The following is a 230,686-nucleotide window of genomic DNA, read 5'->3' as shown; positions in this document are numbered from 1 at the left end:
CGCGACTGGATCGACGCCAATGCCAGGCCCCAGCGTGTCAGCGACGACGTGCTGCGCAACATCCTCGAAGGCCTTGGCCACCCGGCCGGCGATGACGCGGCCGTTGCCGCCAGCCTGCGTGCGGTGGAAACCGCCGAAGACAGCGAACACCTGCCGCCCTTGCTGACCGCCGACGTAGGCCAGCCGTTAGCGCTGTCGCGCTACTTCAGTGCCGCCAGCGTGGCCCACTGCACCCTGGAAGATCACACCTCTGTCACCCTCAGCCTCGATGACCAGGCGCGCCTGCCCGGCGAGCTGCCCATCGGCTATCACCAGGTGGAAATCGACAGCCGCCGCTTCACCGTGGCAGTGGCGCCAACACGCTGTCACAGCCTGGAAGAAAAGGTGCAACAGCCGCCACCACGCTGCTGGGGCCTGGCAGTGCAGCTGTACAGCCTGCGCCGCCCCGGCGATGGGGGCTTCGGCGACTGCCTGGCGCTGGAGCAGTTGGCCCGCTCGGCCGCCGAGCGCGGCGCCGATGCCTTGGCTATCAGCCCGATTCACGCCCTGTCGGCCATCGACCAGGAACACTACAGCCCCTACTCACCTTCCAGTCGCCTGCTGCTCAACACCCTGTATACCAGCCCCGCGGCCCTGCTGGGTGAACGGGAAGTGCGCATGGCCATCGAAGCCTGCGGGCTGGAGCAACAACTCGAAGAGCTGGAGCAGCGCCCTCTGGTCGACTGGCCACGCGCCGCCAGCGCCCGGCTGCGTTTGCTTGAAGCGCTTTACCAAGGCTTCAGCCACGGCGACCACCCGCTACGCACAGATTTTGACAGCTTCCGCGAAGCCGGCGGCCAGACCCTGGAGCACCACTGCCGCTTCGAGGTTCTGCAGGCCCAGGCGGTGGAGCACGGCCTCGGGGCCGACTGGCGCAACTGGCCCAAAGCCTGGCATGACCCCTACCACCCGGAAGTGGAGGCTTTAGCCAATGCCTACCCGGCCAAGGTCGAGTTCCGCGCCTTCTGCCAGTGGCTGACTGAACGTGGCCTGCAACGTGCCCACGAAGCGGCCCGCAGCAACGGCATGGCCGTGGGCCTGATCGCCGACCTGGCGGTGGGCGCCGATGGTGCCGGCAGCCAGGCCTGGAGCCGCCAGGACGAACTGCTGGCCGGCCTGAGCGTGGGTGCGCCGCCCGACATCCTCAACCACGTAGGGCAGGATTGGGGCATTTGCGCCTTCTCGCCCGACGGCCTCAAGCGCAATGGCTATCGCGCCTTCATCGAGATGCTGCGGGCCAACCTCGCCCACGCTGGCGGCCTGCGCATCGACCATGTGATGGGCCTGCGCCGGCTATGGCTGATCCCGCAGGGGGCCAAACCCAGCGAGGGCGCCTACCTCGACTACCCGCTAGACGACCTGTTGCGCCTGCTGGCGCTGGAGTCGGTGCGTCACCAGGCGATCATCCTGGGTGAAGACCTGGGCACCGTGCCCGACAGCCTGCGCGAAAAGCTGGCCGAGAAAGCGGTGCTGGGCATGCGCGTGCTGCCGTTCGAGCAGACCCAGCCGGGCCAGTTCAAGCCCATTCTCGACTGGCCGGACAATGCCCTGGCCACAACCGGCACCCACGACCTGGCGCCACTGGCCGGCTGGCTGGCAAACCGCGACATCGACTGGAGACACCGTTTGCAACTGATCGACGCCGCTACCGAATTGCACTGGCGACACGAGCGTCAGAAAGAACGCGAAGGCCTGCGCCGCATCCTGGAGGCCAACTACGGCGAACTGAAGGACAACGACGCGCTGATCGATGCGGCCATCCGCTTCGTTGGCCATACCCGTGCGCCGCTGGTGCTGGTACCGCTGGAAGACCTGCTGGGCTGCGACGAGCAACCCAACCTGCCGGGCACCACCAATGGCCATCCCAACTGGCGGCGGCGCTTTTCCCGCCCAGTACGCGAACTACTCGACGACGAGGATGCCGCACGGCGCCTGGAGCTGCTGGCCCAGGCCCGCGAACAGGCGTGGGAGCGTGACCGATGAAGCCACTGACCGCGACCCTGCGCCTGCAATTCCACAGCGACTTCACCCTCGACCACGCTGTACCGCTGGTGCCGTATTTCGCCCAGCTGGGCATCAGCCACCTGTATGCCTCGCCCATCCTCAAGGCCCGCGCGGGCTCGCGCCATGGCTACGACGTGGTCGATCCTACCTGCGTCAACCCGGAGCTGGGCGGCGAGGCCGCGCTGGAGCGCCTGGTTGCCGCCCTGCGCCAGCATGGCATGGGGCTGATCCTCGACACGGTGTCCAACCACATGGCCGTAGGCGGTGCCGACAACCCCTGGTGGCAAAGCCTGCTGGCCTGGGGACGGCGCAGTCCGTATGCAGAGTTCTTCGACATCCAGTGGCACTCCAGCGACCCACTGCTGGCCGGGCAACTGCTGTTGCCGTTCCTCGGCAGCGACTACGGCGTGGCGCTCAGGAATGGCGAGATACCACTGCAGTTCGACAAACAGCAGGGGCTGCTGCAAGTGGCCCATTACGCGCATCGTTTCCCGATCTGCCCGGTCGATTACGGCTGGATTCTCGCGCTCAGCCCGGAACCTGCACTCAAGGTGCTGGCCGAGCGCTTCACGGCATTGGGCGACTCGGCCACCCCGCTGGCCGATAGCCTGCCGCTCCAAGCCGAACTGGCCCGCCTGGTGCGAGAAGGTGCCGACCTCGAATCGGCCCTGGTGGCCTTCGACAGCCGCAGCGAGGCCGGTTTCAAGCGCCTGCACCTGCTGCTGGAACGCCAGACCTACCGCCTGGCCAGCTGGCGTACCGCTGCCGACGACATCAACTGGCGGCGCTTCTTCGACATCAACGAGCTGGGCGGCCTGCGCGTGGAGCGCGCCGTGGTGTTCGAAGCCACCCATGCCAAGCTGTTCGAACTGATCGAACGCGGCCTGGTGGACGGCCTGCGCATCGACCATATCGACGGCCTTGCAGACCCGCGTGGCTACTGCCGCAAACTGCGCCGAAGGGTTGATAGCCTGCTGGCGCGGCGGCCGCTGAATGCAGGGCTGGAGCACTTCCCTCTGTACGTGGAAAAGATCCTGGGTGCCGACGAGCACCTGCACCGCGACTGGCTTACCGACGGCACCACCGGCTACGAGTTCATGAACCAGGTGTCGCTGCTGCAGCATGATCCGGCCGGCGAAGCGCCGCTGAGCGAACTGTGGAGCAACGTCAGCGAGCGCCCGGACTTCCCTGAAGAAGTGCGCCAGGCCCGTCACCTGGTGCTCAACGCCAGCCTGGCCGGTGACTGCGAGTCGGTGGCCCAGGCACTGTTGCAGGTGGCGCGCAACGACCTGATGACCCGTGACCTGACCCTGGGCGCGATTCGCCGGGCCTTGCAGGCGTTGGTGGCGCATTACCCGGTTTACCGAACCTACTTCAATGCCTGCGGGCGCCCGGCGCAGGACGAAACGTTCTTCCAGCAGGCCCTGACCAATGCCCGGCAAGACCTTGCCGAAGCTGACTGGCCGCTACTGGACCAACTTGAACGGTGGCTGGGCGGGCAAGCCTGGCGGCATCTGCCACCGGGGCGCGCCCGCAAGCAACTGCGCCACGCCTGCGTGCGCTTCCAGCAACTGACTGCGCCCAGCGCCGCCAAAGCCGTGGAAGACACCGCCTTCTACCGCAGCGCGCGGCTGCTGTCGCGTAACGACGTGGGTTTCGAGGCCGAGCGCTTCAGCGCCCCCCCCATGCATTTCCACAACGAGGCCCAGCGGCGCCTGCGCGATTTCCCCGACAACCTGCTGACCACCGCCACCCACGACCACAAGCGCGGCGAAGACACGCGTGCACGCCTGGCCGTACTCAGCGAGCGCGGCACGTGGCTGGCCAGCCGGGTAGAGCATTGGCGTGAGCTGGCCGCCCCCCTGCGCGCGCAGTTGGACGACGGGCTGGCACCCAGCCCCGGCGACGAGTTGATGCTGCTGCAGACCCTGCTCGGCAGTTGGCCCTTGGACCTCGACCTGAACGACGACAATGCCCTGCGTCAATACGCCGAGCGTGTTCGCCAGTGGCAGCAGAAGGCCCTGCGCGAGGCCAAGCTGCGCAGTAGCTGGAGCGCGCCGAACGAGGCCTACGAAGGCGCCTGCGCTCATTACCTCGACGGCCTGCTGCTGGACAGCGAGAACCAGCAACTGCGCAAGTCGCTGGCCGACGCGGCGCAGCTGCTGGCCTGCCCCGGCGCTCTCAATGGCCTGGTCCAGGCCCTGTTGCGCATGACCACACCCGGTGTGCCCGACCTGTACCAGGGTAACGAATACTGGGACTTCAGCCTGGTCGACCCGGACAACCGCCGCGCCGTGGACTACGCTTCGAGGCGTCGCACGCTGGACGATGCCACGCCGGCCGCCGAGCTGCTGGCGCACTGGCGCGACGGCCGTGTCAAACAGGCCTTGATCGCCCGCGTGCTGGACTGCCGCCAGGCCCATGCCGAGCTGTTCCGCCGCGGTGCCTACCTGCCACTGACCGTACAGGGCCGGCACGCTGACAAGGTCATTGCCTTTGCTCGCCTGGGGGAAGGCGAGCACGCCATCGTCGTCGCCCCGCGCCTGGCCAGCAGCCTGCTCGGAGGTGCCGCTACACCGTTGATCCCGGCGCAGAACTGGGACGACACCCGGCTGGTATTGCCGTTTGCCTTGTCACCTGCCAACTCGACGGGACTTTTCGCCTGTGCGGCGGTCAGCTCTTCAAAGGAGTTGCCGTTGAGCGCCGTGCTGGCGGAATTTCCGGTCAACGTGTTGATACAACAATCTTGAGCATCAGGAGCGTCATGATGAGTGTCGATGAAAAGCGTATTCGCGAATTTGCCTACCAGATCTGGGAATCCGAAGGTAAGCCCGTAGGGGAAGAAGAACGCCACTGGGAAATGGCCCGCAAGCTGGCCGAGGCCGAAGCGCTGGCGCCCAAGGCAGCCCCGCGCAAGAAGGCAGCGGCCAAGCCGAAGGCGCCTGCCGAACCCAAGGCGGCTGCCCTGCCGGGGGTTAAACCCACTGCGGTGAAAAAGCCCCGGGCGGTGAAAAAGCCTACTGCCGGTTAAGCCTGTCCGGGCCTCTTCGCGGGTAAACCCGCTCCTACAGGTTCATCACAGGCGCATGTAGGAGCGGGTTTACCCGCGAAGTGGCCAATGCAGGACAGCACAATTCCCCTTCCATCACGGCCACTCGAGGATCGTCATGAGCCCCCGCACCCCAAAGAAAACCCGCTCGGTCGCACCATCGCGCATTCGCGAAGGCATGCCCTTCCCCCTCGGCGCCACCTGGGATGGCCTTGGGGTCAACTTCGCTCTCTTCTCGGCCAACGCCACCAAGGTCGAGCTGTGCCTGTTCGACTCCACCGGCGAGCAGGAACTCGAGCGCATAGAGCTGCCCGAATACACCGATGAGATCTACCATGGCTACCTCTCGGACGCTCACCCCGGCCTGGTCTATGGCTACCGGGTGTATGGCCCCTACGAGCCGGAAAACGGCCACCGCTTCAACCCCAACAAACTGCTGATCGACCCGTATGCCAAGCAACTGGTCGGCAGCCTGAAATGGTCCGAGGCACTGTTCGGCTACACCATCGGCCACCCCGATGGTGACCTGTCGTTCGACGAGCGCGACAGCGCGCCTTTCGTGCCCAAATGCAAGGTTATCGACCCGGCGTTCACCTGGGGCCGCGACCAGCGCGTGCAGATCCCATGGGAGCGCACGATCATCTATGAAGCGCATGCCCGCGGCATCAGCATGCGCCACCCGGCTGTGCCTGAAGAACTGCGCGGCACCTTCGCCGGCCTGGCCAACGACGAGTTGCTCAAACACATCAAGGACCTTGGTGTGTCGAGCATCGAGCTGTTGCCGATTCACGCCTTCGTCAACGACCAGCACCTGCTGGACAAGGGCCTGAACAACTACTGGGGCTACAACAGCATCGCCTTTTTCGCCCCGCACCCGCGCTACCTGGCCAGCGGCAAGATCGCCGAGTTCAAGGAGATGGTCGCGCACCTGCACGACGCGGGGCTTGAGGTGATCCTGGACGTGGTCTACAACCACACCGCCGAAGGCAACGAGCGCGGCCCGACCCTGTCGATGCGCGGCATCGACAACGCCTCGTACTACCGCCTGATGCCGGACGACAAGCGCTACTACATCAACGACTCCGGCACCGGCAACACCCTGGACCTGAGCCACCCCTGCGTGCTGCAGTTGGTCACCGACTCGCTTCGCTACTGGGCCGGCGAAATGCACGTGGACGGTTTTCGCTTCGACCTGGCGACCATCCTTGGCCGTTACCACGATGGCTACAGCGAGCGTCATGGCTTCCTGGTCGCCTGCCGCCAGGACCCGATGCTGAGCCAGGTCAAGCTGATTGCCGAACCGTGGGATTGCGGCCCCGGCGGCTACCAGGTGGGCAACTTCGCCCCGGGCTGGGCGGAATGGAACGACCGCTTCCGCGATACCGCACGCGCCTTCTGGAAAGGCGACGAAGGCCAGCTGGCCGATTTTGCCGCGCGCTTGACCGCCTCGGGCGACATGTTCAACAACCGCGGGCGCCGGCCCTATTCCTCGGTCAACTTCATCACCGCCCACGACGGTTTCACCCTGCGCGACCTGGTGTCCTACAACCACAAGCACAACGAAGACAACGACGAAAACAACCAGGACGGCACCGACAACAACCTGTCGTGGAACTGCGGCGTCGAAGGGCCGACCGACGACCCGGCGATCAATGCCCTGCGCATGCGCCAGATGCGCAACTACTTCGCCACCTTGCTGCTGGCCCAGGGCACGCCAATGATCGTTGCCGGCGACGAGTTCAGCCGCACCCAGCACGGCAACAACAACGCTTACTGCCAGGACAGCGAGATCGGCTGGGTGAACTGGGACCTGGACGAGGAAGGCCAAGAGCTGCTGGCCTTCGTCAAGCGCCTGACGCGCCTGCGCCTGGCCTACCCGGTGCTGCGCCGCTCGCGCTTTCTGGTGGGTGACTACAATGAGGCAATTGGGGTCAAGGACGTGACCTGGCTGGCACCCGATGGCAGCGAGATGAGCGTTGAGCAATGGGAAGACCCACACGGGCGTTGCCTGGGCATGCTGATAGATGGCCGGGCGCAGGTCAGCGGTATCGCCCGGCCAGGTGCCGAGGCCACCGTGTTGCTGATCGTCAATGCCCACCATGACATCGTGCCATTCAAGCTACCGGCCGTGCCCGAAGGCGATTACTGGAGCTGCCTGGTCGATACCGACCGGCCGGAGTTGCGCAAGGGGCAGCACCTGCAATTCGATAGTACGTTCGAGGTGAAGGGTCGGTCGATGCTGCTGATGGTGTTGCAGTACGACGAGGAGTGAACGGTGATAGCCCAGGCAGGTCCTACGTTGTGATCGCCACGCCAAACCCGGTGGGAACGGTGTACCGGCCCCCACAGGGTTTGGCGGCGACAGTGAGGCAGGGTTAACTTCAGGAGGAATCGTGAGCCTCGAAGCCGGCAGTAATGGTTTCGCCAGCGTCAGCCAGGCCCCGGCCGTGAAACGCCTGCGGGTACTGACGGTGAATACCCACAAGGGCTTCACCGCCTTCAACCGGCGCTTTATCTTGCCGGAGCTGCGCGAGGCGGTGCGCAGTACACAGGCCGACATTGTCTTCCTTCAGGAAGTGCTCGGCAGCCACGATCGCCACGCCGCGCGCTACCCCGGCTGGCCGCAGACCTCGCAGTACGAATTCCTCGCCGACAGCATGTGGAGCGACTTTGCCTATGGCCGCAACGCGGTCTACCCTGACGGCCACCACGGCAATGCGTTGCTGTCCAAATACCCGATCATCGAGCACCGCAACCTGGACGTGTCGATCACCGGCCCCGAACGCCGCGGCCTGTTGCACTGTGTGCTGGAGGTGCCGGGGCAAGGCCAGGTGCATGCGGTCTGCGTGCACCTGTCGTTGCTGGAAAGCCACCGGCAAAAGCAGCTGCAGTTGCTGCGTAAACTGCTGGACGCCCTGCCGGCCAACGCCCCGGTGATCATCGCCGGCGACTTCAACGACTGGAAAAGCCATGGCAACCGCACCCTTGGCCTGCAACGCGACTTGCACGAAGCCTTCGAGCGCCACCACGGCCACCTCGCGCGCACCTACCCGGCCCGCCTGCCGCTGCTACGCCTGGACCGCATATACCTGCGTAACGCCGAAAGCCATGGGCCGCGGATTCTGGGGCACAAACCTTGGTCGCACCTGTCAGATCACCTGCCGCTGGCCGTTGAAGTGCGACTTTAGCAATCATTCTTCATAGCCACGGCACGGCAAATAGCGATCCCCGCTATACCCTGCTGTTTTTACCTATAAAACAACAGGTTGAGCGTTACGACGCACCCTCAACACTTCCTTCACGCTTTCTTGACGCAAGCCGCGACCTCTCCTTAGCTGAACAGTACCAAGCTGTAAAAAACTTGCGCCGGGCCTCTAGCTCGCGCCTTCGTGCGCGTTTGCGATAACTGGCGTGCTGGTTTGGGTCGCCCACTGTTTTTGCCGTACAGCTCGTGACAACAGGCCAGGTTCTCGGGCTGCACCACAAAAACAAAGGAGATCCGCCATGAAAAGCACCTCGAACCCCTTGCGCTTCGACAGCATTTTCTACGCGGTTTCCACGTCGCTGCTTCTGGCAACCCCGGTGGAAACGATCGCGTACGAACTGCAGGGTGACCCCACCTCCCCCGGCTTTCTGCAGCAACCCGTGGCGGCGCAACTGTCGCTCGACCCGCTCAGTGCCAGTGGGTTGAGTCTCGGCACCCTCAATGCGTTTTCGCAGCAGATGAGCGAACGCCACCAGCAGCCGGCACCGGACCTGATTGCCAGTCAGTGGGCGCAGTTCTTCCCCACCAGTGCGCGTGGCCGCGCGCTGCCCCCGGCACAGCTGGAGGCGCCCAGCCAGCAACTGATGATCGGCCCGGACCTGTTCGTGCGTGAAACTGCAGCGGGCGATGTGCACCGCGCAGGGATTTTCGTGGGGCACAACAACCTGCAAAGCAGCTTCAGAGGCGCGCGCCCTCTGCTGGGCGACAAGCAGCGCAAAGCGGTGAACTTGAGCGGGGAAAGCCTGGGGGTGTACTGGAGCATGACCCATGAACAGGGTTGGCACCTGGATGCCGTAGCCATGGGCTCGCGGATCGACGTGATGGGCCGTGGCGAAAACGGCCAGCGCCTGGACGACAGTGGCCACGCAATGACCTTCTCGGTAGAGGGCGGTTACCCGATCCGCCTGGGGGGCAACTGGGTCATCGAGCCCCAGGCACAGTTGATCAACCAGCAATTCTTCCCTGGCAACCAGGTGCAGGAAGAGACCTTGCAAGCCTTCGACAGCCAGCCGAGCTGGAGCGGCCGGGTCGGTGCCAAGTTGTCCGGGCGCTACGAAGTGCGCGGCATGCCCATCGAACCCTATGTGCGTACCAACGTGTGGTATGACTTCAGCAATGCCGATGAGGTGAAGCTGGACCAGGTCGACAAGATCTCCAGCTCGCGCTATTCGACCACAGTGGAGTTGGGATTGGGGCTGGTGGCGCGGGTGACGCCTTCGGTGGCGTTGTTCGTCAGCGCCGATTACAGCAGTGATGTGGATGACAATGACCTGAACGGGTTGATTGGCAGCCTTGGGGTGCGGATGCGGTGGTAGGCAGGGCCGGCCCCTTCGCGGGTAAACCCGCTCCTACACGGGTCACCGCCGGGTGCGGTGCCTGCGTAGGAACGGGTCTCCCGCGAAAGGGCCAGTACAGCCAACCGATCAGGCGGGCTTCATGATCAACACCCCCAACGGCGGCAGGTTCAGGGCCAGCGATAATGGCTGCCCGTGGCTGGCCACTTCGTCACTGGCCACCGCCCCGAGATTGCCGACATTCGACCCGGCATACAGCTCGGCATCACTGTTCAGAAGCTCCTGCCAACGCTCGCCGAACGGCACGCCAATGCGGTAACCCTCACGGGGTACCGGGGTGAAGTTGGCCACCACCAGCACCGGCTCGCCGCTGCTGCTCCAGCGCAGCCAGGCGTACACGCTGTTCTGCGCGTCGTCACCGATCAACCACTGGAAACCCTGCGGCTGGCAATCCTGCTCGTGCAACGCCGGCTCTTCGCGGTACAGGCGGTTGAGGTCGCCCACCAGGCGCTGCACGCCCTGGTGCTCGGGATACTGCAGCAGGTACCAGTCCAGTTCGGCGTCGTGGTTCCACTCACGCCACTGGCCGAACTCGCAGCCCATGAACAGCAGCTTCTTGCCCGGGTGTGCCCACATGAAGGTGAGGTAGGCACGCAGGTTGGCGAACTTCTGCCAGCGGTCGCCGGGCATCTTGTCGATCAGCGAATGCTTGCCGTGCACCACCTCATCATGGGAAATGGGCAGGATGAAGTGCTCGGAATAGGCATAGATCAGCCCGAAGCTCATCTCGTTGTGGTGGTAGGTGCGGTGCACCGGGTCGTTCTGGATGTAGTGCAGGGTGTCGTGCATCCAGCCCATGTTCCACTTGTAGGCAAAACCCAGGCCGCCCTGTTGGGTAGGTTGGCTGACCCCAGGCCAGGCGGTGGACTCCTCGGCGATGATCAGCGCACCCGGGGCCTCGTGGGCAGCCACGCCGTTGAGGTGGCGGATGAAGTCGATGGCCTCCAGGTTCTCACGCCCGCCGTGGCGGTTGGGTACCCATTCGCCGGCCTTGCGCGAGTAGTCGCGGTACAGCATCGAGGCCACCGCATCGACGCGCAGGCCGTCGATGTGGAAATGCTTCAACCAGTGCAGCGCCGAGGCCATCATGAAGCCGCGCACTTCATTGCGGCCGAGGTTGTAGATCAGCGTGTTCCAGTCCTGGTGGTAGCCTTCCAGTGGGTTGTCGTATTCGTACAGGGCCGTGCCGTCGAAGCGCGCCAGGCCGTGTTCGTCAGTGGGGAAATGCGCCGGCACCCAGTCCAGCAGCACACCGATACCCCCTTGGTGGCAGGCGTCGATGAACGCGGCGAAATCTTCGGCACTGCCGTAGCGCGAGGTGGGTGCGAACATCGACAGTGGTTGATAGCCCCAGGAGCCGCCGAACGGGTGCTCCATGATCGGCAGCAGTTCGATGTGGGTAAAGCCCAGCTCCTGCACATAGGGCACCAGCCGCTCGGCCAGTTCCCGCCAATTGTAGAAACGCCCGATTTCCCCCGCTTCGTCCAGCTCGCAGCGCCATGATCCTGGGTGCAGCTCGTAGATCGACAACGGCGCGTTGTAGGCATGGCGCTGGGCGCGTTGCGCCATCCAGTCATGGTCCTGCCAGGCGTGGCTGAGTTCACCGGCTACCTTGGATGCCGTGCTCGGCGGCAGCTCGGTGGCACGGGCCAGCGGGTCGGCCTTCAGCGGCAGTATGCCGTCCTTGCCGAGTACTTCGAACTTGTAGGTTTCGCCCACGCCCAGACGCGGAATGAACAGCTCCCACACCCCCGCACCGTGGCGCAGGCGCATGGGGTGACGGCGACCATCCCAGTTGTTGAAATCACCCACCACCGACACTCGCCGGGCATTCGGCGCCCAGACCGAGAAACACACGCCGTCGATGCCATCGACCTGAGTCGGCTGGGCACCGAAGCGCCCGGACAAATCGCGGTGATTGCCTTCCGCGAACAAGTGAAGGTCCATGTCTCCCAATTGCGGGCCGAAGCTGTAGGGGTCTTCGGTAACTTGCTCGCCACCGGCCCAGACGATGTGAAGCTGATAGGGCTGTGCCTTATCGAGGTGCGCGCTGAACAACCCGGGCAGGCTGCCCTGCTCCATTTCGGCAAGCACCCGCCCGTCATCCCGGGCCTGAATGCGCACTTTCAGGGCATTGGGCAGAAAGGCGCGGACCACCTGCCCGCCTGCGCCGTCGCCGTGGGGGCCGAGTACCGCAAAAGGATCGGCGTGTTCGGCGCGGGCCAGGGCGTCGAGGTCCCGTTGCCGAAGGCCACCGTTTTCACGCGTTGTAACGTTCATTCTGACTCTCCCCAGGTACTGATCAGTCCATGCAGACCATGCAAAGGCACGGCCAGCCAGCTCGGACGGTTTTCGGCTTCGTATGTAATCTCGTAGGCGGCTTTTTCCAGGCAGAACAGCTCCAGCGCCGCGCGCTCGCCCTCGGCGTGCTGCCAGGCATGGGGCATGGCGGCAGTGGCCAGGCCATAGGCTTCGACAAAGGCATGCCGGGACTGGTGCAGGTACTGCCGGGCAACCCGCTGCCGGGCTTGCCGCGCCGGCTCGGAAAGGTCCACCGCAGACGCGCTGCGCAAGATCATCGCAGCAGCATAGTCGAAGGATCGCAGCACGCCGCTGACATCCTTGTAAGGGCTGTGTTTTGCCCGGCGCTCTTCAAGGGGCCGGGCGGGTTCACCTTCAAAATCGATGAGGTAGGCATCACCCTGCACCACGAGCACCTGGCCCAGGTGCAGGTCGCCGTGTACACGCATAAGCAGGCCACCCTGAGCCTGCTTGCTCAGGGTGTCGATGTGCTGGGCCAGGCCGTCACGCTGTTGCTGCAGGTCGTCGACCAAGGACTGGCTATCGCTGTCCAGTGTGTCGCGATGCTGGGCCAGCAGGTCGAGGGCGTGGGTCAGTTCAGTGCTGATCTGTGCACACCAGCGCTCGCTGTCCTGCGCATCGCTGGGGCGCGGCTGGAAGGCCGGGTCTTCGGTGGGTGCGGCCAGCAGCAGGTGCATCTCGCCCAGGCGCTGGCCAAGCAAGGCGGCAAAGCCGCTGAGTTCGGCCAATGCGTCAGTGTGCGCTTCGGCGTCGTTGCGGGTGGGCTCCATCTGGTCGCGGATGGCCCTTTCCAGCGTGTTCTGGGTCCAACCCCAGGCATCGCCCTGGTTGCTCAGGTAACCCTGGGCAATCATCAGCAGGTGCGGCGCGTGTTGTTCGTCCACCCGGCTGACCCAGGCCAGCAGCGGCGAGATGTTGGCAAAGCCGGCGGCGGTCAGGTAGGCACTCATTTCCAGCTCTGGATGGATGCCCGGGTTGACCCGGCGGATCAGCTTGAGCACCACGCGGTCGCCGATGACCACCGAACTGTTGGACTGCTCGGCGCTGAGGTAGCGCACTTCGCTCTCCTCGTCGAGCGCCAGGCCGGCCAGCTGTTCTGTGCATTCGAAGCGCAATTCACCCTCAGCGTCGCCACACGGCAGACGCAGGCCATCCTGGCAGGCTTGCATCACGGCGTGAATGAACGGCTCGAGGACGAAGGCGTCTGTGATCAAGCCAACCTGGTGGGCACGGCGCACCCGCGACAACGCCAGCTGCTGCGGCAGCGCGGTATGGATCTGTTCCTCACGCAGCAGGCCGAACGGCAGCTGGTAGCGGGTGGCCGTGCCGTCGCTGAGCACCTCGATTTCGCTGAGCAACACCGGCGTGGTGGCGGTGCCGAAACGCACGCCGTAGCACAGGCGCACGGCATCGATCGGCCCTTCCTTGCCGGCGAACCAGCGGCGCTTGGGCAGGTACTGCGGCAGGATGGTGCTTTGCAGCGTATCGCTTGCGGGGGCTTGCAGCAGTTCTTCCATGCGCTTGCGCAGTACCAATGTGGTCAATTCGGGTAACCCCTCGGTGGGCTGGATGTGCCAGCTGGGCATGCGATCGCGGCTGGCCAGCAGGAACCAGTAGAACGCATAAGGTGGCAAGGTCAGCAGAAACGGCAGTTGGCCTATTGGCGGGAACGCGCTGCCACCCAGCATCTCCACCGGTACTTTGTCGGCGTATTGTGACAATTCGAGTTCGGCAGCCTGGGCGGCACGGGACACGTTGGCCACGCAGAGGATGACCTCGGTATTGCCGTCGGCGTCGGTATACTCGCGGATATAGGCAAGGATGCGGCGGTTGCTGGGCGTGAGGGTACGCAGGCTGCCGCGGCCAAAGGCCTTTTGCTGCTTGCGCACCGCCAGCATGCGCCGGGTCCAGTTCAGCAGTGAATGCGGGTCGTGGCTTTGCGCCTCGACGTTGACAGTCTGGTAACCGTAGAGCGGGTCCATGATCGGCGGCAGCACCAGGCGCTGCGGGTCGGCGCGGGAAAAACCGCCGTTGCGGTCTGGCGACCACTGCATGGGTGTGCGAACGCCATCGCGGTCACCCAGATAGATATTGTCGCCCATGCCTAGTTCGTCGCCGTAATACAGGGTTGGCGTGCCGGGCATCGACAACAGCAGGCTGGTCAGCAGCTCTATGCGCCGACGGTCACGCTGCAGCAGGGGCGCCAGGCGCCGGCGAATGCCCAGGTTGATGCGCGCGCGGCGGTCTTCGGCGTAGTAGTTCCACAGGTAGTCGCGCTCGCGGTCGGTGACCATTTCCAGGGTCAGTTCATCATGGTTGCGCAAAAAGATCGCCCACTGGCAGTTGGCCGGGATTTCCGGGGTCTGGCGCAGGATGTCGGTGATAGGGAAGCGGTCTTCCATGGCCAAGGCCATGTACATGCGCGGCATCAACGGAAAGTGGAAAGCCATATGGCATTCGTCGCCGTCGCCTTCGCCGAAGTACGGGCGCGTGTCTTCAGGCCACTGGTTGGCTTCGGCCAGCAGCATGCGATCGGGGTAGTTGGCGTCGATCTCGGCGCGGATCGCCTTGAGCACATCGTGGGTTTCGGCGAGGTTTTCGTTGTTGGTGCCGTCGCGCTCGATCAGGTAAGGGATCGCGTCCAGCCGCAAGCCATCTACACCCAGGTCCAGCCAGAAGCGCATGACGCCGATCACCGCCTTGAGCACCTGCGGGTTGTCGAAGTTGAGGTCCGGCTGGTGGGAGTAGAACCGGTGCCAGAAGTACTGGCCGGCGACCGGGTCCCAGGTCCAGTTGGACTTCTCGGTGTCGAGGAAGATGATGCGCGTGCCGTCGTACTTCTGGTCGTCGTCCGACCACACGTAGAACTCGCGCGCCTTGCTGCCGCGCTTGGCGTGGCGGGCGCGCTGGAACCACGGGTGCTGGTCGCTGGTGTGGTTGATGACCAGCTCGGTGATCACCCGCAGGCCGCGCTTGTGGGCCTCGGCGATGAAACGGCGGGCGTCGGCCATGCTGCCGTAGTCAGGGTGCACGGCCTTGTATTCGGCGATGTCGTAGCCGTCGTCACGGCGTGGCGAGGGATAGAACGGCAGCAGCCACAAGGTGTTGACACCCAGCTCGGCGATATAGTCGAGCTTGCTGATCAGCCCGGCGAAATCGCCGATGCCGTCATTGTTCGAGTCGAAGAACGACTTGATGTGCAGCTGGTAGATGACGGCGTCCTTGTACCACAGCGGGTCGTCGATGAAGGCTGCCGGGCGGGAACGCTTGGCCATGTGCGACTCCTTTCAATTGCATGCACAGACATCCGAGCTTGCTCGATCCCCCGTAGGAGCGGGTTTACCCGCGAAGATGACACCGCGGTGCCGAGGTGCATGGCACCGGCTTCGCCGGTGTTCGCGGATAAACCCGCTCCTACGGGGGGGGGGGGCACAGTCTGAACCTTGTTAACGGGCTTTTTCGATGCGCCAGATGCCGAACGGCAGGTGCCAGGGCTCTATGCGCATCCATTGGGTCTTGCCGTACCACGACCAGCGGTGGCCGTTCATCAGGTCTTCACCCTGGGTTTCGGCGTTGTCGTCCAGCCCCAACTCCCACAGGGGCAACTCGAAGTGCGCCTCCTGGGCGTTGTGCGGGTCGAGGCTGACGGCCACCAGGATGTAGTTGTCCCGCTCGGGCGTACGCTTGGCGAAGTACAGGATGTTGTCGTTCCAGCAATTGAAGAAGGCCACGCCCAGGTGGGTTTGCAAGGCGCGGTTCTGCCGGCGAATACGGTTGAGCTGGGCGATCTCGGCGATGATGTTGCCGGGCTGGGTGAAATCGCGTGGGCGGATTTCGTACTTCTCCGAATCCAGGTACTCCTCCTTGCCCGGCAACGGCGTGCCCTCGCACAGCTCGAAGCCCGAATACATGCCCCACAAGCCTGAGCCCATGGTCGCCAGCGCGGCACGGATCAGGAAACCTGCGCGGCCTGAGGTGTGCAGGAAAAACGGGTTGATGTCCGGTGTATTGACGAAGAAGTTGGGCCGGTAGCACTGGCTCCACGGCGGCTGATTGAGCTGCTCGAAATATTCGCGCAGCTCCTGCTTGTGGTTGCGCCAGGTGAAATAGGTATAGCTCTGTGCGTAGCCGACCTTGCCCAGGCGCGCCATCATCGCCGGCTTGGTAAAGGCTTCGGCGAGGAAGATGACGTCGGGGTGCTGGCTGCGCACATTGGCGATCAGCCATTGCCAGAACGGCAACGGCTTGGTGTGCGGGTTGTCGACACGGAAGGTCTTGACGCCCTCCTCGACCCAGCCGACCACCACATCGCGCAGGGCGAGCCACAGCGAAGGCACGGCCTCTGGCGCATAGAAATCGACGTTGACGATGTCCTGGTACTTTTTCGGCGGGTTTTCGGCGTAGCGGATGGTGCCGTCCGGGCGCCAGCTGAACCAGCCCGGGTGCTCCTTGAGCCAGGGGTGGTCCTGAGAGCACTGGATGGCGAAATCGAGGGCGATTTCCAGGCCGTGTTCCGCCGCCGCAGCCACCAGTCGACGGAAGTCATCGCGGCTGCCCAGTTGCGGGTGAATCGCCTCGTGGCCGCCCTCCGGGCTGCCAATGGCATACGGGCTACCCGGGTCGCCCGGCTCGGCCTTGAGGGCGTTGTTGCGGCCCTTGCGATGCTGCATGCCGATGGGGTGGATGGGCGGGAAGTACAGGACGTCGAAGCCCATGTCGCGGATCATCGGCAGCCGTTCGTGCACGTCGTTGAAGGTGCCGTGACGCTGCGGGTCGTCGGTAATCGAGCGCGGGAACAGCTCGTACCAGCTGGCGAACAATGCGGCCGGGCGGTCGACATCAAGGGGGAAATCAGGACTGCGGGTCAGGTAGCTACGGTGTTCGGCTTCACCCATGAGGCGGGCGGTGGTCGGGTCGAGAAACACGGCCACCTGATCATCGGTACTGAGCGTGGCCAGGCGGCTCTGCACAGCCTCGAGCGCCTCGCGCAGGGCGCCGCTGCACAGCTCGATGCCTTTGCCCAGCATCAAGCGGCCTTCTTCCAGTTCCAGTTTTACCTCGACGCCGGCGTGGTACTTCTTCTCCAGATCGTGGCAATAGGTGGCAAACGGGTCGATCCAGGCCTCGATACTGAACCGGTGCGGGCCCAGCTCGGTGGGGGTGAATTCGGCCTGCCACAGGTCGTTGCCCGCCGACTGCATCGGCACGCAATGCCAGCGCCGGCTGTGGGCCTGGCGCCAGTTGAGCATCACCGCCAGGCGGTCGTGGCCGTCGCTGTAGGCCTTGGTGCTGACGGCCACAGGCTGGCCGCTGACGGCCTTGGCGGCGAAGCTGCCGGCGTCGAGCACGGGTTGGGTGTCTTCGATCACGATGCGTGGCGCCAACAGCGCCTGGGCCAGGCTAATGGCCTGGTCCGGGTGATCGTTCGCCATGGGCACGCTTTCAAAGGGCTCGTTTCGTGACATCGACCTTGCTCCCTCAGGCTGGTGGCGGTAAGGGTTCAGAGCCGGGCACAGGCGGGGGGTTCAAAATAATTGAGCGAACGGCAGCTGCCAGCGGTCAGAGCCTACAGCACCTCTTCACCCACCCACGCGAGGTCAGGCCATGAACATTCCCATTCCACCGGAGACACCCGATCCCAATATCGACGACCCGAGCTTGCCGCCACCCGTACCGGAAGAAGACCCGGACGAGCTGCCGATCAAGCCGACCGTGCCGCCGACAGTGGGCGACCCGCCGAGCCAGGAGCCACCGGTGAAGGCTTAAGGGTAGACCACGGCACCGGCGTGAACAGCTGATCTGCGCTGCTCCATTGAAAGGTTGAGGATGACCGGGTGCTTGGCAAGGTGAAGATCTTGCATTGATCGGGCCGGCCTCTTCGCGGGTAAACCCGCTCCTACCAGGGACCGTGCCGGCCTTGAATGCGGCGCTGCCCCTGGTAGGAGCGGGTTTACCCGCGAAGAGGCCGGCCGCGCCAGCACATCAACCCGCAGATGCAGCCGCAATCTCCGCCACACTGATCTCACGCATGCGGAACTTCTGCACCTTGCCGGTCACGGTCATCGGGTACTCGTCGACAAAACGTATATACCGCGGCACCTTGAAGTGTGCGATGCGTGCCTTGCACCAGCCCTGCAGCTCCTCGACCGTGGCGCTGTGCCCCGGGTGCAGCTTGATCCAGGCGACGATCTCTTCGCCATAGCGGCTGCACGGAATGCCGATCACCTGCGCATCGGCCACCGCCGGGTGGGTGTAGAAAAACTCCTCCAGCTCACGCGGGTAAATGTTCTCGCCGCCGCGAATGATCATGTCCTTGTTGCGCCCGACGATGCGCACACAGCCCTGCTCGTCCATCACCGCCAGGTCACCCGAATGCATCCAGCCGGCCGGGTCGATGGCATCCGCCGTGGCCTGGGGGTTGTCCCAGTAGCCAAGCATCACGCTGTAGCCGCGGGTGCACAGTTCGCCAATCTCTCCGCGAGGGACGATGCAGCCATCGGCGTCCACCAGCTTGTTCTCCAGCTGCGGCTGGGTGCGGCCGACGGTGGTCACGCGCAGCTCCAGATCGTCGTCCGGGCCGGTCTGCAGCGACACGGGGCTGGTTTCGGTCATGCCGTAGGCGATCTGCACTTCTGCCATGTGCATCTGGTCGATGACCCGGCGCATCACCTCGATCGGGCAGGTAGCGCCGGCCATGATGCCGCTGCGCAGGGTCGACAGGTCCATGTGGGCACGGGACGGGTGGTCGAGCATGGCGATGAACATGGTCGGTACGCCGTAGAGGATGGTGGCGCGCTCCTCGGCCACGGCGCGCAAGGTAAGTTCGGCGTCGAAAGCATCGTTGGGGTAGATCATGGTGCTGCCGTGGGTGATGCAGCCGAGGTTTGCCATGACCATGCCGAAGCAATGGTACAGCGGCACCGGGATCACCATACGGTCGCGGGCCGTCAGGCCAAGGCTTTCACCCACCATGAAACCGTTGTTGAGGATGTTGTAGTGACTGAGCGTGGCACCTTTGGGTGCACCGGTGGTGCCGGAGGTGTACTGGATGTTTACCGGCTGGTCGAATTGCAGGCTTTGCTGACGGGCTGTGCAGGCCTCGACAGACGTCTGCCCTGCCCGCTCGGCAAATGCGTGCCAGGGCAGGAAGCCGGCAGGCGGGTTGGCGGCCAGGCTGATGACGCCACGCAACTCGGGCAGGCATTCACTGGCCAGCTCACCAGGCGCGGCACTGGCCAGTTCAGGCACCAGCTCCTGCACCATGGTGTGGTAATCAGACGTCTTGAAGGCTTCAGCGCAGACCAGCCAGCGGCAGCCGGACTGGCGCAACACGTATTCCAGTTCGCCCACACGGTAGGCCGGGTTGATGTTGACCAGAATGGCACCGACCTTGGCACTGGCCAGCTGCAAGATGCACCACTGGGCGCAGTTGGGCGACCAGATGCCAACACGGTCGCCGGTGTTCACGCCCAGTGCGATCAGGGCGCGGGCGTATATTTCGACCTGTTCGGCCAACTGCCGCCAGCTGTAACGCAGGCCCTGGTGGCGGGACACCAGGGCCTCGCTGTCGCAACAGCGGGCCACGGTGGCATCGAAGGCCTGGCCGATGGTCTGGGTCAGCAAGGGTCGGTCCTGGCGACCGCGGGTATAGCTCGGTTGACTCATGGGTGTCCCTTCTTGTGGTTGTTTTGGGCACGGCTGAAGCAAGCGGGAATACTCTGGCGCAGATTTACGTTTACGTAAAGGTGACGAGTGGATTGACAGTGACCCTCATGCAGGTTTACGTTAACGTAAAGGTGATGAACGACACCCACTTGAGGCGCCACGCCGCCCTCTGTGGGAGCGGGCTTGCCCGCGAATGCGACCAATCAGGTAATGACGGTGACCCTGCTGACGTATTCGCGGGCATGCCCGCTCCCACAGGGGGCGGGGCCGGATCCCAAGCTATGGTGTAACCCAATTTCAAGAACAAGAAGGTGCCCCAGCATGCATTACCCCTCCCTGAACTTCGCCCTGGGCGAGACCATCGACATGCTCCGCGACCAGGTGCGCACCTTCGTCGCCGCTGAACTGGCCCCAAGGGCCGCGCAGATCGACCACGACAACCTGTTCCCCGCCGACATGTGGCGCAAGTTCGGTGACATGGGCCTGCTGGGCATCACCGTACCGGAAGAGTACGGCGGCGCTGGCCTGGGCTACCTGGCCCATGTGGTGTCGATGGAAGAGATCAGCCGTGGCTCCGCCTCGGTGGCGCTGTCCTACGGCGCCCATTCCAACCTGTGCGTCAACCAGATCAACCGCAACGGCACCCACGAGCAGAAGCTCAAGTACCTGCCCAAGCTGATCAGCGGCGAGCACATCGGCGCCTTGGCCATGAGCGAGCCCAATGCCGGTTCCGACGTGGTGTCGATGAAGCTGCGCGCAGAAAAACGCGGCGATCACTACGTGCTCAACGGCAGCAAGACCTGGATCACCAACGGTCCCGACGCCAACACCTACGTGATTTACGCCAAGACCGACCTGGACAAGGGTGCGCACGGCATCACCGCGTTCATCGTCGAGCGCGACTGGAAAGGCTTCAGCCGCAGCAACAAGTTCGACAAGCTGGGCATGCGCGGGTCCAACACCTGCGAGTTGTTCTTCGATGGCGTGGAAGTGCCGGCAGAGAACATTCTGGGCCAGCTCAACGGCGGCGTGCGCGTCCTTATGAGCGGCCTGGACTACGAACGTGTGGTGCTGTCCGGCGGCCCGACCGGCATCATGCAAAGCTGCATGGACCTGGTGGTGCCGTATATCCACGACCGCAAGCAATTCGGCCAGAGCATCGGCGAGTTCCAGCTGATCCAGGGCAAGATTGCCGACATGTACACCCAGCTCAATGCCAGCCGCGCCTACCTGTATGCCGTGGCTCAGGCGTGCGACCGTGGCGAAACCACCCGCAAGGACGCTGCCGGCGTGATCCTGTACACCGCCGAGCGTGCCACGCAAATGGCCCTGGAGGCGATCCAGATTCTTGGCGGCAACGGCTATATCAACGAATTCCCGGCTGGCCGCCTGTTGCGCGACGCCAAGCTGTACGAAATCGGTGCCGGCACCAGTGAAATCCGCCGGATGCTGATCGGCCGCGAACTGTTCAACGAAACCCGCTGAACATAAGGGACGGGCGCACATGGCTACCTTGCACACCCAGATCAACCCGCGTTCGGCAGAATTTGCCGTCAACAGCGCGGCCATGCTCGAACAGGTCCAGGCCCTGCGCGGCCTGCTCGCCCAGGTTGCCCAGGGCGGCGGGCCCAAGGCCCAGGAACGGCATACCTCGCGTGGCAAACTGCTGCCGCGCGAGCGTATCGACCGCCTGCTGGACCCGGGCTCGCCGTTCCTCGAGATCGGCCAGCTGGCCGCCCATGAGGTGTACGGCGAAGACGTGCCAGCGGCGGGCGTGATTGCCGGCATCGGCCGCGTGGAAGGCGTGGAATGCATGATCGTGGCCAACGACGCCACGGTAAAAGGCGGTTCGTACTACCCGCTGACGGTGAAGAAGCACCTGCGTGCACAAACCATCGCCCTGCAGAACCGCCTGCCGTGCATCTATCTGGTGGACTCCGGCGGCGCCAACTTGCCCCGCCAGGACGAAGTGTTCCCCGACCGCGAGCATTTCGGGCGCATTTTCTTCAACCAGGCCAACATGAGCGCGCAAGGCATCCCGCAGATCGCCGTGGTGATGGGCTCGTGCACCGCTGGCGGCGCGTACGTGCCGGCCATGGCCGACGAAGCGATCATGGTGCGCCAGCAGGCGACCATCTTCCTCGCCGGCCCGCCGCTGGTGAAAGCCGCCACCGGCGAAGTGGTGAGCGCCGAAGACCTCGGCGGCGCCGATGTGCATTGCCGCACCAGCGGCGTCGCCGACCATTATGCCGACAACGACGAACACGCCCTGGCCATCGCGCGACGCAGTGTGGCCAACCTCAACTGGCACAAGCTCGGCAAGCTGCAGCGGTTGGCACCAGTGGCACCGCTTTATGCGGCCGATGAGCTGTACGGCGTGGTTCCGGCCGATGCCAAGCAACCGTTCGACGTGCGCGAGGTGATCGCCCGCCTGGTCGATGGCTCGGTGTTCGATGAATTCAAGGCGCTGTTCGGCACCACCCTGGTGTGCGGCTTCGCCCACCTGCACGGCTACCCGGTGGCGATCCTGGCCAACAACGGCATCCTGTTCGCCGAAGCCGCGCAAAAAGGCGCGCACTTCATCGAACTGGCCTGCCAGCGCGGCATCCCTTTGCTGTTCCTGCAGAACATCACCGGTTTCATGGTCGGCAAGAAATACGAAGAAGGCGGCATCGCCAAGCACGGTGCCAAGCTGGTCACCGCCGTTGCCTGCGCCCAGGTGCCGAAGTTCACGGTGATCATCGGCGGCAGCTTTGGCGCCGGCAACTACGGCATGTGCGGCCGCGCCTACGACCCGCGCTTCCTGTGGATGTGGCCCAACGCGCGGATTGGCGTGATGGGCGCCGAACAGGCCGCCGGCGTGCTGGCCCAGGTCAAGCGCGAGCAGAGCGAACGCAGCGGCCAGCCATTCAGTGCCGAAGACGAAGCCAGGCTCAAGCAACCGATCCTCGACCAGTACGAGCGTCAGGGCCACCCCTATTATTCCAGCGCCCGCCTGTGGGACGACGGCGTCATCGACCCGGCACAGACCCGCGACGTCCTCGGGCTGGCGTTGTCTGCCGCGCTGAACGCGCCGATCGAACAGAGCCGCTTCGGCATTTTCCGGATGTGACCCATGAGCGATTTCAGCACCCTCGAAGTGATCCGCGACCCGCGCGGCTTCGCCACCCTGTGGTTAAGCCGTGAGGACAAGAACAACGCCTTCAATGCGCAGATGATCCGCGAGCTGATCGTGGCCATCGACCAGTTGGCCGAAGACGCCAGCCTGCGCTTTGTGCTGCTGCGCGGCCGTGGCCGGCACTTCAGCGCCGGTGCCGACCTGGCCTGGATGCAGCAGTCGGCGCAACTGGACTTCAACACCAACCTGGATGATGCCCACGAACTGGGCGAGCTGATGTACGCCCTGCATCGCCTCAAGGCCCCGACCCTGGCCGTGGTGCAAGGTGCAGCCTTTGGCGGCGCGCTGGGCCTGATCAGCTGCTGCGACATGGCCATCGGCGCCGAAGACGCCCAACTGTGCCTGTCGGAAGTACGCATCGGCCTGGCCCCGGCGGTCATCAGCCCGTTCGTGGTCAAGGCCATTGGCGAACGCGCCGCGCGCCGCTACGCCCTCACCGCCGAGCGTTTCACTGGCGTGCGCGCACGCGAGCTGGGCCTGCTGGCCGAGGTGTACCCGGCCAGCGAACTGGACGACCACGTCGAAGCCTGGGTAAGCAACCTGCTGCAGAACAGCCCGCAAGCATTGCGCGCCACCAAGGACTTGCTGCGCGAAGTGGACGACGGCGAACTCAGCCCGGCCCTGCGCCGTTACTGCGAAAACACCATCGCCCGTATCCGCGTCAGCGCCGAAGGCCAGGAGGGCCTGCGCGCTTTCCTGGAAAAACGCCGCCCTGCCTGGCAAACCGTTGACAAGAAGGAGCCGCGCCCATGAGCCGCCCCGCTTTGACCACCCTGCTGGTCGCCAACCGCGGCGAAATCGCCTGCCGGGTGATGCGCACCGCCAAGGCCATGGGCCTGACCACTGTCGCCGTGCACAGCGCCACCGACCGTGACGCCCGTCACAGCCGCGAAGCCGACATCCGCGTCGACCTGGGCGGCACCAAGGCTGCCGAAAGCTACCTGCTGGTCGACAAGCTGCTGGCCGCAGCCAAGGCCAGCGGCGCCCAGGCCATTCACCCAGGTTATGGCTTTCTGTCTGAGAACGCAGGTTTCGCCCGCGCCATCGAGCAGGCCGGGCTGATCTTCCTCGGCCCACCGGCCAGCGCCATCGACGCCATGGGCAGCAAATCGGCAGCCAAGGCGCTGATGGAAGCGGCCGGCGTGCCGTTGGTGCCGGGCTACCACGGCGAGGCCCAGGACCTGGACACCTTCCGCGCTGCGGCCGAACGCATCGGCTACCCGGTGCTGCTCAAGGCCAGCGCGGGAGGCGGTGGCAAGGGCATGAAAGTGGTCGAGGAAGAAAGCCAACTGGCCGACGCCCTGGCCTCGGCCCAGCGTGAGGCACAGTCGTCGTTCGGCGATGCGCGCATGCTGGTGGAAAAGTACGTGCTCAAGCCACGCCACGTGGAGATTCAGGTGTTCGCCGATCAGCACGGCAACTGCCTGTACCTCAACGAACGCGACTGTTCCATTCAGCGCCGCCATCAGAAGGTGGTGGAAGAGGCCCCTGCCCCCGGCCTGTCGCCCGAACTGCGCCGGGCCATGGGCGAAGCGGCGGTGCGTGCCGCCCAGGCTATCGGTTACGTGGGTGCCGGCACGGTGGAGTTTCTGCTTGATGCCCGCGGCGAATTCTTCTTCATGGAGATGAACACTCGCCTGCAAGTGGAACACCCGGTCACCGAGGCCATAACCGGCCTGGACCTTGTTGCCTGGCAAATTCGCGTGGCCTGCGGCGAAGCCCTGCCGATCACACAGGAACAGGTACCGCTGATCGGCCATGCCATCGAAGTACGCCTGTATGCCGAAGACCCGGCCAACGATTTTTTACCCGCGACCGGCAAATTAGCGCTGTACCGTGAATCGGCACCTGGCGAAGGCCGGCGGGTGGACAGTGGGGTCAGCGAAGGCGATGTGGTGTCGCCGTTCTACGACCCGATGCTGGGCAAGCTGATCGCCTGGGGCGAAGACCGCGAGCAGGCGCGTTTGCGCTTGCTGGCCATGCTCGATGAGTTCGCCATTGGCGGGCTGAAAACCAACATTGCCTTCCTGCGGCGCATTCTCGCCCACCCGGCATTTGCTGCAGCGGAGTTGGATACTGGCTTCATTCCCCGCCACCAGGATGTGCTGCTGCCGGCGCCACGTGCGCTGCCGGCTGCCTTTTGGGAGGCGGCAGCCGAAGCCTGGCTGCAGGGCCAGGCGGGGCATCAGCGCGAAGACGATCGCCATTCGCCGTGGAGCGGGAGTAATGGCCTGCGCTTGGGCCTACCGGCACGCAGCAGCTTGCATCTGGTGAGCGCTGGGCAAGATCAGGCAGTGGCCCTGGAACGCAGCGCTGCTTCTACCTGGCAGCTGCAAGGTGAGCAGTTGGTGCATGACCAGAACGGCGTGCGTCGCCAGCATCTGGCAATCCGTCGCGGTGGCACGCTGTACCTGCACTGGGAGGGCGAAATGCATGCCATCGAAGCTTTCGACCCGATTGCCGAGGCCGAAGCCAGCCACAGCCATCAGGGTGGGCTGGGTGCGCCCATGAACGGCAGTATCGTGCGGGTGCTGGTCGAACCTGGCCAGGTGGTGGAAGCCGGTACTGCGCTGTTGGTACTGGAGGCCATGAAGATGGAGCACAGCATTCGTGCGCCGCATGCCGGCACGGTGAAGGCGCTGTTTTGCCTGGAGGGGGATATGGTCAGCGAAGGGACTGTGCTGGTCGAACTGGTGGAATAACGGTGCCGGAGGGCCGCTTTGCGGCCCTAACGCAACACAAGGCCGCCCCTGCAACAGCCCGTAGGAGCGGGTTTACCCGCGAAAGGGCCGGGCCTGCTGGCCAATCTCTACCCGTCGCTCACCGTTGCCGCCGCTACCGTATTCGCGGGTAAACCCGCTCCTACATCCGATCGGGGGTGGACACATGTTGGTGATTAGGCGCAGGCCGCGTGTAGGAGCGGGTTTACCCGCGAAAGGGCCGGCCCTGCTGGCCAACTTCCACCCGCCGTTCACCGTTGCCGCCACTACTCAAACCCTTTCAAAAAGCCCCATGCACCCGCACGACCACCCCAAGAAATTCGCAACCCTCTTCGCACAACAGCGCCGGGTAGTTACTGTTCAATGCCTTCAGATAACGCTGCCCACCTTCCTCGGCCAGCTCGCGGAAAATCGCCGGCTTGCCCGGCTGACGAGCGATAACCAAACGCCCCGCCTCAGCCTCTACACCTGGGTCCACCAGCATTCGCATGCCCTGCGGCACACTGCGGCCACTGACAGCGCTCATGGCATCGTTTTCCACGGTTAGCCAGAACGCCTTGCCCTGTGCCAGGTAGTCAGTCTGCTCGAAAACAGCAGGCTCTACAGCCGTCGCAGCCTCTAACTCACTCCAACCCAGCACCGGGTAACGGAAGCAAACGATGTACCGCATGAGGTCGAGTTCATCATCGTCTGCTATCTCGTAAACACTACGCTCCTCGCCAACCTGCCCCTGGATACGCAGCTGCAGGCTGACGTTGTAATGAGGCATTCCAAGCTCGACGAACGTGCGGTTCATCGATTCGATTTTCGGCTGACGCCGCTTGTTCACCCAATGACCGACACTGCCTTGAGACACACCAACGCGCTCGGCAAGCTGCTCTTGAGTGAGCCCTAGCTCCTCCATCCGGTCACGGACGAGGGCAATCCATTTATCCATATTCATCGCTGGCACGATACGGACTGCCTTCAAGCGCTCAATAAACATTCAGTATTATTTATCGGGAAGAATAAAAATACTGTAGGTATTACCATCGACCTGACCCCTTCCCTACTGGCTCCGGCAGGTATCAGGATGAAACTACCGAAAAACGACGAAACAGATCTCGACAGCGAAGCCGCCCGCCGCGCGCTCGACTATTACCTCAACCCCAACCCACCGCGGCCCACCCTGGACAACAGGATCTGGACCCTGCACGAAGGCGTAACCGGCGAACAGGCCAAGGAACACGCCATCGCCCTGCTGCGCTGCGCTGCGGCCACCGCCCAGGAAACCGCCACCCACCAGCACGGCAGCCAGCGCGAACTGACGTTCGCGTTGATGCACATGATGGACATGGCTCGCGCACTGCTGGAGCACAAACACACCGAGTGACCGGGTTTATAGACAAGAAAGGAGGGAGAGTACGTGATGGCCGCGTAACGGCAAAAGCCCCGATTGCCGGGACAAGGAAGCGCGCCGGTAAAACTTTTTTACCGGATTAGCGAAAATTCATTTGACTGCCAAATGATAACGATTATTATTGCACTCAGCTGATCGCGAGATCCGCTGGATAACCTGAAAGCTTAGGTCGCTCTCAGATTATCTCCTCATCAGGCTAATCACGGTTTTTGACCCGGCTTTTTTGCCGGGTCTTTTTTTTGGCTCTTCAGGCTAATGAAGATCGTGATGGCGCGCATGATAGCAAAGGTGTTTCAGGGCGTGAACGCTCGTTACAAAACTTTGCGGAATCAGCACTTGAGAATCAATATCGTTTCGACTACGCTGTTTCCGCATCAAGGAAGATGCCCCCTCCTCCCCTTTATAGAGCAAGGAGCTGTCCATGACCCGTCTGCTGCTGCCCCTTGAGCACCCCACTCCTGCTGCCGAGCATGATGCCGACGATGCCCTGCTGCATGCACTGAGGCGGCTACCACGGCGCGTACAGCAAGTATTCCTGCTTAACCGCCTCGATCAGCTGGACTTCGCCAGCATCGCTGTGCGCCTTGACCTGCCACTGGCGAGTATCGAGCGCAACATGGGCCAGGCACTGCAGGCTGGCCGCTCGCGCCGGGATGTGCTGACGAGCGTGGCCGGGCAATGGTATGTGCGCTTGCAGAGCCCGCAGGTGACGGCGTGCGAGCGTATCGACTTCCGCCGCTGGCTGGATGCCGATACGGCGAACTTGCAGGCGTTTCACGATACGGAACTGCGGTGGCGCAGCCTGCTGGCGCCGGCACGGCAATTGGGCCATGACGGCTGGTATCGGCAAGGCCGGGCGGCGCTGTCGCTGGGCGGCTGCTCGGTTGCGGTCGGGCTGGGCGTGGCGGCGTTGGTGCTGGTTGGGTTCTGGGCTTGATCAGCGCTTCAGCATGCCTGTACGTCCCTGCCGCTGAGCATGCACCGTGCGCATGCCCGACTTCAGTTGCTCGATAGCTTGGGTACAGACATGCCGTGCCTGGGCTCGCTCTTCGTTTTGCACCGCCTCCTGCCTACATGACAGGCACATCCGCCTGTTCGGCCAACGCCACCCTGACTGGCTGTTGCAACAACCCTCGGGGCAACCGAAAACCTTTGAACGGTTGTTGAGTAATAGGATTGAAGGCCTTTTCCGCGTTCAGCCGGTAGCGCATCACACCATCACCTGTTTTGAAGCTCAGGTCCACGCTGGTTGCCGTACGCCCATTGAGCGCACCGCGGCTCAGCAGGCGAAACATCGACCAAGGCCCTCGATACTCCAGGCTGCTGCTATTGCCGTTCTGCCTGAGCAGGGTCAGGTTGCTGCGCACGTGTTGCCCCAAGGTATTGGGCCAGACAATACCGGTGATCTGGCTTGGGCCGTGGGTGTAGGAAATCAGCTGGCCATCCAGATCCAGCAGGCTGGTGCGTTGATTTGCACTAAGCCCCAACGGCTCGATACTGAACTGCACGCTGAGGTTACCGCGCTGATCAAAGAACGTTTCGCGGATGCGATCGGCCCGTTCCAGCTGCTCGATCACATCGGTACGGATCAGGGATCGCCCCTGCAAACCATTCTGCAAGGCTTCCAGATTGTCCTTGAGGAAAAGCTTCAGATATTGATCCTGGAACTGCTGCAGTCGCCCATTCGGCCCGAAGAACGCTTCAAAGTCTTCCAGCGAAGCGTCGGGTGCCCTGACTACGAAAGGGTAGCGCTCTGCCAGGCGCTGCTGGAAGAAGCTGTAGACTTCAGCATCCCATCGCCGCTCCAACTCGCGCAGCGCTTCAACGTTCAGCACCTGTGCCGTTTGATGTGCCACCTTTCTAACGTGGTGATTGATTGGCTCCGGCAAGCCAGTGGCAACGCGTTGCAAGGTGCCGATGGGGTCGTGCCCGGTCATTGAAAAGCGTTGATGCACTGCGTGCAGCGCAGCCTTGCCTCGGTCTGGGCTACCCTGTACCGCCTTGGCATAGTCGTGGACGGCGACTATGGCTGCGTGGGTTTCATCGTAGTAGCTCGGTTTTTCGCCTGCAGCGTGCAACATGGCGCTCAAGCCTGCAAACGCCCGCTGAATGACCAGCGCCTGTTGTTGCTCAGGCTTGCTGTTGATCGAAACGGGCGAAGGGGCCTCATCCGCCACGCCAACATTAACCGGTGATAACAGCGAACTGTTGTCGCGAACCGTCTCCAGCAATCGGTGCAACGGCGCCGCTGGCCCGGCCAACTGTTCAAGGATCGTGACGCCATGATCCAGGTCTCGAAAATCCGCCACGGAGAATGCGTTCAAGGCGCGGCGCCAGCTGTCGATGTAGTCGGCGCTGTACAGGTTGCGCAGGCGCTCGTTCAGCGCAGCCTGGTCGGCATCGGAGTAATCCAGTTGAGCACGTTCCCCCAGTGCCCACTGGTCGATCATGGCCATTTCCGTAAAGCGCTGACTACGCGGTTCAAAGTACTCCTTGAAGCCTTTGGCAGTGAGCATTGGCGCCAGCAAAACACCATTGTCGCCCTGGCTCGAGCCGGAAGACAGCTGGTAAACGACATCGAACGCAGGCCCCACCTGATGACGCAGGTCCAGACCGGTATGCAACTGCTCCTGGGCCTGCTGCTTCAGGCCCGCATACACGCGTTGTGGCAACGGCACCTTACGCAATGTCTGCTGCACGTGGCTGACACGCTGGCGATACTGCGGCAGGTCGGTATCCGCGTAGGTCAGCGCATACTTCAGGTGCCGCATGAGGTCTCGTTGCAGCTGCCCCTGGCCGGGGAACGCCTGTTGCCACTGTCGCGCCATCCAGTCCTCGACCCATTCCGCTCGACGGTTCCGGCGATCCTCAAGCATCCGGTAAACCCGGAGCGCGGCCATTTGCTGCTCGCTGCCGGGGGGCGCCGCATCCATGGCCTCGATCACGCCGCTGGCCAACGCAGGCAAGAAGCGCCTGGACAACAAGCTGAGGTACGCCTCATCCACGGTCGGCCCGATGGTACGGCCCTGGTACAGCCCCAGATCAGCAACACCCGGCCACGCAGCGCGGTAGTCGCCAAACACTGCTACCGCATCGCGGATCTGGTCCAGCGGCTCCAGCAAGTTGCGCCCGGTCGGGTCCAGACGCTGATCCACTTCGTGATGGCTGTACTCCCGGCTCTTGGCCAGCACGCTGGCGGCCTTGACGCCATTGATGTCGAAGTAACGATGCCAGCTGGCGATGGCGACGCAGAAGGCCAGAACGCCTACAGAAGAACCCACCCACAGCAGTTGGCGCTTGCGCCGAGCCACCCTGACGTTATCGCCGGCAAGGCCGGCCTCTTTGTAGATGACCCGCCCAAAGGCCTGTTGAATGAAGTAGGCCAACGCCTTGGCCTGCGGCTTGCCCTCAAGCAACGGGAGGCTGGTCTTGTAAGGCTGCGCCGCCTCACGGACAAAGGCGTTGCGCACGTCACCGTGCTGTACGACTGACGACCAATACACACCGCGCACCAGCGCCGGGGTGGTGAAACGGTCACTTGCCAAGGTCTCGCGCAGAAAACTCAACAGCATTGGACGCAACCCGAGCAACTGCCTATGCAGTGAGTAGAGACGTGAACGCAACGCAGGGCTACCCTGCACGTCCAGACGATCGATCACCTGCTCGAACAGCTGCTCCAGCAACCGATCGTAGTGTTCGCCATACTCGCCCAGCCAAGCGTCGAAGGTGTCGACAGCATCCAGCTTGAACGTGAATCCAAACAGGCTATTGCGCTTGGCGGCCGAAAGCTTGCTGTAGAATTGGTCGAAGCCGTCCAGCAGATCGAACTTGCTCAACACGACATACAGCGGCAAGCGCGAGCCCAACTGGCTGCTCACCTCGTAAAGACGTGTGCGCAGCAGGTGGGCAAGGGCCGTGCGTTGCTCGACGGTACCGTGCAGTAGCGCAGGCAGGTCGACAACCAGCACCAGGCCGTTGAGGGCTCTCTGGCTTCGATTGCGCTGCAGCCAATCCAACAGATGCTGCCACAGTTTGGCTTGGGTTCCAGACGGTACCGAAGACTCAACGTCAGTGGAGTCACTGCCCAGCGAATCTGCGGGGCCGTTCTGGCTGATAAAGGCACCGGGCGGGTCGATGATCACCGCATCATTGCTGATCCACCACCCCACGGGGTAGGCGAGCGCCTGCGCTGGCCGGCCCCGTGCCTGCGCCTTGTCGATGCGGGTCAACGAGAAACTTTGATCGGTGCAGTCAATAAAGCTGCTCTTGCCGGCCTGCCTGGCGCCCAGCACGAGGTACCACGGCAATCGGTACAGCGCGCGACGCCCACCGGCATTGTCCAGGTAGCGTGCGAGCCCTTGGCTCAACGCCTTCTCTTGTGCATGAACGAACGGTTGCGTCGGATCCACCTCGGCAGCCATCGCCTGCTGACGTTCTGCTTGCAAGCGACGAAAGCGCGTTCTCAAGACAACCAGCCAGCTCAACAGCGCCACCAACACGAACACCAGGCTGGCCATACTACGATGCGCCACACTGGCCAACGGCTGCTGATCGCGCCACGTCCATTGCGGGCCGAGCCACCAGATGGCGACCAGCATCAGCACAGCGCCAAGCCCAAGTAGCAGCGGCATTGCCAGACCGATACGGGTCATCAGCGGCCAGCCCCAACGTTTGAGGTACTTCCAGAGTTGATTCATCGAGGCTCCTGCTCCTTGTTCCGATCGGCCAGCACGTGGGAGGACGCGTATTGTTGAAGCCGCTGGAATACCTCGGGCTCCCAGTCGCTGGCGGTGGTTTGCTGCATCGTGCGCGCTACCCCGGCGCACAGGTCCTGGGCTAACCAGGACACGCCTCGTGCGGCCAACAGGTCCGCTGCGATGAGGGTGGTATGGCAGCGCTCGCGAGGGGCTCGAAAATCTGCCTGCATCCCCTGCAGCCTTAGCAACACCGGTTCTACGCCGCCGCTTTCCAGCTGGCTGACCAGTTCTTCGCGAAGGCTGGTGAACTCTTGGGAAGCTTCGGCTTGCTCGGATTGCCCGTCTGCCCCTTTGAGCCAGGCCAGGCATTGGTCGTCGACAAACACCCGACCGTCGCTGAAGCACAGCTGCTGCAGCGCTGGCATGCGCAGCACGAAACGAGCGGTCGCCGCACGGATGGCCTCAGCCACTTCGCCCATCGCCAGCCGCGACGCGGCGGTTGCGGCAAGAAAGCTGCCGCGAATCCAGAAGGGCGAAGCCGACACACTTTTTTCGACCCGCTGGAGCAACGCTGCGTCGATTACAGTGCCGGCGATGGCCTCCTCATAGTCGCTGGCAATATCCCGCGGCACTGCCATCAACTCTGTACGGTTGCACTGCCGGGTTTGCGGTGCGGCCTGAATGTGGGCCCACAGACCGAAGCGCCGCAGTTGATAGCCGGTCGGGTCGTAAGGGTCCTGCTGATTGATCAGCTCGGCCATGCTCAAGATGGCTCGGCGCGTCTCGCGCTCGTTACCGCCCGACAAGCAGGGTTTCGGCGTGGCGATGACATCCGCCAGCGGCGCAGGTTGCGGGCTCTCCACCGGAGCCTTGGGCGCATCGCGCTCGCCAATACCGTTGGCAAGCGCCGTGTGTTTGTGCAACAGGCGCTCCAGCTCAACCAGAACAGCCGGGGCAAGCTGGGCGGCTTCCTGCTGACGTAGCAAACGGGCCAATGCACCCTTCGCCGCTGCGGCGTGAGCCGGGGTGTACGTGAAACGATCAAGGCGCGGCAGCGCATCGATCAAGCGATTGAACAACAGGCCAACGATCTTGCGCTTGGTCAGGAAGCCTTTCGGGCCAGGCGTTGGATGAGCGGTTTCCCAATAGTTGTCGATCATTCCGCCCAGCAACGCCAAGGTGAACCCCCAGCGCTCCCAACAGCCACTGCGCAGCCACGCAACGCTCAAGTGCGCGACGATCCGCAGATGCTTGCACTGTCGCTCCAGGTACTGAGCAGAGGCCTCCTCGATGTAGTCCCAGTCGATAGACGCTTCCTGCAGCCCACCCAGCTTGACCATCTCCTGGTCAATGGCCTGGTAGGTTTCGTCTTCCCCATCGAACAGCCCCGCCGGCACCTGGGCATCGATGGGTGCGAGCAACCGTGTGATTTCTTGCGCCTCGACATCAGCTACCAGCGACATGTCTTGCGAGCCTCGTCGATAAGCGGGTCCAGCCCCTGAGCGTCAAAAACGAGTCCATCAACGGCAGGGTTGTCGCTCTCTACGTGAATGCGATGGGCCCCGATCAATTGCTTGATCTGCTCGATACCCGGCAGGCCTCTGCCGGCGTCGAGCACTTGGCCGTTTTCCATCACTTGCCACGGTGTGGGTACAGTAGCGCCCCGCTCCCCTCTCAACCGCACCTGCACTCGGCTGGCATCGACGGGTTGGGCGGTGACCAGTTGCAACCTCGAGATGTTCTGCACGCAGCTGATGATCAGGTAGGGGTGCGGTGCAACTGAAGCAATCGCAGGTGCAGAGATCAGGAGCCCGCCTTCTTCAGAGCGGAGGCGAAACCTCAAGTCCTCGGGCGCCCGCCCCGTCTCATGGATCAATACGCGACGCACCGTGGGTGCCTCCAGCTCCTGCGCTGACCACTGTCGCTGCGGCGTGAATCCCGGCGTACCCGCCGCCTGATCGAAACACGCCAGGCGCTCGATATTGGACACGATCCGTGGGCAGTCCGGCGATGCACGGGTCAAGGCAGGCATTAACAAGAAAAGTAATGAAAGTCCCACGCCACCTGTATAACGAATAATCATCTCACCTTAACTCTCCCACTCAATCGTACACATGCCCCTGCGTTAACCCAGCCCTCGCAACAGCGGAAAAGAGGCTAGTACATAAACTCAATTCTATTCAATAATTTATTTTGTTACATATTTGAACTCGACGCTCAACGATTATCCAGCGCATGGTTTTTACGCAACGAATAACTCAAATCCCAAGAATCATGCTTATTAAACGTTTAACGCGCAAGCTTACTTGTAGGAAGCGTCCTACATATAAAACCCACACTAAAAAAGATATATAACCATGACTAAACGCTCCGATTCCGTTGCACCCAAAGAACGCATCAACATCAAATATGTGCCCGCCACCGGTGACGAGCAGGCCGAGGTAGAGCTGCCGCACAAGATGATGGTGCTGGGCGACTTCGGCCTCGATGACAGCCGCTCCCTCGAAGACCGCCAGGTCATGCGCATCGATAAACACACCTTCAACAACGTGTTGAATGACGCCGATGTGAGCCTGGCCATGTCGGTGCCCTCCGCGCTTGACGCAACTCCGAATGCAGAGCTGGCAGTCAACCTGCAATTCAAGTCCATCCAGGACTTCGGCCCAGATCGCATCGCACGCCAGGTGCCCGAGCTGAACAAGCTGCTGCAGTTGCGTGAAGCGCTGGTTGCCCTGAAAGGCCCGCTGGGCAACGTGCCCACCTTCCGCAAACAGCTGCAGCAGCTTCTGAACGACGCGCATGCCCGCAAGCAACTCGCGCAAGAACTCGACCTGGTGCTTGAAGCGCCAAAAGCAGACTGAGACAACGGAGCGTCCCCATGCCAAAGCCAAGCACAACTGTCACTGTTGAAACACAGGCCGAAACACTGAGCAATGCCACCTTGCTCGACCAGATCATGGCAGAGACCAAGTTGGTTCCCACACAAGAGGGTTACCAAGTGGCCAGGCAGGGTGTATCCGCCTTCATTGCCGAAATTCTAAAAAACAATGACCCAGATCAATTGATCAACAAACACCGCGTCGACCAGATGATTGCCGAGCTGGATCGGGTCCTCAGCAAGCAGATGGATGCCATTCTGCATGAACCCGCGTTCCAGCAACTTGAATCCGCGTGGCGAAGCCTCAAACTTCTGGTCGACCGTACGGACTTTCGCGAGAACATCAAGCTCGAAGTCTTGCACGTCAGCAAGGAAGACCTGCTCGATGACTTCGAGAACGCCGCCGACATTACCTGCAGTGGTATTTATAAACACGTCTATACCGCCGGCTACGGCCAGTTCGGTGGCGAGCCGGTCGCGGCAATGGTTGGCAACTACAACTTCGGCCCCTCTTCGCCTGATATCAAACTGTTGAGCTACATAGCGTCAGTCGGTGCCATGTCGCATGCGCCCTTCATTGCGGCACCCTCCCCAGAGTTTTTCAACCTGAGCAGCTTCGAAGCGCTACCCAACCTGAAAGAAATCAAAGACATCTTCGCCGGCCCACGGCATGCCAAGTGGCGCGCGTTCCGCGAGAGCGAAGATGCCCGCCACATCGCGCTGACCGGGCCGCGCTTCATGCTGCGCTCCGCCTACCATCACCAGGACCAGCCGATCAGCAGCTTCAATTACGATGAGAACATCAACGGTCGGCACGACAATTACCTGTGGGGCAGCTCAGCCTTCCTGTTGGCCAGCTGCATTAACGACAGCTTTGCCCGCTACCGCTGGTGCCCCAACATCATCGGCCCGCAATCGGGAGGTGCCGTCGAAGGCCTGCCGGTGCATCTGTACGAATCGCTGGGCCAGCTGCAGGCCAAGATCCCTACCGAGGTACTGATTTCCGACCGCAAGGAGTTCGAGCTGGCCGAAGAGGGCTTTATCGCCCTGACCATGCGCAAGGACAGCGACAACGCCGCGTTCTTCTCAGCCAACTCGGTGCAGAAGCCGAAAAACTTCCCCAAGACACCCGAAGGCCTGCAGGCACAGACCAACTACAAGCTCGGCACCCAACTGCCCTACCTGTTCATCGTCAATCGCCTGGCCCACTACATCAAGGTGCTGCAGCGCGAGCAGATCGGCAGCTGGAAGGAGCGACGGGACCTTGAGTCCGAACTCAACAAATAGATCAAGCAATACGTCGCCGACCAGGAAAACCCTTCGGCCGATGTGCGCAGCCGTCGGCCGCTGCGTGCTGCCAGGGTCGAGGTCTCGGACGTGGCGGGTGATCCGGGCTGGTACCAGGTCTCGCTCGCCGTGCGCCCGCACTTCAAGTACATGGGCGCGAACTTCGAAATTTCCCTGGTAGGCCGGCTCGACACGCAATGAGTGGTTTCTTCGATCGCTTGATGGCGGACCCGTCCGCCATCCGGGAGGCGTCTCGCCAGGAAAGCGCTTCGCACAAGTTCGCGGCCATCAAGTGCCACCTCGAAACGTTGCTGAACGCTCGCCAAGGTTGCTCCCAGAGCAGCCCCGAGCTGGGCCTGCGCGACTTCAACGGGCATGACGTCAGCAGCGGCGACCTGCTGCAGCAAGTGAGCGCCGATATCCGCCGTACCCTCCAGCGCTTTGAACCGCGCATCCACGTGCGCGCGCTCAAAGCGGTACCGGATTGTCACGCCCCGTTGGAACTGCATTTCAGGCTCGACTGCCAGGTGCAGGTCAACAACCAGGCAGAGCAGTTGCAGCTTGAGCTGCTGGTAAACGGACACAACCGCTACACCCGAGTGAGGTGACCCATGTCACTGAAGGACAGATTCAGCGAAGAACTGCGTTACCTGCACGAGTTGGGAAACGACTTCGCCAAGGACAACCCCCAGCTTGCCCGGCTGCTAGGCAAGGCGGGCAGCGACCCCGATGTCGAGCGGTTGATGGAAGCCTTTGCGTTTCTAACGGCCAAGCTTCGGCTGAAGCTGGAAGATGACCTGCCAGAACTCACCCACCCCATGCTGCAGATACTGTGGCCCAACTACCTGCGCCCATTGCCCAGCGCCACGATTATCCGATTCTCGCCACGCAAACAATCGCTCAGCCAGTCACAGCACATTCCCAAAGGTGCAAGGTTGTTCTCGAAACCCGTGGACGCCGTGCCCTGCGAGTTTCGTACCTGCACGGGAGTGAGCCTTCATCCGTTTGAAATCAGCGCCGTCAGCGCAACCCAGACACTCGACAGCTCTGTGGTTCGCATCGGCCTGCAAACCTTGGTCGAACGGCCCCTGAATACGTTGGGCTGCGCCCGTCTGGATTTCCACCTCAGCGGCGACAACCGCACCGCTCTGACGCTTTATCTATGGATTTCTCAATACCTCAAACACGTCAGCGTGATCATGAACGGCGAGGTGCGCCGGCTACCGGCCAACAGCATCGGGTTCCCAGGTTTCAGCCCTGAGGAGGCCTTGCTGCCCTACCCGCAGAACGTGTTCGATGGCTACCGTATTCTGCAGGAATACTTCGTGTTCCCGAAGCGCTTCCACTTCTTCAGCATTACCGGCCTGGAAAAGCTGTGGCCGGCACAAGCCTGCCCACAGGTGGGCATCGAGTTCCATTTCACGCGTCAACTGCCAGACACCCTTCGCGTTGGCACAGAAGATTTCAGCCTGTTCTGCACCCCGGCTGTCAACCTGTTCAAGCACAGTGCCGAGCCCATCGACCTGGCCAGCGAGGCTGCCCAGGTCGAGCTGAAGCCCAGAAGCGAGGCGCAGTCCGCTTACGAAATCTTCAGTGTCGATGAAGTCATCAGCACCCGAACAACCACTGACGGAAGTACCGGTGAGCACCTGCGGACTTTTCGCCCTTTCGAATCGTTCGCCCACGAAATCGAGCATGTCCAAGGCCGCACGGCGCTGTACTACCGCTGCCAACTTGAAGCGTCCCTGCGCGGCGATGGCGTGACCCACCGCATCGCCTTCGTGCGCGCCGATGCCAACAGCTACATAGGCGAGCTTGAAACTGCATCCATCGACCTGACCTGCACCAACAGGGACTTGCCGCTGGCGCTGGGCGTGGATGACATCAACGTCCTCACCGAAGTCACGCCGCCCCTGGCGACCTATACCAACATCTGCGCCCCCACCCGCCCCTACCGGCCCGTGCTGGATGGCCAGTTGCAGTGGGCGTTGATCTCCAACATGTCGCTCAACTACCTGTCGCTGTTGTCGGTCGAGCCGCTCAAGGCGGTGATTCGCACCTACGACTTCGCGGCGTTGCACGACATCCAGCAAGCGCGCACCACCGGCAAACGCCTCGACGGTATCCGCGAACTCCACACGCAGCCCATGGACTGGCTGATCAAGGGGCAACCCATACGAGGCCTGCACACCCAACTGAAGCTGGACCAGGCGGCCTTCCTCTGCGAAGGCGACCTCTACCTGTTCGGCTGCGTGCTCGCGCACTTCTTCGCCCTGTACGCCAGCATCAATTCCTTCCATCAACTGGAAGTGATCAACACCACCAACAACGAGCACTACACATGGCCCATCCAGACCGGCAAGCAACCGCTGATCTAGCCGACAAGCTGCTCGCCAACGCGCACCAGTACAACTTCTTCCAGTTGCTGGAGCGGTTGCATGGCCTGCACGGCGACGACCTGGAACCGCGTTGGGCGGATGAGGCCACCCGGCTGCGCGTGCGGCTGGCCAGCGACCCGCGCCTGACCTTTCCCGTCTCTGATGTGTACAAGGCCGAGCGGATGCCCGGGGAGGATGAGCGCTATCGCGTGTGCACCACGTTCATGGGGCTGCACGGTACCGACTCGCCCTTGCCCACCTATTACCTGGAACAGGTGGCCTATGAACATGCCCAGGGTGTAGGCGTGCGGCCGGCCTTCTTCGACTTCTTCAACCATTACCTGCTCAGCCTGCTGCACCGGATCTGGCGCAAGTACCGCTATTACATCCGTTTTCAACCCGGTGCGCGGGACGGGTTCTCCCAGTACATGTTCGCCCTGCTCGGGCTGAACGACAAACAGCTGCGCGGCGACACGACACTGCCCTGGAGCCGCCTGCTCAGCTTTGCCGGTGTTATCGCCAGCCGCGGCCGCGCACCGGGGACCGTCGCCGGCATCATCGCCCACTGCTTCGATCTGACGCACGTGCAGATCCGCGAATTCGAGACGCGCACGGTCACCACCAACAGCAAACAGCTTGTAAGCCTCGGGCGCAGCAACGGCGAGCTTGGCAGCACGTTCATGGTCGGCAGCCGCACCCGCACCCGCAGCAGCAAATTCACCATCCTCATCAGCGAACTCGACCAGGCGCAGCTGCATGACTTGCTGCCCAGCGGCATCAACTTCGGACGCTTGCGCGCCTTGATTGATTTTCTGCTGCGCGATGGCCTGGCGTATGACCTGGAGCTGCGCCTGAAACAAAACGCACTGTCGCCGTTCTACCTGCACCGCAGCCAAGGCGCCTACCTGGGCTGGACCAGCTTCGTCGATGACCACGATGGCCAAATCAGTCCCGTTGTCCGCTTCCGGGGGCGGTCATGAGCCGCCTGGCCGTCTGGATTGCGCCTCTGCTGGTCGTGCTGGTCGGACTGCCAGGTTGCACGTCCTTGAGCAGAGCCACCAAGGTGGCGCTGGACCACTCGTTACCAATCGGGCCGCCCAAGGACAACCCAACCCAAGTCGCGTTCAGCATCAACGTCAGCCCAACGCTCAACAGCAACCCGAACAGTGTCGACGTGGCGGCCATCCCTGAGAGCATCCTGGAACCCAGCCCCTACGCAGTCACCTTGAGCGCCGGCGATCCGCACGCACTGACCGACAAAGTCGGGACCTTGCTTGAGTACCTGCAAGCGCAATTCCCCGCGATGTCCCGCGTGGAAACCGGCGAAGAGGACCAAAGCGAATGGGTTCGCTCCCCGATGGAAGAAAGCTCGCCCGGCAGCTATGACGACCCCACGGTGGTGCTCACGCTGCCGAGCAGCAAGGCCGAAGCCAGCGGGCCTGTCGCCACACCGATTGCCATCAAGATCCTGCAACTGCGCGATGACTCGCTGCTGCGCAACAGCGTGTACCAACTGCTGGACGATGACCCCGCCAAGGCACTGCGCAGTACCTACATCCGCGATGACGATTACCTGCTGAACCCAGGCCAGTTCAAGTTCATACCGTTTGAGCCCATCGAGCCCGAGACCCGCTTCGTCGCGGTGATCGGCGACTACAGAAACCAGGAGAACGCGACCTGGCAGCAAGTGTTGCGGATTCCGCCACGCGGCCACCAGATCATTCTCTCAGTGCTGGTCAATGACGCGCAGATCCTGCTCAAGGAGGAGGAATGACAGCGCCTCTGCACCCTATCCCCCTTACTCACGCTGACACGGAGCGCTCATGAGTTCACGTAACCCCGTTCTGTGGCCCGAAGGCCTGTTCGTCAAACCACAACATTTCCAACAAGCTGCGCGGGCCAGTGAAGCGGCCTTGCATCAACGCCTTGGCAGCCTCAACGCGGCCTTCTACGGCTTCAGCGAACTGCAGCTAAGCACCGAATACCTGAGCCTGGGCAAGGTCGCCATCACCAAGGCGCGCGGCATCATGCCCGATGGCACGGTGTTCGATATTCCTGCCGATCTGCCGCCGCCGCCGCCCCTGGAAATCGAGGACGACGGTTCGAAAGACAGCGAGATATTCCTGTGCTTGCCGCTGCGTACCGAGGGGGGCCGTGAAGTCAGCTGGCCCGACAATGCCGCCAACTTCCGCTACAACGCTCAGGCAGAGGAGATCAAGGATACCCACAGCGCCGACGGTGACCTGGTGCAGGTCGACCTGGCCGTGCCCAACCTGCAGCTCAAACGCAAAGCCGATGACAGCAGTGCCTACACCCGCCTGGCCGTGGCTCGTATCCTGGAGCGGCGCCCTGACGGTAGCCTGCAGTTGGATGAAACGTTCTACCCCACCAGCGTTTCGGTGCGGGCAGTGCCGGCCCTTCAGCGGTTTCTTGAAGAAATCACCAACACCCTGCGCGAGCGTGCGCGCAATCTTGCCGCCCGCATTGGCGCTTCGGGCCAGTCGGGTATCGCCGACATCCGCGACTTCAACCTGCTGCAGGCCATGAACCGCTGGTGGCCGTGCTTCAACCACCTGGCCCGGCAAGGACAAACACACCCCGAGCAGTTGTACCTGTCCATGAGCCAGGCGTGTGGCGAATTCGTCACCTTCACCGACGAGAACCGGCTGCCGCAGGAATACCCGGCCTACCACCACACCGCACTGCGTACCTCGTTCAAGCCCCTGGAGGATACGCTCCGTCGAGCCCTGAGCACGGTCCTGCAACCCCGCGCCGTGTCACTGCCGCTGGAGACCCTGGACTTTGGTGTGATGACGACCACGCTGGAAGACCGGCGCCTGATTGACGAAGCCGATTTCATCATCGCCGTGCGCGCCGACCTGCCGCCGCAGACGTTGCGCCAGATGTTCATCCAGAAAGCCAAGGTCACCTCACTCGAATCCTTGAATGACCTGGTGCCTTTGCAACTGCCGGGCATCCCGCTGCTGCCCCTGCCGGTTGCACCACGCGACCTGCCCTTCCATGCGGGCTTCAGCTACTTCGAACTGGACCGCCGTGACCCCGCCTGGGCCTGCATGAAGACGGCCAACGGCTTCGGCTTCCACGTTGCAGGTGAGTTCCCAGGGCTTGAACTGCAGTTCTGGGCGATCAGGGGTGAATGATATGGAAAACAGTAACCCTACCCTCAACGACGCGAAGCACGTTGCGGAAACGGATTTGCAGTCGATGCTTGAGAAGTCGTTGCCCAACGACGCACCCGCAGCTGCAGCTGCAGCTTCCACTGCATCTGCACAGGAGCAGAAGCCGGAACCTGCCTATCAGGGCTACCCCGCGGACCCGGAGTTTCAGCTCAGGGGTGGCTGCGCCAATCTCATGCTGGATGCTGCGGCACCCTTGTTCGGGCTGGTAATGCGCCTGCGCACGCTCGATGAACTGCCCAACATCAAAGATGTGCATCAGCAAGTGCGTATTCAGATCGACAGCATCCGGGAAGAAATACGCCAGCACGGCTATGAGCCCGCTCAGTTGCTGGCGTACTCCTACGGCCTGTGCCTGTACATCGATGAAGCGGTGATGGAGCGGCCCTGGGGCAAAAGCAGTTGCTGGAGCCACGAGCCGCTGCTCAGCATCTTCCACGACGAGACCTGGGGTGGGGAAAAAATCTTCACCGTGATTACCCGCCTGATGCAGGAGCCCAAGCGTTATCAGGACGTACTGGAGTTCATGTACTTCGCCCTGTGCCTTGGGCTGAAGGGCAAGTATGCGCTCGCGCCGAAAGGCGAAGAAACACTCAACGCACTGATTCACCAACTGCACGGGATCATCCGCGAACTGCGCGGCCCCACCCCCGAAGAAGTCTGCGACCCCTACACCAACGTCGCCCCCAGAAACTTCCGCATGAGCCGGATATGGCCGTGGTGGAGCCCGTTGGTCATCTCCGCCATCGCCATGGCGGTGGCCTACGGGATTTACAGCTACCGCCTGCACCTGATCACAACCGAGGTGCTGGAGTCGCTGAACGGCATTTTGCAGCAATAGCCAACCGTGTCACAGCACCACTGAGTTCAACGAATTCGCGAGGTTTTTGCCTCGCTGACAAGCCCATCGTTTCCGATGGCCACGCCACCTGTGGTGCGCGTGCTTTACCCACATGGACGCAGGAGTAACTGCCATGCCAACACCCGCTTACATCAAGATCGTAGGCCAGACCCAAGGCAACATCACCGCTGGCGCCTTCACCGCTGACTCCGTCGGCAACGTGTTCCAACAAGGCCATGAAGATCAGATTCTGGTTCAGGAAATCAAGCATGAGGTGACTACGCCCACTGACCCCCAGAGCGGTCAACCGAGTGGCCAGCGCGTGCATAAGCCTTTCATATTCACCAGTTCACTGAACAAAGCTACCCCCCTGATGTATCAGGCACTTGCCACCGGCGAAATGCTGCCAACAGTCGAGGTCAGCTGGTATCGCACCTCCTCGGAAGGCAAACAAGAGCATTTTTTCACCACCACGCTCGAAGACGCCACCATCGTCAGCATCAATACCGTGCTTCCCCACGCACTCGACAAAGACAATGAAAACTACACCCAGCTGGTTGAAGTATCGCTGGCGTATCGAAAGATCACGTGGGCTCACGATGTAGCCAATACCGAAGGCTCTGACGACTGGCGCGCACCCGCCGCCTGACCCGTGCAAATGCCCCGGGCAGGCCATGCCCGCCCGGGCTTTGTGTTGATTCAGACGGCGGACAAGGATCTTTTATGCCTAGCCAATCTGATTTGCGCTACAGCTTTGAGGCACTCGTTGGCAAAGCTGAATTCGAAGTGGTGTCGTTCGAACTCCGCGAGGGCATCAGCGCACCCTTTGAATTGGAGCTGAAACTGATCAGCTTCGAAAACGATATCGACTTCGGCCATTTGCTCGACAAACCCGTGCTCTTCACCGTCTTGGACGGAGAACGCCCGGTACGGTACGTGCACGGCCTTGTCAGCAGCTTCAGCCAGGGCGAGAGCGGCTTCTACCGCACTTACTATCACGCCTTGGTCGAACCGCAACTGGCCCGCGCCAGGCTGCGCTCCAACTGGCGCATCTTCCAGCACAAGACCGTTCCGCAAATTCTCGAGCTGATGCTCAAGCGCCAGGGCATCGACCAGTACGAACTACGCGCCAGCATGGACCATCAGGTGCGCGAATTCTGCGTTCAGGCCGGTGAGACGGACTTGGCGTTCATCGCCCGCCTGGCCGCTGAAGAAGGCTTCGTCTACCGCTTTGCGCACAGTGAAAAGCTGCACAAGCTGATCATCACCGATCGGCTGCAGTCCCTCGGCCTGATCAGCCATGGCGCCATCAAGGCCGACGATGAAGACGAGGGCTTCTGCGATGACGACGAGCCGGTAGGCCCTGAGAGCGTGCTGTACCAAGCCAACAGCGGTGGCGATCAAGCCATACCCTGCCTTCGCCGCTTGCGCTACACCGAGCAGGTGCGCACCGCTCGTCAGGTGCAGCGCGACCACACCTTCACCAACCCGGCCTACCGCCAGGAGCACAGAGCCGCCGGGCCCTTCCTGGAGCATCAGAGCAAAGAGTACGAATACTTCGATTACCCAGGCCGCTATAAACGCGATGCCGTGGGCAAGCCGTTCACCGAAAACCGCATCACAGCGCTGCGCCATGATGTGCGTATTGCCGAGGTCCAGGGCGATGACGTGCGTCTGCAACCGGGGCTCAGTTTCACCCTGACCGGTCACCCACGTGACGACCTCAATGCGCATTGGCGGGTCAACACGGTTACCCATAAAGGCCACCAGTTCACCAGCCTGCAGGAAGAAGCCGCCGGCGCCGATGTAAGCACGCGCTACGAGCAGACCGCAGTGCTGGTCCCCGGTCGGACCGAATGGCGCCCTGCGCCATTGAAAAAACCACGAATCGACGGGCCGCACATGGCCACCGTCGTCGGCCCGCCTGGCGAGGAAATCTACTGCGATGAATGGGGCCGGGTAAAAGTCAGTTTCCCCTGGGACCGCGAAAGCCAGAACAACGAGTTCAGTTCGTGCTGGCTGCGGGTGTCTCAAGGCTGGGCGGGGGGCAGCTGGGGCTCGATGGCCATCCCTCGGATCGGCCAGGACGTGATCATCCATTACGTCAACGGCGACCCCGACCAGCCGATGATCACCGGGCGCACTTACTGCGGTGACCAACTGCCGCCTTACGATCTGCCCGATCACAAAACACGCATGACCATCAAGAGCCAGACCCACAAGGGGGAAGGTTTCAACGAGCTGCGTTTCGAGGATGAGCTGGGCAAGGAGGAAGTGTTCATCCATGCCCAGAGAGATCAGAACACTCTGGTCAATCACAACCAGTCCCTCTTTGTGGGCGTCGATCGCACCCAACAGGTTGGCCAGGACGAATCGGTCGCCATTGGCCGCAATCGTCTGCGCGTCGTCAAGGCCAACGACACCTTGAAAGTGGGGGGTGGCAAAAACGACCTCATCGCAGGCGACTACGAAGTCGAAGCGGGCAACACGCTACGCCTCAAGTGCGGCAAGACCCTTATCGAAATGCATGCCAATGGCACGCTGAACATCACCTGCGAGACCTTCAACTTCACCGCACAGCAGACCGGGCAGATCAACACCCTGGCGGCAAAGCTCGACCTCAACCCAACGGGTGGTTCGGCGGGCGCGGGCGCGAACGGGCGCGACAGCGACTCACTCAAGGCTGACGTGGATGGGCATTTCGACTAGCGCTCGCCCAGCCACCCTGCACTGAACTCAAAAAGGACTTACCCAAGATGACCCGATACCTGACGCACGATGTAATCCTCAATCTGGGTGATGAAGCCCACGAGGACTCGACGCTGAACATGCTGCGCTTTCCCGACAGGCAAACCACGTTGGTGATCGCTCGCAGCCCTGTTGCAACCACCAAGACCCTGGATGAGGCCTTGGAGGAGCAACTGAACGTATTACGGAAGAAGTCAAAGGCGCTGACCATTACGCCCGCGAAAGTGACCCGCCTTGGAAGCAATGAGCATCCCGTCGACAGTCGGGAAATGGCCATCCAGTTCATGGTCGGCGACAAGCCCCACTACCAGCTTCAGGCGGCCTGCCTGATACCGGGACAGCAACGGATGCTGGTGCTCAACTACAGCAAGCCTGGGCCTTTGAGTGACGACGATATCAGCCACTGGCGCGCGCTTAAAGACGAGCTCCGATTTGCCTGAGCCTCTCCACGCCCCAGGACAAGGACTTTCGGATTGCTAGGAGCTTACCGCCAATGGCGCAGACCGTTCACGCCGCCCGAATGGGCGACGCAATTCTTCATCCATCGCTTGCCGCTGAAATGATCAGCGCAGTTGCCGAGGCCGTTATCTATGCAGCGGCCACCGCGGCCGTCGCCGCAGCCATCAGCTTGGCCGTGGTTGGCACCGTAGCCACTGGCGGTGCGGCTGGCGTCGCCATCGCCGCAGTCGCGGGTGTGGCAGTCGGAGCAGTGAGCACCCTTTCCGTCGGCGAAGACCAGACTGTCGGCGACGCCATCTCCAGCTTTTGCGACAGCCTTGGCAACAGCGTGGACTCGCCCGATCCCTACGGAAAAATCGAGAGCGGGTCAACCAATGTGCTCATTAACAGTGAGCCCGCTGCGCGCGCGGCCGGCATCACTGGCCCACCTGGAGGCGGCGCAGCCGATACTGAACAAGAGGAACCGTCCATCCTGGAGAACGTCGGTTCCATGGCCATGGCTGCGGTGCCTTATCTCGTCCCGTTCGTGGGGCTGGGGATGGCCATACGTGACATCTTCAACCCGCCCGTGACCACACCGGCCAACCCAGGCTCGGAGCCCGCTGAAGGAGACAAGATCAGCTGTTCGCGCCACCCGCCCCTGCCCGACACCTTCATTGCGCAAGGCTCGGACAAGGTATTCATCAATGGCCAACCCGCAGCGCGTTCAGGTGACAAGACCACCTGCGATGCCACGATTGATGTGAATGAAAACGTATCGCCCAATGTGCGCATTGGTGGCGGTACGGCGACGGTCCGGGACATTCGCAACGGCAAGAGCAAGATTGCGATGTTTACCGGGATTATTGCGGGGATGCTTATCTCCCGAAGGTTTGGCCGCATCAAAGGGTGCACATTAGGCAACCCGGTTGCTGTTGCCACCGGGAGCAAGCTGCAGGAGGGTCCGGAGGACATCGACTTCAATCTCCCAGGCTTGCTGGCCATCCAATGGGCACGGCGCTACGACAGCAGGGACATGCGCAGCGACGGTCTACTGGGGATGGGTTGGAGTGTCCCCTATGAAGTGGAGCTGGCCCGCGTCCCACATCCTCAAGGCGGTACGCTGTGGATCTACATCGACAACGACGGTAACCGACTGGAACTGGGCCGCCTCAGTGCCGGTGATGCCTTCATCAGTGCCGTGGACGGCTTGGCCTTCTTCCAGCTGGAGGACGGCCAGACCGTTGTCGAAGATATCAATGAAGGGCTTTATCGGGTCTTCGATACCGACCCGCTGAATCCGAAACGCTCACGGCTGATCAGGCTCGGCGACCGCAATCTCAATTGCCTCGACCTGCTGTACGACGAACAAGGGCGCCTGAAAGCCCTCTATGACAAGTACGGCCAAACGGTCGTGCAGCTTCACTATGCCGCCAGGCATCCCCAGCGTGTCAGTGAGGTATCACGGGTGTTCCTGAAAAACGGTGGAACACCTACGGTAGAACGCAGCGAACTGCTGGTCAGCTATCGCTACACCGACAACGGGCAACTGCATGAGGTATTGGATGCGACGGATCAACGAGTCCGCCGCTTCACTTACACCCCCGAGGGCTATCTCAATAGCCATCAACTGGCTAGCGGTGCTGTCCGCGAATACGAATGGGCGCGCTTCGCCATTCCTGAAACGCGCCCTACTCCCAAGCGCCTGGACGGCACGCCCTACCGCTTGCCTCCACTGCTGGAGCCCCAACCCGATCACGAATGGCGAGTGATTCGCCACTGGGGCAGCGATGGTGAAGAGTACCGGTTCGAGTACAACCTGGAAGCCGGTGAAACCCTCGTCACGGACAACCTCGGCCGCCGTGATCACTACTACTGGGGGCCACTGTACGAGGTCTATAAGCACATCGACCCTCAGGGCAACTGCTGGCTGGCGGAAGTGATCGCCGGACAGTTGATCAAGCGCATCGACCCGCAAGGAGGCGAATGGCGCTACAGCTACGACGATATCGGCCGCCTGATCGAAACCCGCGATCCCCTCGGCCGCAGCGAACACATCAAATACCTACGACATTGGGCGCTACCCATCCAGGTCACCGATACAGCCGGACGGACTCGGCAATACGGCTACGACAGCCACGGCAATCTGCTCTGGCAGCAGGACCCGCTGGGGCGCGAGACACAGTACCAATACGACCCGGAAGGCCGTGTTACCCAGGTCACCGATGCCCTCGAAAAGAGCAAGTACCTGAGCTGGAACACGTGCGGTCAGTTGCTCAGCTACCGCGACTGCAGCAATGCCCAGACGCTGTATCACTACGACGCCCATGGCCGCTTGCGCGAAAGCATCAATGCCCGGGGTGAACACACCCACTTCCGCTACGACGCACGTGGTTATCTGGTCGAAAGCGAACGCCCGGACGGTCGCATTGATCGTTATGAAATTGATGTCGCTGGTCAACTGACGCGCTATATCGACCCTGCCCAGAAAACCCTGCAATTTCGCTACGACCCCAGCGGCCGGCTGGTCGAACGCACGGACGCCATGGGCTACAGCGTGAAATTCCGCTACGACGCCTATGGTCGGCTACTGCAACTTACCAACGAGAATGACGAGTCATACCGCTTCGGCTGGGACGAACTGGACCGGCTGGTGGCACAAAAAGACCTGGATGGCAGTGGCCGCCTCTATGCCTACAACGTGCTGGATGAGGTCACTCGTCTTACCCATGTGCCCTCGCCTGACGAGCAGCCGCCGCTGTCCGACAACGCCCCGCCGACACGGACGGCTGCCATCCGCCATGACTTCGAGCGGGACGCCATCGGCCGGCTTGTCAGCAAGCGCACCGAGGATGGCACCACCGACTACCGCTACGACGCCGCCGACAATCTGCTGTCCATCACCTTCACAGACAACAAAGGAGAAAAACAGCAACTCGACTACACCTACGACGCCAACGGGCAACTGCTCAGCGAAACCAACAGCGCTGGCTTGCTGCAGTACCGCTATGACCCGCTGGGCAATCTGCAGACCCTGGTCCTGCCCGACCAACGTGAACTCAACCACCTGTACTACGGCAGCGGGCACCTGCACCAGATCAACCTGAACGGCCGGGTGATCAGCGATTTCGAACGTGATGCGGTGCACGACGAGGTCCTGCGCACCCAAGGCAAACTGGTCACCCGCACGCGCTACGACACCAGCGGTCGCCTGGCCGGAAAGGCTATTCACTACCGCGATGCCCCTGCTGAAGTGCTGCCACTGCTGGACGAGGCCTATCGCTACGATGCCAGCGACAACCTGATTGCCGAGGTACTGACCCAGACCCAGCGCCGCGGGATGACCAACGCGGCCAATGACGAAAACGCGCATCTCGAACAGATCATCGGCCGCTTTCATGACCTACCCCACACGGGCAAGACTTATTCGGGACACAACCGTTACGGCTACGACCTCAACGAGCAACTGCAAACCATCCAGCAGTCACGCCCCAACTGGCAAGCCACGCAGGTCGAGGATTTCAAGTACGACAAGGCCGGCAATCTGTTCGACGGCCCCAAGCTCAATGGCCTGATCAAGCACAACCGGGTGTTGGTGTATCAGGACAAGCGCTATCGCTACGACCGCTTTGGACGGTTGTGCGAGAAGCGGATCGGCAGCAACTGGGTGCAGTATTTCGAGTACGACGCCGAGCAGCGGCTGGTTTGCGTGGAGCAGTACCGCAGTGGCGAGCGTGAGCGGGTGGTGTTTGCCTATGACCCGTTGGGGAGGCGGATCAGCAAGGAGGTTTATCAGAGGGACTATCCAGAGCCGCGTCGGCGGGTGCTGTTTCATTGGCAAGGGTTGCGCTTGCTTCAAGAAGTGCAGAGTGGGTTGGCTAGCTTGTATGTGTATGCCACTCCGGACAGCTATGAGCCGCTAGCACGGATCGATGGGTCGATGGGTAGGGAGGTGGTTCAGTATTTTCATACCAACCTGGCCGGGCTTCCCGAGCAACTGACTGACGCGAATGGCAATGCGATTTGGCGTAACGATTATGAGGGCTGGGGGAAGACGCGGGATGAGTGGCACAGTCCACACCAGGCGAGAGAACAGAACCTGCGATATCAAGGTCAGTATGTTGACAGAGAAATAAGCCTCCATTACAACACCTTCAGGTTCTACGATTTTACCACTGGTCACTTTATTCAACCGGATCCCATTGGACTGGAAGGCGGGTTAAACTCATACGCGTATGGACCGAACCCGCTGGCATGGATTGACCCTCTTGGATTGTTCTGTGGTGTCGCCAAGAGCTCGAAATGGAATAGAGCACGTCAAAACCTTAATGGGCCCGGACTTAGAGATCATTTCGAAAAGCATGGCTCTCAAGTAGGAGCAAATTCAGCGAAGGAATACGATTTTAGTGCAAGAACGACGATACAAAATGGAAGAAAATTCACCTACAGGGACCGGTACACTAACAAGCCAAGAGTCGGCTATCACGATCCTGACACTGGATTATTTACCGCAACCAGTCAGACAGGAAAAGTACCTGTTATTTTAACTCATTTCCCTGAATCGTGGTCAAACTTAAGGCGCCTACCTGGATTCAGCACTCCAAATTAGAGGTTTTAGATTATGTCCCCTGAGAAAAAAATAATGGCTACCATTAGAAAAGGATACCGAAGACCTCATGACATTGAAATGCTGGCTAGCGAAATTTACACATGGCTTTGCAATGACAAACTAGCTAGCAGGGAAATTCTAATGGAATTTGTTTCAAGCGTTAACAACTCAAAACTCCCTGACGTCATTCAACTAACCTTTGAATACTTGAAGCGCCTATCCACTCATGAAAGCGAGTTACTATACGAGGAGAGCGAAAAAATAGGGCATTTATTTGATTCTATAAACATCATGACAACACTCGGCCTCCATCATGATGACAACATAATCAAGGAATCTGACGAGCTAATAATTAACGCACTGAAAAGCAAACGATTCACCAACCCACCCAAACAAATCAACACTGAGAAACCATGGTGGAGCAGAATATCAGACAAGCTTCTCAAAGAACATATTCCCAATAAAAGTCTCTGACCAGCATTCTTATATATCAGCGCTCACACTGGCGCATTTAATCAATCAGGAACTACTGAGATCTGCGACTTTAATTTGTTCAGGCGATGAACCGCTCGAGGCCTGCAATTTCGCTACGACCCCAGCGGCCGGCTGGTCGAACGCACGGACGCCATGGGCTACAGCGTGAAGTTCCGCTACGACGCCTATGGTCGGCTACTGCAACTCACCAACGAGAATGACGAGTCATACCGCTTCGGCTGGGACGAACTGGACCGGCTGGTGGCACAAAAAGACCTGGATAGCAGTGGCCGCCTCTATGCCTACAACGTGCTGGATGAGGTCATTCGTCTTACCCATGTGCCCTCGCCTGACGAGCAGCCGCCCCTGTCCGATAATGCCCCGCCGACACGGACGGCTGCCATCCGCCATGACTTCGAGCGGGACGCCATCGGCCGGCTTGTCAGCAAGCGCACCGAAGATGGCACCACCGACTACCGCTACGACGCGGCCGACAATCTGCTGTCCATCACCTTCACAGACAACCAGGGCAAGAAGCAGCAACTCGATTACACCTACGACCCCAACGGGCAACGGATGAGTGCAACCAACCTAAAGTGGGCCGGCGGCTGGCTCGCAGCCGCGGTTTTGGCACTGTGCTGGTGGCTGCCGCTACCTTTTCGTTCCACCGCCGATGATGGCTCGCCGCGGATCTACGGCAACCCCGAAGCGCGCTTCACCCTCACCCTCTACGCCGAACTCGAATGCCCGCACTGCCAGGCCTACCTGCCGCAACTGCAGCGCTGGATCGTCACCAACGATCACGTCAACCTGGCCTGGCGTCACCTGCCCCTCCCCCAGCATGAACCGGCCGCAAGTCGGGAAGCGCGGCGGGTCGAATGCCTGGGCCAGGGTGAGGGTCGCGAAGGCGTTTGGGGGGCCGTGCTCCGGGTCTACTTACATAGCCAAGGCAACGGCCGTGAGTTGGCTGCTGGACATGACTATCCGGACATCGGCCCGTCCCTGCAACGCTGCCTGGCCGGCGAACGGGCTGCCCAAGTCGTGGAGACGCAAAAAGCGGAAACCTTGGAGATTGGATTTAACGCTACACCCACGCTGCGCCTGACCGACAACCACACCCAGCACACGCTGATCCTGGAAGACCCAATCGATCCCGATGCCTTGCTGTCCGCAGTGGACCTGTTGAGCGCACCCGAGATCTTTGAAATACCCGTTGACGTGATCAGCGATATGTCCAGGTAGCCCACGGCGTCACGGCCAGGGCGCCGCGTTGTGGTGTTTGTACTTGAATTTCGTAGAGGGCGGGGTATTGAGGCAGAATGCATTCGAACGAAAAAAGGCCCCGAAGGGCCTTTTTTCAACGACTTACAGACTTCGACTGAAACCTGTAGATCTTTATTTGGAGCGGGAAACGAGACTCGAACTCGCGACCCCGACCTTGGCAAGGTCGTGCTCTACCAACTGAGCTATTCCCGCGTCGTGATGGGTGCCATTCTAGCGATTTCTAAAACAGCGTCAACCCCTTGATTCAAAAAACTTTTATTTTTTTTCCGAGCCTTCGCGCAGGTGCGGCCAGGCGGCCAGCAGGTAGTGCACCATCGACCACAGCGTCAGCCCCGCTGCCACCAGCAGCAGCCCGTAGCCCAGGATCACCCAGAAGGTCACCACCGGCGGGTTGCCCAGCAGGATCACCAGCGCCAGCATCTGCGCCGCAGTCTTCCACTTACCGAGGTTGGACACCGCCACATGCGCCCGCGCGCCTAGCTCGGCCATCCACTCGCGCAGCGCAGACACCACGATCTCGCGGCCGATGATGACCGCCGCCGGCAGGGTCAGCCAGAAGTTGGCGTGGGTCTGCACCAGCAGCACCAGGGCCACTGCCACCATCAGCTTGTCGGCCACCGGGTCGAGGAAGGCGCCGAACGGCGTGCTCTGCTGCAGTCGACGGGCCAGGTAGCCGTCCAGCCAATCGGTGGCGGCGGCTACGGCGAATACGCTGCTGGCGGCCATGTAACTCCACTGATAGGGCATGTAGAACAGCAGAATGAAGCACGGAATGAGCAGGACGCGTAGAACGGTGAGCAGGTTTGGAATATTCATCGGTACGACTGGCTGCAAGTTGAGCCCGGCATTCTACTCGCTATGCAGGCTGGCATAAATCGACTCGGCAAGCTTTTTACTGATGCCGGGGGCTTTGGCGATTTCATCGATACTGGCGCGGTTGAGCTCCTGCAGGCCGCCGAAATGTTTAAGCAGGTCGCGGCGGCGCTTGGGCCCTACCCCGGCCACATCTTCAAGGCTGGAGACTCGACGAGCCTTGCCACGACGGGCCCGGTGGCCGGTGATAGCGAAGCGGTGGGCTTCGTCGCGGATCTGCTGGATCAGGTGCAACGCCGATGAATCGCCCTTGAGGGTGAATTCGTGATGCACATCGTTCAGGTACAGGGTTTCGAAACCCGCCTTGCGTGTGACGCCCTTGGCCACACCCAACAGGGTGAGGTCGGTGAAGCCCAGCTCCTGCATCACATCGCGGGCCATGTTCAGCTGGCCCTTGCCGCCGTCCACCAGCAGCACATCGGGCAGCTTGCCCTCGCCGTCCTTGATGCGCCCATAGCGGCGGGTCAGGGCCTGATGCATGGCCGCATAATCGTCACCTGCGGTGACGTCTTCGATGTTGAAGCGGCGGTAGTCGGACTTGATCGGCCCTTCGGGGCCGAACACCACGCAACTGGCCACGGTAGCTTCACCACTGGAGTGGCTGATGTCGTAGCATTCCAGGCGTTGCGGCACTTCATCCAGGCCCAGCACTTCGGCCAGGGCTTCGAAGCGCGCAGCCATGTGCTGGCGGTTGGCCAGGCGGGCATTCAACGCCTGCTCGGCATTGGTCACGGCCAGTTGCTGCCAGCGGGCGCGAGTGCCACGCACCCGGTGGCTGATGGTCAGTTCGCGGCCACGCAGCGTGTGCAGCGCTTCGGTGATGGCGTTGAAATCTTCGTGAACAACATTGACGATCAACTCGCCGGGTAGCTCGCGCTCTGCGTTGCCCAGATAGTACTGGGACAGGAATGCGGCCATGACCTCGGCCACCTCCTCCTCGATGCCCACCTGCGGGAAGAAGTTCTTGCTGCCCAGTACTCGCCCGCCGCGCACGCTGATCAGGTGCACACAGGCACCACCCGGGTTGACGAAGGCGGCGATGACGTCGACATCGCCGCTGCCGCCCTCGATGTACTGTTGGTCCTGCACGCGGCGCAACAAGGCGATCTGGTCGCGCAGCTCGGCGGCTTTTTCGAAATCGAGGGCCATGGCGGCCTTTTCCATCTCGGCGTTCAACTCATTGCCCAGTTGCTGGCTACGCCCTTCCAGAAACATCACCGAATGACGAACGTCCTCTGCGTATTCCTCGGCAGTCACCAGGTCGGTGCAGGGCCCTTTGCAGCGTTTTATCTGGTACTGCAGGCATGGCCGGGTGCGGTTGGCGTAGTAGCTGTCTTCGCACTGACGCACAGAAAAAGCCTTTTGCAGCAGGCTGAGGCTTTCGCGAATGGCCCCGGCGCTGGGGTACGGGCCAAAGTAACGGCCCTTGGCCTTTTTCGCCCCACGGTGAATGCCCAGGCGCGGGAACTCGCCATCGGACAGAAACACGTAGGGGTAGGACTTATCGTCGCGCAGCAGGATGTTGTAAGGCGGCCGCCACTCCTTGATCAGGTTCTGCTCCAGCAGCAACGCCTCAGTTTCGTTGGCGGTGATGGTGGTTTCAACCTGGGCGATGCGCGCAACCAGCGCGGCGGTCTTGGGCGCAAGGCCGGTCTTGCGGAAATAGCTGGCCAGGCGCTTCTTCAGGTTCTTGGCCTTGCCCACGTAAAGCAGCCGGGCTTCGCCGTCGAACATCCGGTAAACGCCCGGGCGACCGCTGCAGGTCGCCAGGAATGCGCTGGCATCAAAGACTTGGGACATGAGGTTTTACAGGCTTGCGTCAACCATACCGTGGCGAACGGCCAGCAAGGTCAGTTCGACGTCGCTGGTGACCGAGAGTTTTTCAAAGATCCGATAACGGTAAGTATTGACGGTCTTGGGCGAGAGGCACAACTTGTCGGAGATGATCTGCACTTTCTGGCAGCCGACGATCATCAGGGCAATCTGGATTTCCCGTTCGGACAACGCGTCGAACGGAGACCCCTGCGGCTGGAACGGTTTCAGCGCCAACTGCTGGGCGATCTGCGGGCTGATATAGCGCTGGCCGGCAAAGGCCAGACGAATGGCCTGGACCATTTCGTCAAGGCCTGCACCCTTGGTCAGGTAGCCGGCAGCGCCGGCCTGCAACAAGCGTGTGGGGAACGGGTCTTCCTCGCACACCGTCACCGCCACTACCTTGATGTCAGGGTGGCTGCGCAGCAGTTTGCGGGTGGCCTCCAGGCCGCCGATGCCGGGCATTTTCACATCCATCAGCACAACGTCCGGTTTCAGCTCCCGGGCCAGTTTCAGTGCCGACTCGCCGGAATCTCCCTCACCCACCACCTGCAGGCCGTCGATGTCGGCCAACATCCGTGTAATACCGGTTCGTACCAGATCGTGATCATCGACCACTAAGACCCTAATCAAGCACACACCTCGTCAGCAGGGCGATTGGATCCCGCCACCTTAACAAAATTTTTCACGGTGGGCCTAACGCATTGCTTCCTTCAGAAACGACTGACGTTCGACAGTAAGCGGCCGCACTATTTGCCGGGGCTTGGCGTCGTTGGCCAACCGCCCCAAAAGGTGCAAGAGCGCCGCCTGATCATCCGACCGCAATTTCCGAAAAGCCCCCAGCAAACCGGACTCATCCGTGTTCAAACCTTCGTGCGCTGCCGGGGTGCGCAGGCCGCTGAGGACATACAACGCATCCACGCCCCGGGTCGCCAATGCCGCCAGGTAATCTAGCCGCGGCGTGCGTTCACCGCTTTCGTACTTGCCTTGAGCGTTGGGCTCGACCCCACCGATATCGCCAAATACACGCTGGGTCATACCCAGCCGCTCACGTTCTTCCCGCAGCCGCATACCGATTCCGTTCATAGGGGCTTCTCCTTTTCCCTTATCTCCTCAAGTACGGGCTGCCCGCCTGCAGACAGCCGTAAAGGTGTGGATCCACTATGCCCATGCTCTGCGGTCGCGACAAGCCATCATTTAGCTACTATGTTGATATCTCGCTGCATCCGTACAAAGCATTCGTCTTCACCCATTTCGACGAAGCCATGACGCTGGTACAGCAGGCGGGCCGGGTTGCTGCGGAACACCATCAGCCGCAACAGGGGAAGGCGCCGCTGCCTGGCCCACAGCGCCAGTTCTTCCAGCACCCAGCTACCGACCCCTCGCCCACGGTGCTCAGGCAACAGGTGCAACTCGCGGATGAACAGCGCCTGGCGGTCCTGGCTGAGGCTGCAAAAACCCAACAGCGTGTCGCCTTCTATCACCAGCCACTGCTCGCGCCAGCCCCAGGCCGCGTCGAAGGCGTCCTCGATCCACAGCAGGTCGAATTCACGGTAGTAGGGCAACATGGCGCGGCGCGTAAGGTCGCGGGCGAAGGTGCAGTGGATGTCTTGGGCGGGAATCAACTGTAAGAACATCGCATCGCACTCATTGGGCATAACAAACTGGCGAACTGCCAGGGCCACTCCTGTCCAGTTCGTTTTCCAACCAGTCGGCCAGCACCCGGGCATTGTTGTGCTCGCTGTCCTTGCCGGCATAAAGCAATGTCAGCGTCCCCTTCCTGGCCAGGTCCAGCAGCGGATACCAGTGCTCGGGGTGGGCCGCCAGCGCTTGCTGGTAACGCTGGGTAAAACCGGCAAAATCCACGTCTCCCTGGTGGAACGCCTTACGCAATTCGTTCGAAGGTGCCACTTCGCGCAACCACTGCCCATGAAGGTCTTCCTTGCGTTTGTTGCGCGGCCACAGGCGGTCGACCAGTACACGCTGGCCATCTTCATCCTCAACCGCATCATAGACACGCTTGCAGCGAATCATGGGTGTCTCCTGCCATTACCGTCCGTCTTGAGCCTAGATAATTCATTGATCGAGGTCACGGCCGGGTTACGAATTGTTTCTATGCTCAAGGCCTTCGGCACTTTCGCCCAACGCCAACCGGAGCCCCCATGGCAACCCCGTCAGTGGCCAGCAGCCCACTACTGGCCAAACACGACGCTCGCCCGCAGCTCTCCCACAAACCTGGGCGTGCCACCTTAACGTTGTTCTTCAGCCTGCTGCTGGCTGGTATCGCCTACACCGCCTGGAGCCTCAAGCAGGATGTGACCGCAAGCGGTACGGTCATCACCACGGCCACACCGTTCCTTCTGCTGGGCCTGGCGCTGCTGATTGCCCTGGGCTTCGAGTTCGTCAACGGCTTCCACGACACCGCCAACGCGGTAGCCACCGTGATATACACCCATTCGTTGCCGGCGCCGGTCGCAGTGGTGTGGTCTGGGCTGTGCAACTTCCTGGGCGTGCTTTTTTCCAGTGGCGCGGTGGCCTTCGGCATCATCGCCTTGCTACCGGTAGAACTGATTCTACAGGTGGGTTCTTCGGCCGGCTTCGCCATGGTCTTCGCCCTGCTGCTGGCGGCGATCATCTGGAACCTTGGCACTTGGTGGCTGGGCCTGCCGGCATCGTCCTCGCACACCCTGATTGGCTCGATCATCGGCGTGGGCGTGGCCAATGCGCTGATGCATGGGCGTGACGGCACCAGCGGCGTGGACTGGGCCCAGGCCAGCAAGGTGGGTTATGCCCTGCTGTTCTCACCGCTGATTGGTTTTGCTTGCGCAGCCCTGTTGCTGCTGGCCCTGCGCGCGCTGGTCAAACGCAAGGCGCTGTACCAGGCACCGGAAGGCCAGACACCGCCACCGTGGTGGATCCGCAGCCTACTGATTCTGACCTGCACCGGGGTCTCTTTTGCCCACGGTTCCAACGATGGCCAGAAAGGCATGGGCCTGATCATGCTGATTCTGGTCGGCACCCTGCCGATGGCTTATGCGCTGAACAAGACCATGCCCAACGGGCAGGCCCTGCAGTTTTCCGCTGTCGCCGAGGTGACCCGCCAGGCACTGGTACGCAGCGACCCGCAAGCGGCCCCGGCTGACCCGCGCCAGGTACTGACCCTGTTCATTGCCGAGCCCAAGGCCAGCCCGCACCTGGTACCGGCGTTGGCGGCGCTGACCGGGATGATCGGCGAAGAGGTCAAAGGCTATGGCTCGCTCAAGCGCGTACCGGCTGAAGCCATGGCCAACGTGCGCAACGACATGTATCTGACCAGTGAAGCCATCCGCCTCATGGAGAAAAACCACCTGGTGACATTCGATGCCGACACCCGCAGCCAAGTGCAGTTGTTCAAGGCCCAGCTGGACGACGCCACCCGCTATATTCCGTTGTGGGTGAAGGTGGCTGTAGCCATCGCGCTGGGGCTGGGGACCATGGTTGGCTGGCGACGTATTGTAGTCACCGTTGGCGAGAAGATCGGCAAGACCCACCTCAGCTATGCCCAAGGCGCATCGGCCGAAGTGGTGGCGATGTGCACCATTGGCGCGGCGGATATGTTCGGGCTGCCGGTGTCGACCACGCATGTGCTGAGTTCGGGGGTGGCCGGCGCCATGGTGGCCAATGGGTCGGGGATTCAGAAACGCACTTTGTTCAATCTGCTGATGGCCTGGGTGCTGACCCTGCCAGCGGCAATGCTGTTGGCTGGCAGCCTGTACTGGCTGCTGAACCACATCTTCTGAACCCGTACGCCGCCTTCTGTAGGAGCGGGTTTACCCGCGAATACGGTAGCGGCGGCAACGGTGAACGGCGGGTGGAGATTGGCCAGCAGGCCCGGCCCTTTCGCGGGTGAACCCGCTCCTACGGGCGACCGCGCAGGCCTTTCAACGTTTGCACAAGGCAGTTGTCCCTACACAGGTTGATCAGCCCGGGATTTTCAGGCCACGCTGCACGGCTGGCCGTTCGAGGAAATTCGCCAGCACGCGCTGCACTTCCTTGAACTGGTCGAAGCCCACCAGGTCACGGGCGTTGTAGCGCTCCACCAGGTTACGCACCCAAGGGAAGATGGCGATGTCGGCGATGCTGTATTCCTCAGCCATCCACTGCCGACCTTTCAAATGCCGATCCAGCACGCCCAGCAGCCGCTTGGACTCGTTGACATAGCGGTCGCGCGGGCGCTTGTCTTCATATTCCTTGCCAGCAAAGAAATGGAAGAACCCGACCTGGCCGAACATCGGCCCGATGCCGCCCATCTGGAACATCAGCCACTGCAGGGTCTGGTAGCGCTGGGCGGGGTCCTGGCTGAGCAGCTGGCCGCTCTTCTCCGCCAGGTACTGCAAGATCGCCCCCGATTCGAACAGCGCCAGCGGCTGACCGCCCGGCCCGTTCGGGTCGAGGATGGCGGGGATCTTGTTGTTCGCGCTGAGCGAGATGAACTCGGGGCTCAATTGGTCGTCATTGTCGAAGCTCACCTTGTGCGCCTCGTAAGCCAAGCCAATCTCTTCGAGCATGATCGACACCTTCACCCCGTTGGGCGTCGGCAACGAGTACAACTGCAGGCGTTCGGGGTGTTTGGCGGGCCATTTGCGGGTAATGGGGAAAGCACTGAGTTCGGTCATGATCAACCTTGCCAAGGGAATGAACCTGTCACTCTAGAGACATTCCCAGCCGCTGACCATCACCGACCACTCATCAGCGTTGGCAGCTCAGGCCTGGCCGTGGGCCTTGAGCTTGAGCTTTTCGGTATCGACGCGGACAAACACGGAGTCGGCAGTCACAGTCAGTACATCCTCTGCCCAGACTTCGCAGATGACCCGGCTCTTGCGCCCCACTTCGCCTTCGACACGCGCCTTGAGCAACAGCTCGACGCCCATCGGCGTAGGTTTCAGGTAGGTCAGGTTGAGCGTGCCGGTAACGCAGTCGATACGCGGCAGGCTGCCCGGTTCTCGGCCTTCGTTACGGTAGTGGTAGGCCATCGCCGTCCAGTTGGAGTGGCAGTCAACCAGCATCGCCAGCAGGCCACCGTAAACCAGGCCAGGCCAGCCAATGAAGGTGCTGTCGGGCGAGTGACGGCACACCAGGTGAACACCGTCGGCGTCCCAGTGGCTTTGCAGGTGCAGGCCGCTGGGGTGGGAACAGCCGCAGCCATAGCAAGTACCCTCAGGGGCCGCGAGGGCTTGAAGGGAAAGTGTGTGATCAGTCATACGCTTCCTGTGCTTGTTGGAATGGGGGCGCGCAACGCCCCCATTAAAGCAGAAACATCAGGCCGTCTGGGCAACCATCTTCGCACGCCGCTGGGTCAGCGAAACCAGCAAAATGAACGCGGTCACCCCGGCAGTCATCAGCGTTTCGTAGCGATAGGCATCGCTGAACAGCATGTAGCCCAGCACCATGACGATGGTGCCTATCACCAGCCAGGTCAGCCATGGGAACAGCCACATCTTCAGTTCCAGCGGACGCCCTTCACGCTCGGCACGGGCACGCATGCGCAGTTGCGACACGGCGATGACCAGGTACACCAGCAAGGCGATGGCGCCGGTGGTCGACAGCAGGAAGCCAAACACTTTGCCCGGGAACACATAGTTGACGAAGCAGCCAGCGAAGCCCGCCAGGGTGGAGAAGATCACTGCCACGGTCGGCACGCCGGAACCGGAGATGCGCTTGGTCACGCTCAGCGCCTGACCACGCGCGCCCAGCGAATAGAGCATGCGCGACGCCGTGTAGAGCCCCGAGTTCATGCAACTTGTCACCGCCACCAGCACCACCAGGTCAACCAGCAACTTGGCGCCCGGCACGTTCAGCACTTCCAGTACACGCTGGAACGACCCTACCGCTTTGAGCCCGGGGTCGTTCCAGGCCACCAGCGACACCACCAGGAAGATCGACGCCAGGTAGAAGATGGCGATGCGGTACACCACCAGGTTGGTGGCGCGGCGAATCTTGTCTTTCGGGTTGGCGGTTTCGTCAGCCGCGATGGTGACAATTTCGGCACCGAAGAACGAGAAGATGGTGATCAGCACGCCCCCAAGCACCGTCCCAAACCCATTGGGCATGAAACCACCGCTGTCCCACAGCCGGCTCACCCCGGATACCTCTGCCAGCGGCCAGAAGCCGAACACCGCCAAGGTGCAGACCCCGATGAAGCCAATGATCGCGACCACCTTGACCAGCGCGAACCAGTACTCGAAGGCACCGAAGTTCTTCACGCTGACCAGGTTGGTGCCCGACAGCACCAGCATGATCAGGAAAGCGAACAGCCAGGACGGCACGCCAGGGAAGTAGGCATGCAGGATGTCAGCACCGGCAATGGCCTCCACCGGAATGATCAACACCCAGAACCACCAGTACAACCAGCCAATGGTAAAGCCCGCCCAAGGCCCGATGGCCTCCGAGGCGTAGGTGGAAAAAGAGCCGCTATTGGGGTTTGCGATGGCCATTTCACCCAGCATGCGCATCACCAGCAAGACCAGCAGGCCAGTCATGGCGTAGGAGATGAGGATGGCCGGGCCGGCGGTGGCAATGGCGTTGGAGGACCCGATGAACAGCCCGGCGCCGATGATGCCGGCAATGGAGATCATGGAAACCTGACGGGAAGTCAGGCCGTGCTGCAGTGAGCGCTGTTTCTTGTTGTCTTGCGAAGCCATGAAGAACCCTCGAATGGGTCGGCCGCAGCAAAGCGGCTGAAGGTCTGAGCAGAATTCTTATAAATTTCTGATGTGTGTTGTTGTTGTTTTGCAGAGGACCGAAGCGGGTATTGACCTCCTCTTCGCATGACCGGTTGTAATCGTTGATCCAGGTCAGTATTAATCTATAGGCCGGGGTCAACAAACGACCTTTTCGAACCACATAATTCCTTTATGGAATGAACTCCTTCCTTTTTTGCTCGGTATTCGCCCGTCATGTCCAAACGCCTGATGCCTTCGACCACCGCCCTTCAGTGCTTCGAAGCGGCCGCTCGCCACCTCAGCTTCACCCGCGCGGCCCAGGAACTGCACCTGACCCAGAGCGCCGTCAGCAAGCAGGTCGCGCAGCTTGAGGACATGCTCTCGCACTCGCTGTTCCAGCGCATTCGCCGGCGCCTGCACCTGACCCCGGCCGGCGCGCTGTACCTCACCGAAGTGAACAAGATCCTCACCCAGATCGACATATCCAGCCGCTACATCCTCAGCTACGGCGACGAAACCGAAGTGCTGCGCATCGCCACCCAGCCGACCTTCGGCGCCCGCTGGCTGGTGCCCCGGCTCAAGGGTTTTGGTGACCGCTACCCACGCATTCACCTGGATGTGCGCAACGAGCTGGAGCCATTCGACCTGGTACAGGCCAAGGCGGACGTCGCCTTTTTCTTCGGCCAGGGCACCTGGCCCGGGGCGACCTGCATCGAGTTGTTCAGCGAAGAAGTGGTGCCGGTGTGCAGCCCGCAGCTGCTGGCCAGCCACCGTTTCGACAGCGCCCAGGCGCTGACTGAGCACCGCCTGTTGCAATGCGTGTCGCGGCCGGAGGCCTGGCATGAATGGTTCCTGGGGCTTGGGTTGCATAGCCAGAACAGCTACCACGGGCCGCGCTTCGACACGTTCTACCTGTGTATCCGCGCGGCCATCTCCGGCTGCGGCATAGCCCTGATTCCCCGCTATCTGGTGGCCGAAGAGCTGAGCGAAGGCAAGCTGGTGGTGGCCTGGGACCACCCTGTGGCAAGCAACGGGAGGCACTTCATCGCGCATGCCGAGCATGCGGCCGAAGTGCCCAAGATCAGGGCCTTCGTGCAGTGGATCCGGGAGCGGGTGGCTGAAGGCGATTGATTTGACCTGCCCCGGCCTCTGGCAGGAGCGGGCTTGCCCGCGAAGAGGCCGGCACAGCCAACCCAAAAAACCGGCTAGATCACGAATCCATGGAATGATCGCAATCGAATAATTCGTTTGCGGAATAACCCGCCGACACGCTTGGATAATAAGAAACTCGAACAAGGTCCGCGTGCCCCATGAACCAGGAAAGTATCAGCCAATCCATTGCCATCGTTCACCCGATCACACTTTCCCATGGCCGTAATGCCGAAGTCTGGGACACTGACGGCAAACGTTACATCGACTTCGTCGGCGGTATCGGCGTGCTCAACCTGGGCCACTGCAACCCCGCTGTGGTCGAGGCCATCCAGGCTCAGGCCACCCGCCTGACCCACTACGCCTTCAACGCGGCCCCCCACGGCCCGTACCTGGCCCTGATGGAGCAACTGAGCCAGTTTGTGCCAGTCAGCTACCCACTGGCCGGCATGCTCACCAACAGCGGCGCGGAAGCGGCGGAAAACGCCCTGAAAGTGGCCCGTGGCGCCACCGGCAAACGCGCCATCATCGCGTTCGACGGCGGCTTCCATGGCCGCACCCTGGCCACCCTGAACCTCAATGGCAAGGTCGCCCCCTACAAGCAGCGGGTCGGCGAACTGCCCGGGCCGGTGTATCACCTGCCCTACCCCAGCGCGGATACCGGAGTTACCTGCGAGCAAGCGCTCAAGGCCATGGACCGCCTGTTCAGCGTCGAGCTGGCGGTGGAGGACGTCGCGGCGTTCATCTTCGAGCCCGTGCAGGGTGAAGGCGGCTTCCTTGCCCTGGACCCGGCCTTCGCCCAGGCCCTGCGCCGCTTCTGCGACGAGCGTGGCATCCTGATCATCATCGACGAGATCCAGTCGGGCTTCGGCCGCACCGGCCAGCGCTTCGCGTTTCCGCGCCTGGGCATCGAGTCCGACCTGCTGTTGCTGGCCAAGAGCATCGCTGGCGGTATGCCGCTGGGTGCAGTGGTCGGGCGCAAGGAATTGATGGCGGCGCTGCCCAAGGGCGGCCTGGGTGGCACCTATTCGGGCAACCCGATATCCTGTGCGGCGGCCTTGGCCAGCCTGGCGCAGATGACCGACGAAAACCTTGCAACCTGGGGTGAACGGCAGGAACAGGCCATCGTCAGCCGCTATGAGCGCTGGAAGGCTTCGGGCCTGAGCCCGTACATCGGCCGCCTGACCGGCGTGGGCGCCATGCGAGGGATCGAGTTCGCCAATGCCGATGGCAGCCCGGCACCGGCACAACTGGCCAAGGTGATGGAGGCCGCCCGAGCCAGGGGCCTGCTGCTGATGCCCAGCGGCAAGGCGCGGCACATCATTCGCCTGCTGGCACCGCTGACTATCGAGGCCGAGGTGCTCGAGGAGGGGTTGGATATCCTCGAGCAGTGCCTGGCAGAACTGAACTGAGGCTTACAGGCCGAGTTCTTCCGGGGTAAGCATGTCGGACTCGAAGGCGATCCAGCCGCCTTCCAGTTCGGCATGGCCGTTGACGATCGGGCCGTAATAGGTCAGGCCGTTCTCCAGGGTTACGCAAATGTGCGTGGCCGGTTTCTCAGGGGCCGCGAGCGTACCGACGAAATGCACCTTCTTCAGGGTTTCGGTCACCGCTTCCAGGCCCACGCACATCTTGGGGTTTTCCGAAGCCTCGGTATCTCCGCCACGGTCTTCGGCGCTGATGGTCACAGTGGCGATGTACGGGTACTTGGTGCTCAAACGGGGTTACCTCGGTGGGTGTATAGGCGTACGGGCGCGTAGAGTACGGCAGGCCGTCTCTGTTGTCTCTACTGGCCTCTTCGCGGGCACGCCCGCTCCCACAGCGATCGCATGTTGCTTGGGGTATGCAGGGCACCTGTGAGGGGCGGGTCTGCCTGGGAAGAGCCGGGCCTGCAACAGGTGATCTGAATGCCCCGATCTGTTAGGGTGCCCGCCGATGCACGCCACACCACACGAGGATCCCGAGTGAGCGCCGAAGAACCCCTGATCGCCGACCTGTTCGAAGTCGACAAACGCCTGTCCCTCAAGCCCGTCGTGGACTTCAACAGCTACCTGCGCAATGCCTTCGGCGAGGGCCCATGCCGCTGCCACCGCTGCGTAGAAGGTGCCGACCAAAGCACCTACAGCCACGCGCACAACTTCACCTTCGAAGGCCGCCAGTGGCACCGCCGGTTCGCCAGCACCGCTGGCAGCGACGTCGCCCAGGTGTTGAAAAAAGCCTGGCTGTCGTACACCAAGGCTGATCTCAACCTGGTCGGTGCGCTGGACCTGACCATCCTCAAGACCTTCACCGAGGCCGCCCTGCACACGCGCCTGCTGGCCTTGCTGCCGGCCAGCGGCCTGGCCCGTGAAGTGGATGGCCAGTGGATGCTGCAAGCCCAGACCGACTGACGGCCCGGTGGCAGGGCAGGATTCCACCGGTCTGCTAACTTGGTGGAATCCGTCCACCCACAGGTAGTCCGCCATGGCCCGCACAACGCCCATCGAGCTGTACCGCAATATCGGCATCGTCGCCCACGTGGATGCCGGCAAGACCACGACCACCGAGCGGATCCTGTTCTACACCGGGGTCAACCACAAGATGGGCGAAGTGCACGATGGCGCGGCGACCATGGACTGGATGGCCCAGGAGCAGGAACGCGGCATCACCATCACCTCGGCGGCGACCACAGCATTCTGGCAAGGCTCGACCAAGCAGTTCGCCCACAAGTACCGTTTCAACATCATCGACACCCCAGGCCACGTCGATTTCACCATCGAGGTGGAGCGCTCATTGCGCGTGCTCGATGGCGCGGTCGTGGTTTTCAGCGGCGCGGACGGCGTCGAGCCGCAGTCCGAGACAGTCTGGCGCCAGGCCAACAAGTACCACGTGCCACGCTTGGCCTACATCAACAAGATGGACCGCCAGGGGGCCGACTTCCTGCGCGTGGTCAAGCAGATCGATCAACGTCTGGGGCACCACCCGGTGCCCATCCAGCTGGCCATCGGCAGCGAAGAAAACTTCATGGGCCAGATCGACCTGGTGAAGATGAAGGCCATCTACTGGAACGATGCCGACCAGGGCACCAGCTACCGCGAAGAAGAAATCCCCGCCGAACTGAAGGCTCTGGCCGACGAATGGCGCGCGCACATGATCGAAGCTGCGGCCGAGGCCAATGACGAGCTGACCATGAAGTTTCTCGATGGCGAGGAGCTGAGCATCGAAGAGATCAAGGCCGGGTTGCGCCAGCGCACCATTGCCAACGAAATCGTGCCCACCATCCTCGGCTCATCGTTCAAGAACAAGGGCGTGCCGCTGATGCTCGACGCGGTGATCGACTACCTGCCCGCCCCGTCGGAAATTCCTGCCATCCGCGGCACCGACCCGGATGATGAAGAAAAGCACCTGGAACGGCACGCCGACGACAAAGAGCCGTTCTCGGCACTGGCTTTCAAGATCGCCACCGACCCGTTCGTCGGCACCCTCACCTTCGCCCGCGTTTATTCCGGCGTGCTCAGTTCAGGCAATGCGGTACTCAACTCGGTCAAAGGCAAGAAGGAACGCATCGGCCGCATGGTACAGATGCATGCCAACCAGCGTGCCGAAATCAAGGACGTGTGTGCCGGCGATATCGCCGCACTGATCGGCATGAAGGACGTGACCACCGGCGACACCCTGTGCGACATGGACAAACCGATCATTCTCGAACGCATGGACTTCCCCGACCCGGTGATTTCCGTCGCAGTAGAGCCGAAAACCAAGGCCGACCAGGAAAAAATGGGCATCGCGCTGGGCAAGCTGGCCCAGGAAGACCCCTCATTCCGCGTGCGTACCGATGAAGAGACTGGCCAGACCATCATCTCGGGCATGGGCGAGCTGCACCTGGACATCATCGTCGACCGCATGCGCCGCGAGTTCAACGTCGAGGCCAACATCGGCAAGCCGCAGGTGGCCTACCGGGAAAAAATCCGCAATACCTGCGAGATCGAGGGGCGTTTCGTGCGCCAGTCCGGTGGCCGTGGCCAATACGGCCATTGCTGGATCCGTTTCGCCCCCGGTGATGAAGGCAAAGAAGGCCTGGAGTTCATCAATGAGATCGTCGGCGGCGTGGTACCCCGCGAGTACATCCCGGCCATCCAGAAGGGTATCGAGGAGCAAATGAAGAACGGCGTGCTTGCCGGCTACCCACTGATCAACCTCAAGGCCGCCGTGTTCGACGGCTCGTACCACGATGTCGACTCAAACGAGATGGCCTACAAGATCGCCGCGTCAATGGCCACCAAGCAGTTGTCGCAGAAAGGCGGCGCAGTGTTGCTGGAGCCGGTGATGAAGGTAGAGGTGGTGACGCCGGAGGAATATCAGGGCGACATCCTCGGCGACTTGAGCCGACGTCGCGGCATGATCCAGGACGGTGATGAAACACCGGCTGGCAAGGTGATACGTGCCGAAGTGCCGTTGGGTGAAATGTTCGGCTACGCCACCTCGATGCGCTCGATGACCCAGGGCCGGGCCAGCTTCTCGATGGAGTTCACCCGCTATGCCGAGGCCCCGGCGAGCATTGCCGATGGCATCGTCAAGAAGAGCCGCGGGGAGTAAGCGGTTCTCCTGTGCCGGCCTCTTCGCGGGTAAACCCGCTCCTACAGGATGGCCGCAGGCCCAAACATTGTGCGCCCCCCTGTAGGAGCGGGTTTACCCGCGAAGAGGCCGGCACAGACCGCAACAGTTTTCAATGCTGCTCGCCCGCCCGCTTCAACAGCTTCTTGCACCGCTCCGACAAATGCACCACGCGCAAATGCTTGCCCGCCTTGGCATAGCGCTCGCGCAGGGTTTTCAGCGCCGCAACGGCCGAATAATCGACAAAGCTCAAATGCTGGCAATCCAGCGTGACCTGGGCCGGGTCCCCGGCCGTGTCGAACTGGTTGAGGAACGAGGTGGTCGAGGCAAAGAACAGCGTGCCATGCAGTTGATAACACTTGCCGCCCTCCGCGTCCTCATGGGTGTCGGCATACAGCTCCCGCGCATGCTGCCAGGCAAAGTTGAGCGCCGCGATGATGATACCGAACAGCACCGCCATGGCCAGGTCGGTCAGCACCGTGACCACAGTCACCGCAACGATCGCCAGCACATCATTCACCGGCACCTTGTGCAACACCCGCAACGACGCCCAGGCAAAGGTCTGCTGGGCCACCACGAACATCACTCCGACCAGCGCCGCCAGTGGAATACGCTCGATCAGCGGCGACAGGAACAGCACGAACAGCAGAATCATCACCCCGGCCACCACCCCCGACAACCGCCCCCGGCCATTGGAGCTGAGGTTGATCACCGTCTGCCCGATCATCGCGCAGCCGCCCATGCCGCCGCACAGGCCCGACACCATGTTCGCAGCGCCCAATGCCACACACTCGCGGTCCGGGAAGCCACGGCTCTCGGTGATTTCGTCGGTCAGGTTGAGGGTGAGCAGGGTTTCCAGCAGGCCGACCATGGCCATCAGCACCGCGTAGGGGGCGATGATCTTCAGGGTTTCCAGATTCCAAGGCACATCCGGCAGCGCCAGCCCCGGCAGGCCACCGGCGATGTGCGCCATGTCGCCCAGGGTGCGGGTAGGCAGCCCGAGCACGTACACCACCAGGCCAACACCGAGGATCGCCACCAAGGCCGGCGGCACCGCGCGGGTCAGTTTCGGCAGCACATAAACCACCGCCATGGTCAGCGCCACCAGGCCGATCATCAGGTACAGCGGCGTGCCACTGAGCCAGTGTTCGCCGTCCTTGAAATGCTCCAGCTGAGCCATGGCGATGACGATGGCCAGGCCGTTCACGAAGCCAAGCATGACCGGGTATGGCACCAGGCGCACCAGTTTGCCCAGACGCAGCAGGCCGAACAGGATCATCACCACACCGCCCAGCAGCACCGTGGCCAGCAGGTACTGCACGCCGTGCTGCACCACCAAGGCGACGATCACCACCGCCATCGAGCCGGCAGCGCCGGAGATCATCCCCGGCCGCCCGCCGAACAGCGCCGTCAGGGTACAAATGATGAACGCGCCATACAGGCCCATCAGCGGGTTGAGGTGGGCCACCAGGGCAAAGGCGATGCACTCGGGGACCAAGGCGAACGAGGTGGTGAGGCCGGCGAGCAGGTCGGCGCGTAGTCGGGCGGGCTTCATGGGCTTCCTGTGGTGCAGTCCTGACGGACGTTAGAAAAACGAGAGGCGCGATGTTACGGAATTTGTCTGACAGCGGCCACCGCTCAACGCACCCGTTCCAGGCTCTGCACGGCCAGGTCCAGCGCACGCTGCATGTCCAGGCGCGCCGAACGGCCCAGGTCCGGGTCGTTCAGGCGGCCACCACGCTCTGAGGGCAGGATCGGCGCCGTCAGGTCTTCGGCATCCATCGCTTCGAAATCCTGTTCGGCGCCCAGGGTCAAGGCACTGCGCCGCAACAACATGCGCACCTGTTCCGGGGTAAGTGCCGGGTTGATCGACAGCATCGTCGCCACAGTGGCAGTCACCAAGGGTGTTGCGTACGACGTGCCGCAATGCGCAGCCTCGGCAGACACGGGGCGTATGCAGGCAGCAGCACTGACATCCACGCGCATGTCGATATTGGAACTGTGACGCTTGCGCACATGATCGTGGGCCTCAACTGCCGTAGCCTTGCCACTGCGCTGATGCCCGCCCACCACCAGCAATTGTTCGGTGATGAATGACGAAGGCAGGCGATATTCATCGGTCCCCGACCAGGACGCACCATTGCCCGCCGAATTCACCACCACCACATCAGGGTGCTCCTTGCGCAGCCAGAGGAAGAACTCCTCAAGCAACTCCTCGTAGCCACTCATTGCCAGCCCGGAACGCACCAGCGAATCAACCTCATCACCGTTGACATCGCGCGCGCCGACCCGGTGAATGCCCCAGCTCCAGTTCAGCACCCGCACGCCATCTTCGACCAGGTTCACCGAGGCAGCGATGTTGGCGGTGATACCGGCATCCGAGTTGCGCTCTACCATCACCTCGAAGCCAGGGCTGTGCTTGCCCAGCCCCGGCAAAAAGCCCTCACCCTGCGCAGCGAGAATGCCTGCGACATGGCTGCCGTGGCTTGCCGGGCGGTTACCGTCGCGAGCGTAGAGGCATGTCTGGCCTTGTTCGCAGCCCCCTCGATAATGGCTGAACCCCGGGGCGTCAAAGTCCACTTCGCGCTCGATTACCCCGACCCGCACGGGCTTCACCGGCAAGCCTGAGGCGGCAATCCGGCGCCGGTAGAAATACAGCGCGTCCATGAAGCGGTTGGCGGCCCATTCGTCCGCCTGGTCGATGGCCCGGGTTCCGCGCCCATTGCCCTCCTCCCCGCGCTCGGGGGCGGATTCTTCGACAATCACGGCATCCACGCTGACTTCACTACCCATGCGCAGGACCATCGCATCGCGCTGCACCAGGTCCTCTACCGGCAAGCGCAGCTGGTAGACATTCAGCGGCGGTATGGCACCGACAACCTGGGCGCCGTATTTACCGGCGATGCGCCGGGCCTCGCCGAGGCCGTCGTATTTTTCTTCGATCAACAAGCTGACCAGATCGACATAAGTGGTCAGGCCATCCATGTTCTTCGCCACTTCATCAGGCCCTGCGGCGATCACATGACTGCGCTGGCGGGTCAGCCATACCGGGTTGCTGGTGCGGCCGCCATCGGCCAGCCAGAGCGGGGCGCTGCGCTGGGCTTGTCTCGCCAGTTTCAGCGTTAGCCGGTCACCTTGGCGCTCGATATCGGCTTCTGACAGCCGCGTACCGCCGAGCCATACCGTTGGCAGATTTGCCCGGAGCCCTTCGGCACACAGGCACCATCGCTGCTGGCTATCGCTGAACAAGTCGCCGCAACGCTGCAGCTGCTTGATGCGCAGCGTGTCTGCTGCAGCCTGTGCTCCAAGACTGCAAAGCCATAACAGCAAGATCAGGACACCCTTCATGCAATCACCCCACGCGCTCCCTGTGAGTGCGACTTACGGGGCACCTCAAAGGTTCACCTGTGGCCGGCGACTGCCTGGTCGCGGGCGAGCCATTCGGCCATGGCAGTATCCTCCAACGCGTACTCGCCACGATTGGCCTTCCATACCAGCTCCTTGTCGCGCAGGGCATCAAGGGCCTTCTGTACGTTTGCCGTGTTGACGTTGGCTACCGCCTGGGCCTGCTCCAGCTTGCGGCTGACCTCAACCAGGGTTTGCTCGGTAAACGGGGAAAACGGCTGCCGGCCCAGCGTGCGCTCGGCCATGACCTCTAGCACGGCCTGCTGCAACGGCGTAAGTTCGTTCCAAGCGCTTTCGTAGTCACTCCACACCCCAGCTTGATGGTTCAGCGCCCCATTGCGCAGCAGTTCACCCAGGTTGCCCGCCTCACCCAGGCCGACGCTAACTTCGGCCAACAGTTTGTTGAGCATTTCCGGGCGCCGGCCGACCAATTCGAACGCGTATGCCAGGTCCTCTACCTTGAACTGGTTACTGTCGGCCAGGCGACGGTTCCACAAGGCGGTGATGAATTCGACATATTCACGCCCCAGCAACGGAAATGGCGTGATGCTGGCACCAAAGAATGGCTGCTTGCTCTTGAGTACCAGGTTGGCCAGCTTGTCGCGACTAGAGCCCGTGAACACCAGGCGCAAGCCGTCCGGACGGTCGCCACGGTTAAGGTGGTCACGCGCGGCTTTCAGCGCGAACATCGCATTAAGGCCATCTTCGCTGTTAAGGGCGTGCTGAGCCTCGTCGATGATCAGTACTACCAACTGCCCTGATACTTGATGCAACACGGCAAGCGCCTGGGCCAGGGTAGTCCCCGCAGGCAGTTGCGGGCGGGTGAAATCCCAGCTCAGGGTGCGCAGCAGGTTGATCTTGTCGATACCGGCCTTTTTCGCGGTCCTGGCCAGCGCACCTTCGAATCTGGCCAGCGCAGTACCGATGGCGCCGCTGATGAGCTGCGCAGGGGCGGCGTCGCGATCCGACCACAGGTCGACGTAAACCGGTAGCCAGCCGCGCTGTACGCATTCCGGTATGAAGTCGTTGTTGAGGAAGGTGCTCTTGCCCGTACGCCGGGGCGCGGCCAGGAACATGCCCGAGCTGTAATCGACCAACGACTCGCCGGCCAGGTCTTGGGCCAGTGCGGTGGCCAACTGATTACGGCGTAGGAGCGGGCGAACGGGAGACATGCAATTAACCTCAATTATCTTGCCTACTATAATTTATAGCCTACAAGATAAACCAGGATAATACGACCGTCCGCAACAGTGCCGGCGTGATCCAGATCCGGCAAAAAGTCAGCAAATTTGCCATCATGTTGATTCCACCTGCGGAGATCATGGACATGCCGCTACGCCCCCTTTTCACCTCCCTGTTGCTGGTCGCCAGCCTCACCGCCCATGCCGCCACCGAGGTGGTGCCACTTCAGCATCGCAGCAGCGCCGAACTGCTGCCCGCCCTGCAGGCCTTCATCGGCAAGGACGGCACGGTCAGCGCCTTCGAGAACAAACTGATCGTCAACGCCAGCCCCGAGCGCATCGACGACCTGCGCGCCCTGCTGCAACAGCTGGACACCGCGCCCAAGCGCCTGCTGATCAGCGTCGACAACAACGACAGCAACTTCCAGGACAACCGCGGCAACGCACGCGTCATTCACTACGGCACCAGCAACCGCGACGGCGGCATGCAACAGGTACAAGCCAGCGAAGGGCAACCGGCACTGATCCAGGTGGGCCAGAGCATCCCCATTACCAGCACCAGCACAGACGGCTATGGGCGCATTCAAAGCAACACCGAATACCGCAACGTGACCCAAGGCTTCTACGTAACCCCGAGCCTGAGCGGCGAAACGGTTCGTCTGCAAATAAGCAGCAATAATGACCGCATCAGCCACGAACGTGCAGATGTAGTGAAAGTACAAAGTACCGACACGACAGTCACGGGTAAGCTCGGCGAGTGGATCACCCTGGCGGGGTTCAACCAGCAGAGCCAAGCCGACCGCAGCGCGTCAAACCACACGTACAGCACCCAACGGGGTGAAAACATGACATTGCGGGTCAAAGTCGACCTTGTCGACTGATCCCAGGCAATTCAAGGCTTCGACCAAAGGCCTTGAAACTGACTGCCAAGTCGCATTAGACCAAAGATGTAGTAAGGACAAAAAAGCACTACAAAACATTTGACAGGGTCTTTTTCCCAAGGGCATGATGGCCTCGCTCCCGCTAATCAGGGGCCCTGGCAAGGGCCTTCGGGGCGCGCTCCTTCCACCCCAGGAGGCGCCTCGTGTCTATACGGCCCACAAGGCGGTTCGACGGGATTGCGACTGCAACGAAGAAGTTGTCCCGAGGGACGGAAGCGCATCACCGCAGTACTGGCAATCGCGTCGCACCGCAGCAAGGCAACCACGAGCCGACCTGCCGGAGCACACCTTCGCCTGGTCTGCCCACCCTTCCCCTTCGAGCCTTCGCGTTCGCCGCCGCATTCCTGCGAACAGGACAGCCGCCAGGCACCTGATCTGCTCCGAGCATCAGCACAATTAACCCAAGATCGATGCGACGAGGTTTATTTCCATGGCACTGACACGCGAACAGCAAATTGCAGCCCTCGAGAAAGACTGGGCCGAAAACCCGCGCTGGAAAGGCGTGACCCGTACCTACACCGCCGCTGATGTCGTTCGCCTGCGTGGCTCCGTGCAACCTGAGCACACCTTTGCGCGTCAGGGCGCAGAAAAACTGTGGAAGCTGGTCACCGAAGGTGCCCACCCGTCCTTCCGCCCCGACAAAGATTTCGTCAACTGCATGGGCGCCCTGACCGGCGGCCAGGCTGTACAACAGGTCAAGGCCGGCATCCAGGCCATCTACCTGTCCGGCTGGCAGGTTGCCGCCGACAACAACTCGGCCGAGTCGATGTACCCTGACCAGTCGCTGTACCCGGTCGACTCGGTACCGACCGTGGTCAAACGCATCAACAACGCGTTCCGCCGCGCCGACCAGATCCAGTGGAAAGCCGGCAAGAACCCGGGCGACGACGGCTACATCGACTACTTCGCGCCGATCGTGGCCGACGCCGAAGCCGGTTTCGGTGGCGTACTGAACGCCTACGAGCTGATGAAGAACATGATCGAAGCAGGCGCCGCCGGCGTGCACTTCGAAGACCAGCTGGCCTCGGTGAAAAAATGCGGCCACATGGGCGGCAAGGTGCTGGTGCCGACTCAGGAAGCCGTGCAGAAGCTGGTGGCCGCTCGCCTGGCCGCTGACGTGTCGGGTGTACCGACCATCATCCTGGCGCGTACCGATGCCAACGCCGCCGACCTGCTGACCAGCGACTGCGACCCGTACGACCAGCCGTTCGTGGTTGGCGAGCGCACCCGCGAAGGCTTCTACAAGGTCCGCGCCGGCCTCGACCAGGCCATTGCCCGCGGCCTGGCCTACGCCCCGTACGCCGACCTGATCTGGTGCGAAACCGCCAAGCCGGACCTGGACGAAGCCCGTCGCTTCGCCGAGGCGATCAAGAAGGAGTACCCGGACCAGATCCTGTCGTACAACTGCTCGCCTTCCTTCAACTGGAAGAAAAACCTGGACGACGCCACCATCGCCAAGTTCCAGCGCGAACTGTCGGCCATGGGTTACAAGCATCAGTTCATCACCCTGGCCGGCATCCACAACATGTGGCACGGCATGTTCAACCTGGCGCACGACTACGCCCGCAACGACATGACCGCCTACGTGAAGCTGCAGGAGCAGGAATTCGCTGACGCCAGCAAGGGCTACACCTTCGTGGCGCACCAGCAGGAAGTGGGCACTGGCTACTTCGACGACATGACCACCGTGATCCAGGGCGGCGCTTCGTCGGTGACTGCACTGACCGGTTCGACCGAAGAAGAGCAGTTCCACTGATAGTGGGTTGCCGTTGAACAAAGGCCCGGGGCTTGTGAAAGCTCCGGGCCTTTGTTTTTACCCGAGAAAGGGCCGGGCCTGCTGGCCAATTTTTACCAGCCGTTCACCGTTTCCGCCGCTACCGTATTCGCGGGTAAACCCGCACCTACACTGATCGGGAGGAGACACACATCGGCGATTGGGCGCAGGCCGCTGCAGGAACGGGTTCACCCGCGAAAGGGCCGGCACAGGCCACAGCAAAACCCCGGATCAGGGCTATGCTTGTGGCAGCCCAGCAGCAAGGACCGCCCATGCCTCGTCCAAGCCACCTGATGATTCTCGCCCTGACCGCCGCTGCCCTCTATATATATGCACTGGCCAGCGACAACACCATGCTCGCCCTGATGGCCAAACCCATCCCGGTGCTGGCCTTGATTGCCTGGCTGCGCAGCACCCCGGTTTCGCCTTATCGCACGTGGATCTCGATCGGCCTGGGCTTCTCGGTACTCGGTGACATCCTGCTGGCCATCCCCGCCGACCTGTTCGTGTTCGGCCTGGCCGCCTTCCTTTGCGCCCACCTTGCTTACCTGCGCGGCTATTGCGGCATTACCCTGCGCCCCGCCCTGCCCGCACTGATCTTCAGCGCAATCACTGGCATCGCGCTGCTCGGCGTACTGGCCAGCAACGGCCTCGGCCCGTTGCTGATCCCGGTAGCACTCTACGCCCTGGCCATCAGCGCCATGCTCTGGCGCGCACTGGCCTGCGGGGGAGTGGCAGCACTGGGTGCCGGCCTGTTCGTGTTCTCCGACAGCCTGATCGGCATCGACCGCTTCATCAGCCCGTTCGCCGCCGCACCGTACCTGATCATCCTCGCCTACTGGCTCGGCCAATGGGCCATCGCTTCATCAGTCGGTCATCGCTCAACCGATAAAGTATTGACCCAGAGCGGTGCGCGCAGGACCGAGAGCTGCTAGAACAAGGTTTTTTTGCAATTGCAAGTAGGGGGAATCGCCAGATGAACTTTACAAGGCGCAGAACAGCGAAATTCGAGCGCAGCAGTTCAAATGATATTAATTATCATTACAGGGTTTGCAATTCGTTACCCGCTGCAAGAAACATAATTAACAAAACCGCGCGTAATGCCCGAATTTCAAGGCTCTCAGCCAGTTACGAACGTTTTTTGTACTTAATCCTACGAATAAATTTGCGACAGAAATTTTACTTGCACCAGGTTTACCCATAAAATCAGCGCGATTGATCCGGCTGCGACATTTGGTCACTGCATGTGCGACGCCAAGTCGCCGCTCTACACTTATTTCAGACTGCAGAGCTGGGTCTCTGTATAAGGATTTCTAGCATGTCCGATTCGGCAGGACTCATCGCCCACAACTGGGGCTTTGCCATCTTCCTCCTGGGTGTCGTCGGCCTGTGCGCCTTCATGCTCGGCCTGTCCAGCCTGCTCGGTAGCAAGGCCTGGGGCCGCGCCAAGAACGAACCCTTCGAATCCGGCATGCTGCCCGTCGGCAGCGCTCGCCTGCGCCTGTCCGCCAAATTCTATCTGGTCGCGATGCTGTTCGTGATCTTCGATATCGAAGCCCTCTTTCTCTTTGCATGGTCTGTGTCCGTCCGCGAAAGCGGCTGGACCGGATTCGTCGAAGCACTCGTTTTCATAGCAATTCTGTTGGCAGGTCTTGTCTACCTATGGCGCGTCGGGGCACTTGATTGGGCTCCCGAAGGTCGCCGCAAGCGGCAAGCGAAGCTGAAACAATGAGGCTTTGGCATGCAATACAATCTCACCAGAATCGATCCGGATGCGCCCAACGAGCAGTACCCGGTCGGTGAACGGGAAACCGTCACCGATCAACTGCTGGAGGACCAGGTCCACAAGAACATCTTCATGGGCAAACTTGAAGATGTGCTGCGTGGCGCGGTCAACTGGGGCCGCAAGAACTCCCTCTGGCCGTACAACTTCGGCCTGTCCTGCTGCTACGTGGAAATGACCACGGCCTTCACGGCACCCCACGACATCGCCCGCTTCGGCGCCGAAGTCATCCGGGCCTCGCCGCGTCAGGCCGACTTCATGGTCATTGCCGGTACCTGCTTCGTGAAGATGGCGCCGATCATCCAGCGCCTCTACGAGCAGATGCTCGAGCCGAAATGGGTCATTTCCATGGGTTCGTGCGCCAACTCCGGTGGCATGTACGACATCTACTCGGTCGTTCAGGGGGTCGACAAGTTCCTCCCCGTGGACGTCTATGTGCCTGGCTGCCCGCCACGCCCTGAGGCTTTCCTGCAAGGCTTGATGCTGCTGCAGGAGTCGATCGGCCAAGAACGACGCCCGCTTTCCTGGGTTGTTGGTGATCAAGGTATTTACCGTGCCGAGATGCCAGCCCAGAAAGACCTGCGTCGTGAGCAGCGCATTGCAGTAACCAACCTGCGCAGCCCCGACGAAGTCTGATCCAGCGACCTGCCGCCCGCTCCCGAAGGAGCCGGCGGCCTGGCTTCATTCTTAACGTTGACCCAAAGCGACCGAGACCATGACAGCGGACAACGCTATTTTCATTCCGCCCTACAAGGCTGACGACCAGGATGTGGTCGTCGAACTGAACAACCGTTTTGGCGCCGATGCATTCGTCGCCCAGGAAACCCGCACCGGCATGCCCGTGCTGTGGGTAAAACGCGCCCAGCTCAAAGAGGTGCTCAGCTTCCTGCGCGGCGTCGCCAAGCCTTACAGCATGCTGTACGACCTGCATGGCGTCGACGAGCGCCTGCGCACCCAGCGCCGTGGCCTGCCAGCCGCCGATTTCAGCGTGTTCTACCACCTGTTGTCGATCGAGCGTAACAGCGATGTGATGATCAAGGTGTCGCTCAGCGAAGGCGACCTGAACCTGCCGACCGTGACGGGCATCTGGCCAAACGCCAACTGGTACGAGCGCGAAGTCTGGGACATGTTCGGCATCGACTTTGCCGGCCACCCGCACCTCAGCCGCATCATGATGCCGCCGACCTGGGAAGGTCACCCGCTGCGCAAGGACTACCCTGCTCGTGCGACCGAGTTCGACCCCTACAGCCTGACCCTGGCCAAGCAGCAGCTTGAAGAGGAATCGGCACGCTTCAACCCGGAAGCCTGGGGCATGAAGCGTCAGGGCGCCAATGAGGACTACATGTTCCTCAACCTCGGCCCCAACCACCCTTCGGCGCACGGTGCGTTCCGTATCGTCCTGCAGCTGGACGGTGAAGAAATCGTCGACTGCGTACCGGACATCGGCTACCACCACCGTGGCGCCGAAAAAATGGCCGAGCGCCAGTCCTGGCACAGCTTCATCCCCTATACCGACCGTATCGATTACCTCGGCGGGGTGATGAACAACCTGCCGTACGTGCTTGCGGTAGAGAAGCTGGCCGGCATCAAGGTGCCGCAGAAGGTCGACGTGATTCGCATCATGCTGGCCGAGTTCTTCCGCATCACCAGCCACCTGCTGTTCCTGGGTACCTACATCCAGGACGTCGGCGCCATGACCCCGGTGTTCTTCACCTTCACCGACCGCCAGCGCGCCTACACCGTGATCGAAGCGATCACCGGCTTCCGCCTGCACCCGGCCTGGTACCGCATCGGTGGCGTCGCCCACGACCTGCCACGTGGCTGGGACAAGCTGGTCAAGGACTTCGTCGAATGGCTGCCCAAGCGCCTCGACGAATACACCAAGGCCGCCCTGCAAAACAGCATCCTCAAGGGCCGTACCATCGGCGTTGCCGCGTACAACACCAAGGAAGCGCTGGAATGGGGCACCACCGGTGCCGGCTTGCGTGCCACCGGTTGCAACTTCGACCTGCGTAAAGCCCGCCCTTACTCCGGCTACGAGAACTTCGAGTTCGAAGTACCGCTGGCCCACAACGGCGATGCCTACGATCGCTGCATGGTCCGTGTCGAGGAGATGCGTCAGAGTATCCGCATCATCGACCAGTGCCTGCGCAACATGCCGGAAGGCCCGTACAAGGCGGATCACCCGCTGACCACGCCGCCGCCGAAAGAGCGCACCCTGCAGCACATCGAAACCCTGATCACGCACTTCCTGCAAGTCTCGTGGGGCCCGGTCATGCCGGCCAACGAGTCGTTCCAGATGATCGAAGCGACCAAGGGCATCAACAGTTACTACCTGACGAGCGATGGCGGCACCATGAGCTACCGCACCCGGATCCGCACCCCGAGCTACCCGCACCTGCAGCAGATCCCTTCGGTGATCAAAGGCAGCATGGTTGCCGACCTCATTGCGTACCTGGGCAGTATCGACTTCGTTATGGCTGACGTGGACCGCTAAGCATGAACAGCACGCTTATCCAGACAGACCGTTTCGCCCTGAGCGAAACCGAGCGCTCGGCCATCGAGCACGAAATGCATCACTACGAGGACCCGCGCGCGGCGTCCATCGAAGCCCTGAAGATCGTCCAGAAGGAGCGTGGCTGGGTGCCGGACGGCGCCATTCACGCCATCGGCGAAGTGCTGGGCATTCCGGCCAGCGACGTCGAGGGTGTCGCCACCTTCTACAGCCAGATCTTCCGCCAACCGGTCGGCCGCCACATCATCCGCGTGTGCGACAGCATGGTCTGCTACATCGGCGGCCATGAGTCGGTGGTCAGCCAGATCCAGAGCGAGCTGGGCATCGGCCTCGGCCAGACCACTGCCGACGGCCGTTTCACCCTGCTGCCCGTGTGCTGCCTGGGCAACTGCGACAAGGCTCCGGCACTGATGATCGACGACGACACCTTCGGTGACGTGCAGCCGGCTGGCGTTTCCAAACTGCTGGAGGGTTACGTATGACCATTACTTCCTTCGGCCCGGCCAACCGCATCGCGCGCTCGGCCGAAACCCACCCGCTGACCTGGCGCCTGCGTGACGACGGCGAGCCGGTCTGGCTGGCCGAGTACGAATCGAAGAACGGCTACGCCGCAGCCCGCAAGGCGCTGGCGCAAATGTCCGCCGACGACATCGTGCAGAGCGTCAAGGACTCCGGCCTCAAAGGCCGTGGCGGTGCAGGTTTCCCCACTGGCGTGAAGTGGGGCCTGATGCCCAAAGACGAATCCATGAACATCCGCTACCTGCTGTGCAACGCGGACGAAATGGAGCCGAACACCTGGAAGGACCGCATGCTGATGGAGCAACAGCCCCATCTGCTGGTCGAGGGCATGCTGATCAGCGCCCGCGCCCTGAAGGCCTACCGCGGCTACATCTTCCTGCGTGGCGAGTACACCACCGCAGCGAAAAACCTCAACCGCGCCATCGATGAAGCCAAGGCCGCCGGCCTGCTGGGCAAGAACATCCTGGGCAGCGGTTTCGATTTCGAGCTGTTCGTGCACACCGGTGCAGGCCGCTACATCTGCGGTGAAGAAACCGCGCTGATCAACTCGCTGGAAGGCCGCCGCGCCAACCCGCGCTCCAAGCCGCCCTTCCCTGCCGCCGTTGGCGTGTGGGGCAAGCCGACGTGCGTGAACAACGTCGAGACCCTGTGCAACGTCCCGGCCATCGTCGCCAACGGCAACGACTGGTACAAGTCGCTGGCCCGCGAAGGCAGCGAGGACCACGGCACCAAGCTGATGGGCTTCTCCGGCAAGGTGAAGAACCCAGGCCTGTGGGAACTGCCATTTGGCGTTACCGCCCGCGAATTGTTCGAAGACTACGCCGGTGGCATGCGCGATGGCTTCAAGCTCAAGTGCTGGCAGCCAGGCGGCGCCGGTACCGGCTTCCTGCTGCCTGAGCACCTCGATGCGCAAATGTACGCCGGTGGCATCGCCAAGGTCGGCACCCGTATGGGTACTGGCCTGGCCATGGCGGTCGACGACAGCATCAACATGGTGTCGCTGCTGCGCAACATGGAAGAGTTCTTTGCCCGCGAATCGTGCGGCTGGTGCACCCCATGCCGTGACGGCCTGCCGTGGAGCGTGAAGATGCTGCGCGCGCTGGAAAACGGCCAAGGCCGCGCCGAGGACATCGAGACGCTGCTGGGGCTGGTCAACTTCCTCGGCCCGGGCCGTACCTTCTGTGCTCACGCACCGGGTGCCGTCGAGCCGCTGGGCAGTGCCATCAAATACTTCCGCTCGGAGTTCGAGGCCGGCGTGGCGCCAGAAAGCGCTGCCACCCTGCGCCCCGACCTGGCGAAGCCGATCGTGGTCGGCGCATAACAAGATGATTAGGCGGGTGGTCCGTGCCACTCGCCAGCTTACCGGCAGGCCCGAGCAATCGAGGCGTGTCGCAAGCTCACCGATTTCCATTAGCCACGCCCGCTCACGCGGGCCAACGAAGAACTTTGAACAATGGCCACTATCCACGTAGACGGCAAAGCGCTCGAAGTCAACGGTGCAGACAACCTGTTACAGGCATGTCTGTCGCTCGGCCTCGACATCCCTTATTTCTGCTGGCACCCGGCGCTTGGTAGCGTTGGTGCCTGCCGGCAATGCGCAGTCAAGCAGTACACCGACGAGAACGACACCCGTGGTCGTATCGTCATGTCCTGCATGACCCCTGCTTCCGACGGCACCTGGATTTCCATCGACGATGAAGAGTCGAAGGCGTTCCGCGCCAGCGTCGTCGAATGGCTGATGACCAACCACCCGCACGACTGCCCGGTGTGCGAGGAAGGCGGTCACTGCCACCTGCAGGACATGACGGTAATGACCGGCCACAACGAGCGCCGCTACCGTTTCACCAAGCGTACCCACCAGAACCAGGACCTCGGCCCGTTCATCGCCCATGAGATGAACCGCTGCATCGCCTGCTACCGCTGCGTGCGCTATTACAAGGACTACGCCGGTGGTACCGACCTGGGCGTCTACGGCGCCCACGACAACGTGTACTTCGGCCGCGTCGAAGACGGTGTGCTGGAAAGCGAGTTCTCCGGCAACCTGACCGAGGTCTGCCCGACCGGCGTATTCACCGACAAGACCCACTCCGAACGCTACAACCGCAAGTGGGACATGCAGTTCGCCCCAAGCATCTGCCATGGCTGCTCCAGCGGCTGCAACATCAGCCCGGGTGAGCGCTACGGCGAACTACGCCGTATCGAAAACCGCTTCAACGGTTCGGTCAACCAGTACTTCCTGTGCGACCGCGGCCGCTTCGGCTACGGCTACGTCAACCGCAAGGACCGCCCACGCCAGCCACAACTGGCCGACGGCACCAAGCTGGGCCTGGACGCCGCCCTGGACAAGGCCGCCGACCTGCTACGCGGCCGTACCATCGTCGGTATCGGCTCGCCACGCGCCAGCCTCGAAAGCAACTACGGCCTGCGTGAGCTGGTCGGCGCCGAGTACTTCTACTCGGGCATGGAAGCTGGCGAACTGGCCCGCGTACGCCTGGCCCTGAACGTGCTGAACAACAGCCCGCTGCCCGTGCCGACCCTGCGCGACATCGAAGACCACGACGCCGTGTTCGTGCTCGGTGAAGACCTGACCCAGACCGCTGCCCGCGTTGCCCTGGCCGTGCGCCAGGCCACCAAAGGCAAGGCCGAGGCCATGGCCGAAGCCATGAAAGTGCAGCTTTGGCTCGACGCTGCCGTGAAGAACATTGGCCAGCACGCGCTGTACCCGCTGTTCATCGCATCCCTGGCTGAAACCAAGCTGGACGACGTCGCCGAAGAGTGCGTACACGCCGCGCCGGCCGACCTGGCCCGCATCGGTTTCGCCGTGGCCCACGCCATCGACCCGAGCGCCCCTGCCGTCGCCGGCCTGGACGACGAAGCCCAGGCCCTGGCCCAGCGCATCGCCGACGCCCTGGTCGCCGCCAAGCGCCCACTGGTCGTAGCCGGTACTTCGCTGGCCGACCCGGCGCTGATCGAAGCGGCTGCCAACATCGCCAAGGCCCTGAAGCTGCGCGAGAAAAACGGCTCGCTGAGCCTGGTGGTGCCTGAGGCCAACAGCCTCGGCCTGGCCATGCTCGGTGGCGAGTCGGTCGATGCCGCCCTAGACGCGGTCATCAGCGGCAAAGCCGATGCCATCGTGGTGCTGGAAAACGACCTGTACGCCCGCGTACCGGCCGCCAAGGTCGATGCTGCCCTGGCTGCGGCCAAGGTGGTGATCGTTGCCGACCACTCCAAAACCGCCACCGTCGACCGCGCCCACCTGGTGCTGCCGGCCGCCTCGTTCGCCGAAGGCGACGGTACCCTGGTCAGCCAGGAAGGCCGTGCCCAGCGCTTCTTCCAGGTGTTCGACCCGCAGTACCTGGACAGCAGCATCCAGATCCACGAAGGCTGGCGCTGGATGCACGCCCTGCGTGCCACCCTGCTGAACAAGCCGGTCGACTGGACCCAGCTGGACCACGTCACCAGCGCCTGCGCCGAAGCCGCTCCGCAACTGGCTGGCATCGTCAACGCCGCGCCGAGCGCTGCGTTCCGCATCAAGGGCATGAAGCTGGCCCGTGAGCCGCTGCGCTACTCCGGCCGTACCGCCATGCGTGCCAACATCAGTGTGCACGAGCCGCGCACCCCGCAAGACAAGGACACCGCGTTCGCCTTCTCCATGGAAGGCTACTCGGGTTCGGCCGAACCGCGCCAGCAGGTGCCATTCGCCTGGTCGCCGGGCTGGAACTCCCCACAAGCCTGGAACAAGTTTCAGGACGAGGTCGGTGGCCACCTGCGTGCCGGTGACCCAGGCGTACGCCTGATCGAATCGCAAGGCGACCGCCTGAACTGGTTCAACGCCATTCCGGGGGCCTTCAACCCGGCCCGTGGCATCTGGACTGCCGTGCCGTTCTTCCACCTGTTCGGCAGCGAAGAAAGCTCCTCGCGCGCCGCCCCGGTTCAAGAACGCATCCCGGCTGCCTACGTGGCCCTAGCCAAGTCCGAAGCCGACCGCCTGGGCGTCAACGACGGCGCCCTGCTGAGCCTGAACGTCGCCGGTGTGGCCCTGCGCCTGCCGCTGCGTATCAATGAAGAGCTGGGCGCTGGCCTGGTCGCGCTGCCGAAAGGCCTGGCTGGCATTCCGCCTGCCATCTTCGGTGCATCCGTCGAAGGTCTGCAGGAGGCAGCACAATGAGCTGGTTCACCCCCGAAGTGATCGATGTGATCCTCACCGTGCTGCGGGCCATCGTGGTCCTGCTGGCGGTGGTGGTCTGCGGTGCGCTGCTCAGCTTCGTCGAGCGCCGCCTGCTGGGCTGGTGGCAGGACCGTTACGGTCCGAACCGCGTCGGCCCGTTCGGCATGTTCCAGATCGCTGCCGACATGCTGAAGATGTTCTTCAAGGAAGACTGGAACCCACCCTTCGTCGATCGCGTGATCTTCACCCTGGCACCGGTAGTGGCCATGAGCGCCCTGCTGATCGCCTTCGTGGTCATCCCGATCACCCCGACCTGGGGCGTTGCCGACCTGAACATCGGCCTGCTGTTCTTCTTCGCCATGGCCGGCCTGTCGGTCTACGCGGTGCTGTTCGCCGGCTGGTCGTCGAACAACAAGTACGCCCTGCTGGGCAGCTTGCGTGCTTCGGCACAGACCGTGTCGTACGAAGTGTTCCTGGGCCTGGCGCTGATGGGCGTGGTGGTGCAGGTGGGTTCGTTCAACATGCGCGACATCGTTGAGTACCAGGCGCAGAACCTGTGGTTCATCATTCCGCAGTTCTTCGGCTTCTGCACCTTCTTCATCGCTGGCGTCGCCGTGACTCACCGTCACCCGTTCGACCAGCCGGAAGCAGAACAGGAACTGGCCGACGGCTACCACATCGAGTATGCCGGCATGAAGTGGGGCATGTTCTTCGTCGGTGAGTACATCGGCATCATCCTCATCTCGGCGCTGCTGGTAACCCTGTTCTTCGGCGGCTGGCACGGCCCGTTCGGCATCCTGCCGCAACTGTCGTTCCTGTGGTTCGCCCTGAAGACCGCGTTCTTCATCATGCTGTTCATCCTGCTGCGCGCCTCGATCCCGCGCCCACGCTATGACCAGGTGATGGACTTCAGCTGGAAGTTCTGCCTGCCGCTGACCCTGATCAATTTGCTGGTGACCGCTGCGATCGTGCTCTACAACACGCCAGCCGTCGCGGCCCAGTGAGGATTTGACCCATGTTCAAGTATATCGGCGACATCGTTAAGGGCACCGGCACCCAGCTGCGCAGCCTGGCAATGGTGTTCTCCCACGGGTTCCGCAAGCGCGACACCCTGCAATACCCCGAAGAACCCGTGTACCTGCCGCCGCGCTACCGCGGCCGCATCGTCCTCACCCGCGACCCCGATGGCGAGGAGCGCTGCGTAGCGTGCAACCTCTGCGCGGTGGCCTGCCCGGTGGGCTGCATTTCGCTGCAGAAGGCCGAGACAGAGGACGGCCGCTGGTACCCGGAGTTCTTCCGCATCAACTTCTCGCGTTGCATTTTCTGCGGCCTGTGTGAAGAAGCGTGCCCGACCACCGCGATCCAGCTGACTCCGGATTTCGAAATGGCCGAGTTCAAGCGTCAGGACCTGGTGTACGAGAAAGAAGATCTGCTGATCTCCGGCCCCGGCAAGAACCCTGACTACAACTTCTACCGTGTTGCGGGTATGGCAATCGCTGGCAAGCCGAAGGGCTCTGCACAGAACGAAGCCGAGCCGATCAACGTGAAGAGCTTGCTCCCATAAGGACAGAAAGATGGAATTCGCTTTCTACTTCGCATCCGGGATCGCCGTGGTCTCCACCCTTCGGGTGGTAACTGGCACCAACCCCGTGCACGCCTTGCTTTACCTGATCATTTCGCTGATTTCCGTGGCCATGATCTTCTTCGCCCTGGGTGCGCCGTTTGCCGGCGCCCTGGAAGTGATCGCCTACGCCGGCGCCATCATGGTGCTGTTCGTGTTCGTGGTGATGATGCTCAACCTCGGGCCGGCTTCGGTCGCCCAGGAACGGGGCTGGCTCAAGCCCGGTATCTGGGCAGGGCCAGTGATCCTCGGCACCCTGCTGCTGGCGGAGCTGCTGTACGTCCTGTTCGTCGCCCCGAGCGGCGCCGGCATCAGCGGTACCACCGTGGGCCCGAAAGCCGTGGGCATCAGCCTGTTCGGCCCGTACCTGCTGGTGGTCGAACTGGCGTCGATGCTGCTGCTGGCTGCAGCCGTCACCGCCTTCCACCTGGGCCGCAACGAGGCGAAGGAGTAAATCATGGGTGCTATCCCTCTCGAGCATGGGCTGGCGGTCGCCGGCATCCTGTTCTGCTTAGGTCTGGTTGGCCTGATGGTCCGCCGCAACATCCTCTTCGTGCTCATGAGCCTGGAAGTCATGATGAACGCCTCTGCCCTGGCGTTCGTCGTCGCCGGTGCCCGTTGGGTCCAGCCCGACGGTCAGGTGATGTTCATTCTGGTGATCAGCCTGGCAGCCGCCGAGGCCAGCATTGGCCTGGCCATCCTGCTGCAGCTGTATCGCCGCTTCCACACTCTCGACATCGATGCTGCCAGTGAGATGCGCGGATGAACCTTCTCTTCCTGACTTTCGTCTTTCCCCTCATCGGCTTCCTGCTGCTGTCGTTCTCGCGCGGACGGTTCTCGGAGAACCTGTCCGCCCTGATCGGCGTCGGCTCGGTAGGCCTGTCGGCCGCCACGGCCGCCTACGTCATCTGGCAGTTCAACGTCGCCCCGCCTGAGGGCGGCGCGTACAGCCAGCTGCTGTGGCAGTGGATGTCGGTGGACGGCTTCGCGCCGAACTTCACCCTGTACCTGGACGGCCTGTCGGTCACCATGCTCGGCGTGGTGACCGGTGTCGGCTTCCTGATCCACCTGTTCGCATCCTGGTACATGCGTGGCGAAGCCGGCTACTCGCGCTTCTTCTCGTACACCAACCTGTTCATCGCCAGCATGCTGTTCCTGATCCTTGGCGATAACCTGCTGTTCATCTACTTCGGCTGGGAAGGCGTGGGCCTGTGCTCGTACCTGTTGATCGGTTTCTACTACAGCAACCGCAACAACGGTAACGCGGCACTCAAGGCATTCATCGTCACCCGTATCGGCGACGTGTTCATGGCCATCGGCCTGTTCATCCTGTTCGCCCAGCTGGGCACCCTGAACGTGCAGGAACTGCTGGTGTTGGCACCGCAGAAGTTCCAGGCTGGCGACACCTGGATGGTGCTGGCCACGCTGATGCTGCTGGGTGGTGCGGTCGGTAAATCGGCGCAGCTGCCATTGCAGACCTGGCTGGCCGACGCCATGGCGGGCCCGACTCCGGTTTCGGCACTGATCCACGCCGCAACCATGGTGACCGCGGGCGTGTACCTGATCGCCCGTACCAACGGCCTGTTCCTGCTGGCGCCGGACATCCTGCACCTTGTAGGTGTGGTCGGTGGCTTGACCCTGGTACTGGCAGGCTTCGCTGCGCTGGTACAGACCGATATCAAGCGTATCCTCGCCTACTCGACCATGAGCCAGATCGGCTACATGTTCCTGGCCCTGGGCGTGGGTGCCTGGGACGCGGCGATCTTCCACCTGATGACCCACGCCTTCTTCAAGGCCCTGCTGTTCCTTGCCTCCGGTGCGGTGATCGTTGCCTGCCACCACGAGCAGAACATCTTCAAGATGGGCGGCCTGTGGAAGAAACTGCCGCTGGCCTACGCCAGCTTCGTGGTCGGTGGTGCGGCACTGGCGGCCCTGCCGATCGTGACCGTAGGCTTCTACTCCAAGGACGAGATCCTCTGGGAAGCCTTCGCCAGCGGCAACACCGGCCTGCTGTATGCCGGCCTGGTAGGCGCGTTCATGACCTCGCTGTACACCTTCCGCCTGATCTTCATCGCCTTCCACGGCGAAGCCAAGACCGAAGCCCACGCTGGCCACGGCATCAGCCACTGGCTGCCGCTGGGCGTGCTGATCGTGCTGTCGACTTTCGTCGGCGCCTGGATCACCCCGCCGCTGGCCGGTGTGCTGCCGGAAAGCGCCGGCCATGCCGGTGGCGAAGCCAAGCACGCGCTGGAGATCACCTCGGGTGCCATCGCCATCGCCGGTATCCTGCTGGCCGCCCTGCTGTTCCTGGGCAAGCGCCGCTTCGTCAGCGCCGTCGCCAACAGTGGCATCGGTCGCGTCCTGTCGGCCTGGTGGTTCGCTGCCTGGGGCTTCGACTGGATCTACGACAAGCTTTTCGTCAAACCGTACCTGCTGATCAGCCACATCCTGCGCAAGGACCCGGTTGACCGCACCATCGGCCTGATTCCTCGGATGGCGCGTGGTGGCCACGTGGCCATGAGCAAGACCGAGACTGGCCAACTGCGCTGGTACACCGCCTCTATCGCCGTGGGTGCCGTGCTGGTGCTCGGTGCCGTGGTAGTGGCTGCGGTATGACTATGAATCTTGCGACTTTGCCAAAGGAAACCAACCCGTCATGATTTTGCCTTGGCTGATCCTGATCCCCTTCATCGGCGGCTTCCTCTGCTGGCTGGGTGAGCGCTTCGGCGCCACCCTGCCGCGCTGGATCGCGCTGCTTACCATGTCCCTGCTGCTTGGCATCGGCCTGTGGCTGTGGGGTACCGGCGACTACACCCTTGCTCCCGCCCCGGGCGCCGAACCGGCCTGGGCTCTCGAATACAAAGTCGAGTGGATCAAGCGTTTCGGCATCAGCATCCACCTGGCCCTGGACGGCCTGTCGCTGCTGATGATCCTGCTCACCGGCCTGCTCGGTGTGCTGTCGGTACTGTGTTCCTGGAAAGAGATCCAGCGCCACGTCGGCTTCTTCCACCTCAACCTGATGTGGATCCTCGGCGGCGTGGTCGGTGTGTTCCTGGCCCTGGACCTGTTCCTGTTCTTCTTCTTCTGGGAAATGATGCTGGTGCCGATGTACTTCCTCATCGCGCTCTGGGGTCACAGCTCGGCAGACGGCAAGAAGACCCGGATCTACGCGGCGACCAAGTTCTTCATCTTCACCCAGGCCAGCGGCCTGATCATGCTGGTGGCGATCCTGGGCCTGGTGCTGGTCAACTACAACACCACTGGCGTGCTCACCTTCAACTACAGCGACCTGCTCAAGGCCGAGTTGCCGGCCGGTATCGAGTACGTGCTGATGCTGGGCTTCTTCATCGCCTTCGCGGTGAAGCTGCCAGTGGTGCCGTTCCACTCCTGGCTGCCTGACGCTCACGCCCAGGCACCGACCGCAGGCTCGGTGGACCTGGCGGGTATCTTGCTGAAGACCGCGGCCTACGGCCTGCTGCGCTTCGCTCTGCCGCTGTTCCCGAACGCCTCGGCCGAGTTCGCGCCGATCGCCATGACCCTGGGCCTGATCGGTATCTTCTACGGTGCCTTCCTGGCCTTCGCACAAACCGACATCAAGCGCCTGATCGCCTTCTCCAGCGTCTCGCACATGGGCTTCGTGCTGATCGGTATCTACTCCGGCAGCCAGCAGGCCCTGCAAGGTGCGGTGATCCAGATGCTGGCCCACGGCCTGTCGGCTGCGGCGCTGTTCATCCTGTCCGGCCAGCTGTACGAGCGCCTGCACACCCGTGACATGCGTCAGATGGGTGGCCTGTGGCACCGCATCGCCTACCTGCCGGCCATCAGCCTGTTCTTCGCAGCGGCATCGCTGGGCCTGCCAGGCACCGGCAACTTCGTCGGCGAGTTCCTGATCCTGATCGGCAGCTTCGTGCATGTACCGTGGATCACCGTGATCGCCACTACCGGCCTGGTGTTCGGTTCTGTTTACTCGCTGATCATGATCCACCGTGCCTACTTCGGCCCGGCCAAGACCGACACCGTGCTGGCCGGCATGGACGGTCGCGAACTGATCATGGTTCTGGGTCTGGCGGTATTGCTGATCCTGCTGGGCGTGTATCCGCAGCCGTTCCTCGACACCTCTGCCGCCACCATGAGTGGTGTGCAGCAGTGGCTCGGATCCGCTTTCACTCAACTCGCTTCGGCCCGGTAAGAGCGCTATGGAATTCACCACTCAACACTTCATCGCATTGGCGCCGATGCTGATCACCACCATCACCACGGTGGTGGTGATGCTGGCGATCGCCTGGAAGCGCAACCACTCGCAGACCTTCCTGCTGTCCACCGTGGGCCTGAACCTGGCCCTGCTGTCGCTCCTGCCGGCGCTGAAGGTCGCGCCGCTGGCGGTCACATCGCTGATCACCATCGACAAGTTCGCCTGCCTGTACATGGCGATCATCCTCGTGGCGACGCTGGCCTGCGTCACCCTCGCCCACGCCTACCTCGGCGAGGGCGCCAAGGGTTTCCCGGGCAACCGTGAAGAACTGTACCTGTTGCTGCTGATGTCGGCCCTCGGTGGCCTGGTGCTGGTCAGCGCCAACCACCTAGCCGGCCTGTTCATCGGCCTGGAGCTGTTGTCGGTACCGGTCTACGGCCTGGTGGCGTATGCCTTCTTCAACAAGCGATCGCTGGAAGCTGGCATCAAGTACATGGTGCTGTCGGCCGCAGGCTCGGCTTTCCTGCTGTTCGGCATGGCCCTGCTGTACGCCGACGCCGGCAGCCTGAGCTTCGACCAGATCGGCAAGGCCCTGGCTACCACCAGCATGCCAAGCCTGGTGGCCCAGCTGGGCCTGGGCATGATGCTGGTTGGCCTGGCCTTCAAGCTGTCGCTGGTACCGTTCCATCTGTGGACCCCGGACGTGTACGAAGGCGCTCCGGCGCCGGTCGCCGCGTTCCTGGCAACCGCCAGCAAGGTGGCAGTATTCGCCGTTGTCGTACGCCTGTTCATGCTCTCCCCTGCTGCCAGCAGCGGCGTGCTCAGCACCGTATTGGCGGTGATTGCCGTAGCCTCGATCCTGATTGGTAACCTGCTGGCGCTGACCCAGAGCAACCTCAAGCGTCTGCTGGGTTACTCGTCCATCGCCCACTTCGGTTACCTGGTCATCGCGTTGGTCGCCAGCAAGGGCCTGGCCCTGGAAGCCATGGGCGTTTACCTGGTCACCTACGTGATCACCAGCCTGGGCGCCTTCGGCGTCATCACCCTCATGTCCTCGCCATACGGCGGCCGTGACGCCGATGCCCTGTACGAGTACCGCGGCCTGTTCTGGCGCCGCCCGTACCTGACAGCGGTACTGACCGTGATGATGCTGTCGCTGGCGGGTATCCCGCTGACCGCCGGCTTCATCGGCAAGTTCTACATCATCGCTACCGGTGTCGAATCGCACCTGTGGTGGTTGGTCGGTGCGCTGGTGATCGGTAGCGCCATCGGCGTGTACTACTACCTGCGCGTCATGGTTACCCTGTACCTGGTCGAGCCGAACCTGCGTCGTCACGACGCCCCGCTCAAGTGGGAACAGCGCACCGGCGGTGTCATGCTGCTGGCTATCGCCATTCTCGCTTTCGTACTGGGTGTGTACCCGCAGCCCCTGCTGGAGATGGTTCAGCAAGCGGGCCTGCAACTGATCGGTTGATCACCCCGGCAGCCCCGGTAACAGAAAACACCCCGCCTAGGCGGGGTGTTTTTTTATCTGCACGTTTTGCTACCTGCGCCCACGGGTGCCTCACTCACTCGGACTGCCCTGGCCTGCGCCCGGCAAGGCGGCCTTGCGCAAATCACCATTGGCCGAAGGCAGGTACACTTCCGGGTTGGGCATGCCGCTGGGGGAGAGTTCATGGGTCATTTCGAATTCGGCGCGCACTGACCAGCCACACGCCTCGGTGGTGCATTGCAAATAAGCGATTCGCAGGAAAATATGGCGCCCTTCGCTAGTACGTATGCGCATCCGGCTGTGGCAATGCGGGCAAACCAGCTTGTAAGTACTCACGGCAAGTACCTGCTAGCATTGTCCAGGCTAGCCTGTGTGTCAGTATTGGCTGCAACTGTGGGTGTATTCTTCAATTTGATGGTTCTCATTGCAGAAGTGCTCCTTAAAACGCAGGGCTGTATTCATAACGAGTAGTTTAAGCCCATGGAATATCATTAAACCAGTCATGGATATTTGTTATGAGTACTCACATACTTGCTGAGGTGCTCACCCGCCTTAAGCTTCTTACTGGCGCAAACACTGATGCCGAGCTGTCACGTGCACTGTCGGTCAGCCCGCAAACGCTGAGCAGCTGGAAGGTTCGCGAAAGCATTCCTTACTCACTTTGCATAGATATCGCCAAAAAGCATGCATGCTCACTGGACTGGCTATTGCTGGGCCAAGCCGAGCACAACGCCGCCCCAAGTGATGTGGGTTGGGAGTGCGACATGCTCGAACGGCTGCGCACGCTCTCGCACAGCGATCGCCAGGCCATCCTGCTGTTCATCAAGGACAAACAGCGCATCCAGCAGTTGGAACAGCAACTGAGCGAGCTCGGCGGCGCAACCAGTGGCTAACCCCGACGGCGCCAGCGCTGGATGAGTTCGCGTGGGTCGAGTGTATCCAGCCAGACCATGACCTTGAGGCTGATGGGGATCACCACCACAGCGGCCACGAATGCCGCCATGCCCCGGGTCAGCAAAGGCACCAATGACGAAACCAGTGGCTCGAACAAATGGCCCACGCCCACGGTCACGAATAGCAGCAGGAGTTTCTTGGCCAGTGTCAGGCGCCTGGCCTGACTGGTGATCAATCGATCGCGTGCCGCGCTCACCAACAGTGCTCCCAGCAGCGCGGCGAACAGGACATCGCCATCCACACCCAGGAACGCCACCAATGCCTGGGCCAGGTTGTCAAAAACTGATAGCTCAGGCATGCACTTGCCCTCCGCGCGGAACAGGCAGACAGGCGGTTGAACCCAGGCTATACATGACCGCCGCTTCGACAAAACGGATGTAGCACACCCGCAAGGCCCGCCCATGATCATGACCGGCCACATCCTCGAGGCGCTTGTAGCCCCGCTCTCGCAGTACTGACCGCCAGCGGGCGAATTCGCGTGCTGCCTCGATGGCAGCGCAACGCGCGGCCACTTCCAATGCAGCTTCACTGACAGATCGCGGCAGTTGCAGGTGCTCCCGCAACCTGCCCAGGTCGACCCGTGGCCAGAACGGATCATGGCAATCGGCAAAGCGCGGTAGCCGTGGATCGTTGCTCATGCGCTACCCCCTTACTGCTCGGCCAGCATGCCGTAGCGAATGGCCTTGATCACAGCAGCCACCCGGGTAGGCACTTCAAATTTGCGCAGGATGTTGGATACGTGAAAATTCACCGTCGACTCCTTGCATTCAAGGATCTGGCCGATCTCCCACGAGCTCTTGCCATAAGCACACCACAACAGCACTTGCTGTTCACGTGGCGTCAGGCGAACCGGGGCGTCCGCCAGGGGTTGCTGCGAGTGTCGAGCGTTGTCAGTCATGTTTGAACTCCACGGGTGATTGAGCGGGGCATTGCTGCCTACCTGCAGTCACCTTACGAAGCACAGGCCACCTGCCTCCACCGCCGTGGTTTGTAAAGAACTTTCGTACAAGACCGTATGACGAAGGATGCGCACGATTTGCTGACTTTCTGCGTGCTCCAAGCCGCATTTCGCTCGTCTCAACGCCGTTGTCCATTCGCCTTTCGCCTGGAGTCGTACAATGCGTTCCGATTTACCCCTCTCATCCTGCCTCGGCCTGCTGGCGGCACTGGCTGCCACCCAGCCCGCCCTGGGGGCATCCGCGGTCGAACTGGGCCGGGTGCTGATCACCGATGAGGAGCAGAACGAGCTGACGGCAGCCGGCGAGCGCCTGCGTGAAATACCGGGAGCCAGCAACCTGGTGGACATGCAGCGCGTGGGGCAAGGCCGAGTGGCCAGCAACCAGGACGTGCTGGCCTACCAGCCAGGGGTGTTCGCCCAATCGGCAGGTAACGATGGCATCAAGCTGTCGATACGCGGCTCGGGCCTCAACCGTGCGCCGGGGGCGCACGGTTCCGGTGTCTACACCATGTTCGACGGCCTGCCGTTGACCGGCCCGGGCGGCACGCCTTACGAACTGTTCGAACCGCTGTGGCTGAGCCGTGCCGAAGTGCTGCGTGGCGCCAATGGCTTTGACCAAGGCTCCCTGGCCTTGGGCGGTGCGATCAACTACGTCACCCACACCGGCTACGACGCGCCTGCACTGCAAGTACGCTACGAAGTCGGTAGCCGCGGCTATCAGCATCGGCACATCAGTTCGGGCCAGGTGCTGGGCAACCTTGACTATTACGTGGCCCTGACCGATTCGGAATATGACGGCTACCAGGCGCACAGCAGCGGCAGCGCCAAGGGCATTGCCGCCAATGCCGGTTACCGCTTCAACCCCAACCTGGAAACCCGCTTCTACCTGCGCTATCGGGAAACTGAAAACGAACTGCCCGGCCGCCTGACCAAGGACCAGATCAAGCACCACCCGCGCGCGGCCAACCCCAACTATCTGGCACGCGACGACAGCCGCCCGCAACCAGGCAGCACCTGGGTGGGCAACAAGACGACCTTCTACCTCGAAGACGAGGCACGCCTGGAAGCCGGCCTGGTCTATCACGACTACCCGATGGACCTGCGCGAAGGCCCCATGCGCCTGAAGGTCGCCTATACCGATGTCAGCGGCACGCTGAACTATTTCCGCCGCGACACACTGTTCGGCCGCGAGAGCAAGACCACCGTCGGTTGGCGTACCACCAAGCACCTGCCCAACAGCGGCGCTTCGCAATTTACCCGCAATGGCGATGTGTTCGGCGAGCGCACCCGAGACTTCACCTACCAGGGCTCGGACACCGTGCTGCATGTTGGCAACGACCTGGAACTGGTCCCCAACCTGTGGCTGAGCACCGGCCTGGCCATGATCTACACGCGCCGCGAAAGTGACGTGACCTACCCCTCTGAAGGCGGCAAGGTGAGCATGCATGACTGGGACTATGCCCCCCGCCTGGGGCTGCGCTACGACATCCGCCCGGACTTGCAGGTGTACGGCAACCTGAGCCGCTCGGTAGAGCCGCCACACCCGTGGTCGCTGATCTGGAGCGCGCCCAGCACAGGCGGCAAGCAGATCCAGCCGATCGAGATGCAGAACCAGACAGCCACCACCCTGGAACTGGGCGCCCGTGGCGACTCGGCGCTCGGCCGCTGGGACCTGGCCTGGTACTACTCGCAAGTACGCCACGAACTGCTGGCCGTTGAGGTAGTGCCGAACTTCACCTCGGAATTCAACGCCAGCGCTACCGTGCACCAAGGCGTGGAAGCCGGCCTCGACAGCACCCTGTGGGAGCGCGCGGGCACTGGCAAGCTGAGCTTGCGCCAGGCCTACACCTTCAGCGACTTCCACTACCGTGATGACGACACGTTTGGCGACAACCGTCTGCCCGGCATCCCCATGCACTACTACCAGGCCGAGCTGCGCTATGACTGGCCGAACGGCTTCTATGCCGGGGTCAATACACAAATGGCCTCGAAGGTGCAGGTGGACTATGCCAATAGCTACCACGCCGATGAATATGCCTTGCTCGGTGCGCGCGTTGGCTGGGACTCACCGAAACAGGACTGGCAGACCTGGCTGGACCTGCGCAACCTGACCAACCAGCGCTATGCAGCGACCGTGACGCCGGCCTACAACGACGCCGGCCAGGACAATGCCCGTTCGACACCGGGCGAAGGATTTGGCGTGTATGCCGGGGTTTCCTACAGCTTCCGCTGACGGGTGGGCGCGGGTTTACCCGCGAATGCGTCATTGAATTTGCCGACGCATTCGCGGGTAAACCCGCTTGTATGGTAGGACTTGAAGGGAGGAGGAGGGCCATAACTCGCTTCTGACTGTTCGCGCAGTACAGACCGTAGGAGAAATCACCCCTCCTCCTTTCAACACCCAAGCGCCGATAAGGAATGCCTCGCGAGCAAGCGACAATAGAAGCAAGCCTGCGCCAGGGTGTGCCCTTCAAGTCACACTACGCTACAAGGAGCAGCTATTCATGGCAATGTCCGCAATCCCAATCGAAGCTGGCGTGGACACCTCCAAAGATGAACTGGTGATTCAAGCCGCTCCGAATACCAAATCCTTCGCCATCCCTAACACTCCGAAAGCAATCAAAGCCTGGCTCAAGACGCTGCCCAAAGGCTCAGCGCTGGCCATCGAAGCGACCAGTACCTATCACATGGAAATGGCGGAGCAAGCCCATGCTGCGGGCTTCGCGGTATACGTTATCGATGGGCTGAGGCTGAGTAAGTACCGGGAAAGTGTTGCTATACGGGCAAAAACAGATGCCCATGATGCCGCTTTGCTCGCCCGCTTCCTGAGCAACGAGCGGGGCTCTTTGAAGGCTTGGACTCCGCCACCAGCCGGGCATCGTGAGATCCAGGTGCTGCTGCGCCGCCGCGCCAAACTTGTAGCAGTGCGCGGCATGCTGCGGATGAGCTTGTCGGGCGACAAATTGTTTGCCTCAGAACTCAAACGTGTTGAGGAAGTGCTCGAACGCATAGAGCTTTCGCTGGAAAAACAGCTGCGTGCGGTGATCAAGAAGGCGGGGCTTTCCGATCAGATGCGCCGTGTTCAGAGGCTTCCGGGTGTTGGTTTCTTAACGGCTGCCGGCCTGGTGATGTCCTTCATGCGCGGCGAGTTCAAGAACAGCGACGCCTTTGTCGCTTATCTAGGCATGGATGTAACGGTTTCCCAATCCGGTAAATGGGCAGGCAGAGGGAAGTTGAGCAAGCGCGGAGACTCGGAGGTCCGTAGACTCCTGTACAACGCCTCGATGAGCGGCAGTCGAACCGCGACCTGGAAGCAGTATTACGCCCATCACCAAGCCCGGGGGAAGAAAACCACTCAAGCCTTGGTGATCCTTGCACGTCGCTTGGCTCGGCTGGCCTTCGGCCTGATGAGGCATCAGGCCGACTGGAAGCCCGAGATATATACCGGAGGTGCCAAGCCGGCCAGCTGAGGCTGGGGCTGCAACGCAGCCCGCCCAAACTGACGGGCAGTATCCAATGCTGGGGAGAAATTCTCTGGCACGCTGACTCGTACCTCGAGGTTGCTGAGAGAGGCCGATGGCGTTTTTACTGAAAATTTGCCTCCGGCCATAGAATCTCCTACACAGGGGCGTTGCACAGCAGGATTAGGGGTTCAGACCGCCCTGTTCAACTTCACCCATGACGCAAACCTGTCGACAAACGCCTGCAAGAACGGTCGCGTCTTGTCATTGAGCTTGCCCGAATCCTCGAACAAGCTCGCCGCACCGCCAAGGTAAGCCTCGGGCATCTGCATGCAGGGCATGTCGAGAAACACCAGCGACTGGCGCACCGCATGGTTGGCGCCAAAGCCACCAATCGCCCCCGGCGACACACTCACCACCGCCGTCGGCTTGCCGCTCCAGGCACTTTGCCCGTAAGGACGCGAACCCACATCGATGGCATTTTTCAGGCAGCCTGGCACCGAGCGGTTGTATTCCGGGGTGACGAACAACACCGCATCACTGCGGCGGATTTCATCGCGAAAACGCTTCCAGGTTTCCGGCGGTGCCTCGGCTTCGATATCTTCGTTGTACAGCGGCAGGTCGCCAATCTCGACGATCTTCAGCGCAAGGCTGGACGGCGCCAGCTCCGAAAGTGCGCGGGCGACCTTGCGGTTGTAGGACTCCTTGCGCAAGCTGCCCACGACGACTGCTACCGAATACACCTGGCTCATGGCAATTCCAACCTTTGCGGGTTAAATAGACGTTGTAGTTATAGATGACCGTTCTCCTGTGCCTGAGTTTTTTTTCCGCAGGGCGAAAACTTCCACGTCTGTTTCACGGTCTATGCCTTCATACATTTCCTACGTAATTCAGAGGTTTCCACCCAAATGGCAGCAGTAATGGTCGGCCAATTCCACGCCCGTGACGCCGAAGGCCGCATCTACCCCGTGCACGAGTTTCAGGAATCCACCCTGCAACTCGACGGCAGCACGCTGGGCGCCCCCATCACCACCTACCGCCTGGCCATCGGCGACAAGGTCAACCACCTGGGTGAAAACCGTTTCGAACTGGCACGCTCCGGCGTCGAGATCACGCGCATTCCGTGATGCAATCCACCGTGTAGCGGCCCCCTTCGTGCTGCAGGCCGTGCACATCGGCGACAAACCCGGGAAAGCCCTGGTTGAATGCTCGGGCGAATGCCAGGTAATCAAGGATCGAGCGGGTCGCCTCGGTGAACCGCTCACCCGGCATGATCAACGGGATGCCAGGCGGGTACGGCACCAGCATCACCGCCGCCACACGCCCCAGCAATGCCTCGATCGGCACCGCCTCCACTTCGCCACGCACCATCTTGTCATAGGCCTGGGCCGGGCTGACGGCCACCTCCGGCAAACGGGTGAACAGCCGCTTCAGCTGCTTGGCCGTGGCATTGGCGCGGTAGCAGTCATGTAACTGGTCGCACAGGTCGCGCAGGCCCATGCCCTGGTAGCGCAAGGCGTCGGCAGCCCCCACACTGGGCAGGCAGCTGCTGAGTGGGGTGTTGCCGTCATAGTGGCGCTTGAACTCCAGCAGCTCGGTGAGCAGGGTGCTCCACTTGCCCTTGGTGATGCCCATGGAAAACAGTACCAGGAAGCTGTACAGGCCCGTTTTTTCCACCACCAGCCCGCGTTCCCAGAGAAACTTGCTGACTACCGCTGCCGGGATACCGCGCGCGCCCAGCACACCGTCTGCGCTCAGGCCCGGCATTACCAAGGTCACCTTCAGCGGGTCGAGCAGCACATAGTCGGTCACCACTTCACCAAACCCATGCCATTGCGCCCCCGGCTGCAGCAGCCAGTCCTGCGCGGCCAGACGGGGGATGCCCTCGGCACTTGGCGGCTGCCAGATGCTGAACCACCAGTCCGCTGCGGCAATGTGCTCACGCAGGTTGGCCAGGGCACGACGAAAACTCAACGCCTCGTCGAACATCTCCTGCAGCAGCGAGCGCCCGGCCGGCCCTTCCATCATGGTCGAAGCCACATCCAGCGAGGCGAGAATGCTGTACTGCGGCGAGGTAGAGATGTGCATCATGAACGCTTCGTTGAAACGGTCCCGGTCCAGCTGCCGCCTGGCCCCGTCCTGCACATGAATCATCGAGGCCTGGCTGAACGCCGCGAGCAGCTTGTGGGTGGAATGGGTACTGAACACCAGCGGGCTGTCTGCCGCGCAGGCGGTGCCCATGGCGTAGCGCCCGGTGAAAAAGTCGTGGAACGCGGCATAGGCAAACCAGGCCTCGTCGAAGTGCAGCACCTCGACACTGGCACCCAGGGCCTGCTTGATCAGCCCGGCGTGGTAACACAGCCCGTCGTAGGTGGAGTTGGTCACTACCGCCAGCTTGATACGCTGCCCACGATCACGGGCAAGGGGGTTGGCCTGAATCTTCGCGGCGATCGCCTCGGGGCTGAACTCGCTGAGCGGGATCGGGCCAATGATGCCCAGTTCGTTGCGCTCCGGGCACAGGTACAACGGGATGGCACCCGTCATGATGATCGCGTGCACCACCGACTTGTGTCAGTTGCGGTCCACCAGCACCAGGTCGTCACGGCCGACCATGGCATGCCAGACGATCTTGTTGGCCGTGGAGGTGCCATTGATGACGAAAAAGGTGTGATCGGCGCCGAAGTTGCGCGCCGCCCTGGCCTCGGCTTCGGCCAGCGGGCCTGTGTGGTCGAGCAGCGAACCCAGCTCCGGCACGGAAACGGACAGGTCCGAGCGCAGGGTGTTTTCCCCGAAGAACTGGTGAAAGGCTTGGCCTACCGGGCTTTTATGATAGGCCACACCGCCACCATGGCCCGGGGTGTGCCAGGAATAGTTGGACTGCGCGGTGTGCTGTACCAGCGCCTTGAAGAACGGCGGCAGCAGGCCGTCGAGGTAGGTGTGTGCAGCACGCGCCACCTGGCGGGCGAGAAACGGCACGGTGTCTTCGAACAGGTAAAGGATGCCACGCAGCTGGTTGAGCTCGCTCATGGCTTCGGCGGGGGCATTTTCCAGGGTCACCTGCTCGCCCAGGGCGAAGATCGGCAGGTTGGGTGCACGCAGACGGGCCAGGCGGATCAGCTCGGCCATGTTCTGCAGTAAATGGGTATTCTCGCCAGCGCCTTCGGCCGCGATGAGCATGCAGGCCAGGCCGTGGTGGGTGGCGGCGACCAGGCGCGCTTCGGCGTGGTCAGCGGCGGCGAGAATGGCAAAGCCATCCTGGCGCAATTCCTCGGCGATGCCCCGCACGCGCTCGCCGGCAACACTGTCGGCCTTGATGGCGCGGTGGACGATGAGGATCGGGAACTTGAGGTCCTTGTACATCAGGTGGCTACCTCCGAAGGACGTGGCGTCCATTTCAGGGTAGTTGAGCCTTGTATTGCCTGTACTGGCCCTTTCGCGGGTGAACCCGCTCCTACGACGATCTCCACTTCTGTTGCAGGGCGAAAGATCAGCCGGCTGGCGTCTCAGTCAGGGCCTGCCACAGCGAAGGCCCACCCGCCGACTTGGCAATGGCCGCCAGCCGCTCGGCATGCGCCTCCAGCTCTTCAGCGCTGGCCATGATCACCCGCCCTGGCGCACGCCCGACAATCCGGCGGATCTCGCTGCCGCCAGCGCCCTGCCCGTCCTCTTCGGTATCTGCGCCATTCCCAGCCAACGACAGGCTGGTCTGGCCACCGGTCATTGCCAGGTAAACGTCGGCCAGCAGTTCCGAGTCGAGCAGTGCGCCGTGCAACTCACGGCCCGAGTTGTCGATGTCGTAGCGTTTGCACAGCGCATCTAGGCTGTTGCGCTGCCCCGGGTGGCGCGAACGTGCCAGCAGCAGGGTGTCCAGAATGGTGCAGTGCTGCGAAATGTCAGCGCGGTCCTGCTGGCCCAGCAAGGCGAATTCGTTGTTGATGAAGCCAACGTCGAACGCCGCGTTGTGGATGACCAGCGTGGCGCCTTGGATGAACTGGAAGAACTCCTCGGCGACATCGCCAAAACGTGGCTTGCCGACCAGGAAGGCATCCGTGATGCCGTGAACGTTGATCGCGCCCTCGTCACTCTCGCGGTCGGGCTGCAGGTAGACGTGGAAGTGCCGCCCGGTCAGGCGCCGGCCGATGACCTCGACACAGCCGATCTCGATGATCCGGTGGCCTTCGCCAACCGGCATACCCGTGGTTTCGGTATCGAGAATGACGAACCGTTTATCTTGCTGCTGCTCCACGCGGGCGCTCCAACTTGCATCCGTTACAAAGGCCGCGATTGTACCCCAGCTCAACGCTGGGCGCGCACCTCATCGACCCCACGGTTGGCCAGCTGGTCGGCGCGTTCGTTGCCGGGGTGGCCAATATGGCCGCGCACCCACTTCCAGGTTACCTTGTGGCGGTTGACCTGCTCATCGAGCTGCTGCCACAAGTCAGCGTTCTTCACCGGCTCCTTGGCGGCGGTCTTCCAGCCACGCTTCTTCCAGTTGACCATCCATTCGTTGATGCCCTTCATCACGTACTGCGAGTCGGTGGTCAGCACCACCTCGCATTCACGCTTGAGCGACATCAGGCCCTGGATCGCAGCCATCAGCTCCATGCGGTTGTTGGTGGTCTCACGTTCGCCGCCCCACAGTTCCTTCTCGACGCCCTTGTAGATCATCAGCACGCCCCAGCCACCCGGGCCAGGGTTGCCCTTGCAGGCACCATCAGTAAACATCTCGACGCTATCGCTCATGTACCACTCTTGAATTCAGTGCTTGTCAGTTTCGGGGTTGGCTGCGGTGCGGTTGACCTTCGCCAGTGGCAGCGGCAGCAGTTTGCCCATTGGCTCGCGACGTTCCGGCCGCAAAGGCCGCAGGCCCACCACCATCTTGCGCGCCACCAGCAGGTACACCCCACCACCGGAACCCTGCCAGCCGCCAGCCAGTCGTTCCCAGCCCTCCAGGCGTTGCTGCCAGGCAGGTGAGGCAAGCGGCGGACGATAGCACCCGAAGCGGCGTTTCTCCAGCGCGAAGCCCAGCAGGTTGAGCCAGTCGCCCACCCGGGACGGCGAGATGCAGCGCGCCTTGCGCAGAGCACCGTGACTGAAGAAATGGCGCATGCCCCAGCTGCTCCAGGGGTTGATCCCCACGATCAGCAGGTGCCCGCCCGGGCGTACGGCACTGGCGGCCTCGCGCAGCAGGCCATGGGGCGACAGGCAGAAGTCCAGGCCATGCTGCAGCACCACCACGTCGGCAGCGTGCTCGCTCAACGGCCAGGCTTGTTCTTCGCAGACAATCTCCACACCCGGCAAGGGCGCACCAAGGCGCACATTACGCTGCACCTGGGGGGCTCTGGGCGGTGGCTCGGCGCAGGGCCCGTAATGCACGAGATAGCCGCCAAAGAAGCGCCCGAGCTCTTCTTCCAGCAGTTTGTCCTCCTCCTTGAGCATCAGTTGCCCAAGTGGGCCGTTGAACCACTCACGGGCCAGGCTGATCAGCTCGACCCAGTCCGGGTCGGCCTGGGCAAAGGCTTGGTCGGTCATTGCGCTCTCCCTCGAAGGTTCTCCCACCGCGCCATCGCGGCTAAGATGCCCTCATGTGCCACGCTAGGCGAATCGGATCCGCACCATGATACAGATCGAAGCTCTCCCCGCTTTCTCCGACAACTACATCTGGTTGTTACAGGATACTGCCAAACGCCGTTGTGCGGTGGTCGACCCGGGCGATGCCGGCCCAGTGGAGCGCTGGCTGGCTGCCAACCCCGAGTGGGTGCTGAGCGACATCCTCGTCACCCACCACCACAATGACCATGTCGGTGGGGTGGAACGGCTCAGGCAATTGACCGGCGCACGGGTCTGTGGCCCTGCCAACGAGCGCATTCCCGGCCGCGACCTGGCACTGGACGAAGGCGATAGGGTGGACGTGCTGGGTGTGACGTTCCAGGTAATGGCGGTACCCGGCCACACCCTGGGGCATATCGCCTTCTTCAGCGACCAGCCAGCAACGCCCATCCTGTTCAGTGGCGACACCCTGTTCGCCGCCGGTTGCGGGCGCATGTTCGAAGGTACACCCGAACAGATGCAGCCCGCCCTCGCCCGCCTGGCGGCCCTGCCAGAGCAGACACAAGTGTACTGCGCCCATGAATACACCCTCAGCAACCTGCGCTTCGCCAAGGCTGTGGAACCGACCAACCCGCACGTTCAGCAACGCTTCGAGGACGTTACCCGTTTGCGCGCCGAAAATCGCATCAGCTTGCCCTCAACGATCGGCCTGGAGCGCCTGACCAACCCCTTTCTGCGTACCGCTGAAACATTAGTTAAACAAAAAGCAGACGAATGGAAGGGACATTCAAACAACTCGCATGTCGCTGTTTTTGCTGCCTTGAGGTCTTGGAAGGACACCTTCTGATAACCGCAAGATATATCGCAAGTGATGGTCAAAGGTTGACCAGGCCCGGAGCGGTTTCTAGAATCGCCGAACTTTTTCGCCCGGATACCTGTATCAGCCGATGTCTTCCCGTAGCCGCAGAACCTCTCATTCCGTCGCCCTGACGCGCCTGGCCCAAATCAGTGCGCTGGCCCTGGCAGCCACCTTGGTGGGCTGCCAGAGCACCCGTCAGCTCGACGAATCCGATAGCGTTCGCGCGCACAACTACCAGGCACGGATCAAGCACAAACCTTCCCCGCTGCTGGTCAAGCCGGCCGAACAGGCGCCGCAGGATGTCTGGGAGCGCATGCGCCAGGGCTTCGCCCTGCAGGACAGTATCGATGTCAACCCGCGCATCGAGCAGCAGCGCTTGTGGTTCGCCAGCAACCCGACCTTCATCGAAAGCGCCGGGGAACGTGGCAGCCTCTACCTGCACTACATCGTCGAGCGCCTTGAAGAACGCGACATGCCGCTGGAACTGGCCCTGCTGCCAGCCATCGAAAGTGCCTACAACCCCATGGCCTACTCACGCGCCAGCGCTGCCGGCATGTGGCAGTTCATGCCGGCTACCGGTCGCCACTTCAACCTGCGCCAGACCAACTTCTATGACGGCCGCCGCGATGTCACCGCGTCGACCAACGCCGCGCTGGACTACCTGACCCGCCTGCACGACATGTTCAACGGCGACTGGCTGTTGGCCCTGGCGGCCTACAATGCCGGCGAAGGCACCGTCAGCCGAGCCATCGAGCGCAACGAAAGGCTCGGCCTGCCGACCGACTACTGGAACCTGCCGCTGCCACAGGAAACCCGCGACTACGTACCCAAGTTGCTGGCACTGTCGCAGGTGGTGTCCACGCCAGAAGCCTATGGTGTCAATCTCACCCCGATCGCCAACGAACCGTACTTTGAAGCGGTGGCGATCAATGACCGTCTGGACCTTTCCCGGGTCGCGGCCTTTGCCAACATCGACGAGGACGAGCTGATCCAGCTCAACCCGGCATTCAAGAAACGCATGACCGTCGATGGCCCGAAACAGCTGCTGGTGCCCACCGCCAAGGCGCAGTTGCTCAGTGCCAGCCTGTCCAACCTCAACCCGGAGCAACTGGTCAGCCTGCAACCCCCGAAAGCAGCGTTTGCCCGGGCCGTGGCCGAAGCCAAGGCACCGGTGGGGGCACGCAGCTACCGGGTCAAGCGTGGCGATAACCTGAGCGCCATCGCCAAGGCCAACCGTGTATCGGTCAAGGACATCAAGCGCTGGAACCGCTTGTCCGGCAACAGTCTGCGCGCTGGCCAGGTTCTGGCCCTGCGTGGTGGCAGTGCGCCAAGCGCCGCCGGCAACCGGGTTGCTGCCTCCGGGAAGCGCTCCACGCAATACAAGGTCCGCAAGGGCGATTCTCTGTACCTGGTGGCCAAGCGCTTCAATGTGGAAATGAAGCACCTCAAGCGCTGGAACCCACGCAGCGGCCACGCCCTCAAGCCAGGCCAGACCCTGACCGTCTACCTCGGGCGTTGAGTCGTTACAGGGGCTGCTTTGCAGCCCATTCGCGGGCACGCCCGCCCCCAGAGGTTTTTCACAGTCCTCAAAGCCGGTGTCGTACCTGTGGGAGCGGGCGTGCCCGCGAATGGGCCTGAAAACCCAGCCACTGGAAAACCCTAGCCCCTCTCTTTTTCCAACCCCACCAAGCTGTTACTGTACTCGATCAAAGCCCAACGCCTCTGGATCGGATGCCGATTTGATACGTCCCCTCCTGCTGTCACTCAGCCTGGCCTTGAGCTTTCCCGCAGCCGCGATCGTGAGCGAAAGCCACGGATACGCGCAGTTCGGCACGCTCAAGTACCCAGCCACCTTCACCCACTTCGACTGGGTCAACCCGCAAGCGCCCAAGGGCGGCACGTTGCGGGCCATGGCTTTTGGTACCTTCGACACGCTCAACCCCTACACCTTCAAAGGGTCGAGCCCGATTACCACGCCCAATTTCCAGCAGTACGGCATCAGCGAGCTGAACGAGCCACTGATGGTCGGCACGGGCCAGTACGACCCGTCCGGTGACGAGCCAACCTCCAGCTATGGCCTGATCGCCCGCTCGGTGGAGTACAGCGAGGACCGCAGCTGGGTGGTGTTCAACCTGCGCCCCGAAGCCCGCTGGCATGACGGCCAGCCCATCACCTCGGCTGACGTGGCCTTCTCGTACCGCACGCTGCTCAAGGATGGCCACCCGATCTACCGCACCAACCTGCAGGAAGTGCAGCGGGTAGACATCCTCGGCCCGCTACGCATCCGCTTCGTGTTCAAACGCGCCGGCAACCCGCTGCTGATCCTGCGCCTGGGCGAAATGCCGGTACTGCCCAAACACTACTGGCAGAAGCGCGACTTCAAGGCCACCACCTTCGAGCCCCCCTTGGGCAGCGGCCCCTACCGCATCACCCAGGTACAACCCGGACGACGCCTGGTGTTCGAACGGGTGAAGAACTACTGGGGCAAAGACCTGGCGGTCAACCGTGGCAAGTACAATTTCAATCGGGTCGAATACGAGTTCTATCGTGACGCGACGGTGGCCTTCGAAGCCTTCAAGGCCGGCGAGTTCGACATCTATATCGAGCACCAGGCAAAAAACTGGGCCAACGGTTACAACTTCCCTGCCGTGCGCCGGGGTGAAGTGATCAAGGCACAAATCCCGCACAGCATCCCCACGCAAACACAGGGCCTGTTCATGAACAGCCGCCGGGCCGCGTTCAGTGACCCGCGGGTACGCCAGGCGCTGGGGCTGATGCTGGACTTCGAGTGGACCAACCGCGCGCTGTTCAGCAGCGCCTACCGCCGCTCGACCAGCTACTACCCAAACAGCGAGTTCGCCGCCAGCGGCCTGCCCACCGGCAAGGAGTGGCTGCTGCTGGCGCCATTCCGTGACCAGTTGCCCGCCAAGCTGTTCAGCGAACCGTACAAGGTCAGCCACACCGATGGCAGGGGTATCAGCCGCCAGACCCTGCGCCAGGCTCTGGGCCTGCTCGCCGAGGCCGGCTGGAAGCTGCACGGCCAGCGCCTGGTCGACAGCAAGGGCCAGCAATTGCGCATGGAACTGCTGCTGGTAAACCCCAACCTTGAACGCATCCTGCAACCTTATGTCGAAAACCTGTCCAGCATCGGCATCGATGCGCGCTTGCGCACCGTGGACCGTGCCCAGTACAAACAACGTCTGGACCAGTTCGATTTCGACATGATTCTGATGACCCTGAACCAGACCCTCAGCCCCGGCCTCGAACAATGGCTGTACTTCCATTCCAGCCAGGCCGCGACAAAGGGCAGCAAGAACTATGCTGGGGTCAAGGACCCGGTGGTCGACCACCTGCTCGACACCCTGCTCGCCGCCCGCACCCGCGATGACCAGGTCGCCGCTGCCCGCGCCCTGGACCGCGTGCTCTCATGGCACTACTACATGATCCCCAACTGGTACCTCGACAACCATCGCCTGGCCTACCGCAACCGGTTCGCCTTCGTCACCACGCCGCCCTACACCCTTGGGCTGAATAGCTGGTGGATCAAGACTTCGGAGAAAGCCCAATGACGCCAACGCACCGTCTGCGCCGGCTGGCAGGCAGCCTGTTGCTCGCCTGCCTGAGCCTTCCCGCGCTGGCCGCACCGCAGCACGCGCTCACCCTTTACGATGAGCCACCCAAGTATCCCGCCGACTTCAAGCACTTCGACTACGTCAACCCGGATGCGCCCAAGGGCGGCACCTTCCGCCAGTCCAGCTTTGGCGGCTTCGACAGCCTCAACCCGTTCATCAACAAAGGCGTGGCGGCCGAGAACATCGGCATTATCTACGACACCCTGATGCGCCAGAGCCAGGATGAACCGTTCACCGAATACGGCCTGGTTGCCGGCAAGATCGAAAAGGCCCCGGATAACAGCTGGGTGCGCTTCTACCTGCGCCCCGAAGCGCGCTTCCATGACGGCCATCCGATGCGCGCCGACGACGTGGTGTTCACCTTCAACGCCCTGATCAAGGACGGCGCCCCACTGTACCGCCAGTACTACGCCGACGTTGCCGAAGTGGTCGCCGAAGAACCGCTGAAGGTGCTGTTCAAGTTCAAGCACAAGAACAACCGCGAGCTGCCACTGATTCTCGGCCAGCTGCCGGTACTGCCCAAGCACTGGTACGAAAACCGCGAGTTCAACCGCGGCAATCTGGAAATCCCGTTGGGCAGCGGCCCGTACAAGGTCGCCAAGGTCAAGGCCGGGCGCTCGGTGCGCTACGAACGGGTCAAGGACTACTGGGCCAAGGACCTGCCCATCAACCGCGGCTTCTACAACTTCGATGCCATGACGTTCGACGCCTACCGCGACACCACCGTCGCCCTGGAGGCCCTCAAGGCCGGGGCATTCGACTATGGCCTGGAAGTCAGTGCCAAGAACTGGGCCACCGCTTACAACGTGCCCGCCGTGCGCGAAGGTCGCCTGATCAAGGAAGAGCTGCCCAACGGCAACCCCACCGGTATGCAGGGCTTCATTTTCAACATCCGCCGCCCGGTTTTCCAGGATGTGCGTGTGCGCCAGGCCCTGAGCCTGCTGCTGGACTACGAGTGGACCAACAAGCAGCTGTTCAACGGCGCCTACACCCGTACCGGCAGCTACTTCGAGAACTCGGAAATGGCCGCCCGCGGCCTGCCCAGCCCCAACGAGCTGAAAATCCTCGAACCACTGCGCGGCAAAGTGCCCGAGCAAGTATTTACCGAGGTCTTCCACAACCCGGTCAGTGACGGCAGCGGCATGATCCGCGAGCAACAGCGCCAGGCTTACAAGTTGTTGCAGGAAGCCGGCTGGAAAATCGTCGACGACAAGATGGTCGACGCCCAAGGCAAGCCGGCAAGCATCGAGTTCCTGCTGGCGCAGACCGAGTTCGAACGCATTCTGCTGCCGTTCAAGCGCAACCTTGCCGACCTCGGTATCGAGCTGAACATTCGCCGCGTCGACGTTTCGCAGTACATAACCCGCCTGCGCTCGCGTGACTACGACATGATCGTTGGCGGCTACCCGCAATCCAACTCGCCAGGCAACGAGCAGCGCGAGTTCTGGTCCAGCGCCGCCGCCGACAACCCCGGTAGCCGCAACTTCATCGGCCTGCGCGACCCGGCCATCGACCAACTGGTGGACCAGCTGATCAACGCCGACTCTCGGCAGAGCCTGATCGACCACTGCCGCGCCCTCGACCGCGTGCTGCTGTGGGGCTATTACGTGATCCCCAACTGGCACATCAAGACCTGGCGTGTGGCCTACTGGAACCACATCGGCCACCCGAACGTGTCGCCCAAGTACGACATCGGCATCGACACCTGGTGGATCAAGCCCGATGTAACCCCGGCGGTCAGCGAAGCGCCTGCGGACGAGGCCAACTAAGATGCTGGCCTACATCCTGCGCCGCCTGCTGCTGATCATCCCGACCCTGTTCGGCATCCTCATCATCAACTTCATCATCGTCCAGGCCGCCCCCGGTGGCCCGGTCGAGCAAATGATCGCCAAGCTCGAAGGCTTCGAAGGCGCCACCAGCCGCATTGCCGGTGGCGGTGCCGAGGTTTCCGTGGCCGGCTCCAGCTACCGCGGCGCCCAGGGCCTGGACCCGGCGCTGATCGCTGAAATCGAACGCATGTACGGCTTCGACAAGTCGCCGCCCGAGCGCCTGTGGATCATGGTCAAGAACTACGCCCAGCTGGACTTCGGCGACAGCTTCTTCCGCGACGCCAAGGTGATCGACCTGATCGCCGAGAAGATGCCGGTTTCGATCTCGCTGGGGCTATGGAGCACGCTGATCATGTACCTGGTGTCGATCCCGCTGGGGATCGCCAAGGCCGTGCGCCACGGCAGCCACTTCGACGTGTGGACCAGCTCGGCAATCATCGTCGGCTACGCCATCCCGGCGTTCCTGTTCGCCATCCTGCTGATCGTGCTGTTCGCCGGTGGCAGCTACTTCGACTGGTTCCCGCTGCGTGGCCTCACCTCCAACAACTTCGACGAACTGAGCACCACCGGCAAGGTGCTGGACTACTTCTGGCACCTGGTGCTGCCGATCACCGCGCTGGTCATCGGCAACTTCGCCACCATGACCCTGCTGACCAAGAACAGCTTCCTCGACGAAATCAACAAACAGTACGTGGTCACCGCCAAGGCCAAGGGCCTGAGCCGATCACGGGTGCTGTACGGCCACGTGTTCCGCAACGCCATGCTGCTGGTGATCGCCGGCTTCCCCTCGGCGTTCATCGGCATCTTCTTCACAGGCTCCTTGCTGATCGAGGTGATCTTCAGCCTCGACGGCCTGGGCCTGATGAGTTTCGAAGCGGCCATCAACCGCGACTACCCGGTGGTCTTCGGCACCCTGTTCATCTTCACCCTGCTAGGGCTGGTGGTGAAACTGATCGGCGACCTGACCTACACCTTGGTCGATCCGCGCATCGACTTTGCCAGCCGGGAGCACTGACATGGCCTTGTCCCCCCTCAACCGCCGGCGCTTCGAGCGTTTCAAGGCCAACCGCCGTGGCTGGTGGTCGCTGTGGCTGTTCCTGATTCTGTTCGGGCTGAGCCTGGGCGCCGAACTGATCGCCAACGACAAACCGATCGCCGTACGTTACGACGGCCAATGGTACTTCCCGGCGTTCAAGCGTTACCCGGAAACCACCTTCGGCGGGGAATTCCCGCTGGAAGCCAACTACAAGAGCCCCTACATCCGCGAGCTGCTGGCGAAGAAAGACAGCTTCGTGCTGTGGGCACCCATTCCGTTCAGCTACCAGAGCATCAACTATGACCTGCGCGTCCCCGCCCCCGCCCCACCTTCGGCGGACAACTGGCTGGGCACCGACGACCAGGGCCGCGACGTGCTGGCGCGGGTGATCTACGGCTTCCGCATCTCGGTTCTGTTTGCCCTCACCTTGACCGTGGCCAGCTCCATTGTCGGCGTCATCGCAGGCGCCCTGCAGGGGTTCTACGGTGGCTGGGTCGACCTGGCCGGGCAACGCTTTCTGGAAATCTGGTCCGGCCTGCCTGTGCTGTACCTGCTGATCATCCTGGCCAGCTTCGTGCAACCCAACTTCTGGTGGCTGCTGGGCATCATGTTGCTGTTCTCGTGGATGAGCCTGGTGGATGTGGTACGCGCCGAGTTCCTGCGCGGGCGCAACCTGGAATACGTGCGCGCCGCACGCGCCCTGGGCATGCGCAACGGCGCAATCATGTACCGGCACATCCTGCCCAACGCGATGATCTCGACCATGACCTTCATGCCGTTCATCCTCACCGGCGCCATCGGCACCCTCACCGCCCTGGACTTCCTCGGCTTCGGCCTGCCCGCCGGTTCGCCCTCGCTGGGCGAACTGGTGGCGCAGGGCAAGTCCAACCTGCAAGCGCCATGGCTGGGCATCAGCGCCTTTGCCGTGCTGGCGCTGATGCTGAGCCTGCTGGTGTTCATCGGCGAATCCGCCCGCGACGCCTTCGACCCGAGGAAGTGACATGAGTGAACAGAACCTGATCGAAGTGCGGGACCTGGCCGTGGAGTTCGTGACCGGGGACCAGGTCAACCGGGTGGTGGACGGCGTCAGCTTCGATATTCGCAAAGGCGAGACACTGGCCCTGGTGGGCGAAAGTGGCTCGGGCAAATCGGTCACCGCGCACTCGATCCTGCGCCTGCTGCCCTATCCCCTGGCCCGGCACCCCAGCGGCAGCATCCGCTACGAAGGCAAGGACCTGCTGCAGCAGAGCGAGAAGACCCTGCAGCGCATTCGCGGCAACCGCATTGCGATGATCTTCCAGGAGCCGATGACCTCGCTCAACCCGCTGCATTGCATCGAAAAGCAGATCAACGAAATCCTCCTGCTGCACAAGGGCCTGACGGGCAAGGAAGCGACTGCGCGCACCCTGGAGTTGCTGGATATGGTCGGCATTCCAGAGCCGCGCAAGCGCCTCAAGGCCCTGCCCCACGAATTGTCGGGCGGCCAGCGCCAGCGGGTAATGATCGCCATGGCGCTGGCCAACGAGCCCGAGCTGCTGATTGCCGACGAGCCGACCACGGCGCTGGATGTGACCGTGCAGCTGAAGATCCTCGAGCTGCTCAAGGAATTGCAGGCGCGTATGGGCATGGCCCTGTTGCTGATCAGCCATGACCTGAACCTGGTGCGCCGCATCGCTCACCGCGTGTGCGTGATGCAGCGTGGGCAAATTGTCGAGCAAGCCGAATGCGCGACGCTGTTCAGCTCGCCACAGCACCACTACACACAGATGCTGATCAATGCCGAGCCCAGCGGGCTGCCGGCGCACAACCCGGTGGGCGCGCCGTTGCTGGAGGTGGATGACCTCAAGGTCTGGTTCCCGATCAAGAAGGGCTTTCTGCAGCGCACGGTCGACCATGTGAAGGCGGTGGACGGGGTCAACTTCAGCTTGCCCCAGGGCCAGACGCTGGGCATTGTTGGCGAATCCGGGTCGGGCAAGTCCACATTGGGCCTGGCGATCTTGCGGCTGATTTCCAGCCAGGGCGGCATTCGCTTTCATGGGCAGAACCTCGAAGGGCTGAACCAGAAAGCCGTGCGCCCCCTGCGGCGGGAAATGCAGGTGGTGTTCCAGGACCCGTTTGGCAGCCTGAGCCCGCGCATGTGCGTGGCGGACATTGTCGGTGAAGGGCTGCGCATTCACCGCATTGGCACCGCGCAGGAACAGGAAGCGGCGATTATCGCGGCCCTGGAGGAAGTAGGCCTGGACCCGCGCACCCGCCATCGCTACCCCCATGAGTTTTCCGGCGGGCAGCGCCAGCGCATTGCCATTGCCCGGGCGCTGGTGTTGAAGCCAGCACTGATTCTGCTGGATGAACCCACGTCCGCACTGGACCGCACCGTACAGCGCCAGGTGGTGGAATTGCTGCGTAACCTGCAGCAAAAGTACAACCTGACCTACCTGTTCATCAGCCATGACCTGGCGGTGGTGAAGGCGTTGAGTCACCAGTTGATGGTGATCAAGCATGGGCATGTGGTGGAGCAAGGGGACGCGCAGGCGATCTTCCATGCGCCGCAGCATCCGTATACCCGACAGTTGCTGGAGGCGGCGTTTTTGGAGGTTGGGGGTTAGTAGGGAAAGGGTGCGTGTTCGCCAAGCAATCATCCTTTGATCGGTCGTTTCGTTTATTGCGATTTGCGAATATTTCGAATATAACTCGAACTCAGGCTGTTGCATCGTCGCCACAGCCCCGCAATCGATACCGCTCTGGAGATGCCCATGACCACCGCCAACCTCTCTAGCCATGTGCTTCCTGACGAGAAAGAAATTGCCGTGGCAGTCGAGTCAAGCCGCACGCTGGCAGCGTTCCTCTCGACAAAATCAGATACCCAACGGATCGAACTGCTCAACGAGGAAAATCAGCGCCAGGTTGTTGAAGTACCTACTTTCGCCCTACGCCTATTCGGCGAAATTCTCAGCGAACTGGCCTTGGGTAACTCAGTCAAAGTCGTTCCAATCCACGCCGAACTAACTACCCAGGAAGCAGCAGACCTGCTTAACGTCTCCCGGCCGCACTTGGTAAAGCTGCTCGACGAAGCGGTGATTCCGCACACCAAGACAGGCCGCCATCGTCGTGTCAAATTCTCAGACCTGGTTGCCTACAAGGACAAACGTGATGGGGTGAGCCGCGCTGCGATAGATGCGCTGGCAGCCCAAGCTCAGGAATTGAAGATGGGGTACGAATGAAGCACTCGCCCTTCACGGCCATATACGACGCGAATGTACTTTACCCTGCTCCACTGCGTGATTTCCTGATGAACCTAGCGCTGACGGGCATCTACCGGGCACGTTGGTCAGCGAGCATTCATGACGAGTGGAAGCGCAATCTGCTACTCAACCGACCTGACCTCACGCCTGAACATTTGGATCGCACGTCATCGCTGATGGATGCTGCGGTGCCTGATGCACTCGTCACTGACTACGATTCACTGGTCGAAGGGCTGGACTTGCCAGATAGGGATGATCGACATGTTCTCGCAGCTGCAATCAAGTGCAACGCTTCGGTCATCGTCACCTTCAATTTGAAGGATTTTTCCAAGGCGGTTCTTGGTGCCTTCGATATTGAACCCTTGCATCCGGACGACTTCATCGCTGACCTTTGGGACCTGGACAAGGCAGCAGTCCTCGAAGCTGCCCAGCGGCAGCGAATATCGCTGAAGAACCCACCGCACAGCGTACAGCAGTATCTCGACAGGCTGCTTCAGCAGAAGCTTCCCGAGACAGTGAAACTGCTTTCAGCATTCAAGTTCCTCCTCTGAGTATGCCCAGCAGACTTTCTAGGGCAGCAAGGCGATCATCCGGGATTGATCAGCCATACCCGTAAAACCAAGCCTATGAAAAGCCCCGCTCGTTACCACGCAAACAGAATCAAGCAGCTGTGATCAATTTTTCTGACAATAATCGTCTTCCATCATCAGCCGAATCGGGCATAAATTCTCCGCCGTCAACTCCCAGTACCCACGGTAGAGCCCATGTCCAGTCCACAACACCAGCCCGCTTCCCCTGCCCTGGCCACCCTGATCCAGCGCTCCGGCCAGCCCAGCCCAACGCTGAGCGAAGCCCAGGCACACGCCGTGCTGCAGGCCCACTATGGCCTTGCCGGCAACCTTTCGGTACTGGGCAGCCAGCAGGACCTGAACTTTCGCGTGGTCACACCGCAGGGTGGCTATGTGCTGAAGGCCTGCCACGGCAGCTACGCCCAACTGGAGCTTGAAGCCCAGCACGCCGCCCTGGCCTTCCTGCGCGATCAAGGTTTGCCGGTACCCGCCGTGCGCTCAGCCCACAACGGCATGGGGTTGCTGGAACTGGACATCGACGCGCAACCACTGCGCCTGCGCCTGCTCGATTACATCGAAGGCCAACCGCTGACCCGCCTCAAGCACATGGAGCCGCGCTTGATGGCTGAACTGGGCGGGCTCTGTGCAAAGCTGGACAAGGCGCTTGCCCATTTCGATCACCCGGGCCTTGCGCGTACCTTGCAATGGGACCCGCAGCATGCCGGGGCACTGATCGATCACCTGCTACCGGTGCTGCAGGACGGCGGGCAGCGCGCCCGCATCGAACACGCCACGCGACAGGCCAACGAGCACCTGATGCCGCTGGTCGATCAACTGCCCAGTCAGGCCGTGCACCTGGACATCACCGACGACAACACCGTGTGGGCCCGTGATGCCCAGCGTCAGTGGCAACTGCAAGGCGTGATCGATTTCGGCGACCTGCTGCGCACCTGGCGTATCGCCGACCTGTCGGTGACCTGCGCTGCGCTGTTGCACCACGCCGAGGGCGACCCCCTGCGCATCCTGCCAGCCGTGCAGGCCTACCAGGCGCTCAACCCGCTGACCGAAGCCGAATTGCGCGCCCTGTGGCCGCTGGTGCTGAACCGCGCTGCCGTGCTGGTGCTGAGCAGCGAACAACAGCTAACCGTCGACCCGGGCAACCAGTACACCCGCGACAACATTGCCCACGAATGGGAAATTTTCGACACGGCCACCGCCGTGCCTTTCGCCCTGATGGAGGCGGCCATTCTGCAGGCTGCGGGCCTGCAACCCGCGGCGCCGGACTGGAACGACTGTGCCCCCCTGCTCCCCGAGCTGGCCGGGCTGGCTGTCACACGGGTGGACCTGGGAGTACTCAGCAAACACTTCGAGGCCGGCAACTGGGAGCAACCCGGTTACGACCAGCATCTGCTGACTTCGCAAGCCGCCCCGGCCTGCAGCCTGCACGGGCAGTATCGCCTGTCGCAAACCCATATCGATCGCCCCGAGGAGCCCGCCACCTGCGCCCTTTTCGTCGAGCTGCATGTGCCCAACGGCAGCCCGGTACAAGCGCCGGCAGCCGGCACCTGGCAGCACAGCGGCGACGGCCGGGGCTGCCTGCGCACCCCGCATTGGGCTTTGTGGCTGCAAGGCCTGGAAGACGCACCGGCAGACGGCCAGGCCGTGGAAAAAGGCCAGGCCCTGGGCAGCAGCTGCGGCTTCCTCAGCGTGCAGGTATGCCTGGACAATGGCAGCCAGCCGCCGCGCTTCGCCACGCCGTCACAGGCCGCCGCCTGGCTGGCCCTGTGCCCGTCACCAGCCGCACTGCTGGGCTTCGATTGCGATGCCGAGCCGCTACCCGATCCGCAAGCCCTGCTGGCCCGCCGCGATGCCAGCTTCGCCCGCTCGCAGAAGCACTACTATGCGCAACCGCCGCACATTGAACGTGGCTGGCGCAACTACCTGATCGATATGCAGGGCCGTTCCTACCTGGACATGCTCAACAACGTCGCAGTGCTGGGCCATGGCCATCCACGCATGGTTGCCGAGTCGGCGCGGCAGTGGTCGCTGCTGAACACCAACTCGCGCTTCCATTACGCAGCAATCACCGAATTCTCCGAGCGCCTGCTGGACCTGGCCCCCGAAGGTTTCGACCGGGTGTTCATGGTCAACAGCGGCACCGAGGCCAACGACCTGGCGATTCGCCTGGCCTGGGCCTACAGTGGCGGGCGCGATCTGCTCAGTGTGCTGGAGGCCTACCACGGCTGGTCGGTGGCCACCGATGCCATCTCCACGTCGATCGCCGACAACCCGCAAGCCCTGGAAACCCGCCCGGACTGGGTTCACCCGGTCGAAGCACCGAACACCTTCCGCGGCCGCTTCCGCGGGGCCGACAGCGCCGCCGACTACCTGCAAGACGTCGACGCCAAGCTGGCTGACCTCGACGCCCGTGGCCGTCAGCTGGCGGGCATCATCTGCGAACCGGTGTACGGCAATGCCGGCGGTATCTCGCTGCCCGCAGGCTACCTGCGCGCAGCCTATGCCAAGGTCCGCGCCCGCGGCGGGGTGTGCATCGCCGACGAAGTGCAGGTAGGCTATGGCCGCCTGGGCGAGTACTTCTGGGGCTTCGAGGAACAGGGCGTGGTGCCGGACATCATTACCATGGCCAAGGGCATGGGTAACGGCCAGCCGCTGGGCGTGGTCATCACCCGTCGCGAAATCGCCGAGGCGCTGGAGGCCGAGGGCTACTTCTTCTCCTCGGCCGGTGGCAGCCCGGTCAGTTGCCGCATCGGCATGGCAGTGCTGGATGTCATGCAGGAGGAAGGCCTGTGGGACAACGCCCGTGACACCGGGCGCTACTTCAAGGCACGCCTGCAGGCGCTGGTCGACAAGCACCCGCTGGCCGGCGCGGCACATGGCTCGGGCTTCTACCTGGGTCTGGAACTGGTGCGCGACCGCACCACCCTGGAGCCGGCCACCGAAGAAACCATGATGCTGTGCGATCGCCTGCGTGACCTGGGCATCTTCATGCAGCCGACCGGCGATTACCTGAACATCCTCAAGATCAAGCCGCCGATGTGCACCAGCCGTGCGAGCGTGGACTACTTTGTCGACAGCATTGACCGGGTGCTGGGCGAAGGTCTGTAAGTGTCAAGGCGTGGGCCCGACGGCTGCGGCCCACGCCTGCAATGCCTCACACGCGGCCATGGCCACCTGTTCATCGGTGCGCCCGGTGAACTGCCGCTCGATCGCATCGGCGGCGATCAGCCCGGCAATGGTGGGCTTTCCGACAGCATCGGTCAGGTCCAGCCATTCTCCCCAACTGGCGGGTACGTCGTACCAGCGTAGGTAGCCTGAGGGTGAGCACGGCCACCATCGCTCATCGAACTGCAGAATCACTTTCTCCAGCTTGCCCATCCCCAGATGCGCCAACGCTCCCTGCTGTATTTCAGGTAACGCAGGGGTAAAGCGCAACGTTTTCAGAACCCCCACCGGGACTGTGCAAATGCAGAAGTCGCACACGTCTTCATTCACCATGACGCGCGCGCTCGACCAGTCGATGTGGGTGACAGGACTGTTCAGGCGGATATCCAGGTGCTTCGACAGCAAGTCGACAAGCTCGCTGTAGCCGCCTGGCAGCATACGATCACCATGCCCGACCCCCTCTTCATCCAAGGCACAGGCCGACAGTTGCTCGACGGGCAAACACGCTTCCAGTACAAGGTTGGCGTCGATGGCGAACTGCGTGGCACGCGCGAGCGCGGGGTCGAGTGTGGCCATGTAGCCATCGATCGCGTCAGACAAAGGTTGTTGCCGATCGAGACGCCTGGTCAAGGCATCCCAGGCGGCGTCGATATCCGGCAACGCCCCGCCGCGTGCCGCTGCAAGCGGGCAACTGAAATCGGTCTCGACGCAAGCCAAGCCATGTTGAAGTGCAACAGCGGCCAATGGGTTCTCGGCAAAATGCTGAAGCCATGCCGCACCTTCATCTGCTTTCACGCCACCCAACTCGACAGTGTGCGTGCGCCCACCCGTTCGCCCACGCGCCTCCAGCACAGTGCAATCGACACCCCTTTCCCGCAAGCGTTGAGCGGCAGCCAAGCCTGCACACCCCGCACCGATCACGATCACCTTGCTCGCACCGGCACTCACGGCTGCCTCGGCGGCACGCAGCCCATCATTCCACGCACCATGAGTCATTGCCGGAGCGCTGGCATTACAAGCTTCTCCAGCGATGACCAAGCGCCCATGCAGCACTTGGCCCAGGGCGCTTCGATGCAACGGCGATCCGCCAGGCAGCAAGGCACTGTAGGCACCGAGGCTGAACGGGTCGCTACTCCAGTGGGTGACATGCCACGCGGTTGGTCTGTGCACGCTTTTCTCCGTTGAGGGGACTGTCCTGCAGGTGCATTAATGTTCATAATTTTTAGCAATAAAAGATGATCATCATCAGGTTTACTGACAATGGCCTTTACCAGCGACTCCCTGGCGATTTTCCTCGCGGTGCTCGATGCCGGCTCGTTCTCCGCCGCCGCCCGCAAGCTGGGCCGTGTGCCTTCAGCCGTGAGCATGGCAATCGCCCAACTGGAAGCGGAACTGGACCTGCCCCTGTTCGACCGGGCCACGCGCAAAGCCTTGCCCACCAACGCCGCCCTGGCGCTGGAGCCCCAGGCCAGGCAGGTCATCTGCCAACTCAACCTGCTCGATGCCCAGGCCCTGCAATTGCACAAAGGCCTGGAAAAGCGCCTGACCATCGCCATGGCGCCCGAGTTGCAGACTGGCCGCTGGAGCCAGCCGCTAGAAATCCTCGCCCAGGCATTTCCCAGCCTGGAAGTCGAGGTACGTTCGGCCACCCAGACCGAAGCCATTCGCCTGCTGCATGACGGCAGTGTGCAATTGGCCCTGGTGTTCGAACGGCCCGGCATCGATGAGCGCGAGTCATTCCTCGAGGCCGGCAGCCAACTGCTGGTAGCCGTTGCCTCACCGCGCCATCCAGCCGGGCAGAACAGCGGTTCGCCATTGCCTGAAGAGGCCTTTGCCGAACAACGGCAGATCATCGTGGCTTCGGGCAAGGCCACCGGATCGGACCCGCGCATGGTGCTGTCCCGGCGCATCTGGCTGACCGACAGCTACCTCGCCACGCTGGACCTGGTGCAGTCCGGGCTGGGCTGGGCCTACCTGCCGCAGCCATTGGTCGAACCGCTGATTGCCTCGGGCGCACTGGCCGAGGTGCGCTTCGACAACATGGCCAACCGCCTGCGCTTGTGGGTAGACATCATCTGGATCAAGTCGCGCCCGTTGGGCCTGGGCGCGCGACGCTACCTGGAAGTCATGCGCCAGCTGTTCGAGAAGGAGCCCCCCAGGGCCTGATATCCCTTGCACGCGTCCAGGCCCTGCAGGCGTTCGCCCAGCCCTTTGGGCTGTGTGCGGGTTATGCTGTCGGCGCCACCAACCTGTAGCCAACCCCCGCCTCGGTAATGATGAACCGCGGCGCCGTGGGGTCATCGCCCAGCTTCTGTCGCAGATGCCCGACCACGATGCGCAGGTAGTGGGTATCCTCCGCATGGGTCGGCCCCCAGATATCCTTGAGCAACTGCTGCTGGGTAATCACCCGCCCGGGGTGCCCGGCCAATATCGCCAGCAAAGCATACTCCTTGCGTGTCAATGCCACCTCCACACCGTCGAGCGTCACCCGGCGGAAGGCAAAATCGACCGTCAGCGGACCAAAGCTGGCTGCCACTTCCGAGCCGCCGGCTTGTGGCACCTGACGCAGCAACGCCCGCACACGCGCGAGAAACTCCTGGATACCGAACGGCTTGGTCACATAGTCATTGGCACCACCATCCAGCGCATCGACCTTCTGCACTTCACTGGCACGCACCGACAACACCATCACCGGCACTGCACTCCATTCGCGCAACTCACGCAGTACCTGCTGGCCGTCCATGTCCGGCAGCCCCAGGTCGAGCACCACCAGGTCCGGCTTGCCCAGTGCCGCCTGGGCCAACCCTTCGGCACCGGTGGCGGCCTCCAGCACCTTGTAGCCTTGCGAGGCCAGGCTGATACGCAGGAACTTGCGGATCTGCGGTTCATCGTCGATGACCAACAGGGTGGCGGACTGGCTCATGGGGTTTCGCTTTCGGCTTCAGGTTGAGGAGGCAGCGGCAAGCATAGAGTGATGCTGGTGCCTTGGCCATCAATGCCTTCGCCCACCAGAATCTGCCCGCCATGGGCACCGATCATGCCCTGGCAGATAGCCAGGCCCAGCCCGGTACCCTGCCCGCCGCGGTCGCCACGGGCGGCGGTGTAGAACATATCGAAGATTTTCTCGCGGTCGGCTTCAGGAATGCCGGGGCCCTGGTCGCTGACGGTCAAGCGCAGTTGGTCGTCATGCACCGCCACCTGCAGCTCAAGCCGACCATTGGCCGGCGAAAAGCGTGCGGCGTTTTCCAGCACGTTGACCAGTGCCTGCTCGATCAACGCCGCATGCACGAACAGCAATGGCAGCTCGGTCGGCACGTCCGTGTGCACACGCAGCGGCGCCAGCACCACCCGCAGGCGGTTGAGCGCACTGCCGACGATATCCGCCGGGGCCACCCAGTCGCGGGCCAGCTTGAGGCCGCCATGGCCCAGGCGGGTCATGTCCAGCAGGTTCTGGATGTAGCGATCGAGGCGTTCGGCTTCGTTACGGGTGCCCTCCAGCAGCTCGCGGCGGTCTTCAGCCGGGATCGCATCGCCCAACGCCAACAGGCTGTCGATGCTGCCACGCATGGCGGTCAACGGCGTGCGCAAGTCATGGGATACGGAAGCCAGCAGGGCGCTGCGCAGTTGCTCGGTTTCGCCGTGCAGGCGTGCGGCTTCCAGCTGTTCAGCCAGGCGTGCGCGGGCCAGGGCCTGGGCCAGGGGCTGGCCTAGGGCGGTGAGCAGGCGCCGGCGTGGGTCGCTGAGCGGCTGCCCGTTGCGCGGGCGCACACCCAGCAGCGCCAGCGGCTGATCGTCTACCGCCAATGGCCACCACCACCAGCGGCCATTAGGCAGGGTATCGCTGCCGTGACCGGCGGCCTGCCCATGCTGCCAGGCCCAATCGGCAGCCGCCCGTTCGGTGTCGCTGAAGGTGCAGGCTTCCCCGCTGGCCACTTGCAACTGGCCTTCGGCGTTGCGCTCCAGCAAGCACACCTGGGCGTCCTGCCACCCGTCCAGGTGCTGGCCGGCAGCCTTGAATATGGCTTGGCGGTCGGTGGCTACCGTCAACCGGCGAGACAGGTCGAGCAACTGGCTGGTCTGTGCCTGGGTCTCGCGCAGCGCCTGCAACTGGCGACGCTGGCGCGCGGCCAGGTTGCCGGTAAGCGCAGCCATCAACAGAAAGAACACCAGTGTCAGCACGTCTTCTTCGCGCTGGATGGTGAACGAGAAGTTGGGCGGTATGAACAGGAAGTCATAGACCAGGAACGACAGCGCGGCGCAAGCCAGCGCAGGTCCCAGGCTACTGCGCACCGCGACCAGCAACACCGCCGCCAGGAACACCAGCGAGATATTGGGCAACGCGAGCACACTGGACACCGCCCAGGCCAGACCCGCAGCCATCACGGTGGCCAGCAGCGCAAGCAGGTAATGACGCCACACCCACACCCGCCGCACGGCTGAACGCGGCGCTGGCGGCTGCACGTCGCGGTCCAGCACGTTGATTTCCAGGCCACGGCTTTCGCGCAGCAGCCGCGCCGCCACACCCGCGCCGAACAAACGCCTACGCAGGCGGTTGCGGGACTGCCCGACCAGCACCAGGCTGGCCCGCCGCTCGACAGCATGCTGGATCAGCGTACGGGCCACTTCGCCAGCACGCAGCAGTACCACCTCCCCGCCCAGTCGCTCGGCCAGTTGCTGCGCGGCTTGCAAACGATGCCGTGCGGTTTCGTCACGCAGGCGGCCGTTGTCCACATGCACCAGGCTCCAGGGCAGGTGGCGGCGCTGGGCCACGCGGCTGGCATGGCGCACCAGGCGTTCGGCCTGGTCGTCACCGTCTATGCCCACCAGCAACCGGCCGCGCAAGGCCGGCGCCTCCTGGCCGCGCTGACGATAGCCGTGGGCCAGGTCGGCATCGACCTGAGCAGCGGCGGTCTGCATGGCCAGCTCGCGCAGGGCGGTGAGGTTGGTTTGCGAAAAATACGCATCGATGGCCGCCCTTGCCTGCTCGGGCACGTACACCTTGCCTTCACGCAGGCGTTCGAGCAGCTCTCGCGGAGGCAGGTCGATCAGCACCAGCTCGAACGCTTCCTGCAGCACCCAGTCCGGCAGGGTCTCGCGCACTTGCACGCCGGTAATGTCGCGGACCTTGTCGTTGAGGCTTTCCAGGTGCTGGACGTTGACCGTGGTGTACACGTCGATGCCCGCGGCCAAGAGTTCTTGCACATCCTGCCAGCGTTTGGCGTGGCGGCTGCCGGGGGCGTTCGTGTGGGCCAGTTCGTCCACCAGGGCCAAGGCCGGCGCGGCACGCAGCAGGCCGTCAAGGTCCATTTCCTCAAGGGTGACGCCACGGTACTGGCTGCGCAACAAGGGCTGCTGATGCAGCCCTCCGAGCAACGCTTCGGTTTCGGCGCGGCCATGGGTTTCGACCACCCCGGCCAACACCTGCACGCCCTGGCGTTGCTGGGCGTGTGCGGCCTGGAGCATGGCGAAGGTCTTGCCGACGCCGGGGGCAGCGCCCAGGAACACCTTCAGCCGGCCCCGGCCGGTGCGTGGGAGGTTGGCCAACAGCGCATCGGCGCGGGCGGAGTCACTCATGTTTCATCCTTTACTTTGTCCAACAGTCCGCCGCTTCAGGGAAAGCCCCCTTAACGTGTAGGAGCGGGTTTACCCGCGAATACGTCAGTGGCACCACCACCGCATTCGCGGGTGAACCCGCTCCTACAGGCTTCCTGCCAGCGCTTCGATTACCTGACAATGGCGAGCTTTTCCAAGGCCTGGTTCAACGCCAGCACGTTGACCACCGGCGGGCCGATCAATGGGTGGAGGGTGGCCTGTTCCAGCAAGGCTTGCAAGCGCTCGACCGGCAGCTGCCGTGCCGCCGCCACCCGCGGGATCTGATAGGCCAAGGCCTCCGGTGGCAAGTGCGGGTCCAGGCCGCTGCCCGAGGTGGTCAGCAGCGCCTGCGGCACTGGCCCCTGCTGCGCCTGATACAACGTGGCCGCATCGCCCTTTACCCGCTCAGCCAGCGCCGGGTTGCTCGGCGACAGGTTGCTGGCGCCGCTGGCCACGGTCGCGTAGGCACCTGCCGAGGGCCGCGAGTGGAACCAGCCATCGCCCTGGAAGTCCTGGGCGATCAATGCCGAACCCCGCACCTGGCCTTGCGCATCGCGTACCAGGCTACCGTTGGCCTGGTTCGGGAAAGCGACTTGGGCAATACCGGTCACCGCCAGCGGATACAGGGCGCCCGTCACCAGGGTCATCAACAAAGCCAGGCTCAATGCCGGGCGTAGATAAGCAGTCATGGCGGCCTCCTCAGACCAGGTTCAGGGCGTTGAGCAGCAGGTCGATCAGCTTGATCCCGGCAAACGGCACCACAATGCCACCCAGCCCGTAGATCAGCAGGTTGCGCCGCAACAGGTGCGCCGCACTGGCCGCCTGCACGCGCACCCCACGCAGCGCCAGCGGGATCAGCACGATAATGATCAGCGCGTTGAACACGATCGCCGACAGGATCGCGCTCTGCGGGCTGGCCAGTTGCATCAGGTTGAGCACACCCAGTTGCGGGTAGATGGCTGCGAACAGCGCCGGCAGGATGGCGAAGTATTTGGCCACGTCGTTGGCAATGGAGAACGTTGTCAACGCACCGCGGGTGACCAGCAGCTCCTTGCCGACCTGGACTACGTCCAGCAGCTTGGTCGGGTCGCTGTCCAGGTCGACCATGTTCGCGGCCTCCCGCGCAGCCTGAGTGCCGTCGTTCATGGCCATGCCTACGTCAGCCTGGGCTAGTGCCGGGGCGTCGTTGGCACCGTCGCCACACATGGCAACCAGGCGGCCGTCATTCTGCTCCTGGCGAATGCGCGCCAGCTTCTTCTCGGGCGTGGCCTCGGCCAGCACGTCATCGACCCCCGCTTCGGCGGCGATGGCGGCCGCAGTCAACGGGTTGTCGCCGGTCACCATGACCGTGCGAATGCCCAGCTTGCGCAGCTCGGCGAAGCGCTCGCGGATACCAGGCTTGACCACGTCCTTGAGGTGGATCACACCCAGCAAACGCTTGTCGACGCACACCAGCAACGGTGTGCCGCCACTCTGCGCGATGCGTTCGACTTCGCGAGCCAGCGCCGCCGGCATTTCCAGGCGTTGCATACCGACGAATGCCAGCACCGCATCGACGGCGCCCTTGCGGTAGCGGTGCTGTTCGAAGTCGATGCCCGACAGGCGTGTCTCGGCACTGAAAGCCACCGCTTCGAACTGCCCGGCAGGCGGGTCGACGAAGTCGTGCAACTGGCGCAGGTATTCGACAATCGACTTGCCTTCGGCGGTGTCGTCGGCCAGCGAGGCCAGCAAGGCGCCCTCCCCCAGTTCCTTGGCGGTAATGCCCGGTGCAGCATGCAGTGCGCTGCAGCGGCGGTTACCGAAGGTGATGGTGCCGGTCTTGTCGAGCATCAGCGTATGCACGTCCCCGGCCGCCTCGACGGCGCGGCCCGAGCGGGCAATGACATTCAGCCGTACCAGCCTGTCCATGCCGGCGATACCGATGGCCGACAGCAGGCCGCCGATGGTGGTCGGGATCAGCGTCACCAGCAGCGCGGCCAGGAAGATCAGCGGCAGGCTGCCACCCGCGAAGTGGGCGAACGGCTGCAAGGTCACCACCACGATCAGGAAAATCAGGGTCAGGCCGATCAGCAGGATGTCGAGGGCGATTTCGTTTGGGGTCTTCTGCCGCTTGGCACCTTCGACCAGGGCGATCATGCGGTCCAGGGTCGACTCGCCCGGGTTGCTGGTGATGCGGATAAGCAGCCAGTCGGAGACCAGCCGCGTATTGCCGGTCACCGCCGAGCGGTCGCCACCTGATTCGCGTATTACCGGTGCGGATTCGCCGGTAATGGCGGCCTCGTTGACGGCCGCAATGCCTTCAATCACCTCGCCGTCGCCGGGGATCATTTCGCCGGCGACCACGCGTACCACGTCGTCCTTGCGCAGCGCGCTGGCAGCCACCGTCTCGTAGCTGCCATCACGCAGACGACGCTGGGCGGTCAGGCCCTGGCTGCCGGCCTTGAGGCTGTCGGCGCGGGCCTTGCCACGGCCTTCGGCCAACGCCTCGGCGAAGTTGGCGAACAACACGGTGAACCACAGCCACAGGGCAATCTGCACCGCAACGCCGATGCTCACGCCGCCGCCGGGGGCGAAACACAGCACGGTGGTCAGCACCGCGGTCAGGGCCACCACCAGCATTACCGGGGAGCGCTTGAGCTGACGCGGGTCGAGCTTGACGAACGCCTGCACCAGCGCCGGGCGCCACAGCGCGGCGAAGCGGGTCTGGTCCTTGGCACTGTGCCGGCTATTCACTTCAGGAATGGGCATGTTCATGATCGGTCCTCAAAAACCCAAGCTAAGGTGTTCGGCGATTGGCCCAAGGGCCAGGGTCGGCAGGAAGGTCAGGCCACCGACCAGCAGGATGGTCACCAGCAGCAAGCCGGTGAACAGCGGGCCGTGAGTCGGGAAGCTGTTCTGCCCCAGCGGCGCGCTTTTTTTCGCCGCCAGGCTGCCGGCCAACGCCAGTATCGGCAGGATGTAGCCGAAGCGGCCGATGAGCATGGCCAGGCCGATCATCAGGTTGTGGTACACGGTGTTGGCGCCAAACCCGGCAAAGGCCGAGCCGTTGTTGGCCGAGCCCGAGGTATAGGCGTACAGCAACTGGCTGAAACCATGCGCCCCCGGGTTGGTGACCGCCCCGGCCGGGCCGGGCAGGCTGGCGGCGATGGCGCCAAGTACCAGCACGCCAACCGGCATCACCAGCAGGGTTGCCACCAGAAGCTGCACTTCACGGGCCTGCAGCTTCTTGCCCAGGTATTCCGGGGTACGGCCAATCATCAGCCCGGCCAGGAACACCGCGATAAGGACGAACAGCAGCATGCCGTAGAGGCCCGCGCCGACGCCGCCGAATATCACCTCGCCGACCATCATGTTGACCATCGCCACCATACCGGTCAGCGGGTTCAGGCTGTCGTGCATGGCGTTGACCGAACCGTTGGAGGCAGCGGTGGTGGTGACCGCCCACAGCACCGAACCGGTGGTACCGAAGCGGCTTTCCTTGCCCTCCAGAGGGGCGGTCTGTTGCACCTGCGTGCTTTCCAGGGCCGGGTTCGGCTGATGCTCGGACCACAGCGCCGTGCTGCCACCGATCAGGAACAGGGCAAGCATGCAGGCGAGGATGGCGCGGCTCTGACGCAGGTCCTTCACGTAGTGACCGAAGGTGAACACCAATGCCACTGGAATGAGGATGATCGATGCCACCTCGAACAGGTTGCTCCAGGCCGTTGGGTTTTCGAACGGGTGCGCCGAGTTGACGCCGAAGAAGCCACCGCCATTGGTACCCAGCTGCTTGATGGCGATCTGGCTGGCGGCCGGCCCCAGCGGAATGGTCTGGTCGGCCCCTTGCAAGGTCAGCGCGTGGGCGTAGTCGGCAAAGGTCTGCGGTACGCCCTGCCATACCAGCAGCAGCGCCAGCAGCAAGCAAAGCGGCAGCAGGCCGTAGAGGGTGGCACGGGTCATGTCGACCCAGAAGTTGCCCAGCGTCGTCGCGCTGCGCCGGGCGATACCGCGGCACAGGACAACCAGTACGGCCAGGCCGGTGGCAGGGCTGACAAAGTTCTGCACGGTCAGGCCAAGCATCTGGCTCAGGTAGCTGACCGACGCCTCACCGCTGTAGGCCTGCCAGTTGGTGTTGGTAACGAAACTGACGGCGGTGTTGAACGCCAGTGACCATTCCTGGCCAGGCAGGTTCTGAGGGTTGAGTGGCAGGTAGCCCTGCAACAGCAGCACGGCGAACAGCAGCAGGAAGCCGACCAGGTTGAACGCCAACAGGGCCAGGGTGTATTGCCGCCAGTTCTGCTCCTGGCTGGCGTTCACACCCGCCAGCCGGTAACAGCCCTGCTCGACCGGCCCCAGCACAGGGGTCAGCCAGGTACGCTGGCCTTCCATGACCTTGTAGTAGAACCGCCCGAGCCAGGGTGCCGGTAGCAGCACGATGACAAAGAATGCCAAGAGCAAGGCGAAATCGTAACTGTGCATGGCCGCTCCCTAGCTGCGATCGGCGCGCAGCAGCGCCACCAGCAGATAAAACGCCAATGCCACTGCCAGCAGCAGTGACAGCCCGTCGAGCATGTTCATGTGTGGATCTCCCCGTGTTACGGCTTGGGCCGCTTTGGGGAAATTGTCCGAGGGAGAGGCGTAAAGGGGCGAGATCGGGGGGTGGGGGTGGGTATAAAGAATGCGTAAAAATCAGCGTTGTGGTCTGCCTGTAACGGCCTCTTCGCGGGCTTGCCCGCGAAAGGGCCGTTACAGGCTTATTGTTGTGGCGGCTGCTGCGCCGCGTTACGGCTCCAGTCCAGCAGCAGGCTGTAGCCTACCGCCAGCAAGGTCGGCCCGATGAAAAGGCCAATGAAGCCAAAGGCAAGCAAGCCGCCGAACACGCCCAGCAGCACGATCACCAGCGGCAGGTTGCCGCCACGGCTGATCAGGTACGGTTTGAGCACGTTGTCCACGCCGCTGATGACGAACGTGCCCCACACACCCAGGAACACCGCCATGCCGTATTCGCCCTTCCACACCAGCCAAGCGGTGGCCGGGATCCAGGCCAGTGGCGGCCCCATGGGGATCAGGCTGAGCATGAAGGTGACCAACCCCAGCACGATCGCCCCGGGCACCCCGGCGATCAGGAAGCCGATCAGTGCCAGCAGGGCCTGCGCGGCCGCCGTGCCGATCACCCCGTTGACCACCCGCTGCACGGTAGCGGCTACCAGGTCCAGGTAATACTCGGCGCGCTCGCCCACCAGCCGGTGCAGCAAGCGCAGCACGAATGCCGCCAAGCGTGGTCCGTCGCGGTAGAAGAAGAACACGAACACCAGGCTCAGGGTCAGTTCCAGCACGCCGCTGCCGATCTGCGCGCTGCGCGCCAGCAACCAGTTGCCCACCTGCCCAAAGTAAGGCTTGATCGAGGTAAGCAAGGCTGCGCCTTGCTGGTCCAGCGATTGCCAACCGTTGACCAGACGCTCGCCAACGAAAGGAATGCCACCCAGCCAGGCCGGTGCATCGGGCAGGCCGTCGACCTGCACGTCACGCACGAACGCCGTAGCGTCGCGAATGTGATCGGCCAGGTTGAACCCCAGCCACACCAGCGGCAGTGCCACGATCAGGATCCAGGCCATGGTCAGCAGGCCGGCGGCCAGCGTCTCGCGACCGCCCAGCAGGCGCGTAAGAAAGCGCATCAACGGCCAGCTGGCAAAGGCCAGGATGGCGCCCCACAGCAATGCCGATATGAAGGGTGCCATCACCCACAGGCCGGCCCCCAGCAATGCCACCAGCAGAATCTGGACCAGCAGGCGATCATTGTTAACCATGAGGGTGCTCGTTCAAGGGATCAGTTCAAGGTGCAGGCCGTCTGTAGGCGCGCTGCCGACTTCAAGACGGCGATTGCGCACCCCGGCCTTGACCAGCGCCTCGCGCCAGGCCTCAGCCTGGGCGCCACTGAGGCTGACGCGCAAGGTGCTGTCAAGGTTCAGGCTGCGGGCCAGCAGGTTTACCCAGGCGTCTTGCGGTGCAGCAAGGTCAGGGTAGTCGAGCTTGCCGGTGTCACGCATTTCGCGCAGCACCGTAGCGGCGGTTGGCAGCAGCTCGCCCAGCGGGCTGCCTGAGATGAACTCTTCCACATGCAGATAGGCACGGCGGTTGCCACGGGTAACGCTGTACAGCGCGACCAGGGTGTCGGCCTCGTCTGCCGAGCGGCGCAGCAGGATGAACGCCTGCTGCTCGTCGCCTCCGTTGAGGCGGGCATTGGCGAACACATCATTGGCCCACAGGCTGGCCTCACCGCAATCACGCCCCTGACACCAGAACAACGGGTAGCCACCCTCGCGTACAAGTGCTTCGCGGGCACTGGTGAAGGCCTCGCGTGCAGTACGCTCGACGGGCAATTCGTAGGTCACCGAGCTGACCTGACCGCGGCTCTCGACTTTGTCATCGACCCGCAGGCGGCCACTGATCTTGCGTAGCGGGCCCATCGGGTAGACCCGCTCCTGCTCCGTCGCCGGGCGTTGATCGACCACCTTGGCGTCCTGCGGGACCGGTAGGCTGCCGGCCCACGACACGGGGGTGGCGAGCACCAGGCAGGCAGCCAAGGCAGTGCGAATGGAAACAGGCACGCTCATTGGCGAACCAGGCGGCGCTCAGCGCCGAATTGAAGCTCCAGGATGTCTGGCAGTTGCATGGTTGTCTCCCTGTTCAACCCGCCAAGCCTCGACACTTGTCCGGTGCAAGTCAAGCAAAGCCAAAGAAGCGATTGATACAGTCTGCAACAAGGGCTGCGCCCTGCGCATCGTTCAGGTGCAGGTGATGGCCGCCGGGCAGCGTCACCTGTTCAAAGGGTAGCTGCTCCAGCAACCCGGTGTGGCGCGCCAGCATGCCGTCGGCGGCCACCACCAAGAGCGCCGGGCAACTCACCCGCCGCACATAGGCCATGGCCTGGGCCTCGCTCAGGCGCACCGGCGAGGGCAGGGTCAGCCGGCTGTCGCTGCGCCAGCTGTAGCCACCGGGCACTGGCATCAGGCCACGCTGGGCCAGCAGCTCGGCCGCTTCACGGCTGACCGCGACCATGCCTTTCATCCGGGCTTGCACCCCTGCTTCCAATGTCGCATACACCGACTTGCGTTTGCCATCCAGCCGCAACTGGGCTTGCAGTGCCATCCCCAAACGCTCGCCTGCGTCCTGCTCGGCGCCAGTCGGCGGGATGACGCCGTCGATAAGCGCCAGGTGACTGACCCGATCGGGCAATGCACCGGCCAGTTGCACCGAAATGATCGCGCCCAGCGAATGCCCCAGCAGGGCGAAACGCGGCCAACCCAGTTGCTCGGCCACGCGCAGCACGTCATGGGCATAGTCGGCCAGGGCATATCCGGCGCCGAGCGGGCGGTGCTCCGAATAACCATGGCCGGCCAGGTCCAGGGCGACGAGGCGTAGACCTTTCAGCTGCGGTGCCAGGCGGGCAAAGCTGTTGGCGTTGTCCAGCCAGCCATGCAGGGCAATCACCGGCAGCCCGTCTTCGGGGCCGAACAGGTGTGCAGCCAGCTCGATATGGCCCAGGCTCAGGCGAATTTCCTCAACGTGTGCGCTCATGCCTGGCTCCAGCGGTCGAACAGGCCCTTGATCAGGCTGGCAGTGTCGGCCGGGCGCTCCAGGGGGAACATGTGCCCACCCGGTACACTGTGGTATTCACCTTTGGGCATACCGCGCACAGCCAAGGTGTGGTGGCGACGAATGACGTTGCTGCGGTTGCCGCGCACCATGGCCAGCGGCACCTGCAACTGGCGCGCGGGGGCGGGGCTGGTATGCGGGATGCTGCGGTAGATGCTGATTTCAGTGGCAGGGTCGAAGCGCAACTGCAGCCCTTGCCCCACCACCTGCAGGCCGTGTTCTACATAAGCGTCGAGGCAATCGGGATCGAAATGGCGGAACAGTGATTTGCCAGCGAAATAGTCCCGGGCGCTGTCGCGGTCATTGAACGTTTCGCGACGCCCCAGGGTGCGCCCGGCCGGTGTGATACGGTCGATGAAACCAAAGCGCTTGGCTGTGCGCAGCAGCCATTGATCAGCGCGGGTGAGCACCGGAGAGTCGAGCATCACCAGCCCCCGGTAGTACTCGGGGCAGCGCAATGCCGCGTGCAGGTGCAACACGCCACCCAGCGAATGGCCAACGCCCCAGACCGGCTGATCCTGCTGCGCCAGGTGATGCAACAATTCATCGACCAGGCTTTGCCAGTTTTCGTCCACGGGAAAACGCGGGTCATGCGCATGCTGGGCCAGGTGCTGCACCTGATAGTCCGGCGCCAGCGCGGCAAACAGCTTGCCGTAGGTGGCCGATGGGAAACCGTTGGCATGGGCGAAGAAGATCTGCTGCGACATGGCGCCTGGTCCGGACCGGAATGATGGCCCATTGTCGGCATCGCGGGGCAGTTCGGCAATGTCCATAAAGGTCATCGGCGAGGGGGATCAGGTCATGCCGAGCGGTCGAAACTGCTCAGCGACCGACGCAGGCAGGCCTGCATGTAGGCCACTTGGCTCTCCAGCGCCTCGCGGGCCAGACGCTGGTCCTGGTAGTCCAGTTGCAGGCGGCGCAAGGCCAGACAACTGGTTTGCAGCAGGTGCGAGACCCGCAGGCAGGCATCCTGCAGCGTACGCAGGTCCTGCTCGCATTGTTGCCTCGCAGCAGGGTCCAGCCCAGGGTTGTCGTTCACCTTGCGCATCAGGTGGTAAAGCTTGGCATCGGCCGATTCACGCAGCAGGCTGTATTGGGCGAAATCCAGCGAAGTACCTTGGTCAACCTGTTCCAGGGTGGGTTGCAGGTCCAGGGAGCGCAACAGTTCCAGCATTTCACCCCTCATTCGCCGTTCCCTGATGTTTGCCATGTGGCAACGCTAGCAAGCGGTGGTGAAGCGCGACAACTGACAAAAATGCCAGTTGCCTTATCGATCTTTACCCATGCCAGCATGCAGACGCGAGCGAAACATTGGCCTGCACAAGCCATGGGAAGTTCACGCGGGTGAGTGGATGGCCCGAAGCGTCATCAACCCGGCCAGCGGCCACTCCCCTTCCAGCTCCGCCAGGCTGGCAGTGCTCATGGCTGCCGGCTGTTGCCTGTCGCCGTGCTCCAGTGCACCGACCAAGGTACCTACCAGCGGCTGGTGGCTGACCAGCAGCACATGCTCGAGCCCCAGTCGCTCGATTTCGCCGATGACCTGCTGCACATCACCCTCGGGCGTCAGCCAGGGCACGGTGCGCACCGGTTCGGCGAAGCCCAGGGTGTCATGCACCAGCGCGGCGGTCTGCTGGGCGCGTACGTAAGGGCTGGCAACAATCGCCTGCAATGGCTGCCCGATCAGGTAAGCCGCACTGTGCAGCACCTGCTCGCGACCATGGGCAGTCAACCGGCGCTCGGCATCCGTCTTGGCCCGCGGCTCAGCTTCACCGTGGCGCAGCACCCACAGCTTCACAGCTTGGGTTCCTCGTCACGCACCGGATGCGCGGCCGGTGCCACGGCGTGCGCTGCTTCACCTTCCGGCGCACGCGGGGCCGGCCAGTCTGCGAACGGCCACGGCTTCTGGTCGCTGTGGAAACTGCCGAAGCGGCCGATCTGTGCCAGGTACTGGCTCAGACTGTCGCCGAAGTTCATCAGGCTGGCGCTGGGCGCGCCATACACCAGTCGGTAGATCAGCTGTACCAGCACCAGGCCACCCAACAGCAACTCGGCCAGTTGCCAGACCACCAGGAACACCAGCATCCACAGCACCCGCAGGATGATCGACTCGCGCTGGGCGCGTTCGGGCGTATCGTTCATGTGTTGCTCCTTGCTCGTGTCAGAGCCGCCAAGGGCTCAGTTGAAACCGCTGATGGAAATGAAATCGACATCGGTCTTGGGCTCGGCGCGCATCAGGTGCTCGATCACCTGGTTCAGCGTGCGCCCTTCGAACAGGATGGCATGCAGGCCAGCCACCAGCGGCATGTACACCTGCACTTGCTGGGCCTTGGTCTTGAGCACCTTGAGCGTGTTGACCCCCTCGGCCACTTCGCCCAGGCGGTTGACCGCCTCTTCCAGGCTTTGGCCCTGCCCCAGTGCGTAGCCAACCTGATAGTTGCGGCTCTTGGGCGAGGAGCAGGTGACGATCAGGTCACCGACACCGGCCAGGCCGAGGAACGTCATGGGGTTGGCGCCCTGGCTGACGGCGAAACGGGTCATCTCGGCCAAGGCCCGGGTAATCAGCATGCTCTTGGTGTTCTCGCCCATCCCCAAGGCCACCGCCATGCCGGCGATGATCGCGTAGACGTTCTTCAGTGCACCGCCCAGTTCGACGCCGAAACGGTCGGCACTGGCGTAGACGCGGAAGGTGCGCCCGTGCAGTACGGCCTGTACCTGCTGGCACAGGTCTTCGTGCTCACTGGCCACCACTGTGGCAGTCAGCGCATGTTCGGCGATTTCGCGCGCCAGGTTGGGCCCCGACAAAACGCCGATGCGCGCCTCGGGGGCGATCTCTTCGAGGATCTGGCTCATCAGCTTGAAGCTTTGCGCTTCGATGCCCTTGGTCAGGCTGACCAGGCCCTTGCCGCGCAGCAGCTCGGCATGCGGTGCCAGCACGCTGCGCAAGGCACTCGATGGCAGGGCAACGAAGATCAGCTCGCTGGCCTGCAGGGTGGCCAGCAAGTCGTTGACCGGCTCAACCCCATCGTGCAGGCGGATACCCTTGAGATAGCGCGGATTCTCGCGATTCACACGCATGGCCTCGGCCTGCGCCGGGTCGCGCATCCATTGGCGCACCGGCACACCGTTTTCCGCCAGCAGGTTTGCCACGGCGGTGCCGAAGCTGCCGCCGCCCAGAACCGCAACAGGTTGCTGTTCAGTCATATCCAATCCATTAAAGCCAAAAGTTAAGTGGCGACCCGGCCATTATACGGCTCGCCTGCTACAGAACCAGTGTCTGGACGTTTGCGGTACTTGCCATGGCATTTTCGGAGCCGTCGAGATCGAGCACCGCCACGCGGTACTTTTCAAGACGTACGCCCGACACCCACTGGCAAAACCCCCACGGTCAGTTACCATGCCTGTTTCAATCCTGAAACAAAGGCCGCTCCGTGTTCCCTGGCACGCCCCCGTACCCGCGCCTGCTGTTATTGACCGCCCTGCTCGGCGGTCAGGCCGTGGCCGACGACCTGTTCATCGACAACACCGACCTGCCACAGGTTCTGACCGCCACACGCCTGAAACAATCCCCCGCCGCTGTCCCGGGCAGCATGACCGTACTCGACAGCGAACTGATTCGCGCCAGCGGTGCCCGTGACATCCCCGAACTGCTGCGCCTGGTACCGGGCATGATGATCGGCTACGGTGCCGGTAATCAACCCACGGTCAACTACCACGGCAGCAACGTCAACGACGCACGGCGCATGCAGGTATTGATCGATGGCCGCTCGGTATACCGCGCAGGCCTGGCCACGGTGGACTGGAGCGACATCCCCTTGGCCATGGAGGATATCGAGCGCATCGAGGTGTTTCGTGGCCCGAATACCGTCAGCTATGGCGCCAACGCGCTGATGGCGGTGGTCAACATCCTCACCCGCAAACCCGCCGACAGCCATGGTACGCGGCTGAAAGTGACACGCGGCCAGGACGGTATCAACGACTTCTATGCCAGCCACGGCTTGGGCTGGGACGGTGGCGACATGCGCCTGTCGCTGTCGGGCCAACAGGACGACGGCTTCGATGAGAACCAGTTCGGCCAGGACTACCGCGACAGCCGCCGCCTGACCCGCTTCAACCTCAGCGCCAACCACAACCTGGCGGTCGACCAGACCCTGGAGTGGCAACTGGCGGCCAAGGAAGGCAGCAATCAGCGGCCCTACACCTACCAACCGGTGTTCCAGCAGTACGAGTCCGGGAACAATGCCGACGTCAACGCCAAGGACTATGCGGGCTCGTTGCGCTGGACCAAGGACTTCAGCGCTGAACACAGCCTTTATATCCAGGGTTCAGCCCAGCATTTTGATCGCCAGCAAGTGTGGCGCGCCTGTGATGCCTTGCAGTCGTTCAGCCCCGAACTGACCCAGCTCTGGCAGATGAACCCCGACTTCGCCGAAAAAGTGGCGCGCGGCATTGCGACTGGCGCCCCCCTTTCCACTGATGACCCTGCCATGAAAGGGCTTCTGCAGAAAGTGCAGCAGCAATGGGAGCAGGGAGGACAGGAGCAGGTCTGCGGCGATGTCGATCAGAGCACCCGTGAAACCCGCTATGACCTGGAAATCCAGGACACCCTGAGCCTGACCGACAGCCTGCGCCTGCTCAGTGGCATGAACTACCGCTATGATCGCGCCGACTCGCAGACTTACTTCAACGGCAGCATCGACGACCAGACCTGGCGCCTGTTCGGCCAGCTGGAATGGCGGGCCGACGAGCACTGGATACTGCAAGGTGGGGCCATGTTCGAAGACTCGCGCCTGTCTGGCAGTTCGCTGACCCCGCGCGTTGCGGTCAACTACCTGATCACCCCGCGCCACGGCCTGCGTGCGGTGTACTCCGAAGCGGTGCGCTCGCCCGACATGTTCGAGAACAACGTCAACTGGAGTTACACGGTCAAGAACCTCACCCCCAATTCATTCGGCCTGCAAAACGGTGAGTACTTCGTCAAGACCCGTGGCCCTGGCGACCTTGAACAGGAGCGCATGCGCTCGCGCGAGCTAGGCTACAACGGCTACTTCAGCGACCTCGACCTGAGCCTGGATGTGAAGCTGTTCTACGACGAGATCACCGGCATGATCAGCGAGCCTCTGAGGAACAATCAGTACATCGCCAGCAACGCCAACAAGGCCCGTTTCAGCGGCAGCGAGGCGCAAATGGACTGGCGCCCCACCCTGCGCGACCGCCTGCGCCTGACCTATGCCTACGTCGATGCCTGGGCCAGCAACCCCGACGACCGTCGCCTCAGCGCCCGCAACAGCGGCTCGGCCGGGTGGATGCGCGAATGGGGTGCCGGCTGGTCGAGCGCGCTGTTCTATTACGGTGACGATGCCCTCAACCAGTACCGCTACGAGCGTCTGGACCTGCGCCTGGCCAAGCGTTTTCGGGTGTATGGCAGCAACCTGGAGCTGGCGGCGCTGTGGCAGCAGCGCCTGGACGATGAACCCACCTCGGCCCTGCAGAACCGCTACGACAGCCGTCACCGCCTGAGCGTGAGCGCGGAGCTGGAGTTCTGATGGCCCTGCTGCTGCGCCTGTTGCTGCTCTGCCTGTGGCCGTTGGGGCCTTTGTCCGCCAGCGAAGTCCTGCTGGTGGGGGCTGAGGACCAGCCCGGTGTACGCAGCTTCATCGCCGCACTGGAAAGCCGCCGGCCACACGATCATGTGCAGTTTCGCACCACCACCGAACTGCCGCGCCCAGGCAAGCTCAAAGCCGACCAACGCCTGATCCTGCTCGACAGCGCAGCACTGGAATGGCGCCTGGGGGAAACCGCCGGCCCGCCGGCGCTGGTCATGCGGGTCAGCCGGGTACAGGCTGAACAGCGCCTGGGAAAGTCGCGCCCCGCGTTCCTCACACTGCTGTGGAGCGACGCACCGCTGGGACGGCAGCTGCGTCTGGCACGCTACCTGTTGCCGCAGGCCAGGCGCATTGGCGTGCTGTACGGCGAGCACAGCAGCTTTCTGCTGGACGAACTGCGCCATGCTGCGCGGCCGCTAGGCCTGGAGATCGTGGCCCAGGACTGGTCCGACCCACGTGACAACAGGCCCCTGCAGCACCTGCTGGGCAACAGCGATGTGCTCCTGGGCCTGGACGACCCTGACTTGTACAACTCCAAGACTGCAAAAAACCTGCTGTTGAGCAGTTATGGCCGGCAGATGGCACTGATCGGCCCGAACGCCGGCTTCGTTCGCGCCGGCGCCCTGGCCAGTACCTACAGCGACCAGGACGACTGGCTGTGGGTGCTCGACCAGTTGCTCGACCAGCCGCCGACGCGCTGGCCGCGCAGCCTGTACCCGGTGCGTTACGGCGTCAGTGGCAACCAGCAGGTGGCCCGTGCCCTGGGTCTTGAACCAATCGATCAGAACGCCGCCGTCAAGGCCCTGGCCGAGGGAGAACCCACCCCATGAGCAAACGCTTGAGCTGGGACATTCATACCCGCACGCAGATCATCAGTCTCGGCCCCGCCCTGCTACTGACCTTGCTCTTGATCAGCTTCTTTACCTTCGTACGCATCCAGGACCTGCGCCAGGAACTCAACCACACCGGGCAACTGATCGCCAACCAGTTGGCACCGGCGTCGGAATATGGGGTGATCTCGGGCAACAACGAAGTGCTTGAAGGGCTGATGCGTGCCACCCTCAGCATCCCGCACGTGCGCTTTCTGGAAGTGCAGGACAGCCGCAACCACATCCTGGTGTACGTCGAGCAGTCCGACGAAAGTGCCAACCGCGCGCAACAGGTCGAGGTGTTCCAGGCGCCCATTCGCCTGCAGCAAATCCGCCTGGACAACGACTTCCTGCAACAGGGCAAAGCCACCAGCCCGGCCATCGGTGACGACTACCTGGGCCGCGTGATCGTCGGCATGTCCGATGACGCCTTCAGTCAGCGCCAGCAGGAAATCGTGATCAAGGCCGGAATCCTGGCGTTGTTCGCCCTGCTGTTCACCTTCTTGCTGGCACGCCGCCTGGCCCTGAGCCTGGCCAAGCCGATCAGCGACATGGGCCATGCGGTCAAGGCGATTCAGCAAGGCGAGTACAACACCCCCTTGCCGGTCGTCGACGACAGCGAGCTGGGCCACTTGGCCCGCCACATCAATAACCTGGCCAGCGCCCTGGAGCAGGCCAGCGATGAACAGAAGCAGGCCATCGCCGAACTGATCCAGGCCCGCGAGGAGGCCGAACAGGCCAACCGTGCCAAATCGGATTTCCTGGCGATGATGAGCCATGAGTTGCGCACCCCGATGAATGGCGTGCTGGGCATGCTGCAACTGCTGGAAACCACACCGCTGAGCAGTGAACAGGCCGATTACACGGCAGTGGCCAGCGAGTCCACCGGGCATTTGCTCAAGGTCATCAACGACATCCTCGATTTTTCGCGCATCGAACGCGCTGCGCTGCAGCTGGAGCACATCGACTTCAACCTGGGCGAGCTGATCACCAACAGTGTCCAGTCGTTCCAGCACAGCGCCCAGCAACGCGGCCTGGGCCTGCACCTGCAACTGCCGGCCGGCATCGAGCAGCTGCAGGTGAACGGCGACCCCACGCGCATCCGCCAGATCCTGCTGAACCTGATAGGCAACGCCCTGAAGTTCACCGAACGTGGCCAGGTGCAAGTCGACGCACGCTGGCAGGTGCTCGACCGGCAGTTGATCTGGCTGACCTGCAGCGTGCGCGACACCGGCATCGGCATCGACAGCGACCGCCTGGAAATGATGTTCGTCGCCTTCCAGCAGGCCGACAGCTCGATTTCCCGTCGTTATGGCGGCACCGGGCTGGGGCTGTCGATCGCTCGTACCCTGGCCGAGCGCATGGGCGGCAAGCTACGCGGTGAAAGCCGTGAAGGCCTGGGTTCGACCTTCACCCTGGAGATGCCGTTGGCCCTTGCCAACCCTGCCCCCGTCCCGTTGACGCCGCCAACGACTGTACGAACGACGGTGCCGGACAATGATCAGGTACTGCTGGTGGAGGACAATCCGGTCAACCGGAGTGTCGTGGAAGCCATGCTGCGCAGCCTGGGGCTGGCAGTATGCACGGCAGAAGATGGCCTTGAAGCCGTCGAGCTGGTCGGCCGGCAGCGCTTTGCTGCCGTGCTGATGGATTGCCGCCTGCCTCACCTGGACGGCTATGAAGCCACCCGACGCATCCGCCAGTTGCCCAACGGCGCCGGGCTACCGATCATCGCCCTGACCGCCAACGCGTTGCAGGGCGACCGCGAACGTTGCATGGCCGCCGGTATGGACGATTACCTGAGCAAACCCTTGCGCCGCACCGAATTGCAGCAGGTGCTGCAGCGCTGGTTACCCGGTCAGACAACCGCGACTGGCGATAAATGCTAAAGTGCGGCAGTCTTAAACACTGGACAGGACCTTCATCGGACCTGAAAATAGACGTTTCAGTGCACACCTGTACTTCTTTCGCCAGGTGCGCTGTGACTTTCACCACAACGCAATAGTCTACCTGTAGGCTGCCGTCTCGAAGCGCTTGGTTTTCGGGCCGGCCGGGAAGATTCATCCCCTGCCGCAGGGGGTTATTGAGGAGCTCGCATGACCAAACAACACGCCTTTACTCGGGAAGACCTGCTGCGCTGCAGTCGCGGTGAGCTGTTCGGCCCAGGTAATGCGCAACTGCCCGCGCCGAACATGCTGATGGTCGATCGCATCACCCATATCAGCGAAGAAGGCGGCAAGTACGGCAAAGGTGAATTGGTCGCCGAGCTGGATATCAACCCGGACCTGTGGTTCTTCGCCTGCCATTTCGAAGGCGATCCGGTAATGCCGGGCTGCCTGGGCCTCGACGCCATGTGGCAGCTGGTTGGCTTCTTCCTCGGCTGGCAGGGCCTGCCGGGCCGTGGCCGCGCCCTGGGTTCGGGCGAGGTGAAATTCTTTGGCCAGGTACTGCCTGAAGCCAAGAAAGTCACGTACAACATTCACATCAAGCGCGTCCTGAAGGGCAAGCTGAACATGGCCATCGCCGATGGTTCGGTCAGCGTCGACGGCCGCGAGATCTACACTGCCGAAGGCCTGCGGGTCGGCGTGTTCACCTCCACTGACAATTTCTAAGGGTTATTCGCATGCGCCGCGTCGTTATCACTGGTCTGGGCATCGTATCGTGCCTGGGCAATGACAAAGCTACCGTCACCGAAAACCTGCGCAACAGCCGTCCGGGTATCCGTTTCAACCCGGAATACAAGGAAATGGGGCTGCGTAGCCAGGTTTCCGGGTCCATCGACCTCAACCTCGAAGAACTGATCGACCGCAAGGTTTACCGCTTCGTCGGCCATGCGGCTGCCTACGCCTACCTGGCCATGCAGGACGCGATCAAGGACGCTGGCCTGACCGAAGAGCAGGTTTCCAACCCGCGTACCGGCCTGGTGGCGGGTTCCGGCGGCGCCTCGACCCTGAACCAGATGGAAGCGCTGGACACCCTGCGTGAGAAAGGCGTCAAGCGCGTCGGCCCATACCGCGTTACCCGCACCATGGGCAGCACCGTGTCGGCATGCCTGGCCACCCCGTTCAAGATCAAGGGCATCAACTACTCGATCTCGTCGGCCTGCGCCACCTCGGCTCACTGCATCGGTACCGCACTGGAGCAGATCCAGTGGGGCAAGCAGGACATCGTCTTCGCCGGTGGCGGTGAAGAAGAGCACTGGAGCCAGTCGTTCCTGTTCGATGCCATGGGCGCCCTGTCGACCAAGCGCAACGAAACCCCGGAACTGGCCTCGCGCGCCTACGACGCTGACCGTGATGGCTTCGTCATCGCTGGCGGTGGCGGCATGGTCGTGGTCGAGGAACTGGAACACGCCCTGGCCCGCGGCGCCAAGATCTACGCCGAAATCGTTGGCTACGGTGCCACTTCCGACGGCTACGACATGGTTGCACCGAGCGGCGAAGGCGCCATCCGCTGCATGCAGCAGGCGCTCTCCACTGTCGACACCCCGATCGACTACCTGAACACCCACGGTACCTCGACTCCGGTCGGTGACGTGGCCGAGATCAAGGGCGTGCGTGCCGTGTTCGGCGACAAGGCTCCGAAGATCAGCTCTACCAAAAGCCTGTCGGGTCACTCGCTGGGCGCTGCCGGCGTGCACGAGGCGATCTACTGCCTGCTGATGATGGAAAACAACTTCATCGCCGGCTCTGCCAACATCGACGAGCTGGACGCGGAAGTCGCCGACTTGCCAATCCTGCGTAAAACCGAAGAAAACGCCAAGATCGACACGGTCATGAGCAACAGCTTCGGCTTCGGCGGCACCAACGCCACCCTGGTGCTCAAGCGCTGGGAAGGCAAGTAAGACGCTGCTGCTGTAAATGAAAACGCCCCGACTGGTTCGGGGCGTTTTTGTTTGGGTTGCCTGTGCTGGCCTCTTCGCGGGTAAACCCGCTCCTACACAGGTCATTTGCAGTGCTTGTGGCCATTGCAGGCTAATGGCGCGCCTTGGGCAACACCGCCAGAAAATTCTCCCGGGCCACCTTGTGCGCCACCGACTCCGGCAAGGCATCCAGAAACGGCTTGAACCCGTGCATCTGCTCCCCCAGGCTGCCAAACCGCCCCACCACATCCGACCCCAGCATGAACCGCTCCGGGTACTTCTCGACCAGCGCCAGCCATTCCTTGCGCGGCGCGCCCTGCTCATCCAGCAAATACGGTTGCAGCACACTCCACGACAAATCGACATACAGGTTCGGGTAGTCCTCCAACAATCGCGTCAGCACCGGCAGTAGAAAGTCCATCTGCGTCTGGTGGCGGTGTATCTCCATGCTGCTGCCCGCGTGCGCCCAGATGAATCGCGTATGCGGGTGATTGCGCAGCGGCTCTTCGATCTCCGCCAGGTACAGCGGGTTGCGCTCGCGCTTGGAGGTGATGTTGGAATGCAGCAGCACAGGCAGGTCGCGCTCGGCCGCCAGATGGTAGATACGCGTCATGGCCTCATTATTGGCACGTGGCGTGTCGCCACTGGTCAGCGCTGTCAGGTCATCATGTCGGGTGAACACCTCGCCGATGCCCTGCCAAAGGCCCGGGTACAAATCGAGCATGCGCTCGATATGGCTGACCGCATTCTTGTCCACCGGGTTGAAACCGCTGAGGAACGGGTGGAAGCGCTTGCGCTGATCACTTGGCAATTGCTGCAGCGCCGCCGCCACGTAAGTATCAGTGGCGCTGTACCAGTAGGCATCAGCGTCATCACCGGCGTAGTAGCGCGGGCGCTTGGGTTCGTCTTCGTGCCATTTCTTGGCCACCGGTATGCCTGAAATCATCGACTGCTCAACCCCTGCAGCATCCATGGCCTTGATCAGCGCCGGCATGCCTTCACTTTCCTGGAAGAAGTCCACGTAGTGCAGATGGGCATCACTGTAGCGGTACTCGCGCGCCTGGGCCGCCTGGCACAGCCAGCCGAACAACAGCACACAAGCCAGCGCTCTGGCGGTCATGGTCATCCTCCTCATGCAAGTACGAACCCAGTAGACCAGGCGGCCGCCAAGACGGTTCAGCCACGGCGGGCAAACCGCTATGCTTGAGGCACTTCCACCGTGCCTGGAGCCTTCCCCATGAGCAGCCCACTGGTCATCCACCCCCGAGCCGAGACGGTCGAGGGCCAGCCGATCCTGCGCCCGCTGCCGTCAGCCCAGTGCCGCAGCGTCGGCCCGTTCGTGTTCTTCGACCACATGCTCGAAACAGACTATGCCCCGGGGCATGGCATGGACATCCGCCAGCATCCGCATATCGGCTTGTCGACGCTGACCTACCTGTTCGAAGGTGCAATCCTGCACAAGGACAGCCTCGGCTCGGCGCAGCGGGTGCTGCCCGGTGATGTCAGCTGGATGACCGCAGGCAGCGGCATCGCCCATGTCGAGCGCACCCCGGAAGATGCCCTGGCCCATGGTTCACGCCTGCATGGGCTGCAGGTATGGCTGGCATCGCCACGCGAGTTTGAGCAAGGCCCGGCAAGCTACAGCCATCACCCCGCCGCGAGCTTGCCCGTCAGTGACAGCCTGGGTGTGCGTATCTGCATGATTGCTGGCAGCGGGTTCTGCCTGGCGTCACCGGTGCCGGTGCTGTCCCCTACCCTTTATGCGCATGTCCGGATGCAACCGGCGACCACCTTGCTGGTACCGACCGAGCATGTGCAGCGAGCGCTGTACGTACTCGATGGTGAGTTGATGATGAACGATGAAGACGTGGAGCCGTGCAGCCTGGTGGTACTGCCGGAAGGGGAAGAGGTGACGTTGTATGCGGAGGGTGAATGCCAATTGGTACTGATTGGCGGCGCACCGCTGGATGGGCCGCGTCGGATGAACTGGAATTTCGTGGCCAGCGACCCGGAACTGATCGAGCGGGCCCGGGCCAGGTGGGCTGCGGGGGATTGGCCGGTGGTGCCGGGGGAACATTCGAGGATCGAGTTACCTCGGTGATCGGGGATGGGCACAGGTCGGCGGTTGGGCGCAGTCCACCGTCGCGTAGGAGCGGGTTCACCCGCGAAGGGCTGCAAAGCAGCCCCCTGCAATCTCAACGCTGGAACACTTCACTCAGCAGATTATGCATCGAACGAAACGCTCGCTCGGAAGTGCGCCGGTCATACTGCATCTTGCCCGGCATATTGGCATTCGGGTCGGTAAACGAGTGCACCGCGCCGCCGTAACTGAGCAACTGCCAGTCCACCTTGGCCGCGTTCATCTCGTCTTCGAATGCCGGCAGCTGCTCTTTAGGCACCAATGGATCGGAGGCACCATGCAACACCAGCACCGAGCCCTTGATGCGCTTGGCATCTTCAGGATTCGGCGTGTCCAGGGTGCCGTGGAACGACACGGCCGCACGCAGGTCGGCGCCGCTACGGGCCAGTTCCAAGGCACAGCAGCCACCGAAGCAGAAGCCGAAGGTGGCCACCTTGCCAGGCTCCAGCAACGCCTTCGACTGCCCCAGCAATTGCGCCAAGGCCTCCTGCATGCGCTTGCGCAGTTCGCCACGGTCATTCTTCAGCGGCATCATCGCCACGCCTGCCTCATCGGCATTGGACGGGCGCACCGATTGCCCGTACAGGTCGGCGATCAGCACCACATAGCCCTTCTCGGCCACTTCCTTGGCAATGCGCTCGGCACCTTCACCAATGCCCATCCAGTTCGGCGCCATCACCAGCCCTGGGCGGCCCAGCGCACCCGGCTCATAGACCAAACGGCTTTCGTAGGTCTTGCCAGACAGGTGATAAACCAGCGATTCGACGATTACTTTGCTCATCAAGCACTCCTTTGGCACTCGTCATAAAAAAGCCCGCCGAAGCGGGCTTTGCTGTGCATCAACTCAAGCAGACAGCTCGACCAGTAGCTTGTTCAGGCGACGAACGTAAGCCGCCGGGTCCTTCAGGCTGTCACCGGCCGCCAGGGCCGCCTGATCGAACAGGATGTGCGACAGCTCGGCGAAACGGTCTTCGCTCTGCTCGTGATCCAGCTTCTCGATCAGCGGGTGGCTCGGGTTGAACTCGAAGATCGGCTTGGACTCCGGCACTTTCTGCCCGCTGGCTTCCAGGATCTGGCGCATCTGCAGGCCCAGGTCCTGCTCGCCAATGGCCAGGATCGCCGGCGAGTCGGTCAGGCGGTGCGAGACGCGCACTTCGGCCACGCTGTCACCCAGCGCACCTTTCAGTCGCTCGACCAAACCTTCCTTGTCCTTGGCGACTTCTTCCTGGGCTTTCTTGTCTTCTTCCGAATCCAGCTTGCCCAGGTCCAGGTCGCCACGGGCAATATCGACAAAGGCCTTGCCGTCGAATTCGTTGAGGTAGCTCATCAGCCACTCGTCGATGCGATCAGTGAGCAGCAGCACTTCGATGCCTTTCTTGCGGAAGACTTCCAGGTGCGGGCTGTTCTTGACCTGCGCGTACGACTCGCCGGTGAGATAGTAGATCTTGTCCTGACCTTCCTTGGCGCGGGCCAGGTAGTCGGCCAGGGCGACGCTCTGCTCGCCGCTGTCGTCCTGGGTGGACGCAAAGCGCAGCAGACCGGCGATTTTCTCCTTGTTGGCGAAGTCTTCGGCCGGGCCCTCTTTCAGCACCTGACCGAAGTTTTTCCAGAAGCCCTTGTATTTCTCGGGTTCGTTCTTCGCCAGCTTCTCCAGCATGTCCAGCACACGCTTGGTCAGCGCGGTCTTCATCGAATCGATGATCGGGTCTTTCTGCAGGATTTCACGCGACACGTTCAGCGACAGGTCATTGGAATCAACCACACCCTTGATGAAGCGCAGGTACAGCGGCAGGAACGACTCGGCCTGGTCCATGATGAACACACGCTGCACGTACAGCTTCAGGCCGCGCGGCGCTTCGCGCTGGTACAGGTCGAACGGCGCACGGGCCGGCACGTACAGCAGCGAGTTGTATTCGAGCTTGCCTTCGACCTTGTTGTGGCTCCAGGCCAGCGGGTTTTCGAAGTCATGGCCGATGTGCTTGTAGAACTCCTGGTACTCCTCGTCCTTCACTTCGGTGCGCGAACGGGTCCACAGGGCGCTGGCGCGGTTGACGGTTTCCCACTCTTCGGCCGGCTGCTCTTCACCTTCGGTGGCGGCCTGCTCTTTCGGCAGTTGAATCGGCAGGGCGATGTGGTCGGAGTATTTCTTGACCACGTTGCGCAGGCGCCAGCCATCGGCGAACTCCTGCTCGTCCTTCTTCAGGTGCAGGACGATACGGGTACCGCGCTGTGGTTTGTCGATGGTGGCGACTTCGAATTCGCCCTCGCCTTTCGACGACCAGTGCACACCTTCGGCCGCTGGCTGGCCGGCACGGCGGCTGTACACGTCGACCTTGTCGGCAACGATGAACGCGGAGTAGAAGCCCACGCCGAACTGACCGATCAGGTGCGAGTCCTTCTTCTGGTCACCGGTGAGGTTCTTCATGAAGTCGGCAGTACCGGACTTGGCGATGGTGCCCAGGTGGGCAATGACGTCTTCGCGGCTCATGCCGATGCCGTTGTCCTCGAGGGTCACGGTACCGGCGTCCTTGTCGAAGCTCAGGCGAATCTTCAGGTCAGCATCGCCCTCGAACAGCTCTGGCTTGGCCAGGGCTTCGAAACGCAGCTTGTCGGCGGCGTCGGAAGCGTTGGAAATCAGCTCCCGCAGGAAGATTTCCTTGTTCGAGTACAGCGAGTGAATCATGAGGTGCAGCAGTTGCTTCACCTCGGTCTGGAAGCCCAGCGTTTCCTTTTGTGTTTCCACAGTCATGGTCTTCGAAACTCCGATCTGATGGCGTTGGCGCCTGGCGGCCGGTTCGGCCAGCGTTAACGGCGGATGTCATGCAGATGGGGGCTGCCCGGATGATTTCAAGGGCTTTTCCGGTTCGATCTTGAAATGCGCACGGGCCGTGGCAATCGGCGACTGCCTGTCGCCCTGCCAGGCGGTGATGGCCACGTTGGTCACCCGCCGACCCTGGCGCCACAGCTGGCACTGGGCGTAGGTATCGCGAAAATGCCCGGCGCGCAGGTAGTCGATGGAAAAGTCGATGATCTTCGGAATGCTTGCGCTCTCGCTGTAGATCAGCAGGTACAGCGCTGCCGACAGCTCCATGAAGCCGGCGATCACGCCGCCATGGATGGCCGGTAGCAGTGGGTTGCCGATATTGTCCGGGCTGGCCGGCAGGCGGAACAACACGTCATCGCCCTGACGCTCGCATTCGATGCCGATCAGCCCGGCATAGGGAATCAGCGCCAGCAACGGTCGATAGTCGCCCACCGCATGGGCGGCGTTGAGCTGCTGGCGTACCGCGTGCGGAATCATGCCTTGCCCTCCTTCAGACTGTCGCCGAAACGGATGCCGCCCTTGATTTCCTGGCCCAGGCGCATGAACGTGCCCACCACCTGGCAGATGGGCTGGTCGGGGTCGTCCTGGTAGGCGGTGCCACGGGTGAAGATCACGTCGCGGGTAACACGGTAGCACTGGGCGTGGCCATAGATGTCCTTGCCGGCCTCAGCCGGGTGCATGTAGTCGATACGCAGGTCCAACGTCGGGCACACTTCGAAGCGCGGCAGCACACACAATGTGGCCATGCCACAGGTGGTGTCCATCAGCGTGGTCAGCGCACCGCCGTGCACGGCACCGGTTTGCGGGTTGCCGACAATCGCCGGCGACCACGGCAGGACCAGGGTCATGCCATCGCCATCAGCCTGCGCCACGCGCATCTGCAACAGCTGACAATGTTTTAACGCCGAGAGAAAGCGCTCGGCCATTGCCATCAAGGTTGAATCGCTCATCGGCTGTTCCCATCGGCCGCAGGGCAGCGGCATAAATTCGTTAAAAAGTCCATGTAGAACGGGACGTTATATATCTGTAATCTTCGTTGAACTTATTCCGCGTAGTTGTACTCGAAGGAACAAGTCACTTATTCCACCAAGGAGAAACACCCCCATGCGTAAACCTTTTGCTTTTGCTCTGATGCTGGCCGCTGCCATGGGCCTGGCTGCTTGCGATAAAGCGAGCGAAGACAAAGCCCAGGACGCACAGCAACACGCCGAGCAAGCCCAGGAAAAAATGGGTGAAGCTCAGGATAAGATGAACGAAGCCGCCGAGGAAAACGCCGAAGCTGCCAAAGATCAGGCCGAAGCCGAGCAGAAGGCTGCCGAAGAAGCCGCTCCGGCTACTCCGGCTCCTACTACACCGGCAGAACCTGCCAAGCAGTAATTGGCTAAAACAAAAAAACCCGACGATGTCGGGTTTTTTTGTGCCTGCGAACTTTCGATTAATCGTTTCAGTTGGAAACAACCGAGCTTTCCTTGGCCGGCTCCGACAGTACACTTTCGGTCGGTGTGAACACCATCACATCGAGTACATCCGAATGGAACTCTCGACGGTACAGAATCAGCACTACTCCCACACTCATCGCCATGAACAACCATGGGCTGATAAACCAGCTCAACATGGCCATGCCGAAGTAATACGAACGCAGCCCCAGGTTGAACTGGTTAGCCGCCAACGACAATACCCGTGCCGCGCGGGAGGCGAACGCCTTGCGCTCCAGCTCATTGACCAGCCGTTCGCCGATCATCGGCGCCGAGCCCACCAGCACGGCGGCAAAGTTGTATTGGCGCATGCACCAGCTGAACGTGAAGAAGGCATAGACAAATACCATGGCCAGGCACAGCAGCTTGATCTCCGACATGCCCTGGGATGTTTGCTGAACCAGCGGCAGGTCGGCCAGCAATGACAGTGCCCGGTCGGAGGCACCGAGCACGGTGAGGATGCCAGCCAGAATGATCAGGGTGCTGGAGGCGAAGAACGAAGCGTTGCGCTCCAGGTTACCGATCACGCTGGCATCGGCGATGCGGTTGTCGCGCAGCAGCATGCGGCGCATCCAGTCTTCGCGGTACAAGTGCAGCACGCTGGCCAGGCACGCGGTGTCGCGCCCCTTCCAGATCGCATAGCGGGTATAGCCACCCCAGCACAGGGCGAACCAGGCGATGGCCAGCAGGTTGTTGAGGTTGCTTTGGATGAAGTTCATGCAGGGTTACCGAAAGGGCCATGTGCCTAAAGGATAGGGACCGGATTTCGACGCTGGCAAGCGGCAAAAGGCACACCTGCACACTGAAAAATGCATTACCTGCTGCGAAGCGGCCGAAACAGGCAAACAGCAAAAAGCCCCGCATCCTTTCGGAGACGGGGCTCTCTTGTTTTCACCCTTGGCGGGCACCCTTCGGCTTGTGGCCGGTGCCGCCCTCAGGCTTCCACTTGTCCGGTCAGGCCAGCGCCTCGCGCGGCTTGCCGAGCATGCGGTCGCAGGCCACGGCACCCACCAGGGTCACCACCGAAGGTACCAGCCAGGCCATGCCGGCATCACTCAATGGCAGGTGCGCCATGAAGTCTGGCAACACGTGGGCAAGGCTGCTGCCCTTGATCGCATCGACCATGCCGAACAACAGCGATACCAGCATCACGGGTGCCAGGATGCGCGTTGGCGAGTTCCACAGGTCTTTCACGAAGCTCAGGCCAACCACCACGATGCACGGCGGATAAATGGCGGTGAGCACCGGGATCGAGAACATGATCAGCTTGGTCAGGCCAAGGTTGGAAATCAGCAGCGAGAAGCCGGCGAGGATCACCACCAGCGCGCGGTACGACAGCGGCAGGATCTGGCTGAAGTACTCGGCGCAGGCACAGGTCAGGCCAACCGCGGTCACCAGGCAGGCCAGCGCGATCAGCACGGCCAGGAAGCCGCTGCCCAGGGAGCCGAAGGTATGCTGTACGTAGGCATGCAGCACCGCCGCACCGTTGGTGGCGTCAGCCGCGATGTCGTGGCTGGTGGCACCCAGGCGGAACAGGCTGATGTAGACCAGGGCCAGCCCGACACCGGCGATCAGGCCGGCGATGATGGCGTAGCGGGTAATCAGCCTCGGCGACTCGACACCGCGCGAGCGAATGGCATTGACAATGACGATACCGAACACAAGGGCACCCAGGGTATCCATGGTCAGGTAGCCATCAGAGAAGCCCTTGGAGAACGCAGCGGCAGCATAGGCAGGCTGTGCGTCACCAATGCTACCGGCGGGCAGCGCGAAGGCAGCGATGCCCAGTACGGCCAGGGCAATGATCTTCAACGGTGCCAGGAAGCGGCCCACGGTGTCGAGCAACTTGCCAGGGTACATGGACACGGCCAGCACGACGATGAAGTACACCAGGCTGTAGATGAACAGCGCCAGCGGGCTTTCACCGGTCAGCGGTGCAACGCCCACTTCGAACGACACGGTGGCCGTACGCGGGGTGGCGAACAATGGGCCGACCGACAGGTAGCACACGGCTGCCAGCAGGCCGCCGAAGAACTTGCCGATCGGGCTGCTCAGTGCATCCATGCCGCCACCGACCTTGGCCAGGGCGACCACCGTGATGACCGGCAGGCCCACGGCAGTGACCAGGAAGCCCAGGGCCGCCATCCATACGTGCGGGCCAGACTGCAGGCCGACGATAGGCGGGAAGATGATATTGCCTGCACCCACGAAAAGCGCAAACGTCATAAAGCCAAGCGCCAGGATATCCTGGCCTTTGAGAACTTTCATTTAAGGTAGTACCACACTGCTGAAATCGGGATTCGAGAGGGGATTTCCCTTTGGGTAAGGGGAAATGCTGCCCGGCTTGATAGGCCAGACCCGTTTAGCGTGTCGTTCCCTTTTGGGGTACGGGCACAGAGTGAACGCGTAATGTAACTGGTTTGTCAGTCAAACGCACTGGCACAGTGCTGCTTGTCCGATGTGCGTACATGTTTGTCGTCTGTGTGACCGAGGACGGCAGGTATTATCCTCGGATTGAAACATTCGTCTGCGTGAAAATTCCTATCAAACCTATCGAAGAATCTCTATTGCCAGCACCGGCCTCTTCGCGGGTAAACCCGCTCCTACGAACCCCACATACGACAAAGGCCACCCGAAGGTGGCCTCTGTGCGCGTGGGGGGTGTAGCAGTATTACTTCTTGGCTTCCCAGCCAGTCAGCTCGGCCAGGGCCTTGCCGATGTCAGCCAGGGAACGCACGGTTTTCACACCCGCGTCCTGCAGGGCGGCGAACTTCTCGTCCGCAGTGCCCTTGCCGCCGGAGATGATGGCGCCAGCGTGGCCCATGCGCTTGCCCGCAGGTGCAGTAACACCGGCGATGTAGGAAACGACAGGCTTGGTGACGTGGGCCTTGATGTAGGCCGCAGCTTCTTCTTCAGCCGAACCGCCGATCTCACCGATCATGACGATCGCTTCGGTCTTCGGGTCTTCCTGGAACAGCTTCAGGATGTCGATGAAGTTGGAGCCCGGGATTGGGTCACCGCCGATGCCGACGCAGGTCGACTGGCCGAAGCCGGCGTCGGTAGTCTGCTTCACAGCTTCGTAGGTCAGAGTGCCGGAACGCGAAACGATACCGACCTTGCCTGGCAAGTGGATGTGGCCTGGCATGATGCCGATCTTGCACTCGCCCGGGGTGATGACACCTGGGCAGTTAGGGCCGATCAGGGTCACGCCCAGCTCGTCGCACTTGACCTTGGCATCCAGCATGTCCAGGGTAGGAATGCCTTCGGTGATGCAGACGATCAGCTTGATGCCGCCAAAGGCAGCTTCCAGGATCGAGTCTTTGCAGAACGGAGCCGGTACGTAGATGACCGAAGCGTCAGCGCCGGTCGCTTCCACGGCTTCCTTGACGGTGTTGAACACCGGCAGGCCCAGGTGGGTGGTGCCACCCTTGCCTGGGGTTACGCCGCCGACCATCTTGGTGCCGTAGGCAATGGCCTGTTCGGAGTGGAAAGTACCCTGCGAGCCGGTGAAGCCCTGGCAGATGACTTTGGTATCTTTATTGATCAGGACGCTCATTACTTGCCCTCCGCAGCTTTGACAACTTGTTGAGCAGCGTCGGTCAGGCTGGTTGCCGCAATGATGTTCAAACCGCTTTCTGCCAGTACTTTAGCGCCCAGTTCGGCGTTGTTGCCTTCGAGGCGAACGACGACCGGAACTTTAACGCCAACTTCTTTCACTGCACCGATGATGCCTTCGGCAATCATGTCGCAGCGAACGATGCCGCCGAAGATGTTGACCAGAACGGCCGCGACATTGCTGTCGGACAGAATGATCTTGAACGCTTCGGTAACGCGCTCTTTGGTAGCACCACCGCCAACGTCGAGGAAGTTGGCCGGCTTGCCGCCGTGCAGGTTGACGATGTCCATGGTACCCATGGCCAGGCCGGCACCGTTGACCATGCAGCCGATGTTGCCTTCAAGGGCAACGTAGTTCAGTTCGAACTTGGCAGCGTGGGCTTCACGGGCGTCGTCCTGCGACGGGTCGTGGAAGGTTTTCAGCTTCGGCTGACGGTACATGGCGTTGGCGTCGATGTTGATCTTGGCATCGAGGCAGTGCAGGTCGCCATCGGCCTTGATCACCAGCGGGTTCACTTCCAGCAGCGCCAGGTCATGATCCTTGAACAGCTTGGCCAGGCCAACGAAGATCTTGGCGAACTGTTGAACTTGCTTGCCTTCCAGGCCCAGCTGGAAAGCCAGCTCGCGACCCTGGAACGGCTGAGCGCCGACCAGTGGGTCGATGGTGGCCTTGAGGATTTTCTCAGGCGTTTCGTGAGCGACTTTCTCGATGTCCACGCCACCTTCGGTGGAAGCCATGAACACGATACGGCGGCTCGAACGATCGACTACAGCGCCCAGGTACAGCTCTTTGGCGATGTCAGTGCAGGATTCGACCAGAATCTTGGAGACGGGTTGACCGTTGGCATCGGTCTGGTAGGTAACCAGATTCTTGCCCAACCACTGTGCAGCGAACGCCTTGGCGTCTTCCTTGCTGCGAACCAGCTTTACGCCGCCCGCTTTACCGCGACCACCCGCGTGAACCTGGGCTTTTACAACCCACTCGTTCCCGCCGATCTTGTCGCAGGCTTCTGCAGCTTGCTCAGGGGTGTCGACTGCGAAACCCTTGGAAACTGGCAGGCCGTACTCAGCGAACAGCTGCTTACCCTGATACTCGTGAAGATTCATGCTTTTTACCGTCTTCGTTAGGTACTGCGCTTCGGCGCTGCGCCATCAGTGGCGCCGCACCACCTGTGACCGTTGACCCCGGGTTTCCCGTGTGATCCGGTCCGGCGGACTTTCCGCGGTGAGTCATGCACGCAAGACTCACGACGGGCAGCCCGCCGTGGTTTCTTATAATTAACGCTTCTTACGGTTGGCCACGTGAATGGCGCCGCCATTCACCGCCAGCGCTGCTTCATGCAACGCTTCGGACAGGGTTGGATGGCTGAAGACCATCATGCCCAGATCCTCGGCACTGGTGCCGAATTCCATTGCGATTGCGCCCTGCTGCACCAGTTCGGCAGCCGATGGGCCAATCACGTGAACACCCAGAACGCGGTCGGTCTTGGCATCGGCGATGACCTTGACGAAACCACCGGTGTCGTTGGCAGCCATCGCACGGCCGCTGGCCGCGAACGGGAAGGTGCCCACGTTAACCTCAACGCCCTCGGCCTTCAAGGCCTGTTCGGTCTTGCCGACCCACGCGATTTCCGGGTGGGTGTAGATGACCGACGGGATCAGGTCGTAGTTCATCTGGGCCTTGTGGCCCTTGATGCGCTCGACGACCATGATGCCCTCTTCCGAAGCCTTGTGGGCCAGCATCATACCGCGTACCACGTCACCGATGGCGTACACGCCCGGAACGCTGGTGGCGCAGTAATCGTCGACGAAGATGTAGCCACGCTCGTCGATGGTCACGCCGCTGTCGGAAGCCAGCAGATCGGTGGTCACCGGGCGACGGCCGACTGCAACAATCAGCTTGTCGAAGGTGATCTTCTGCTCGCCTTCGGCGTTGGTGTAGGTCACTTCGACTTCATTGCCGTTGACTTTCGAGCCGGTGACGCGAGCGCCCAGCTTGATGTCCAGGCCTTGCTTGGTCAGGGTCTTCTGGGCTTCTTTCGACACGGCGGTGTCGGCAGCCATCAGGAAGGTGTCCAGGGCTTCCAGGACGGTCACTTCAGCACCCAGGCGAGCCCATACCGAACCCAGCTCCAGGCCGATCACGCCTGCACCGATAACGCCCAGGCGCTTCGGTACGGCCTGGAATTCCAGGGCGCCGGTGGAGTCGACGATGACGTTCTGGTCGACCGGGGCCGGCGGAATGTCGATCGGGCGCGAGCCGGAAGCCAGGATCACGTTCTCGGCTTCGATGACTTCGGTGGTGCCGTCAGCCTTGGTGACTTCGACTTTCTTGCCGGCCAGCAGCTTGCCGTGGCCCTGGATCGAAGTGACGCCGTTGGCCTTGAACAGGGTGGCAACGCCACCGGTCAGGTTCTTGACGATGCCGGCCTTGCGGCCAACCATCGCGGCGACGTCCATCTTCACTTCGCCCGTGGAGATACCGTGGACGTTGAAGCTCTCTTTGGCTTCCTTGTACTTCCAGGAGCTGTCCAGCAGCGCCTTGGAAGGAATGCAACCTACGTTCAGGCAGGTGCCGCCCAGGGCCAGTTTGCCCTCGGCGTCGGTGTACTTCTCGATACAGGCAGTCTTCAGACCAAGTTGGGCAGCCTTGATGGCAGCCACATAGCCGCCTGGGCCTGCACCGATTACCACTACGTCGAATTTCTGGGTCATAAAAGATTCCTTATCAGCTACAAGCTACAAGCCGCGAACCGCGCGGCCTGGCTTCTTGCGAAGCCAGGCCCGGCACGGTACGCAGCCAGAGGGTTAGATGTCCAGCAGCAGGCGGGACGGATCTTCCAGCAGGTTCTTGATAGTGACCAGGAAGGTTACCGCTTCCTTGCCGTCGATCAGGCGGTGATCGTACGACAGCGCCAGGTACATCATCGGGCGAATCACGACCTGGCCATTGATGGCCATCGGGCGCTGGATGATGTTGTGCATGCCGAGAATGGCGGCCTGCGGCGGGTTGACGATCGGGGTCGACATCATCGAACCGAAGGTGCCACCGTTGGTGATGGTGAAGGTGCCACCGGTCATCTCTTCGATGGACAGTTTGCCGTCACGGGCCTTCTTGCCGAAGGTAGCGATGCCGTTCTCGATTTCAGCCAGGCTCATCGACTCGGCGTTACGCAGCACCGGCACCACCAGGCCACGGTCGCTGGACACGGCAACACCGACGTCGGCGAAGCCGTGGTAGACGATGTCGTTGCCGTCGATCGAGGCGTTGACGGCCGGGAAGCGCTTCAGCGCTTCGGTAGCGGCTTTGACGAAGAACGACATGAAGCCCAGCCGCACGCCATTGTGGGTCTTCTCGAACAGGTCCTTGTACTTCGAACGCAGGGCCATGACTTCGGTCATGTCCACTTCGTTGAAGGTGGTCAGCATCGCCATGTTCGACTGGGCTTCGACCAGGCGCTCGGCGATCTTGGCACGCAGGCGGGTCATCGGCACACGCTTCTCGGTACGGTCGCCAGCGGCGACGACAACCGGGGCAGCGGCAGCAGCGGCAGGCTTGGCAGCCGGTGCAGCGGCAGGTGCCGACTTCTTCTTGGCAACAGCAGCAACCACGTCTTCCTTGGTGACGCGACCGCCTTTACCGGTACCTGCAACGGTAGCCAGGTCGATGCCGTTTTCTTCAGCCAGCTTGCGCGCGGCCGGGGCTGCGATCGGGTCATCTTCGCCGGCGTCAGCGGCAGCAGCGGCCGGAGCAGCTGCAGGTGCGGCTGCCGCGGCAGGCGCAGCGGCAGCACCGCCCTCAACGATCGAACCCAGCAATTCGTCGGACAGGACGGTGTCGCCCTCGCCCTTGACGATGTCGCCCAGCACGCCATCGGCAGTAGCCAGTACTTCCAGGACAACCTTGTCAGTCTCGATGTCGACGATCAGCTCGTCACGCTTGACGGCTTCGCCCGGCTTCTTGTGCCAGGTGGCAACGGTGCCATCGGCAACCGATTCCGGGAAGGTTGGGGCTTTGATCTCGATAGCCATTATCTGTGTTTCCTTAAATTCGGTTTCAGGTGCGCGAAGGCGTTAGACAGTGAAGGCGTCTTGCAGCAGTTTTTCCTGCTGTTCGGCGTGCTTCGAAGCGTAACCACAGGCTGGCGCGGCAGAAGCGTCGCGACCGGCGTATTCCAGGACCAGTGCCTTGTTGTGGCGGCCCAGGATACGGCGCATGTGGTGCTGGCTGCTGTACCAGGCGCCCTGGTTCATCGGCTCTTCCTGACACCAGACCGCATGCTTGAGGTTGGTGTAAGGGGCGAGGATTTCGACCAGATCGTCCTCAGGGAACGGATACAGCTGCTCGATACGCAGGATGGCGATGTCTTCGCGGCCTTCGGCACGGCGTTTTTCCAGCAGGTCGTAGTAGACCTTGCCGCTGCACAGCACCAGACGCTCGACCTTGGCCGGATCGATTGCGTCGATTTCCGGGATCACGGTCTGGAACGAGCCTTCTGCCAGGTCTTCCAGGGTCGAGATGGCCAGCTTGTGGCGCAGCAGCGACTTCGGCGTCAGGACTACCAGCGGCTTGCGCAGCGGGCGAATGACCTGGCGACGCAGCAGGTGGTAAATCTGTGCCGGCGTCGTCGGTACGCAGACCTGGATGTTGTGCTCGGCGCACAGCTGCAGGTAACGCTCCAGACGCGCGGAGGAGTGCTCCGGCCCCTGCCCTTCATAGCCGTGTGGCAGCAGCATGGTCAGACCGCACAGGCGGCCCCACTTGTGCTCACCACTGGTGATGAACTGGTCGATCACCACTTGCGCACCGTTGGCGAAGTCGCCGAACTGGGCTTCCCAGATCACCAGCGCGTTCGGCATGGTGGTGGAGTAGCCGTATTCGAAGGCCAGTACCGCTTCCTCGGACAGGAACGAATCGTACAGATCGAAACGTGGCTGGCCTGGGAACAGGTTCTGCAACGGAATGTAGGTGCTGGCGTCCTTCTGGTTGTGCAACACCGCGTGACGGTGCGAGAAGGTGCCACGGCCGATGTCCTGGCCGGTCATGCGGATCGGGTGACCTTCGAACTGCAGGGTGGCGTAAGCCATGGTCTCTGCATAACCCCAGTTGATCGGCAAGCCACCGGCCTGCATCTTCTGACGGTCTTCGTAGATCTTCGACACCTGACGCTGGACCACGAAACCTTCCGGCAGCTCGAGCAGCTTGGCCGACAGATCCTGCAGGGTCTTGAGGTCGAAACGGGTGTCGTGACGCGCGGTCCAGGCATGGCCCAGGTACGGACGCCAGTCGACGAACAGCTCGCGGTTCGGCTCCTTGACCAGGCTTTTTACCACGTGCAGGCCATTGTCCAGCGCGTTGCGGTACTCGTCGATCTTGGCCTGAGCGCGCTCGGCGTCGATGCGACCGGCCTGGATCAGCTGCTCGGCATACAGCTCACGGGTAGTGCGCTGCTTGCTGATCTGCTGGTACATCAGCGGCTGGGTGCCGTTAGGCTCGTCAGCCTCGTTGTGGCCACGGCGACGGTAGCAGACCAGGTCGATGACCACGTCACGCTTGAACTGCATGCGATAGTCGATGGCCAGCTGGGTAACGAACAGCACGGCTTCCGGGTCATCGCCGTTCACGTGCAGGATCGGTGCCTGGATCATCTTGGCAACGTCGGTCGCGTACTCGGTGGAGCGCGCATCCAGCGGGTTGCTGATGGTGAAACCAACCTGGTTGTTGATCACGATGTGCACGGTACCGCCGGTCTTGAAACCGCGGGTCTGCGACATCTGGAAGGTTTCCATGACCACGCCCTGGCCAGCGAACGCAGCGTCGCCGTGGATCGAGATCGGCACCACCTTGTCGCCAACGGTGTCGTTGCGGCGGTCCTGACGGGCGCGCACCGAACCCTCGACCACCGGCGAAACGATTTCCAGGTGGGACGGGTTGAACGCCATGGCCAGGTGCACTTCGCCACCCGGGGTCATCACGTTCGAGGAGAAGCCCTGGTGATACTTCACGTCACCGGAGCCCAGCTCGTTCATCTTCTTGCCTTCGAACTCGTCGAACAGCTCGCGCGGGTTCTTGCCGAAGGTGTTCACCAGCACGTTCAGGCGGCCACGGTGGGCCATGCCGATCACGACCTCCTTGGCGCCGTAAGAGCCGGAACGCTGGATCATTTCATCCAGCATCGGAATCAGGCTCTCGCCGCCTTCAAGGCCGAATCGCTTGGTGCCCGGGTACTTGGTGCCCAGGTACTTTTCCAGGCCCTCACCGGCGGTTACGCGCTCGAGCAGGTGGGCCTGCACGTCAGCGGAATACTCCGGACGGCCGCGCACGCTTTCCAGGCGCTGCTGGAACCAGCTGCGCTGCTCGGAATCGACGATGTGGGTGAATTCGGCGCCAATGGTGCGACAATATGTCTTCTGGAGTGCATCGAAGATGTCGCGTAGGCTCGCCTCCTCTTTGCCGATGAACAGGTCGCCGGCACGGAAGGTCGTATCAAGATCGGCATTGGTCAAGCCGTAGTGATTGATCGACAGGTCTACGGGCGCAGGGCGCTGCCACAACCCCAACGGGTCGAGCTTGGCAGCCTGATGGCCGCGCATACGATAGGCCTGGATCAGTCGCAGAACTTCAACCTGCTTCTTCTCGTGTTCACTGCTCACGCTCCCGGCGGAAACCGGTTGGGCGCGGCGCTGGTTCTTTGCCAGCAGTACGAAATGGTCGCGGATTGTCGAGTGCGATACATCAGTAGCGGTGCTGCCGTCGGCTGGCAACTTCTGGAAGTAAGTGCGCCACTCTTCTGGCACAGCGTTAGGGTCGTGCAGGTAGAGCTCGTAGAGCTCTTCCACATATGCAGCGTTACCACCTGAAAGGTGGGCGCTATCCCACATGCGCTGCATCACGCTTTCTTGCATGCTTGGTCACCCTCGATTAGGGGACTGATCGGCGAGAGCCACAGCAAACCTGGAAAAGTCCGAAAACAGCGACTGAACCACGCCACTTGGATCCTGCTGATTTTCCGGGTACCAGCCCGGAAAGCCCCTGCTGGTCTCATATCTTCATAGGTAATGAACGCGGGCTTTGTGGGCCCTTGTTCGGGTTTTACCTCAGTGCGGGCTCACCACCCGCACCTCGGCTTACTGCAGGTACAACGCTTTGTATCAGGTGCCGCTTTGCAGCAGCATGTTACGTACGTGACCGATTGCCTTGGTCGGGTTCAGACCTTTCGGGCAAACGTTTACGCAGTTCATGATCCCGCGGCAGCGGAATACGCTGAACGGGTCATCCAGGGACGCCAGGCGCTCCTGAGTCTTGGTATCGCGGCTGTCGGCAAGGAAGCGGTAGGCTTGCAGCAATGCTGCCGGGCCCAGGAACTTGTCCGGGTTCCACCAGAACGACGGGCAGGAAGTCGAGCAGCAAGCGCACAGGATGCACTCGTACAGGCCGTCCAGCTTGTCACGGTCTTCCGGCGACTGCAGGCGCTCGATGGCCGGGGCCGGGGTGTCGTTCTGCAGGAACGGCTTCACCTTCTCGTACTGCTTGTAGAAGATGCTCATATCGACCACCAGGTCACGAATGACCGGCAGGCCTGGCAGAGGACGCAGAACCAGCTTGCCGCCCTTCACCACCGCCGACAGCGGGGTGATGCAGGCCAGGCCGTTCTTGCCGTTCATGTTCATGCCATCGGAACCGCAAACGCCTTCACGGCAGGAGCGACGGTACGAGAAACCCTCGTCCTTTTCCTTGATCAGTGCCAATACATCCAGCACCATCAGGTCCTTGCCGCCGGTATCGACGTCGAACGACTCCATTTTTGGCGCCGAGTCGGTGTCCGGGTTGTAACGATAAACTTCGACTTTCAACATAGCAGCCACCCTTAGTAAGTCCGGACTTTTGGTTCGAAGGCTGGAACAGTCTTCGGCGCAAAGTTGACGCCGCGCTTGGCAACGCGCTTCTCACCCGGGTAGTACAGGGTGTGGCACAGCCAGTTTTCGTCGTCACGGTCTTCGAAGTCTTCACGGGCGTGAGCGCCGCGGGACTCTTTACGGGCTTCGGCCGCGATGGCGGTAGCTTCGGCGACTTCCAGCAGGTTCTGCAGCTCCAGCGCTTCGATACGCGCGGTGTTGAAGGCCTGGGACTTGTCGTTGATCTTGACGTTGGCGATACGGTCACGCAGACCGGCCAGCTGCTCGATACCCTTCTGCATGTATTCGCCAGTACGGAATACACCGAAGTAGTTCTGCATGCAGCTCTGCAGCTCGCGCTTCAGGCTGGCAACGTCTTCACCGCTGGTACGCTCGTTGAGCTTGTTCAGGCGGTTCAGGGCAACATCGACGTCGGTGTCGCTGGCGTCGCGGTATTCCACGCCTTCGCTCAGCGCCTTCTCCAGGTGCAGGCCGGCAGCACGGCCGAACACCACCAGGTCGAGCAGCGAGTTGCCGCCCAGGCGGTTGGCACCGTGAACCGATACGCACGCCACTTCACCTACGGCGAACAGGCCCGGGATGATGTGATCCTGGCCGTCGGCGTCCATGGTGATGGCCTGGCCATGAATGTTGGTGGCAACGCCGCCCATCATGTAGTGGCAGGTCGGCACGACCGGCACCGGCGCGACCACAGGGTCGACGTGGGCGAAGGTCTTGGACAGTTCGCAGATACCTGGCAGGCGGCTGTGCAGCACTTCCTCGCCCAGGTGGTCCAGCTTCAGCAGTACGTGGTCCTTGTTCGGGCCCACGCCGTTGCCGGCGATGATTTCCTTGACCATGGAACGGGCAACCACGTCGCGGCCGGCCAGGTCTTTGGCGTTCGGCGCGTAACGCTCCATGAAGCGCTCGCCGTGGGCGTTGATCAGGTAGCCACCTTCACCGCGGCAACCCTCGGTGACCAGTACACCGGCGCCGGCGATACCGGTCGGGTGGAACTGCCACATTTCGATGTCCTGCACCGGCACGCCTGCACGCAGGGCCATGCCGATACCGTCACCGGTGTTGATCAGGGCGTTGGTGGTGGACGCGTAGATACGGCCCGCACCGCCAGTGGCCAGCACGGTGGCCTTGGACTTGATGTACAGGGTTTCGCCGGTTTCGATGCAGATGGCGATCACACCCACGAATGCGCCGTCCTGGTTTTTCACCAGGTCAACTGCGTAGTACTCGTTGAGGAACGTGGTGCCCGCCTTCAGGTTGCCCTGGTACAGGGTGTGCAGCAGCGCGTGACCGGTACGGTCGGAAGCGGCACAGGTACGGGCGGCCTGGCCACCTTTACCGAAGTCCTTGGACTGACCACCGAACGGGCGCTGATAGATGCGGCCGGTTTCGGTGCGCGAGAACGGCAGACCCATGTGGTCCAGTTCGAAGACCGCAGCCGGGCCTTCCTGACACATGTATTCGATAGCGTCCTGGTCACCGATGTAGTCGGAACCCTTGACGGTATCGTACATGTGCCAGCGCCAGTCGTCGTTCGGGTCGGCCGAAGCGATGGCGCAGGTGATGCCGCCCTGGGCGGATACGGTGTGCGAACGGGTCGGGAAGACCTTGGTGACTACGGCAGTCTTGTGGCCGCCTTGAGCCAGTTGCAGCGCTGCGCGCATGCCGGCGCCGCCGCCACCGATGATGATGGCGTCGAAGGAAATGGTTGGAATGCTAGCCATGGATCAGATACCCCAGAGAATCTGCACACCCCAGACGAAGTAAGCGAACATCGCAACGCCGCATACCGCCTGGAACAGGAAACGAATCGCAGTTGCCGACTTGCCGAACGACATAGGCGTCAGGTAGTCGGTTGCAATGGTCCACATGCCGACCCAGGCGTGAGCGCCCAGGGCAACGAGGGCCAGCAGACTGAAGATCCGCATCGCGTTGTTGGAGAACAGACCATGCCACTGGGTGTAGTCGATGCCTGGGTGGGCGACCACGTAGCCGATCAGGAAGAGGAAGTAAGCCGCGAGAACGACCGCAGAAACGCGCTGCGCCATCCAGTCATAGAGGCCCGAACGCGACAGGTTCGTGACATTGGTTACCATACCCAAACTCCCACCAGAACGATCAGCACCACGGAGATGACGATCACGATTTTCGAGCCCAGCTTGCCGCCTTCCAGCGTCTCACCGATACCCATGTCCATGATCAGGTGACGAACACCTGCCACGAGGTGATAAAGCAGGGCGGACAGCAGGCCCCAGGTCACGAACTTGGCCAGCGGGCTGGTCAGACACGCCTTCACCTCACCGAAGCCTTCCTCGGAACCCAGCGACTTGCCCAGTGCATAAAGCATGATGGCAAGGCCGATGAACAGGATGACGCCGGAGATACGGTGCAGGATGGACGTGTACGCAGTGACGGGGAGCTTGATGGTCCTTAGGTCTAGGTTTACAGGTCGTTGGCTTTTCACGGCTTTTTTCACACTGAAGAGCCCCTAGCGAATCAGGGCAAAGTTGTTGGTAAGTGTACTGGTCAGGTACCCACCACCCAGGGAACGGCGACCCCCAGCAGTTCGGGCTTGCAAGCCCCTGGCGGTCGGGTGCCGAGTATAGACAGTTAGGCTGCTTATGACAACGTGACGGGGTAGCCCAAATAGCGCATTGCCTTTAATGAACAAAAGGCGTAAATGGGCGAGAATTTCGGGAAAAATCAGGCTTGAATGCCTGATTCAACAAGCCTTTAGGCAAATTGACATCTGAATTTATCCCTCTATAGTGGTGCGGGCCCTGCGTGGGGGGTCTGTCTGATGATTTCAAGCATTAATAGGAGGCCACATGGCTGACAAAAAAGCGCAGTTGGTCATCGAGGGCGCTGCCCCCGTCGAGCTGCCCATTTTAACCGGCACCGTTGGTCCTGATGTAATCGACGTCCGCGGGTTAGGGGCCACTGGTCACTTCACCTTCGACCCAGGTTTCATGGCGACTGCCTCGTGCGAGTCGAAGATCACCTATATTGACGGCGACAAAGGTATCCTGCTGCACCGCGGCTACCCGATCGAGCAACTCGCCGAACAGTCCGACTACCTCGAAACCTGCTACCTGCTGCTCAATGGCGAACTGCCGAATGCCGAGCAGAAGGCCCAGTTCGTCAGCACCGTCAAGAACCACACCATGGTTCACGAGCAGCTGAAGTCCTTCTTCAACGGCTTCCGTCGCGACGCTCACCCGATGGCGGTGATGTGCGGTGTAGTCGGCGCCCTGTCGGCGTTCTATCACGACTCCCTGGATATCAATAACCCGCAACACCGCGAAATCTCCGCGGTGCGCCTGGTCGCCAAGATGCCGACCCTGGCTGCGATGGTTTACAAGTACTCCATGGGCCAGCCGATGATGTACCCGCGCAACGACCTGTCGTACGCGGAAAACTTCCTGCACATGATGTTCAACACCCCGTGCGAGATCAAACCGATCAGCCCGGTGCTGGCCAAGGCAATGGACCGGATCTTCATCCTCCACGCCGACCACGAGCAGAACGCCTCCACCTCCACCGTTCGTCTGGCAGGCTCGTCGGGTGCCAACCCGTTCGCCTGTATCGCCGCCGGTATCGCCGCACTGTGGGGCCCGGCCCACGGCGGTGCGAACGAAGCCGTACTGACCATGCTGGATGAAATCGGCGATGTCTCGAACATCGACAAATTCATCGCCAAGGCCAAGGACAAGAACGACCCGTTCAAGCTGATGGGCTTCGGTCACCGCGTGTACAAGAACCGCGACCCGCGCGCCACCGTGATGAAGCAGACCTGCGACGAAGTCCTGCGCGAGCTGGGCATCAAGAACGACCCGCAGCTGGAACTGGCCATGCGCCTGGAAGAGATCGCCCTGACCGATCCTTACTTCATCGAGCGCTCGCTGTACCCGAACGTCGACTTCTACTCGGGGATCATCCTCAAGGCGATCGGCATTCCGACCAGCATGTTCACCGTGATCTTCGCCCTGGCACGTACCGTGGGCTGGATCTCGCACTGGAAAGAAATGCTCTCCAGCCCGTACAAGATCGGCCGTCCGCGCCAGCTGTACACCGGCGAGCAGAAGCGCGACATCGTTGCCCTGAAAGACCGCAAGTAAGCTGCAGTAGCCGAACGCAAGAAGGCTGCCCTCGGGCAGCCTTTTTTATTTGTCCTGTGCCGGCCTCTTCGCGGCCTTGCCCGCGAAGAGGCCGGCACAGACACCACAAAACCTCAGTTTTTCTCCGCCCGCTCACGCAGCCCTTTCAGGGTATTGAACGGCGCATCCACCACGAACTTGTTGGCCACCATCGCCGGCACGCTACCACCTGGCTCGGTGTGCACCTGGTAGGTCACTTCAGTGCTGTCACCCTTGGGCACCAGCTTCCAGAAGCCGTCGACTTTTGCCACCCGAACAAAACCCTTCTCTTCCGGCAGGTAAGTCGGCTCTTCTTTCAGGTTACGGGTCAGGCTGCCATCCGCCTCCTTGATGGTCGTAATGTGCAGCACGGAATCACGCGGCGTCACCGGCCATGGCGTATTGAACTGGGTATAGGTCCAGCTCTGGTCACCTTCGTGCTTGAGCAGCTTCTGCGACTTGCATTCGTGAATCCAGGCACAGGCCCCGGACACGTCCTCCTGCAGCGCCTCGACCTTGGCCAGCGGCGCCTTGATCACGGTCACACCGCGATAGGCCTTGTACTTGGACCCGGCCACCTCACTGAGGGACACCTTGATCCCGTCCTCGTCCTTGGCCACTTGCCAGTTTTCAGCCCAGGCCACAGGCGACAGCAGAACACCCACACCACACAGCAGTGCAATACGCTTGAACGATCTCATCATGTTTATCCTTGTTGTCGAAGATCCAGCCTGTCACGCCGCCGTCATCTGCTCCCACCAGCCAAGAATCCTGATTGCCTCGTCACGATCACTGCCGCACACCTCGGCATCTGCCTTGAAACCACCGCACACCGCCGGCCGCTCAGGCTTGCCGAACAGGTCGCAAAGGTTGGCCGCAGTCAGGTGCAGGCAGCGCTCACCCGCCGGCTTGCCATTGGGCATTCGCGGCATCGCAGAAGTGATGGACGGGGCGATGCAGCAGGCACCACAACCCTCACGGCATTGCATGGCTATTCACCAAAATCAGGACTCCCTGGAACAAAACGGGACGAACGTCCCTGGATAGTAACCGCTCAAACAGTCGTTTGAAATTGCTGGCACGATGAAATCTGCTGTGACCTGGCAGTCAGCTCCCGCCTATTGGCGATACTCGAAATCGATGGCGGCTCCTTCCACGTCATGACGGCTGTCATTGCGCAGTTGCAGCTGCATTTCGTTGTTGATAAGCCGGCCATTGAGCTGATACGGACTGTCATTGGTCTCTGGCTTTTCTGTGAACATGGGCGGCAACAAAGGTTTGCGCCGCTGGATTGGCGAAGGCGTGCCCACATTCGGCTCAAGGTTGTCGACCATCTCGACTGGCAGGCTGAGGTCCAGATTTGTCTTGGGCAAGGGCTTGGCAACCGCTTTGCTGACCGGCTTGTGTGCAGGCTTGGCAGTCGCCTTTTTTGGCACGTGCTTACCCTGAGCTGTTTGAGCCTGGTTTGCCGGTTGCGCAGCCAAGGCAGGGACGACCGGGCAGCAGAACGTCAGAAGGCACACGATCAGGACAAAGCAGCGCGAAGCGTTCATGGCAAATGGACAGACTGGCAGGAAAAATGCCTATGCTCCCTGTTCCACAGGCGGCTTGCAAGCCTTACAACAGCGTGACCGCAGTCTCCCTGCACAACTGCTGCGCCAGCAAACCGAGCGTAATCACAGCCCGCTCGGCCTCTTTATTCCAAGGTATGCCGCAATTGAGTCGGACACAGTGGTTGAACTGCTCTGTGTTACTGAATATCAGTCCTGGTGCAATGCTGATGCCCTGCTCCAGCGCGCGCACATGCAGCTCCTGGGTATTGACCCGACCGGGCAGGCTCACCCAGAGGATGAAGCCGCCTGTCGGCCGGGTCATCTGGGTACCCTCGGGGAAGTGCTGCTGCACTGCCAGCTGGTAGGCACTGAGGTTCTTGCGATATTCCTGGCGTATGTAGCGCAGATGCCGGTCGTAGCCGCCATTTTCCAGGTAGGCTGCCACGCCCATCTGCGTCACGCTACAGGCCGAGTGGGTGGTAAAAGTCTGCAGGCGCTGAATCTCGTCCTGGTAACGCCCTGCGATCATCCAGCCCACCCGCACGCCAGGGGACAGGGTCTTGGAGAAGCTCGAACAGTAGATCACCCGGTCCAGCCGGTCGAACGCCTTCAGCGCCTTGGTCTTGCCTTGCTCGAACATCAGCTCACCGTAGATGTCATCCTCGATGATCTGGATATCGAAGTCCGAGGCCAGGCGCAGCAATTGCTTTTGCCGCTCTTCGGGAACGGTGCCGCCCAGCGGATTGCTCAAGCGGGCAGTGAGCACCAGCGCCTTGATCGACCATTGGTTAGCCGCCAGTTGCAAGGCTTCGAGGCTGATACCGGTGGACGGGTCACTGGGGATTTCGATCACTTTCAAACCCAGCAGGTCAGCCAGCTGCAGCAAGCCGTAGTAGGTCGGTGACTCGGCGGCGATCAGGTCACCTGGGCGGGTCAGCACCCGCAGCGACATCTGCAGGGCATCGACACACCCATGGGTCACGATCACTTCGCGCGGGTCGACCAGCACGCCGGCATCGCGCATGCGTATGGCGATCTGTCGGCGCAGCGGCTCGAAACCGGGGCTGAACATGTAACTGAAGGCGCGCGGGCTATGAAAGCGCGTCACCTTGGCGATTTGCTGATGCAGGGCGCGCACTGGCAGGTAGTCGACATGCGGCACAGCAGCACCAAACGGGAACACACCATCGCGGCGCGCCTCAGTCAGCACCTGCTGGATGATGCTGGCGCGCGTGACCAGGCCCGGGCGCTCCACCCGAGCGATGTCGGGGGTTTGCGCGGTCAAGGCAGGGGTCTGGTGCACGTAATAGCCAGACTGCGGCCGCGCCCGGATAAGCCCTTGGTCCTCGAGATTGGCATAGGCCTGCAACACCGTGGCATGGCTGACATTGAGCTGGGCGCTCATCTTGCGCACGGAGGGTACCCGCTCGCCTGGCTGGTAGACACCGCGACGGATATCATCGGCCAGTTGCTGGGCGATACGCTGGTACAGCAGCAGGTTGGTCATGTCGACATGCTCGTTGTTCTTGTACGGGTCACTGACGGTAGAGGATACCGTAACAGTTGCAAAGTGTACTGGGACAGATTGCAACGTAGTCGACAATACAACAGCGTGACAGCTATCGAAACGATTAAACCGACATAAAACAGGCCGCAAAGCGGCCCATTTCTACAAGACTCAGCGCGCCGGTGCGAGCCGCCCCTTGTCATCGGAGAATACGATCTCCACCCGACGGTTCTGCGCCCTGCCCCGCTCCGAAGCATTGGCCTCGATCGGGTACTGGTCGCCATAGCCTTCAACCTGCAGGCGCTTTTCGTCGATGCCCAGGTCCACAAGCATGTCAGCCACGGACTGCGCCCGGTCGCGCGACAGCTTGAGATTCTCCTCGCCCGCGCCAGTACTGTCGGTATAGCCCTCAATACGCACTACCCGGCGCGGGTTGAGCTGCAGGAACTGCACCAGCTTGAGCACAGTCCGGCTGGCCGAGTTCTTCAGGTCGGCACTGCCGGTATCGAACAGCACATCGCCCAAGGTCATCACCAAGCCACGGTCGGCCTGCTCCGAAGCCAACGCGGCAATCTGCGACTCGACCCACTTGCCCTGCTGCTGCACGCTGGCCAGTTTGGCCTCACGCAAGGCCAGCTGCAGGCGCTGGCGCTCCAGGTCGAGCTTGGCCTGGCGCTCCTGGTTCAGCGCCAGCTTGGCATGCTCGCGGGCAATCTCGCTGTAGCGCTGGCTGAGGTAAGCATAATGCCGCACATCGGAACCGGTGCCGATGTAACTGGACAGGCGCTCGGCGCGAGCCAGCGACTCACCCGCCCGAATCACGTCACGCGGCGCGCTGCGCAGCACATCGGAATCATCTTTGACCCCCTGGAAGGCAACGGTGGCCTCATCCAGCGCGGCACTGCTGCGCTGACTGGCGCAACCTTGCAAACCTGCCGTCAGCGCCAGCAATGCCAGTGCAGCCAAAGGCGTACGACGGATCATGGCTGCACCTCCAGTTGCTTGCGCAAGCGCTTGACCCGCGACTGCAGCACCTGCAGCTGCTCTTCGCTCTTCTGGTTCAGCACCTGGGCCTCGGCCAGGCGCGCATCCAGCTCGGCTTGCTCAGCGCGCATGCGCGCATCGCGGTAGTCCTGGGTAAGCATGTTGGACTTGGCGCGGGCCAGCTTGTCTTCAGCCAGTTTCAGCGTTTCGACCTGCTCAGTGGCGCCGACGGCCTTGGCCTGGTCCAGTGCCTGTTCGGAAATGCGCATCTGCTCTTCAGGGGCCGGATCATTGGCGCAGCCAGCCAGGCCGAGCACGGCCAGGGCAAGGATTAGTGGTTGGGTTCTCACGCAATCTTCCTAGTGTTTGGGGGCGTCCGCCGGTACCTGCATCTGCGCTTTCCAGCGCTCGACATTTCGTTGCAGCACAGCTTCGGATGCACCAGAGATCGGCAATTCTGTCAGTTTTTTTGCCAATTGCCCACGCAACCAGCTGTCATTACACGCCGAGTTGTGCGACAGCGCCAGGTACAGGCCCGGCCTGTCCACCGGCAAGCCGCGGGCTATGAGGTCATTGCTCATGCCGAGGCTCTGGGCCATGGCCATACCGGAGTAACGGCCAGCCAGCACATAGTCCACCTGGCCGAGTACCAGTTTCTGAAAGGCCTGGGTCAGGTTTTGCGCCGGCACCAGCTTGAGCTGGGCCTTGGCGAACGCAGTAAAGGCCGGGGTCAGGCGTGCACGCTCGGACAAACTGCCCTGGTATCTGGCCAGATCGGCCGGGCCATCAAAGGTCACCGCTGCATCATGGCGGGTCCACACCAGGTACTCATTGAGCTGCAACGGCGGATGGATGTAGTCCAGCGCGGTCAGTTGCTCCACCTGCAAGGGGGTGTCGAGCAGCAGGTCCATGCGCCCACTGCGCACCTCTTCCAGCGCCTGATCACGGCGACCGGCACTCAGCACCTCGACCTTCACACCCAGTTCGCCAGCCACCTGGCGCAACAGGTCGACGTTGGCGCCAATCAGGTGCCCGGGGTCTTTCGGGTCTTGCCACGAATAGGGCGGCGCATCTGGGCTACCGGTCGCCACCAGGCGCTCGCACTTGCCTGCGGCCATGGCCAGTGGTGACACCAACAGCGCCACACATGCCAGCACCCTGCCCGTTCCGCGCAACGTCATCCCTCACCCCTCAAGCCATAAAAAAACCCGACCCTCAAAACGAGGGCCGGGTTCTTTATAAGTGAAGCAGGCGGATCAGACCAGCTTTTCCAGCTCCGGAACCGCTTCGAACAGGTCAGCGACCAGGCCGTAGTCGGCCACCTGGAAGATCGGCGCTTCTTCGTCCTTGTTGATCGCCACGATCACTTTGGAGTCTTTCATGCCGGCCAGGTGCTGGATCGCGCCGGAGATACCGACGGCGATGTACAGCTGTGGCGCAACGATCTTGCCGGTCTGGCCGACCTGCATGTCGTTCGGCACGAAGCCTGCGTCGACTGCGGCGCGCGAAGCACCAACCGCAGCGCCGAGCTTGTCGGCCAGGCTGTACAGGTGCTTGAAGTTGTCACCGTTACCCATGCCACGGCCGCCGGAAACGACGATTTTGGCAGCGGTCAGCTCTGGGCGGTCGGACTTGGCCAGCTCTTCGCCAACGAAAGCCGAAATACCGGCGTTGTGCGCAGCGCCAACAGCCTCGACGGCAGCCGAACCACCTTCGGCGGCCACGGCGTCGAAGCCGGTGGTACGCACGGTGATCACCTTGATGGCCGCACTCGATTGCACGGTGGCAATAGCATTACCCGCGTAGATCGGGCGCTTGAAGGTGTCGGCGGACTCGACCGAGATGATCTCGGAGATCTGGTCCACGTCCAGCAGCGCGGCAACCCGTGGCAGGATGTTCTTGCCGTTGGTGGTAGCCGGGGCCAGCACATGGCTGTAACCCTTGGCCAGCTCGACGATCAGCGGCGCGACGTTTTCCGGCAGGACGTGGGCGTAGGCGGCGTTATCAGCCACCAGCACCTTGGCAACGCCGGCGATCTTGGCAGCGGATTCGGCAACGCCACCGACGTTCTGGCCAGCGACCAGGACGTGCACATCACCACCGATCTTGGCGGCTGCAGCGACAGTGTTCAGGGTGGCCGGGGCTACGGCGCCGGCCTCGTATTCAGCGACAACCAGGATAGTCATTTAGATTACCTTCGCTTCGTTCTTCAGCTTCTCGACCAGTTCGGCCACCGATTTGACCTTGATGCCCGCGCTGCGGGCAGCCGGGGCTTCAACCTTCACGGTCTTGTTGGTGGAGGCGAGGGAAACGCCCAGTGCGTCTGGAGTAACAGTCTCCAGCGGCTTCTTCTTGGCCTTCATGATGTTCGGCAGCGACGCGTAGCGTGGCTCGTTCAGGCGCAGGTCGGTGGTGACGATCGCAGGCAGGTTCAGTGCAACGGTCTGCAGGCCGCCATCGATTTCACGGGTGACATTAAGCTTGTCGCCAGCGACTTCGACCTTGGACGCAAAGGTACCCTGGGCGAAGCCAGTCAGCGCGGCCAGCATCTGGCCGGTCTGGTTGTTGTCACTGTCGATGGCCTGCTTGCCGAGGATGACCAGCTGCGGCTGCTCCTTGTCGACAACGGCCTTCAGCGCCTTGGCCACGGCCAGGGAGTTCAGTTCGTCAGCGGCTTCTACCAGGATGGCACGGTCGGCACCCAGGGCCAGGGCAGTACGCAGTTGCTCCTGGGCAGTGGTCGGGCCGACGGAAACCACGACGATCTCGGTCGCAACGCCTTTTTCCTTCAGGCGTACGGCTTCTTCCACGGCGATTTCGCAGAAGGGGTTCATGGACATCTTGACGTTAGCAAGGTCGACGCCGGAGTTGTCCGCTTTGACGCGAACCTTGACGTTGTAGTCGACCACTCGTTTGACAGCTACAAGAACCTTCATGGATTCCTCGTTACTCTCCGGTGAATAGATAGTCGCCTGGGGCAGAGCCCAGCGATGCGCGTGGGTACAAGGGCACCTCTAAAAACGTATCGGGAGGCAGCAACTTCACAGTGACCAAACAGTCTTGTTCGGACTCTTGCGACAAATCCTCACGGGTCATTTCCTGTCGTGGCGTGTAAACTCCACTACAAACCGACCTAAGCCCGCAAAACCCTGCTCCACACCTGGTCTTTAGAGGTGTACCTGCGCCCGGCTGCAAGCCTACGGCGAACGTAAAACCGCTCGTATCTTGACCGTAACACCCATTCCGGTCAATACGGCAAATCGGTCACCCTCCAGCCGCGTTCCTGTGATTTTACTGGCCTGCGGCAAATTCAAACAAACGTTTGTATTGGACCCGCCAAGTGGTGTAGATATAATGCGCGGCCAAGACAAAACGGTGTAGTCCGTCATTTGCCCAGCTACAGTTCCGCCGTTGCGTAGAACCGCTGCGAATGCCCCGCACCCATAAGACAAAGCAACAGCACGAGCCTTGATGAGTAGGAGAGAACCAGTGGAACGCGAATACATGGAATTCGACGTGGTCATCGTCGGCGCCGGCCCGGCGGGCCTGTCCGCCGCCTGCCGCCTGAAGCAGAAGGCCGCCGAAGCCGGTAGCGAAATCAGCGTCTGCGTGGTGGAGAAAGGCTCTGAAGTCGGCGCCCACATCCTCTCTGGCGCAGTGTTCGAGCCCCGCGCCCTGAACGAGCTGTTCCCCGACTGGAAAGAGCTCGGTGCACCGCTGAACACCGAAGTGAAGCGCGACGACATCTACGTACTCAAGGATGCCGGCAGCGCGACCAAGGTGCCTGACCTGTTCGTGCCCAAGACCATGCACAACCATGGCAACTACATCATCTCGCTGGGCAACCTGTGCCGCTGGCTGGCCCAGCAGGCCGAAAACCTCGGCGTGGAAATCTACCCGGGCTTCGCCGCCCAGGAAGCGCTGTTCGACGACAACGGCGTGGTTCGCGGCATCGTCACCGGCGACCTCGGTGTCGACCGCGAAGGCAACCCGAAAGACGGCCTGTATACCCCGGGCATGGAACTGCGTGCCAAGTACACCCTGTTCGCCGAAGGCTGCCGTGGGCATATCGGCAAGCAGCTGATCAAGCGCTTCAACCTCGACAGCGAGTCCGACGTCCAGCACTACGGCATCGGCTTGAAGGAAATCTGGGAAATCGACCCGGCCAAGCACGAGCAAGGCCTGGTGGTGCACACCGCCGGCTGGCCGCTGGACGTGGTGGCCAAGGAAAACACCGGTGGCTCGTTCCTTTATCACCTGGAAAACAACCAGGTGGTGGTCGGCCTGATCGTCGACCTGTCCTACGCCAACCCCTACCTGTCGCCGTTCGACGAATTCCAGCGCCTCAAGCACCACCCGGTGATCAGCCAGTACCTCGAAGGCGGCAAGCGCATCAGCTACGGCGCCCGCGCCTTGGCCAAGGGCGGCATCAACTCGCTGCCGAAAATGGTCTTCAATGGTGGCGCGCTGATCGGTTGCGACCTGGGCACCATGAACGTGGCCAAGATCAAGGGCAGCCATACCGCGATGAAGTCCGGCATGCTCGCCGCCGAAGCAGTGGCCGACGCTTTGATCGCCGGTAGCGAAGGCGGCGATCAATTGAACAGCTATGTCAGCGCCTTCAAGGCCAGCTGGCTGTACGAAGAACTGTTCGCCAGCCGCAACTTCGGCCCGGCCATGCACAAGTTCGGCCCGCTGCTGGGCGCGGCGTTCAACTATGTCGACCAGAACTGGTTCGGTGGCAAGCTGCCGTTCACCCTGCATGACACCAAGCCGGACTATGCCTGCCTCAAGCTGGCCGCCGATTCGAAAAAGATCGACTACCCGAAACCGGACGGCAAGCTCAGCTTCGACAAGCTCAGCTCGGTATTCCTCTCCAGCACCAACCACGAAGAGGAACAACCCTGCCACCTGAAGCTGACCGATCCGAGCGTACCGATCGCCAGCAACCTGCCGCTGTACGACGAGCCAGCCCAGCGCTACTGCCCGGCCGGCGTGTACGAAGTGGTCACCCAGGAAGACGGCAACAAGCGTTTCCAGATCAACGCGCAGAACTGCGTGCACTGCAAGACCTGCGACATCAAGGACCCGGCCCAGAACATCACCTGGGTCACCCCTGAAGGCGCTGGCGGGCCGAACTATCCGAACATGTAAGGCCCCTGCCCTTGCGGCAACAAAAAGCCCCCGGTTCTCATGAGCCGGGGGCTTTTTGTTGGCTGCCATTATCAGGCAGTACGCACTTCCTCAAAGAGTTCTGGATGGCGATCCAGCAGCTTGAGCAGTTTCACCAACGCCACTGGCGGGGTGGTCTTGCCGTTTTCATAACGGGAGAACGCATTGACCCCACCACCGAAGATTTCCCCCGCTTCACGCTGGTCGAGGTCGAACTTTCTGCGTATGGAGGCAATAAAGGAAGGATCCACAACATTTGCGTTGACCTGGCGCTCGAATGCCGTCATCAAGTGACTGACGCGCATGGCTTCATCATGACTCAGTACACATTCACCACATGCGGAGCAGTAATCGCCACTTACCTCAGGAATCACTGTCATCTCGCCTTTGTAGCTATAGGGCATGCCCTGAATGTCAGGTGCAAGCTCCGAGCCGCCGCATATTGGACATCTCATGGTTACAACTCCTTGAAAGACACGATGAGCACGTCGTCTACCACGGACAATTTCAAATAAACGTACCCAATTGCTGTAAGCGGGCGATACACATCCTGCCAAACCCGGTGGTCAATATGGCTGGTCATGCTCTTGTAGAAATCAGTGCGCTTCAAGCTGGTGATCACCTCAAGCATGCCCGGAAAATCCATTCCCAGCGCCTTGGCGCCTTTCAATGCAGCACCCGTAGGGCGGATTCGCCTTGCCGCAGCCAGGGCTTTTACCCGCTCCAGCGGGCAATGAGGCATTCTCTTTTCCATGAGAAATTAACCTTCCAGGTTAAATTTGGCTAATAGGTTATTCCAATAGCCCCCACCTGGAAGTCTGCCCCAATGCCCCGCAGCCGTTACCGGCTCATTTGTCGCCGCACATGACCGGTATCGGCTCCGCCGCAAACACCAATGGCTCACGACGCCCGAAATACAGGGCCGTCAGCAGCCCCACCGCGCCCATGATCAGACAAAACCCGACACACACCCATGGGCTCCACGGCATCAGCGCAATCAGTGCCAACGGCGTGGTACTGGCCCACAGTGCGTAGGCCACGTTGTAGGTGAAGGAAATGCCCGATACCCGGATCTGCGCCGGGAACAGCCCCACCATCACCGAGGGCACCACCCCCACCACGCCGCAGCTCAACCCCGCCAGCGCATAGGCCAGCCAGGTCATGCCCCACTGCCCCACCAGGCTGGCGTACAACGCGCCGATACCCAGCGGCAGCAACAGGCTATACAGCATCAGCGCGCGCCAGGCACCCACACGGTCGACCAGCAGCCCGGCCAGCACGCAGCCAATGTTGAGGAAGACGATGCCCACGCTGCTCAGGGCGAAGGTGTGCCCGGCACTCATGCCGAAACGCTGCTGCATCACCGTCGGCGTGATCACCACCAGCACCACCACCGCCGAGGTCAGCACACAGGTCAGCAACGCAGCAGGGATCAACGCCCGGCGGTGCTCGCCCAGCACTTGCCGCAGCGGAAACGTCACAGGTTGCTCCTGGCGCGCGCGCAGGGCGAGGAACACCGGTGTTTCACTGAGCCAGCGGCGCAGCCACACACCAATCACACCAAACACCCCACCCAACAGGAACGGGTAGCGCCAGGCGTAATCGAGGATTTCCTGCGGGGTGAACAGTTGCGCCAGCAAAGTTGCGGTCAGCGCCCCCAGCAGGTAGCCGAAAGTCAGCCCGGCCTGCAGAAAGCCCAGGGCATAGCCGCGCCGCCCGTTGGGCGCGTGCTCGGCAACGAACGTCCAGGCGCTTGGCACCTCACCGCCTACGGCAGCCCCCTGGAGGATGCGCAAGGCCAACAGGATCAGCGGGGCGGCATAGCCGATGTCGGCATAGGTCGGCATCACACCGATCAGCAGACACGGCAGGGCCATCATCAGGATGCTCAGGCTGAATACCCGCTTGCGCCCCAGATGGTCGGCGAAGTGCGCCATCAGGATGCCGCCCAGCGGCCGCGCCAGGTAGCCGGTGACGAAAATGCCGAAGCTTTGCAGCAGGCGCAGCCATTCGGGCATCTCGGGCGGGAAGAACAGCTGGCTGAGGGTCAGCGCGAAGAACACGAAAATGATGAAGTCGTAGATTTCCAGCGCGCCGCCCAGCGCCGCCAGGCCCAGGGTCCGATGGTCGCCGCGGCTGAACCGGGGCGGGCGAGCGGTATCGATGGCAGTCATGGCAGGGTCCGCAGATCGGCAAAGGGCAAGAGCATAACAAATAGCTGCCCGATTGCCCCGCCGGCGGCACCGCTAGCGGTTGAATACCGTATGCGCGAAGTTGGCTCGCGGCCGTGGCCGCGCTGTACTGGCCGGCAGCGTGCCCGGCAGCGGTAGCCTGCCGACCACCATCGGGGCGTCGATGATTGCCATGAACGTCTCCAACGCCTCGTTATCGGGCGCCTGAGGCAGGCTCAGGCTGACCGCCTGGCGCTCGGTCTGCGGCACTGCTGGCACTTTCAACTGGCTGGAATGGTAAAGCAGGGCATGCTGGATTTGTGTGCTGACGCGGCAGAAACGCTCCAGATCGACGCCACAATGGCTGGCCAACTCGATATTGCCCAGCAACAGGTGAAAGGGCTGCAAGGCGCACTGCACCAGGCGCTGCAGTTCCTCGAAGCTAGCCACGGGGGCTATCCGGTAATAGCCCAAACCATTGAGCAACCGCTCCAGCTGCAGGCGCTGGCACGGGTGTGCGTCGGCGATGAGGATGCGCAGGGTCTTGTTTGCCATGGTGGGACCTGGGCAGTTGGGTAATGGGTGCGCTCCATGACCATACTGCGCCGGTAACGGCTATTGCCAGGGCCATGCCTGGCAGCGGTCTTCTTTGATAGAAGTCGGGAAAGCCGCATAAATCAAGTGATTGACTGACGGAATTTGCATTTGCCTTTAACCTGGCAATCAGGATTCCCATTGCCGCATGCGCACCCGGCAGTGCTTCATGGCATTGACGATGTGCTTTTCCACCAGGCTGCGCGAGATGCCCAGCCGCTCGGCGATCTGCTGATGGGACAGCCCCTCGATTTTGCGCAACAGAAAACTGTCACGGCAGGGCCTGCTCAACTCATCAAGGGCCTTTTGCATCAGTGCCAGGCGCTGGTCCAACTGCAGGTCATGCTGCAACTCAGAGCTATGCAGCCGACTATCGGCATCCAGGGCATCGAGCGGCTCGGCCTGGCGCACCAACTGACGCCGGTGCCGGTCGACAACCAGGTTCAGCGCGGTTCGATACAAGAACGCACGCGGATGCTCGATCTGTTCGCTGCCAGTACGCTCCAGGACCCGCAGATAAGCATCGTGAGCGACGTCCTCCGCCGCCTGACGGCTACCCAAGCGTGCAGACAGAAAGCTCACCAGTTCACGATAGTAATGTTCCACGAGGGTACCTGAGGGCGTCCTGCCGGCCCTTGATCAGCAGCTTGGGGACTGAGTGATATCAGTGTGGAATACTACAAATTATAATTATTCTCAGCAACACACCGGCGCGTACTATCCTGCCTAAATCTGCCTTGCCAGCCTTCGTCTAACTGTGACCTCCCTGCGCACCGCGATTGGCTGCGCGTGGCCTTTATCCCTGGCTGGAAGTCCGCATGAGACGCTCAACCCACACTCGCCGTCGCCTCCTCCTCGGCGGCCTGGGCCTGCTTGGCCTTGGCAGCCTGCTGGCCTGGACATCTCTGCCGTTCGGCGCGCAGCCGGTCAGTACCGTTGCCGTTACCCGCGCCGACATCGAGAGCAGCGTAACAGCGCTGGGCACGCTGCAGCCGCGGCGCTACGTAGACGTCGGTGCACAAGCCTCCGGGCAGATCCGCAACCTGCACGTCGAGGTTGGTGATCAAGTCCACAAAGGGCAGTTGCTGGTCGAGATCGACCCCTCCACGCAGCAGGCCAAGCTCGATGCCGGGCGCTTCTCGATCGATAATCTCAAGGCGCAGCTGGCAGAGCAGCGCGCCCAGCTCAAACTCGCCCAACAGCAGCTCAAGCGCCAGCGCGACCTGGCAGCGGTCGGCGCCACACGCGAAGAAGACCTGCAAACGGCCGAAGCCCAGCTCAACGTGACCCAGGCACGCATCGACATGTACCAGGCCCAGATCCGCCAGGCCAACGCCAGCTTGCGCAGCGACGAAGCCGAACTGGGCTACACACGCATCTTCGCCCCTATGGACGGCACGGTAGTGGCAGTGGATGCCCGTGAAGGCCAGACCCTCAACGCCCAGCAACAAACGCCGCTGATCCTGCGCATCGCCAAGCTGTCCCCCATGACCGTCTGGGCCCAGGTCTCGGAGGCCGATATCGGCAAGATCCAGCCTGGCATGACCGCCTACTTCACCACCCTGGCCGGCGGCAAGCGCCGCTGGACCAGCACCGTGCGCCAGGTGCTGCCCATTCCGCCCAAGCCACTGGACCAGACCAGCCAGGGCGGCGGCAGCCCAGCCAGCGCCACCGCCGGCGCCACCGGCAGCCAAGTCGTGCAATACACCGTGCTGCTGGACGTGGACAACCCCGATGGCGCCCTCATGGCAGAGATGACCACCCAGGTGTTTTTCGTCGTCGGCCAAGCCAGCCAGGTGCTTAGTGCCCCGTTGGCCGCACTGGACGATAGCGACAACGAAGGCCTACGCCTGGCCCAGGTTTTCGGCCGCGACGGCAAGGTCGAACAGCGCAAGGTGCGCACCGGTCTGAGCGACCGCTTGCGGGTGCAGATCCTAGATGGCCTCAGTGAAGGTGATCGACTGGTCATCGGCGCCCCTGCCGCCAGCGGAGGTTGAATGGCCACGCCCCTGATCGAGCTCTGTGACATCCGTAAAGCGTACGGCGGCGTCGACACCCCCAGGGTAGAAGTCCTGCGCGGCATCAGCCTGCGCGTGCATGCCGGCGAATTCGTCGCCATCGTCGGCGCCTCCGGCTCCGGCAAGTCGACCCTGATGAATATCCTCGGCTGCCTCGATCGCCCAAGTGCCGGCAGCTACCGCTTCGCCGGCAAGGACGTTGCCGAGCTGGACAGCGACGAACTGGCCTGGCTGCGCCGCGAGGCCTTCGGGTTCGTGTTCCAGGGCTACCACCTGATCCCCTCCGGCTCAGCCCAGGAAAACGTCGAGATGCCAGCCATCTACGCCGGTACCCCAGCCGCCGAACGCCAGGCCCGCGCCAGCGCCCTGCTCGGCCGCCTGGGCCTGGCCAGCCGCACCGCCAACCGTCCGCATCAATTATCCGGTGGCCAGCAGCAACGGGTCTCGATTGCCCGGGCCTTGATGAACGGTGGCCACATCATCCTGGCCGACGAACCAACCGGCGCCCTCGACAGCCATAGCGGCGCCGAGGTGATGGCGCTGCTCGACGAGCTGGCCAGCCAGGGCCATGTAATCATCCTCATCACCCACGACCGCGAAGTGGCTGCCCGGGCGCACCGGGTTATCGAGATTCGCGACGGCTTGGTGATCAGTGACTCCGCCGCCGACCAGCCGCCCGCCCATGCCCACAAAGGCATACAGGCAGAAGAACTGCGCCAGCGCCTGGACCGTGGTGCAACCCAGCACGGTGCCTGGAAAGGTGAACTGCTCGAATCGCTGCAGGCGGCATGGCGAGTGATGTGGATCAACCGCTTCCGCACGGCACTGACCCTGCTCGGAATCATCATCGGAGTCGCGTCGGTGGTGGTGATGTTGGCTGTCGGTGAAGGCAGCAAACGCCAGGTAATGGCACAGATGGCCGCCTTCGGCTCCAACATCCTATACCTCAATGGCAGCCCCCCGACCCTGCGCGAACCGGCTGGGCGCATCACCCTGGACGATGTTGCGGCGATCGGTGAGCTTCCGCAGGTCAAACACATCATGCCGGTGCTCGGCGAAAAGATGATGGTCCGCCACGGCAACAACAGCCAGCAATTCTACGTGGGCGGCAACAACACCTTTTTCCCGGAGATTTTCAACTGGCCGGCCGTTGAAGGCAGCTTTTTCACCGAGACCGACGAGGCCAGTAGCGCAGCGGTGGCTGTGATCGGCCAGAAAGTCCGGGAAAAGATGCTTGCCCCTGGCAGCAACCCTATCGGCCAGTACCTACTGATCGGCAATGTACCGTTCCAAGTGGTCGGCATCCTTGCCGGCAAAGGCGCCAGCTCCGGCGATCAGGACAGCGACGGGCGCATCGTGGTGCCATTTTCGGCAGCGGCCATCCGCCTGTTCGGCCACCGCGACCCGGACTATATCGCCATTGCCGCGCGCGACTCAGGCCAGGTCAAGGACACCGAAGCGGCCATCGACCGCCTGCTGCGCCAGCGCCACCAGGGCAAACACGATTTCGAGCTGACCAACGATGCCGCCCTGATCCAGGCCGAGGCGCGCACGCAGAACAGCCTGTCGTTGATGCTCGGGGCCATTGCCGCCATCTCGCTGCTGGTCGGCGGTATCGGAGTGATGAACATCATGCTCATGACCGTGCGCGAGCGCACCCGTGAAATCGGTATCCGCATGGCCACCGGCGCCCGCCAGCGCGACATCCTCCGGCAGTTCCTGAGCGAGGCGATCATGCTGTCGATGGTTGGCGGCCTGACCGGCATCGCCCTGGCCCTGGTGGTCGGCGCCAGCCTTACCCTGGCCGACATTGCCGTGGCGTTCGCCCTGCCTGCCATTGTTGGCGCATTTGCCTGCGCCGTCATCACTGGGGTGGTGTTTGGTTTCATGCCAGCACGCAAGGCTGCACGCCTTGACCCGGTCAAAGCCCTTACCAGCGAATAGCCCATGACATTGCCACGCCACCTTTGCCTGCTGCCCCTGAGCTTGTCACTCCTCGCCTGCTCCACGCCAACGCCGCCAACTATGGGCATAGCCCCGCCCGCCGGTTGGCAAAGCCCTACTGCGAGCAAGGCACAGGCACTGCCTGATCAACGCTGGTGGAAGGCCTTCGCCAGCCCAGAGCTTGACCAGTTGATCGAGATTGCCCGAAACAACAGCCACGACCTGGCCGCGGCTGCAGCCCGGGTACGCCAGGCCCAGGCGCGGGCAGTAATCGCCGGCGCGCCGCTGCTGCCTGAGGTGCAGTTCGGCCTGGATGCCAGCCGCCAGCGCCTGCTGCGCGGCGAGGGCAACGATCAGCTCGATGCCAGCAGCAGTGAGCGCACCAGCACCTCGTTCGATGCCAACCTCAGCGCCAGCTACGAAATCGATTTCTGGGGCGGCCTGCGCAGTGCCCGCGACAGCGCCTTGCGCAGCCTCGACGCCAGCCGCTTGGACCGCCAGACCGTGAAGCTGACCCTGTTCGGCAGCGTCGCCGACACTTACCTGCAAAGCCTGGCTCTCAAAGAACAGCTGCGTATAGCCCAACTCAACCTGCGCAACGCCCAAGCGGTGCTGAGCCTGGTCGAAGCCCGCCAGCAGTCCGGCTCCAGCACCCAACTCGAGCTGGCCCAGCAGCGCAGCCTGGTGGCCGCTCAGCAACGCCAACTGCCGCTACTTGAGCAGCAGTGGCAAGACACCCAGGTCACCCTGGCAACGCTACTGGGGCTACCGGTGCAACAACTGCCGACCAGTACCGCAGCATTCGCTGACCTGCGCTGGCCTCGCATCGCCAGTGGCGTACCCAGTGAGCTGCTGGCGCGTCGCCCCGACATCGCAGCCGCCGAGGCGCGCCTGGCCGCGGCCAGCGCCAATGTGCAGGTCGCCAGGGCAGCCCTGCTGCCCAAACTCACGCTGGGCGTGGAATTCGGCAGCGGCGCCAGCACCTTCGCGCAGATTTTCGACAGCCCCTACTACACCCTGACCAGTGGCCTGGTCGCCCCGGTGTTCAACCGAGGCCGTCTGCGCGCCGCGCAGCAACTGGCCGAGGCCGAACAGGAAGAATTGCTGGAGGCTTACCGCACCAGCATCCTGGCCGCTTTCGCCGATGTAGAAAAAGCACTGAACGCCACCCAAGGGGTGGACCGTCAACGCCAGTGGCAGGATCAGGAAGTGGAACAATCACGCATCGCCTTCCAGCTGGCCGAGCGCCGCTACCGCGCCGGCGCCGAGACCTTGCTGACCGTGCTCGACACCCAGCGCAGCCTGTACCAGGCCCAGGACCAGCAGGCCCGCCTGCAGCTAAGCCAACTGCAGGCCAGCGTGGCCCTTTACAAAGCCTTGGGCGGTGGCTGGCAAGCGGATAGCCCGACGCGCTAGGGCGTCAGGCTATCTGGTGTTCACGACCGCTGCCTGACCTTCAGGTGGCGAGCATACCAGGGGCGGCGCGGCACTTTGCCTACCAGCCCGTCAAAGCGCTCCTCGTCGCTGTAAATCAGGCGCAAGGCCAGCTTCATGGTTTCCGGATCCATCTCCACGCTACGCCCTGGGCGCAGCCCCGCCACGTTACTGCAGCCGTGCGTGTCCGGCCCCAGCCAAGGATCGGCGACCTCCACCCAGCGCCCCGGCGCGAACCATGGCACGCCATTGACCTCCTGGCGCACGACTGCGCCAGGGTGGAATCGTTCATGGGCGCGGAACCAGTCCTCGACACGGTCGTCGATCCAGCCATGGAAGCGCCAGAACACAGGGTTGACGTGGGAAGAGAACGGGTCCCCGAGAAAGTCGTTCTGCGCGCCATACCAGCGCGCCGCGAAATCATCCGGCGTGCGCGCCATCGGCACCGGCATGCCGTTGCTCGGGTCACGTGGGACTGAGGCCCAGCGCATGTGCAGCCAGTCGTGCAAGCCCAGTTCAAGCTCCGAGCCGAACTGCCCCAACGTCAGCCGGGACAGGTACTGGGGGTCGCTGTAACGCGACTCCCACACCTCGAAATTGCCATGAAAGGTTTCGGCGCTTTTGATATCGCGCACCCACTGGGTGTACTCGTCATCATCGTAAGCCAACCAGGTTGGTGGCAAGGCGTTGCCGTCATGATTATCGAAGTAACGCGCGAAACCCAGGCGATCGCGCTCAAGTTCAGGCTGTGGCAAGGGGAAGCGCGGCCATGACGGCAGGTCCTGGATGGCCCGTGCAGCGCCGAGCATGTGCCGGTGCATGAACAGGAAGTCTTCACCCGAGCCGTTGCGGTCCTTGTGCCGGCCACGGGCATCGCGCTCACGGTCACGCGGCCCCGGCTGCCAGCCCAGGCCACGCAAGGCGTTGCGCTTGTCCTTGTCGAGCTTGTGCCATTTGTCACGGGAGGCATGCCACAGCTGGTGGAACAGGCGATGCTCCGGCGCGATCAGCCAATCGATCATCGCCGGCGACAAGGCGGTGCGTTCGCGGGCTTCGGGAAAGGTCTGCTTGTGGGCCAGGAAGCGATTGTCCTGCTCGGGCATGGCCAATGGCCGCTCAAGGTCGAGGATGCTGCCATTGAGGGTGGCCGGCCCCGCATTGCCAAATACCCCCCACACTTCATCCAGCACGAGATGGCACTCGTAGCGCGGCATGCGGCCGCCATCGGCACTGTCGAACAAGCGCCAGCGTAACCGTCCCGGCTTGTCGGCAGGCAAGTCGCCGAGCACCCGATATCGTGGCTCGGCACCGCTGCGCAAGCGCTCGGCGGTATCGAGGTAACCGCGAATGCTGCGGCCCTTCTGCGCAACATCGATGAACAATTCCAGCGTCTCGCCCTGCAAGCCCGGCAAGCCGGCCTGCGCCCCCTTGAACGACCAGCGCCAGATGCCGCGCAAGGTGTCGCCCAGTTGCTGGGTCGCCGTATCGGCCAATTCCACGACCGCCTCGCCGGGGGTTTCCGGGAATTCCTCTCGGGTGAGCTGACGCTGGACATACAGCGCCCCCGGCACGGTAACGCCCGCCAGTGCCACGCCCGCGATGAAGCCTCTCCGAGAAATCGTCATTGAACTACCTGTGCCAGTCGTTATGGCCGCTTAACACGGCCCATCGAAGGCTAGAACGTTGAGCTGGCAAGAAAATTTAACCGTCCTGACGGCGCGCCCGTGACTGGAGGGCCGGTTAAATTTCTGCCGCGTGCACTCGTTCCCTCCAGGTAGCAATGGCCCCAGGCCCGAACCTCTGCGGTGAACCTACTGAGACCGAAATGACGACAGCACGCTGGAAAAAAGCCTTGTATATCAGCCTGGCCGCCACCTTGACCGTCGGTGCCGGGGCGGCTGCCTGGTACCACTTCGACAAGGACGGCTACCCCATAGAGGTCGTGCGCCAGGCCAATGATCTGCAAGAGCGGATCATTTCGTTCGACAGCCATCTCACCCTGCCGCTGGACTTCGGCACCGAAGGCCGCGAAGCTGACAAGGATGGCCCGGGCCAGTTCGACCTGGCCAAAGCCGCGCGCGGGCGACTGTCCGGCGCTGCCCTGACCGTCTTCGCTTGGCCCGAGTCCTGGACCGGCGACAACGGCCCGCACCACCCCACCGACGGTTTCGTCGATGCCGGGCGACATGCCCAGGAAGTGCGCTACAACGCCATCAGCGCGATGGTGCGAGACTTCCCCAACCAGGTCGGTATCGCCTACACCCCCGACGACATGCGGCGCCTGCACGGCGAAGGCAAATTCGCGGTGTTCATCAGCATGCTCAATGCCTATGCCCTGGGCGACGACCTCAGCCAGCTGGACACCTGGGCCGCCCGTGGCGTGCGCATGTTCGGCTTCAACTACATCGGCAACAACAACTGGGCCGACTCCTCGCGCCCGCTGCCCTTCTTCAACGATACCCCAGATGCCCTCGGCGGTTTGTCTGCCATCGGCCGCCAGGCGGTGCAACGGCTCAATGACCTGGGCGTGATCATCGACGTTTCACAGATGTCGACCCAGGCCCTGACCCAGGTGGTCGAACTCAGCCGTGCGCCAGTGGTGGCCTCGCATTCGGCCCCCAGGGCCGCCGTTGACATTCCGCGCAACCTCACTGACAAGGAAATGCAACTGATCAAGGGCACCGGCGGGGTCATCCAGATCGTTGCCTTCGGCACCTACATCAAGCCGCTGACCCAGAAGTCGCAAGAGCGCCTGAACAGCCTGCGCGCCGAGTACGGTCTGCCGCCCCTGGTCAACCAGGCCAATGCCTTGATGCCGGGCGACCCGATCATCGCCGGCTGGCCCGAGCAGAAAGTCGGCCAGTACGCCGAAGCGCTGTACGCGATCCTTGAGGAAGAACCCCAGGCAACGCTGAAGGATTACGGCGACGTCATCGACTACGCAGTACGCAAGGTCGGCATCGACCACGTCGGCATTGCCTCGGACTTCAACGAGGGCGGCGGCATCGCCGGCTGGAACGATGCCAGTCAGGCGCGCAACGTCACCGCCGAGCTGATCAGCCGCGGCTACAGCGAAGCCGATATTGCCAAGCTATGGGGTGGCAACTTCCTACGGGTCTGGGGCCAAGTGCAAAACGCTGCACGCCCGACCGCCACCTCTTCCCGTTGAGCTGCGAGCCGCCCATGAACGACCGTCGTACTTTCCTCAAGCAGGCCAGCCTACTTGCAGCCGGGCTGCCCTTGGCCGGCCAACTGCTGGGCAGCGCCCAGGCGGCGCCGCGCACGCCTCCGGCCACGGATGCCTGGAGCGGTTTTCGCCAACTGTTCGAGCTCGACCCCCACTACGCGCACTTCGCCAACTTCCTCATCACCTCGCACCCGCGCCCCGTGCGCGAAGCGATCGCAAGCCTTCGCGCACAACTCGACCAACACCCGGCACGCTGCGTCGAGTGGGACACCCAGAGCGAGTGGAAGCACGAAGCCGAGGTGCGTGAATGGGCGGGCCGCTATCTTGAAGTCAAGCCACGCCAGATCGCCCTCACCGGCAGCACCACCGAAGGCCTCGGGATGATCTACGGCGGCCTGCGCCTGAACCCGCAGCAAGAAATCCTGACCACCGAACACGAGCATTACTCCACCCGCAACATCCTCGCCTATCGCAGCCAGCGTGACGGCACCCAGGTGCGCAAGCTACGCCTGTTCGACGACCCGGCCAAGGTCTCCGACGACCAGGTACTAAGCACCATTGCTGCCGCCATCAAGCCGCAGACCCGTGTGCTGGGCATGACCTGGGTGCATTCAGGCAGTGGCGTGAAACTGCCCGTCGGGCAGATCGGCGCCCTGGTCCACGAGGCCAACCGCAACCGTGACGAAAACGACCGCATCCTCTACGTGATCGATGGCGTGCACGGCTTCGGCGTCGAAGACATGCGCTTCGCCGACCTGCAGTGTGACTACTTCATCGCCGGCACCCACAAGTGGATGTTCGGCCCACGAGGCACCGGGATCATCTGTGCCGCCTCCACCGAGCTCAAGCACCTTACGCCCACCTTCGCCACCTTCTCGGAGAATGAGGATTTCGCCACCACCATGACCCCAGGTGGCTACCACGCCTTCGAGCATCGCTGGGCGTTGGGCAAGGCATTCGAGCTGCATCTGCAGCACGGCAAGGCGGCGATCCAGGCACGCATCCATGGCCTCAACGACTACCTCAAGGAGCGCCTGGCGCAGCACCGCGCCATCGAACTGGTGACGCCGCGCAGCCCTAACCATTCAGCGGGCTTCACCTTCTTCCGGGTCAAGGGCCAGGACGTCGAGGCCATAGCAGCGCACCTGAACAGCCAGCGCATCGTGGTCGATGCGGTCGATCGCGATGTCGGGCCGGTCGTGCGTACCGCGCCTGGCCTGTTGAACACCGAAGCCGAGATCGACCGCCTGGTCGACGTCCTGGGCCAACGCCTGCGCGCCTGATTTTTCTTAGCCAACAGCTGACGGAATCTACTTCATGTCCGATGATGCACGCCTCACCTCATCCCCCCGGTTCACGCCTCGCTTGCGCCACTTGTGCTGCCTGGCCGTGCTTGGTCTGGGCGCCGCCAGTGCCCAGGCCGCCAGCCAGCCCACCCCAGGCGAAGTCTTCCGCGACTGCAAGGCGGCCTGCCCGGAAATGGTGGTGCTGCCCGCCGGCAGCTTCGTGATGGGTACGCCCGAGGATGAGCCCGGGCGCGAGGGCGATGAGGGTCCACAGCACACCGTGACCTTTGCCAAACCATTCGCCATCAGCCGCTACCATGTCACCGCAGGCGAACTGGATGCCTATATCCGCGAGAGCGGGGTAAAGATCGCCGACGGCGACACCCGCCCAGGGCGCTTCTGCGCCGCCAGCAAGCCGACCTACAAACAGGGCCCGCGCCAGCCTGCCGTGTGCGTGAGCTGGTTCGATGTCGAGCAATACGCCAAGTGGCTGTCGAAAAAAACCGGCCACACCTATCGCATGATCAGCGAAGCCGAGCGCGAATATGCCGCGCGCGCCGGTTCAACCGGCCCGTTCCCCTTCCCCTTCGATAACGGCGACGCCTCCAGGTACAGCATCGCCCAGCACGCCAACACCTACGGCCCCACCGACGGTTACTCGTACACCGCCCCGGTCGGCAGCTACCCGGCCAATGCCTTCGGTGTCTACGACATGCACGGCAACGTGTATGAGTGGACGGCCGACTGCTGGCACGACGGCTACGACGGTGCGCCGAGCGATGGCAGCGTCTGGTCCGGCGGCGACTGCAGTGTGCGAGTGATGCGTGGCAACGACTGGGGCGAAGCCCCGGTGTTCTCGCGCTCCGGCAACCGCAACAACCGCGCACCCGATGTGCGCGGCGATTTCCTCGGCTTCCGGGTCGCTCGCGAACTCTGATGGCCCCTAACCACGCGTGATTCGGGAGACACCCATGACCAGTAAACCACGTGGCGCCGTCAGCGAACTGTTCGGCCTGCTCAAACCCTTCTGGCCCCTGGTGACGGTTTCGATCATCCTGGGCATGGTCGGTGGCCTCAGTGTCACCGCCCTGCTGGCGACCATCAACTCGGCCCTGCACAGCGACACCGGCCTGACTCAAGGCGTGGTCCTGGGTTTTGCCGGGCTGTGCCTGCTGGCGCTGTTCAGCTCGATCTGCTCGGACATGGGCACCAACTGGGTCGGCCAGCACATCATCGCGCGCCTGCGCCGTGAGCTGGGCGAGAAGGTGCTGGCAGCGCCGATCGACCAGATCGAACGCTACCGCAGCCATCGCCTCATCCCCGTGCTGACCCATGACGTCGACACCATCAGCGACTTCGCCTTCGTCTTCGCGCCCCTGGCCGTTTCGCTCACCGTCACCGTGGGCTGCCTGGGCTATCTGGCGCACCTGTCGATACCGATGTTCCTGGTGATCCTGGTGGCCATCGGCATCGGCTCGGTCATGCAGTTCGTTGCCCGCTCGTGGGGTGTGCGCGGCTTCGAAAGCGCCCGAGAAGCCGAGGATGAACTGCAAAAGCATTACAGCGCGATCGCCGAAGGTGCCAAGGAACTGCGCATTCACCGCCCACGCCGCAAACGCATGTTCCAGCACGGCATCCAGGACACCGCCAACCGTATTTGCGCCACCCAGGTACGCTCGATCAACACCTTCGTAATCGCCAAGACCCTGGGCTCGATGCTGTTCTTCGTGGTCATCGCCGTGGCCCTGGCCATGCAGTCGCTGTGGCCCACAGGCGACAAGAGCGTCACCAGCGGTTTCGTGCTGGTGCTGCTGTACATGAAAGGCCCGCTGGAACACCTGATCAGCACCCTGCCGATCATCAGCAAGGCCCAGATCGCCTTCCGCCGCATCGCCGAACTGTCACGCCAGTTCTCATCGCCCGAGCCGCACTTGCTGCTGGATGACACCCGCGCCGCCGACAAGGCCCTGCACACCCTGCAGCTGCAGGACGTCAGCTACACCTTCCCCCGCGTGGAAGGCAGTGAGCCGTTTCATCTGGGTCCGGTGAACCTGAGCATCAAGCAAGGCGACATCGTGTTCATCGTCGGCGAAAACGGTTGCGGCAAGACCACCCTTATCAAGCTGCTGCTCGGCCTATACGCACCTCAGCAAGGCACGATCAGCCTCGACGGCAAGCCGGTGACGGCCGAAAACCGTGACGACTACCGGCAGCTGTTCACCACCATCTTCGCCGACTACTACCTGTTCGACGATGTCATCCAGGGTGACCGGCCAGTACCTGCCGACGCCAGTCGCTACCTGGAGCGCCTGGAGATCGCTCACAAGGTCAGCATCCGTGACGGCGTGTTCAGCACCACCGACCTGTCCACTGGCCAACGCAAGCGCCTGGCGCTAGTGAGCGCCTGGCTGGAGGAGCGCCCGGTGCTGGTGTTCGACGAATGGGCCGCCGACCAGGATCCGACGTTCCGGCGAATTTTCTACACAGAGCTGCTGCCGGACCTCAAGCGCCTGGGCAAGACCATCATCGTGATAAGCCACGACGACCGCTACTTCGACGTCGCCGACCAGCTCATCCACATGGCGGCAGGCAAGGTCCAACAGGAGAACCGCGTCGCAGATTGCATTTAATTTTTCCGGTTTTGGCCGATGAGTGCGTCCCAATCAATAACAAGAATTAATACTATTAACATCTGACACTCAAGGGCTTTGAAAAAATGCCAACACAACGTCTTCGCCCCCACGCTCTGGCGCTGGTCATTCGCCGCTCGTTGCGCCTTGCAGCGCCAATGGCCGTCGGCCTGGCGGGCCTGCCGGCGATCGCCCAGGCCCAACAGGTCCAGTTCAACGTGCCGGCCCAGCCGCTGGCCAGCGCCTTGTTGGCCTTCGGCTCGCAATCGAACCTGCAGGTGCTCTATAGCCCACAGGACGTGGAAGGCAAGCGCAGCAGCGCACTGACCGGTGCAATGGAGCCCGCCGCGGCCCTGTCGCGGCTGCTGCAGGGTACCGGTGTGAGCTACCAGATCCAAGGCAACCAAGTCACCATCCACACCCGGGAGGGGGGCGCTGCGGTGGAACTTGGGGCAACCAACATCGATGGTAAGGGTTTGGGGCAAACCACCGAGAACACCGGTTCCTATACCACCGGCAGCATGCAGACCGCGACCAAACTGCCACTGACCCTGCGCGAAACCCCGCAGGCCGTCACCGTGATCACCCGCCAGCGCATGGACGACCAGTCGATGCGTAGCCTCGACGACGTGGTCCAGGCCACTCCTGGTCTGCGCATGTCGGCCGCGCGCCCGGCCAACAGCGAGTACTTTTCCCGCGGCTTTCCCATCAACAACCTGATGTTCGATGGCCTGCCCACCACCTACAACGCCGACTGGGTCGCCGCGGCCGACATGGCGCCCTACGACCGCGTCGAGATCGTGCGGGGCGCCACCGGCATGATGCAAGGTGCCGGCAACCCGTCGGCAGCCATCAACATGGTGCGCAAACGCCCTACCAAGGATTTCCAGGGCAGCGTCACCGGCTCGGCCGGCAGCTGGGACAATTACCGCGGCGAACTCGATCTCAGCGGCCCACTGAATGACAACGGCAGCGTCCGTGGCCGCTTCGTCGGCGCCTACAACGACAAGGACAGCTACCAGGATTACGCCGGTCGCGAACGCGGCCTGTTCTACGGCATCACCGAGTTCGACCTGACCGACGACACCACACTGACCGTTGGCGCGTCGAACCAGAACGACAACAACAACATCAACTGGGGTGGCCTGCCGGTCAACCGCGATGGCAGCCATGTGGGCTACTCGCGTTCGCGCAATATGGGCTACGACTGGAGCTACCAGGACATCGATAACACTACGGTGTTCGCCGAGGTCGATCACCGCTTCGACAACGACTGGCGCCTGCACCTGGCGGCGTCCAAGAACTGGTCGGACTTCGCCATGCAAGGCGCCGTGTTCGAGCGCACCGGTTCGGCAACCAACGAAGGGTTCCGCCAGCGCGTGTTCAACCAGCGCCGCGACTACGACCAGTCGACCTACGACGTCTATGCCAATGGCCCGTTCCAGCTGTTCGACCGCCAGCATGAACTGGTGGTGGGCGCGAGCAAGCGCGAAGTCAAGACCAGCGCCCACGGCGGCACCGTGTTCATCCCGGTCGACAGCCTCTTCAGCGTCAACCCCAGTGGCATCGACAAGCCGAATGTCGATGATATCTACAACCTGAGCGAGCACGTCGAGCAGGAAGGGGCGTACGTCACCACCCGCCTGAACATCGCCGACCCGCTGAAGGTCATCCTGGGTGCACGCCTGGACTGGTACGACAACAAGTCGGTGTACAGCGAAATCAACGACGGCTACTACACCAACAGCGATTACAAGGTCACCCGCAACGTCACCCGCTACGCCGGAGTGATCTACGACCTGGACGACCACCACTCGGTCTACGCCAGCTACACCGATATCTTCATGCCGCAATCGGAACTGGCGCGTGACCGCTCCATCATCCGCCCAATCGAAGGCAAGAACTACGAGATCGGCATCAAGGGCGAGTACTTCGACGGCGCACTCAACGCCAGCGCGGCGATCTTCCAGATCGACCAGGAAAACCGCGCCGCAGAAGCTTCTAACCAGGAAGGTTGCGTCGACATCACCTGCTACGAAGCCTCGGGCAAGGTACGCACCCACGGTATCGACCTGGAGTTGATGGGCGCACTGACCCCCAACTGGCAAGTCGGCGCAGGCTACACCTACTCGCAAACCAAGTACCGCAAGGATGCCGACAAGAACAAGGAAGGCACCAAGTTCGACACCGACCTGCCAGAACACCTGTTCAAGCTGAGCACCACCTACACCTTGCCGGGCGAGCTGAACCAGTGGCGCGTGGGCGGTAACGTGTATGGCCAGAGCAGCATCTTCAACAAAGGCAGCAACAGCTTCGGCAACTACCACATCGATCAAGGTGCATACGCGGTAGTGGGCCTGATGGTCGGCTACAAGGTCAACAAGAACCTCGACACTCGCCTGAACCTCAACAACGTATTCGACAAGAAGTACTACCAGGGCATTGCCAGCAACAACTCCTGGAGCCCGTACGACGTGTATGGTGACCCACGCAACTTCACCATCACCGCCAAGTACAGCTTCTGATCGCCTGACGTTGAACGCAAAAAACCGCACCCAGGTGCGGTTTTTTCATGGATGCCTGAAAGGCTCCCTTACAGATGCTGCTGCAGTGCCTCGACCACCATCGCCAGGCCTTCATCGGCCTCCTCGATGATCGAACCCATACGCATGAAGTCATGGGTCACTCCCGGGATCACCGCAAGCTGCACCGCCACCCCGGCTTGCTCCAAGTGCCGTGCATAAGCGACACCCTGGTCATGCAGCGGGTCGCACTCGGCAATCAGCATCAGTGCAGGTGCACTGTTGCTGGCGACGCTGCCCAGCAACGGTGAAAAACGCGGATCGTGACGGTCTGCCGGCACCGTGGCGTATTGCTGGTAGAACCACTCCAGGGTCTGCGCTTCAAGCAGGTAACCGCTGCCATAGCGCTGCACCGAAGGCCGCCGGCAACTGGCATCGGTCACCGGGTAGATCATTACCTGCAGGCGCGGTGCCGGCAGCTCGCGCTGCGCAGCCAACTGGTTGGCCAGAATGGTAGCCAGGCTACCACCGACACTGTCGCCCACCACCGCCAGTCGCTGCGCATCGATGCCCAGCGCCTCGGCCTGCTCGACCAACCAGCGCCAGGCATCCAGGGCATCGTCACTGGCTGTCGGGAAACGCCACTGCGGCGCCAGCCGGTAGCCCACGGCAATCACCGGCACCCCGGCATCCTGCGCCAGGTTCCAGCACAGCGTGTCATGCGAATCGAGGCTGCCCACCACGTAGCCGCCGCCATGCAGGTACAGCAGCGCCGCGCCGGCCAGTGCAGGGTCGGCCTGCGGCGGGCGGTACAAGCGCACCGGCAAGGTATGGCCATCGCGGGTGGTCAACGAAAGGTCGCTGATGCAGTCCGGCTCGTCGGCCTTGCCCGCAATCAGCGCCGAGGACTCTTCGAACTGGCGGCGCGCCTCGTCCGCCGCCAGGGCATGCATGGGCAGCACCTTGCCGGCGCTGCGTCCGGCCTCCACCAGTTGCAGGTAGGCCGCCAGGTCAGGGTTCAGGGACATCGTTCGATTCTCCAGAGGGGCCGCGCTGGCGGCCCCGAAAGCTCATGAAAGTTCAATGAAGCAGGCGTGCGTGAGGTTGGGTTCGAGCAGCGCTTGTACGTCGTCGAGCAGGGTGGCCTCATGCGGCACCTGGAAGTGCCCACAGGCCAGCAGCCGCGCAGTGTCCAGGGCCTGGCCAAGCTGCGCGGCCAAGGCTTCGCGCTCATCGTCACGGCCCGCTACCCACCAACTGTGCGGTACCACCTGCACGGGCTGGCACGTGTGCAGCTCACGCGACAGGCGCTTGAGGCTGCGCGCAGTGATGAACACCTGGGTCAGTTCATCGACGCCCAACCCCGTCGCCCCCTGCCTGTTGCCCAGTGCCTGCGTGATCAGCGCCCGCGCACTCCCCTCGCCTTCCGGCAGCGCCACATCACGCTTCACGGGCTGCGCCGAGGGTACGGTGGCCTGCAACAGCTCGTTCAAATCGTCCAGCCAATGATCGACTTGCAGGTGGGTTTGCGTGCTGGGCACGAAGCTGTCCAGCAGCGCGAGCAACTCCACGCGCTCACCCTGCCCTTCCAGCACCGCCGCCATCAGTGACGCCAAGGTGCCGCCGAGCGACCAGCCCAGCAAGCGGTACGGGCCATGCGGCTGCTGTTCACGCAGGCAGGCAACGTAGTCGCTGGCCATGCTCTGCAGCGACGCTTCCTGCCAGGCACCGTCGAGCAGCTGCCGCGCCTGGATGCCGATGACCTGGCAGCGTCCATTCAAGCGCCTGGCCAGCGGTTCGTAATCGAACACCGTGCCAAACCCGGCATGCACGCAGAACATCGGTGCCTGGCCAGCCACAGGGGCGTTGAGCGACAACAGCGGGCTGTGCTTGCCCGCCACGGCGGTCAGCTCGGCGATGGTCGACTTCTGGATCAGGTCACGCAGGCGCAGGGTAAAGCCGATTTTTTTCAGCCCACGGGCCTTGGCCACCACCTGCATGCTGAGGATCGAATCGCCGCCCAGCTCGAAGAAGTTGTCGGTGATACCGACCTGCTCAACCTTGAGCACGTCCTGCCAGATGCGCGCGATGGCCAGCTCCAGTTCATTGCGCGGTGCCACATGTTCACGCAACGCCTGCATCGCAGGCAGCGCGTTGCGATCGAGCTTGCCGTTGGGGCTAAGCGGCATCCGCTCCAAAACCATCAGCTGCGCCGGCACCATGTACTCGGGCAGTTCTTGCTTGAGCCGCTCGCGCAATTGCTCGGCAATGCCTTGAGCGTGTCCCTCGGCCAAGGTCACATAGCCGAACAGCTGTTTGCCGCTGGGGCCGTCGCGCACCACCACCGCCGCCTGGCGTACCGGGTCCATGTCGGCCAGGCGCGCCTCGATTTCGCCCAGTTCGATGCGGAAACCGCGAACCTTGACCTGATTGTCCAGGCGCCCGAGGTAATCGAAGGTGCCGTCCTCCCGCTGGCGCACCAGGTCACCGGTACGGTACAGGCGCCCACCCGGGTTGCCTGGGTCGGCGACAAAGCGTTCGGCGGTAAGCCCCGGGCGGTTCAGGTAGCCGCGGGCCACGCCGGTACCGCCCAGGTAGAGTTCTCCCGCCACACCGGGCGGCAGTGGGTTCAGGTCAACGTCCATGACATAGGCGCTACGCTGCCCTACCAACGTACCTATTGGCGCATAGACCGCGCCGCAAGGCTGCTGTGGCGCGGCTTTCCAGATCGTCGGGGTAACCACGGTTTCGGTCGGCCCATAGCCATTGATGATGTACTGCGGCTGCAAGTAGGCATGCGCCTGTTCATAGCTGGCCTGCGGCACCGCATCACCGCCGAAGCAATAGATGCGCATCGGCGGTGGGTTGCCGTGCTCGCGTACCTGCTCGATCAATTGCTGCAAGTACACCGGCGGGAACGCTGCGACGCTCACGCCATGGCGATGCAGTGCCTGGCAGGTCTGCTCCGGGGTCCACAGCTCATCGCCGCGCAGCAGCACACTGCCGCCGTGGGTCAATGCGGTGAGCCAACGCTCGTGGGCGCCGTCAAAGGCAAACGACATGAACAACAGCTCGCAGTCGGCGGGGGTCATCTCATAGCGCTCACCAATAGCCTGGCAGTGCATCGCCAGCGCGTCATGGCTGACCACCACGCCTTTGGGCTTGCCGGTGGAGCCGGAGGTGTAGATGACGTAGGCCAGGTTCTCACCCTGCAGCGTTACCTGGGGTGCATGGCCTGGCCACTGCGTGGGGTCGAAACTGTCCAGGTTCAAGGCATGCACGTTGGCCAATTTCGGCAGGCCCGCCAGGGCCGCGGTCTGCGACACCAGCAGCGCGACGCCGGAGTCTTCCATCAGGTAACTCAGGCGCTCGGCGGGGTACGCCGTGTCGATCGGCACATAGGCTGCGCCAGCCTTGAGCACCGCCAGCAGGGCGACGATCATCTGTGGGGTACGTTGCAAGGCGACGCCCACCCGCACTTCAGGACCCACGCCTTCGGCAATCAGAGCATGTGCCAAGCAATTGGCGGCGCGGTCGAGTTCGGCGAAGCTCAGGGTTTGCCCATCGACCTTGACCGCCACGGCATCACCTTGCTGCTGCGCCCATTGCGCGATGCGCTCGTGGACCAGCAGCGGCGCCTGTTGCGCTGGAGGCGTCAGCGCACGCAGGGGCGCGCCGGGCAGCAGCCCGAGGTTGCCCAGGCGCGCCTGGCCGTCCAGCGACAGCGCCTGCAGCAGCGCCTCCATGTTGGCGCGAATGCCCGCCACCGCTTCCTCGCTGAAGCACTGGCGCAGGTACATGTACTCGATGATCAACTGGTCTTCGACGATGACCATCAGGTCCATCGGGAAGTCGGTCAGGCCGGAGCCACCGACATCGCCGAATTGCAGGCTGTCGTCCTTCCACTCGCGCAGGGTGCGGTCCAGAGGCTGGTTCTCGAACACGATGATGCTGTCGAACAGTGGTTGGCCACTGCGCCCGGCCCAGCGCTGGATTTCGCCCAGTGCGGTGTACTCGTGGTCACGCAGCTCCAGATTGATGCGCTGCAACTGCTGCAGCCACTGCCCGACCTGCGCCTGCGGGTCGACCTCATGAATCACCGGCAGGGTGTTGATGAACAGGCCCAGCATGCTCTGCACACCCGGCAAGGCGGCCGGGCGCCCCGCCACCGTGGCGCCAAAGCTGACACTGCGCTGGCCGCTGTAGCGGCTGAGCAGCAACAACCAGGCGCCCTGCACCACGGTGTTGAGGGTGATGCGCTGGGATTGTGCGAAGGCCTTGAACGTCTCGGTCTGCGCGACACTGAAACGGCTGTAGAGGGCCTGGTGGCCGCTGCCGCGCTCACCGCTGGCGAAGGCATCGGCCAGGTAGGTCGGCTCCTGCAGGCTGGCCAGCTGCTGCTTCCAGAACGTTTCGCTGTGGCGCGGATCCTGCTGGCGCAGCCAGCCGATGTAGTTGCGGTAAGGCACCACGCTGTCGAGCGTCTGCCCCGAATAACAGGCCAGGACTTCGCCCATCAACTGCGACGTACTCCAGCCATCGAGCAAGATATGGTGGTAGGTCCAGATCAGTTGATGGCGCTGATCGTCCAGGCGCACCAGCAGCATGCGCTGCAGCGGCGGCCTGGCCAGGTCGAAGCCGCGTTCACGCTCTTCGTTGGCCAGTGCCTCCAGCGCCTGCGCGCAATCGCCACGACCGCGCCAGTCCAGCTCACGCAATGGCAGTGGCAACTGCCCCATCACGTACTGCAATGGCTCATCCAGGTCTTGCCAAAGGAAGCCGGTGCGCAATACGTCGTGGCGCGCCACCACCGTTTCCCAGGCTTGGCGCAGGCGCTCGGCAACCAGGCCCTGTACCGGTACGCTCAACTGGTTGATGTACAGCTGGTCTTCAGGGCGGCCGTTGAGGCTCAGGAACAGCATGCCCTGCTGCATGGGCGACAGGCTGTAAAGGCCATCGACCCCAGCATGCTCCAGGGGCAATGCCTGCACCTGTTGCTCAGTCAGGCTGTGCAGGGCAACCGACTGCTGCTCGACCATCTGCCATTGGCCTACCCGAGCCGCCAGCTGCTCAATGGTCTGCAACAGAAACAGGTCGCGCGGGGCAATGTCCAGCCCCAGTTGCCGGGCCTGGCTGACCACCTGGATGGCGATGATCGAATCGCCTCCCAGGGCAAAGAAGTTGTCCTGCATACCGACTTGGGGCAGGTTCAGCACCGTCTCCCAGATCGACGCCAGTTGCTGCTCCAGCGCCGTGCGCGGAGCGACATACACCTGCCTGGCGGCGTTGAAATCCGGTGCCGGCAAGAGGTTGCGCGCCAACTTGCCGTTGGCGGTGACCGGCAAGTTGGCGAGCAGCATCAGGTGCGCCGGCACCATGTAATCGGGCAAGCCCTGACCGAGGAAATGCGCCAGTTGCTCACGCAGTCGCTGGCCCGCCTCGCTGCCCGGCTCGGCCTGCTCGGCAGCCATCGGCACCACATAGCCCACCAGTTGCTTGCCGCTCGGGCCGTCCTGGGCCAGCACCACTGCCTCGCGCACTTGGGCGTGCTCGGCCAGTCGTGCTTCGATCTCACCCAGCTCGATACGCAGGCCGCGAATTTTTACCTGGTGGTCGATACGCCCGGCGTAATCGATCACACCGTCCGGGCGATAGCGCGCCAGGTCGCCAGTGCGGTACAGACGACCGCCCTGCTCATCGAACGGATCGGGCACGAAGCGTTCAGCCGTCAGTGCCGGGCGACCGTGGTAGCCCCGCGCCAGGCCAATGCCGGCCAGGTACAGCTCCCCATTGACGCCGCGCGCAGCGGGCAGCAGGTCGGGTTCGAGGATGTGGGTGCGCAGGTTGTCGATCGGTTGGCCGATCGGCACGCTGAAGCCCTGCTTGTCGCCGCAGGTCCAGTGGGTCACGTCGATGGCGGCCTCGGTCGGGCCGTACAGGTTGTACAACCCGGCATGAGGCAAGCGCTCGCGGCACTGTTGGGCCAATACGGCCGGCAGCGCTTCGCCACTGCACACCACGCGGCGAACGCTGCGGCACTGCTCGACCTCGGCGCTGGCCATGAAGGCCTGCAGCATCGAAGGCACGAAGTGCAGGGTGCTGACCTGGTGGTCGATGATGGTCTGGCACAGGCGCTGCGGGTCGCGGTGATCGCCGGGCAAGGCCACGGCCAGGCGCGCGCCGGTCATCAGCGGCCAGAAGAACTCCCACACCGACACATCGAAGCTGAACGGGGTTTTCTGCAGCACCGTGTCGCTGGCATCCAGGCCATAGGCGCCTTGCATCCACTGCAGGCGGTTGAGCAGCGCCTCGTGGGTGTTGCCCGCGCCCTTGGGCCGCCCTGTGGAACCGGAGGTGTAGATCACATAGGCCAGGTTGGCGAGGCGAACGTCCACCTCAGGGGCGGTGTCGGCATAGCCGGCCAGCCACTGCGCGTCCTGGTCCAGGCACAGGATACGTACCGCTGCCGGCACCGGCAGGCGCTCGGCCAATGCTTGCTGGCTGAGCAGCAGGCCGATGCCGCTGTCCTCGATCATGTAGGCCAGGCGGTCGCTCGGGTAATCCGGGTCCAGCGGTACATAGGCGCCCCCGGCCTTGAGCACGGCCATCAGGCCTATCACCAGTTCCAGGCTTCTTTCCACCGCCACGCCAACCAGCACTTCCGGGCCGACACCTTGCTCACGCAGTTTGTTCGCCAGGCGGTTGGCACGCTGATCCAGTTCGGTGTAGCTAAGGGTGGCATCGGCGAAAATCAACGCCGGCGCCTGCGGATGACGCTGGGCCTGATCCTCGAACAATTGATGCACCAGGCGCGCCTGCGGGTAGGCCACTGCGGTCGCGTTCCAGTCATGCAGCATGCACTGCTGCTCGAGATCATCCAGCATCGGCAGTTGCGCGACCACCTGGTTGGCGTCGCGACTGATGGCCTGGAGCAGATTGCGCCAGTGCCGGGCCATTTGCTCGATGGTCTGGCGGTCGTACAGTTCGGTGGCGAAGGTAAAAGCTGCCGTCATGCCGTCAGCGTGCTCGGCGGTATCCAGCGCCAGGTCGAACTGGGTGCTGTGCACCTGCCAGTCGACGGCCTCGATCTGCAGCCCCGGCACTTCCCGTGGCGCGCCTTTGGCCTCGGCCTGGTGGTTGAACATCACCTGGAACAGCGGGTTTTGGTTGAGGATGCGGTCCGGTTTCAAGGCGGCGACCAACTGTTCGAACGGCAGGTCCTGATGGGCCTGGGCATCCAGCGCGGTCTGGCGCACCTGGCGCAGCAGCTCGACGAAACGCAGGCGCAGGTGAAACTCGGCCTTGTGCACCTGGGTATTGACGAAGAAGCCCACCACCCCTTCGGTTTCGCCGCGCGTGCGATTGGCCACCGGCACGCCCACGCGGATGTCCGGCTGAGTCGAGTAACGATGAAGCAGGGTCTGGAAGCTGGCCAGCAGCAACATGAACAGGGTGACGCCCTGGGCCTGGGCCTGCCGCCTGAGTGCCTGCACCAGCGGCGCGTCCAGCGCCAGGCTCAACTGGCCGCCAGCGCGGCTTGGCTGCGCCGGGCGCGGGTAGTCGGTCGGCAATTCCAGCACCGGCTGTTCACCGCCCAACTGTGCTTCCCAGTAGGCCAGCTGCCGCGCTTGCTCGCCCGCCTCCAGCCATTGGCGCTGCCAAGCCGCGTAGTCGGCGTATTGCACCGCCAGCGCGGGCAGTTCGACGGCCTGCCCATGACGATAGCCCTGGTACAGCGCCACGAGCTCGTTGACCAGCACCGCCATCGACCAGCCATCGGTGATGATGTGGTGCAGGTTCATCACCAGCACATGCGCCTGGGCCTCAAGGCGCAAAAGGTCAACGCGGATCAGTGGGCCGTTGACCAGGTCGAAGGGTTCACGGGCCAACTGCTCGACCGTGGCCTGCAATTCGACAGCATCGACATCCGCCTGGCGCAGGCATGCACCCTGCGCCTCGGGGGCGTGAATCACCTGGCGCGCTTCGCCGTCGACCTGGACGAAAGTGGTGCGCAGGCTTTCGTGGCGTGCCACCAAGGCCTGGAAGGCCTGCTGCAGCGCCGCCACATCCAGCGCCCCGCGCAAGTGCAGGGCCGACGCGATGTTGTAGGCGGCGCTGTGCGGCTCCAGTTGCCACAGTACCCATTGACGTTGCTGGGCATACGACAGCGCCAGGGGCTCTCCCCGTGGCACCACAGCGATGGCCGGCAGCTGCGCACCCGTCGTGGCAGCCGCCACCCGCTCGGCGAAGCCCGCCAGGTCCTGGGCCTCGAAGACACTGCGCAGCGGCACTTCCAGCGCCAGTTGCTGGCGCACGCGGCCAATCATCTGCGACGCGAGCAAGGAATGGCCACCCAGTTCGAAGAAGCTGTCGCTCAAGCCAACCTGCCCGACCTTCAGCACATCGGCCCAGATCGCCGCCAGCGCTTGCTGCAGCGGGCTGGTCGGCGCCTGGTACGGGCGCTGGGCGGCGGCAAGGTCAGGCGCCGGCAGCGCCTTGCGGTCGAGCTTGCCGTTGGGGGTCAGCGGCATGCGTGGAATGAACACCAGGTGGGTCGGCACCATGTAGTCCGGCATCGACTTCAATGCGTGGGCCTTGAGTGCCAGGCGCAGGGTTTCCTGAACCTCGGCATCAGCCTGCAGCAGGCTGGCATCGTACGGCACGATATAGCCTGCCAGCTGCTTGCCCAGCGGCCCGTCGACGTCGATCACGGCCACTTCGCGCACCGCACCGAAGCCCTGCAGGCTGGCCTCGATCTCGCCCAACTCGATGCGGAAACCGCGAATCTTCAACTGGTGGTCGATGCGCCCCATGTACTCCAGCACACCATCGTCGCGGTAGCGCACCAGGTCGCCGGTGCGATACAGCCGGCCGTGGCCGTGCGGGTTGGGGATGAAGCGCTCGGCGGTCAGCCCTGGGCGCTTCAGGTAACCGCGCGCCAGGCCATCGCCGCCAATGAACAGTTCGCCGCTCACGCCCACCGGCACCGCGTCGAACTGGGCGTCGAGGACGTGGAAAGTGGTATTGCCGATCGGCTTGCCCAACCACACCTGGCGGCTGTCGGTGACCTTCTCGATACCCGACCAGATGGTGGTTTCGGTCGGTCCGTAGAGGTTCCAAACATGCCCTGCCTGGTCGATCAGGCGCTGGGCCAGCTCGCTGCTCAAGGCCTCGCCGCCGCTGATTACCCGCTTGCCACGCAGGGCCTGGGGCGGGGCGTTGTCCAGCAGCATGCGCCAGGTCGACGGTGTCGCCTGGATCACGCTCACCGCCTGTTGCTCGATCACCCGCAGCAAGGCGAAGGGGTCTTTGTTCTGCTGGTCGGCCAGTAGCACCACGCTGGCCCCGTGCAGCAACGGAAGGTACAGCTCCAGGCCGGCGATATCGAAGGACAGAGAGGTCAGCGCCAGTACCCGGTCGCTGGCCGCGATACCCGGTTGGACGGCCATGCTGGTGAGGAAGTTGACCAGGGCACCGTGGCGCACCGTGACGCCTTTGGGCCGGCCGGTGGAGCCTGAGGTGTAGATGACATAGGCGGGATGATCGGCATCGACGTCAAGCGGCAAGTCTTCTGCGGCAGCCGAGGCGTAGCACGCGGTATCAGTGTCCAGGCACAGGCTGGCGACCGTGGCCGGCACCTGCAGCCTTGCCAGCACAGCCTGCTCGGTCAGCAGCAACCCCAGGCCGCTGTCCTCGATCATGTAGGCCAGGCGCTCGGCCGGGTAGTCCGGGTCGAGCGGCACGTAAGCGCCCCCTGCCTTGAAGATCGCCAGCAGGCCCACCAGCATGCGCGGCCCGCGCGGCATCGCCACACCCACCAGCACTTCAGGGCCGACGCCACGCTCGCGCAGGGCGTGGGCCAACTGGTTGGCCTGGCGGTTGAGTTCGGCGTAGCTCAAGGTCTGCTCGCCAAAACGCAGCGCCACGGCATCGGGCGTGCGACACACCTGCTGTTCGAACAGGCGATAGACGCCGAGCTTGGTGGGATAGGCCATCTGCGTCTGATTCCACTGGCCGAGGATGCGCTCGCGCTCGTCGTGCTCCAGCAACGCCAGCTCCAGCACACGCTTGCGCGGGTCCTGGCAGGCCTGAATCAGCAGGTTACGCCAGTGCCGCGCCATCTGTTCGATGCGCGAGACATCGAAGAGGTCAGTGGCATAGGTCAATGACGCGAACAGTCCATCGGCGTGCTCACGGGTGTCCAAAGTCAGGTCGAACTGAGTGGTGCGGCTGTCCCACTCCAGCCCACGCACCTGCAAGCCACTGAGCTGGGCATGGGCGTCGCTGGCAGCTTGCGCCTGGTGGTTGAACATCACCTGGAACAGCGGACTGTGGCTCATGCTGCGCTCCGGTTGAAGCGCCTCCACCAGCTGTTCGAACGGTAAGTCCTGGTGCGCCTGGGCCTGCAACGCGGTTTCCTTGACCTGTTGCAGCACATCGATGAAGCGGCTGTGCAGCGCGAAGTCGGCCTTGAGTACCTGGGTGTTGACGAAGAAACCGATCAACCCTTGCACTTCACTGCGGTTACGGTTGGCGATCGGTACGCCCACGCGCACCTGGGGCTGGCCGCTGTAGCGGTGCAGCAAGGTCTGGAACGATGCCAGCAACAGCATGAACAAGGTTACACCCTGGGCATTGGCCAACGCCTTGAGCGACTGCAGCAACACGGCATCGATCTCGATGCCCACCCGCGCGCCGCGCCCGCTGGGCGCCACCGGCCGGGAGCGATTGGTCGGCAGGCTGAGCACCGGTTGCTCCCCGCCGAGGGTGTCCTTCCAGTAAGCCAGCTGCCGCGCCTGCTCACCCGCTTCCATCCAGTTGCGCTGCCAGATGGCATAGTCGGCGTATTGCACCGGCAGGGCCGGCAGATTCGGTGCCTGCCCCTGGCTGAGGCGTTCGTAGCACTGTACCAAATCGTTGATCAAGATCGGCATCGACCAGCCGTCAGCGGCAATATGGTGCACGGTCAGCACCAGCACGTGGTCGTCTTCGCCAAGCGGCAGCAGGTTCAGCCGCAACAGCGGCCCTTGTTCAAGATCGAACGGCTTGGCGATGCACGCCTCGACGTGCTCGCGCAAGGCGTCGCTGGTCGCGCTCATGCCGATGAGCGGCTCGATGAGCAACTCGAACGGCATCTGCGGGTGGATGATCTGCACCACGCGGTCGCTGTCTTGTCGCAACGTGGTGCGCAGCACTTCGTGGCGCTGGATCAGCGCCTGGCAGGCACCGCGCAAGCCCTCGATATCCAGCCGCCCCTGCAGCTGCAGCGCCGCACCGATGTTGTAGGCTCCGCTGGCGGGGTCCAGTTGCCAGAGAAACCACTGCCGCTCCTGGGCGTAGGACACCGGGGTCGGGTCGGCCGGGTCGCGGGCGAAGATGCGCGTCACCCCGTAGAGGTTGACACCCTGCTGCTTGAGCAAGGCGGCCAGGGCCTTGCGCTCCCGGGACGACAGTGACTCCACGGAATCGAGCAATGCTTGCACTTGAACATCTCCTACCAGGGCACCGGTCTTTGCCTGCGGAACGTGCCAGCCCGCGACAGGCTCATGATGCTGCCGAACAAATGAAAGAGCCGGACGGCTGCCGGCTCTGGGTGTACTGAAGTTGACGAGCCGGGCCCGGTCATACCGGGCCCGCAGAGCGCTACTGGGTCAACTCGTCGATCTCCTCTGCAGTAAGACGTTTCAAGGCGGCCAAGGATTTAGCCAACTCGTCCTGAATCGACGCGCCCTGCCCTTGCAACACTGCGACGGCCTCGCTGAACGCTCCCAAGGTCGGGTGCTCGAACAACGATCGCAGGCTGACTTCGATGCCCAGTTCGCGGCCCACACGCGCCACCACCTGCACCACCAGCAGCGAGTGCCCACCCAGCTCGAAGAAGTCATCGCCCAGACTGATCCGCTCGACGCCCAGCACCTCGCTCCAGACCTGCGCCAATTGCTGCTGCAACGACGTTTCCGGTGCCTGGTAGCGCTGCTGAGCGGTGCTCGGGTCCGGTGCCGGCAATGCTTTGCGGTCGAGCTTGCCATTGGCAGTCAGCGGCAGGCTGTCGAGCCTCACCCACAGTGCCGGCACCATGTAGCCCGGAAGGCTGGCACGCAGATAGTCGGCCAGCACGCTGCGCATCTCGGCTGCGGCGACCGAGGCATCGCGGGCGACCCAGTAGGCCACCAACTGCTTGCCACCGGCCACCTGCGCATCCACCACCACGGCGCTGTGCACACCTTCATGGGCCAGCAGGCGCGATTCGATTTCGCCCAGTTCTATGCGGTAGCCGCGGATCTTCACCTGGAAGTCGGCGCGCCCCACATACTCCAGGGTCTGCCCATCGGCGCACACGTGCGCCAGGTCGCCACTGCGGTACAGGCGCTCACCCGGGCGGCTGGCGAACGGATCGGGGACAAAGCTCAATGCCGTGCGCACCGGATCCCCAAGGTAACCGCGCCCGACACCTACGCCGGCCACATGCAACTCGCCGGTGGCCCGGGCCGGCATCGGTTCGAGCAGGTCGTTGAGCACATGCAGGCGGTTGTGCTCGGTCGCGGCACCGATCGGCAGGTGCACGGAGCTTGCGTCATCACGCACGCGGTACAGCGCCACGTCGTCGGAACACTCCGCCGGGCCGTAGGCGTTGACCAGTTCGACCTGTGGGTAGCGCTCGCGCCAGCGGCGGGCCAGTGCCGGTGACATGGCTTCGCCGGTGGTGAGCAGGTAACGCAGGCGTGGCAATTGCCGGGCTGGCAGTTCCAGCATGGCCTGGATCATCGCCGGTACGCATTCGAGGATGGTCACGCCCGTGGCCTCGACCTGTTGCAGCAGCGCCTGCGGATCCTGCGCCACGGCGTCGGGGAAGATTTCCACGCGGCAACCACACAGGGCCGCCGTCAGCAATTGCCAGACGCTGATATCAAAGCTCTGCGAGGCCGTCTGGGCGATCACGTCGCTGCCCCGCAGGCCCAAGTACGGTAGCTTGCTCAGCTGGTTGTTGAGCATGCCGGCCTGTTCGACCATGACGCCTTTAGGCACACCGGTCGAACCAGAAGTGAAGATCACGTAGGCCAGCAGCTTGGCGGCATTGATGGGCAGGTGCAGCATCTGTGCCGGCGCGGCGTGTGCCTGCACCTGCTCCCAGACCAACAAGGTCGGCGGCGCTTGGAAGCCTTCGAGCATCGCTTGGGCCAAGCCCAGGCAATGCTCATCGCACACCAGCACCCGCGCCTGGCTCAAGCGCAGCACATCGGCCAGGCGCGCCACCGGCAAGGACGGATCCAGCGAGAGATAACCGGCACCCGCCTGGAACACCCCGACCACCATGCCCAGCAACGACAGGTCACGCTCACCGAGCACAGCGACCAGGTGGTCGACGCTCACACCATTGCCCTGCAGTACACCCGCCAGGCGTCGCGCCCGTTGATCCAGCTCGGCGTAGCTCCATTCACGGCCCTGGCAAGCGGCCGCAGGCAGTTGCCCGGCACGCTGCACAGTGGCGTCGAACAGCCGCGCATAGCCCTGCTCGTAGGCCTCGGGCAGCGCGGTCGGCACCTCCGGGGCACTGCCAGGAAGGGCGGCGGCCACAGCATGGAAGTCCGCGTCCAGCTGCTCGCTCAAGGCCAGCAACAAAGCCCGGAAGTCAGCCAGCAGCACGCTGATGGTCGCGCTGTCGAACAGGCGTTGGTCATACGACAGGTGCAGGCCCAGCACCTCACCCGGGTACACCACCACGGTGAGCGGGTAGTTGGTGTGCGTGCGCGAACTCCCAGCCTTGACCTTCATGGTCGAAGCCTGGGCGCCAACGCTGGACTCCACGGGCGCGTTCTCGAACACGAACAGGCTGTCGAACAGGGCCTGACCGCTACCGACCTCGCTGCACGCCTGGATATCCACCAAAGGCAAGTGCTCGTGCTCGCGCAGGTTGAGGTTGTGGTCAAGCAGTGACTTGAGCCACGCCTTGGCCGTGACGCCGGCTTCGGCGCCCGGCAACCGGACCCGCAGCGGGATGCTGTTGATGAACAGCCCGACGGTAGCCTGCATCTCGGGGAATTCCACCGGCCGACCGGCCACGGTCACCCCGAACACCACGTCACGGTCGCCGCTGTAGCGTTGCAGTAACAGTGCCCAGGCGCCTTGCACCAGGGTGTTGACCGTCAACTGTGCCGCCTGGGCGCGCTGCGCCACCTGCGCGCTTTGCTCGCGGGTCAGGTACACCAGCTCATCGGCCACTGCTGCATGGTTGTGCTCGGCGCTGGCGCTGCGGTCGAACGGCAGCGCGGTCGGCCGCTCGAAACCTTGCAGCTCATTGCGCCAGAAATCACGCGAAGCCTCACGGTCCCATCGCTGCAGCAAGGCGATGAAGTCGCGGTAGCGCGGCGGCGTCGGCAGTTGTACCGGCACACCGGTGGTCAGGCTCTGGTAGACCTTGAAGAACTCATCGACCACGCCCATCCGACACCAGGCATCGAGCAGCACATGGTGGTTGCTGAAGACGAAGCCGAACTGGTCGGCATCCAGCAGGATCAGGCGCAGGCGGAACGGCACTTCCGTGGCCATATCGAAGCCCTGGCGCAGCTCCGCTTCCAGTTCGGCCTGAAGGGCCTGTTCGTACTGATCTTCAGCCAGGTGACGCCAGTCCAGCAGGCGCAATGCCGGCTCGGTGCGGCGATGGACGATCTGCACCATGCGCTCACCCAGGTCCCAGCAAAACGAGGTGCGCAGCACGTCATGGCGCGCAATGACCGCTTTCCAGGCTTCGCTGAACGCGCCGACATCAATGGCGTGGTCGACGCGGTAGCAATACTGCATCAGATAGATGCCCGAACCCGGTTCGAGCAAGGTGTGCATCAGCAGCCCTTCCTGCATCGGCGACAACGGATAGATGTCTTCGATATCGCGCGCGGCCACCGGCAGGCGATCCAGTTGCTGCTGGCTCAGCCCGGCCAGTGGGAAGTCGCTTGGCGTAATGCCTTGCGCCTCAGGTTCCACGCAGTGCTCGATGACCTCGCGCAACGCCTGCTGATACCGGCTGGCGAGTTGCTCGATGGTCGCCTCGTGGAACATGTCGCGGCTGTAGGTCCAGTCCAGGCGCAGCTCACCGTCGTACACTTGGCCATTGACGCTCAACCAGTTACCCAACGGTGAATCCTCGTCCTGGCTACGGCCGGCACTCTCGTTGGCGGGCACGAACAGCGCACCGCCCTGCTCGCTGAAGCTGCCATCGAACTGGCCGAGGTAGTTGAAGGTCACCCGCGGCTGCGGCAACGCAGCCAGGCGCTGGGCGAACGCGGCTTCGCCCAGGTAACGCAGCACGCCGTAACCGATACCTTTGGCCGGGACCTCGGCCAACTGCTGCTTGATGTGTTTGATGCTGGCCGCCACGCTTGGCAGCGGTGTCAGTTGCACCGGGAACAGACTGGTGAACCAGCCAACGGTGCGGCTCAGGTCGAGGTCGTCGAACAGGTCCTCGCGGCCGTGGCCTTCGAGCAGGATACTCACCGACGGTTGGCCGCTCCAGTCACACAAGGCGCGGGCCAACGCCGTCAACAGCAGGTCGTTGACCTGGGTGCGATACGCCGCTGGCGCGACCTTGAGCAGCTTGTGGGTCAAGGCTTTGTCCAGGCGGGTGGTGGCATGCGCCGCCTGGCGCAGGTTGCATTCGCCTTGCGGGTTATCGCAAGGCAGCTCGCCCGCGGGCTGCTGCGCGGCCTGGAGCCAGTAATCACGTTCAGCCTGCAGGTTTTCGCTGCGCGCATAGTCATCAAGCTGTCGCGCCCATTGGCGCAGGGGTGCCGACCTGGACGGCAGGCTCACCGCCTGCCCTAGGCTAGCCTGCTGGTAGGCCGTCTGCAGGTCTTCGAACAGGATGCGCCAAGACACCCCATCCACCACCAGGTGATGCACCGCCAGCAACAGCCGTTGCTGACCATCGGCGAGTTCGAACAATGTCGCCCTGAACAGCTCGCCACGGGCCAGGTCGAGGCTGGCCTGCACCTCGTTGGCGGCGGTTTCTAGCGCTGCAAGGCTGTCCAGAGTGACTACCTGCAGGAGGGCCTGCACCGGTGTCGTACGCGGTGCAGCCTGCCATTTTCCGGCGTGCTCAGTGAATGCCAGGCGCAGCGCCTCATGTTCATCGACCAGCGCCAGCAGCGCCTTGTCCAACGCCTGCGCCTGCAATGTTTGCAGCGGCTTGAGCAGCACCGACTGGTTCCAGTGATGGCGTTGGGCGATGGCGGTGTCGAAGAAGCGCGCCTGGATCGGCAGCAACGGCAGCGGGCCGTCTGCCTCGGGCTGAACCACAGCGGCTTGCGGCTTGTCCTGGATGACCCTGGCCACCTGGGCCAAGGCCGCGACGGTCTGTTTTTCGAACAGTTGCTTGGGGGTCAGCTTGATGCCCTGGCGCTTGGCGCGGGCGATGATCTGCAAACTGAGGATAGAGTCGCCACCGAGCTCGAAGAAGTTATCGGTGCTACCGACCTGTTCCAGCTTGAGCACATCGGCCCAGATCGCCGCCAGCTTTTCCTCGACCTCACCTGCTGGGGCTACGTAAGCCTTGCCGGCCACTTCGGGCTTGGGCAAGGCACGCTTGTCGAGCTTGCCGTTCGCGGTCAGCGGCAGCTGTTCGAGCAACACCAGGTGGGCCGGCACCATGTAGTCCGGCAGTTGGGCCTGCAGTTGCGTCAGCAATGCGCTGGCCGCCACGTCGGGTGCGGTCACGCAATAGCCCACAAGCTGCAGACGTGCAGGGTCGCTCTCCAGTGCCAGCGGCAAGACCACGGCCTCGTGCACGCCCTCCATCCCGCGCAGCACTTCACCGACTTCGCCCGGTTCGACGCGGTAACCACGGATCTTCACCTGATCATCGGCGCGGCCCAGGAATTCCACCTGGCCTTGCGCCAAGCGAGCCCGGTCGCCGGTACGGTAGACCCGCGTGCCATCGCCGTGTGGGTCCGGCACGAAGCGCTCGGCGGTCATGGCGGGCCGGCCGAGGTAGCCTTGAGCAACCCCCTGTCCGCCCAAGTACAGTTCGCCGGCAACCCGCTCGCCCACCGGGTTCAGGCCACTGTCGAGCAGGTACACATGACTGTTGGCCAACGGTTGCCCGACCGGCACGCAGCGCAGGTCCGGTTCGCTCGCGCCAACTTCATGGCTGAGAATGCCCACCGTGGTTTCGGTAGGGCCGTAGTGGTTGACCATGCGGCACAGCGGCTTGAGCTGGCGGACCTTTTCCACCAGCGACCACGGGCTCGCTTCACCGCCGACGATCAACAGCTTGCGCGGCAGCACGCTGGCTGCATCGCTGGCCTGGAGCAAGGCCTGCAGGTGGCTGGGGACAATCTTCAGTACGTCGACCTGATGCTCCGCCATGTAGCTGGCGAAGACGTCCGGATCGAAGGCATGCTCACGCGACATCAGGTGCAGCAGACGGCCGGATGCCAGCGCGCCGAACAGCACGGTGTGCCCCAGGTCCGCCGCCACGGTCGAGACCATCGCCATGCTGGCGTCGGCTGGCAACTGCAGGCGCTGCAGGATGCCCTGCACGTAGTTGGCCAGCATGCCGTGGGCAACGACCACGCCCTTGGGCTGGCCGGTGGAGCCGGAAGTGTAGATGACATAGGCCGGTTGGGCGGCGCAGACCTCGATGGCCAGCGGCGTCGTCGGGCACTGTCGCCAGGCGGCAGCATCGAAAGGCAATACCGGGCACGCGGCGAAACCACCGAGGGCAAGCTTGGGGTCGTGCACCATCAGCACGGCCTGGCTGTCCGTCACCAGTTGAGCCAGGCGCTCGACCGGCTGGGCGCTGTCCAATGGCAGAAAGGCCGCCCCCACCTTGAGCACTGCCAGCAGGCCGGTCACCCATTCGATGGAGCGCTCTTGGCACAAGGCAACCACTGCGCCCGGCTTGACGCCCATTGCCAGCAGGTGGTGCGCCAACTGGTTCGAACGCTGATCGAGCTGGGCATAGCTCAACTGCTCTGCGCCCGCACGCAGCGCGGGGCGCTCGCCGGCATTGGCCAGCGCCCGGCGGAACAGGCTGAGAAAGTCCGTGCAAGGGAAGCTCGCGGGCTCACCGTGCAAAACCGCATCGGCATCACCGACACAGTCCAGCAGCCGGCTGGCAGGTGCCGCGACCATGTCCTGCAACAACGTGTGCAGGGCCGTCACCAGGCGCTCGACGGTGCTGGCCTTGAACAGGTCGGTTGCATAGGTGAAGTACGCCTGGATACCGTCGGCGCCATCGGTGAAGTCGAAGGCCAGGTCGAAACGCGCATCGGCGCCGCTCAACGGGTACTCCTCGACCTGCAGACCGCTGAGGGTCTTGCGCTGCTCGCCGCCGGCAGCTTCACCCGCGACGTTCTGGTTGAGCTTGAACTGGAACAGCGGGTTATGGCTGAGGTTGCGCTCTGGGGCCAGCGCATCGACCAGTTGCTCAAACGGCAGCTCCTGATGCGACTGGGCCTCGGCCACCACCTGGCGGACCTGGGCGAACAGCTCGCTGAAGGTGGCCTGTTCATCCACCTGCACGCGCATGACCTGGGTATTGATGAAGAAACCGATCAGCCCTTCGAGGTCCTTGCGGTTGCGCCCGGCATTGGGCACGCCGATGCGGATGTCGTGCTGGCCACTGTGGCGCGACAGCACCACGGCCAGGGCGCCGAGCAGCACCATGAACAAGGTCTGGCCATTGGCCTGAGCCAGGCTGCGCAACGCGCTGGACAGCGCGGGCGGCAGGTCGGCGCGCACCACCGCGCCCTGGTAGCTGGGCTGCGCAGGGCGTGGGTAGTCCAGCGGCAGGTCGAGCAACGGCTGTTCATCGCCCAGCTGGGTCTGCCAGTAACGCAATTGCCGCTCGCCCTCACCGGCTTCCAGCCAGGCACGTTGCCAGATGGCGTAGTCGGCGTACTGGATCGGCAGCGCTTCAGGGTTCGGCGCCTGCCCGGCCAGCAGTGCGTCATAGAACGACACGAACGTCTGCACCATCAGCTCGCTCGACCAGCCATCGCTGATGATGTGGTGCATGCACACCGTGAGCACGTGTTCGGTGGCACCCACACGCAGCAGCTTGACCCGCAGCAACGGGTCTGCGAACAGGTCGAAGGGGCGACGCAGTTCGTCGCGCACTGCGCCATCGAGGTCGTGCGCCTGGACCTCGACGCACTCCAGGACCACCGGCGACTGCTCCAGCACCTGCTGATAGCACTCCCCTTCGTCCATGACCAGCCGAGTTCGCAGGGTCTCGTGGCGTTGCACCAGCAGCTCCAGGGCACGGGCCATGGCACCGACATCGATCTCGCCCCTGAGCGTCACCGCCATCGGTACGTTATAGAACGCACTGGTCGGTTCCAGTTGCCAGAGGAACATCAGCCGCTGCTGGGCATAGGACAGTGGGATACGCGCCACGTCATGACGGCTGGCGACAATTGGCAGCAGGCGGAAGCTCTGGCCGCCAGCGCTCATTTTTTCGACCACCTGGCGGCGCTGCTCCAGCGGCATTGCTACGAAACGTCTGGCGATGCGTTCTGCGGTTGTCTTGTCCATTTCAAGCCTCAGTCAATTCATTCATCAGTTGTTCGATACCGGCGAGGCCTTCTTCGGTCAGGGCCTGGCCCGCGCCTTCCAGCGCCTGGGCAAAGGCCCGCAGAACCGGTGTTTCGAAGATGAGACGGATCGGCATATCGATGCCCAGTTGGCTGTTGATACGTGAGAGGGCCTGGGCCGCCAGCAGCGAGTGACCACCCAGTTCAAAGAAGTTGTCGTCCAGCCCGACCTGCTCGATGCGCAGGACATCGGCCCAGATCGCTGCGACCTTGCATTCGGTATCGCTGTACGGCGGCACATAGCGCACCTGAAGCTGGGCCAGATCGGGTTGCGGCAGCGCCTTGCGGTCCAGCTTGCCGTTCGGGCTCAGGGGCAGCTCGGGCAACCATATGAGGTGGGCAGGCACCATGTAGTCCGGCAGGCTGCTGCGAAGGTCGGTGCGCAACTGCGCCAGAAGCTCCTGTTGCGTTTGCACGCTGGCCTGGGCGACGTCTGCCACCGCAGGCACCAGGTAGCCAACCAGTTGCTTGCCCAGCGGCCCATCGACGTCGATGACCAGGGCATCACGTACGCTGGCGTGCTCCAGCAGGCGCGCGCCGACTTCTCCCAGCTCGATGCGGAAGCCGCGAATCTTCACCTGATGGTCGATGCGCCCGGCATATTCGATCTGCCCATCGGCGAGGTAGCGCGCCAGGTCGCCGGAGCGATAGAGGCGGCTGCCGGGGGCGCCGAACGGGTCGGGGATGAAGCGCTCAGCGGTCAGGCCAGGGCGCTGGTGGTAGCCCCTGGCGAGCAGTTCGCCGCCGATCATCAGTTCGCCGACCGCGCCATTGAGCACAGCACCGCCGCTGTTATCCAGCAGGTGGATGCTGCGCCCGGCCAGCACCCGGCCGATCGGCATCACCGGTGGCAGCGCCTGCGCCGTGGCACCTAGGTAAGGCGCGCAGTCGTGGGCGGTAACCGTGACGGTCGCCTCAGTCGGGCCGTAGGTATTGAGCAGCGTTACATGGCCAAGGCCCGCCGCCTGCCAGGCGAGCAAGCCCTCCGGCGGCATGGCTTCGCCGCCGGCGTGAAACTGGTGCAGGCGGCCGTAGTCGCGAGGGCCGTGCTCGGCAAAGTCCTTGGCCAGCATGAACCAGTAGGCGGTGGTCACATCTACCACGCTGATGTCATTGCTGATCAGTTCGCGGTAGAACCGCTCACTGCCCCACAACTCCGGCCCGCGGACCACCACCGAAGCGCCGCAGATCAGCGCCGGGTACAGCTGCTCGACGAAGCCGTCGAAGTTGAAGGTGGCGAACTGCAGGATGCGATCGCTGGGCTTGAGGTTGAAGAAGCCCAGCGACACCTGGGCATGCTGGCTCAGTGCGCCCTGGGTGATCGCCACACCCTTGGGCCGCCCGGTGGAGCCCGAGGTGTACATGACGTAGGCCAGCGTGGCAGGGTCGATGGCGACCTGCGGGTTGGAAGCGTCACCGTCTTCGAGCAGCGCGTCGAGGCACACCTGCGTGACGCAGGCAGGCACCGCCAGCTGCTCACTCAGGCTGGCCTGGGTCAGCAGCAAGGCCAGGCCGCTGTCCTCGATCATGTAGGCCAGGCGTTCGGCCGGGTAGTCAGGGTCCAGCGGCACATAGGCAGCGCCCACCTTGAGGATCGCCAGCAAGCCCGCGACCATCCCCAGGCCACGCTCCAGGGCCACACCGATCAGCACCTCAGGCCCGGCGCCGAGCGCTTGCAGGCGATGGGCCAGGCGGTTGGCGCGCCGGTTGAGTTCGGCATAGCTCCAGGCCTGGCCTTCATGGATGACAGCCACGGCATCCGGTGCGCGCAGCACTTGCGCTTCGAACTGGCGGGCCACGGCAGTATCGCTCAATTGCTCTGCAGGCCCCTGGCACCAGTCTCTCTCGACCAGACGGCGCTCGTCGGCCGTGGCCAGGGCCAGGCGATCAACGCAGACGTGCGGCTGGGCACACAGCGCTTGCAGCAGGTTCAGCCAGTGCGTGGCCATACGCTGTATGCGTGAGGGGTCGAACAGGTCGACGGCATAGGTGAAGGTCGCCAACACGCCGTCGGAGCGCTCCACGGTGTCGAGCGAGAGATCGAACTGCGCGGTGCCTTCGTCAAGGTCCACCTCCTCTACCTGCAGGCCATTCAAGCTTTGCCCGGTCACCTGCTCACCCAGATCGCGCAAGTGGTTGTACATCACCTGGAACAACGGGTTGTAACCCATGCCGCGCTCTGGCTGCAGCGCCTCGACCAGAGCGTCGAATGGCAGGTCCTTGTTGGCCTGGGCCTGCAGGCTGATTTCTTTGGTATGGGCCAGCAACTGCTCGAAACTGACGCTGTAGTCCACACTCAGCCGCAGCACCACGGTGTTGACGAAGAACCCGATCAACCCTTCGAGCTCCAGGCGATTGCGGTTGGTCATGGGCACGCCGATGTTGATCTTCTCGTTGCCGCTGTAGCGCGCCAGCAGCAGGCCGAACGAGGCTAGGAAGACGTGGAACAGCGTGGCGTTGCAGCGCACTGCCAGGCGCCGCAGGTCCGCCGTCAACTGCGCGGGCAGGCGCACGTCCAGACGTCCGCCCCGATAGCTTTGCAGCTCGGGCCGTGGGCGGTCGGCAGGTAACTGCAGCACTGCGAAATCATCTTCCAGGTGCGCCTGCCAGTAGCCGAGCTGGGCTTGCATCTGGCCTTCGCTCAGGCGCTCGCGTTGCCAGCTGGCATAGTCGGCGTATTGCACCGGCAAAGGCGCGAAATCAGGCTGCGCTGCCCCTGCGGCATGGTGGTTGTAGACGGCAATGCACTCGCGCACCATCACGCCCATCGACCAGCCGTCGGAGACGATGTGGTGCAGGGTCACGAGCAGTAGGTGCTCCTGCTCGCCACGCTGATACAGCTTCATGCGAATCAGCGGCCCGTTGGCAAGGTCGAATGGCTGCTGGATGTCGGCCTGCAACTGCTGCAACAGTTGCGCGGGGTCAAAGGCTTGCGCCTGCTGCTGCTCAAGGGTGACCGCGAGATTGGCGTGGACGCGCAAGCCAGGCACACCTTGCTGCTCTTCGAAACAGGTACGCAATGATTCATGCCGTGACACCAGCGCCGAAAACGCTTGGGCCAGCGCTTCACGGTCCAGGGCACCGGTGATGCGCACGGCCATCGGCGTGTGGTAGGCCGAGCTGTGCGGATGGATTTTCCAGAACAGCCACTGGCGGTACTGGGCATGGGACACCGGCAACCAAGCCTGGCGGTCGAGCACCTGGATCGGTGCATCGGCCACCTCGCCCAGTTGGCTGACCCTGTGGCTGAAGCTGCGCAGGTCGGCCGTATCGAACAGCAGGCGCAACGGGATATCCAGGCCCAGTTGTCGGCGTGCGCGCGAGACGATCTGGGTGGCCATGAGCGAGTGCCCACCCAGGGCAAAGAAGTTGTCGTCCAAGCCGACCTGCGGACAGCCCAGCACTTCCTGCCAAAGGTTGGCCAGGTCGATCTGCAGTGGCGTCTGAGCCGGTGTGTGGCTGGCCACCGGGTGTTGTTGGTCCGGCAGCGGCAATCTGGCCAGGTCAACCTTGCCGTTGGCAGTCAATGGCAGGCTGTCGAGGAACAACACGCGGGCTGGCACCATGTGCGCCTGCACGTGCAACTTCAGCGCTTGCTGCACGGCCTCCTGTGCCGCCTCGGCATCACGCTCGCGGGCCAGCAGCCGCGGCGCCACCAGGTAGGCCAGCAGCTGCAAACTGCCATCCTGGCCGGTGGCACGCACCACCGCCTTGTCCACATCCGGCAGGCCTTGCAGGCACGCCTCGATCTCCCCCGGCTCGACGCGGTAGCCGCGTATCTTCAGCTGGTGATCGACGCGCCCCAGGTACAACAGGCGGCCTTGGCGATCACGCTGCACCACATCGCCGGTGCGGTACAGACGCGCCCCAGGCTCGCCGTGGGCATCAGGCACGAAACGCTCAGCGGTCAACCCAGGGCGTGCGAGGTAACCACGGGCCAGGCCGGCCCCGGCGATGCACAGCTCGCCTTTGGCCATACCGGGCACCGCCTGCAGCGTGGCGTCGAGCACCTGCACTCGGCTGTTGCGCAACGGGCTGCCCAGATGCGTTACCTCGCCAGCCGCCAGTTCGGCGGTGAGCACGCCTACCGTGGTTTCGGTCGGCCCGTAATGGTTCAAGACCTTCAGGCCCGGGCGCAAGGTGCCGATACGCGCCAGCAGTGCCGGCGGGCAGGCCTCGCCGCCAAGCACCAGGCAACGCTGCGGCAGCACGCTGGCATCGGCGCAGGCATCGAGCAGCGCACCCAGGTGCGAAGGCACGATTTTCAGCGCATCGACGTGGTTTGCCGACAGGTAGGCGGCGAAACCGTCGGCATCGAGCACCGCCTCGCGCTGCAGCAGATGTACCGTCTTGCCGGCCCAGAGCGCGCCAAACAGCATGGTATGCCCAAGGTCGGCGGCAGGCGTGGAGACCATGGCGAAGTGTTCCAGATCGCCAAGGGCAATCCGCTCGGACAAGCCTTCAAGGTAATTGGCCAGCGCCCCATGAGACACCGCGACCCCCTTGGGCATACCGGTGGTGCCCGAGGTGTAGATCACATAAGCCAGGTTGCCGGAGTGAACCGCCACGGGCACCCCTGCCTCGCCACCTGCCGCGTTCAGCGCCAGGCACTGTACGCCCCCGATGGCCGGGCCAGGCTCGTCCTCGGCCCTGAGCAAGACCTTGATCTGTGCGTCACGCAGCATGAATGCCATTCGCTGCTGCGGCTGACCCGGCTCCAGCGGTACATACGCCCCCCCGGCCTTGAGAATCGCCAGCAGGCCAACCAACAGGTTCACCGAGCGCTCGGCGATCAGGCCCACCGGCTGATCGGCGACCACACCGTGCGCTTGCAGCTGGGCACACAGCTGATCGGCGCGCGCGTCGAGCTCGCCGTAACTGAGCGAGCCATCGGCACTGACAACGGCGATGCGCTGCGGCTGCGCCTTGGCAAAGGCCGTCACGCGCTGGTGCAGCAACGGGCCGGCATAAGGCAGCACCTGCGGTGCGGCAACAGGTGCGCCCGCCAGCGGCCAGTCACCCAGCGCAGCGACGTCATCGCGGCTGAGGGCGGCCAGCAGGCTCAGCCAATCACGCCCCATGGCCTCGACGGTGTCGCGCTCGAACAGGTCAAGGGCAAAGGTGAAGGCGGCGCGAAGCTGCCCGGCAACCTCCACGGTGTCCAGGGTAAGGTCGAAGCGTGCAGTGCTCTTGCGCAGCTCGAGTTTTTCCAGCTCAAGGCCCGAGGCGGTGCGCACAGTGGCGACGTCGGTGACCATCGACTGATGGTTGAAAAGCACCTGGAACAGCGGGCTCACGCCCCCGGTGCGCTCCAGGCCCAGCGCTTCCACCAGCTGGTCGAACGGCACGTCCTGGTGCGATTGCGCCTGCGCCGCACAGGCTTTGACCTGGCTCAGCAGGTGCGCACCACCCTGAGTCGGATCGATGTCGGTCTGCAGCACCTGGGTATTGATGAAGCAACCGATCAGCCCCTCCACTTCACTGCGGTTGCGGTTGGCGATCGGCACACCGACGCGTACCCGCGACTGGCCGCTGTAGCGGTACAACAAGGTCTTGAAAGCGGCCAGCAGCACCACGAACAGCGTGACGTTGTGCCGCCTGGCCAGGGCCTGCAGGCGCTGGGCCAACGCTGCATCGATTTGCAGCTCCAGGCGTTCGCCACGGTAGCTGGGCAGCGCCGGACGCAGGTGATCGCTCGGCAATTGCAACACGGGGTGGTCGTTGCCCAGATGATCCAACCAGTACTCCAGCTGGCGCGCCTGCTCGCCGGCTTCCAGCCAGCTGCGCTGCCACAGGGCGAAATCGCGATACTGGATGGCCAGCGGCGCAAGTGCTGACGCCTGGCCGGCCACGGCGGCATCGTAAAGCCGAACCAGTTCGTCGATCAGGATACCCAGCGACCAGCCGTCGGCGATGATATGGTGCAGAGTGATCAGCAACAGGTGCTCGGTGGCCGAGGTGCGCAGCAAGCGCACCCGCATCAGCGGCCCGGCGGCCAAGTCGAAGGGTGCCGCCGACTCTGCAGCACATGCGGCCTCGACCTGCTGCGCCTGGGCCTCGCCCTGCAGGTGGGAAAGGTCCAACATCTCGCCCCTGATCGACGCCTGCGCCTGCACGCGTTGGCGTGGCTGGTCGTCAACCTCGGGAAACAGCGTGCGCAGCGATTCATGTCGCGCCACCAGGGTGTCCAGCGCCTGCTGCAAGGCCTCAGGCGCTATCGGCCCCTTGAGCTTGACTGCCATGGGCAGGTTGTAGGCAGCACTCTTGGCATCGAGCCGCCAGGCGAACCACATGCGCTGCTGGGCATATGACAGCGCGTCACGGGCAGCAACCTCGACCCCAGGCGCGATCGGCAACAGCGCGAAATCGACGCCCTCCCCGCGCATGGCATCCAGAAACAACCGTCGCTTGGCAGCGGGCAGCTCGATGAAGCGTCGAGCCAGTTTGAGTGAGTCTTGGGCGTTCATGCTCGGGGTCCTTACTGATCTGCAGCTCGGCCGTGCGGCCAAAGCGTTTCCAGTAGAACGAGCGGAGGGAGGGCGAATTTAACGCGGCAGCGCCATGCCCGGACGCTGCGCTGGCGAGCGCCTGCGGCAAGCCGCAAGCACTCGCCACAGTGGCCTCAAAGCGCCGCTTCGCGGTGCCCCTGAGCCATGGCCACGACCACTTTGCGTGGCCCGGTGAACGGTGCCCGGGCGTGCGCCGCGAGCATGTTGTCGAGCATCAGCACGTCGTTTTCCTGCCAGGGGAAACTGATCGCGCAATCGTCCAGCACAGCGCGAATGCGTTCGAGCACTTCGTTCTCGATCGGTGTGCCGTCGCCGTAGTAGACGTTGCGCGGCAAGTCTTCCTCGTCGACGATTTCCAGCAGGCTTTCGCGCACCTCGGCCGGTAGGTTGGAGACATGGAACAGGTGGGCCTGATTGAACCATACCTGATCCCCCGTCCAGGGGTGCGTGGCCACGGCCTGGCAGACCTGGCGCGTGCGCAGCTCACCGTCGTCCTTCCATTCCCAGTCGATGTGGTGCGCGCGGCAATAGGCCTCCACTACGCTGCGGTCCTCGGTGTTGAACACCTGCTCCCAACTCACATCAAGGCCATTGCCGTAGTTGCGCACATACATCAGGCGCTTGCTGGCAAAGCGCTCGCGTATGTCGGCCGGCATGCGCCGGAACACTTCACGGCTGTCGGCAATTGGCGTTTCACCGCCAGTCTGAGCGGCGATCACACTGTAGAACCAAATCCGCATCGGCCAGTCGAGGCTGTAGGCCTGCTCGTTGTGCAGCGGGATGCTCTGGTGCGCGGGGTACTCCGTGGAGGTGTAGACCCCTTGGGTAACATTGCTGCGCGGCGTCGAGCCGAACTCGTAGTTGAGCAGCGGGTGGCCGAAGGCCTGGGCGAATTCGCGAAAGGCCGTGACTCCGCCCACGTCGAAACCACGCAGCAGTACCCCGCCGCACTGGTCGAGGTGGCCATCGACGATAGCCTTGAGTTCGTCAAAGACGTCCAGCAAGCCAAGCCCCGGTTCGGGCGCTTCGATCAGCAGCGGTAAAGCGCCCCGTTCGGGCATCAATGGCCGCGCCTTGATCCCGGCAAGTACACTCATGTTTCGCTCTCCTTGTCGCCAGGCTCCGTAGAGACCGTCGACACGCTTGGGTTGGCGGCCAGCCTTGCAGGCCGACCGCGTCAAACAGTGGCATGCAGCGCGGCGTCAAACGCTGCCTACGGCGGCGGCGACTGCAGCGCTGAAGCGCTGGGCAACCTCGTCGATCTGCTCGGCACTGATGATCAACGGCGGCAGGAAACGCACCACCGCCCCATGCCGCCCACCCAACTCCAGGATCAGCCCGCGCTTGAGGCACTCGCGCTGCACCTTCGGCGCCAAGTCGCGATTAGCCGGTGGGTGGCCCAGAGCATCCGGCTGGCCTTGTGGGTCGACCAGTTCCACACCCAGCATCAAGCCACGGCCACGGATATCACCCAACTGCGGATAGTCCCGCTGCAGGCGCTGCAAATGCCCACGCAACCGCTGCCCCATGGCCTCGGCATGCTCGGCCAGGCGATGCTCGACCAGGTAGTTGATCACCGCCGAGCCCGCGGCCATGGCCATCTGGTTGCCGCGGAAGGTACCGGCATGCGCACCTGGCTTCCAGGTGTCCAGCCAGTCGCGATAGACCACTACCGCCAGCGGCAGGCTGCCACCGATGGCTTTGGACAAGGTGACCACATCAGGCACGATACCGGCGTGCTCGAAGGCAAACATGCGCCCGGTACGGGCGAAGCCGCTCTGGATCTCGTCGACGATCAACGCCACGCCCGCCTGCTCGGTAATGCGCCGCACGCCCTTGAGCCATTCGATGTCGGCCGGAACCACCCCGCCCTCACCCTGCACCACTTCGAGGATCACGGCGGCGGGCAGCGGCACGCCGCTTTCCGGATCGAGCAGCAGGTTTTCCAGGTAATGCAGGTTGGCCTTGACCCCGGCCTCACCGCCCAGGCCGAACGGGCAGCGGTAGTCGTACGGGTAAGGCATGAACTGCACGCCGTTGCCGAGCAAGGCCCCCAGTGGCTGCTTCGGCCCATGGCTGCCCATCAGGTTCAGCGCGCCTTGGCTCATGCCATGGTAGGCGCCCTGGAAGGCCAGCACGGTGCTGCGGCCGGTGGCGGTGCGCACCAGCTTGAGCGCAGCCTCGACTGCATCAGTGCCGGTCGGGCCACAGAACTGCACCTTGGCCTCGCGGCGCAGCGCCTCGGGCAGGATGCCGAACAGGTCCTGGACGAAGCGGTCCTTGACCGGGGTGGTCAGGTCCAAGGTGTGCAGCGGCAACTCGTCAGCCAGCACCCGCTGGATCGCCTCGACCACCACCGGGTGGTTGTGGCCCAGGGCCAGGGTGCCGGCACCGGCCAGGCAGTCGATGAACTGGCGGCCTTCGACGTCTTCGACGTGGATGCCACGGGCACGCCTGAGCGCCAGCGGGATACGCCGCGGGTAGCTGCGGGCGTTGGATTCCTGCTGTTGCTGGCGTTGCAGCAAAGGCGAATCGGTGAATTCGTACAAGGGTTGCGGCACGCTGGCCGGTACAACCCGGGCAAGGCTGGAAGCGGTGGACATGGGTAAATCCTCGCGAGCAAGCGGATGGGCGGTTATCGCTTTGGAAACGCTTGAGTGGGGGGAGGATTTAGCGGTTGTTACGCGATTTTATTTTTGTCTGTGCTGGCCTCTTCGCGGGTAAACCCGCCCGTAGGAGCGGGTTCACCCGCGAAGAGGCCAGCACAGGCGATAAACATCAATGCCCAGGACGCGCCGGTACCTGCAACAAAACCCGCAAGCCGTCACTACGGCTGTCAAAGCGCAGGCTACCGGCACACCGCTGCACGATCGCCTGCACAATCGCCAGCCCCAAACCGCAACCACCACTCTGCCCATTGCGCCAGAAGCGCTCGGTCAGGTGCTCCAGGTCCGCCTCAGCAATGCCTGGCCCATGGTCACGCACCATGAAGCCCACCTGGCCGTCCGCCATCTGCACCTCCAACTCCACGGCTTCATCGCCGCCATGGCGCAAGGCATTGTCCAGCAGGTTGCGCAGCGCTGCCACCGCCAACGGTGCCGGCATCCCCAGGTAAATCTGCGTCGCCTCCTCTGGCAAACGCAACAGGATACGCCGATTGTCGCCTCCGCCGGCATCCTGCACCGCCTGACGGGCCACCTGCTCGGCGCTGCACTGCACGCCATCCTCGAACGACAGGCTGCCTTCTACCCGCGCCAGCATCAGCAACTGCTCAAGCGTGCGGTGCATGCGGTCAGTGCCCTGCTCGGCATGCTCCAGCGCCTGCTCGCGCACGGCACCGTCGGTCATGCGCGCCACCTGCAGGTGGGTCTTGATCGCGGTCAGCGGGCTGCGCAGTTCATGCGCGGCATCGTCGGTCAGGCGCCGCTCACGCTCGAGGGTCTGGGCAATGCGCAGGAACAGCTGGTTCTGGGTCTCCAGCAACGGCTGCAACTCGCTGGGCATGCCCGCCACCTGCAGCGGCTCGACACTGTCCGCACGCCTGCGGCGCAACGCATCACGCATGCGGTTGAGCGGCTCCAGGCCCTTGCCAAGGCCGATCCACAACAGCCCCAGGCTGCCGAGCAGGGCCATCAGTACCGGCGCCGATGCCGCCAGCAGAATCGACTGGTTCAGCGCCTCGCGCTCCATGTGCCGGTCAGCCGTGGTGATGCGCACATCGCCGTGGTTGTAGGTAAAGGTGCGCCAAAGCGCATCGTCGATGGTCTGGTCACGAAACCCGCTGCGCTCGTCGTCCATGGCGCCATCGTGCTTGTGGTTGCTGGCGAGGATCTCGCCACGCAGCGAGCTGACCTGGCAGGCCATGCCATCCGGTACGCTGAACTGGTCGGCAGAAAAATGCGCCTCCCCGCCCTTGGCGGTCAGCGGCTGCGGCAGTTGGTCGATCAGCCCGGCGACCATACGCGCCGACGCCACCAGGCGCTGGTCGAGGGAGAACATCATCTGCTGGCGCAGGTCTCGCAGCATCCACGCGGCGGCCAGTGCCCAGATGATCACGAAGGCACTGCCGAGGATCAGGCTCAGGCGTACCCGCAGGCTCATGATGCGGCCTCTTGCGGTGCCTGCGCCGGGCCCAGCCGGTAGCCCAGGCCACGCACGGTCTCGACAATGCCGTTACCCAGCTTGCGACGCAGGTGGTGGATGTGCACATTCAGGGCGTTGCTCTCGACTTCGTCGCTGAAACCATACACGCAGTCTTTCAGCTGCTCGCTGGACAGCACGCGCCCGGGGTTCTGCAGCAGCGCCTGGAGCAGGGCCTGCTCACGGCGGGACAGGTCGACATGCTGGCCGGCCAGGGTCGCCTCGCAGCTACTCGGGTCATAGCGCAGCGGGCCGTGCTCGATCACGTTCACCGCCCGCCCGGCCACCCGCCGCAGCAAGGTATGCAGGCGTGCGGCAAGCTCGCGCAGATCGAAGGGCTTGAGCAGGTAATCGTCGGCACCGGCCTGCAAGCCATCGACACGATCGGTGACGGCATCGCGGGCGGTGAGCACCAGTACCGGCAGGGTCTCGCCTTTTTCGCGCAGGCGGTGCAGCAGCTTGAGGCCATCTTCGTCGGGCAGGCCGAGGTCGAGGATCATCACGTCGAACTGCGCGGCCTGCAGCATTGCCCGCGCATCGGCGGCGTTGCCCACACGGTCCACGGTCAAGCCCTGGGCGGTGAGACCGGCGCAGATGCCGGCGGCGGTCAGGTCGTCGTCCTCGCAGAGCAGAACGTGCATGGTGGGGCTCCCGGTGTGGTGTGGCTGTTATTGCACCTTGGGCGGATTAAGGGGGGATTATGGACCTTTTGGGCAGGGTTGGGGGGAGATCGAGCGCCGCGCGGGACGCCACCCTGCCCCTCGCAGCCTCAACCCCAATTCCCGAGCTTCTCGAACACAACAGAAACGAAGTCGCATTTTCCTACAACCGACCCAGAAACCTCTGATCCGAATCCATGATGGGATTTCCCCCTGCACACGTTGTCAGGGAGACACCTCATGTACCTGGATTACCTCGTGCCCTCCTGGCACGAGATCGAGTCACGTGTCATCGCCATGGTGGGCTACCAAAGCGGTGGCCAGTTCCGCACTAGCCTCAATGAAGAGGTCGCCTCACTGGGCCTCAACCTGCGCCGGATCGAAGCTGTCCGCACAGCCTTCTACCACGCTGAATGGCAGGCGGCGCACATGCTACGCCAGCGCTTCGCCGACCTCGACATCAACAGCATCATCGACGAACTGCTGAGGGTCGTGCAGCAGATGGCAATGATCGTCGTCGGCAGCACCATTACCGGTGGCCTGCTTGGCGCGACGGTAGGCGCATTCGCCGGCGGCGCCGGAACCATTCCGCTCGCTGGTGCAGGCGCGGTCATGGGCCTCAAGGTCAGCGGCTGGATCCTTGGCGCGCTGGGGCTGGCTTCCATCGCCGAGTTCTTCGTCGAGGGCTTGCCGCGTATCGGCGGATGAGGAGCGCGACAATGGACGAATTTTTCTCCCTCTTCATAGAAGAGATGGGCGAGCCGATTTTCAGGCAGGAGGTGCCTCCTTCTAGCATAGAGCGCTACAGCGGTAAATTGCCGAAGAAACTGTTGGAATACTGGACCGAGCACGGATGGTGCGGATATGGTGATGGAATATTCTGGACGGTCAATCCGCAAGACTACGAGGGCGTAGCCGCCTCATTCATAGAAGGCACTGCGCTCGAAGGGCGAGATACCTATCACGTCATCGCTCGGGGCGCCTTTGGTGATCTCTATCTGTACGGAGAAAATTCCGGTTTTTCATTAGACATCGTAGCCCACACTTCACAATACTGCGGCAGAGTGAATGAACTTGATGCAGGCAACATTGACAAGGAGGTGCAAGGCTTCTTTCTATTGATCGAACGGGAGTCCAGCGACTTTGGCGATTTATTCGATCCTGCATATAACAAATTAGGCAAACTCAATCATGATGAGATGTATGGCTTCGTTCCAGCCTTGGCATTCGGTGGCCCCTGCGATCTTGCCCACCTAGAAAAAGTCAAAGCTGTCGAGCACTTAATACTACTTGCACAGATCTCCACCCTCGAACCCTATAGCTTTTCTGACTTCTAAACACAGTATTGGCCGGGAAAAAGCGGCGGATGAGATGCACGGCTTCGTCCCGGCGTCCATGACGCCATCGTGCTTGTGGTTGCTGGCGAGGATCTCGCCACGCAGCGAGCTGACCTGACAGGCCATGCCATCCGGTACGCTGAACTGGTCGGCGGAAAAATGCGCCTCCCCGCCCTTGGCGGTCAGCGGCTGCGGCAACTGGTCGATCAGCCCGGCGACCATACGCGCCGACGCCGCCAGGCGCTGGTCGAGGGAGAACATCATCTGCTGGCGCAGTCACGCAGCATCCACGCCGCGGCCAGCGCCCAGATGATCACGAAGGCGCTGTCGAGGATCAGGCTCAGGCGTACCCGAAGGCAATGGCGAAACAGACTAGCCAGCATCAAAGAGGCCGCGGAAAAATCGCCGAAATTCGGCATCCACTCGACTTACATGAATGTAAGACTTCATAAGTGCTAACGACAAGAGGCATCGCAAATGGATGAGGTATTCTCCATATTCCTTGACAATATAGGCGCGCCTTTTTCGCGTCGAGAGGTGCCCCCCTCCAGTATTGATCGCTATAACGGAAAACTTCCAGAGTTGTTACTTGCATACTGGAAAGAGCATGGATGGTGTGGTTTTGGCGAAGGTATATTCTGGCTGGTTAATCCACAGGAGTATGAGGGCGTTGTCTCATCCTGGACCGAGGGCACCCTCCTTGAAAACCGGGACACTTACCACTTGATTGCCAGAAGCGCTTTCGGCGACCTGTATCTTTGGGGAGAGAACAGTGGCTTTTCAGTAAAAATCACAAGTCTTCTGTCCCGTTACACAGGTGAAAACTGCACACTCACTGAAACCGAAGCAACCAGAGAGGTCCAAAGCTTCTTTCTATCAAGAAAAAAAGAACACAACGATTTTGAAAACTTTTTTGAGCCCGCGAAGAAAAAGCTGGGCATTTTGAAAGAAGATGAGATGTATGCCTTTGTTCCTGCATTGATGCTGGGAGGGCGCCCCGACCTCAAAAACCTAGAAAAACTTAAAGCAATAGAGCATTTGATTTTGCTGTCTCAAATCACCGAACTCGAACCCTACAGCTTCTCTGACTTCTGAGCACACAAAAGGACCTAAACGAATGGATGTCATCTTCAGCATTTTCCTGGAAACCTTCGGCGACCCCATCGGCCAGCAACCCGTACCCCCTGCGGCTGTCGATCATTACCAAGGCAAACTCCCCAATCGCCTCCTTGAATACTGGCAAGACCACGGCTGGTGCGGCTACGGCGGCGGCTTGTTCTGGCTGGTAAATCCTCAGGAATACCAGGGTGTAGTGGCCTCTTGGTTGGCAGGTACGCACTTCGAAGCATGCGACACTTATCACCTCATCGCCCGCAGCGCTTTTGGCGACCTGTACCTATGGGGTGAGAAAACCGGTTCGGTGCTGACCATCGCGGCCTACCATTCCCGTTACCTCGATGGCGCTCACAGCTCAGGCGACGAAGAACGGGACAACAAGATCCACGGTTTGCTCATGTGGCTGATGACCGAGTGCGTCTACTTCGACGACCTGTTCGAACCTGCCAGGGAACGGCTCGGCACCCTGGGCTCAGACGAAATGTATGGCTTTGTCCCCGCCTTGATGCTGGGAGGCCCAGACAGCCTTGAGCGTCTTGAAAAGCTGAAGGCAGTGGAGCATCTGGTGCTGCTTTCCCAACTGAGCGAACTCGAACCCTATGAACTCACTGGCGAAGAAGATGAATAGCCTTTGACGAACGCATTCAAGGGCGCACCGCATCCGGCCTATCGACATCCTGCAACACACCGGCATCCTGCACCTCTAGCCTGACGCAAACCGCCGGGTTGGCCTTGACCACCGAACGCGCCCCTTCATCACCCTTCAACCGGGCAAGCGCCGGCCAGAAATCGCGCCCGAACAACACCGGATGGCCCTGTCGTCCAGCATGACAAGGCAGGACTATCGTTGACCCACTGGCCTCGCGCGCAAGCAAATCCAGGGTCGCGGACGCCACCCAGGGCATATCACCCAACAGAATCGCTACTGCCTGCGCCTCGCTGTCAGCCAGCGAAGCGGCACCGGCCGCCAGGCTATGGCCCATGCCCAATGTGAAATTTGGACTGGAGACCACCCTGCACCGCGCAGGCAACCCCAGGTCCACGCCTCGCTCCCCTTCACGCAACACCACCCGCACATCATCGAACACTGCGCAGGCGCTCTCTACGCTGTGTACCAGCAAGCTTCGACCGTCAGCCATCAGCGAACGGCGCTTGTCAGCGCCGAAACGCACACTGCTGCCTGCCGCCAATACCAACGCAACCACGCTCACAGCGCCGCCCGCTCGATGCCATTGCGCGCACGAAGGATATCGGCCAGTACCGCCAGGGCGATCTCGGCCGGGGTCTTGCTGCCCAGGTTCAGGCCTATCGGCGCATGGATGCGCGCCAGCTCGTCGCAACCCAGGCCACCAATTCGCTGCAAGCGTTCGCGACGCTTGTCGGAGGTGGCCTTGGAGCCCATCACGCCGATGTAGAACGCTTCGGTTCGCACGGCTTCAAGCATGGCCAGGTCATCGATTTTTGGATCATGGGTCAATGCCACCACTGCCGTATCGGCATGGCAACCGCCATTGGCGATGAATTCCGACGGCAGCTCGCGGCGCACCTCTATGCCATTCAGCACTACGCCGTCGAGTACTTCGTCACGCGGCTCGCAAAGGATGACCTCAAAACCCAGCCCCCTGCCGAATTCGGCGCAAAAATGCGCCACGCTGGAATAGCCGGCCAGCAGCAGCCGCTGGGCGGCGCCGACACGCAAGCGCACCCGGGCATTTTCCCGTTCCACCCGTGGCCCCTGACTATGGTCATCGAGCAGCTGGCGGGTACCCGTAGGCAGGCTCACCTCACGCAGTACCCGGCGCTGGCCCAGCAGCGCACGTTCCAACTCACGCAGATGCGCCTGCACCTCACATTCAACCGGCAGGTTCTCCACCAGCACTTCCAGCACACCGCCACACGGCAGGCGAACGCGCGAACGCGGGTCGCTGCCGTCGCCATAACGCACGATGGCAACCGGCTCCGGGAATTCCCCGAGGGCCACGCGTTCGAGAAAGTCGTCTTCGACACAGCCACCGGACAGCGAGCCCAGCCACTGGCCGCTGGCGTTCACCGCCAGCAGCGAACCCGGCGCACGCGGCGCCGAGCCGTAGGTGGCGAGCACTGTGCACAACCATACCCGCTCGCCGTTGCAGGACCACTGCAAAGCCTGACGGATCACCTGTAGATCGAGATGCTGCACGCTTTACTCCGCCTTCAGCTCGGCGAGCTGCTGTACGTTCAGGTCGCCGGGCAATCCACCCCAGGCCTGGCGCAAGTAGTTGACCATATCTATCACCTGTTGGTCATCAAGCTTGTCGGCAAAGCCCGGCATCGGCTGCATGCGCTCGAAGCCGGTGAACTGCTGTTCACGGATGCCCTCGAGGACCACCTTGACCAGATTGCGCGAGTCGGCCTGACGCAGCACGGTGTTGCCGCGCATGGCCACGGCGATGTGCGGCTTGCCCTCACCGTCAACCCCATGGCAGCCGGCGCAGACATTTAGGTACTGCTGGTGGCCCCGCTTGGCACTGTCGCTCATCTGCTCCAGGGCAACGGACTCGATAGCCTTGGCCGGCGGCGGCTGGTCGCCCAGCAGGTAGGTGGCCATGGCCGCAAGGTCTGCATCTTCCAGGTGCTGGGTGCTGTGGTGCACCACCGGGAACATCTCGTTGAACATGCTGCCCTGGGCGCTGATGCCGTGCTTGAGGAAGGTGGTCAGGTCCGGCTGGGTCCAGCCGCGCTCGGCCAGGTCCTGGGCCAGCAGGCTTGGCGCCAGGTAGCCACCCAGCAGGCCGCCGCTCAGGCGTTGGTCCTGCTGCAGCGCACCGATCGGGTTGCGCGGGGTATGGCATTCGCCACAATGGCCCAAGACCTCGACCATGTACTGGCCGCGCTGCCAGGCCGGGCTTTTGCCCTCGGTCGGCTGCAGTTGCACGCTCTTGCCATATAGCATGTTCCAGCCGCTGAGCCCCATGCGCACATTGAACGGGAAGCGCAGCGCGGTCTGCGGTGCCGGGCGGTTGATCGGCGGTATGGTCATCAGGTAGGCGAGGATCGCGTCCGAATCTTCACGCTTGATCAGGTGGTACGAGGTGTAAGGCATCGCAGGATAAAGGTTGGCGCCGTCCTTGCGCTTGCCCTCGGTGACTGCGGCGAAGAACTCGTCGGCGCTGTAGTTGCCGATGCCGTACTGTTTGTCCGGGGTGATATTGCTGCCATAAATGGTGCCGAACGGCGAATGGATCGGCAGGCCGCCCGCATACGGCGCGCCGCCTTCGGCGGTGTGGCAGGCCATGCAGTCGGCCGCGCGGGCCAGGTATTCACCGCGCTTGACCTGCGCATCGTCGGCCGCCAAGGCAAACGAGCTGACAGCCAGCCCGAGGGCCAACGCCGAGGCGCTACGTACGAAGCCCATGTTCAACCCTCCTTGACCAGGCCGAGATCGTTGAGCACCTTGCGGGTGGCATCGTAGTAACGCACATAGCCTGTGCAGCGGCAGATGTGGTGACCGAGGCTGGCCTCGATGCGGTCCTCCACTTCGCTCTTCTTCAACGGCTGGCGCTGGGCCGTTTCCACCAGCACGGTAGCGGCATTGACGAAGCCTGGTGCGCAGTAGCTGCACTGGAAGGCGAACAGGTCGACGAACTTCTGCTGGATCGGGTTGAGCGTCAGGTTGCCGGCCTCGTCTTTCTTGGCATGGCCTTCGATGGTGCGAACCTTCTTGCCTTCGAAGTAATGCGCACCGGTGATGCAGGTGCGCACTTCTTCGCTGGTGCCGTCGGGGTTGTCGACGATCACCACGCAGGCGTGGCAGATGCCCTGGCCGCAACCCAGGCGCGAGCCGGTGAGGTTCTGGTGTTCGTGCAGGTAGTCGATCATCGCCAGGTCCGCGGGAACCTCGACCGGCCCGACCGGTTGACCGTTGAGCGTCAGTTGCAGTGGACGGTTAGCCATTGAGGGCCTCCTTGATACGGGCTGGGGTGATGGGGAGATCGCGCACGCGCTTGCCGATGGCATGCGCGACGGCATTGCCGATGGCACCGACGACCGGGATCATCACCACTTCGGCGATGCCCTTGGAGGGGTCGGTCGGTGACAGCGGCGGGAGGATTTCGCTGGTCTGCTGCCACACCGCCACATCGCGCGCATGCGGCAGGCGGTAGCGGTTGAAGTTCCAGTCGCCCTCCCCGGGCCCACCCTCGTACAACGGCATTTCTTCGGTCAGTGCATGGCCAATGCCCATGGCGATACCGCCTTCGAGCTGGCCCTTGACCAGTTCCGGCACCAGCACCCGGCCACACTCGACCCAACTGTGGTGGTTGAGCACCTGCGTCTCCAAGGTGCCTTTGTTGACCTTGACCTCGACGATGGTCGCCACCGGGCTGTAGTAGGTGACCATGGCATTGTTCAGCTGGGTGTCGGGGTAGGCCGCATTCTGCCGGTCGAGCAGGTGATAGCCATGGCTGCCCATCTGCGCCTTCTTGGCATTCACCGCACCATCGCCGTATTTCACCGCCATGGCATCGAGCGGGAAGCGCTCGCGCACGCCATCGATGACAAAGTCGGCCTCGGCCCAGCTCCAGCGGTTGAAGCCGTGCACGCTCACGCCGGTAACCAGCCCCATGTCGTGGGCCTTCTGCGCCAGCTGGGCAAACGGAATCGGCGCCAGGCCGTTGCCGGTCAGCTCACCGTTGACCCACACCGCATTTTCACGGCGCACCACCAGCGGGTTGGCCTGGCCGCCGTGCGGGCCTTGGCTCCAGATCGCCATGGCCGCCGGCCACAACCCATGATTGAACAGCACACGCGCCGCTTCGCGGGTGGCATGGCTGAAGTAGAACGCCGAGTTGGTCGCCGACGATGGCGACGCCAGCTTGCCGACCCAGCGCGGGTTGCGCAGCGCGGCGTCCTGCTCCGGCTGGCTGATCAGGTACGGGTTTCCGCTGGTGCTCAATTGCAGCTCTGGCCATTCGGTGACTGCAGTCTTCACCTCGTCGGCCGAACGGCCGAGGAAATCGCTGACCACCAAAGCCTGGGAGGTGGACATGCCGGTGCCCAGCTCGGTGCCGATATGGCGCAGGCTGATGCGGCCATCGGCGCTGAACTCGACACTGGCCATCGGCGCCTCGGAACCTGTACCGAAGTCCTTCTGGCAGATGGCGAAGCCGACGCCGTACCAGTGGTCCGGGTCCTTGGCGTCCATCTGTTGCTTGCGTGTATCGCGGTTGCGCCACCACTCGTGCACAGCGGCCTTGTCGAGGATCTCGTACAGGCGCAGGGCGCCGGCCGGGACCGCACCCTGGGTGTTCTTCATGCCCGACTTCAGCGCGTTGGCGCGGCGCAGGTCGATGGCATCGACGCCCAGGCGGCCGGCGATCTCATCCACCATCATCTCGGTGGCCGCCATGCTCTGCAGGGTGCCGTAACCGCGCATGGAGCCGGCCTCGACGCCACGGGAGTAGTAGGCGGTTACCGACAGGTCGTTCTGTGGCATGTAGTAGATCGACTGGGCAGCAGTGGCGCCCACGGCGGCCACCGACGGGCTGTAGTTGATGCGCCCGCCGCCGTCGCAGCTCATGTCGGCGCGGAAGATCTTGAAGCTGTTGTCCTTCTTGTCCACCGCCAGCTGGTAGCGGATATCGAAGGCATGGCGCTTGATGCCGCTCTGGAACTGCTCGTAGCGGTCGTTGGCCAGGCGGATCGGCACGCCGGCGCCGTACAGCGCAGCCACCGCGGCATAGAAGACGAAGATATTGTTGTCTTTTGAGCCATAGCCCACGGTATAGCCCGGGTGCATGTTCAGCGTGTTCAGGGCGAAGCGCGACGGTTTGATCATGTGCACGCATTCCTGCGCCACTTCGAACGGGCACTGAGTGGCGACCACGAAGTGCAGCGTGCCCGTGGCCGGGTCATACCAGCCGTTGCCGTTGTCCGGCTCCAGTGCGGCAGGTTCGATGGACGGCGTCTTGTAGCGCTCGTCGAACACCAGCCAGTCCTCGGGCGGGTTGTCCAGCTGCTCGGCCATGCGCTTGGCGTAGAACAACCCCTGCTCGGTCAGGTCGCCGTGCTGGTTGGGCTGCTTCGACCACACCGGCTTGCGGTTGAGAATGGTGGGGAACAGCATGGAGTTCTTCAGGCTGGAGAACTCATCGTCGTCGAACGGCGTGGCGCCACCCACCCGCACGAAGCGGAAGCTGCCATAAGGGTCGCGCTGGTACAGCGGCGCCTGGGCACCGTAACGGATCGCCTGCTGATTGAACTGCAGCTTGCGCTTGGCCTGGCGGAAGCGCTCGAAGTCATGCCAGATCAGGATCGCCACCGGGTAGCCGATGAACATCGGCACCTTGCCGGGCGGCAGCAGCGGGTCGGGCGAATGGGCCTCGGGCCAGGCAATGCCGTCCTGTTCGAGGTCGGCGGCGGTGACGATGCGGTCCGGCTGCAGGTCGCTGCCGAGCAGGCTGAGGTCATGGCCGGCATAAATCCGGTCGACCTTGGTCGCCTTGAGCAGCAGCGCATGACCTTGCTGCGCGGGCCAGCCGGGCATGTCCTTGGCGCGGATGTCGCGGGCGAACACTTTGTCGCCGCAGACCTTGGACAAGGCATCGTTACGGAAACGCGCCTTGCCGTCGTGGTTCATCCACTTCTGTGGCGAGGTGGTGACGCGCTCCTCCATCAACGCGGCGAAGGCCTGGCTGCCAAGTGGCGCCATGGTCACGCCGACACCAGCGATCAGGCCGCCTTGCAGGAAGGCGCGCCGGGAAATATCACGGTTGGACATGCTTGATCCTCTGGGCAGTTGGGGCCTGCCCTTTCTTTTGATTCTTGGCCTGGCTTGAGAAAAGCTGACCTTGGCGTCAACTTTACAGCAATTGGGTGGGTAGAGGCAAAGTCAAGCTGACAATGTGTCGCGGTGTGTATAGGGCAATGGGCGGAATTCGCGCTTTGGCGGGTAGGTGTTTGGCGGGAGGTTTTCAGCGCCTGGGAGGTGTTCGCCGGGGGATTTTCAGCGCCTGGGAGGTGTTCGCCGGGAGAGTTTCAGCGCCTGGGAGATCGAGCGCCGCCCGCGCGGCGCTTCGCGGGTAAACCCGCTCCTACGTTTGTTTCGGGCCAATTATTCCTGCGGGATTTGCGCGCGACCGCCTTGGGGCATGTCTCGATATCGCGTCGTACAAACAAGGCGGTCGCGCGCGACTGGTGCAGGAGGGACTGGGGAAGTGTCAGATTTTTTGTGTGCGGGCCGGTAACGGCCTGCCGTCAGGCAGGCCCTGACTTTCACCAGGTCGGCCTGATGAACCGATCTCCGTACAAAATCGCGAATTGATTCATCGCACTTTTCCAATCATGCGCCGCTGAGCCCCAGTTTGCCGTGATGTTTCGCAGCCCCAGCCAGATCAGCTTGGTAGCTGCGTCATCGTTCGGGAAATGGCCTCGGGTCTTGATGATCTTGCGCAGCTGGGCATTGATACTCTCGATGGCGTTGGTGGTGTAGATCACTTTCCGGATGGCTGGTGGGAAGACAAAGAAGGGAATCACTCGATCCCAGGCGCGTCTCCAGGCCGCAACGACCGTTGGATACTGCTTGCCCCAGGGCCCGTTTTCAAACTCATCGAGTGCCTGCTCAGCCGCTTCGGCGTTGATGGCCTGGTAGATCGGCTTGAGCGCCTTGGCCAGTGCCCGCCGCTTGTCCCAGGCTGCAAAGTCCAGGCTGTTGCGGATCAGGTGCACGATGCACGTCTGCAGAGTCGTCTCTGGAAACACGGCGCTGAGAGCCTCTGGCATGCCTTTGAGGCCATCGGTCACGGCAATCAGCACATCCTCGACACCACGTGTCTTGAGATCGTTAAAGACCTTCATCCAGAACTTCGCACCCTCGGTGTTCTCGATCCAGATGCCCAAGATATCGCGCGTCCCGTCGGGTAGAACGCCCAGCGCCAAGTAAATGGCCTTGTTGCGCACCAAGCCTTCTTCGCGGATCTTCACCCGCAGTGCATCGAAGAAAATGACCGGGTACATGGGCTCTAGTGGCCGCTGCTGCCACGCGCCAATTTCTTCCATGACCTCGTCTGTCACAGAGCTGATGAAGTCGGGTGAGACCTCTGTTCCATACTGCTCGGACAGAAAGGCTCGGATCTCTCTGACCGTCATGCCACGGGCGTACATGGCGATGATCTTGTCATCGAAACCGGTGTACCGCCGCTCATGCTTGGGGATGAGAATGGGCGCAAAACTGCCGTCTCGGTCACGAGGAATTTCCAGCCGCAGCGGGCCATCGCCGGTCAAAACCGTCTTGCCACTCTTGCCGTTACGCTGGTTGGTTTCATCCTCTGGGCGCTGCGCGCCCGGCGGATAACCCAGGTGGTGGCCAAGTTCGGCGTGCAGAGCGCGTTCGATCAAGGCCTTCTTGAACGCCGCAGAGGCATCCTCGATAGCCTCTGCGGTCATCAGGCCCTCACCGAACTGCTCCAGCAGCTCTTTGGGGATTTTGGGCAGGTCACGCAAGGGTTTCTTTTTGGTTGGCATACATGCACCTCTTACTCATGTTATGCCCGAACACAAAATTTCTGACACCCTCGGGACTGGCCGAAACAAACGTAGGAGCGGGTTTACCCGCGAAGCGCCGCGCGGGCGGCGCTCGATCTCACAGGCGCTGAAAATCCTCCGGCAAACACCTCAAAATTCCAACGCCGTCCACTCAAAATTCCAACGCCGCCCCCTCAAAATTCCAACGCCGCCTCCCCTCGAAAATCCAACAACAAAGACCCTGCAAACCCAGAACAAACTCTTACTACTCCTGACCCACCCCCAACACCCGCGTTAACCTTCATTTAATCAACCCCAGCCAGCATGGCCCCATTCCCAGATCTGCCA

General features: G+C 62.7%; 171 protein-coding genes, 1 tRNA gene and 5 pseudogenes (1 of these 177 cut by a window edge). 85 read left to right on the top strand and 92 right to left on the bottom strand.

Annotated features, from left to right (window positions below):
• From malQ to LU682_RS09775, 6 genes are all read left to right on the top strand, one after another.
• Positions 1 to 2,022 carry the 3' portion of a 4-alpha-glucanotransferase gene (gene malQ, locus LU682_RS09800; RefSeq protein WP_010954847.1) on the top strand. The gene continues 48 nt to the left of window position 1, outside the view, so only the last 2,022 of its 2,070 coding nucleotides appear in the window; its start codon lies off the left edge, out of view; its stop codon occupies positions 2,020 to 2,022.
• The gene (locus LU682_RS09795) at positions 2,019 to 4,793 is read left to right on the top strand and encodes a malto-oligosyltrehalose synthase (RefSeq protein WP_010954848.1); all 2,775 of its coding nucleotides are present in this window, start codon (positions 2,019 to 2,021) and stop codon (positions 4,791 to 4,793) included. Before malQ ends, LU682_RS09795 begins: the two co-directional genes overlap by 4 nt.
• Positions 4,794 to 4,807: 14 nt before the next feature.
• Positions 4,808 to 5,074 carry a DUF2934 domain-containing protein gene (locus tag LU682_RS09790; protein WP_049588259.1) on the top strand — a complete coding sequence of 89 codons (267 nt, stop codon included), beginning with the start codon at positions 4,808 to 4,810 and terminating at the stop codon, positions 5,072 to 5,074.
• 136 nt (positions 5,075 to 5,210) lie between these two features.
• On the top strand, positions 5,211 to 7,364 hold the full coding sequence (gene glgX / locus LU682_RS09785) for a glycogen debranching protein GlgX (protein ID WP_060489074.1): 2,154 nt from the start codon (positions 5,211 to 5,213) through the stop codon (positions 7,362 to 7,364).
• A gap of 121 nt (positions 7,365 to 7,485) precedes the next feature.
• On the top strand, positions 7,486 to 8,280 hold the full coding sequence (locus LU682_RS09780; protein ID WP_003251297.1) for an endonuclease/exonuclease/phosphatase family protein: 795 nt from the start codon (positions 7,486 to 7,488) through the stop codon (positions 8,278 to 8,280).
• 316 nt (positions 8,281 to 8,596) lie between these two features.
• On the top strand, positions 8,597 to 9,673 hold the full coding sequence (locus LU682_RS09775) for an autotransporter domain-containing protein (RefSeq protein ID WP_049588257.1): 1,077 nt from the start codon (positions 8,597 to 8,599) through the stop codon (positions 9,671 to 9,673).
• Between the two features lie 108 nt (positions 9,674 to 9,781).
• Here LU682_RS09775 and glgB read toward each other — a convergent pair whose 3' ends face one another.
• From glgB to LU682_RS09760, 3 genes are all read right to left on the bottom strand, one after another.
• On the bottom strand, positions 9,782 to 11,992 hold the full coding sequence (gene glgB, locus LU682_RS09770; RefSeq protein WP_010954852.1) for a 1,4-alpha-glucan branching protein GlgB: 2,211 nt from the start codon (positions 11,990 to 11,992) through the stop codon (positions 9,782 to 9,784).
• Positions 11,989 to 15,309 (bottom strand): maltose alpha-D-glucosyltransferase, encoded by a 3,321-nt coding sequence (gene treS / locus LU682_RS09765; RefSeq protein WP_010954853.1) that lies wholly within the window; start codon positions 15,307 to 15,309, stop codon positions 11,989 to 11,991. The genes glgB and treS overlap by 4 nt, the downstream gene beginning before the upstream one ends.
• Before the next feature lie 171 nt (positions 15,310 to 15,480).
• Entirely contained in the window at positions 15,481 to 17,499 is a 2,019-nt protein-coding gene (locus LU682_RS09760; protein WP_049588255.1) for an alpha-1,4-glucan--maltose-1-phosphate maltosyltransferase, read from the bottom strand.
• A gap of 139 nt (positions 17,500 to 17,638) precedes the next feature.
• Between LU682_RS09760 and LU682_RS09755 the strand changes: the two genes are divergently transcribed.
• Positions 17,639 to 17,800, top strand: coding sequence for a hypothetical protein (locus LU682_RS09755; RefSeq protein ID WP_003251307.1), 162 nt, complete (start codon positions 17,639 to 17,641; stop codon positions 17,798 to 17,800).
• A 216-nt stretch (positions 17,801 to 18,016) separates the two neighbouring features.
• On the opposite strand, the gene LU682_RS09750 is transcribed toward LU682_RS09755, so the two are convergent.
• Complete coding sequence (locus tag LU682_RS09750; protein ID WP_232914911.1) at positions 18,017 to 19,699, bottom strand: AMP-binding protein; 1,683 nt, start codon at positions 19,697 to 19,699, stop codon at positions 18,017 to 18,019.
• A 321-nt stretch (positions 19,700 to 20,020) separates the two neighbouring features.
• Between LU682_RS09750 and LU682_RS09745 the strand changes: the two genes are divergently transcribed.
• Genes LU682_RS09745 through LU682_RS09730 form a run of 4 tightly spaced genes read left to right on the top strand, consistent with a single transcriptional unit; the run spans position 20,021 to position 25,579 of the window.
• Positions 20,021 to 21,184 (top strand): isovaleryl-CoA dehydrogenase, encoded by a 1,164-nt coding sequence (locus LU682_RS09745; RefSeq protein ID WP_003251317.1) that lies wholly within the window; start codon positions 20,021 to 20,023, stop codon positions 21,182 to 21,184.
• A gap of 19 nt (positions 21,185 to 21,203) precedes the next feature.
• A complete protein-coding gene (locus LU682_RS09740; RefSeq protein ID WP_010954858.1) occupies positions 21,204 to 22,811 on the top strand; it encodes a propionyl-CoA carboxylase in 1,608 nt (535 codons plus the stop codon).
• A 3-nt stretch (positions 22,812 to 22,814) separates the two neighbouring features.
• A complete protein-coding gene (locus LU682_RS09735) occupies positions 22,815 to 23,630 on the top strand; it encodes a gamma-carboxygeranoyl-CoA hydratase (protein WP_003251320.1) in 816 nt (271 codons plus the stop codon).
• Positions 23,627 to 25,579 carry an acetyl/propionyl/methylcrotonyl-CoA carboxylase subunit alpha gene (locus LU682_RS09730; protein ID WP_010954859.1) on the top strand — a complete coding sequence of 651 codons (1,953 nt, stop codon included), beginning with the start codon at positions 23,627 to 23,629 and terminating at the stop codon, positions 25,577 to 25,579. The genes LU682_RS09735 and LU682_RS09730 overlap by 4 nt, the downstream gene beginning before the upstream one ends.
• Positions 25,580 to 25,877: 298 nt before the next feature.
• Here the strand turns inward: LU682_RS09730 and LU682_RS09725 are convergent, their stop codons facing one another.
• Positions 25,878 to 26,582, bottom strand: coding sequence for a LexA family transcriptional regulator (locus tag LU682_RS09725; protein WP_010954860.1), 705 nt, complete (start codon positions 26,580 to 26,582; stop codon positions 25,878 to 25,880).
• A gap of 87 nt (positions 26,583 to 26,669) precedes the next feature.
• Between LU682_RS09725 and LU682_RS09720 the strand changes: the two genes are divergently transcribed.
• Complete coding sequence (locus LU682_RS09720; protein WP_010954861.1) at positions 26,670 to 26,969, top strand: DUF6124 family protein; 300 nt, start codon at positions 26,670 to 26,672, stop codon at positions 26,967 to 26,969.
• Between the two features lie 448 nt (positions 26,970 to 27,417).
• Positions 27,418 to 27,933, top strand: coding sequence for a DUF4880 domain-containing protein (locus LU682_RS09715; RefSeq protein ID WP_010954862.1), 516 nt, complete (start codon positions 27,418 to 27,420; stop codon positions 27,931 to 27,933).
• A 133-nt stretch (positions 27,934 to 28,066) separates the two neighbouring features.
• On the opposite strand, the gene tssM is transcribed toward LU682_RS09715, so the two are convergent.
• The 3 genes from tssM to vasI are packed head-to-tail and all read right to left on the bottom strand — an operon-like array spanning position 28,067 to position 33,776.
• Positions 28,067 to 31,693 (bottom strand): type VI secretion system membrane subunit TssM, encoded by a 3,627-nt coding sequence (tssM, locus tag LU682_RS09710; RefSeq protein ID WP_010954863.1) that lies wholly within the window; start codon positions 31,691 to 31,693, stop codon positions 28,067 to 28,069.
• Entirely contained in the window at positions 31,690 to 33,156 is a 1,467-nt protein-coding gene (tssA, locus tag LU682_RS09705; RefSeq protein WP_010954864.1) for a type VI secretion system protein TssA, read from the bottom strand. Before tssA ends, tssM begins: the two co-directional genes overlap by 4 nt.
• Positions 33,144 to 33,776, bottom strand: coding sequence for a type VI secretion system-associated protein VasI (vasI, locus tag LU682_RS09700; RefSeq protein ID WP_010954865.1), 633 nt, complete (start codon positions 33,774 to 33,776; stop codon positions 33,144 to 33,146). The genes tssA and vasI overlap by 13 nt, the downstream gene beginning before the upstream one ends.
• A 274-nt stretch (positions 33,777 to 34,050) precedes the next feature.
• On the opposite strand from vasI, the gene tssB reads away from it, so the two are divergent.
• From tssB to LU682_RS29795, 15 genes and pseudogenes are all read left to right on the top strand, one after another.
• Positions 34,051 to 34,554, top strand: coding sequence for a type VI secretion system contractile sheath small subunit (gene tssB, locus LU682_RS09695; protein ID WP_010954866.1), 504 nt, complete (start codon positions 34,051 to 34,053; stop codon positions 34,552 to 34,554).
• A gap of 17 nt (positions 34,555 to 34,571) precedes the next feature.
• Positions 34,572 to 36,059 (top strand): annotated as a pseudogene (gene tssC, locus LU682_RS09690) (type VI secretion system contractile sheath large subunit).
• Positions 36,056 to 36,466 carry a type VI secretion system baseplate subunit TssE gene (gene tssE, locus LU682_RS09685; RefSeq protein ID WP_010954867.1) on the top strand — a complete coding sequence of 137 codons (411 nt, stop codon included), beginning with the start codon at positions 36,056 to 36,058 and terminating at the stop codon, positions 36,464 to 36,466. The pseudogene tssC and the gene tssE overlap by 4 nt, the downstream one beginning before the upstream one ends.
• Positions 36,467 to 36,469: 3 nt before the next feature.
• A complete protein-coding gene (tssF, locus tag LU682_RS09680; RefSeq protein WP_010954868.1) occupies positions 36,470 to 38,236 on the top strand; it encodes a type VI secretion system baseplate subunit TssF in 1,767 nt (588 codons plus the stop codon).
• Positions 38,200 to 39,216 carry a type VI secretion system baseplate subunit TssG gene (tssG, locus tag LU682_RS09675; protein ID WP_010954869.1) on the top strand — a complete coding sequence of 339 codons (1,017 nt, stop codon included), beginning with the start codon at positions 38,200 to 38,202 and terminating at the stop codon, positions 39,214 to 39,216. The genes tssF and tssG overlap by 37 nt, the downstream gene beginning before the upstream one ends.
• Complete coding sequence (tssJ, locus tag LU682_RS09670) at positions 39,213 to 40,010, top strand: type VI secretion system lipoprotein TssJ (protein WP_010954870.1); 798 nt, start codon at positions 39,213 to 39,215, stop codon at positions 40,008 to 40,010. Before tssG ends, tssJ begins: the two co-directional genes overlap by 4 nt.
• Positions 40,011 to 40,059: 49 nt before the next feature.
• Complete coding sequence (gene tssK / locus LU682_RS09665; RefSeq protein WP_003251351.1) at positions 40,060 to 41,397, top strand: type VI secretion system baseplate subunit TssK; 1,338 nt, start codon at positions 40,060 to 40,062, stop codon at positions 41,395 to 41,397.
• 1 nt (position 41,398) lies between these two features.
• Positions 41,399 to 42,274, top strand: a complete 876-nt coding sequence (gene icmH / locus LU682_RS09660; RefSeq protein WP_051122586.1) for a type IVB secretion system protein IcmH/DotU — start codon at positions 41,399 to 41,401, stop codon at positions 42,272 to 42,274.
• A 133-nt stretch (positions 42,275 to 42,407) separates the two neighbouring features.
• Positions 42,408 to 42,923: an Hcp family type VI secretion system effector gene (locus LU682_RS09655; RefSeq protein ID WP_010954872.1), complete on the top strand. Its 516-nt coding sequence runs from the start codon at positions 42,408 to 42,410 to the stop codon at positions 42,921 to 42,923.
• Between the two features lie 74 nt (positions 42,924 to 42,997).
• Positions 42,998 to 44,983, top strand: a complete 1,986-nt coding sequence (locus LU682_RS09650) for a type VI secretion system Vgr family protein (protein ID WP_060489076.1) — start codon at positions 42,998 to 43,000, stop codon at positions 44,981 to 44,983.
• Positions 44,984 to 45,030: 47 nt separating this feature from the next.
• Complete coding sequence (locus LU682_RS09645) at positions 45,031 to 45,462, top strand: DcrB-related protein (protein ID WP_010954873.1); 432 nt, start codon at positions 45,031 to 45,033, stop codon at positions 45,460 to 45,462.
• A gap of 53 nt (positions 45,463 to 45,515) precedes the next feature.
• Complete coding sequence (locus LU682_RS09640; RefSeq protein WP_232857650.1) at positions 45,516 to 50,069, top strand: RHS repeat-associated core domain-containing protein; 4,554 nt, start codon at positions 45,516 to 45,518, stop codon at positions 50,067 to 50,069.
• A gap of 12 nt (positions 50,070 to 50,081) precedes the next feature.
• Positions 50,082 to 50,543 (top strand): hypothetical protein, encoded by a 462-nt coding sequence (locus LU682_RS09635; protein WP_139139536.1) that lies wholly within the window; start codon positions 50,082 to 50,084, stop codon positions 50,541 to 50,543.
• 153 nt (positions 50,544 to 50,696) lie between these two features.
• A pseudogene (locus LU682_RS30150) lies at positions 50,697 to 50,837 on the top strand (hypothetical protein); the annotation flags it as partial.
• A 282-nt stretch (positions 50,838 to 51,119) separates the two neighbouring features.
• Positions 51,120 to 51,785 (top strand): DsbA family protein, encoded by a 666-nt coding sequence (locus LU682_RS29795; protein WP_060489083.1) that lies wholly within the window; start codon positions 51,120 to 51,122, stop codon positions 51,783 to 51,785.
• Positions 51,786 to 51,943: 158 nt separating this feature from the next.
• Here the strand turns inward: LU682_RS29795 and LU682_RS09625 are convergent.
• The 7 genes from LU682_RS09625 to LU682_RS09595 form a co-directional block, all read right to left on the bottom strand.
• A tRNA-Gly gene (locus LU682_RS09625) sits at positions 51,944 to 52,019 on the bottom strand.
• Between the two features lie 63 nt (positions 52,020 to 52,082).
• On the bottom strand, positions 52,083 to 52,643 hold the full coding sequence (pgsA, locus tag LU682_RS09620; RefSeq protein ID WP_010954882.1) for a CDP-diacylglycerol--glycerol-3-phosphate 3-phosphatidyltransferase: 561 nt from the start codon (positions 52,641 to 52,643) through the stop codon (positions 52,083 to 52,085).
• 33 nt (positions 52,644 to 52,676) lie between these two features.
• On the bottom strand, positions 52,677 to 54,500 hold the full coding sequence (gene uvrC / locus LU682_RS09615) for an excinuclease ABC subunit UvrC (protein ID WP_010954883.1): 1,824 nt from the start codon (positions 54,498 to 54,500) through the stop codon (positions 52,677 to 52,679).
• A gap of 6 nt (positions 54,501 to 54,506) precedes the next feature.
• Positions 54,507 to 55,145 (bottom strand): response regulator transcription factor GacA, encoded by a 639-nt coding sequence (gene gacA, locus LU682_RS09610; RefSeq protein ID WP_003251380.1) that lies wholly within the window; start codon positions 55,143 to 55,145, stop codon positions 54,507 to 54,509.
• A 63-nt stretch (positions 55,146 to 55,208) separates the two neighbouring features.
• Positions 55,209 to 55,598, bottom strand: a complete 390-nt coding sequence (locus tag LU682_RS09605) for a helix-turn-helix domain-containing protein (protein ID WP_010954884.1) — start codon at positions 55,596 to 55,598, stop codon at positions 55,209 to 55,211.
• A 107-nt stretch (positions 55,599 to 55,705) separates the two neighbouring features.
• Positions 55,706 to 56,149 (bottom strand): GNAT family N-acetyltransferase, encoded by a 444-nt coding sequence (locus tag LU682_RS09600; protein ID WP_010954885.1) that lies wholly within the window; start codon positions 56,147 to 56,149, stop codon positions 55,706 to 55,708.
• 10 nt (positions 56,150 to 56,159) lie between these two features.
• Positions 56,160 to 56,546 (bottom strand): DUF488 domain-containing protein, encoded by a 387-nt coding sequence (locus tag LU682_RS09595; protein WP_010954886.1) that lies wholly within the window; start codon positions 56,544 to 56,546, stop codon positions 56,160 to 56,162.
• Between the two features lie 128 nt (positions 56,547 to 56,674).
• Here LU682_RS09595 and LU682_RS09590 point away from each other — a divergent pair, with 128 nt between their 5' ends.
• Positions 56,675 to 58,291, top strand: coding sequence for an inorganic phosphate transporter (locus tag LU682_RS09590; protein WP_010954887.1), 1,617 nt, complete (start codon positions 56,675 to 56,677; stop codon positions 58,289 to 58,291).
• A gap of 180 nt (positions 58,292 to 58,471) precedes the next feature.
• Here the strand turns inward: LU682_RS09590 and LU682_RS09585 are convergent, their stop codons facing one another.
• The 3 genes from LU682_RS09585 to LU682_RS09575 all read right to left on the bottom strand — a co-directional run bounded on the left by LU682_RS09585 (position 58,472) and on the right by LU682_RS09575 (position 61,192).
• The gene (locus LU682_RS09585) at positions 58,472 to 59,167 is read right to left on the bottom strand and encodes a glutathione S-transferase N-terminal domain-containing protein (protein ID WP_010954888.1); all 696 of its coding nucleotides are present in this window, start codon (positions 59,165 to 59,167) and stop codon (positions 58,472 to 58,474) included.
• Positions 59,168 to 59,254: 87 nt separating this feature from the next.
• A complete protein-coding gene (locus LU682_RS09580; RefSeq protein ID WP_003251394.1) occupies positions 59,255 to 59,752 on the bottom strand; it encodes a PaaI family thioesterase in 498 nt (165 codons plus the stop codon).
• A gap of 57 nt (positions 59,753 to 59,809) precedes the next feature.
• Positions 59,810 to 61,192 (bottom strand): amino acid permease, encoded by a 1,383-nt coding sequence (locus LU682_RS09575; protein ID WP_010954889.1) that lies wholly within the window; start codon positions 61,190 to 61,192, stop codon positions 59,810 to 59,812.
• 255 nt (positions 61,193 to 61,447) lie between these two features.
• Between LU682_RS09575 and gcvA the strand changes: the two genes are divergently transcribed.
• Positions 61,448 to 62,344, top strand: a complete 897-nt coding sequence (gcvA, locus tag LU682_RS09570; RefSeq protein WP_003251398.1) for a transcriptional regulator GcvA — start codon at positions 61,448 to 61,450, stop codon at positions 62,342 to 62,344.
• 179 nt (positions 62,345 to 62,523) lie between these two features.
• On the top strand, positions 62,524 to 63,774 hold the full coding sequence (locus LU682_RS09565; protein WP_060489080.1) for a 2-aminoadipate transaminase: 1,251 nt from the start codon (positions 62,524 to 62,526) through the stop codon (positions 63,772 to 63,774).
• Positions 63,775 to 63,777: 3 nt separating this feature from the next.
• Here the strand turns inward: LU682_RS09565 and LU682_RS09560 are convergent, their stop codons facing one another.
• A complete protein-coding gene (locus tag LU682_RS09560; RefSeq protein ID WP_010954891.1) occupies positions 63,778 to 64,080 on the bottom strand; it encodes a hypothetical protein in 303 nt (100 codons plus the stop codon).
• A 246-nt stretch (positions 64,081 to 64,326) separates the two neighbouring features.
• Here LU682_RS09560 and LU682_RS09555 point away from each other — a divergent pair, with 246 nt between their 5' ends.
• Together LU682_RS09555 and fusA are read left to right on the top strand one after the other, a co-directional pair.
• A complete protein-coding gene (locus tag LU682_RS09555) occupies positions 64,327 to 64,752 on the top strand; it encodes a hypothetical protein (RefSeq protein ID WP_049588238.1) in 426 nt (141 codons plus the stop codon).
• A gap of 73 nt (positions 64,753 to 64,825) precedes the next feature.
• Positions 64,826 to 66,937, top strand: coding sequence for an elongation factor G (fusA, locus tag LU682_RS09550; RefSeq protein ID WP_010954893.1), 2,112 nt, complete (start codon positions 64,826 to 64,828; stop codon positions 66,935 to 66,937).
• Positions 66,938 to 67,067: 130 nt separating this feature from the next.
• Here the strand turns inward: fusA and LU682_RS09545 are convergent, their stop codons facing one another.
• The 3 genes from LU682_RS09545 to LU682_RS09535 all read right to left on the bottom strand — a co-directional run bounded on the left by LU682_RS09545 (position 67,068) and on the right by LU682_RS09535 (position 71,532).
• Positions 67,068 to 68,510, bottom strand: coding sequence for a SulP family inorganic anion transporter (locus LU682_RS09545; protein ID WP_049588236.1), 1,443 nt, complete (start codon positions 68,508 to 68,510; stop codon positions 67,068 to 67,070).
• Positions 68,511 to 68,593: 83 nt separating this feature from the next.
• Positions 68,594 to 70,303 (bottom strand): S8/S53 family peptidase, encoded by a 1,710-nt coding sequence (locus tag LU682_RS09540; RefSeq protein ID WP_010954894.1) that lies wholly within the window; start codon positions 70,301 to 70,303, stop codon positions 68,594 to 68,596.
• Between the two features lie 53 nt (positions 70,304 to 70,356).
• Positions 70,357 to 71,532 carry an ATP-binding protein gene (locus tag LU682_RS09535; protein WP_010954895.1) on the bottom strand — a complete coding sequence of 392 codons (1,176 nt, stop codon included), beginning with the start codon at positions 71,530 to 71,532 and terminating at the stop codon, positions 70,357 to 70,359.
• Between the two features lie 125 nt (positions 71,533 to 71,657).
• Here LU682_RS09535 and LU682_RS09530 point away from each other — a divergent pair, with 125 nt between their 5' ends.
• The 16 genes from LU682_RS09530 to nuoN all read left to right on the top strand — a co-directional run bounded on the left by LU682_RS09530 (position 71,658) and on the right by nuoN (position 90,528).
• Positions 71,658 to 72,422, top strand: a complete 765-nt coding sequence (locus tag LU682_RS09530) for a secretin N-terminal domain-containing protein (RefSeq protein ID WP_172835031.1) — start codon at positions 71,658 to 71,660, stop codon at positions 72,420 to 72,422.
• A 490-nt stretch (positions 72,423 to 72,912) separates the two neighbouring features.
• Entirely contained in the window at positions 72,913 to 74,238 is a 1,326-nt protein-coding gene (gene aceA / locus LU682_RS09525) for an isocitrate lyase (RefSeq protein WP_010954897.1), read from the top strand.
• 290 nt (positions 74,239 to 74,528) lie between these two features.
• Positions 74,529 to 75,191: a lysoplasmalogenase gene (locus tag LU682_RS09520; RefSeq protein ID WP_172835032.1), complete on the top strand. Its 663-nt coding sequence runs from the start codon at positions 74,529 to 74,531 to the stop codon at positions 75,189 to 75,191.
• Positions 75,192 to 75,574: 383 nt separating this feature from the next.
• On the top strand, positions 75,575 to 75,988 hold the full coding sequence (locus LU682_RS09515) for an NADH-quinone oxidoreductase subunit A (protein WP_003251427.1): 414 nt from the start codon (positions 75,575 to 75,577) through the stop codon (positions 75,986 to 75,988).
• 9 nt (positions 75,989 to 75,997) lie between these two features.
• The gene (locus LU682_RS09510) at positions 75,998 to 76,675 is read left to right on the top strand and encodes a NuoB/complex I 20 kDa subunit family protein (RefSeq protein WP_003251429.1); all 678 of its coding nucleotides are present in this window, start codon (positions 75,998 to 76,000) and stop codon (positions 76,673 to 76,675) included.
• Positions 76,676 to 76,754: 79 nt separating this feature from the next.
• A complete protein-coding gene (nuoC, locus tag LU682_RS09505) occupies positions 76,755 to 78,536 on the top strand; it encodes an NADH-quinone oxidoreductase subunit C/D (RefSeq protein ID WP_010954900.1) in 1,782 nt (593 codons plus the stop codon).
• 2 nt (positions 78,537 to 78,538) lie between these two features.
• Positions 78,539 to 79,036, top strand: coding sequence for an NADH-quinone oxidoreductase subunit NuoE (gene nuoE / locus LU682_RS09500; protein ID WP_003251433.1), 498 nt, complete (start codon positions 78,539 to 78,541; stop codon positions 79,034 to 79,036).
• On the top strand, positions 79,033 to 80,394 hold the full coding sequence (gene nuoF, locus LU682_RS09495) for an NADH-quinone oxidoreductase subunit NuoF (RefSeq protein WP_010954901.1): 1,362 nt from the start codon (positions 79,033 to 79,035) through the stop codon (positions 80,392 to 80,394). The genes nuoE and nuoF overlap by 4 nt, the downstream gene beginning before the upstream one ends.
• A gap of 132 nt (positions 80,395 to 80,526) precedes the next feature.
• Positions 80,527 to 83,241 carry an NADH-quinone oxidoreductase subunit NuoG gene (gene nuoG, locus LU682_RS09490; RefSeq protein ID WP_232885759.1) on the top strand — a complete coding sequence of 905 codons (2,715 nt, stop codon included), beginning with the start codon at positions 80,527 to 80,529 and terminating at the stop codon, positions 83,239 to 83,241.
• Complete coding sequence (gene nuoH, locus LU682_RS09485; RefSeq protein WP_003251440.1) at positions 83,238 to 84,245, top strand: NADH-quinone oxidoreductase subunit NuoH; 1,008 nt, start codon at positions 83,238 to 83,240, stop codon at positions 84,243 to 84,245. Before nuoG ends, nuoH begins: the two co-directional genes overlap by 4 nt.
• 11 nt (positions 84,246 to 84,256) lie before the next feature.
• Entirely contained in the window at positions 84,257 to 84,805 is a 549-nt protein-coding gene (gene nuoI / locus LU682_RS09480) for an NADH-quinone oxidoreductase subunit NuoI (protein WP_003251442.1), read from the top strand.
• A 10-nt stretch (positions 84,806 to 84,815) separates the two neighbouring features.
• Positions 84,816 to 85,316: an NADH-quinone oxidoreductase subunit J gene (gene nuoJ / locus LU682_RS09475; RefSeq protein ID WP_003251444.1), complete on the top strand. Its 501-nt coding sequence runs from the start codon at positions 84,816 to 84,818 to the stop codon at positions 85,314 to 85,316.
• A gap of 3 nt (positions 85,317 to 85,319) precedes the next feature.
• The gene (gene nuoK, locus LU682_RS09470) at positions 85,320 to 85,628 is read left to right on the top strand and encodes an NADH-quinone oxidoreductase subunit NuoK (protein WP_003251446.1); all 309 of its coding nucleotides are present in this window, start codon (positions 85,320 to 85,322) and stop codon (positions 85,626 to 85,628) included.
• A complete protein-coding gene (gene nuoL, locus LU682_RS09465) occupies positions 85,625 to 87,478 on the top strand; it encodes an NADH-quinone oxidoreductase subunit L (RefSeq protein WP_010954903.1) in 1,854 nt (617 codons plus the stop codon). The genes nuoK and nuoL overlap by 4 nt, the downstream gene beginning before the upstream one ends.
• 40 nt (positions 87,479 to 87,518) lie before the next feature.
• Positions 87,519 to 89,051, top strand: coding sequence for an NADH-quinone oxidoreductase subunit M (nuoM, locus tag LU682_RS09460; RefSeq protein WP_010954904.1), 1,533 nt, complete (start codon positions 87,519 to 87,521; stop codon positions 89,049 to 89,051).
• Positions 89,052 to 89,058: 7 nt separating this feature from the next.
• Positions 89,059 to 90,528, top strand: coding sequence for an NADH-quinone oxidoreductase subunit NuoN (gene nuoN, locus LU682_RS09455; protein WP_010954905.1), 1,470 nt, complete (start codon positions 89,059 to 89,061; stop codon positions 90,526 to 90,528).
• Positions 90,529 to 90,618: 90 nt separating this feature from the next.
• Here the strand turns inward: nuoN and LU682_RS09450 are convergent, their stop codons facing one another.
• A complete protein-coding gene (locus LU682_RS09450) occupies positions 90,619 to 90,882 on the bottom strand; it encodes an Ogr/Delta-like zinc finger protein (RefSeq protein ID WP_010954906.1) in 264 nt (87 codons plus the stop codon).
• A 179-nt stretch (positions 90,883 to 91,061) separates the two neighbouring features.
• Here LU682_RS09450 and LU682_RS09445 point away from each other — a divergent pair, with 179 nt between their 5' ends.
• The gene (locus LU682_RS09445; protein WP_010954907.1) at positions 91,062 to 91,439 is read left to right on the top strand and encodes a helix-turn-helix domain-containing protein; all 378 of its coding nucleotides are present in this window, start codon (positions 91,062 to 91,064) and stop codon (positions 91,437 to 91,439) included.
• On the opposite strand, the gene LU682_RS09440 is transcribed toward LU682_RS09445, so the two are convergent.
• From LU682_RS09440 to LU682_RS09430, 3 genes are read right to left on the bottom strand one after another with little or no spacing between them, the layout of a single operon-like run.
• Positions 91,436 to 91,798 (bottom strand): hypothetical protein, encoded by a 363-nt coding sequence (locus LU682_RS09440; RefSeq protein ID WP_060489088.1) that lies wholly within the window; start codon positions 91,796 to 91,798, stop codon positions 91,436 to 91,438. The genes LU682_RS09445 and LU682_RS09440 overlap by 4 nt on opposite strands.
• The gene (locus LU682_RS09435; protein WP_060489089.1) at positions 91,791 to 92,138 is read right to left on the bottom strand and encodes a head completion/stabilization protein; all 348 of its coding nucleotides are present in this window, start codon (positions 92,136 to 92,138) and stop codon (positions 91,791 to 91,793) included. The genes LU682_RS09440 and LU682_RS09435 overlap by 8 nt, the downstream gene beginning before the upstream one ends.
• A gap of 11 nt (positions 92,139 to 92,149) precedes the next feature.
• Entirely contained in the window at positions 92,150 to 92,398 is a 249-nt protein-coding gene (locus LU682_RS09430) for a helix-turn-helix domain-containing protein (RefSeq protein ID WP_003251454.1), read from the bottom strand.
• Between the two features lie 220 nt (positions 92,399 to 92,618).
• Between LU682_RS09430 and LU682_RS09425 the strand changes: the two genes are divergently transcribed.
• Positions 92,619 to 94,691 carry a TonB-dependent receptor family protein gene (locus tag LU682_RS09425; protein ID WP_010954910.1) on the top strand — a complete coding sequence of 691 codons (2,073 nt, stop codon included), beginning with the start codon at positions 92,619 to 92,621 and terminating at the stop codon, positions 94,689 to 94,691.
• Positions 94,692 to 94,962: 271 nt separating this feature from the next.
• The gene (locus LU682_RS09420) at positions 94,963 to 95,928 is read left to right on the top strand and encodes an IS110-like element ISPpu10 family transposase (protein WP_010951808.1); all 966 of its coding nucleotides are present in this window, start codon (positions 94,963 to 94,965) and stop codon (positions 95,926 to 95,928) included.
• Positions 95,929 to 96,110: 182 nt separating this feature from the next.
• On the opposite strand, the gene chrR is transcribed toward LU682_RS09420, so the two are convergent.
• Positions 96,111 to 96,671: a class I chromate reductase ChrR gene (gene chrR / locus LU682_RS09415; RefSeq protein ID WP_003251456.1), complete on the bottom strand. Its 561-nt coding sequence runs from the start codon at positions 96,669 to 96,671 to the stop codon at positions 96,111 to 96,113.
• A 156-nt stretch (positions 96,672 to 96,827) separates the two neighbouring features.
• On the opposite strand from chrR, the gene LU682_RS09410 reads away from it, so the two are divergent.
• Positions 96,828 to 97,046: a hypothetical protein gene (locus tag LU682_RS09410; RefSeq protein ID WP_010954911.1), complete on the top strand. Its 219-nt coding sequence runs from the start codon at positions 96,828 to 96,830 to the stop codon at positions 97,044 to 97,046.
• Here the strand turns inward: LU682_RS09410 and LU682_RS09405 are convergent.
• The 4 genes and pseudogenes from LU682_RS09405 to LU682_RS09390 all read right to left on the bottom strand — a co-directional run bounded on the left by LU682_RS09405 (position 97,030) and on the right by LU682_RS09390 (position 101,451).
• Positions 97,030 to 99,279, bottom strand: a pseudogene (locus LU682_RS09405) (Orn/Lys/Arg family decarboxylase). The gene LU682_RS09410 and the pseudogene LU682_RS09405 overlap by 17 nt on opposite strands.
• Before the next feature lie 127 nt (positions 99,280 to 99,406).
• Positions 99,407 to 100,165, bottom strand: coding sequence for a DNA polymerase III subunit epsilon (gene dnaQ, locus LU682_RS09400; RefSeq protein WP_010954912.1), 759 nt, complete (start codon positions 100,163 to 100,165; stop codon positions 99,407 to 99,409).
• Between the two features lie 50 nt (positions 100,166 to 100,215).
• Complete coding sequence (rnhA, locus tag LU682_RS09395) at positions 100,216 to 100,662, bottom strand: ribonuclease HI (protein WP_003251460.1); 447 nt, start codon at positions 100,660 to 100,662, stop codon at positions 100,216 to 100,218.
• A gap of 15 nt (positions 100,663 to 100,677) precedes the next feature.
• On the bottom strand, positions 100,678 to 101,451 hold the full coding sequence (locus LU682_RS09390) for a class I SAM-dependent methyltransferase (RefSeq protein ID WP_003251461.1): 774 nt from the start codon (positions 101,449 to 101,451) through the stop codon (positions 100,678 to 100,680).
• 85 nt (positions 101,452 to 101,536) lie between these two features.
• Between LU682_RS09390 and gloB the strand changes: the two genes are divergently transcribed.
• From gloB to LU682_RS09340, 10 genes are all read left to right on the top strand, one after another.
• Positions 101,537 to 102,316, top strand: a complete 780-nt coding sequence (gene gloB, locus LU682_RS09385; protein ID WP_010954914.1) for a hydroxyacylglutathione hydrolase — start codon at positions 101,537 to 101,539, stop codon at positions 102,314 to 102,316.
• A gap of 100 nt (positions 102,317 to 102,416) precedes the next feature.
• A complete protein-coding gene (locus LU682_RS09380) occupies positions 102,417 to 103,847 on the top strand; it encodes a lytic transglycosylase domain-containing protein (protein ID WP_010954915.1) in 1,431 nt (476 codons plus the stop codon).
• Between the two features lie 220 nt (positions 103,848 to 104,067).
• Positions 104,068 to 105,897, top strand: coding sequence for an extracellular solute-binding protein (locus tag LU682_RS09375; protein WP_010954916.1), 1,830 nt, complete (start codon positions 104,068 to 104,070; stop codon positions 105,895 to 105,897).
• The gene (locus LU682_RS09370; protein WP_010954917.1) at positions 105,894 to 107,729 is read left to right on the top strand and encodes an extracellular solute-binding protein; all 1,836 of its coding nucleotides are present in this window, start codon (positions 105,894 to 105,896) and stop codon (positions 107,727 to 107,729) included. Before LU682_RS09375 ends, LU682_RS09370 begins: the two co-directional genes overlap by 4 nt.
• 1 nt (position 107,730) lies before the next feature.
• Positions 107,731 to 108,804: a microcin C ABC transporter permease YejB gene (locus LU682_RS09365; RefSeq protein WP_010954918.1), complete on the top strand. Its 1,074-nt coding sequence runs from the start codon at positions 107,731 to 107,733 to the stop codon at positions 108,802 to 108,804.
• 1 nt (position 108,805) lies between these two features.
• Entirely contained in the window at positions 108,806 to 109,825 is a 1,020-nt protein-coding gene (locus tag LU682_RS09360) for an ABC transporter permease (protein WP_010954919.1), read from the top strand.
• A gap of 1 nt (position 109,826) precedes the next feature.
• Positions 109,827 to 111,431: an ABC transporter ATP-binding protein gene (locus LU682_RS09355; RefSeq protein ID WP_010954920.1), complete on the top strand. Its 1,605-nt coding sequence runs from the start codon at positions 109,827 to 109,829 to the stop codon at positions 111,429 to 111,431.
• A gap of 147 nt (positions 111,432 to 111,578) precedes the next feature.
• Positions 111,579 to 112,046 (top strand): helix-turn-helix domain-containing protein, encoded by a 468-nt coding sequence (locus LU682_RS09350; protein ID WP_049588231.1) that lies wholly within the window; start codon positions 111,579 to 111,581, stop codon positions 112,044 to 112,046.
• The gene (locus LU682_RS09345) at positions 112,043 to 112,618 is read left to right on the top strand and encodes a PIN domain-containing protein (protein ID WP_010954922.1); all 576 of its coding nucleotides are present in this window, start codon (positions 112,043 to 112,045) and stop codon (positions 112,616 to 112,618) included. Before LU682_RS09350 ends, LU682_RS09345 begins: the two co-directional genes overlap by 4 nt.
• A gap of 213 nt (positions 112,619 to 112,831) precedes the next feature.
• Entirely contained in the window at positions 112,832 to 115,762 is a 2,931-nt protein-coding gene (locus LU682_RS09340) for an aminotransferase (RefSeq protein WP_049588229.1), read from the top strand.
• A gap of 3 nt (positions 115,763 to 115,765) precedes the next feature.
• On the opposite strand, the gene LU682_RS09335 is transcribed toward LU682_RS09340, so the two are convergent.
• On the bottom strand, positions 115,766 to 116,989 hold the full coding sequence (locus LU682_RS09335; RefSeq protein ID WP_010954925.1) for a flavin monoamine oxidase family protein: 1,224 nt from the start codon (positions 116,987 to 116,989) through the stop codon (positions 115,766 to 115,768).
• Positions 116,990 to 117,079: 90 nt separating this feature from the next.
• On the opposite strand from LU682_RS09335, the gene LU682_RS09330 reads away from it, so the two are divergent.
• Complete coding sequence (locus LU682_RS09330) at positions 117,080 to 117,985, top strand: LysR family transcriptional regulator (RefSeq protein ID WP_010954926.1); 906 nt, start codon at positions 117,080 to 117,082, stop codon at positions 117,983 to 117,985.
• Between the two features lie 61 nt (positions 117,986 to 118,046).
• Here the strand turns inward: LU682_RS09330 and LU682_RS09325 are convergent, their stop codons facing one another.
• The 14 genes from LU682_RS09325 to LU682_RS09260 all read right to left on the bottom strand — a co-directional run bounded on the left by LU682_RS09325 (position 118,047) and on the right by LU682_RS09260 (position 132,247).
• Positions 118,047 to 118,742: a response regulator gene (locus LU682_RS09325; RefSeq protein WP_010954927.1), complete on the bottom strand. Its 696-nt coding sequence runs from the start codon at positions 118,740 to 118,742 to the stop codon at positions 118,047 to 118,049.
• A complete protein-coding gene (locus LU682_RS09320) occupies positions 118,739 to 121,393 on the bottom strand; it encodes a DUF4118 domain-containing protein (protein WP_010954928.1) in 2,655 nt (884 codons plus the stop codon). The genes LU682_RS09325 and LU682_RS09320 overlap by 4 nt, the downstream gene beginning before the upstream one ends.
• A gap of 149 nt (positions 121,394 to 121,542) precedes the next feature.
• Positions 121,543 to 122,100, bottom strand: coding sequence for a potassium-transporting ATPase subunit KdpC (kdpC, locus tag LU682_RS09315; protein ID WP_003251480.1), 558 nt, complete (start codon positions 122,098 to 122,100; stop codon positions 121,543 to 121,545).
• Positions 122,101 to 122,110: 10 nt separating this feature from the next.
• The gene (gene kdpB, locus LU682_RS09310) at positions 122,111 to 124,165 is read right to left on the bottom strand and encodes a potassium-transporting ATPase subunit KdpB (RefSeq protein ID WP_049588226.1); all 2,055 of its coding nucleotides are present in this window, start codon (positions 124,163 to 124,165) and stop codon (positions 122,111 to 122,113) included.
• Positions 124,166 to 124,174: 9 nt separating this feature from the next.
• Positions 124,175 to 125,869, bottom strand: coding sequence for a potassium-transporting ATPase subunit KdpA (gene kdpA, locus LU682_RS09305; protein WP_010954929.1), 1,695 nt, complete (start codon positions 125,867 to 125,869; stop codon positions 124,175 to 124,177).
• A gap of 9 nt (positions 125,870 to 125,878) precedes the next feature.
• Entirely contained in the window at positions 125,879 to 125,968 is a 90-nt protein-coding gene (gene kdpF, locus LU682_RS09300; protein WP_003251485.1) for a K(+)-transporting ATPase subunit F, read from the bottom strand.
• A 176-nt stretch (positions 125,969 to 126,144) separates the two neighbouring features.
• Entirely contained in the window at positions 126,145 to 127,197 is a 1,053-nt protein-coding gene (locus LU682_RS09295) for an AI-2E family transporter (protein WP_019750854.1), read from the bottom strand.
• A 12-nt stretch (positions 127,198 to 127,209) separates the two neighbouring features.
• A complete protein-coding gene (locus tag LU682_RS09290; protein ID WP_010954931.1) occupies positions 127,210 to 128,004 on the bottom strand; it encodes a DUF4892 domain-containing protein in 795 nt (264 codons plus the stop codon).
• A gap of 109 nt (positions 128,005 to 128,113) precedes the next feature.
• On the bottom strand, positions 128,114 to 128,968 hold the full coding sequence (locus LU682_RS09285) for an alpha/beta hydrolase (RefSeq protein ID WP_003251491.1): 855 nt from the start codon (positions 128,966 to 128,968) through the stop codon (positions 128,114 to 128,116).
• Complete coding sequence (locus LU682_RS09280; protein ID WP_049588223.1) at positions 128,965 to 129,753, bottom strand: alpha/beta fold hydrolase; 789 nt, start codon at positions 129,751 to 129,753, stop codon at positions 128,965 to 128,967. Before LU682_RS09280 ends, LU682_RS09285 begins: the two co-directional genes overlap by 4 nt.
• 92 nt (positions 129,754 to 129,845) lie before the next feature.
• The gene (locus LU682_RS09275; RefSeq protein ID WP_010954933.1) at positions 129,846 to 130,220 is read right to left on the bottom strand and encodes a hypothetical protein; all 375 of its coding nucleotides are present in this window, start codon (positions 130,218 to 130,220) and stop codon (positions 129,846 to 129,848) included.
• 162 nt (positions 130,221 to 130,382) lie between these two features.
• Positions 130,383 to 130,841, bottom strand: a complete 459-nt coding sequence (sixA, locus tag LU682_RS09270; protein WP_010954934.1) for a phosphohistidine phosphatase SixA — start codon at positions 130,839 to 130,841, stop codon at positions 130,383 to 130,385.
• Entirely contained in the window at positions 130,838 to 131,185 is a 348-nt protein-coding gene (locus LU682_RS09265) for a DUF4389 domain-containing protein (protein ID WP_003251499.1), read from the bottom strand. Before LU682_RS09265 ends, sixA begins: the two co-directional genes overlap by 4 nt.
• Positions 131,186 to 131,221: 36 nt before the next feature.
• Entirely contained in the window at positions 131,222 to 132,247 is a 1,026-nt protein-coding gene (locus LU682_RS09260) for an NAD(P)H-dependent glycerol-3-phosphate dehydrogenase (protein ID WP_010954935.1), read from the bottom strand.
• A gap of 227 nt (positions 132,248 to 132,474) precedes the next feature.
• Between LU682_RS09260 and LU682_RS09255 the strand changes: the two genes are divergently transcribed.
• The 5 genes from LU682_RS09255 to fabB all read left to right on the top strand — a co-directional run bounded on the left by LU682_RS09255 (position 132,475) and on the right by fabB (position 139,362).
• On the top strand, positions 132,475 to 134,589 hold the full coding sequence (locus LU682_RS09255) for a TonB-dependent receptor plug domain-containing protein (protein WP_010954937.1): 2,115 nt from the start codon (positions 132,475 to 132,477) through the stop codon (positions 134,587 to 134,589).
• Positions 134,589 to 135,479, top strand: coding sequence for an ABC transporter substrate-binding protein (locus LU682_RS09250; protein WP_010954938.1), 891 nt, complete (start codon positions 134,589 to 134,591; stop codon positions 135,477 to 135,479). The genes LU682_RS09255 and LU682_RS09250 overlap by 1 nt, the downstream gene beginning before the upstream one ends.
• Positions 135,476 to 137,407, top strand: a complete 1,932-nt coding sequence (locus LU682_RS09245; RefSeq protein ID WP_010954939.1) for an ATP-binding protein — start codon at positions 135,476 to 135,478, stop codon at positions 137,405 to 137,407. Before LU682_RS09250 ends, LU682_RS09245 begins: the two co-directional genes overlap by 4 nt.
• A 207-nt stretch (positions 137,408 to 137,614) precedes the next feature.
• The gene (gene fabA, locus LU682_RS09240) at positions 137,615 to 138,130 is read left to right on the top strand and encodes a 3-hydroxyacyl-[acyl-carrier-protein] dehydratase FabA (RefSeq protein ID WP_003251509.1); all 516 of its coding nucleotides are present in this window, start codon (positions 137,615 to 137,617) and stop codon (positions 138,128 to 138,130) included.
• Positions 138,131 to 138,141: 11 nt separating this feature from the next.
• Entirely contained in the window at positions 138,142 to 139,362 is a 1,221-nt protein-coding gene (gene fabB / locus LU682_RS09235; protein WP_010954940.1) for a beta-ketoacyl-ACP synthase I, read from the top strand.
• 130 nt (positions 139,363 to 139,492) lie between these two features.
• Here the strand turns inward: fabB and LU682_RS09230 are convergent, their stop codons facing one another.
• Entirely contained in the window at positions 139,493 to 140,500 is a 1,008-nt protein-coding gene (locus LU682_RS09230) for an amidohydrolase family protein (protein WP_060489298.1), read from the bottom strand.
• 117 nt (positions 140,501 to 140,617) lie between these two features.
• Here LU682_RS09230 and LU682_RS09225 point away from each other — a divergent pair, with 117 nt between their 5' ends.
• Positions 140,618 to 141,481: a pirin family protein gene (locus LU682_RS09225; RefSeq protein ID WP_049588220.1), complete on the top strand. Its 864-nt coding sequence runs from the start codon at positions 140,618 to 140,620 to the stop codon at positions 141,479 to 141,481.
• Between the two features lie 94 nt (positions 141,482 to 141,575).
• On the opposite strand, the gene LU682_RS09220 is transcribed toward LU682_RS09225, so the two are convergent.
• The 4 genes from LU682_RS09220 to LU682_RS09205 all read right to left on the bottom strand — a co-directional run bounded on the left by LU682_RS09220 (position 141,576) and on the right by LU682_RS09205 (position 145,294).
• On the bottom strand, positions 141,576 to 142,301 hold the full coding sequence (locus tag LU682_RS09220; RefSeq protein ID WP_010954943.1) for a dienelactone hydrolase family protein: 726 nt from the start codon (positions 142,299 to 142,301) through the stop codon (positions 141,576 to 141,578).
• 63 nt (positions 142,302 to 142,364) lie between these two features.
• Positions 142,365 to 144,269, bottom strand: a complete 1,905-nt coding sequence (gene htpG, locus LU682_RS09215) for a molecular chaperone HtpG (RefSeq protein ID WP_010954944.1) — start codon at positions 144,267 to 144,269, stop codon at positions 142,365 to 142,367.
• Positions 144,270 to 144,338: 69 nt separating this feature from the next.
• Complete coding sequence (locus LU682_RS09210; RefSeq protein WP_003251519.1) at positions 144,339 to 144,821, bottom strand: PaaI family thioesterase; 483 nt, start codon at positions 144,819 to 144,821, stop codon at positions 144,339 to 144,341.
• Positions 144,818 to 145,294 carry a PaaI family thioesterase gene (locus LU682_RS09205; protein ID WP_060489316.1) on the bottom strand — a complete coding sequence of 159 codons (477 nt, stop codon included), beginning with the start codon at positions 145,292 to 145,294 and terminating at the stop codon, positions 144,818 to 144,820. The genes LU682_RS09210 and LU682_RS09205 overlap by 4 nt, the downstream gene beginning before the upstream one ends.
• 154 nt (positions 145,295 to 145,448) lie before the next feature.
• Between LU682_RS09205 and LU682_RS09200 the strand changes: the two genes are divergently transcribed.
• Positions 145,449 to 145,721, top strand: a complete 273-nt coding sequence (locus LU682_RS09200; RefSeq protein WP_019437947.1) for a hypothetical protein — start codon at positions 145,449 to 145,451, stop codon at positions 145,719 to 145,721.
• A 67-nt stretch (positions 145,722 to 145,788) separates the two neighbouring features.
• Here the strand turns inward: LU682_RS09200 and LU682_RS09195 are convergent, their stop codons facing one another.
• The 11 genes from LU682_RS09195 to sdhC all read right to left on the bottom strand — a co-directional run bounded on the left by LU682_RS09195 (position 145,789) and on the right by sdhC (position 159,827).
• Positions 145,789 to 146,538 carry a DUF599 domain-containing protein gene (locus tag LU682_RS09195; RefSeq protein ID WP_010954947.1) on the bottom strand — a complete coding sequence of 250 codons (750 nt, stop codon included), beginning with the start codon at positions 146,536 to 146,538 and terminating at the stop codon, positions 145,789 to 145,791.
• 235 nt (positions 146,539 to 146,773) lie between these two features.
• Positions 146,774 to 148,087 (bottom strand): branched-chain amino acid transport system II carrier protein, encoded by a 1,314-nt coding sequence (gene brnQ / locus LU682_RS09190; protein ID WP_010954948.1) that lies wholly within the window; start codon positions 148,085 to 148,087, stop codon positions 146,774 to 146,776.
• 403 nt (positions 148,088 to 148,490) lie between these two features.
• Positions 148,491 to 149,375 carry a succinate--CoA ligase subunit alpha gene (sucD, locus tag LU682_RS09185; protein WP_003254203.1) on the bottom strand — a complete coding sequence of 295 codons (885 nt, stop codon included), beginning with the start codon at positions 149,373 to 149,375 and terminating at the stop codon, positions 148,491 to 148,493.
• Positions 149,375 to 150,541 (bottom strand): ADP-forming succinate--CoA ligase subunit beta, encoded by a 1,167-nt coding sequence (gene sucC / locus LU682_RS09180; protein ID WP_003254205.1) that lies wholly within the window; start codon positions 150,539 to 150,541, stop codon positions 149,375 to 149,377. The genes sucD and sucC overlap by 1 nt, the downstream gene beginning before the upstream one ends.
• A gap of 171 nt (positions 150,542 to 150,712) precedes the next feature.
• Entirely contained in the window at positions 150,713 to 152,149 is a 1,437-nt protein-coding gene (gene lpdA / locus LU682_RS09175) for a dihydrolipoyl dehydrogenase (RefSeq protein WP_010954949.1), read from the bottom strand.
• A 93-nt stretch (positions 152,150 to 152,242) separates the two neighbouring features.
• On the bottom strand, positions 152,243 to 153,466 hold the full coding sequence (gene odhB, locus LU682_RS09170; protein ID WP_010954950.1) for a 2-oxoglutarate dehydrogenase complex dihydrolipoyllysine-residue succinyltransferase: 1,224 nt from the start codon (positions 153,464 to 153,466) through the stop codon (positions 152,243 to 152,245).
• A 42-nt stretch (positions 153,467 to 153,508) separates the two neighbouring features.
• Positions 153,509 to 156,340: a 2-oxoglutarate dehydrogenase E1 component gene (locus LU682_RS09165; RefSeq protein WP_010954951.1), complete on the bottom strand. Its 2,832-nt coding sequence runs from the start codon at positions 156,338 to 156,340 to the stop codon at positions 153,509 to 153,511.
• A 246-nt stretch (positions 156,341 to 156,586) separates the two neighbouring features.
• On the bottom strand, positions 156,587 to 157,291 hold the full coding sequence (locus LU682_RS09160; protein ID WP_003254212.1) for a succinate dehydrogenase iron-sulfur subunit: 705 nt from the start codon (positions 157,289 to 157,291) through the stop codon (positions 156,587 to 156,589).
• An 11-nt stretch (positions 157,292 to 157,302) separates the two neighbouring features.
• On the bottom strand, positions 157,303 to 159,075 hold the full coding sequence (sdhA, locus tag LU682_RS09155) for a succinate dehydrogenase flavoprotein subunit (RefSeq protein WP_003254213.1): 1,773 nt from the start codon (positions 159,073 to 159,075) through the stop codon (positions 157,303 to 157,305).
• A gap of 3 nt (positions 159,076 to 159,078) precedes the next feature.
• Positions 159,079 to 159,447, bottom strand: a complete 369-nt coding sequence (gene sdhD, locus LU682_RS09150; RefSeq protein WP_003254214.1) for a succinate dehydrogenase, hydrophobic membrane anchor protein — start codon at positions 159,445 to 159,447, stop codon at positions 159,079 to 159,081.
• Positions 159,441 to 159,827, bottom strand: coding sequence for a succinate dehydrogenase, cytochrome b556 subunit (sdhC, locus tag LU682_RS09145; protein WP_008091902.1), 387 nt, complete (start codon positions 159,825 to 159,827; stop codon positions 159,441 to 159,443). The genes sdhD and sdhC overlap by 7 nt, the downstream gene beginning before the upstream one ends.
• Before the next feature lie 352 nt (positions 159,828 to 160,179).
• Here sdhC and gltA point away from each other — a divergent pair, with 352 nt between their 5' ends.
• Positions 160,180 to 161,469: a citrate synthase gene (gene gltA, locus LU682_RS09140; RefSeq protein WP_003254218.1), complete on the top strand. Its 1,290-nt coding sequence runs from the start codon at positions 160,180 to 160,182 to the stop codon at positions 161,467 to 161,469.
• Positions 161,470 to 161,582: 113 nt separating this feature from the next.
• Here gltA and LU682_RS09135 read toward each other — a convergent pair whose 3' ends face one another.
• From LU682_RS09135 to LU682_RS09095, 9 genes are all read right to left on the bottom strand, one after another.
• Positions 161,583 to 162,188, bottom strand: coding sequence for an START domain-containing protein (locus LU682_RS09135; RefSeq protein ID WP_049588216.1), 606 nt, complete (start codon positions 162,186 to 162,188; stop codon positions 161,583 to 161,585).
• Positions 162,189 to 162,221: 33 nt separating this feature from the next.
• A complete protein-coding gene (locus LU682_RS09130) occupies positions 162,222 to 162,476 on the bottom strand; it encodes a YkgJ family cysteine cluster protein (protein WP_010954952.1) in 255 nt (84 codons plus the stop codon).
• 129 nt (positions 162,477 to 162,605) lie between these two features.
• Entirely contained in the window at positions 162,606 to 163,040 is a 435-nt protein-coding gene (locus LU682_RS09125) for a hypothetical protein (RefSeq protein ID WP_010954953.1), read from the bottom strand.
• Between the two features lie 64 nt (positions 163,041 to 163,104).
• Positions 163,105 to 164,547: an aminotransferase-like domain-containing protein gene (locus LU682_RS09120; RefSeq protein WP_003254223.1), complete on the bottom strand. Its 1,443-nt coding sequence runs from the start codon at positions 164,545 to 164,547 to the stop codon at positions 163,105 to 163,107.
• A gap of 171 nt (positions 164,548 to 164,718) precedes the next feature.
• Positions 164,719 to 165,531 (bottom strand): OmpA family protein, encoded by an 813-nt coding sequence (locus LU682_RS09115; protein WP_010954955.1) that lies wholly within the window; start codon positions 165,529 to 165,531, stop codon positions 164,719 to 164,721.
• Positions 165,528 to 165,881: a DUF4398 domain-containing protein gene (locus LU682_RS09110; protein ID WP_010954956.1), complete on the bottom strand. Its 354-nt coding sequence runs from the start codon at positions 165,879 to 165,881 to the stop codon at positions 165,528 to 165,530. The genes LU682_RS09115 and LU682_RS09110 overlap by 4 nt, the downstream gene beginning before the upstream one ends.
• Positions 165,882 to 165,890: 9 nt before the next feature.
• The gene (locus tag LU682_RS09105; protein WP_010954957.1) at positions 165,891 to 166,712 is read right to left on the bottom strand and encodes a substrate-binding periplasmic protein; all 822 of its coding nucleotides are present in this window, start codon (positions 166,710 to 166,712) and stop codon (positions 165,891 to 165,893) included.
• A 75-nt stretch (positions 166,713 to 166,787) separates the two neighbouring features.
• Positions 166,788 to 167,717: an electron transfer flavoprotein subunit alpha/FixB family protein gene (locus tag LU682_RS09100; protein ID WP_010954958.1), complete on the bottom strand. Its 930-nt coding sequence runs from the start codon at positions 167,715 to 167,717 to the stop codon at positions 166,788 to 166,790.
• Complete coding sequence (locus LU682_RS09095; RefSeq protein ID WP_003254232.1) at positions 167,718 to 168,467, bottom strand: electron transfer flavoprotein subunit beta/FixA family protein; 750 nt, start codon at positions 168,465 to 168,467, stop codon at positions 167,718 to 167,720.
• Positions 168,468 to 169,020: 553 nt separating this feature from the next.
• On the opposite strand from LU682_RS09095, the gene LU682_RS09090 reads away from it, so the two are divergent.
• A complete protein-coding gene (locus LU682_RS09090; protein ID WP_004573655.1) occupies positions 169,021 to 170,685 on the top strand; it encodes an electron transfer flavoprotein-ubiquinone oxidoreductase in 1,665 nt (554 codons plus the stop codon).
• 71 nt (positions 170,686 to 170,756) lie between these two features.
• Here the strand turns inward: LU682_RS09090 and LU682_RS09085 are convergent, their stop codons facing one another.
• The 5 genes from LU682_RS09085 to LU682_RS09065 form a co-directional block, all read right to left on the bottom strand.
• The gene (locus tag LU682_RS09085) at positions 170,757 to 171,158 is read right to left on the bottom strand and encodes a type II TA system antitoxin MqsA family protein (RefSeq protein ID WP_003254235.1); all 402 of its coding nucleotides are present in this window, start codon (positions 171,156 to 171,158) and stop codon (positions 170,757 to 170,759) included.
• A 2-nt stretch (positions 171,159 to 171,160) separates the two neighbouring features.
• Positions 171,161 to 171,457 carry a type II toxin-antitoxin system MqsR family toxin gene (locus tag LU682_RS09080; protein WP_010954960.1) on the bottom strand — a complete coding sequence of 99 codons (297 nt, stop codon included), beginning with the start codon at positions 171,455 to 171,457 and terminating at the stop codon, positions 171,161 to 171,163.
• Positions 171,458 to 171,551: 94 nt separating this feature from the next.
• Positions 171,552 to 172,877, bottom strand: a complete 1,326-nt coding sequence (locus LU682_RS09075; RefSeq protein ID WP_010954961.1) for an MFS transporter — start codon at positions 172,875 to 172,877, stop codon at positions 171,552 to 171,554.
• A gap of 72 nt (positions 172,878 to 172,949) precedes the next feature.
• Positions 172,950 to 173,429 carry a hypothetical protein gene (locus tag LU682_RS09070; protein WP_010954962.1) on the bottom strand — a complete coding sequence of 160 codons (480 nt, stop codon included), beginning with the start codon at positions 173,427 to 173,429 and terminating at the stop codon, positions 172,950 to 172,952.
• 168 nt (positions 173,430 to 173,597) lie between these two features.
• Positions 173,598 to 174,074: a sigma-70 family RNA polymerase sigma factor gene (locus LU682_RS09065; RefSeq protein ID WP_010954963.1), complete on the bottom strand. Its 477-nt coding sequence runs from the start codon at positions 174,072 to 174,074 to the stop codon at positions 173,598 to 173,600.
• 212 nt (positions 174,075 to 174,286) lie between these two features.
• Here LU682_RS09065 and LU682_RS09060 point away from each other — a divergent pair, with 212 nt between their 5' ends.
• Genes LU682_RS09060 through LU682_RS09050 form a run of 3 tightly spaced genes read left to right on the top strand, consistent with a single transcriptional unit; the run spans position 174,287 to position 178,846 of the window.
• Complete coding sequence (locus LU682_RS09060) at positions 174,287 to 175,465, top strand: efflux RND transporter periplasmic adaptor subunit (protein ID WP_010954964.1); 1,179 nt, start codon at positions 174,287 to 174,289, stop codon at positions 175,463 to 175,465.
• On the top strand, positions 175,466 to 177,430 hold the full coding sequence (locus LU682_RS09055; protein WP_010954965.1) for a MacB family efflux pump subunit: 1,965 nt from the start codon (positions 175,466 to 175,468) through the stop codon (positions 177,428 to 177,430).
• Positions 177,431 to 177,433: 3 nt separating this feature from the next.
• Positions 177,434 to 178,846, top strand: a complete 1,413-nt coding sequence (locus LU682_RS09050; protein ID WP_010954966.1) for an efflux transporter outer membrane subunit — start codon at positions 177,434 to 177,436, stop codon at positions 178,844 to 178,846.
• Between the two features lie 20 nt (positions 178,847 to 178,866).
• Here LU682_RS09050 and pvdP read toward each other — a convergent pair whose 3' ends face one another.
• On the bottom strand, positions 178,867 to 180,489 hold the full coding sequence (gene pvdP / locus LU682_RS09045; protein ID WP_010954967.1) for a pyoverdine maturation tyrosinase PvdP: 1,623 nt from the start codon (positions 180,487 to 180,489) through the stop codon (positions 178,867 to 178,869).
• 200 nt (positions 180,490 to 180,689) lie between these two features.
• Here pvdP and LU682_RS09040 point away from each other — a divergent pair, with 200 nt between their 5' ends.
• The 5 genes from LU682_RS09040 to LU682_RS09020 all read left to right on the top strand — a co-directional run bounded on the left by LU682_RS09040 (position 180,690) and on the right by LU682_RS09020 (position 188,492).
• Positions 180,690 to 182,033: a dipeptidase gene (locus LU682_RS09040; RefSeq protein WP_049588212.1), complete on the top strand. Its 1,344-nt coding sequence runs from the start codon at positions 180,690 to 180,692 to the stop codon at positions 182,031 to 182,033.
• A 14-nt stretch (positions 182,034 to 182,047) separates the two neighbouring features.
• Complete coding sequence (gene pvdN / locus LU682_RS09035) at positions 182,048 to 183,334, top strand: pyoverdine-tailoring periplasmic protein PvdN (protein ID WP_010954969.1); 1,287 nt, start codon at positions 182,048 to 182,050, stop codon at positions 183,332 to 183,334.
• Positions 183,335 to 183,368: 34 nt separating this feature from the next.
• Positions 183,369 to 184,274 (top strand): dihydropyoverdine dehydrogenase, encoded by a 906-nt coding sequence (pvdO, locus tag LU682_RS09030; protein WP_010954970.1) that lies wholly within the window; start codon positions 183,369 to 183,371, stop codon positions 184,272 to 184,274.
• 34 nt (positions 184,275 to 184,308) lie between these two features.
• On the top strand, positions 184,309 to 185,967 hold the full coding sequence (locus LU682_RS09025; RefSeq protein WP_010954971.1) for a cyclic peptide export ABC transporter: 1,659 nt from the start codon (positions 184,309 to 184,311) through the stop codon (positions 185,965 to 185,967).
• An 86-nt stretch (positions 185,968 to 186,053) separates the two neighbouring features.
• Positions 186,054 to 188,492 carry a TonB-dependent siderophore receptor gene (locus LU682_RS09020; RefSeq protein WP_010954972.1) on the top strand — a complete coding sequence of 813 codons (2,439 nt, stop codon included), beginning with the start codon at positions 186,054 to 186,056 and terminating at the stop codon, positions 188,490 to 188,492.
• Positions 188,493 to 188,560: 68 nt separating this feature from the next.
• Here the strand turns inward: LU682_RS09020 and LU682_RS09015 are convergent, their stop codons facing one another.
• From LU682_RS09015 to LU682_RS08980, 8 genes are all read right to left on the bottom strand, one after another.
• Positions 188,561 to 189,517 carry an alpha/beta hydrolase gene (locus LU682_RS09015; RefSeq protein ID WP_010954973.1) on the bottom strand — a complete coding sequence of 319 codons (957 nt, stop codon included), beginning with the start codon at positions 189,515 to 189,517 and terminating at the stop codon, positions 188,561 to 188,563.
• Positions 189,518 to 189,559: 42 nt separating this feature from the next.
• Positions 189,560 to 199,972, bottom strand: a complete 10,413-nt coding sequence (locus tag LU682_RS09010) for a non-ribosomal peptide synthetase (RefSeq protein ID WP_060489304.1) — start codon at positions 199,970 to 199,972, stop codon at positions 189,560 to 189,562.
• Positions 199,973 to 200,132: 160 nt separating this feature from the next.
• Complete coding sequence (locus tag LU682_RS09005; protein ID WP_232885706.1) at positions 200,133 to 208,019, bottom strand: non-ribosomal peptide synthetase; 7,887 nt, start codon at positions 208,017 to 208,019, stop codon at positions 200,133 to 200,135.
• A 1-nt stretch (position 208,020) separates the two neighbouring features.
• Positions 208,021 to 214,545: a non-ribosomal peptide synthetase gene (locus LU682_RS09000; RefSeq protein WP_010954976.1), complete on the bottom strand. Its 6,525-nt coding sequence runs from the start codon at positions 214,543 to 214,545 to the stop codon at positions 208,021 to 208,023.
• Between the two features lie 155 nt (positions 214,546 to 214,700).
• Positions 214,701 to 215,684, bottom strand: coding sequence for a TauD/TfdA family dioxygenase (locus tag LU682_RS08995; RefSeq protein ID WP_010954977.1), 984 nt, complete (start codon positions 215,682 to 215,684; stop codon positions 214,701 to 214,703).
• A 105-nt stretch (positions 215,685 to 215,789) separates the two neighbouring features.
• Complete coding sequence (locus LU682_RS08990; RefSeq protein ID WP_049588211.1) at positions 215,790 to 217,190, bottom strand: aspartate aminotransferase family protein; 1,401 nt, start codon at positions 217,188 to 217,190, stop codon at positions 215,790 to 215,792.
• 175 nt (positions 217,191 to 217,365) lie between these two features.
• Entirely contained in the window at positions 217,366 to 218,688 is a 1,323-nt protein-coding gene (locus tag LU682_RS08985) for an ATP-binding protein (protein ID WP_010954979.1), read from the bottom strand.
• Complete coding sequence (locus tag LU682_RS08980) at positions 218,685 to 219,368, bottom strand: response regulator (protein WP_232914901.1); 684 nt, start codon at positions 219,366 to 219,368, stop codon at positions 218,685 to 218,687. Before LU682_RS08980 ends, LU682_RS08985 begins: the two co-directional genes overlap by 4 nt.
• Positions 219,369 to 219,626: 258 nt before the next feature.
• Between LU682_RS08980 and LU682_RS08975 the strand changes: the two are divergent.
• Together LU682_RS08975 and LU682_RS08970 are read left to right on the top strand one after the other, a co-directional pair.
• Positions 219,627 to 220,088: pseudogene (locus LU682_RS08975) on the top strand (DUF6861 domain-containing protein); the annotation flags it as partial.
• A 17-nt stretch (positions 220,089 to 220,105) separates the two neighbouring features.
• The gene (locus tag LU682_RS08970; protein ID WP_049588209.1) at positions 220,106 to 220,723 is read left to right on the top strand and encodes a GAD-like domain-containing protein; all 618 of its coding nucleotides are present in this window, start codon (positions 220,106 to 220,108) and stop codon (positions 220,721 to 220,723) included.
• A 54-nt stretch (positions 220,724 to 220,777) separates the two neighbouring features.
• On the opposite strand, the pseudogene LU682_RS08965 reads toward LU682_RS08970, so the two are convergent.
• Positions 220,778 to 221,106, bottom strand: a pseudogene (locus tag LU682_RS08965) (two-component sensor histidine kinase); the annotation flags it as partial.
• A 94-nt stretch (positions 221,107 to 221,200) separates the two neighbouring features.
• Between LU682_RS08965 and LU682_RS08960 the strand changes: the two are divergent.
• Positions 221,201 to 221,818 (top strand): GAD-like domain-containing protein, encoded by a 618-nt coding sequence (locus tag LU682_RS08960; RefSeq protein ID WP_060489310.1) that lies wholly within the window; start codon positions 221,201 to 221,203, stop codon positions 221,816 to 221,818.
• A gap of 22 nt (positions 221,819 to 221,840) precedes the next feature.
• Positions 221,841 to 222,467 carry a GAD-like domain-containing protein gene (locus LU682_RS08955; protein WP_010954984.1) on the top strand — a complete coding sequence of 209 codons (627 nt, stop codon included), beginning with the start codon at positions 221,841 to 221,843 and terminating at the stop codon, positions 222,465 to 222,467.
• Between the two features lie 16 nt (positions 222,468 to 222,483).
• Here the strand turns inward: LU682_RS08955 and LU682_RS08950 are convergent, their stop codons facing one another.
• The 6 genes from LU682_RS08950 to LU682_RS08925 all read right to left on the bottom strand — a co-directional run bounded on the left by LU682_RS08950 (position 222,484) and on the right by LU682_RS08925 (position 230,338).
• Positions 222,484 to 223,050, bottom strand: a complete 567-nt coding sequence (locus LU682_RS08950; RefSeq protein ID WP_010954985.1) for a nucleotidyltransferase family protein — start codon at positions 223,048 to 223,050, stop codon at positions 222,484 to 222,486.
• Positions 223,047 to 224,018, bottom strand: a complete 972-nt coding sequence (locus LU682_RS08945) for an XdhC family protein (RefSeq protein ID WP_010954986.1) — start codon at positions 224,016 to 224,018, stop codon at positions 223,047 to 223,049. Before LU682_RS08945 ends, LU682_RS08950 begins: the two co-directional genes overlap by 4 nt.
• A 3-nt stretch (positions 224,019 to 224,021) precedes the next feature.
• Positions 224,022 to 225,233 carry a cytochrome c gene (locus LU682_RS08940; RefSeq protein WP_010954987.1) on the bottom strand — a complete coding sequence of 404 codons (1,212 nt, stop codon included), beginning with the start codon at positions 225,231 to 225,233 and terminating at the stop codon, positions 224,022 to 224,024.
• 2 nt (positions 225,234 to 225,235) lie between these two features.
• The gene (locus LU682_RS08935; RefSeq protein ID WP_003254265.1) at positions 225,236 to 225,772 is read right to left on the bottom strand and encodes a (2Fe-2S)-binding protein; all 537 of its coding nucleotides are present in this window, start codon (positions 225,770 to 225,772) and stop codon (positions 225,236 to 225,238) included.
• The gene (locus tag LU682_RS08930; RefSeq protein WP_049588208.1) at positions 225,765 to 228,596 is read right to left on the bottom strand and encodes a xanthine dehydrogenase family protein molybdopterin-binding subunit; all 2,832 of its coding nucleotides are present in this window, start codon (positions 228,594 to 228,596) and stop codon (positions 225,765 to 225,767) included. Before LU682_RS08930 ends, LU682_RS08935 begins: the two co-directional genes overlap by 8 nt.
• A 494-nt stretch (positions 228,597 to 229,090) precedes the next feature.
• On the bottom strand, positions 229,091 to 230,338 hold the full coding sequence (locus LU682_RS08925) for an IS256 family transposase (protein ID WP_060489951.1): 1,248 nt from the start codon (positions 230,336 to 230,338) through the stop codon (positions 229,091 to 229,093).
• Positions 230,339 to 230,686: the final 348 nt, after the last annotated feature.

It is taken from the genome of Pseudomonas alloputida (assembly GCF_021283545.2).
GTDB lineage: Bacteria > Pseudomonadota > Gammaproteobacteria > Pseudomonadales > Pseudomonadaceae > Aquipseudomonas > Aquipseudomonas alloputida.
This window is presented reverse-complemented; position numbering and strand designations above follow the sequence as displayed.

What these genes read in the sequence shown, in the direction of transcription:
- LU682_RS09795 (WP_010954848.1), top strand. Translation starts at nt 2,019, where the DNA reads ATGAAGCCACTGACCGCGACCCTGCGCCTGCAATTCCACAGCGACTTC.
- LU682_RS09790 (WP_049588259.1), top strand. Translation starts at nt 4,808, where the DNA reads ATGATGAGTGTCGATGAAAAGCGTATTCGCGAATTTGCCTACCAGATC.
- glgX (WP_060489074.1), top strand. Translation starts at nt 5,211, where the DNA reads ATGAGCCCCCGCACCCCAAAGAAAACCCGCTCGGTCGCACCATCGCGC.
- LU682_RS09775 (WP_049588257.1), top strand. Translation starts at nt 8,597, where the DNA reads ATGAAAAGCACCTCGAACCCCTTGCGCTTCGACAGCATTTTCTACGCG.
- glgB (WP_010954852.1), bottom strand. Translation starts at nt 11,992, where the DNA reads ATGAACGTTACAACGCGTGAAAACGGTGGCCTTCGGCAACGGGACCTC.
- treS (WP_010954853.1), bottom strand. Translation starts at nt 15,309, where the DNA reads ATGGCCAAGCGTTCCCGCCCGGCAGCCTTCATCGACGACCCGCTGTGG.
- LU682_RS09760 (WP_049588255.1), bottom strand. Translation starts at nt 17,499, where the DNA reads ATGTCACGAAACGAGCCCTTTGAAAGCGTGCCCATGGCGAACGATCAC.
- LU682_RS09755 (WP_003251307.1), top strand. Translation starts at nt 17,639, where the DNA reads ATGAACATTCCCATTCCACCGGAGACACCCGATCCCAATATCGACGAC.
- LU682_RS09750 (WP_232914911.1), bottom strand. Translation starts at nt 19,699, where the DNA reads ATGAGTCAACCGAGCTATACCCGCGGTCGCCAGGACCGACCCTTGCTG.
- LU682_RS09745 (WP_003251317.1), top strand. Translation starts at nt 20,021, where the DNA reads ATGCATTACCCCTCCCTGAACTTCGCCCTGGGCGAGACCATCGACATG.
- LU682_RS09740 (WP_010954858.1), top strand. Translation starts at nt 21,204, where the DNA reads ATGGCTACCTTGCACACCCAGATCAACCCGCGTTCGGCAGAATTTGCC.
- LU682_RS09735 (WP_003251320.1), top strand. Translation starts at nt 22,815, where the DNA reads ATGAGCGATTTCAGCACCCTCGAAGTGATCCGCGACCCGCGCGGCTTC.
- LU682_RS09730 (WP_010954859.1), top strand. Translation starts at nt 23,627, where the DNA reads ATGAGCCGCCCCGCTTTGACCACCCTGCTGGTCGCCAACCGCGGCGAA.
- LU682_RS09725 (WP_010954860.1), bottom strand. Translation starts at nt 26,582, where the DNA reads ATGTTTATTGAGCGCTTGAAGGCAGTCCGTATCGTGCCAGCGATGAAT.
- LU682_RS09720 (WP_010954861.1), top strand. Translation starts at nt 26,670, where the DNA reads ATGAAACTACCGAAAAACGACGAAACAGATCTCGACAGCGAAGCCGCC.
- LU682_RS09715 (WP_010954862.1), top strand. Translation starts at nt 27,418, where the DNA reads ATGACCCGTCTGCTGCTGCCCCTTGAGCACCCCACTCCTGCTGCCGAG.
- tssM (WP_010954863.1), bottom strand. Translation starts at nt 31,693, where the DNA reads ATGAATCAACTCTGGAAGTACCTCAAACGTTGGGGCTGGCCGCTGATG.
- tssA (WP_010954864.1), bottom strand. Translation starts at nt 33,156, where the DNA reads ATGTCGCTGGTAGCTGATGTCGAGGCGCAAGAAATCACACGGTTGCTC.
- vasI (WP_010954865.1), bottom strand. Translation starts at nt 33,776, where the DNA reads ATGATTATTCGTTATACAGGTGGCGTGGGACTTTCATTACTTTTCTTG.
- tssB (WP_010954866.1), top strand. Translation starts at nt 34,051, where the DNA reads ATGACTAAACGCTCCGATTCCGTTGCACCCAAAGAACGCATCAACATC.
- tssE (WP_010954867.1), top strand. Translation starts at nt 36,056, where the DNA reads ATGAGTGGTTTCTTCGATCGCTTGATGGCGGACCCGTCCGCCATCCGG.
- tssF (WP_010954868.1), top strand. Translation starts at nt 36,470, where the DNA reads ATGTCACTGAAGGACAGATTCAGCGAAGAACTGCGTTACCTGCACGAG.
- tssG (WP_010954869.1), top strand. Translation starts at nt 38,200, where the DNA reads ATGGCCCATCCAGACCGGCAAGCAACCGCTGATCTAGCCGACAAGCTG.
- tssJ (WP_010954870.1), top strand. Translation starts at nt 39,213, where the DNA reads ATGAGCCGCCTGGCCGTCTGGATTGCGCCTCTGCTGGTCGTGCTGGTC.
- tssK (WP_003251351.1), top strand. Translation starts at nt 40,060, where the DNA reads ATGAGTTCACGTAACCCCGTTCTGTGGCCCGAAGGCCTGTTCGTCAAA.
- icmH (WP_051122586.1), top strand. Translation starts at nt 41,399, where the DNA reads ATGGAAAACAGTAACCCTACCCTCAACGACGCGAAGCACGTTGCGGAA.
- LU682_RS09655 (WP_010954872.1), top strand. Translation starts at nt 42,408, where the DNA reads ATGCCAACACCCGCTTACATCAAGATCGTAGGCCAGACCCAAGGCAAC.
- LU682_RS09650 (WP_060489076.1), top strand. Translation starts at nt 42,998, where the DNA reads ATGCCTAGCCAATCTGATTTGCGCTACAGCTTTGAGGCACTCGTTGGC.
- LU682_RS09645 (WP_010954873.1), top strand. Translation starts at nt 45,031, where the DNA reads ATGACCCGATACCTGACGCACGATGTAATCCTCAATCTGGGTGATGAA.
- LU682_RS09640 (WP_232857650.1), top strand. Translation starts at nt 45,516, where the DNA reads ATGGCGCAGACCGTTCACGCCGCCCGAATGGGCGACGCAATTCTTCAT.
- LU682_RS09635 (WP_139139536.1), top strand. Translation starts at nt 50,082, where the DNA reads ATGTCCCCTGAGAAAAAAATAATGGCTACCATTAGAAAAGGATACCGA.
- LU682_RS29795 (WP_060489083.1), top strand. Translation starts at nt 51,120, where the DNA reads ATGAGTGCAACCAACCTAAAGTGGGCCGGCGGCTGGCTCGCAGCCGCG.
- pgsA (WP_010954882.1), bottom strand. Translation starts at nt 52,643, where the DNA reads ATGAATATTCCAAACCTGCTCACCGTTCTACGCGTCCTGCTCATTCCG.
- uvrC (WP_010954883.1), bottom strand. Translation starts at nt 54,500, where the DNA reads ATGTCCCAAGTCTTTGATGCCAGCGCATTCCTGGCGACCTGCAGCGGT.
- LU682_RS09605 (WP_010954884.1), bottom strand. Translation starts at nt 55,598, where the DNA reads ATGAACGGAATCGGTATGCGGCTGCGGGAAGAACGTGAGCGGCTGGGT.
- LU682_RS09600 (WP_010954885.1), bottom strand. Translation starts at nt 56,149, where the DNA reads ATGTTCTTACAGTTGATTCCCGCCCAAGACATCCACTGCACCTTCGCC.
- LU682_RS09595 (WP_010954886.1), bottom strand. Translation starts at nt 56,546, where the DNA reads ATGATTCGCTGCAAGCGTGTCTATGATGCGGTTGAGGATGAAGATGGC.
- LU682_RS09590 (WP_010954887.1), top strand. Translation starts at nt 56,675, where the DNA reads ATGGCAACCCCGTCAGTGGCCAGCAGCCCACTACTGGCCAAACACGAC.
- LU682_RS09585 (WP_010954888.1), bottom strand. Translation starts at nt 59,167, where the DNA reads ATGACCGAACTCAGTGCTTTCCCCATTACCCGCAAATGGCCCGCCAAA.
- LU682_RS09580 (WP_003251394.1), bottom strand. Translation starts at nt 59,752, where the DNA reads ATGACTGATCACACACTTTCCCTTCAAGCCCTCGCGGCCCCTGAGGGT.
- LU682_RS09575 (WP_010954889.1), bottom strand. Translation starts at nt 61,192, where the DNA reads ATGGCTTCGCAAGACAACAAGAAACAGCGCTCACTGCAGCACGGCCTG.
- gcvA (WP_003251398.1), top strand. Translation starts at nt 61,448, where the DNA reads ATGTCCAAACGCCTGATGCCTTCGACCACCGCCCTTCAGTGCTTCGAA.
- LU682_RS09565 (WP_060489080.1), top strand. Translation starts at nt 62,524, where the DNA reads ATGAACCAGGAAAGTATCAGCCAATCCATTGCCATCGTTCACCCGATC.
- fusA (WP_010954893.1), top strand. Translation starts at nt 64,826, where the DNA reads ATGGCCCGCACAACGCCCATCGAGCTGTACCGCAATATCGGCATCGTC.
- LU682_RS09545 (WP_049588236.1), bottom strand. Translation starts at nt 68,510, where the DNA reads ATGAAGCCCGCCCGACTACGCGCCGACCTGCTCGCCGGCCTCACCACC.
- LU682_RS09540 (WP_010954894.1), bottom strand. Translation starts at nt 70,303, where the DNA reads ATGAAGGGTGTCCTGATCTTGCTGTTATGGCTTTGCAGTCTTGGAGCA.
- LU682_RS09535 (WP_010954895.1), bottom strand. Translation starts at nt 71,532, where the DNA reads ATGTCTCCCGTTCGCCCGCTCCTACGCCGTAATCAGTTGGCCACCGCA.
- LU682_RS09530 (WP_172835031.1), top strand. Translation starts at nt 71,658, where the DNA reads ATGTTGATTCCACCTGCGGAGATCATGGACATGCCGCTACGCCCCCTT.
- aceA (WP_010954897.1), top strand. Translation starts at nt 72,913, where the DNA reads ATGGCACTGACACGCGAACAGCAAATTGCAGCCCTCGAGAAAGACTGG.
- LU682_RS09520 (WP_172835032.1), top strand. Translation starts at nt 74,529, where the DNA reads ATGCCTCGTCCAAGCCACCTGATGATTCTCGCCCTGACCGCCGCTGCC.
- LU682_RS09515 (WP_003251427.1), top strand. Translation starts at nt 75,575, where the DNA reads ATGTCCGATTCGGCAGGACTCATCGCCCACAACTGGGGCTTTGCCATC.
- LU682_RS09510 (WP_003251429.1), top strand. Translation starts at nt 75,998, where the DNA reads ATGCAATACAATCTCACCAGAATCGATCCGGATGCGCCCAACGAGCAG.
- nuoC (WP_010954900.1), top strand. Translation starts at nt 76,755, where the DNA reads ATGACAGCGGACAACGCTATTTTCATTCCGCCCTACAAGGCTGACGAC.
- nuoE (WP_003251433.1), top strand. Translation starts at nt 78,539, where the DNA reads ATGAACAGCACGCTTATCCAGACAGACCGTTTCGCCCTGAGCGAAACC.
- nuoF (WP_010954901.1), top strand. Translation starts at nt 79,033, where the DNA reads ATGACCATTACTTCCTTCGGCCCGGCCAACCGCATCGCGCGCTCGGCC.
- nuoG (WP_232885759.1), top strand. Translation starts at nt 80,527, where the DNA reads ATGGCCACTATCCACGTAGACGGCAAAGCGCTCGAAGTCAACGGTGCA.
- nuoH (WP_003251440.1), top strand. Translation starts at nt 83,238, where the DNA reads ATGAGCTGGTTCACCCCCGAAGTGATCGATGTGATCCTCACCGTGCTG.
- nuoI (WP_003251442.1), top strand. Translation starts at nt 84,257, where the DNA reads ATGTTCAAGTATATCGGCGACATCGTTAAGGGCACCGGCACCCAGCTG.
- nuoJ (WP_003251444.1), top strand. Translation starts at nt 84,816, where the DNA reads ATGGAATTCGCTTTCTACTTCGCATCCGGGATCGCCGTGGTCTCCACC.
- nuoK (WP_003251446.1), top strand. Translation starts at nt 85,320, where the DNA reads ATGGGTGCTATCCCTCTCGAGCATGGGCTGGCGGTCGCCGGCATCCTG.
- nuoL (WP_010954903.1), top strand. Translation starts at nt 85,625, where the DNA reads ATGAACCTTCTCTTCCTGACTTTCGTCTTTCCCCTCATCGGCTTCCTG.
- nuoM (WP_010954904.1), top strand. Translation starts at nt 87,519, where the DNA reads ATGATTTTGCCTTGGCTGATCCTGATCCCCTTCATCGGCGGCTTCCTC.
- nuoN (WP_010954905.1), top strand. Translation starts at nt 89,059, where the DNA reads ATGGAATTCACCACTCAACACTTCATCGCATTGGCGCCGATGCTGATC.
- LU682_RS09445 (WP_010954907.1), top strand. Translation starts at nt 91,062, where the DNA reads ATGAGTACTCACATACTTGCTGAGGTGCTCACCCGCCTTAAGCTTCTT.
- LU682_RS09440 (WP_060489088.1), bottom strand. Translation starts at nt 91,798, where the DNA reads ATGCCTGAGCTATCAGTTTTTGACAACCTGGCCCAGGCATTGGTGGCG.
- LU682_RS09435 (WP_060489089.1), bottom strand. Translation starts at nt 92,138, where the DNA reads ATGAGCAACGATCCACGGCTACCGCGCTTTGCCGATTGCCATGATCCG.
- LU682_RS09430 (WP_003251454.1), bottom strand. Translation starts at nt 92,398, where the DNA reads ATGACTGACAACGCTCGACACTCGCAGCAACCCCTGGCGGACGCCCCG.
- LU682_RS09425 (WP_010954910.1), top strand. Translation starts at nt 92,619, where the DNA reads ATGCGTTCCGATTTACCCCTCTCATCCTGCCTCGGCCTGCTGGCGGCA.
- LU682_RS09420 (WP_010951808.1), top strand. Translation starts at nt 94,963, where the DNA reads ATGGCAATGTCCGCAATCCCAATCGAAGCTGGCGTGGACACCTCCAAA.
- chrR (WP_003251456.1), bottom strand. Translation starts at nt 96,671, where the DNA reads ATGAGCCAGGTGTATTCGGTAGCAGTCGTCGTGGGCAGCTTGCGCAAG.
- LU682_RS09410 (WP_010954911.1), top strand. Translation starts at nt 96,828, where the DNA reads ATGGCAGCAGTAATGGTCGGCCAATTCCACGCCCGTGACGCCGAAGGC.
- rnhA (WP_003251460.1), bottom strand. Translation starts at nt 100,662, where the DNA reads ATGAGCGATAGCGTCGAGATGTTTACTGATGGTGCCTGCAAGGGCAAC.
- LU682_RS09390 (WP_003251461.1), bottom strand. Translation starts at nt 101,451, where the DNA reads ATGACCGACCAAGCCTTTGCCCAGGCCGACCCGGACTGGGTCGAGCTG.
- gloB (WP_010954914.1), top strand. Translation starts at nt 101,537, where the DNA reads ATGATACAGATCGAAGCTCTCCCCGCTTTCTCCGACAACTACATCTGG.
- LU682_RS09380 (WP_010954915.1), top strand. Translation starts at nt 102,417, where the DNA reads ATGTCTTCCCGTAGCCGCAGAACCTCTCATTCCGTCGCCCTGACGCGC.
- LU682_RS09370 (WP_010954917.1), top strand. Translation starts at nt 105,894, where the DNA reads ATGACGCCAACGCACCGTCTGCGCCGGCTGGCAGGCAGCCTGTTGCTC.
- LU682_RS09365 (WP_010954918.1), top strand. Translation starts at nt 107,731, where the DNA reads ATGCTGGCCTACATCCTGCGCCGCCTGCTGCTGATCATCCCGACCCTG.
- LU682_RS09360 (WP_010954919.1), top strand. Translation starts at nt 108,806, where the DNA reads ATGGCCTTGTCCCCCCTCAACCGCCGGCGCTTCGAGCGTTTCAAGGCC.
- LU682_RS09355 (WP_010954920.1), top strand. Translation starts at nt 109,827, where the DNA reads ATGAGTGAACAGAACCTGATCGAAGTGCGGGACCTGGCCGTGGAGTTC.
- LU682_RS09350 (WP_049588231.1), top strand. Translation starts at nt 111,579, where the DNA reads ATGACCACCGCCAACCTCTCTAGCCATGTGCTTCCTGACGAGAAAGAA.
- LU682_RS09345 (WP_010954922.1), top strand. Translation starts at nt 112,043, where the DNA reads ATGAAGCACTCGCCCTTCACGGCCATATACGACGCGAATGTACTTTAC.
- LU682_RS09340 (WP_049588229.1), top strand. Translation starts at nt 112,832, where the DNA reads ATGTCCAGTCCACAACACCAGCCCGCTTCCCCTGCCCTGGCCACCCTG.
- LU682_RS09330 (WP_010954926.1), top strand. Translation starts at nt 117,080, where the DNA reads ATGGCCTTTACCAGCGACTCCCTGGCGATTTTCCTCGCGGTGCTCGAT.
- LU682_RS09325 (WP_010954927.1), bottom strand. Translation starts at nt 118,742, where the DNA reads ATGAGCCAGTCCGCCACCCTGTTGGTCATCGACGATGAACCGCAGATC.
- LU682_RS09320 (WP_010954928.1), bottom strand. Translation starts at nt 121,393, where the DNA reads ATGAGTGACTCCGCCCGCGCCGATGCGCTGTTGGCCAACCTCCCACGC.
- kdpC (WP_003251480.1), bottom strand. Translation starts at nt 122,100, where the DNA reads ATGACTGCTTATCTACGCCCGGCATTGAGCCTGGCTTTGTTGATGACC.
- kdpB (WP_049588226.1), bottom strand. Translation starts at nt 124,165, where the DNA reads ATGAACATGCCCATTCCTGAAGTGAATAGCCGGCACAGTGCCAAGGAC.
- kdpA (WP_010954929.1), bottom strand. Translation starts at nt 125,869, where the DNA reads ATGCACAGTTACGATTTCGCCTTGCTCTTGGCATTCTTTGTCATCGTG.
- kdpF (WP_003251485.1), bottom strand. Translation starts at nt 125,968, where the DNA reads ATGAACATGCTCGACGGGCTGTCACTGCTGCTGGCAGTGGCATTGGCG.
- LU682_RS09295 (WP_019750854.1), bottom strand. Translation starts at nt 127,197, where the DNA reads ATGGTTAACAATGATCGCCTGCTGGTCCAGATTCTGCTGGTGGCATTG.
- LU682_RS09290 (WP_010954931.1), bottom strand. Translation starts at nt 128,004, where the DNA reads ATGAGCGTGCCTGTTTCCATTCGCACTGCCTTGGCTGCCTGCCTGGTG.
- LU682_RS09285 (WP_003251491.1), bottom strand. Translation starts at nt 128,968, where the DNA reads ATGAGCGCACACGTTGAGGAAATTCGCCTGAGCCTGGGCCATATCGAG.
- LU682_RS09280 (WP_049588223.1), bottom strand. Translation starts at nt 129,753, where the DNA reads ATGTCGCAGCAGATCTTCTTCGCCCATGCCAACGGTTTCCCATCGGCC.
- LU682_RS09275 (WP_010954933.1), bottom strand. Translation starts at nt 130,220, where the DNA reads ATGCTGGAACTGTTGCGCTCCCTGGACCTGCAACCCACCCTGGAACAG.
- LU682_RS09265 (WP_003251499.1), bottom strand. Translation starts at nt 131,185, where the DNA reads ATGAACGATACGCCCGAACGCGCCCAGCGCGAGTCGATCATCCTGCGG.
- LU682_RS09260 (WP_010954935.1), bottom strand. Translation starts at nt 132,247, where the DNA reads ATGACTGAACAGCAACCTGTTGCGGTTCTGGGCGGCGGCAGCTTCGGC.
- LU682_RS09250 (WP_010954938.1), top strand. Translation starts at nt 134,589, where the DNA reads ATGGCCCTGCTGCTGCGCCTGTTGCTGCTCTGCCTGTGGCCGTTGGGG.
- LU682_RS09245 (WP_010954939.1), top strand. Translation starts at nt 135,476, where the DNA reads ATGAGCAAACGCTTGAGCTGGGACATTCATACCCGCACGCAGATCATC.
- fabA (WP_003251509.1), top strand. Translation starts at nt 137,615, where the DNA reads ATGACCAAACAACACGCCTTTACTCGGGAAGACCTGCTGCGCTGCAGT.
- fabB (WP_010954940.1), top strand. Translation starts at nt 138,142, where the DNA reads ATGCGCCGCGTCGTTATCACTGGTCTGGGCATCGTATCGTGCCTGGGC.
- LU682_RS09230 (WP_060489298.1), bottom strand. Translation starts at nt 140,500, where the DNA reads ATGACCGCCAGAGCGCTGGCTTGTGTGCTGTTGTTCGGCTGGCTGTGC.
- LU682_RS09225 (WP_049588220.1), top strand. Translation starts at nt 140,618, where the DNA reads ATGAGCAGCCCACTGGTCATCCACCCCCGAGCCGAGACGGTCGAGGGC.
- LU682_RS09220 (WP_010954943.1), bottom strand. Translation starts at nt 142,301, where the DNA reads ATGAGCAAAGTAATCGTCGAATCGCTGGTTTATCACCTGTCTGGCAAG.
- htpG (WP_010954944.1), bottom strand. Translation starts at nt 144,269, where the DNA reads ATGACTGTGGAAACACAAAAGGAAACGCTGGGCTTCCAGACCGAGGTG.
- LU682_RS09210 (WP_003251519.1), bottom strand. Translation starts at nt 144,821, where the DNA reads ATGATTCCGCACGCGGTACGCCAGCAGCTCAACGCCGCCCATGCGGTG.
- LU682_RS09205 (WP_060489316.1), bottom strand. Translation starts at nt 145,294, where the DNA reads ATGAGCGATTCAACCTTGATGGCAATGGCCGAGCGCTTTCTCTCGGCG.
- LU682_RS09200 (WP_019437947.1), top strand. Translation starts at nt 145,449, where the DNA reads ATGCGTAAACCTTTTGCTTTTGCTCTGATGCTGGCCGCTGCCATGGGC.
- LU682_RS09195 (WP_010954947.1), bottom strand. Translation starts at nt 146,538, where the DNA reads ATGAACTTCATCCAAAGCAACCTCAACAACCTGCTGGCCATCGCCTGG.
- brnQ (WP_010954948.1), bottom strand. Translation starts at nt 148,087, where the DNA reads ATGAAAGTTCTCAAAGGCCAGGATATCCTGGCGCTTGGCTTTATGACG.
- sucD (WP_003254203.1), bottom strand. Translation starts at nt 149,375, where the DNA reads ATGAGCGTCCTGATCAATAAAGATACCAAAGTCATCTGCCAGGGCTTC.
- sucC (WP_003254205.1), bottom strand. Translation starts at nt 150,541, where the DNA reads ATGAATCTTCACGAGTATCAGGGTAAGCAGCTGTTCGCTGAGTACGGC.
- lpdA (WP_010954949.1), bottom strand. Translation starts at nt 152,149, where the DNA reads ATGACCCAGAAATTCGACGTAGTGGTAATCGGTGCAGGCCCAGGCGGC.
- odhB (WP_010954950.1), bottom strand. Translation starts at nt 153,466, where the DNA reads ATGGCTATCGAGATCAAAGCCCCAACCTTCCCGGAATCGGTTGCCGAT.
- LU682_RS09165 (WP_010954951.1), bottom strand. Translation starts at nt 156,340, where the DNA reads ATGCAAGAAAGCGTGATGCAGCGCATGTGGGATAGCGCCCACCTTTCA.
- LU682_RS09160 (WP_003254212.1), bottom strand. Translation starts at nt 157,291, where the DNA reads ATGTTGAAAGTCGAAGTTTATCGTTACAACCCGGACACCGACTCGGCG.
- sdhA (WP_003254213.1), bottom strand. Translation starts at nt 159,075, where the DNA reads ATGGCTAGCATTCCAACCATTTCCTTCGACGCCATCATCATCGGTGGC.
- sdhD (WP_003254214.1), bottom strand. Translation starts at nt 159,447, where the DNA reads ATGGTAACCAATGTCACGAACCTGTCGCGTTCGGGCCTCTATGACTGG.
- gltA (WP_003254218.1), top strand. Translation starts at nt 160,180, where the DNA reads ATGGCTGACAAAAAAGCGCAGTTGGTCATCGAGGGCGCTGCCCCCGTC.
- LU682_RS09135 (WP_049588216.1), bottom strand. Translation starts at nt 162,188, where the DNA reads ATGAGATCGTTCAAGCGTATTGCACTGCTGTGTGGTGTGGGTGTTCTG.
- LU682_RS09130 (WP_010954952.1), bottom strand. Translation starts at nt 162,476, where the DNA reads ATGCAATGCCGTGAGGGTTGTGGTGCCTGCTGCATCGCCCCGTCCATC.
- LU682_RS09125 (WP_010954953.1), bottom strand. Translation starts at nt 163,040, where the DNA reads ATGAACGCTTCGCGCTGCTTTGTCCTGATCGTGTGCCTTCTGACGTTC.
- LU682_RS09120 (WP_003254223.1), bottom strand. Translation starts at nt 164,547, where the DNA reads ATGACCAACCTGCTGCTGTACCAGCGTATCGCCCAGCAACTGGCCGAT.
- LU682_RS09115 (WP_010954955.1), bottom strand. Translation starts at nt 165,531, where the DNA reads ATGATCCGTCGTACGCCTTTGGCTGCACTGGCATTGCTGGCGCTGACG.
- LU682_RS09105 (WP_010954957.1), bottom strand. Translation starts at nt 166,712, where the DNA reads ATGACGTTGCGCGGAACGGGCAGGGTGCTGGCATGTGTGGCGCTGTTG.
- LU682_RS09100 (WP_010954958.1), bottom strand. Translation starts at nt 167,717, where the DNA reads ATGACTATCCTGGTTGTCGCTGAATACGAGGCCGGCGCCGTAGCCCCG.
- LU682_RS09095 (WP_003254232.1), bottom strand. Translation starts at nt 168,467, where the DNA reads ATGAAGGTTCTTGTAGCTGTCAAACGAGTGGTCGACTACAACGTCAAG.
- LU682_RS09085 (WP_003254235.1), bottom strand. Translation starts at nt 171,158, where the DNA reads ATGAGATGTCCAATATGCGGCGGCTCGGAGCTTGCACCTGACATTCAG.
- LU682_RS09080 (WP_010954960.1), bottom strand. Translation starts at nt 171,457, where the DNA reads ATGGAAAAGAGAATGCCTCATTGCCCGCTGGAGCGGGTAAAAGCCCTG.
- LU682_RS09075 (WP_010954961.1), bottom strand. Translation starts at nt 172,877, where the DNA reads ATGACTGCCATCGATACCGCTCGCCCGCCCCGGTTCAGCCGCGGCGAC.
- LU682_RS09070 (WP_010954962.1), bottom strand. Translation starts at nt 173,429, where the DNA reads ATGGCAAACAAGACCCTGCGCATCCTCATCGCCGACGCACACCCGTGC.
- LU682_RS09060 (WP_010954964.1), top strand. Translation starts at nt 174,287, where the DNA reads ATGAGACGCTCAACCCACACTCGCCGTCGCCTCCTCCTCGGCGGCCTG.
- LU682_RS09055 (WP_010954965.1), top strand. Translation starts at nt 175,466, where the DNA reads ATGGCCACGCCCCTGATCGAGCTCTGTGACATCCGTAAAGCGTACGGC.
- LU682_RS09050 (WP_010954966.1), top strand. Translation starts at nt 177,434, where the DNA reads ATGACATTGCCACGCCACCTTTGCCTGCTGCCCCTGAGCTTGTCACTC.
- pvdP (WP_010954967.1), bottom strand. Translation starts at nt 180,489, where the DNA reads ATGACGATTTCTCGGAGAGGCTTCATCGCGGGCGTGGCACTGGCGGGC.
- LU682_RS09040 (WP_049588212.1), top strand. Translation starts at nt 180,690, where the DNA reads ATGACGACAGCACGCTGGAAAAAAGCCTTGTATATCAGCCTGGCCGCC.
- pvdN (WP_010954969.1), top strand. Translation starts at nt 182,048, where the DNA reads ATGAACGACCGTCGTACTTTCCTCAAGCAGGCCAGCCTACTTGCAGCC.
- pvdO (WP_010954970.1), top strand. Translation starts at nt 183,369, where the DNA reads ATGTCCGATGATGCACGCCTCACCTCATCCCCCCGGTTCACGCCTCGC.
- LU682_RS09025 (WP_010954971.1), top strand. Translation starts at nt 184,309, where the DNA reads ATGACCAGTAAACCACGTGGCGCCGTCAGCGAACTGTTCGGCCTGCTC.
- LU682_RS09020 (WP_010954972.1), top strand. Translation starts at nt 186,054, where the DNA reads ATGCCAACACAACGTCTTCGCCCCCACGCTCTGGCGCTGGTCATTCGC.
- LU682_RS09015 (WP_010954973.1), bottom strand. Translation starts at nt 189,517, where the DNA reads ATGTCCCTGAACCCTGACCTGGCGGCCTACCTGCAACTGGTGGAGGCC.
- LU682_RS09005 (WP_232885706.1), bottom strand. Translation starts at nt 208,019, where the DNA reads ATGGACAAGACAACCGCAGAACGCATCGCCAGACGTTTCGTAGCAATG.
- LU682_RS09000 (WP_010954976.1), bottom strand. Translation starts at nt 214,545, where the DNA reads ATGAACGCCCAAGACTCACTCAAACTGGCTCGACGCTTCATCGAGCTG.
- LU682_RS08995 (WP_010954977.1), bottom strand. Translation starts at nt 215,684, where the DNA reads ATGAGTGTACTTGCCGGGATCAAGGCGCGGCCATTGATGCCCGAACGG.
- LU682_RS08990 (WP_049588211.1), bottom strand. Translation starts at nt 217,190, where the DNA reads ATGTCCACCGCTTCCAGCCTTGCCCGGGTTGTACCGGCCAGCGTGCCG.
- LU682_RS08985 (WP_010954979.1), bottom strand. Translation starts at nt 218,688, where the DNA reads ATGAGCCTGCGGGTACGCCTGAGCCTGATCCTCGGCAGTGCCTTCGTG.
- LU682_RS08980 (WP_232914901.1), bottom strand. Translation starts at nt 219,368, where the DNA reads ATGCACGTTCTGCTCTGCGAGGACGACGACCTGACCGCCGCCGGCATC.
- LU682_RS08970 (WP_049588209.1), top strand. Translation starts at nt 220,106, where the DNA reads ATGGACGAATTTTTCTCCCTCTTCATAGAAGAGATGGGCGAGCCGATT.
- LU682_RS08960 (WP_060489310.1), top strand. Translation starts at nt 221,201, where the DNA reads ATGGATGAGGTATTCTCCATATTCCTTGACAATATAGGCGCGCCTTTT.
- LU682_RS08955 (WP_010954984.1), top strand. Translation starts at nt 221,841, where the DNA reads ATGGATGTCATCTTCAGCATTTTCCTGGAAACCTTCGGCGACCCCATC.
- LU682_RS08940 (WP_010954987.1), bottom strand. Translation starts at nt 225,233, where the DNA reads ATGGGCTTCGTACGTAGCGCCTCGGCGTTGGCCCTCGGGCTGGCTGTC.
- LU682_RS08935 (WP_003254265.1), bottom strand. Translation starts at nt 225,772, where the DNA reads ATGGCTAACCGTCCACTGCAACTGACGCTCAACGGTCAACCGGTCGGG.
- LU682_RS08930 (WP_049588208.1), bottom strand. Translation starts at nt 228,596, where the DNA reads ATGTCCAACCGTGATATTTCCCGGCGCGCCTTCCTGCAAGGCGGCCTG.
- LU682_RS08925 (WP_060489951.1), bottom strand. Translation starts at nt 230,338, where the DNA reads ATGCCAACCAAAAAGAAACCCTTGCGTGACCTGCCCAAAATCCCCAAA.